This window comes from Rhodospirillaceae bacterium (genome assembly GCA_016712715.1).
Taxonomy (GTDB): Bacteria; Pseudomonadota; Alphaproteobacteria; order Dongiales; family Dongiaceae; genus Dongia.
The window spans coordinates 1,982,758-2,197,433 of sequence record JADJQM010000001.1 but is presented as its reverse complement, the minus strand read 5'-3'; the positions used below and the strand labels follow the sequence as shown (position 1 = coordinate 2,197,433).

General features: G+C 62.9%; 214 protein-coding genes, 1 tRNA gene and 11 pseudogenes (1 of these 226 running past the window's edge). 143 read left to right on the top strand and 83 right to left on the bottom strand.

From position 1 onward, the window contains the following. The 7 genes and pseudogenes from IPK59_10735 to IPK59_10705 form a co-directional block, all read left to right on the top strand. On the top strand, positions 1-1,027 hold a 1,027-nt coding region (locus IPK59_10735; GenBank protein ID MBK8159207.1), incomplete at its 5' end, for an FMN-binding glutamate synthase family protein. 77 nt (positions 1,028-1,104) lie between these two features. Continuing rightward, positions 1,105-2,413, top strand: a pseudogene (glnT, locus tag IPK59_10730) (type III glutamate--ammonia ligase). 300 nt (positions 2,414-2,713) lie between these two features. After that, positions 2,714-2,990, top strand: a pseudogene (locus IPK59_10725) (hypothetical protein). A gap of 61 nt (positions 2,991-3,051) precedes the next feature. Continuing rightward, positions 3,052-3,531: a hypothetical protein gene (locus IPK59_10720; GenBank protein MBK8159206.1), complete on the top strand. Its 480-nt coding sequence runs from the start codon at positions 3,052-3,054 to the stop codon at positions 3,529-3,531. 24 nt (positions 3,532-3,555) lie between these two features. Further along, positions 3,556-3,741 carry a hypothetical protein gene (locus tag IPK59_10715; protein ID MBK8159205.1) on the top strand — a complete coding sequence of 62 codons (186 nt, stop codon included), beginning with the start codon at positions 3,556-3,558 and terminating at the stop codon, positions 3,739-3,741. A 12-nt stretch (positions 3,742-3,753) separates the two neighbouring features. Next, positions 3,754-5,156: pseudogene (locus IPK59_10710) on the top strand (amino acid permease). Positions 5,157-5,933: 777 nt separating this feature from the next. Then, complete coding sequence (locus IPK59_10705; GenBank protein MBK8159204.1) at positions 5,934-6,230, top strand: hypothetical protein; 297 nt, start codon at positions 5,934-5,936, stop codon at positions 6,228-6,230. Between the two features lie 13 nt (positions 6,231-6,243). Here the strand turns inward: IPK59_10705 and IPK59_10700 are convergent, their stop codons facing one another. Next, complete coding sequence (locus IPK59_10700) at positions 6,244-6,876, bottom strand: FkbM family methyltransferase (GenBank protein ID MBK8159203.1); 633 nt, start codon at positions 6,874-6,876, stop codon at positions 6,244-6,246. A 9-nt stretch (positions 6,877-6,885) separates the two neighbouring features. Continuing rightward, positions 6,886-9,015, bottom strand: a complete 2,130-nt coding sequence (locus tag IPK59_10695) for an aminotransferase class III-fold pyridoxal phosphate-dependent enzyme (GenBank protein MBK8159202.1) — start codon at positions 9,013-9,015, stop codon at positions 6,886-6,888. Between the two features lie 22 nt (positions 9,016-9,037). On the opposite strand from IPK59_10695, the gene IPK59_10690 reads away from it, so the two are divergent. After that, a complete protein-coding gene (locus tag IPK59_10690; GenBank protein MBK8159201.1) occupies positions 9,038-9,898 on the top strand; it encodes an LOG family protein in 861 nt (286 codons plus the stop codon). Positions 9,899-9,933: 35 nt separating this feature from the next. Here the strand turns inward: IPK59_10690 and infA are convergent, their stop codons facing one another. From infA to rimO, 9 genes are all read right to left on the bottom strand, one after another. Continuing rightward, complete coding sequence (infA, locus tag IPK59_10685; protein MBK8159200.1) at positions 9,934-10,209, bottom strand: translation initiation factor IF-1; 276 nt, start codon at positions 10,207-10,209, stop codon at positions 9,934-9,936. Positions 10,210-10,423: 214 nt separating this feature from the next. Then, entirely contained in the window at positions 10,424-11,197 is a 774-nt protein-coding gene (locus IPK59_10680; protein ID MBK8159199.1) for an ABC transporter ATP-binding protein, read from the bottom strand. Further along, positions 11,194-12,057 (bottom strand): ABC transporter ATP-binding protein, encoded by an 864-nt coding sequence (locus IPK59_10675; protein MBK8159198.1) that lies wholly within the window; start codon positions 12,055-12,057, stop codon positions 11,194-11,196. Before IPK59_10675 ends, IPK59_10680 begins: the two co-directional genes overlap by 4 nt. 16 nt (positions 12,058-12,073) lie before the next feature. Then, positions 12,074-12,976, bottom strand: coding sequence for an ABC transporter permease (locus IPK59_10670; protein MBK8159197.1), 903 nt, complete (start codon positions 12,974-12,976; stop codon positions 12,074-12,076). Positions 12,977-12,989: 13 nt separating this feature from the next. After that, positions 12,990-14,012, bottom strand: coding sequence for an ABC transporter permease (locus tag IPK59_10665; protein ID MBK8159196.1), 1,023 nt, complete (start codon positions 14,010-14,012; stop codon positions 12,990-12,992). Positions 14,013-14,180: 168 nt separating this feature from the next. After that, a complete protein-coding gene (locus tag IPK59_10660) occupies positions 14,181-15,740 on the bottom strand; it encodes an ABC transporter substrate-binding protein (GenBank protein ID MBK8159195.1) in 1,560 nt (519 codons plus the stop codon). 222 nt (positions 15,741-15,962) lie between these two features. Then, on the bottom strand, positions 15,963-16,604 hold the full coding sequence (locus IPK59_10655) for an alanyl-tRNA editing protein (protein ID MBK8159194.1): 642 nt from the start codon (positions 16,602-16,604) through the stop codon (positions 15,963-15,965). Positions 16,605-16,680: 76 nt separating this feature from the next. Continuing rightward, a complete protein-coding gene (locus tag IPK59_10650; protein ID MBK8159193.1) occupies positions 16,681-17,688 on the bottom strand; it encodes an arginase family protein in 1,008 nt (335 codons plus the stop codon). Between the two features lie 80 nt (positions 17,689-17,768). After that, a complete protein-coding gene (gene rimO, locus IPK59_10645; GenBank protein MBK8159192.1) occupies positions 17,769-19,097 on the bottom strand; it encodes a 30S ribosomal protein S12 methylthiotransferase RimO in 1,329 nt (442 codons plus the stop codon). 835 nt (positions 19,098-19,932) lie between these two features. Here rimO and hisD point away from each other — a divergent pair. The 5 genes from hisD to IPK59_10620 all read left to right on the top strand — a co-directional run bounded on the left by hisD (position 19,933) and on the right by IPK59_10620 (position 27,156). Beyond that, on the top strand, positions 19,933-21,270 hold the full coding sequence (hisD, locus tag IPK59_10640; protein ID MBK8159191.1) for a histidinol dehydrogenase: 1,338 nt from the start codon (positions 19,933-19,935) through the stop codon (positions 21,268-21,270). Between the two features lie 5 nt (positions 21,271-21,275). After that, entirely contained in the window at positions 21,276-22,916 is a 1,641-nt protein-coding gene (locus IPK59_10635; GenBank protein MBK8159190.1) for an alpha-D-glucose phosphate-specific phosphoglucomutase, read from the top strand. Further along, entirely contained in the window at positions 22,913-24,559 is a 1,647-nt protein-coding gene (pgi, locus tag IPK59_10630) for a glucose-6-phosphate isomerase (protein ID MBK8159189.1), read from the top strand. Before IPK59_10635 ends, pgi begins: the two co-directional genes overlap by 4 nt. Before the next feature lie 64 nt (positions 24,560-24,623). Further along, positions 24,624-24,917 (top strand): hypothetical protein, encoded by a 294-nt coding sequence (locus IPK59_10625; GenBank protein ID MBK8159188.1) that lies wholly within the window; start codon positions 24,624-24,626, stop codon positions 24,915-24,917. Positions 24,918-24,951: 34 nt separating this feature from the next. After that, complete coding sequence (locus tag IPK59_10620) at positions 24,952-27,156, top strand: N,N-dimethylformamidase (GenBank protein MBK8159187.1); 2,205 nt, start codon at positions 24,952-24,954, stop codon at positions 27,154-27,156. A gap of 55 nt (positions 27,157-27,211) precedes the next feature. On the opposite strand, the gene IPK59_10615 is transcribed toward IPK59_10620, so the two are convergent. After that, a complete protein-coding gene (locus IPK59_10615; GenBank protein ID MBK8159186.1) occupies positions 27,212-28,777 on the bottom strand; it encodes an alkaline phosphatase family protein in 1,566 nt (521 codons plus the stop codon). A 247-nt stretch (positions 28,778-29,024) separates the two neighbouring features. Here IPK59_10615 and IPK59_10610 point away from each other — a divergent pair, with 247 nt between their 5' ends. The 5 genes and pseudogenes from IPK59_10610 (at position 29,025) to IPK59_10590 (ending at position 34,558) form a co-directional block, all read left to right on the top strand. Further along, a complete protein-coding gene (locus IPK59_10610; protein MBK8159185.1) occupies positions 29,025-30,137 on the top strand; it encodes an ABC transporter substrate-binding protein in 1,113 nt (370 codons plus the stop codon). A 294-nt stretch (positions 30,138-30,431) separates the two neighbouring features. Beyond that, entirely contained in the window at positions 30,432-31,544 is a 1,113-nt protein-coding gene (locus tag IPK59_10605; protein ID MBK8159184.1) for an ABC transporter substrate-binding protein, read from the top strand. Positions 31,545-31,720: 176 nt separating this feature from the next. Beyond that, positions 31,721-32,624 (top strand): annotated as a pseudogene (locus IPK59_10600) (ABC transporter permease subunit). Between the two features lie 22 nt (positions 32,625-32,646). Beyond that, a complete protein-coding gene (locus IPK59_10595; protein ID MBK8159183.1) occupies positions 32,647-33,432 on the top strand; it encodes an ABC transporter permease in 786 nt (261 codons plus the stop codon). A gap of 28 nt (positions 33,433-33,460) precedes the next feature. Continuing rightward, the gene (locus tag IPK59_10590; protein ID MBK8159182.1) at positions 33,461-34,558 is read left to right on the top strand and encodes an ABC transporter ATP-binding protein; all 1,098 of its coding nucleotides are present in this window, start codon (positions 33,461-33,463) and stop codon (positions 34,556-34,558) included. Positions 34,559-34,562: 4 nt separating this feature from the next. On the opposite strand, the gene IPK59_10585 is transcribed toward IPK59_10590, so the two are convergent. The 6 genes and pseudogenes from IPK59_10585 to IPK59_10560 form a co-directional block, all read right to left on the bottom strand. After that, the gene (locus tag IPK59_10585) at positions 34,563-36,368 is read right to left on the bottom strand and encodes an acyl-CoA dehydrogenase (protein MBK8159181.1); all 1,806 of its coding nucleotides are present in this window, start codon (positions 36,366-36,368) and stop codon (positions 34,563-34,565) included. A gap of 47 nt (positions 36,369-36,415) precedes the next feature. Further along, complete coding sequence (locus tag IPK59_10580) at positions 36,416-37,843, bottom strand: FAD-binding oxidoreductase (protein MBK8159180.1); 1,428 nt, start codon at positions 37,841-37,843, stop codon at positions 36,416-36,418. A gap of 128 nt (positions 37,844-37,971) precedes the next feature. Then, positions 37,972-38,706 (bottom strand): annotated as a pseudogene (locus IPK59_10575) (peptidase). A gap of 156 nt (positions 38,707-38,862) precedes the next feature. Beyond that, positions 38,863-39,753: a transglutaminase family protein gene (locus IPK59_10570; GenBank protein MBK8159179.1), complete on the bottom strand. Its 891-nt coding sequence runs from the start codon at positions 39,751-39,753 to the stop codon at positions 38,863-38,865. A 15-nt stretch (positions 39,754-39,768) separates the two neighbouring features. Then, positions 39,769-40,710, bottom strand: coding sequence for an alpha-E domain-containing protein (locus tag IPK59_10565; GenBank protein ID MBK8159178.1), 942 nt, complete (start codon positions 40,708-40,710; stop codon positions 39,769-39,771). A 1-nt stretch (position 40,711) separates the two neighbouring features. Further along, positions 40,712-42,109: a circularly permuted type 2 ATP-grasp protein gene (locus tag IPK59_10560; GenBank protein ID MBK8159177.1), complete on the bottom strand. Its 1,398-nt coding sequence runs from the start codon at positions 42,107-42,109 to the stop codon at positions 40,712-40,714. A gap of 274 nt (positions 42,110-42,383) precedes the next feature. Between IPK59_10560 and IPK59_10555 the strand changes: the two genes are divergently transcribed. From IPK59_10555 to IPK59_10530, 6 genes are all read left to right on the top strand, one after another. Then, positions 42,384-42,596 carry a hypothetical protein gene (locus IPK59_10555; GenBank protein ID MBK8159176.1) on the top strand — a complete coding sequence of 71 codons (213 nt, stop codon included), beginning with the start codon at positions 42,384-42,386 and terminating at the stop codon, positions 42,594-42,596. Between the two features lie 15 nt (positions 42,597-42,611). Further along, on the top strand, positions 42,612-43,406 hold the full coding sequence (locus IPK59_10550) for an ABC transporter ATP-binding protein (protein ID MBK8159175.1): 795 nt from the start codon (positions 42,612-42,614) through the stop codon (positions 43,404-43,406). Beyond that, on the top strand, positions 43,406-44,278 hold the full coding sequence (locus IPK59_10545) for a metal ABC transporter permease (protein MBK8159174.1): 873 nt from the start codon (positions 43,406-43,408) through the stop codon (positions 44,276-44,278). Before IPK59_10550 ends, IPK59_10545 begins: the two co-directional genes overlap by 1 nt. 127 nt (positions 44,279-44,405) lie before the next feature. Further along, positions 44,406-45,146: a type 1 glutamine amidotransferase gene (locus tag IPK59_10540; protein ID MBK8159173.1), complete on the top strand. Its 741-nt coding sequence runs from the start codon at positions 44,406-44,408 to the stop codon at positions 45,144-45,146. Positions 45,147-45,216: 70 nt separating this feature from the next. Then, positions 45,217-46,359, top strand: a complete 1,143-nt coding sequence (locus tag IPK59_10535) for a Rieske 2Fe-2S domain-containing protein (GenBank protein MBK8159172.1) — start codon at positions 45,217-45,219, stop codon at positions 46,357-46,359. A gap of 84 nt (positions 46,360-46,443) precedes the next feature. Next, on the top strand, positions 46,444-47,343 hold the full coding sequence (locus IPK59_10530) for a DMT family transporter (GenBank protein MBK8159171.1): 900 nt from the start codon (positions 46,444-46,446) through the stop codon (positions 47,341-47,343). On the opposite strand, the gene IPK59_10525 is transcribed toward IPK59_10530, so the two are convergent. The 5 genes from IPK59_10525 to IPK59_10505 all read right to left on the bottom strand — a co-directional run bounded on the left by IPK59_10525 (position 47,281) and on the right by IPK59_10505 (position 53,331). Further along, complete coding sequence (locus IPK59_10525) at positions 47,281-48,663, bottom strand: RsmB/NOP family class I SAM-dependent RNA methyltransferase (GenBank protein MBK8159170.1); 1,383 nt, start codon at positions 48,661-48,663, stop codon at positions 47,281-47,283. The genes IPK59_10530 and IPK59_10525 overlap by 63 nt on opposite strands. 206 nt (positions 48,664-48,869) lie before the next feature. After that, a complete protein-coding gene (gene guaB, locus IPK59_10520) occupies positions 48,870-50,348 on the bottom strand; it encodes an IMP dehydrogenase (GenBank protein ID MBK8159169.1) in 1,479 nt (492 codons plus the stop codon). A 167-nt stretch (positions 50,349-50,515) separates the two neighbouring features. Beyond that, positions 50,516-51,433, bottom strand: coding sequence for a nucleoside hydrolase (locus IPK59_10515; GenBank protein ID MBK8159168.1), 918 nt, complete (start codon positions 51,431-51,433; stop codon positions 50,516-50,518). Positions 51,434-51,483: 50 nt separating this feature from the next. Beyond that, positions 51,484-52,221 (bottom strand): RlmE family RNA methyltransferase, encoded by a 738-nt coding sequence (locus IPK59_10510; protein ID MBK8159167.1) that lies wholly within the window; start codon positions 52,219-52,221, stop codon positions 51,484-51,486. Between the two features lie 33 nt (positions 52,222-52,254). Beyond that, the gene (locus IPK59_10505; GenBank protein MBK8159166.1) at positions 52,255-53,331 is read right to left on the bottom strand and encodes a Ppx/GppA family phosphatase; all 1,077 of its coding nucleotides are present in this window, start codon (positions 53,329-53,331) and stop codon (positions 52,255-52,257) included. Between the two features lie 346 nt (positions 53,332-53,677). On the opposite strand from IPK59_10505, the gene IPK59_10500 reads away from it, so the two are divergent. Continuing rightward, a tRNA-Gln gene (locus tag IPK59_10500) sits at positions 53,678-53,751 on the top strand. A gap of 29 nt (positions 53,752-53,780) precedes the next feature. On the opposite strand, the gene IPK59_10495 is transcribed toward IPK59_10500, so the two are convergent. Further along, positions 53,781-54,857 carry a tyrosine-type recombinase/integrase gene (locus tag IPK59_10495; protein MBK8159165.1) on the bottom strand — a complete coding sequence of 359 codons (1,077 nt, stop codon included), beginning with the start codon at positions 54,855-54,857 and terminating at the stop codon, positions 53,781-53,783. After that, entirely contained in the window at positions 54,829-55,002 is a 174-nt protein-coding gene (locus IPK59_10490; GenBank protein ID MBK8159164.1) for a hypothetical protein, read from the bottom strand. The genes IPK59_10495 and IPK59_10490 overlap by 29 nt, the downstream gene beginning before the upstream one ends. Before the next feature lie 83 nt (positions 55,003-55,085). Here IPK59_10490 and IPK59_10485 point away from each other — a divergent pair, with 83 nt between their 5' ends. After that, the gene (locus tag IPK59_10485) at positions 55,086-55,886 is read left to right on the top strand and encodes a hypothetical protein (protein ID MBK8159163.1); all 801 of its coding nucleotides are present in this window, start codon (positions 55,086-55,088) and stop codon (positions 55,884-55,886) included. Positions 55,887-55,941: 55 nt separating this feature from the next. Here IPK59_10485 and ssb read toward each other — a convergent pair whose 3' ends face one another. The 9 genes from ssb to IPK59_10440 form a co-directional block, all read right to left on the bottom strand. After that, on the bottom strand, positions 55,942-56,388 hold the full coding sequence (ssb, locus tag IPK59_10480; GenBank protein MBK8159162.1) for a single-stranded DNA-binding protein: 447 nt from the start codon (positions 56,386-56,388) through the stop codon (positions 55,942-55,944). A gap of 2 nt (positions 56,389-56,390) precedes the next feature. Further along, positions 56,391-57,014: a hypothetical protein gene (locus tag IPK59_10475; GenBank protein ID MBK8159161.1), complete on the bottom strand. Its 624-nt coding sequence runs from the start codon at positions 57,012-57,014 to the stop codon at positions 56,391-56,393. A 138-nt stretch (positions 57,015-57,152) separates the two neighbouring features. After that, positions 57,153-58,295: a DNA polymerase III subunit beta gene (gene dnaN, locus IPK59_10470; protein ID MBK8159160.1), complete on the bottom strand. Its 1,143-nt coding sequence runs from the start codon at positions 58,293-58,295 to the stop codon at positions 57,153-57,155. Continuing rightward, a complete protein-coding gene (locus IPK59_10465; GenBank protein ID MBK8159159.1) occupies positions 58,292-58,780 on the bottom strand; it encodes a hypothetical protein in 489 nt (162 codons plus the stop codon). Before IPK59_10465 ends, dnaN begins: the two co-directional genes overlap by 4 nt. 1 nt (position 58,781) lies before the next feature. Continuing rightward, complete coding sequence (locus IPK59_10460; protein MBK8159158.1) at positions 58,782-59,027, bottom strand: hypothetical protein; 246 nt, start codon at positions 59,025-59,027, stop codon at positions 58,782-58,784. Continuing rightward, positions 59,024-60,358 (bottom strand): hypothetical protein, encoded by a 1,335-nt coding sequence (locus tag IPK59_10455; GenBank protein ID MBK8159157.1) that lies wholly within the window; start codon positions 60,356-60,358, stop codon positions 59,024-59,026. Before IPK59_10455 ends, IPK59_10460 begins: the two co-directional genes overlap by 4 nt. Then, positions 60,327-60,830 carry a ParB N-terminal domain-containing protein gene (locus IPK59_10450; GenBank protein MBK8159156.1) on the bottom strand — a complete coding sequence of 168 codons (504 nt, stop codon included), beginning with the start codon at positions 60,828-60,830 and terminating at the stop codon, positions 60,327-60,329. The genes IPK59_10455 and IPK59_10450 overlap by 32 nt, the downstream gene beginning before the upstream one ends. A 26-nt stretch (positions 60,831-60,856) precedes the next feature. After that, positions 60,857-61,063, bottom strand: a complete 207-nt coding sequence (locus IPK59_10445; protein ID MBK8159155.1) for a hypothetical protein — start codon at positions 61,061-61,063, stop codon at positions 60,857-60,859. Between the two features lie 3 nt (positions 61,064-61,066). Then, positions 61,067-61,456: a hypothetical protein gene (locus IPK59_10440; protein ID MBK8159154.1), complete on the bottom strand. Its 390-nt coding sequence runs from the start codon at positions 61,454-61,456 to the stop codon at positions 61,067-61,069. A 249-nt stretch (positions 61,457-61,705) separates the two neighbouring features. Here IPK59_10440 and IPK59_10435 point away from each other — a divergent pair, with 249 nt between their 5' ends. Next, positions 61,706-62,512 carry a hypothetical protein gene (locus IPK59_10435; protein ID MBK8159153.1) on the top strand — a complete coding sequence of 269 codons (807 nt, stop codon included), beginning with the start codon at positions 61,706-61,708 and terminating at the stop codon, positions 62,510-62,512. Here IPK59_10435 and IPK59_10430 read toward each other — a convergent pair. Next, positions 62,509-63,201, bottom strand: a complete 693-nt coding sequence (locus IPK59_10430; protein MBK8159152.1) for a hypothetical protein — start codon at positions 63,199-63,201, stop codon at positions 62,509-62,511. The genes IPK59_10435 and IPK59_10430 overlap by 4 nt on opposite strands. A 141-nt stretch (positions 63,202-63,342) precedes the next feature. On the opposite strand from IPK59_10430, the gene IPK59_10425 reads away from it, so the two are divergent. The 50 genes and pseudogenes from IPK59_10425 to IPK59_10180 all read left to right on the top strand — a co-directional run bounded on the left by IPK59_10425 (position 63,343) and on the right by IPK59_10180 (position 97,705). Then, positions 63,343-63,648 carry a helix-turn-helix transcriptional regulator gene (locus tag IPK59_10425; GenBank protein MBK8159151.1) on the top strand — a complete coding sequence of 102 codons (306 nt, stop codon included), beginning with the start codon at positions 63,343-63,345 and terminating at the stop codon, positions 63,646-63,648. Continuing rightward, positions 63,645-64,139, top strand: a complete 495-nt coding sequence (locus tag IPK59_10420; GenBank protein ID MBK8159150.1) for a hypothetical protein — start codon at positions 63,645-63,647, stop codon at positions 64,137-64,139. The genes IPK59_10425 and IPK59_10420 overlap by 4 nt, the downstream gene beginning before the upstream one ends. Beyond that, positions 64,132-64,383 (top strand): DUF2312 domain-containing protein, encoded by a 252-nt coding sequence (locus tag IPK59_10415; protein ID MBK8159149.1) that lies wholly within the window; start codon positions 64,132-64,134, stop codon positions 64,381-64,383. The genes IPK59_10420 and IPK59_10415 overlap by 8 nt, the downstream gene beginning before the upstream one ends. Before the next feature lie 228 nt (positions 64,384-64,611). After that, on the top strand, positions 64,612-64,938 hold the full coding sequence (locus IPK59_10410) for a hypothetical protein (protein MBK8159148.1): 327 nt from the start codon (positions 64,612-64,614) through the stop codon (positions 64,936-64,938). Next, positions 64,935-66,140, top strand: a complete 1,206-nt coding sequence (locus tag IPK59_10405) for a hypothetical protein (protein ID MBK8159147.1) — start codon at positions 64,935-64,937, stop codon at positions 66,138-66,140. Before IPK59_10410 ends, IPK59_10405 begins: the two co-directional genes overlap by 4 nt. Further along, a complete protein-coding gene (locus IPK59_10400; protein MBK8159146.1) occupies positions 66,137-66,778 on the top strand; it encodes an SAM-dependent DNA methyltransferase in 642 nt (213 codons plus the stop codon). The genes IPK59_10405 and IPK59_10400 overlap by 4 nt, the downstream gene beginning before the upstream one ends. Then, positions 66,775-67,023 (top strand): hypothetical protein, encoded by a 249-nt coding sequence (locus IPK59_10395; protein MBK8159145.1) that lies wholly within the window; start codon positions 66,775-66,777, stop codon positions 67,021-67,023. The genes IPK59_10400 and IPK59_10395 overlap by 4 nt, the downstream gene beginning before the upstream one ends. A gap of 34 nt (positions 67,024-67,057) precedes the next feature. Continuing rightward, complete coding sequence (locus IPK59_10390) at positions 67,058-68,353, top strand: hypothetical protein (protein ID MBK8159144.1); 1,296 nt, start codon at positions 67,058-67,060, stop codon at positions 68,351-68,353. A 284-nt stretch (positions 68,354-68,637) separates the two neighbouring features. Further along, entirely contained in the window at positions 68,638-69,156 is a 519-nt protein-coding gene (locus tag IPK59_10385; protein MBK8159143.1) for a hypothetical protein, read from the top strand. Positions 69,157-69,413: 257 nt separating this feature from the next. Next, positions 69,414-70,046 (top strand): hypothetical protein, encoded by a 633-nt coding sequence (locus IPK59_10380; GenBank protein MBK8159142.1) that lies wholly within the window; start codon positions 69,414-69,416, stop codon positions 70,044-70,046. Then, a pseudogene (locus IPK59_10375) lies at positions 70,039-72,005 on the top strand (phage terminase large subunit family protein). Before IPK59_10380 ends, IPK59_10375 begins: the two are co-directional and overlap by 8 nt. After that, positions 71,962-72,192 (top strand): hypothetical protein, encoded by a 231-nt coding sequence (locus IPK59_10370; protein MBK8159141.1) that lies wholly within the window; start codon positions 71,962-71,964, stop codon positions 72,190-72,192. The pseudogene IPK59_10375 and the gene IPK59_10370 overlap by 44 nt, the downstream one beginning before the upstream one ends. After that, entirely contained in the window at positions 72,189-73,556 is a 1,368-nt protein-coding gene (locus tag IPK59_10365) for a phage portal protein (protein ID MBK8159140.1), read from the top strand. The genes IPK59_10370 and IPK59_10365 overlap by 4 nt, the downstream gene beginning before the upstream one ends. Continuing rightward, complete coding sequence (locus tag IPK59_10360) at positions 73,499-74,305, top strand: S49 family peptidase (GenBank protein ID MBK8159139.1); 807 nt, start codon at positions 73,499-73,501, stop codon at positions 74,303-74,305. The genes IPK59_10365 and IPK59_10360 overlap by 58 nt, the downstream gene beginning before the upstream one ends. 55 nt (positions 74,306-74,360) lie before the next feature. Continuing rightward, entirely contained in the window at positions 74,361-74,960 is a 600-nt protein-coding gene (locus IPK59_10355; GenBank protein MBK8159138.1) for a hypothetical protein, read from the top strand. Between the two features lie 145 nt (positions 74,961-75,105). After that, complete coding sequence (locus IPK59_10350; protein MBK8159137.1) at positions 75,106-75,411, top strand: head decoration protein; 306 nt, start codon at positions 75,106-75,108, stop codon at positions 75,409-75,411. Positions 75,412-75,483: 72 nt separating this feature from the next. After that, positions 75,484-76,071 (top strand): major capsid protein, encoded by a 588-nt coding sequence (locus tag IPK59_10345; GenBank protein ID MBK8159136.1) that lies wholly within the window; start codon positions 75,484-75,486, stop codon positions 76,069-76,071. Between the two features lie 82 nt (positions 76,072-76,153). Beyond that, complete coding sequence (locus IPK59_10340; GenBank protein ID MBK8159135.1) at positions 76,154-76,501, top strand: major capsid protein; 348 nt, start codon at positions 76,154-76,156, stop codon at positions 76,499-76,501. 74 nt (positions 76,502-76,575) lie between these two features. Then, entirely contained in the window at positions 76,576-76,749 is a 174-nt protein-coding gene (locus IPK59_10335; protein MBK8159134.1) for a hypothetical protein, read from the top strand. Between the two features lie 61 nt (positions 76,750-76,810). Next, positions 76,811-77,398 carry a phage tail protein gene (locus IPK59_10330; GenBank protein ID MBK8159133.1) on the top strand — a complete coding sequence of 196 codons (588 nt, stop codon included), beginning with the start codon at positions 76,811-76,813 and terminating at the stop codon, positions 77,396-77,398. A gap of 4 nt (positions 77,399-77,402) precedes the next feature. Further along, positions 77,403-77,735, top strand: a complete 333-nt coding sequence (locus IPK59_10325; GenBank protein MBK8159132.1) for a hypothetical protein — start codon at positions 77,403-77,405, stop codon at positions 77,733-77,735. A gap of 48 nt (positions 77,736-77,783) precedes the next feature. After that, a complete protein-coding gene (locus IPK59_10320) occupies positions 77,784-78,305 on the top strand; it encodes a hypothetical protein (GenBank protein MBK8159131.1) in 522 nt (173 codons plus the stop codon). A gap of 10 nt (positions 78,306-78,315) precedes the next feature. Further along, positions 78,316-78,480, top strand: a complete 165-nt coding sequence (locus IPK59_10315; protein ID MBK8159130.1) for a DUF2635 domain-containing protein — start codon at positions 78,316-78,318, stop codon at positions 78,478-78,480. Between the two features lie 30 nt (positions 78,481-78,510). After that, the gene (locus IPK59_10310) at positions 78,511-80,010 is read left to right on the top strand and encodes a phage tail sheath subtilisin-like domain-containing protein (GenBank protein MBK8159129.1); all 1,500 of its coding nucleotides are present in this window, start codon (positions 78,511-78,513) and stop codon (positions 80,008-80,010) included. 35 nt (positions 80,011-80,045) lie between these two features. Then, positions 80,046-80,414: a phage tail tube protein gene (locus tag IPK59_10305; GenBank protein ID MBK8159128.1), complete on the top strand. Its 369-nt coding sequence runs from the start codon at positions 80,046-80,048 to the stop codon at positions 80,412-80,414. Further along, positions 80,411-80,719 carry a phage tail assembly protein gene (locus IPK59_10300; protein MBK8159127.1) on the top strand — a complete coding sequence of 103 codons (309 nt, stop codon included), beginning with the start codon at positions 80,411-80,413 and terminating at the stop codon, positions 80,717-80,719. Before IPK59_10305 ends, IPK59_10300 begins: the two co-directional genes overlap by 4 nt. After that, positions 80,710-80,847: pseudogene (locus IPK59_10295) on the top strand (GpE family phage tail protein). Before IPK59_10300 ends, IPK59_10295 begins: the two are co-directional and overlap by 10 nt. After that, positions 80,840-82,519, top strand: coding sequence for a phage tail tape measure protein (locus IPK59_10290; protein MBK8159126.1), 1,680 nt, complete (start codon positions 80,840-80,842; stop codon positions 82,517-82,519). Before IPK59_10295 ends, IPK59_10290 begins: the two are co-directional and overlap by 8 nt. Before the next feature lie 16 nt (positions 82,520-82,535). Then, positions 82,536-83,735, top strand: coding sequence for a DNA circularization N-terminal domain-containing protein (locus tag IPK59_10285; GenBank protein ID MBK8159125.1), 1,200 nt, complete (start codon positions 82,536-82,538; stop codon positions 83,733-83,735). A gap of 20 nt (positions 83,736-83,755) precedes the next feature. After that, positions 83,756-84,895: a hypothetical protein gene (locus IPK59_10280; GenBank protein ID MBK8159124.1), complete on the top strand. Its 1,140-nt coding sequence runs from the start codon at positions 83,756-83,758 to the stop codon at positions 84,893-84,895. 2 nt (positions 84,896-84,897) lie between these two features. Further along, positions 84,898-85,467 carry a phage baseplate assembly protein gene (locus IPK59_10275; GenBank protein ID MBK8159123.1) on the top strand — a complete coding sequence of 190 codons (570 nt, stop codon included), beginning with the start codon at positions 84,898-84,900 and terminating at the stop codon, positions 85,465-85,467. Then, positions 85,460-85,735 carry a PAAR domain-containing protein gene (locus IPK59_10270; protein ID MBK8159122.1) on the top strand — a complete coding sequence of 92 codons (276 nt, stop codon included), beginning with the start codon at positions 85,460-85,462 and terminating at the stop codon, positions 85,733-85,735. The genes IPK59_10275 and IPK59_10270 overlap by 8 nt, the downstream gene beginning before the upstream one ends. A 6-nt stretch (positions 85,736-85,741) precedes the next feature. Further along, the gene (locus tag IPK59_10265) at positions 85,742-86,221 is read left to right on the top strand and encodes a phage GP46 family protein (protein ID MBK8159121.1); all 480 of its coding nucleotides are present in this window, start codon (positions 85,742-85,744) and stop codon (positions 86,219-86,221) included. A 10-nt stretch (positions 86,222-86,231) separates the two neighbouring features. Then, a complete protein-coding gene (locus IPK59_10260; GenBank protein MBK8159120.1) occupies positions 86,232-87,368 on the top strand; it encodes a baseplate J/gp47 family protein in 1,137 nt (378 codons plus the stop codon). After that, positions 87,338-87,952, top strand: coding sequence for a DUF2313 domain-containing protein (locus IPK59_10255; protein ID MBK8159119.1), 615 nt, complete (start codon positions 87,338-87,340; stop codon positions 87,950-87,952). The genes IPK59_10260 and IPK59_10255 overlap by 31 nt, the downstream gene beginning before the upstream one ends. Before the next feature lie 2 nt (positions 87,953-87,954). Next, on the top strand, positions 87,955-88,878 hold the full coding sequence (locus tag IPK59_10250) for a hypothetical protein (GenBank protein ID MBK8159118.1): 924 nt from the start codon (positions 87,955-87,957) through the stop codon (positions 88,876-88,878). A gap of 14 nt (positions 88,879-88,892) precedes the next feature. After that, the gene (locus IPK59_10245) at positions 88,893-89,297 is read left to right on the top strand and encodes a hypothetical protein (GenBank protein MBK8159117.1); all 405 of its coding nucleotides are present in this window, start codon (positions 88,893-88,895) and stop codon (positions 89,295-89,297) included. A 27-nt stretch (positions 89,298-89,324) separates the two neighbouring features. Beyond that, entirely contained in the window at positions 89,325-89,708 is a 384-nt protein-coding gene (locus IPK59_10240) for a hypothetical protein (protein ID MBK8159116.1), read from the top strand. Then, on the top strand, positions 89,705-91,117 hold the full coding sequence (locus IPK59_10235; protein MBK8159115.1) for a hypothetical protein: 1,413 nt from the start codon (positions 89,705-89,707) through the stop codon (positions 91,115-91,117). The genes IPK59_10240 and IPK59_10235 overlap by 4 nt, the downstream gene beginning before the upstream one ends. 5 nt (positions 91,118-91,122) lie before the next feature. After that, the gene (locus tag IPK59_10230) at positions 91,123-91,815 is read left to right on the top strand and encodes a hypothetical protein (protein ID MBK8159114.1); all 693 of its coding nucleotides are present in this window, start codon (positions 91,123-91,125) and stop codon (positions 91,813-91,815) included. Beyond that, the gene (locus IPK59_10225; GenBank protein MBK8159113.1) at positions 91,742-92,815 is read left to right on the top strand and encodes a hypothetical protein; all 1,074 of its coding nucleotides are present in this window, start codon (positions 91,742-91,744) and stop codon (positions 92,813-92,815) included. The genes IPK59_10230 and IPK59_10225 overlap by 74 nt, the downstream gene beginning before the upstream one ends. After that, the gene (locus IPK59_10220) at positions 92,812-93,276 is read left to right on the top strand and encodes a hypothetical protein (protein ID MBK8159112.1); all 465 of its coding nucleotides are present in this window, start codon (positions 92,812-92,814) and stop codon (positions 93,274-93,276) included. Before IPK59_10225 ends, IPK59_10220 begins: the two co-directional genes overlap by 4 nt. Before the next feature lie 64 nt (positions 93,277-93,340). Beyond that, the gene (locus IPK59_10215; protein MBK8159111.1) at positions 93,341-93,679 is read left to right on the top strand and encodes a phage holin family protein; all 339 of its coding nucleotides are present in this window, start codon (positions 93,341-93,343) and stop codon (positions 93,677-93,679) included. A 51-nt stretch (positions 93,680-93,730) separates the two neighbouring features. Next, positions 93,731-94,459: a lysozyme gene (locus tag IPK59_10210; protein ID MBK8159110.1), complete on the top strand. Its 729-nt coding sequence runs from the start codon at positions 93,731-93,733 to the stop codon at positions 94,457-94,459. A gap of 98 nt (positions 94,460-94,557) precedes the next feature. Beyond that, positions 94,558-94,818 carry a hypothetical protein gene (locus IPK59_10205; GenBank protein MBK8159109.1) on the top strand — a complete coding sequence of 87 codons (261 nt, stop codon included), beginning with the start codon at positions 94,558-94,560 and terminating at the stop codon, positions 94,816-94,818. Then, entirely contained in the window at positions 94,818-95,300 is a 483-nt protein-coding gene (locus tag IPK59_10200; GenBank protein MBK8159108.1) for a hypothetical protein, read from the top strand. Before IPK59_10205 ends, IPK59_10200 begins: the two co-directional genes overlap by 1 nt. Then, a complete protein-coding gene (locus IPK59_10195) occupies positions 95,284-95,547 on the top strand; it encodes a hypothetical protein (protein ID MBK8159107.1) in 264 nt (87 codons plus the stop codon). Before IPK59_10200 ends, IPK59_10195 begins: the two co-directional genes overlap by 17 nt. A 324-nt stretch (positions 95,548-95,871) precedes the next feature. After that, positions 95,872-96,714, top strand: a complete 843-nt coding sequence (locus IPK59_10190; GenBank protein MBK8159106.1) for a DNA adenine methylase — start codon at positions 95,872-95,874, stop codon at positions 96,712-96,714. 30 nt (positions 96,715-96,744) lie between these two features. Next, positions 96,745-96,939 carry a hypothetical protein gene (locus IPK59_10185; protein MBK8159105.1) on the top strand — a complete coding sequence of 65 codons (195 nt, stop codon included), beginning with the start codon at positions 96,745-96,747 and terminating at the stop codon, positions 96,937-96,939. A 106-nt stretch (positions 96,940-97,045) separates the two neighbouring features. Then, entirely contained in the window at positions 97,046-97,705 is a 660-nt protein-coding gene (locus IPK59_10180) for a hypothetical protein (protein ID MBK8159104.1), read from the top strand. Between the two features lie 9 nt (positions 97,706-97,714). On the opposite strand, the gene IPK59_10175 is transcribed toward IPK59_10180, so the two are convergent. The 6 genes from IPK59_10175 to IPK59_10150 form a co-directional block, all read right to left on the bottom strand. Then, positions 97,715-98,011 carry a hypothetical protein gene (locus IPK59_10175; protein MBK8159103.1) on the bottom strand — a complete coding sequence of 99 codons (297 nt, stop codon included), beginning with the start codon at positions 98,009-98,011 and terminating at the stop codon, positions 97,715-97,717. A gap of 140 nt (positions 98,012-98,151) precedes the next feature. Further along, on the bottom strand, positions 98,152-98,532 hold the full coding sequence (locus IPK59_10170) for a type II toxin-antitoxin system HicB family antitoxin (protein MBK8159102.1): 381 nt from the start codon (positions 98,530-98,532) through the stop codon (positions 98,152-98,154). Between the two features lie 30 nt (positions 98,533-98,562). Beyond that, positions 98,563-98,757: a type II toxin-antitoxin system HicA family toxin gene (locus tag IPK59_10165; GenBank protein MBK8159101.1), complete on the bottom strand. Its 195-nt coding sequence runs from the start codon at positions 98,755-98,757 to the stop codon at positions 98,563-98,565. A 524-nt stretch (positions 98,758-99,281) separates the two neighbouring features. Continuing rightward, a complete protein-coding gene (locus tag IPK59_10160) occupies positions 99,282-100,964 on the bottom strand; it encodes a recombinase family protein (protein MBK8159100.1) in 1,683 nt (560 codons plus the stop codon). Next, entirely contained in the window at positions 100,957-101,406 is a 450-nt protein-coding gene (locus IPK59_10155; protein ID MBK8159099.1) for a DUF2924 domain-containing protein, read from the bottom strand. The genes IPK59_10160 and IPK59_10155 overlap by 8 nt, the downstream gene beginning before the upstream one ends. A gap of 11 nt (positions 101,407-101,417) precedes the next feature. Beyond that, positions 101,418-101,708, bottom strand: a complete 291-nt coding sequence (locus tag IPK59_10150; GenBank protein MBK8159098.1) for a DUF3489 domain-containing protein — start codon at positions 101,706-101,708, stop codon at positions 101,418-101,420. Between the two features lie 431 nt (positions 101,709-102,139). On the opposite strand from IPK59_10150, the gene IPK59_10145 reads away from it, so the two are divergent. The 4 genes from IPK59_10145 (at position 102,140) to IPK59_10130 (ending at position 106,083) form a co-directional block, all read left to right on the top strand. Next, positions 102,140-103,468, top strand: coding sequence for a tripartite tricarboxylate transporter permease (locus tag IPK59_10145; GenBank protein MBK8159097.1), 1,329 nt, complete (start codon positions 102,140-102,142; stop codon positions 103,466-103,468). A gap of 51 nt (positions 103,469-103,519) precedes the next feature. Beyond that, entirely contained in the window at positions 103,520-103,903 is a 384-nt protein-coding gene (locus tag IPK59_10140) for a VOC family protein (protein MBK8159096.1), read from the top strand. 130 nt (positions 103,904-104,033) lie between these two features. Next, positions 104,034-104,798, top strand: coding sequence for a sulfite exporter TauE/SafE family protein (locus IPK59_10135; GenBank protein MBK8159095.1), 765 nt, complete (start codon positions 104,034-104,036; stop codon positions 104,796-104,798). A 28-nt stretch (positions 104,799-104,826) separates the two neighbouring features. Continuing rightward, entirely contained in the window at positions 104,827-106,083 is a 1,257-nt protein-coding gene (locus IPK59_10130) for an Hsp70 family protein (GenBank protein ID MBK8159094.1), read from the top strand. An 18-nt stretch (positions 106,084-106,101) separates the two neighbouring features. On the opposite strand, the gene IPK59_10125 is transcribed toward IPK59_10130, so the two are convergent. Then, positions 106,102-107,178: an ornithine cyclodeaminase family protein gene (locus IPK59_10125; protein ID MBK8159093.1), complete on the bottom strand. Its 1,077-nt coding sequence runs from the start codon at positions 107,176-107,178 to the stop codon at positions 106,102-106,104. Positions 107,179-107,324: 146 nt separating this feature from the next. Here IPK59_10125 and IPK59_10120 point away from each other — a divergent pair, with 146 nt between their 5' ends. Genes IPK59_10120 through IPK59_10105 form a run of 4 tightly spaced genes read left to right on the top strand, consistent with a single transcriptional unit; the run spans position 107,325 to position 112,275 of the window. Continuing rightward, the gene (locus IPK59_10120; GenBank protein ID MBK8159092.1) at positions 107,325-108,695 is read left to right on the top strand and encodes an MmgE/PrpD family protein; all 1,371 of its coding nucleotides are present in this window, start codon (positions 107,325-107,327) and stop codon (positions 108,693-108,695) included. 51 nt (positions 108,696-108,746) lie between these two features. Next, positions 108,747-110,150, top strand: a complete 1,404-nt coding sequence (locus IPK59_10115; protein ID MBK8159091.1) for an MmgE/PrpD family protein — start codon at positions 108,747-108,749, stop codon at positions 110,148-110,150. Continuing rightward, positions 110,147-111,523 (top strand): MmgE/PrpD family protein, encoded by a 1,377-nt coding sequence (locus tag IPK59_10110; GenBank protein ID MBK8159090.1) that lies wholly within the window; start codon positions 110,147-110,149, stop codon positions 111,521-111,523. Before IPK59_10115 ends, IPK59_10110 begins: the two co-directional genes overlap by 4 nt. 2 nt (positions 111,524-111,525) lie before the next feature. Next, positions 111,526-112,275 (top strand): SDR family oxidoreductase, encoded by a 750-nt coding sequence (locus IPK59_10105; protein MBK8159089.1) that lies wholly within the window; start codon positions 111,526-111,528, stop codon positions 112,273-112,275. A 25-nt stretch (positions 112,276-112,300) separates the two neighbouring features. Here IPK59_10105 and IPK59_10100 read toward each other — a convergent pair whose 3' ends face one another. The 6 genes and pseudogenes from IPK59_10100 to iolC form a co-directional block, all read right to left on the bottom strand. Continuing rightward, complete coding sequence (locus IPK59_10100) at positions 112,301-113,674, bottom strand: MmgE/PrpD family protein (protein ID MBK8159088.1); 1,374 nt, start codon at positions 113,672-113,674, stop codon at positions 112,301-112,303. Positions 113,675-113,807: 133 nt separating this feature from the next. After that, positions 113,808-114,574: pseudogene (gene tam / locus IPK59_10095) on the bottom strand (trans-aconitate 2-methyltransferase). A 136-nt stretch (positions 114,575-114,710) separates the two neighbouring features. Further along, positions 114,711-115,565: a 5-deoxy-glucuronate isomerase gene (gene iolB, locus IPK59_10090; protein MBK8159087.1), complete on the bottom strand. Its 855-nt coding sequence runs from the start codon at positions 115,563-115,565 to the stop codon at positions 114,711-114,713. A gap of 10 nt (positions 115,566-115,575) precedes the next feature. Next, entirely contained in the window at positions 115,576-116,481 is a 906-nt protein-coding gene (iolE, locus tag IPK59_10085) for a myo-inosose-2 dehydratase (protein MBK8159086.1), read from the bottom strand. Between the two features lie 60 nt (positions 116,482-116,541). Beyond that, positions 116,542-118,375: pseudogene (gene iolD / locus IPK59_10080) on the bottom strand (3D-(3,5/4)-trihydroxycyclohexane-1,2-dione acylhydrolase (decyclizing)). After that, the gene (iolC, locus tag IPK59_10075; protein MBK8159085.1) at positions 118,372-120,330 is read right to left on the bottom strand and encodes a 5-dehydro-2-deoxygluconokinase; all 1,959 of its coding nucleotides are present in this window, start codon (positions 120,328-120,330) and stop codon (positions 118,372-118,374) included. The pseudogene iolD and the gene iolC overlap by 4 nt, the downstream one beginning before the upstream one ends. Positions 120,331-120,633: 303 nt before the next feature. Here iolC and IPK59_10070 point away from each other — a divergent pair, with 303 nt between their 5' ends. Continuing rightward, a complete protein-coding gene (locus IPK59_10070; GenBank protein MBK8159084.1) occupies positions 120,634-121,728 on the top strand; it encodes a Gfo/Idh/MocA family oxidoreductase in 1,095 nt (364 codons plus the stop codon). Here IPK59_10070 and IPK59_10065 read toward each other — a convergent pair. After that, positions 121,725-122,774: a MurR/RpiR family transcriptional regulator gene (locus IPK59_10065; GenBank protein ID MBK8159083.1), complete on the bottom strand. Its 1,050-nt coding sequence runs from the start codon at positions 122,772-122,774 to the stop codon at positions 121,725-121,727. The two genes, IPK59_10070 and IPK59_10065, sit on opposite strands and share 4 nt — an antisense overlap. 305 nt (positions 122,775-123,079) lie before the next feature. Here IPK59_10065 and IPK59_10060 point away from each other — a divergent pair, with 305 nt between their 5' ends. The 6 genes from IPK59_10060 to IPK59_10035 all read left to right on the top strand — a co-directional run bounded on the left by IPK59_10060 (position 123,080) and on the right by IPK59_10035 (position 129,004). Continuing rightward, positions 123,080-123,967 carry a phytanoyl-CoA dioxygenase family protein gene (locus IPK59_10060; protein ID MBK8159082.1) on the top strand — a complete coding sequence of 296 codons (888 nt, stop codon included), beginning with the start codon at positions 123,080-123,082 and terminating at the stop codon, positions 123,965-123,967. A 136-nt stretch (positions 123,968-124,103) separates the two neighbouring features. Then, complete coding sequence (locus IPK59_10055) at positions 124,104-125,042, top strand: sugar ABC transporter substrate-binding protein (GenBank protein MBK8159081.1); 939 nt, start codon at positions 124,104-124,106, stop codon at positions 125,040-125,042. A 19-nt stretch (positions 125,043-125,061) separates the two neighbouring features. Next, the gene (locus tag IPK59_10050) at positions 125,062-126,228 is read left to right on the top strand and encodes an ABC transporter permease (GenBank protein MBK8159080.1); all 1,167 of its coding nucleotides are present in this window, start codon (positions 125,062-125,064) and stop codon (positions 126,226-126,228) included. Further along, positions 126,225-127,028: a sugar ABC transporter ATP-binding protein gene (locus IPK59_10045; protein ID MBK8159079.1), complete on the top strand. Its 804-nt coding sequence runs from the start codon at positions 126,225-126,227 to the stop codon at positions 127,026-127,028. The genes IPK59_10050 and IPK59_10045 overlap by 4 nt, the downstream gene beginning before the upstream one ends. Before the next feature lies 1 nt (position 127,029). Then, positions 127,030-128,163 (top strand): Gfo/Idh/MocA family oxidoreductase, encoded by a 1,134-nt coding sequence (locus tag IPK59_10040; GenBank protein MBK8159078.1) that lies wholly within the window; start codon positions 127,030-127,032, stop codon positions 128,161-128,163. A gap of 25 nt (positions 128,164-128,188) precedes the next feature. Further along, the gene (locus tag IPK59_10035) at positions 128,189-129,004 is read left to right on the top strand and encodes a 3-methyl-2-oxobutanoate hydroxymethyltransferase (protein MBK8159077.1); all 816 of its coding nucleotides are present in this window, start codon (positions 128,189-128,191) and stop codon (positions 129,002-129,004) included. Positions 129,005-129,290: 286 nt separating this feature from the next. Here IPK59_10035 and IPK59_10030 read toward each other — a convergent pair whose 3' ends face one another. After that, complete coding sequence (locus IPK59_10030; protein MBK8159076.1) at positions 129,291-130,904, bottom strand: GMC family oxidoreductase N-terminal domain-containing protein; 1,614 nt, start codon at positions 130,902-130,904, stop codon at positions 129,291-129,293. Positions 130,905-130,915: 11 nt separating this feature from the next. Next, positions 130,916-132,028, bottom strand: coding sequence for a mandelate racemase/muconate lactonizing enzyme family protein (locus tag IPK59_10025; protein MBK8159075.1), 1,113 nt, complete (start codon positions 132,026-132,028; stop codon positions 130,916-130,918). Between the two features lie 135 nt (positions 132,029-132,163). On the opposite strand from IPK59_10025, the gene IPK59_10020 reads away from it, so the two are divergent. The 5 genes from IPK59_10020 to IPK59_10000 all read left to right on the top strand — a co-directional run bounded on the left by IPK59_10020 (position 132,164) and on the right by IPK59_10000 (position 141,112). Further along, positions 132,164-133,636, top strand: a complete 1,473-nt coding sequence (locus IPK59_10020) for a PLP-dependent aminotransferase family protein (protein ID MBK8159074.1) — start codon at positions 132,164-132,166, stop codon at positions 133,634-133,636. A 107-nt stretch (positions 133,637-133,743) separates the two neighbouring features. Further along, positions 133,744-137,259 (top strand): S8 family serine peptidase, encoded by a 3,516-nt coding sequence (locus IPK59_10015; protein ID MBK8159073.1) that lies wholly within the window; start codon positions 133,744-133,746, stop codon positions 137,257-137,259. A gap of 13 nt (positions 137,260-137,272) precedes the next feature. Further along, positions 137,273-138,757 carry a hypothetical protein gene (locus IPK59_10010; protein ID MBK8159072.1) on the top strand — a complete coding sequence of 495 codons (1,485 nt, stop codon included), beginning with the start codon at positions 137,273-137,275 and terminating at the stop codon, positions 138,755-138,757. Between the two features lie 48 nt (positions 138,758-138,805). After that, a complete protein-coding gene (locus IPK59_10005; GenBank protein ID MBK8159071.1) occupies positions 138,806-140,248 on the top strand; it encodes a hypothetical protein in 1,443 nt (480 codons plus the stop codon). Positions 140,249-140,365: 117 nt separating this feature from the next. Next, a complete protein-coding gene (locus IPK59_10000; GenBank protein ID MBK8159070.1) occupies positions 140,366-141,112 on the top strand; it encodes a hypothetical protein in 747 nt (248 codons plus the stop codon). On the opposite strand, the pseudogene IPK59_09995 reads toward IPK59_10000, so the two are convergent. Then, positions 141,103-141,432 (bottom strand): annotated as a pseudogene (locus IPK59_09995) (C4-dicarboxylate ABC transporter). The gene IPK59_10000 and the pseudogene IPK59_09995 sit on opposite strands and share 10 nt — an antisense overlap. Before the next feature lie 226 nt (positions 141,433-141,658). On the opposite strand from IPK59_09995, the gene IPK59_09990 reads away from it, so the two are divergent. Beyond that, positions 141,659-142,645, top strand: coding sequence for an SDR family oxidoreductase (locus IPK59_09990; protein MBK8159069.1), 987 nt, complete (start codon positions 141,659-141,661; stop codon positions 142,643-142,645). A 32-nt stretch (positions 142,646-142,677) separates the two neighbouring features. Then, the gene (locus IPK59_09985; protein MBK8159068.1) at positions 142,678-143,430 is read left to right on the top strand and encodes an SDR family oxidoreductase; all 753 of its coding nucleotides are present in this window, start codon (positions 142,678-142,680) and stop codon (positions 143,428-143,430) included. Between the two features lie 6 nt (positions 143,431-143,436). On the opposite strand, the gene IPK59_09980 is transcribed toward IPK59_09985, so the two are convergent. After that, a complete protein-coding gene (locus IPK59_09980; protein ID MBK8159067.1) occupies positions 143,437-144,204 on the bottom strand; it encodes a TIM barrel protein in 768 nt (255 codons plus the stop codon). A gap of 9 nt (positions 144,205-144,213) precedes the next feature. Then, positions 144,214-144,885 carry a hypothetical protein gene (locus IPK59_09975; protein ID MBK8159066.1) on the bottom strand — a complete coding sequence of 224 codons (672 nt, stop codon included), beginning with the start codon at positions 144,883-144,885 and terminating at the stop codon, positions 144,214-144,216. A 166-nt stretch (positions 144,886-145,051) separates the two neighbouring features. On the opposite strand from IPK59_09975, the gene IPK59_09970 reads away from it, so the two are divergent. The 9 genes from IPK59_09970 (at position 145,052) to IPK59_09930 (ending at position 153,874) form a co-directional block, all read left to right on the top strand. Next, a complete protein-coding gene (locus IPK59_09970) occupies positions 145,052-145,690 on the top strand; it encodes an AAA family ATPase (protein MBK8159065.1) in 639 nt (212 codons plus the stop codon). Next, a complete protein-coding gene (locus IPK59_09965; protein ID MBK8159064.1) occupies positions 145,660-147,027 on the top strand; it encodes a hypothetical protein in 1,368 nt (455 codons plus the stop codon). Before IPK59_09970 ends, IPK59_09965 begins: the two co-directional genes overlap by 31 nt. Next, on the top strand, positions 146,970-147,782 hold the full coding sequence (locus tag IPK59_09960) for a hypothetical protein (protein ID MBK8159063.1): 813 nt from the start codon (positions 146,970-146,972) through the stop codon (positions 147,780-147,782). Before IPK59_09965 ends, IPK59_09960 begins: the two co-directional genes overlap by 58 nt. Positions 147,783-147,922: 140 nt before the next feature. Then, the gene (locus tag IPK59_09955) at positions 147,923-149,047 is read left to right on the top strand and encodes a class II histone deacetylase (GenBank protein ID MBK8159062.1); all 1,125 of its coding nucleotides are present in this window, start codon (positions 147,923-147,925) and stop codon (positions 149,045-149,047) included. Between the two features lie 80 nt (positions 149,048-149,127). Beyond that, entirely contained in the window at positions 149,128-150,453 is a 1,326-nt protein-coding gene (locus IPK59_09950) for an ABC transporter substrate-binding protein (protein MBK8159061.1), read from the top strand. A gap of 33 nt (positions 150,454-150,486) precedes the next feature. Next, positions 150,487-151,281, top strand: a complete 795-nt coding sequence (locus tag IPK59_09945; protein ID MBK8159060.1) for an ABC transporter ATP-binding protein — start codon at positions 150,487-150,489, stop codon at positions 151,279-151,281. Between the two features lie 2 nt (positions 151,282-151,283). Continuing rightward, complete coding sequence (locus tag IPK59_09940; GenBank protein ID MBK8159059.1) at positions 151,284-151,997, top strand: ATP-binding cassette domain-containing protein; 714 nt, start codon at positions 151,284-151,286, stop codon at positions 151,995-151,997. A 6-nt stretch (positions 151,998-152,003) separates the two neighbouring features. After that, the gene (locus IPK59_09935) at positions 152,004-152,882 is read left to right on the top strand and encodes a branched-chain amino acid ABC transporter permease (protein MBK8159058.1); all 879 of its coding nucleotides are present in this window, start codon (positions 152,004-152,006) and stop codon (positions 152,880-152,882) included. Next, entirely contained in the window at positions 152,879-153,874 is a 996-nt protein-coding gene (locus IPK59_09930; GenBank protein ID MBK8159057.1) for a branched-chain amino acid ABC transporter permease, read from the top strand. The genes IPK59_09935 and IPK59_09930 overlap by 4 nt, the downstream gene beginning before the upstream one ends. On the opposite strand, the gene IPK59_09925 is transcribed toward IPK59_09930, so the two are convergent. The 8 genes from IPK59_09925 to IPK59_09890 form a co-directional block, all read right to left on the bottom strand. Further along, positions 153,871-154,506 (bottom strand): microcompartment protein, encoded by a 636-nt coding sequence (locus tag IPK59_09925; protein MBK8159056.1) that lies wholly within the window; start codon positions 154,504-154,506, stop codon positions 153,871-153,873. The two genes, IPK59_09930 and IPK59_09925, sit on opposite strands and share 4 nt — an antisense overlap. Before the next feature lie 152 nt (positions 154,507-154,658). Further along, positions 154,659-154,940 carry a BMC domain-containing protein gene (locus tag IPK59_09920; GenBank protein ID MBK8159055.1) on the bottom strand — a complete coding sequence of 94 codons (282 nt, stop codon included), beginning with the start codon at positions 154,938-154,940 and terminating at the stop codon, positions 154,659-154,661. 30 nt (positions 154,941-154,970) lie between these two features. Continuing rightward, positions 154,971-155,228 carry a EutN/CcmL family microcompartment protein gene (locus IPK59_09915; protein ID MBK8159054.1) on the bottom strand — a complete coding sequence of 86 codons (258 nt, stop codon included), beginning with the start codon at positions 155,226-155,228 and terminating at the stop codon, positions 154,971-154,973. Next, the gene (locus tag IPK59_09910; protein MBK8159053.1) at positions 155,225-155,653 is read right to left on the bottom strand and encodes a hypothetical protein; all 429 of its coding nucleotides are present in this window, start codon (positions 155,651-155,653) and stop codon (positions 155,225-155,227) included. The genes IPK59_09915 and IPK59_09910 overlap by 4 nt, the downstream gene beginning before the upstream one ends. Then, positions 155,650-156,258: a BMC domain-containing protein gene (locus IPK59_09905; GenBank protein ID MBK8159052.1), complete on the bottom strand. Its 609-nt coding sequence runs from the start codon at positions 156,256-156,258 to the stop codon at positions 155,650-155,652. Before IPK59_09905 ends, IPK59_09910 begins: the two co-directional genes overlap by 4 nt. A 17-nt stretch (positions 156,259-156,275) precedes the next feature. After that, a complete protein-coding gene (locus IPK59_09900) occupies positions 156,276-157,808 on the bottom strand; it encodes an aldehyde dehydrogenase family protein (GenBank protein ID MBK8159051.1) in 1,533 nt (510 codons plus the stop codon). 77 nt (positions 157,809-157,885) lie between these two features. Next, entirely contained in the window at positions 157,886-159,175 is a 1,290-nt protein-coding gene (locus IPK59_09895) for an aspartate aminotransferase family protein (protein MBK8159050.1), read from the bottom strand. Between the two features lie 26 nt (positions 159,176-159,201). After that, entirely contained in the window at positions 159,202-160,191 is a 990-nt protein-coding gene (locus IPK59_09890; protein ID MBK8159049.1) for a phosphotransferase, read from the bottom strand. Between the two features lie 282 nt (positions 160,192-160,473). On the opposite strand from IPK59_09890, the gene IPK59_09885 reads away from it, so the two are divergent. After that, positions 160,474-161,541: an AraC family transcriptional regulator gene (locus tag IPK59_09885; GenBank protein MBK8159048.1), complete on the top strand. Its 1,068-nt coding sequence runs from the start codon at positions 160,474-160,476 to the stop codon at positions 161,539-161,541. A gap of 162 nt (positions 161,542-161,703) precedes the next feature. Here the strand turns inward: IPK59_09885 and fabG are convergent, their stop codons facing one another. From fabG to IPK59_09840, 9 genes and pseudogenes are all read right to left on the bottom strand, one after another. Beyond that, positions 161,704-162,483: a 3-oxoacyl-ACP reductase FabG gene (gene fabG, locus IPK59_09880; protein ID MBK8159047.1), complete on the bottom strand. Its 780-nt coding sequence runs from the start codon at positions 162,481-162,483 to the stop codon at positions 161,704-161,706. A gap of 25 nt (positions 162,484-162,508) precedes the next feature. Continuing rightward, positions 162,509-163,330, bottom strand: a complete 822-nt coding sequence (locus IPK59_09875; GenBank protein MBK8159046.1) for an ABC transporter permease — start codon at positions 163,328-163,330, stop codon at positions 162,509-162,511. 3 nt (positions 163,331-163,333) lie between these two features. Further along, positions 163,334-164,188, bottom strand: coding sequence for an ABC transporter permease (locus tag IPK59_09870; GenBank protein MBK8159045.1), 855 nt, complete (start codon positions 164,186-164,188; stop codon positions 163,334-163,336). A 16-nt stretch (positions 164,189-164,204) separates the two neighbouring features. After that, a complete protein-coding gene (locus IPK59_09865) occupies positions 164,205-165,272 on the bottom strand; it encodes an ABC transporter ATP-binding protein (protein ID MBK8159044.1) in 1,068 nt (355 codons plus the stop codon). Positions 165,273-165,375: 103 nt separating this feature from the next. Beyond that, a pseudogene (locus IPK59_09860) lies at positions 165,376-166,538 on the bottom strand (extracellular solute-binding protein). Between the two features lie 230 nt (positions 166,539-166,768). Then, entirely contained in the window at positions 166,769-167,497 is a 729-nt protein-coding gene (locus IPK59_09855) for a type 1 glutamine amidotransferase (protein MBK8159043.1), read from the bottom strand. Next, on the bottom strand, positions 167,494-168,189 hold the full coding sequence (locus IPK59_09850; GenBank protein ID MBK8159042.1) for a cysteine hydrolase family protein: 696 nt from the start codon (positions 168,187-168,189) through the stop codon (positions 167,494-167,496). The genes IPK59_09855 and IPK59_09850 overlap by 4 nt, the downstream gene beginning before the upstream one ends. A gap of 125 nt (positions 168,190-168,314) precedes the next feature. Beyond that, positions 168,315-168,740, bottom strand: coding sequence for a diol dehydratase small subunit (locus IPK59_09845; protein ID MBK8159041.1), 426 nt, complete (start codon positions 168,738-168,740; stop codon positions 168,315-168,317). Continuing rightward, positions 168,740-171,031 carry a propanediol/glycerol family dehydratase large subunit gene (locus IPK59_09840; protein ID MBK8159040.1) on the bottom strand — a complete coding sequence of 764 codons (2,292 nt, stop codon included), beginning with the start codon at positions 171,029-171,031 and terminating at the stop codon, positions 168,740-168,742. The genes IPK59_09845 and IPK59_09840 overlap by 1 nt, the downstream gene beginning before the upstream one ends. A 176-nt stretch (positions 171,032-171,207) precedes the next feature. On the opposite strand from IPK59_09840, the gene IPK59_09835 reads away from it, so the two are divergent. From IPK59_09835 to IPK59_09815, 5 genes are all read left to right on the top strand, one after another. After that, entirely contained in the window at positions 171,208-172,266 is a 1,059-nt protein-coding gene (locus IPK59_09835) for an AraC family transcriptional regulator (GenBank protein ID MBK8159039.1), read from the top strand. A 185-nt stretch (positions 172,267-172,451) separates the two neighbouring features. Continuing rightward, the gene (locus IPK59_09830) at positions 172,452-173,207 is read left to right on the top strand and encodes a transporter substrate-binding domain-containing protein (protein ID MBK8159038.1); all 756 of its coding nucleotides are present in this window, start codon (positions 172,452-172,454) and stop codon (positions 173,205-173,207) included. A gap of 24 nt (positions 173,208-173,231) precedes the next feature. Continuing rightward, positions 173,232-173,900, top strand: a complete 669-nt coding sequence (locus IPK59_09825; protein MBK8159037.1) for an amino acid ABC transporter permease — start codon at positions 173,232-173,234, stop codon at positions 173,898-173,900. Continuing rightward, positions 173,897-174,553: an amino acid ABC transporter permease gene (locus IPK59_09820; GenBank protein ID MBK8159036.1), complete on the top strand. Its 657-nt coding sequence runs from the start codon at positions 173,897-173,899 to the stop codon at positions 174,551-174,553. The genes IPK59_09825 and IPK59_09820 overlap by 4 nt, the downstream gene beginning before the upstream one ends. A 40-nt stretch (positions 174,554-174,593) precedes the next feature. Continuing rightward, positions 174,594-175,322, top strand: coding sequence for an amino acid ABC transporter ATP-binding protein (locus IPK59_09815; protein MBK8159035.1), 729 nt, complete (start codon positions 174,594-174,596; stop codon positions 175,320-175,322). Positions 175,323-175,441: 119 nt separating this feature from the next. Here IPK59_09815 and IPK59_09810 read toward each other — a convergent pair whose 3' ends face one another. Further along, entirely contained in the window at positions 175,442-176,386 is a 945-nt protein-coding gene (locus tag IPK59_09810) for a LysR family transcriptional regulator (GenBank protein ID MBK8159034.1), read from the bottom strand. 114 nt (positions 176,387-176,500) lie between these two features. On the opposite strand from IPK59_09810, the gene IPK59_09805 reads away from it, so the two are divergent. Beyond that, entirely contained in the window at positions 176,501-178,129 is a 1,629-nt protein-coding gene (locus tag IPK59_09805; protein ID MBK8159033.1) for a 5-guanidino-2-oxopentanoate decarboxylase, read from the top strand. Between the two features lie 110 nt (positions 178,130-178,239). On the opposite strand, the gene IPK59_09800 is transcribed toward IPK59_09805, so the two are convergent. Beyond that, a complete protein-coding gene (locus IPK59_09800) occupies positions 178,240-179,421 on the bottom strand; it encodes a cytochrome P450 (protein ID MBK8159032.1) in 1,182 nt (393 codons plus the stop codon). A 66-nt stretch (positions 179,422-179,487) separates the two neighbouring features. Further along, positions 179,488-180,939, bottom strand: a complete 1,452-nt coding sequence (locus IPK59_09795) for an APC family permease (protein MBK8159031.1) — start codon at positions 180,937-180,939, stop codon at positions 179,488-179,490. A gap of 358 nt (positions 180,940-181,297) precedes the next feature. On the opposite strand from IPK59_09795, the gene IPK59_09790 reads away from it, so the two are divergent. The 10 genes from IPK59_09790 (at position 181,298) to benE (ending at position 191,607) form a co-directional block, all read left to right on the top strand. Then, positions 181,298-181,864: a winged helix-turn-helix transcriptional regulator gene (locus IPK59_09790; protein ID MBK8159030.1), complete on the top strand. Its 567-nt coding sequence runs from the start codon at positions 181,298-181,300 to the stop codon at positions 181,862-181,864. Positions 181,865-181,957: 93 nt separating this feature from the next. Further along, positions 181,958-183,415, top strand: a complete 1,458-nt coding sequence (locus tag IPK59_09785; protein MBK8159029.1) for an aldehyde dehydrogenase — start codon at positions 181,958-181,960, stop codon at positions 183,413-183,415. Next, positions 183,415-184,311, top strand: a complete 897-nt coding sequence (locus tag IPK59_09780) for a catechol 1,2-dioxygenase (GenBank protein MBK8159028.1) — start codon at positions 183,415-183,417, stop codon at positions 184,309-184,311. Before IPK59_09785 ends, IPK59_09780 begins: the two co-directional genes overlap by 1 nt. Positions 184,312-184,334: 23 nt before the next feature. Continuing rightward, positions 184,335-185,189: a fumarylacetoacetate hydrolase family protein gene (locus tag IPK59_09775; protein ID MBK8159027.1), complete on the top strand. Its 855-nt coding sequence runs from the start codon at positions 184,335-184,337 to the stop codon at positions 185,187-185,189. A 12-nt stretch (positions 185,190-185,201) separates the two neighbouring features. Continuing rightward, positions 185,202-186,002, top strand: coding sequence for an acetoacetate decarboxylase family protein (locus tag IPK59_09770; protein ID MBK8159026.1), 801 nt, complete (start codon positions 185,202-185,204; stop codon positions 186,000-186,002). A gap of 54 nt (positions 186,003-186,056) precedes the next feature. Next, on the top strand, positions 186,057-187,319 hold the full coding sequence (locus tag IPK59_09765) for a cytochrome P450 (GenBank protein MBK8159025.1): 1,263 nt from the start codon (positions 186,057-186,059) through the stop codon (positions 187,317-187,319). A gap of 22 nt (positions 187,320-187,341) precedes the next feature. Continuing rightward, entirely contained in the window at positions 187,342-188,631 is a 1,290-nt protein-coding gene (locus tag IPK59_09760; protein ID MBK8159024.1) for a glutamine synthetase, read from the top strand. 28 nt (positions 188,632-188,659) lie between these two features. Then, positions 188,660-188,977, top strand: a complete 318-nt coding sequence (locus IPK59_09755; GenBank protein ID MBK8159023.1) for a 2Fe-2S iron-sulfur cluster binding domain-containing protein — start codon at positions 188,660-188,662, stop codon at positions 188,975-188,977. A gap of 12 nt (positions 188,978-188,989) precedes the next feature. Continuing rightward, positions 188,990-190,207 (top strand): FAD-dependent oxidoreductase, encoded by a 1,218-nt coding sequence (locus IPK59_09750; protein MBK8159022.1) that lies wholly within the window; start codon positions 188,990-188,992, stop codon positions 190,205-190,207. A 188-nt stretch (positions 190,208-190,395) separates the two neighbouring features. Then, a complete protein-coding gene (benE, locus tag IPK59_09745) occupies positions 190,396-191,607 on the top strand; it encodes a benzoate/H(+) symporter BenE family transporter (protein ID MBK8159021.1) in 1,212 nt (403 codons plus the stop codon). Between the two features lie 54 nt (positions 191,608-191,661). Here benE and IPK59_09740 read toward each other — a convergent pair whose 3' ends face one another. Together IPK59_09740 and IPK59_09735 are read right to left on the bottom strand one after the other, a co-directional pair. Beyond that, on the bottom strand, positions 191,662-192,300 hold the full coding sequence (locus IPK59_09740) for a VOC family protein (protein MBK8159020.1): 639 nt from the start codon (positions 192,298-192,300) through the stop codon (positions 191,662-191,664). A gap of 122 nt (positions 192,301-192,422) precedes the next feature. After that, positions 192,423-192,668 (bottom strand): ParB N-terminal domain-containing protein, encoded by a 246-nt coding sequence (locus tag IPK59_09735; GenBank protein ID MBK8159019.1) that lies wholly within the window; start codon positions 192,666-192,668, stop codon positions 192,423-192,425. Between the two features lie 351 nt (positions 192,669-193,019). Between IPK59_09735 and IPK59_09730 the strand changes: the two genes are divergently transcribed. The 7 genes from IPK59_09730 to IPK59_09700 all read left to right on the top strand — a co-directional run bounded on the left by IPK59_09730 (position 193,020) and on the right by IPK59_09700 (position 199,336). Next, the gene (locus tag IPK59_09730) at positions 193,020-193,496 is read left to right on the top strand and encodes an EF-hand domain-containing protein (protein ID MBK8159018.1); all 477 of its coding nucleotides are present in this window, start codon (positions 193,020-193,022) and stop codon (positions 193,494-193,496) included. Then, positions 193,457-193,813, top strand: a complete 357-nt coding sequence (locus IPK59_09725; GenBank protein MBK8159017.1) for a hypothetical protein — start codon at positions 193,457-193,459, stop codon at positions 193,811-193,813. The genes IPK59_09730 and IPK59_09725 overlap by 40 nt, the downstream gene beginning before the upstream one ends. A 222-nt stretch (positions 193,814-194,035) precedes the next feature. Then, positions 194,036-194,794, top strand: a complete 759-nt coding sequence (locus IPK59_09720; GenBank protein MBK8159016.1) for a response regulator transcription factor — start codon at positions 194,036-194,038, stop codon at positions 194,792-194,794. Between the two features lie 13 nt (positions 194,795-194,807). Further along, positions 194,808-196,181, top strand: a complete 1,374-nt coding sequence (locus tag IPK59_09715; GenBank protein MBK8159015.1) for a HAMP domain-containing protein — start codon at positions 194,808-194,810, stop codon at positions 196,179-196,181. A gap of 70 nt (positions 196,182-196,251) precedes the next feature. Then, positions 196,252-197,052, top strand: a complete 801-nt coding sequence (locus IPK59_09710) for a DUF2182 domain-containing protein (GenBank protein ID MBK8159014.1) — start codon at positions 196,252-196,254, stop codon at positions 197,050-197,052. 18 nt (positions 197,053-197,070) lie between these two features. Continuing rightward, positions 197,071-197,679 (top strand): DUF1326 domain-containing protein, encoded by a 609-nt coding sequence (locus IPK59_09705; GenBank protein ID MBK8159013.1) that lies wholly within the window; start codon positions 197,071-197,073, stop codon positions 197,677-197,679. Positions 197,680-197,695: 16 nt separating this feature from the next. Next, complete coding sequence (locus IPK59_09700; protein MBK8159012.1) at positions 197,696-199,336, top strand: acyl-CoA synthetase; 1,641 nt, start codon at positions 197,696-197,698, stop codon at positions 199,334-199,336. 161 nt (positions 199,337-199,497) lie between these two features. Here the strand turns inward: IPK59_09700 and IPK59_09695 are convergent, their stop codons facing one another. Then, positions 199,498-200,265, bottom strand: coding sequence for a class II aldolase/adducin family protein (locus IPK59_09695; GenBank protein ID MBK8159011.1), 768 nt, complete (start codon positions 200,263-200,265; stop codon positions 199,498-199,500). A gap of 200 nt (positions 200,266-200,465) precedes the next feature. Between IPK59_09695 and IPK59_09690 the strand changes: the two genes are divergently transcribed. Then, entirely contained in the window at positions 200,466-201,725 is a 1,260-nt protein-coding gene (locus IPK59_09690) for an aminopeptidase P family protein (protein ID MBK8159010.1), read from the top strand. 16 nt (positions 201,726-201,741) lie between these two features. On the opposite strand, the gene IPK59_09685 is transcribed toward IPK59_09690, so the two are convergent. From IPK59_09685 to IPK59_09665, 5 genes are all read right to left on the bottom strand, one after another. After that, positions 201,742-202,173: a GNAT family N-acetyltransferase gene (locus IPK59_09685; protein ID MBK8159009.1), complete on the bottom strand. Its 432-nt coding sequence runs from the start codon at positions 202,171-202,173 to the stop codon at positions 201,742-201,744. 114 nt (positions 202,174-202,287) lie between these two features. Further along, positions 202,288-202,779 (bottom strand): type II toxin-antitoxin system HicB family antitoxin, encoded by a 492-nt coding sequence (locus tag IPK59_09680; protein ID MBK8159008.1) that lies wholly within the window; start codon positions 202,777-202,779, stop codon positions 202,288-202,290. Positions 202,780-202,830: 51 nt separating this feature from the next. Next, positions 202,831-203,028: a type II toxin-antitoxin system HicA family toxin gene (locus tag IPK59_09675; GenBank protein ID MBK8159007.1), complete on the bottom strand. Its 198-nt coding sequence runs from the start codon at positions 203,026-203,028 to the stop codon at positions 202,831-202,833. A gap of 656 nt (positions 203,029-203,684) precedes the next feature. Continuing rightward, positions 203,685-205,025 carry an HlyC/CorC family transporter gene (locus IPK59_09670; protein ID MBK8159006.1) on the bottom strand — a complete coding sequence of 447 codons (1,341 nt, stop codon included), beginning with the start codon at positions 205,023-205,025 and terminating at the stop codon, positions 203,685-203,687. 6 nt (positions 205,026-205,031) lie between these two features. Beyond that, a complete protein-coding gene (locus IPK59_09665; protein ID MBK8159005.1) occupies positions 205,032-205,727 on the bottom strand; it encodes a Crp/Fnr family transcriptional regulator in 696 nt (231 codons plus the stop codon). A gap of 203 nt (positions 205,728-205,930) precedes the next feature. On the opposite strand from IPK59_09665, the gene IPK59_09660 reads away from it, so the two are divergent. Beyond that, complete coding sequence (locus IPK59_09660) at positions 205,931-206,095, top strand: hypothetical protein (protein ID MBK8159004.1); 165 nt, start codon at positions 205,931-205,933, stop codon at positions 206,093-206,095. Here the strand turns inward: IPK59_09660 and IPK59_09655 are convergent. Next, positions 206,092-206,991: a CoA ester lyase gene (locus tag IPK59_09655; protein MBK8159003.1), complete on the bottom strand. Its 900-nt coding sequence runs from the start codon at positions 206,989-206,991 to the stop codon at positions 206,092-206,094. The two genes, IPK59_09660 and IPK59_09655, sit on opposite strands and share 4 nt — an antisense overlap. Before the next feature lie 27 nt (positions 206,992-207,018). Here IPK59_09655 and IPK59_09650 point away from each other — a divergent pair, with 27 nt between their 5' ends. From IPK59_09650 to IPK59_09610, 9 genes are all read left to right on the top strand, one after another. Beyond that, positions 207,019-207,261, top strand: a complete 243-nt coding sequence (locus IPK59_09650; GenBank protein MBK8159002.1) for a hypothetical protein — start codon at positions 207,019-207,021, stop codon at positions 207,259-207,261. A 66-nt stretch (positions 207,262-207,327) separates the two neighbouring features. Continuing rightward, on the top strand, positions 207,328-207,546 hold the full coding sequence (locus tag IPK59_09645; protein ID MBK8159001.1) for a hypothetical protein: 219 nt from the start codon (positions 207,328-207,330) through the stop codon (positions 207,544-207,546). 38 nt (positions 207,547-207,584) lie between these two features. Then, positions 207,585-207,827 carry a hypothetical protein gene (locus IPK59_09640; GenBank protein MBK8159000.1) on the top strand — a complete coding sequence of 81 codons (243 nt, stop codon included), beginning with the start codon at positions 207,585-207,587 and terminating at the stop codon, positions 207,825-207,827. Between the two features lie 192 nt (positions 207,828-208,019). Then, entirely contained in the window at positions 208,020-209,678 is a 1,659-nt protein-coding gene (locus IPK59_09635; GenBank protein ID MBK8158999.1) for a tetratricopeptide repeat protein, read from the top strand. A 169-nt stretch (positions 209,679-209,847) separates the two neighbouring features. Next, positions 209,848-210,759 carry a DMT family transporter gene (locus IPK59_09630; GenBank protein MBK8158998.1) on the top strand — a complete coding sequence of 304 codons (912 nt, stop codon included), beginning with the start codon at positions 209,848-209,850 and terminating at the stop codon, positions 210,757-210,759. Between the two features lie 13 nt (positions 210,760-210,772). Then, positions 210,773-211,954, top strand: coding sequence for a pyridoxal phosphate-dependent aminotransferase (locus IPK59_09625; GenBank protein MBK8158997.1), 1,182 nt, complete (start codon positions 210,773-210,775; stop codon positions 211,952-211,954). A 372-nt stretch (positions 211,955-212,326) separates the two neighbouring features. After that, a complete protein-coding gene (locus IPK59_09620; protein ID MBK8158996.1) occupies positions 212,327-213,127 on the top strand; it encodes a transporter substrate-binding domain-containing protein in 801 nt (266 codons plus the stop codon). Between the two features lie 189 nt (positions 213,128-213,316). Further along, positions 213,317-214,045, top strand: coding sequence for an ABC transporter permease subunit (locus tag IPK59_09615; protein ID MBK8158995.1), 729 nt, complete (start codon positions 213,317-213,319; stop codon positions 214,043-214,045). A 37-nt stretch (positions 214,046-214,082) separates the two neighbouring features. Then, on the top strand, positions 214,083-214,676 hold the 5' portion of the coding sequence (locus IPK59_09610; protein MBK8158994.1) for an ABC transporter permease subunit. Its footprint extends 111 nt past the window's final position; the window shows 594 of its 705 coding nt (coding positions 1-594); its start codon is at positions 214,083-214,085; its stop codon lies beyond the right edge, outside the window.

Here is a 214,676-nt window from a genome sequence, read left to right as displayed (position 1 = left end):
CGGCAATGCCAAGGAAGCCCTGGGTCGCGGTGCCTCGGCCATGGGCACCAGCACGACGACCGGCGACGGCGGCATGACGCCGGAAGAGCGCGGTCATTCCAACATTCTGGTCTATCAGCTCCTCCCCTCGCGCTATGGCATGAACCCGGACGATCTCCGCAAGGCTGACGCCATTGAAGTCGTGGTGGGCCAGGGCGCCAAGCCCGGCGGCGGCGGCATGCTGCTGGGGCAGAAGATCACCGAGCGCGTGGCCAAGATGCGGAACCTGCCCATCGGCATCGACCAGCGTTCGGCCTGCCGGCATCCCGACTGGACCGGCCCCGACGATCTTGCCATCAAGATCACCGAGCTGCGCGAGATCACCAATTGGGAAAAGCCGATCTATGTGAAGGTCGGTGCCACGCGGCCCTATTACGACACGGCGCTGGCCGTGAAATCCGGTGCCGATGTCGTCGTGCTCGACGGCATGCAAGGCGGCACGGCGGCGACACAGGAAGTCTTCATCGAACATGTCGGCCTGCCCATCCTCGCCGCCATCCGACCGGCGGTGCAGGCATTGCAGGATCTCGACATGCACCGGAAGGTGCAGCTCATTGTTTCTGGTCGCATCCGCAACGGCGCCGACGTGGCGAAGTGCCTGGCCCTTGGTGCCGACGCCGTCGCCATCGGCACGGCGGCGCTGATTGCGCTCGGTGACAATTCGCCGGCGCTGGAAAGCGAATATAAAAAGCTTGGTACCACCGCCGGCGCCTATGACGATTGGCATGAAGGCCGTGACCCGGCCGGTATCACCACGCAGGATCCGGTCCTCGCCTCGCGCCTCGACCCGGTCAAGGCGGGTCATCGCCTGGCCAATTATCTGGCGGTCCTGACCATGGAAACGCAGATCATCGCGCGCGCCTGCGGCAAGAGCCATGTCCACAATCTCGAACCCGACGATCTCGTCGCCCTCACCGTGGAATCCGCGGCGATGGCGGGCGTACCGCTGGCCGGCACCAACTGGATCCCGGGACAGGGGAAGTACTGAGAACGCGCTGGCACATGCGCGGCTGAACAAGAAAACGACACAGGAACTCTGAGGCTTTCAACAAAGGGGAACTAAGCATGGCAACCGACCTCGCCAAGGTCGCGAAAGACCGCAAAATCAAGTATTTCTTGATTTCCTACACCGATCTCTTCGGCGCGCTGCGCGCCAAACTGGTGCCGGCCCAGGCCATCGCGGAAATGCAGAAGAACGGCGCCGGGTTTGCCGGCTTTGCGACCTGGCTCGACATGACGCCGGCGCATCCCGACCTCTTCGCCAAGCCCGATCCCGACAGCCTCATTCAACTTCCCTGGAAGCCGGAGGTGGCCTGGCTTGCCTCCGACCTCTGGATGGACGGCAAGCCGGTAGCGGATTCTCCGCGCAATCTGCTGAAGCGCAAGATCGCCGAAGCGGGCAAGAAGGGTCTCCGCGCCAAGGCCGGTGTCAGGATGCGAGTTCTTCCTGATCACGCCGGACGGCAAGCAGATCGCAGACACGGCCGATACCGCCGACAAGCCCTGCTATGACCAGCTCGCTTTGATGCGCCGCTATGATGTCATCACCGAAATCTGCGACGCGATGCTGACCCTGGGCTGGAAGCCCTATCAGAACGACCATGAAGACGCCAACGGCCAGTTCGAGATGAACTGGGAATATGACGATGTGCTGAAGACAGCCGACCGCCATGTCTTCTTCAAATACATGGCGAAGTCGATCGCCGAGAAGCACGGCCTGCGGGCCACATTCATGCCCAAGCCCTTCAGCAATCTCACCGGCAACGGCGCCCACGCCCATATCTCGTTCTGGGACATGAGCGGCAAGAAGAACCTGTTCAGCGATCCCAAGGGCGAACTGGGCCTCTCCAAGCTCGCCTACCAGGTCCTGGGCGGCATCCAGCACAATGCCGATGCGTTGTGCTCGTTCTTCAACCCGACGGTCAATTCCTATAAGCGCATCAACGCGCCGCGCACCGTGTCGGGTGCGACCTGGGCCCCCAACACCATCACCTGGACCGGCAACAACCGGACTCACATGATTCGCGTGCCGGATGAAGGCCGCTTCGAGCTGCGCCTCGCCGATGGTTCGACCAATCCTTATCTGCTCCAGGCGGGCATCGTGGCCTCCGGCCTCGACGGCATCGACAACAAGCGCGATCCCGGCAAGCGCCTCGACATCAACATGTATACCGAAGGGCATACGGTAAAGGGTGGCCGCAAGCTGCCGCTCAATCTGCTCGACGCGCTGCGTCTCACGGATGCCAGCAAAGTGGTGCGCGAGCAGTTCGGCGATTCCTTCGTCAACGCCTATATCCGCATGAAGACGGAAGAATGGAACAGCTTCACCAAGCACCTCACCGAATGGGAGCGGCATAACACGCTCGATTGCTGAGCCCGTTCTAAGCCGCCCGAAGAGATTCGGGCGGCTTTCTTCTGGGTGTGGATGTTTCCGGTTAGGAAACTTCATTTAAGGCTAGTAAAGTCATAAGCAGCATGTTAAATTTTGATAAATATCGCAGATGACTGGTAGCAGCGTGTTTCGCGTGCTGCCCGTTCTCTGACGAAAGCTCCCTGAAGAGGAGCGCCACGATACCCCGGAACGGGGACGTGATTTGGGAGTGACGCCTCGAACGAGGCGAAGATGGATGAAGCGATCGTTCGAAATCCGATCGCCGTCTCAGGGGAGAGTGATATGGCGAACGACCTTCAGTCGCGCGTAGATTCCATGTTCAATAAAGATCGGCTATGGGCCTGGGCGTTTCGTGATCGCCCTGTGGGCGCTCCTGTTCGTCTACTTCGCGGTCAGCGGCTATATCGAAGACGGCAGCGCCAAGCTGCTGTTGGCGGTAGCCGGTATCCTGGTCGGTGTTTTCAACACTGCCTCGATCGCGGCCATGATCTCGCATTATGGCCATGACAAGAAGTTCATCTACGAACTGGACATCAAGCATTTGGACGCCAACCGGTAATCGCCCAAACAAACAACAACATTCAGGCGATTTTGGCCGGTCACTTCAGGGGAGGATGACAATGGCGAGATATCAACCACCAAAGCAAAGCGGCGCTGGCCAGGCGTTCGACGCCATCATTCTGATGGTGCTCGTTTTCTTTGCGCTCTGGTTTCCCGTCAACTTTCTGCATGCCGGTGCCGAGAAGGGCGATTGGCTGCCGGGTGTGGTGACGACGGAAACAGCGACCGATGGCACAATCGTCGTCAGCAATGACAAAGGTCTCGTGAAACGCACGGCGACGGACGGAACCATCACCTATGAGAACCTGACCTGGGAAGCGCTGGATCAGAATCCGGTCATGCAAGGGCAGTGGGCGAAGCTCGGCATCGATCTGGAAACCGCCGCCAACAGCATCACGCTGCGATACGATTATTCCTTCAACTGGCTCGGTGTTCTCGGCACGCTGGCAGCGGTCGCTGCCTATTTCGGTTTCCTGGTAACGCAATCCGACAAGGAATTCCGGCAGGTCATCGCCGAGAAATTCGGCGAGCGGCGATAGGGGGGATGATCCATGCTTGATTTCATGCAGTTTCGCGACGGCTGGGACTTCCTTCAAGCCGCAGCGTGGTTGGTTTCATTGGCGCTCTTGGCCTGGATGCTGTGGGACGCGATTCGCGTCAGTCAGCAATACAGCGAAGATATCCTGACCAGTTCACAAGAAGGCGTCGACGAGCTTGCGGGCCCGAACGACGTCGTCCACAAGGCCTGAGGGGGCGCCGCCATGACGGATATAACAGCAAACGGCGCCAAGAGCTCGATCAACCTTGCCAAGGTGCTGGGGCCGACCCACGTCTGGGCACTGGGTGTCGGGATCGTGCTTGTCGGCGAATTCATGGGCTGGAATTTCTCGGTCGAGAAGGGTGGTGCCTTGGGCTCCATCATCGCCTGCTGGATCATCGGCCTGCTCTATACCTGCGTCGCCATGATCGATTCCGAGGTGACCTCCACGGTTGCCGCGGCAGGCGGGCAATACACCCAGGCCAAGCACACGACCGGACCGTTGATGGCGTTCAATGTCGGTCTCTATCTGGTGCTGGCCTATACCATGCTGGAAGCTGCCGACATCTTCGTGTTCGGCGATCTGGTCCGCATCGGCGCCGAGGCGCTAGGGGCGGTGCCGGGCAGCGTTTCCGCACAGCCCTTCGTGCTCCTGGCCGTGTCGGTCCTGGCCTTCCTCAACTATCGCGGCGTGCTGATGACGCTCAGCGTCAACTTCCTGATCACGGCGGTGGCGTTCTTTTCGATCATCGTTCTGGTCTTTGCCTATCAGTTCGGCGTCTTCACCAGCGAACCGCTGCAGCATGAAGGCCTCGGCATGGGCAGCCTGCCCTATGGGTGGATGGGTGTCCTTGCCGCATTGCAGTTCGCCATCTGGTATTATCTGGGCATCGAAGGCACCTGCCAGGCGGCGGAAGAAGTCCGCTCCTGCGGCCGTTCGTTGCCGCTGGGCACGATGACCGGCATGATCACCTTGCTGATCGCGGCGGCACTGACCTGGTATATCTGTGCGGGCACCCTGCCATGGGAGTATCTCGGCACCGCCCTGGCGCCACTCTATGACGCCTCGCTGATGTCGGGCAGCAACTTCCTGGTTGTCCTGCTGTGGGTTGGTACGGTGTTCTCGGCCCTTGCCTCGGCCAATGGCTGCATCAACGACGCTTCGCGTGCCTGGTTCTCCATGGGCCGTGATCGCTATCTGCCGGAATTCTTTGCGGCGGTGCATCCGAAATACCGCACACCCTACCGTGCCATCCTGTTCCTGATCCCGATCGCCGCGGCGTTCGGTTTCTCGGGCTGCTGGCGCCGACGATCACCTTCTCGATCCTTTCCGGCCTGCTCGGCTACACCTTCATGCCGATCAACATGTTCCGCTTCCGCGGGAAATGGCCGCTGGACACGATCAAGCGGGGTTACGTTCACCCGTTCCACCCGATCCCCTCGATCGTGCTGCTGGTCCTCTGTGCCGCTACCTATGTCGCCGTCTATCTCGGCTTCGGCACGCAGTTGCTGGCGATGATGGTCTTCTACGCGGTGGCATCCATCTGGTTCGTTGTGTGTCGGTACAAATATGTCCGTCGCGGCGATCAGTTCACGATGGCCTGGCCGCGGCCGAAGGGCTATTAACGGAGCGAGCGTTCCACCCATTACCTCTCACGCGGCCGGCGGCTCATACCGCCGGCCGTTCTTTTGAGTTTGGACAGCCTGCTGATGCCCGTCCCATCCAGTATCGCCGCTTTCCTTCTGCTGATCCTGCTGGCGCTGGCTGTTCTGATCTGGCTCTATCGCCGTAGCAGTGCGCAACGCCGCCGTGACCGGGCGAGTCTCTATACGCCGGCCTATGAACTCTTCCAATCCTATCGGGTCGAGCAGAGGGATGCGGATTTCCCGATCCTCAGCGGTCATTATCGTGACCGGGCCTTCCATATTGACGCCGTCATCGACACGCTGACATTTCGCCGTCTGCCGGTGTTGTGGCTACGGGTCTCGTTGCTTGAACCGCTGCCCGGTGTTGCCACGACGGATATCCTTGTGCGGGCGCAGAACAACGAATTCTACGCACCAGGCAACGACCTGCCCTATCAGTTGCCGGTGCCCGCCCATTGGCCGGACGGGACACACGCCAAGACGGATGATCCGACGCGGGCACCATCGCGTGAGCTGCTCGAGCGGCATATGGATTTCTTTGCCCTGCCCCAGGCCAAGGAACTGCTGGTAACGCCGAAGGGAGTGCGACTCGTGCGCATGATCGACCAGGGCGAACGGGCCGAGTATCTGGTGCTGCGCATCGTCGATTTTCGCAGCAATCTGGTGTCGGCGGATGACTTGCGCGATATGATGGATCGCTGCATTGCCCTGATTGACGAGCTCAAAGGGGCGGCGATTCCAAAGGCGGGAGAGGGAATGTCTGACAAACCGTTGAAGGCGCCGTTCCACCCGTTCCTGGTGCTCGCCATTGCCGTATTGCTGCCGGGCATGGGTCAGATCGCCAATAGCCAGGCCACGCGCGGGCTGCTCTTCGCCTTCACCACCGTGGCGCTGGGCTATGTAACCGCCAAATATGCCGCGCCCGACGCTTCGATCATCGGTCGCTATGCCGGCGGCTTTTTCATTTACGCCGTCGCCATCATGGACGCCTATCGCTGGGCCAAGGTGCGCTGGGAAATCTTCAACCACGCCCATCCGAAATCGCCAGCCTAACTCAGGGAGTGGCTTAGCTCAGGCGGTAGATCGACGTGTAGTGGAGATGCGAGACGAGGCGATAGCCGAGCGGGCGCAGATAGCGGAAGATCTTGCTTTCCACCACGCGTTCCAGATCAAGATCGAGATCCTCGACCGCCAGCAGCTTCGGATGAAAGCGTGCCCAATCGTTGGAGCGCAGCACGTCAAGATCGACGCCTTCGCAATCGATATTCATGAAATCGACTGTGCGGCCGGCCGGAACATATTCGGTCAGCACGTCGGCCAAGGTCTTCTGTTCGACATCGATATCGCCGAGATGGCGCTTGCGGGGGTTGGTGAGCGTCTTCTTGTAGAGGTCCGGATCGACCGTGTTCATCGAGCGGTCGCTGAAGAGGTGGAGCCTGACCTTGCCGGGCTTGCTGCCGATGGCGAGTTGCAGGGCCGTATCCTCGGGCCGGGTCGCCTGGAAGGCGGTAATGGAATCGGGATCCGGGTCGATGGCGATCCCGCGCCAGCCGCGCTGGTAGAGCGCGTAGGTGTTGGAATAGTCGATCGGTGCATGAGCGCCGACATCGACATAGAAGCCGGTTGGCAGCTTGGCCAGGAATTTGAGAATCAGCCGGTCCTCGCCAAACGAGGAGTAGCTGTCGATCGGAAAGGTCATTTTGGCACCTTACAGGTGAAGATCGCTTAAGGTCCGGTCCAGCAATGAGAGGAAATGCGCACAGTCAGCTTCGCTGATGACCAGCGGCGGCTTGATCTTGAGCACATTGTTATGCGGCCCTTCCGAAGATAGCAACACGCCGGCACCCTTCATGGCCTCGATGACGGCCTTGAGGCCGGCGGCATCGGGCTGCAGCGTGTCCCGGTCCTTGACGAATTCCGCGCCGATGAAGAGGCCGAGGCCGCGCACATCGCCGATCACCCGGTGCCGGGTCGCCAGCAGCCGCAACCCGTCCATCAGCTGCACCCCGCGCGCCCGCGCATTGTGCAGCAGGCGTTCGTCGCGGATGACATCCAGCACGGCAAGGCCGATGGCGGCAGAGACCGGATTGCCACCGAAGGTGTTGAAGTATTCCATGCCGTTGGCGAAAGACGCGGCGATCTCAGGCGTGGTCGCCACCGCGGCCAGCGGATGCCCGGCGCCGATCGGCTTGCCCATGGTGACGATATCGGGGACGACACCCTGGGTTTCGAACGCCCACCAATGGGTGCCGACGCGCCCGAAGCCGACCTGCACCTCGTCCGCAATGCAGAGGCCGCCTTCGCGCCTGACATGGCGGTAGGCGTTGCCGAGGTAGTCGTGCGGGAAGGGAATCTGCCCCCCGCAGCCCTGGATCCCCTCCGCGATGAAGGCCATTGGCTTCCGACCCAGCGCTACCATGTCCAGGACCAGGGTGGCGACACTGTCGGCATAGGCGGGTCCCACATCCTTGTCGCCCTTGCGCAGCCGGCCGCGATAGGGATCGGGCATCTCCGCGACCCAGGTATGCGCGGGCCGACCTGCGCCACCCTTTCCATCGAACTTGTAGGGGCTGATGTCGATGAGGCTGGACAGATGGCCGTGATAGCCGTGATCGACCACCACCACATCGCGCGCCTTCGTGTGGGCATGGGCGAGACGCAGGGCAAGATCATTGGCCTCGCTGCCGGAATTGACCAGATAGATCACCGACAGTTCCGGCGGCAGGATTTCCGCGAGACGCCGGATATAGGTGGTGAGGTTGTCATGGAGATAGCGACTGTTGGTGTTGAGCAGCGCCATCTGCCGATCCGCCGCGTCGACGATGCGTGGATGGCAGTGGCCGACATGAGCGACGTTATTGACCATGTCGAGATAGGCACGCCCGGCCTCATCGTAGAGATGGCAGCCGGCGCCGCGCACGATCTTGAGGGGCGTGTCATAGGCGAGGCTGAAGGAGGGGGCGAGATGCCGCTGCCGTTCTCTCGCCAATTGCGCCTTGCTGCGTGAGATCGGGGCCGCGCAGTTCGCGCCGATGCCGAGGATGATGTTGGGGTCGGGGCAGATCTCGCGCCACAATTCCCATTGGCTGGCCCAGGAGATGCCGATGATGTCGAGCACAGCCCAACCCATGAGGTGCGTCATAAGCTGGAAGTGGAGATGTGGCGGCCAATCGCCGTTCTCCGCCGGCGTTGCGAGCACGCCCAGCCGGTCTCCCTTGGCGATGCGCTGTCCTTGCTTCAGCGCGGCGATGCTGCCAGGCGCCAGATGACCATAAAGTGTCCAGAACGGTACCCCGGTGTCCGTCTCATGGCGTAGCACCAAGATACCGCCGAAGCCGTGGCGGCCTGGGTCAACGCCGAGAGTCTCGACCGTGGCCAGATAGGGCGCGAAGATCTCCGTGCCGGCCGGCTCGAAGATGTCTATGGCGTGATGGATCTTGCGCGGGTTTTCTTCGCGCGGCTCTTCAGGGTGGTCATAGATCCCGCGATCCTCGCCATAGCGGCCGATGCCGGTGCGCGGTGCGATCTCGCGCTGCCGCTGCAACCACCAATTGGTCAGGTTTTCGCCACCGTTGCGGCTGGGATGTGTGAGTCTGGCCGGTGTCTCCGCCGCGTCCATGATGGCGACATGCGCTTGGTCGAGTGGTGCTCGCAGGACCGGACCAAAGCGATGATTGTTGAAATCCAGCCAACGCCGCAGATGCGGGACATGCTCATGAGCCGGCAGTCCGGCCGTGACGCGTGCCAGCATTTGTGCGATCAGCTGTTCCGGTCGGGCGGCGTCCATGGCAAATTCTTCCTGAACGGGAATGGATCGCTTCCTTCTACCATTCCCCATGACCACGACGAAAGTACTGCCGATGACCAGCACCCCAAAGCACGACAACGCCCAGCAACGGACCGCGCCATCCTATCGTCTGCCGGTCGAGGATACCGACTTCCTCGCCAACCGCGAGGAGTTGCGCGGCCTGCGTTTTGCGCTCGAATATTCCAAGGCGGATCTGGTGCTGCAGGATTGGGGTGTGCGGTCGACCGTGATCGTGTTCGGCTCAGCGCGCATTCCCTCACCGGAACTGGCGGCGGCGCGGATCGCCGCGGCGCCGGACGCCGCCGCCAAGGCCAGGGCCGAGAAGCTTGGGGCCTGGATGCGCTACTATGAAGAGGCGCGCGCTTTTGCCCGCTTGGTCTCCGAGGAAGGTGGCGCCCTCAAGCCCGTTGAAGGTCAACGCGACAATGTCATCGCGACGGGTGGCGGCCCTGGAATCATGGAAGCAGCCAATCGTGGTGCCCATGATGCCGGTGCGCCATCGATCGGCTTCAACATCACGCTGCCGGGCGAACAGGAGCCCAATGCCTTTTCGACGCCGGACCTCACCTTCCGGTTTCACTATTTTGCGATGCGCAAGATGCACCTCGCCATGCGGGCGCGGGCCTTGGCCGTGTTCCCCGGCGGCTTCGGCACGATGGACGAGCTGTTCGAGATCCTGACCCTGCAGCAGACGCGCAAGGTCACGGTGACGCCGGTGGTGCTGGTGGGGAAAGATTACTGGAACAGCGTCATCAATTTCGACGCCATGATCGACAGCGGCCTCATTGAAGCCGCTGACATGGGTATCTTCGATATCGTCGATACGGGAGCCGAAGCCTGGGCGGCCCTCAAGGGACGCGGTCTGAAGCCGGCCAGCGCCCGATCTGGGAAAATGGGCCGCCAGCCTGGCTGAAGGGGCTTAGTGGCGCCGTTTGAACGGCGCGGGACTTAGTGGCGCCGCTTGAACGGCGCGGGGCGCGGTGCCGAGCCGGTGTTCGGACGTTCGTCCTTGAAGCGGAAGGTGATGCGGCCCTTGGTCAGGTCGTAGGGCGTCATCTCGACGTTGACGCGGTCGCCCGCCAGCACGCGGATGCGATGCTTGCGCATCTTGCCCGAGGTATAGGCCAGGGTCTGGTGCCCGTTATCGAGCTGCACCACGTAGCGCAGATCCGGCAACATCTCCGTGACGGTCCCGTCAAAGGTGATGACGTCTTCTTTCGACATGGTTCTCTTTCAAATCGATATCTGTGAGGCAATCCGCACGACATCCAGGCGCACCACACATGGCTCAGCCGCCGGAATCATGCTGGGATGATTGCAGATGGCGCCATGAAATAAAGCAGGTCATGTGACCATTCAAGCTCAATCCGGCCGTGACCAGATCAGCGATTCCGATGATTTCAACTAACTATATGATAATTATGGATTATCTCGGAAATCACAGATCCGCGAAGGTGTCGACCAAGGCCCGGTCATAGCCTTTGCTCGCCAGCAGCAGCTGGCGCGAATAGGCGTGGTTGAGAGCGCCGGTGCCAAGATGGGCGCTTTCCGCCACCTCGACCAGCCGGCCCTGCCGCATCACGGCGAACCGGTTGCACATATGGGCGACCACGCCGAGATCGTGGCTGACCAGCAGATAGGTGACCCCCAACTGGGTGCGGATGTCATCGAGCAGGTTGAGGATTTCGGCCTGGATCGAGACATCGAGGGCCGAGGTCGGTTCATCAAGCAGGATGATGCGGGGGCTGAGGATGAGGGCGCGGGCGATGGCGATTCGCTGGCGCTGGCCGCCCGACAACTGATGCGGATAGCGGAAGCGAAAACTGGGGCCAAGTTGGACCTGTTCAAGCACGTCACGGACCCGCGCCTCGCGATTGTCGAGGCCGTGGACGATCAGGGGCTCCGAGAGGATCCGGTCGATCGTGTGCTTGGGGTGAAGCGACCCGAATGGGTCCTGGAACACCATCTGGACCTTGGCATAGAAGTCGCGGCTGCGCTTGCGGCCAAGCTTCGCGCCATCAACCACCATATCGCCCGTCCAGGTGTCGACCAGGCCTGCCACAGCGCGGAGCACGGTCGATTTGCCGGAACCGGACTCACCGACCAGACCGAAACTCTCGCCGGCCTCGACGCGCAGGCTGAATTGATCGACGGCGAGGACCCGGTCCTCTCCTTCGCCAAAGACAACGGACAGTTTGTCGATATCGATCATGACCGACCTCCCGCAGGCTGCCGGACCTGCGGCGCATCCGCCCAGGCCGGGTCGCGGCTGAGGATGGCGAGGCGCTTCTTCGGATTGTCAACTTCGGGCGCGCAGGCGAGCAGGCCCCTTGTATAGGGGTGTGTCGCCGAATAGAGGTCGCGGGCGGGTAGTTCCTCGACCACGCGGCCGCCATACATGATCAACACCCGGTCTGCGAAGGTGCGCACCAGGTTGAGATCATGGCTGATGAAAATGAGCCCCATGTTTCGCGTCTTCACGAGATCGTCGAGGATCGCCAGCACCTGGAGGCGCACAGTGACATCGAGCGCCGAGGTGGGCTCGTCGGCAATCAGCAATTCGGGCTCCGCCATCAGCATCATGGCGATCATGGCGCGCTGTCCCATGCCGCCTGAAAGCTCGTGCGGCCAGGCACGGAACACGCGCTGTGGGTCGCGGATCTTGACCGCTTCCAGCATCTCCAGCCCACGCTGCCGCGGGCTGGTGGCGCCCAGATGGCGCTGGCCGGCCTCGATCAGCTGATCCCCGATGGTCATCACGGGGTTGAGCGAATATTTGGGATCCTGCATCACCATGGCGATGCGCCGGCCACGAATCTCGCGCCAGGCTTTGGGGCTGAGGCCCACCAGATTGCCGCCGTGGAAGGTCATGCGGTCCGCGGTGATGCGCCCCTGGGTCAGCCCCAGGATGGCGCGGCCGGTCTGGGTCTTGCCGGAACCGGATTCGCCGACGATGGCGAGCTTCTCGCGGCCCATGGTGAAGCTGACATCCTTCACCGCATGGAATTCGCCCTTCGGCGTGTCGAAGCGGACATTGAGGTTCTGGACGTCGAGGATCGGTGTTTCGCTCATGTCACTTGCCCCCATATCACTTGCCACGAGGGTCGAGAACATCGCGCAAACCATCGCCGATGAGGTTGAAGCCCAGGCTGACGATGCAGATGGCAATGCCGGGATAAGTGCATACCCACCATTGTTCCAGGATCTGCGAGCGGCCTTCCGAGACCATCGAGCCCCATTCCGGCTGAGGCGGGGCGACGCCCAATCCCAGGAAACCGAGACCCGCCGCGATGAGGATGATGCCGGCCATGTCGAGTGAGACACGCACGATCAGCGAGGGAATGCACATCGGCATGATATGACCGAACAGAATGCGCAAGGAACCGGCGCCGGTCATCCGGGCGGCAGCCACGTAGTCGCTGTTGCGGACGGTCAGCGTCTCGGCACGGGCGATGCGCGCATAAGGTGGCCAGGATGTGATGGCGATGGCGAGGACGGCGTTTTCCAGCCCGGCGCCCAAGGCTGCCGCAAAAGCCAGTGCGAGAATCAGTTTCGGGTAGGCCAGGAACGCGTCGGTCAGGCGCATCAACGCGGTTTCGACCCAGCCGCCGACATACCCGGCCGTTGCACCGATGAGGAGTCCGATCGGTGCTGCCGTCACCGCCACCAGGCCGATGATATAGAGCGTGGTGCGGGCCCCGTAGACGATGCGGCTGAAGATATCGCGGCCCTGGTCATCGGTACCGAGCAGGAACCTGCTGCTGGGTGGCAGCAGGCGGTCCGGCAAATCGCCCCATAGCGGGTTATGCGGCGCAATCCAGGGCGCAAAGATGGCCATCACGACGAGCACGATAAGGATGAGGAGCCCCAGCATCGCCAGCGGATTCCGGGCGAAGGTGAGCCAGCCCAGATAGAACCGGCCCATGCGTGCCTGGAAACGGGAATCCGGCACGTCGCTCAGCAGCCAGGCGCGGAAGGAAGCGGAGATCATCGTCCTGTCTCCCTCACTGCGCGCGCGGATCGAGCAGCCGGTAGGCCACGTCGGTCAGCATGTTGATCACAATGAAGACGGCGCCCACGACGATGGTGCCGCCCATGACGGCCGGCATGTCCTGGCCGAAGATCGAATCGGTGATGTAGAGGCCGAGGCCGCGCCAGGCAAAGACGGTCTCGGTGAGGACCGAGCCCTCGAGCAGATTGCCATAGGAGAGGGCGATGACCGTGATCAGCGGCACCAGCACATTGCCCATGGCATGCTTCCAGATGATGCGTGTCTCCGAGACGCCTTTGACCCGTGCGGTCAGGATGTATTCCTGGCTGAGCTGACCCAGCATGAGCGAGCGGGTCATGCGGCTGATATAGGCAAGGCTGAAATAGCCCAGGAGGCTCGCCGGCAGGATGAGATGGCCGAGCGCGTTCTTGAAGAGATCCATGTCGCCCGAAATGAGGGTGTCGACGGTCATGAGGCCGGTCACCGGCGTCACCATATCCTCGTAGCCGAAATCGAGGCGCCCGGGACCGGGCAGCCAGTCGAGCTTGGCATAGAAGACGAGGAGGCCCATCAGGCCCAGCCAGAAGATCGGCACGGAATAGCCGACCAGGCCGACGAAGCGCACCACATGGTCGATCAACGTATCCTTGCGCACGGCGGCGAGGACACCCAGCGGAATGCCGAAAATGATGCCGATTATCGTGCCGAGTGTTGCGAGTTCCAGCGTCGCCGGGAAGACGTTCATCAGTTCCTGGGCGATCGGCTGGCTGGTGCGGATCGACTGGCCGAGATCGCCTTGGATGACATTGGTGAAATAGATCCAGAACTGGACCAGAATCGGCTCGTTGAGGCCCAACTGTTCACGCACGCGTTCGACATATTCATCGGTCGCATGGTCGCCGACGATGGCCAGTACCGGGTCGGCCGGCAGCATGCGGCTGATGACGAAGGTGACCAGGAGCAGGCCGAACAACGTCACGGCAACGGAGCCAAGAGAGTTCAGCAAGCCGCGCAGACGGCGTGATTTGATCAACATGGGATACTTCGATTGGCGCGCTGCGAGGGGACACAGCGCAGGATCGGGCAGGCTGTTCCTTTGAAGGAAAAGCCGCGGAAGTGAAAACGGCGTGTATCGTTCTTTCGCATCTCGACTTGCCGTCTCCGCCCTTCCCGTCGCGGGAAGGGCGGAACGAGCAAACGCGCCTTATTCCTTCGTCACATTGGCATAGAGATTGAGATCGAAGGTCGGGCCGATGACGAAGCCCTTCACATTGTTGAGAATGGCCGCCGTCTCGATCTGCTGGAACATGATGATGTAGGGGCTGGTTTCCAGCGCCTGCTTCTGCAGCTCCATGTACATCGCGGCACGCTTGGTGTTGTCCTTCTCGTCGCGGGCGGCGAGGACGGCCTTTTCATTCTCCGGCAGCTGCCAGACATTGCGCTTGGCGAGCGGTGCCATCAGATAGCCTTCGGCATTGGAGTGCGGATCCTGATAATCCGAGCCCCACTGGCCGATATAGATATCGTGCTGGCTGGCGCGATACTTGGTCAACGTGGTCTTGTTGTCGGCCAGCTTGATGATGATGTTGATGCCGGCCTTCGCCATGGTATTCTGGATCGAGGCGGAGAGCAGACGCGTCTCGGTCTTGTTCGTCGTGTCCATGGTGATGTTGAAGCCGTCCGGCACGCCGGCCTTCGCCAGCAGTTCCTTGGCCTTCTCGACGTTCAACGAGAACGGCGTTTCATTGTCGGCGCCGAGCTGGCCTTCCGGCAGGAAGGTCTGGTGTTTGATCCCGATGCTCTTGAACGAGGTGTTGGCGAGGCCGTCATAGTCAACCAGATACTTCATCGCCTGGCGGACTTCCGGCTTGGCGAGGTTCGGGTTCGTGGTGTTGAGGCCCATATACCAGAGGGTTGCCTTCGGCGTCGCCGCGACAGTGATGTTCTTGTCGCTGGCGATGGCGGTCAGCTGATCGTTGGTCAGGTTGCGCGCCATGTCGACGTCACCCTTTTGCAGCAAGAGCTGCTGGGTGGCGCTTTCGGTCACGTTCTTCGCCAGTACGCGCTTGATCTTCGGCGCGCCGCCCCAATAGGCATCGTTGGCTTCCATGACCAGCGATTCATTGGGCTTCCAGCCCTTCAGGACGAATGGACCCGAGCCGGCATAATTGGTGCGCAGCCAGTCATAACCGAGATCGCCATTGACCTCATGCGACATCACTTCCTTCTTGTCGACCACGGCCGAGGTGAAGGACAGGCAGTTGAGAAAGAAGCTCGGCGCATAGGGCGCATCGAGTTCGACCTCGAGGGTGGATGCGTCCTTCACGCGGACCATGTCCTTGACGGTCTCTTTCTTGAGGCCGAACTGGTTCATGATGAAGGCCGGGCTCTTGTCCAGCAGCACATAGCGCTCGATCGAGAATTCGGCGTCCTCAGCGGTCATTTCATTGCCCGAGGCAAACTTGATGCCGGGACGAATCTTGAAGGTGATCACCTTGCCGTCGTCGGAGGCCGACCAGCTCTCGGCGGCCTGCAACTTGATGGCACCGGGGTTGTCGAGGTCCTGCACGACCAGGCGGTCATAAGTGTTCGCCATATATTCCGAGCTGGAGAACTCGTAGATCTCGGCCGGATCCAACGAAATGATATCGTCGAAGACCCACGCCATGACCAGTGTGTCCTTGGGGGTCTTGGCCTCGGCGGTAAAGCCGCTGGCCATGACCAGTGCAAGACCGGCGACGCCGGCCTTAAGAAGCATGTTCATCTAGAGCCTCCTGGTTGGTGATTTGACGTATTCTTGCATCCCCGGACGCCTTGCCCCGCGTCCTTTTCGCCCGCTAGGCTATACCGCGATCACAAATCTGCAATGAAATTCTTGACCTGTTGGGCAACAGGAGGCGCGAACTTTTCTTGCGGCGGATGCGATTGCCGGAATCCTGGGCATCGCTGCTCAGGGAATCATCGGGGTTTGATCGCGAGGTCGGGTCTAGCGGCCGAGATGGATCTCGATCCGCTCCTTACCCTTGCCGATATTGCGGCGTTTCAGGGTCAAAGCCCCGACTTCCCCCGTTCGTTTGAGGTGGGTCCCGCCACATGGTACCGGATCGAAGCCTGCTATCTGCCAGAAGCGACGGCCGGCTGCTTCGTCACTGAAGGCGCTGGCAATGGGGAGGTCGGCTGTTACGATGGCCTCGGCACGGGCCAGAAGTGCCGGCAGATCCGGGGTCACGGGCACAGCGCGCGCAAAATCGATGCGCGCCTTGTCGGCGGCGATATGGGCGCCGATCTTTTCGATCGGCCCCAGGTCGCGGTAGACTATTTCCAGCACGATCTCGGCGGCGAAATGGAGCCGCATCAGGCGGTAGCGGCGCTCCCAGTCGATGGCGACGGCAACTTTGTCCCCTGGCCGCAGGCCATGATCGGTGGGCAGGGTATAGACGATGTCAGCGTCGGCGTTGCGTGCTTCCTTGACCGGAAGTCTCCCTATCGTGCCCTGATCGCTCTCCTGTCCCCCGGAGAAGGCATAGAAGATCGTCGCCGCCAGGGTCACATCGACACCCGCGACGGTAGCGACGTGGGTGTCGAGTCTCGTCAGATAAGGATCTTCCCAGAAGACCTTGCGGAGCATAGTGGTCTCGTCCGTTACTGCAGGCGGCATCATCGAGATCGACCTAAGCCGGCTCAAGGGCCGGCCGGAAATAAAATTACCCCTTCTTCGCCTGCTCCATCCGATCGGCGATGAGCGCCACCATCTCGAACATGATGGCCATCGCGTTCATGGCCGTGATGTTGTTGGGATTATCCTTGGTCGGGATCATGCAGACGATGTCGCCGCCGATGATGTTCATGCCGCGCAGGCCATGGAAGATCTTGACAATCTGCGAGGCGCGGAGCCCCTCATGCAGCGGGTCGAGATTGGAGACCGCCGGCGCATCGGCCGGATCCAGCACGTCGAGATCGAAGGTGATGTAGAGCGGCATGTCGCCCACGCGCTCGCGGATGATCTCGATGGTGCGCTCGATGCCGATCTCGAAGAACTCGTCAGCCGGAATAAGGCGGTAGCCGAGCTTGCTGAAATTGAGATCCGCGCGCGGGCGGATCGGGTTACCGCGCATGCCCAGCTGCACGCTATGGGCCGGGTCGACATGCTGTTCAACCACGGTATAGGCAGCCCAATGCGCCGCCGACCGCTCGGCACCCAGCCAATGCGGGATATGTTCGTAATCGTCGCGATGGGCGTCAAAATGGAGAAGGGCGCATTTGCGGCCCTGCGTGAGGTTGGCGTCCTTCCCGGCCAGTGCTTTCAATATCGGCCCGGTGATCGCGTGATCGCCGCCGATGGAGACCGGCCGCGTACCGGCGCGGTCGAGGCGCTTGTAGAAACCCTCGATATCCTTGACGCAGATATCGTTGACCATGGCATGGGGCAGCGGCACATCGCCCAGATCGTTGATGCGTGCGGATTCCCACGGCACGATGCCGTATTTCTGATGGCCGCGGCGATACCAGCCGGACACGTTGCGCACGGCGCGTGGTCCCAGATGCTGGTCACGCTCGGTCGAGCCGTTGCCGGAAGAATGCGGGACGCCGACCAGGGCGATGTCGCAATTGGCCGGGTTCTCATCGAACTTGCATTTGAAGAAGGTCTGGATGCCCCACCAGTACCAGGGCTCCATCTCGGCCTTCTTGCGTTGGAATTCCGCCTCGTCCATCTCGTCCCCCGCCCGTGATCTCGTGAATCTGGATCAACCTAGCGGGGGCCGACGGGACTGACAATCAGATCAGGCGAAAACTAGCCGATCAACGATCCCCAGAGATCGTAATCCTCGGCGCGGTCGATCTTCACCTTCACCATGTCGCCGGCCTTCAGGCGTTTCTTGCCGAGATTGGAAACGAAGACCTGGCCGTCGATTTCCGGCGCATCGGCCGAGGAGCGGCCGATCGCCTGCACCTTGTCAGCCTCGTCGATCAGGACATCCATGGTCCTGCCGACCTTGCGCTGCATGCGCTTTTCACTGATCAGGCGCTGGGTTTCCATGAAGCGGTCCCAGCGATCGTGCTTCTCATCTTCATCAACCTGCTCGAGGCCGAGATCGTTGGACTTGGCGCCGTCGACCGGTTCGTATTTGAAGCAGCCGACGCGATCGAGCTCGGCTTCCTCCAGCCAATCCAGCATGAATTCGAAATCTTCCTCGGTCTCGCCGGGGAAGCCGACGATGAAGGTCGAGCGGATGGTGAGGTCGGGGCAGATCTCGCGCCAGGCCTTGATCCGATCCAGCACCTTTTCCTGATTGCCGGGGCGCTTCATGGCCTTGAGGATCTTCGGGCTGGCATGCTGGAAGGGGATGTCGAGATAGGGCAGGATCAAGCCATCCGCCATCAGCGGAATGACATCGTCGACATGCGGATAAGGATAGACGTAATGCAGCCGCGTCCACGCGCCGAGCTGGCCCAATTCGCGGGCGAGGTCGAGGAACTTCGCCTTGACCATGCGGCCCTGATACTTGCTCTCGGCATATCTAATATCCACACCGTAAGCGCTTGTATCCTGACTGATCACCAGCAATTCCTTGACGCCGGACTTCACCAGATTCTCGGCCTCGATCAGCACTTCGCGCACCGGGCGCGAGGCAAGGTCGCCGCGCAAGCTTGGGATGATGCAGAAGGTGCAGCGATTGTTGCAGCCTTCGGAGATCTTCAGATAGGCATAGTGGCGCGGCGTGAGCTTGAGCCCGGCCGGCGGCACCAGGTCATAGAACGGATCGTGTTTGGGCGGGATCACGTCATGGACCGCGCTCACGACGCTTTCATATTGCTGAGGGCCGGTTATGGACAGGACCTTGGGGTGCTGCTGGCGGATAAGGTCCGGTGTGGCGCCCAGGCAACCGGTGACGATCACCTTGCCATTTTCATGAAGCGCTTCGCCAATGGCGTCCAAGCTCTCGGTGCGGGCGGAATCCAGAAAACCGCAGGTATTGACGATCACCACATCGGCGCCGGCATAGGAATCCGAGATGTCATAACCTTCAGCCCGCAACTGGGTGAGGATGCGTTCGGAATCGACCAGTGCCTTGGGGCAGCCCAGGCTGACGATGCCGACACGCGGCTGGCTCTTGCTCATTTACTGCAGTCCTGAACTGGTCCGGGATGTCGCGCGCCCGGTTCGGGGCAAGCCACGGGTTGGGCGCGCGGGCATGTGCCCATCCATATCGGGCTTCACCTAGCGGTATTTCCCCGGTCAGGCAAGGTGTCTCCTAAGTAATTGTCATAGAATACAATTTCGCGGGTCACAGCCTTGTCACGCAGGTCACCGGCTTGTCGGGGGCAAGCGTCTCTGGTCGTGGTTACCTTGGGTCAGAGGAATTTGGCGGCTTTTTGGGGTCGCAGCCCGTTTGTGCGCCCAGAAGAAAGGAACGCGACAATGGTTGAAACACTTGTCGGCACGGCCTTGGTGATGTGGGTCATTTGCGTTGCCATGGCACCCGCTTGGCTTGGTGCCGGGACCTCGTCTGACCGTTCCCGTTTGACCTTGCGTTCCCGCCTGACTTTCCGATCGAGGGCCCTGCTGCGCTCCCGATTGGCTTTCGCAAAGCCACGTCTTTCAATGGTGGTGTAGCGCGCCCGTCTATCTGCTTCCCGAGAATGACCCTCGTTTGATCAATCTTTTCGTTACTGACGTTGCAAACTGGTCGGCCGATCTTGGCGACCCCAGCCGGACCTACCCCCCGAAAGGGAACCCCCGCTGATTTCGGCCCCAGCGCCCAACCGCTTCCTCTTTGCGGTTGGGCGCTTTTTTTTGCCGCGATGCCGGACGCTGAAATGCGCGCTTTGTGGCGAATTTTGCTCTCTCCGGCTTTTGCTGCACTGCATTGCTTTCAGAGTGGAAAGCCAATACATCCCTTGGCTAAGCTGCTGTCTCAACCTGAGCGATGCTCGATGATCCGGAATTTCCCGACATGACAGACCGTGCCGTGCGCCTCCATGAATTGGCCAAAATGGACCAAGCTGCCATCGCCCGGCTGAAGGTGCGTTCCGAGGAGGATCTGCAAGGCTTCATCGATGCCGTGAAGCCCATCATCGGCGCGGTCGCGGCGGAAGGAGACTTGGCCCTTATTGGCTGTGCCCAGCGTTTCGATGGCGCGCCGCAGACTTTTGCCCAGATTATGACTCCTCCTGAGGATTTCGACTGGGCCGAGAAGCACGTCTCGGCCGAGGTGATGGATGCCCTGAAATTCGCCGCCGACAATATCCGCCGTTATCACGAGGCGCAGCGGCCGGAAGAAATGTGGCTGAAGGAAATGCGACCGGGCGTCTTTGCCGGCGAACGCTGGACGCCGATCGATTCCGTGGCCTGTTACGTGCCGCGCGGCAAGGGCTCGTTCCCCTCCGTGGCTTTGATGACGGCCATTCCCGCCGTGGTGGCCGGCGTGCCGCGTGTGGTCATGCTGACGCCGCCGGGTGCCGATGGCCGCGCCGATGCCGCGACCCTCGTCGCCGCCAAGCTGGCCGGCGTCACGGAAGTCTACCGGGTCGGCGGGGCGCAGGCTGTGGCCGCCGCCGCCTTTGGTACGGCCAGTGTGCCGCGCTGCCTCAAGATCGTCGGACCCGGCAGCCCCTATCTCCTCGCCGCCAAGAAACTGCTCGCCGACCGGATCGATCCCGGCATGCTGGCCGGCCCCTCGGAAGCTTTGATTCTGGCCGATGAGACGGCGGATGGGCGCCTTGCGGCACTCGATCTTCTGGTCGAGGTCGAACACGGGCCGGATTCCTCGGGCTTCCTGGTGACGCCATCGCGTGACGTGGCGGAGGCGGCGCTCAAGGCGATCCCGGGCTTCTTCGGCAAGATGAGCGAGACACGGATCGATTACACGATGACCGTGTTGTCATCTGAACGCGGCGGCATCGTGCTTACGCCCGATATGCAAAGCGCCTATGACTTCGTCAACGACTATGCCCCGGAACATCTGATGATCCACGCCAAGGAGCCCTATGCCCATCTCGGCGCCATCCGCAATGCCGGCGAGATCCTGCTGGGCGAATACAGCTCCAATACGCTGGCCAATTTCGTCATCGGTCCAAACAATGTGTTGCCGACCAGCGGCTGGGCCAAGACCATGTCACCGCTCTCGGTGTTCGATTACATGAAGCGCGCCACCGTGGCGCATGTGACGCCGGCCGGCTATCCAGGCTTGGCCAAGGCCGCCGAAACTCTGGCCCGTTACGAAGGCTTCGATGCCCATGCCAATGCGGTGTCGGCCACGCGCGATGAGATCATGGCAACACGAAAGGGATGAATTTGATGGCGGCATCGGTCCAGCGTATCAACTGCCCGCCTTTTGCCGATCAGCGGCCCGGCACCTCGGGCCTGCGCAAGAAAGTCAAGCGTTTCGCCGAACCCCATTACCTGGCGATGTTCGTGCAGGCAATCTTCGGCGCGGTCGGCGATCTCAAGGGTGCCACGATCGCGCTGGGCGGTGATGGCCGCTATTACAACCGTGAGGCCAGCGCCATCATCCTGCGCATGGCGGCTGCACATGGCATCGCCAAGGTGCTGGTGGGCAAGGGTGGTATCCTCTCCACGCCGGCCGCCAGCAATCTCATCCGCCAGCGCGGGCTCAAGGGCGGCATCATTCTGTCCGCCAGCCACAATCCGGGCGGTCCGGATGGCGATTTCGGCATCAAATACAATGCCACCAATGGCGGTCCTGCCCCGGAATCCTTGACCGAGGCGATGTTCAAGCTGTCGCAAACCCTGACCGGCTACGACATTCTCGATGAAAGCGTCGGCAAGATCGATCTCGATCGCCTGGGTATGCAGGCGCTGGGTGGCATGACAGTAGAAGTCGTCGATCCAGTGGCAGATTACGCATCGCTGATGGAAAGTCTGTTCGATTTCGACCGCATGCGCAAATGGCTCAAGGGCAAACGCATGCTGTTCGATGCGATGCATGCGGTGACCGGCCCCTATGCCGAGGAGATCCTGGTAAAGCGGCTGGGCGCGTCGCCCCAATCCTTGCTGAACTTTGTGCCGAAGACCGATTTCGGCAACCATCATCCCGATCCCAATCCGGCCCATGCCGAGGAACTGATGGCGCGAATGTGGGAAGCCGATGCGCCGGCGCTGGGTGCTGCGTCCGATGGTGATGGCGATCGCAACATGATCGTGGGTGCCAAGCTGGCGATCAGCCCGAGTGACAGCCTTGCCGTTCTTGCCGCCAATGCCAACCTCATTCCCGGCTATGCCAAAGGTATCAAGGGCGTTGCCCGTTCCATGCCGACCAGCCGCGCTGCCGATGTGGTGGCGGCGGAACTCGGCATTGAGAGCTTTGAAACACCGACCGGCTGGAAGTTCTTCGGCAATCTTCTCGATGACGGCCGGGTCACCCTGTGCGGCGAGGAGAGCTACGGTACCGGCTCCGATCATGTGCGCGAAAAGGATGGGCTCTGGGCCGTCCTGTTCTGGCTCGATCTGCTGGCCGCCACGGGGAAATCCGTGCCGGCCATGATGGATGGGCACTGGCGTCGTTTCGGCCGACACTATTATTCGCGCCACGATTACGAAGCGGTCGACACGGACCGGGCCAATGAGATCGTCAATTCCTTGCGTCAACGTCTGCCGGATTTGCAGGGTCGCGCGGATAAGGGCCGGCGCATCGAGCTGGCCGACGATTTCCGATATCAGGATCCGATCGACGGGTCGATCAGCGAACGTCAGGGAATCCGCCTGGTCTTCTCCGATGGTGGGCGGCTGGTGCTGCGCCTCTCGGGCACGGGCACCGAGGGTGCCACCTTGCGCCTCTATCTCGAACGCTTTGAACCGAAGACAGGTGTCCTCGATCTGGAGCCGCAAGCGGCGCTCGCCGATTACATCAACCTTGCCGAAGATCTCATCGGCATCAAACGTGTGTCTGGGCGTGCCCAGCCGGATGTGGTGACATGACGAATCCGATCCTATTGCCGGCCTGGAAGGCACTCGAGGCACATCGGGCCAAGCTTGGCGATACCACGCTGACCGAGCTTTTTGCCGGTGATGCGGCGCGCTTCAGGAATTTTTCGGCGCGGTTCGGCGACATCGTGCTCGACTATTCGAAGAACGGCATCACCGACGTGACCATGGGCCTGCTACTGGGCCTGGCTGACGAGGCGAAACTCGCCCAGGCGCGGGCGCATCTCTTTAGTGGCGACCGGGTCAACAATACCGAAGGTCGGCCCGCCTTGCACATGGCCTTGCGGGCGCCGGCCGCCCATGGAGGCCATGGCCTGACCTTCCTGATCGACGGCACGAGTGTGGCGCCCCTGGTGGAAGCGGAACTGGAGGCGATGTTCGATTTCGCCGATCAGGTTCGTCATGGCGCCTTCACTGGCGCCACCGGCAAGCGGATCGAGCATATCGTCAATATCGGTATCGGTGGGTCGGATCTGGGGCCAGCACTGGTGGTGGATGCGCTCCGGCCGGATATTGCCGGCCGCTTTGCCATGGATTTCGTTTCCAACGTTGATGGTGCGCATCTCGATGCGGTGCTCACCAAGGCGAATCCGGAAACGACGCTTTTCATCATCGCCTCAAAGACGTTCACGACCGCCGAAACCATGGCCAATGCAAGCTCGGCACGGAAGTGGCTTGCGGAGAAACTGGGCGAAGCCGCGGTTGACCGGCATTTCGTCGCAGTCTCGACCAACATTGCCGCCGTGCAGAATTTCGGAATAGACCCCGCGCGCATGTTTCGCTTCTGGGACTGGGTGGGCGGTCGCTATTCGCTGTGGTCGGCCATCGGCCTTTCCATCGTGCTGGCGGTGGGGCCGCACAAATTCCGCGAACTCCTCGCCGGTGCAGCGGCGATGGATCGCCATTTCCAGGAAGCGCCGCTGGCGGAGAACCTGCCCGTGATTCTCGGTCTGCTGCAGGTCTGGCATCGCAATTTCTGTCATATGGCGGCGCAGGCAATCCTGCCCTATGCACAGGATCTGTGGTGCCTGCCGGCCTATCTCCAGCAATTGGAGATGGAGAGCAACGGCAAATCCGTGACGCGGGACGGTGCGCCGGTGACCTGGCACACGTCGCCGGTCATCTGGGGCCAGGCCGGCACAAACGGCCAGCACGCTTTCCACCAGATGCTGCATCAGGGGTCGGAACCGGTGCCTTGCGATTTTATCCTGGTGGCGCGGGACCGCTCGGCCTTTCCGGACCAGCATCATATGCTCTTCGCCAATGGCCTGGCCCAATCCGCAGCACTCGCCTTTGGCAAATCGGCAGAGGCCGTCGCGTCCGAGATGACGGCCGCCGGCCGCGACGCGGCATCGATTGCGGCACTCGTGCCGCATCGCACATTCGGCGGCAATCGCCCATCGACGACCATCCTGCTGCCTGTCCTCGATCCATACCATCTGGGCGCCTTGATCGCGCTTTACGAACACAAGGTGTTTGTCGCTGCCACCATTTGGGGCATCAACCCCTTCGACCAATGGGGTGTCGAACTGGGCAAGGAGATGGCCAATGCTCTGCTTGCGGGGAAGGGTGGCCCAGCCGATTCCTCGACAGCCGGCCTGATGGCCCTATATGATAGTTATACGCACCGAAAATAGGGCGTGAAGCACCGCGTGGGGCGGTGTCCGGCGGGGGTAGTCATGATCAAAATCGATCCACAGAGTGCGGAGAGCACAGCGCTCGCCTCTCAATTCAAAGGCGGCGCCGTTCGGCCCGTACAGTGCCGACCTGCAGAAGCTGCTGCAGTTGCTGCGCTGGGGCTTCGTGCGCGGTCGCACCATTATCATCTGTACCAAGCCCTACCAGGAGTGGCGCCTTGGCCGCATGGGACCGAAGCGCGGCTTGCCGGTCGAGGTCAGCGAGACCGAAATCTTCACCGATTACGGTGCTGCCGCCTGGGCTTGCTTCCGCGCCCGCTGGCAGGAAGTCGTCGGCCAACCCTGCCCGGTAAAATGAGCCATCACATCATCCAGACGAGACAGCCAACATCATGAGCGAACGTATCCTCGGCTATTCCGACCGCTTGAGCGCCGTTCCCGGCGACGCGGTCAATTTCAAGATCAGCGCGCCTTTGCCGGGCAAATTCAAGGCCCGCCTGGTGCGCCTGATCTGCGGCGACGATTCCCCGGAGGGTCCGGGCTTCAAGTCCAAGAACATCAACAGCGAGATTGACGGTACCTATCCAGCGCGTCACCAGCCGATTCTGGCCGGCTCCTATGTCTGGGTGACCGCGCGCCAGCCCTTCGACCTGCCCAATTTCACTGTCCAGGCGATGGTCTGGCCGACCTTGCCGGGCAATGGCAAGCCACAGGCAATCCTCGGCAATTTTGACGCTGCGAGTGGCTCCGGCTATGCGCTCTATATCGACGAACAGGGTTGCCTTGCCTTTCGCGCCGGCAAAAATGCACCTGTTTCGACCGGTGTCAAAATGCTCGCGCGGCATTGGTACGAGGTCTATGCCATCTATGATTCCGGCACGGGACGCATTGTCGTCGGCCAGAACATGATGCTGGCCTATCACGGCATGCAGCAATCGATCAGCGAGACTCAGATGCTGGCGGAGCCGATGGGCGAGGGTGGCCGCTTCCTGATTGCTGCCTGGAACGACGACAAGTTCGCCACGGCACATTTCAACGGCAAGATCGACAGCCCGCGCGTATCAAGCCGGGCATTGAAACCGGCGGAGATCGAACGCTTGCGCGATCTGCCGCTGGATGTCGAACTCGCGCAGTATGTCGTCGCTGCCTGGGATTTTTCGCGCGGCATGTCGACGGTCAAGGTCACCGACGTCTCCGGCAACCGCTATCACGGCCGCAGCATCAATCTGCCGACCCGCGCCATGACGGGCTGGAACTGGGATTCTTCGGATTTCAATTGGCAGTCCAAGCCGGAGCATTACGGCGCCATCCATTTCCACGATGACGATCTCTATGATTGTGGCTGGCGCACGGACTTCACACTGACGGTGCCGGCGGATCTTGGTTCCGGCGTTTACTGCGTCCATGTCTGGCAGAAGACTCCGGTCGGCAAGATCGAGGATTACATCCCTTTCTTTGTGCGACCCGCGCGAGGAACATCGACGGCGCCGCTTGCCTTGCTCATCCCGACCGCCAGCTACCTTGCCTACGCCAACCAGCAGATGATCTCCAGCTGGTGGTTCGATGAACTCTCGAGCTGTAAATTCGCCACCATGAGTTCGGTTGACCAGTATCTGGAGGAGCATGAGGGCTTCGGACTCTCGGTTTATGATGAGCATAGCGACGGCAGCGGCGTCTGCTATTCATCGCATCTCCGACCCATCCTCAACATGCGGCCAAAGACCGACCTGTGGCAGTTCAATGCTGATACGCATCTCACCGACTGGCTGGAGAAAAAGAAGATACCCTATGACGTCATCACCGATGACGATCTTCATGCAGAGGGTGTCGAGTGCCTGCGTCCCTACCGCTGCGTGATGACGGGGACACATCCTGAGTATTATTCGAAGGCGATGCTCGATGCCCTGCAGGCCTATACCAATGGCGGCGGCCGCCTGATGTATATGGGCGCCAACGGCTTCTACTGGCGCATCGCCTATCATGCGGGCCTGCCTGGCGTCATCGAACATCGCCGCGCCGAAGACGGCATGCGCGCCTGGTTCTCGGAATCAGGGGAGTATTTCATGAGTTTCACGGGTGAAATGTCCGGTCTCTGGGCCCGCAATGGCCGACCACCCAACATGCTGGTCGGCAATGCTTTTGCGGCGCAGGGCTTCGTCAATGCCGTGCCCTATCATCGCACTCCGGAAAGCCAGGATCCGCGCGTCAGTTTCATGTTTGACGGCATCGGCATCGATGAAGTGATCGGCGATTTCGGCACCGTGGGTGGTGGCGCCGCGGGCTGGGAAATCGATCGCGCCGATACGCGCCTCGGTACGCCGCCCCATGCGCTGATTGTAGCGGCGGCAACCGACTTTCCGGACAGCTATCATTGGGTGAATGAGGAAATGAACCACACCCATTCCGCTGTCAACGGCGACACCAACCCGCGTGTGCGGTGCGACATGATGTTCTTCGAAACGCCCAATGGCGGCGCAGTCTTCTCGACCGGCTCAATCTCCTATGGCGGGGCGCTGGCCCATGACGGCTACCAGAACAATGTCAGTCGACTCACGGAGAATGTTGTGAAGCGCTTCGTTGATCCGACGCCGTTCTAGGACGAACACCCACCCGAACTTTCCCCCGCGGGAGGAAGTTCGGGTGGGGCTGCTCTCACCCTCGTTGCTTCTTTCCCCAATCCTCGACCCCGTTCGGGCCGTTATGGAGATCGGTCAGCACATGCTCCTGATGCCTGAGGCGCCAGGACAGCATCTTCTGTGCCATTTCAAGCATCACGCCGGCATGGCCCGGATCCTTGGAAAGATCGTTCATCTCATCGGGATCATTCTCGATATCGAACAGGAGTGGTGGCAGCGCGGCGAAATGCACGTACTTCCAGCGACGTCCGCGGATGATCGCCACCTGGCAGTCATGTGTCTCCAGCCCAAAGGCGCGTTCGGCGCCGATCCCGCCATAGGGACCCGAGCGGAAATCGAGTTCCATATGTGCCTCCTCGCGCCAGCGTGACGGCGCTTCGCCGGTCAGGAAGCCCGTGAGCGACCGGCCGTCGCATTGCGCCGGAATCTCGGCGCCGAGCCAGTCGAGAATCGTGGGCATCACGTCGACCGATTCCGTGAAGGCGTCGACGATGGTGCCGCGGGTGGAATCGGCGAGGTCGCGCGGATCGCGAATGATGAGGGGGATCGAGAAACTCTGGTCGAAATAGGTCTCCTTGCCCCAGGTATAGTGATCGCCGCCCATCTCGCCGTGGTCGCAGGTGAAGATGATAAGCGTATGATCATACTCGCCGGTCTTCTTCAGATGCGCGATGATGCGACCGACCGCATCGTCGACCTCGTTCATCATGCCATAGTAGCAGGCACGCATCTGCCGCACTTCCAGATCTGGCATCGTCACCAGGTTGTTCGGGTTGTGCTCCTCATACGAGTTCGGCTTGGCAAATTTCTCGAGCATGATCTTGAGGTGCGGATGCTGCCTGGCTTCTTCCTCCGGCGTCGCCTTGCGGCGCGGGAAGGGCACGTCCTTGGGATCGTACATTGCGTTGTAAGGCTCCGGCGTGATCACCGGGGGATGCGGGCGCAGGAAGACGCAATGCAGGAACCAATCGTCATGTTGCCGGTCGCCCAGCCAGTCGATGATCCTGTTGGCCATGAAACTTGTGTCGCTGTCTTCGGCCGAGAACAGGGTCGGGATGAAGCGGTGGCCGCGATCCTTGGGTTTCTCGAAACCGGGTTTGGGCTGATAGACGTCGTGACGGCCTTCGAACTGATAGCCCTTGGCCTTCAGATCGCTCATCCAGGCAGCCATGAATTCCGGGAACATCAATGTCGGCTTGTAGCCTGGCAATGGACCCTCATAGGTCCTGAGTGCCGGGTCGTTCGGATGCCGGCCGCGCGGATCGGCGCTGGTATCGGTATAGCCCAGCAGGGTCGGATCCAGGCCGATCTTGCGTGCCTCCAAGGCAACATTGGTGTGCCGCGCATCAAGCGGTGTCCCGTTCCGGCCGGAGCGGTGATTCATCAGGTAAAGGCCGGTATTGAGGCTGGCGCGCGCCGGGCCGCAGGGTGCTGTGACTGTGTAGTGGCGCTTGAACAGCACCGGATCGGCGATGAGTGCGTCGAGATGCGGCGTCTTGACGGTCGGATGGCCGAGGGCGGACAGGCATTCGCCCCGCCACTGATCGGCCGAAATGAACAGAACCTTGCGTGGCGCGGACATGCTGGTGAGTTCCCGAAGTTGCCTTGGCCCAGGGTTGCCAAGGTGGGTGTGGAATCGGCCGGCATCCTAGACCGAGCCGCGGTATTCCGCCAAGCACCTCCCCGCCTTGGCCGATATCGCGCGACTGACATGGCGGCTTCATGAAAGCGTCATTGCCCACATGATCTAAGCCACCCCGCAGTTTGCGGACTGCGACATGCCCAGGCGCTCCATGCGCCGGGCCTCATAAGATTGCGGGAGATAAGAGATGATATCCGTTACGCGCGCTGTCGCCCTGTCATTGGCGACCCTGCTGTCGACCACAGCCATCACGACCAGCTTTGCCTCGGCTGGGTCGATGGACGAGCTGGTCGCCGCCGCCAAGGCCGAGGGCGAGCTCACCACCATCGCGCTGCCTCATGACTGGTGCGGCTATGGCGCGCTCATCGAGAATTTCAAAGCCAAATACGGCCTCAAGATCACCGAACTCAACCCGGATGGCGGGTCCGGCGACGAGATCGAGGCGATCAAGTCGAACAAGGACAACAAGGGTCCGCAGGCGCCGGATGTGATCGATGTGGGTCTGGGCTTCGGCCCGTCCTCGAAGGCCGAAGGTCTCATTCAGCCCTACAAGGTTGCGACCTGGGATTCGATCCCGGACAGCGCCAAGGATGCCGAGGGCTACTGGTATGGCGACTATTACGGTGTCATGTCGTTCGAGGTGAATACCGACATCGTGAAGAACGTGCCCAAGGATTGGGCCGACCTCCAGAAGCCGGAATATGCCAATCTGGTAGCGCTCTCCGGCGATCCGCGCACCGGCAACGAGGGCATCATGGCGATCTATGCCGCCGGTCTGTCGACCGGTGCGGCACCGGGCAAGGCGGCAGGCGAAGCCGGTTTGAACTTCTTCGCCGACCTCAACAAGTCCGGCAATTTCGTGCCGGTGGGCGGCAAGGCCAACAGCCTCGCGCAAGGAACGACGCCGATCATCATGCGCTGGGACTATCTGGCGTTGGCTGATCGCGATGTGCTGAAAGGCAACCCGCCGGTCGAAGTTGTGGTGCCGGAAAGCACGGTGCTTGCCGGTGTCTATGTGCAGGCGATCAGCGCCTACGCGCCGCATCCCAATGCCGCGAAGCTGTGGATGGAATACCTCTATTCCGATGAAGGTCAGCTCGGTTGGCTGAAGGGCTATTGCCATCCGATCCGCTTCAACGACCTCGTGAAGAACGGCAAGGTGCCGCAGGAGATGCTCGACAAGCTGCCGCCGGCGGCTGCGTATGAAAAAGCGGTCTTCCCGACGCTCGACGAGCAGCACGGCGCCAAGGAACTGATCACCCGGCAATGGGATACGGTGGTCGGCGCGGAAGTGAAGTAATCGCTGGACCTCGATCGGCCGCCGGCTTTGACCGGGAATGGACTGACGCCGGCGGCCAGTTCCAGATTCGTTGCGAAACTATTGCATCGCAATATTGCCAGGATGGTTCACAAAACCGTCATCGTTCGCGTGCTTTAAGCGCGTTTCGCGGGTTTAGACTTTCGTTTCACTTTCGGGTTGCCTTGACAAAGCTGGATGGCCTTATCAAAGTGAATATCTGTCAAGTGAAGTTTGTATGACATTAGAATAATAAGCCCGCTTGCAGACCACTCTTATGGACCTTGGGAGGTACCTATGAAATCCGTTACGCGTTCCGTCGCCCTGTCACTCGCGACATTGATGTCGACGACCGCGCTCATGACCAGTTTCGCTGCCGCCGATTCGATGGACGATCTGATCGCGGCTGCCAAGGCCGAGGGCGAACTCACCACGATCGCGCTGCCCCATGATTGGTGCGGCTATGGCGATCTCATCGAAGGTTTCAAGGCCAAGTACGGCCTGAAGGTCAACGAGCTCAATCCGGATGCCGGCTCTGGCGACGAGATCGAAGCGATCAAGGCGAACAAGGACAATAAAGGTCCGCAGGCGCCGGATGTCATCGACGTCGGCCTCGCTTTTGGTCCCTCATCGAAGGCCGAAGGCCTTATCCAGCCCTACAAGGTCGCGACCTGGGATTCGATCCCCGACAGCGCCAAGGATGCCGAGGGCTATTGGTACGGCGACTATTACGGCGTGCTGTCCTTCGAAGTGAACACCGACATCGTGAAGAACGTGCCCAAGGATTGGGCCGATCTGCAGAAGCCGGAATATGCCAACTCCGTGGCACTTGCCGGCGATCCGCGTTCCTCGAACGCCGCCATCATCGGCGTGCATGGCGCTGGCATGTCGACCGGTGCCAAGCCGGGTGCCGAAGCTGGCGAAGCCGGCCTGAAGTTCTTCTCGGACCTCAACAAGGCGGGTAACTTCGTGCCGGTCATCGGTAAGGCCGCGAGCCTCGCGCAGGGCTCGACTCCGATCATCATCCGCTGGGATTACCTGGCGCTCGCTGATCGCGACACCTTGAAGGGGAATCCGCCGGTCGAGGTCGTCGTGCCGACCAGTGCTGTGGTTGCCGGTGTCTATGTGCAGGCGATCAGTGCCTACGCGCCGCATCCGAACGCTGCCAAGCTGTGGATGGAATACCTCTATTCCGACGAAGGTCAGCTCGGCTGGCTGAAGGGCTATTGCCATCCGATCCGCTTCAACGACCTCGTGAAGAACGGCAAGGTGCCGCAGGAGATGCTCGACAAGCTGCCGCCGGCAGCTGCGTATGAGAAGGCCTATTTCCCGACGCTCGAAGAGCAGGGTGCTGCCAAGGAAACGATCACCAAGCAGTGGGATACGGTGGTCGGCGCCAACGTGCAGTAACGCCTAGATGATGTGGCCGCGCCGGTGCTTCGGGCATTCACGCCCCTTGCACTGGCGCGGCCTCTCATTTGGGGACAGAGGCGGAAAGTAGTCAGCTTGGAATTGATCTCGCGGGGCGCTGCTGGCGCCCCCAGGCTTATCCATTGGCGGCATATCCATCGGTCGTATCGGGGAAGATGACACAGTCACAGGAATCCATGGCGCCGCCCGCAGCGGCGTCGCGCCTTCAATTGGTGCAGACGGCCTGGGCGTGGGTCGGTGTCGCGCCGTTTCTCATCTTTGCCCTCATGTTCCTGATCCTGCCGACGCTCTACCTCGTCGTTGGCGGCTTCCAGGATCCGGAAGGCAATTTCACGCTGCAGAACATCTTCGACCTGTTCACCCCGTCGATCATGAGTGCGTATTGGATCAGCATCAAGGTCAGCGGCGCTTCGGCCCTGGTCGGTGCCGTGATCGGCTTCGGCCTTGCCTATGCCGTTGTCCTGGGTGGCTTGCCGGCCTGGATCCGACCTACCCTGATGACATTCTCAGGTGTTGCCTCGAATTTTGCCGGCCTGCCGCTCGCCTTCGCCTTCCTCGCGACACTCGGGCGCACTGGCCTCGTCACGGTGCTGCTGGTGAAGTTCTTTGATGTGAACATCTATGCGACCGGCTTCAACCTGCTGAGCTTCTGGGGCCTGACGCTCACCTACCCTCTATTTCCAGATCCCGCTCATGGTGCTGATCATGGCGCCCGCGCTCGACGGCCTCAAACGCGAATGGCGCGAGGCTTCGGAAATCCTCGGTGCGAGCAGGCTGCAATACTGGCTGCATGTCGCTTTCCCGATCCTTTGGCCGAGCGTGCTGGGCTGCACGCTGCTGCTATTCGCCAATGCCTTCGGTGCCATCGCCACGGCCTATGCGCTGACCGGTTCTTCGCTCAACATCATCACCATCCTGCTCTATGCGCAGATCCGCGGTGATGTGCTGCACAACCCCAATCTGGGCTATGCCCTGGCACTTGGCATGATCTTCATTACCGGGCTCACCAACGGGGCCTATATCTGGCTGCGCGGTCGCAGTGAAAGGTGGCTGCGATGACGCAGCGAGAAAGGTGGCTGCAATGAAACAATCCCGTCTCGGGTCCTGGATCGCACTCCTCATCGGCACGCTCTATTTCGTCGTGCCGCTGGTGGGAACGTTCGAGTTCTCCCTGCGTATGCGGCGCGGCGAATACAGCTTCGACGCCTATCGCTCCGTCTTCTCCGATTCGGCGTTCCAGGAATCCTTCCTCTTCTCGACGCTCATGGCCTTGGCGACGATTGTGATTGGCGTCTTCCTGGTGGTGCCGACGGCCTATTGGGTCCAGTTGCGGCTGCGCAAGTTGCGACCGCTCATTGAATTCGTGACGCTGCTGCCCCTGGTCATTCCAGCCATCGTTATCGTGTTCGGCTATCTGCGGCTCTATAACAGCTCCTCCTTCCTGCCGATGACCGCCGAAATCTGGTCCACGAACCTGCTGTTGGCCTTTTCCTATGTCACGCTGGCACTTCCCTACATGTACCGGGCAGTGGATACCGGGCTGCGAGCCATCGACGTCCGCACCTTGACCGAGGCCGCGGAAAATCTCGGCGCCGGTTGGGCCACCATCCTGTTCAGGGTGATCCTGCCCAATGTGCGGACGGCGATCCTGTCGGGTGCGTTTCTCACCTTCGCGATCGTGATTGGTGAATTCACCATGGCGAGCCTGCTAAACCGGCCGGCTTTCGGCCCCTATCTGCAGCTCGTCGGTGCCAATCGCGCCTATGAACCTTCGGCTCTGGCCGTGATGGCTTTCGTGCTCACCTGGGCATGCATGGGACTCATCAATGTCTTCGGCCGCGCAAAACAGATCAAGCACGCGCCGTGACCGGCGCTTGTATCAAGAGGGTATGAGTATGGCGTTTCTCGAGATCAACCAGGTCCGCAAGGCATTCAATCAGAATGTCGTGGTGCAGAATGTCGACCTCGCCATCGCGCGTGGCGAATTCGTCTCATTCCTCGGGCCATCGGGCTGCGGCAAGACGACGACCCTGCGCATGGTGGCTGGCTTTGAACTGCCGACCGCCGGCACGATCCGCATCGACGGCAAGGACATCACGCATCTCAGGCCCAACCAGCGCAATGTCGGCATGGTGTTCCAATCCTATGCGCTGTTCCCCAACATGACAGTGGCGGAGAATGTCGCCTTCGGACTCAAGGTCGCCAAGCGTCCGGCCGCCGAGATCGGGCCGCGCGTCGAGGAGATGCTGAACATCATCAAGCTGCCCCATCTCAGTGGTCGCTACCCCTATCAGCTTTCCGGTGGCCAACAGCAGCGCGTGGCGCTGGCCCGAGCTCTTGCCATCAAGCCGCAGGTCCTGCTGCTCGATGAGCCGCTCTCGGCCCTCGACGCCAAGATCCGCGTCTCGCTGCGGGAGGAGATCCGCAGTCTGCAGCGCAAGCTTGGCATCACTACCATCTATGTGACCCATGACCAGGAAGAAGCGCTTTCCATGTCGGACCGGATCGTGGTCATGAATGAGGGCCGTGTCGACCAGGTTGGAACCCCCTTCGAGATCTACAACCAGCCCAAGACGCGCTTTGTGGCATCCTTCGTGGGAACGCTGAGCGTGCTGAGCGGTACGGTCGTTGATGCGGCAAGCGGTGTCCTTGATGTTGGCGGACAAAAGATCGTCGCCGGCCGCGGCTTCCCCAACGCCAAGGCGGGCGACGCCTGTGCCGTCTCTTTGCGACCGGAGGCAGCTCGCCTTGAAGGCTTCGGCGGGCAGGGTGCTACCACCAACATGGCCGACCATGCCGAGCGCAACCGCCTGCAAGGAATAATCGAGGAGGTGGCGTTCCTGGGTTCCGTGATCCGCATCAAGGTACGCCGCGGTGACAATATCCTGTCGCTCGACACGTTCAACAATCCAGGCGTGACGCCACCGGAGCACAGCGCTGAAGCCACAGTCACCTTCTCGCCAGCGGATCTGCTGGTGTTGGAAGGCGTTTAAGGCGCTACAAACTCTCCGGATCAATCGCCAGCAAGCTCTTGGCGCCGCCGTTGATCTGCGAGAGATGGCCATTGCTTTCGGCGAGGATATTGTCCGCATAAAATCGCGCCATGGCGATTTTGGCCTTCAGGAAATTTTCATCGCTGTCGCCGGCGGCCAATCGCTTGCTGGCAGCGAGCGCCGATTTCGCCAGCAACCAGCCGGCAATGACCGTCCCGCAGAGATTGAGATAGGGTTGCGCCACGGCGAGCGCCAGGTTGGGATCGGTCTTGCCGGCGATCAGGATATAATCGGTACCTGATCCCAGGCGCTGCAGAGCCGGCATCAACCGGTCATGGAGCGCTGGCAGATCCTCGCCCTGGATGCCGAACTCCTTGAGATTGGCAGACATGATGGCGATGAGGTCGTGCATGGCGCGCCCCTCATCGCGCTGGATCTTGCGGCCGACCAGATCGATGGCCTGGATGCCATTGGTGCCTTCATAGATCGGGAAGATGCGGGCATCGCGATAGAACTGCGCTGCCCCTGTTTGCTCGATGAATCCGGCACCTCCATGTACCTGGACGCCGAGCGAGCTCACGCGCACGCCCTGATCGGTGCTCCAGGCCTTGACGATCGGGATCATCAGGTCGACCAGTGCCTGCTGGCGCGTCCGCTCTGCGGCATCCGGGTGTTTCTTGGCGCGGTCAAGGGCGCCGGCGGTGAAATAGGCGAGTGCCCGGGCACCCTGGGTCAGCGCCCGCATCGTGGCGAGGTTCCGGCGCACGTCGGCATGGTGAAGGATTGGGAGATTTGCACCGGGAGGTGCGCCCACCACGGGCGATTGCACGCGCATGCGCGCATAGGCGGCGGCATGCTGGGTTGCCCGCTCCGCGATGCCAAGACCCTGGACGCCGACGGTCAGGCGCGCATTGTTCATCATGGTGAACATGTGCGGCAGGCCCTGCAGCGGCTCGCCGACCAACTCGGCCACTGCACCGGTCTTTTCGCCATAGGCCATGACGCAGGTGGGCGATCCATGGAGGCCCAGTTTGTGCTCGATCGAGACGCAGGTGACGTCGTTGCGCGCCCCCAGGGATCCGTCGTCATTCACCAGGAATTTCGGTGCCACGAACAGCGACAGGCCTTTATGCCCGGCCGGGCCGCCCGGATGGCGTGCCAGCACCATGTGGATGATGTTCGGCACGAAATCATGTTCGCCATGGGTGATGAAGATCTTCTGACCTTTCAGCAGGTAGCCGCCCCCTCCTGATTTTCCGGGGCCGTCATCCTCCGCCCGGGTGCGGATGGCGCCGAGGTCGGTCCCGGCTTGCGGCTCGGTCAGATTCATGGTGCCGGTCCATTCGCCGCTCACCAGCTTGGGCAGGTATTTCGCCTTCTGCGCCTCGGTGCCGTGATGATAGAGCGCTTCCACCGCGGCTTGCGTCAGCATCGGACAGGCGGCAAACGCCACGCTACCGCTGTTCCAGATCTCCTGCAGCGCCGTGGTGACCACCCAGGGCATGCCTTGGCCGCCGTATTCGGGATCGAAGGCCACGGCATTCCAGCCGTCCGCCACGAAGCGCTGATAGGCGTCGCGATAGCCTTCGGCGGTCGTTACCTGGCCGTCCTTGAGGGTGCAACCCTTGTCGCCGTTCTTGTTGATGGGGGCGAGCACCTCGCCCGAGAATGTGCCGGCCGCTTCGAAGATGGCGGCGATGGTCTCCGCCCCTGCCTCTTCATAGCCCGGCAATGTCGCGATCTCGGGGAGGCCGGCGACCTCCTCCAAGGCAAACAGGATCTCTTTCAACGGTGCTTCATAGGCACTCATGACGTCCCCCGACTGGCTATCCAAGGGCAAGTATAGTGCAAAATTGGTTAAAGAACTTTGCCTGGATTGAACCGCCCGTCCGGGTCAATCGTGGCCTTGACCTGGCGCATGAGTTGAAGCGCGACGGGTGACTTAAGGCGCTGCAGCTCGTCCCGGCGAAGCTGCCCGATGCCATGTTCGGCGCTGATTGAGCCGCGATAGACAGTTATCAGGTCATGGATCAGGCGGTTGAAGGCCAGGGTCTGGCCAAGGAAGGCAGCAGGATCGTCGCCGATGGGCTGTAGCAGGTTGAAATGCAGGTTGCCGTCTCCGAGATGGCCAAAGCAGAGCAGGCGCACATCCGGAAAGGTCGCTTTCAATGCGACCGACGCTTCAGCGACGAAGGCCGGCACGCTGGCCACAGGGACAGAGATGTCGTGCTTGATGCTGGCCCCCTCGCGCGGCTGGGCGTTGACGATGCCTTCGCGCAACCGCCACAACTCGGCCCGCTGCGCCTCGCTTTCCGCCAGCAGGCCATCGGTGATCTGCCCTGCCTCCAGAGCTTCGCCCAGGGCGCGTTCAAGGGCGAGGGCCACGTCGAAATCAGTGGCCGGCGTCGCTGCTTCGATCAGCAGGGACCAATCGGCCGCCTGTTCCAGCGGATTGCGCGCCTGGAAATGCTGCCGGGCGAGGTCGAGGCCGAAGCGCGGCAGCAATTCGAAGCTGATCAACTGGTCCGCGGTCGCGGCGCGGCAACGGGCAAGGAGGGCGGGTGCCATCTCAAGTGCCGGCAAAGCAACCAGCGCCGTTGCGCGACTCCTGAAAGCCGGAAACAGTTTCATTGAAGCGGCGGTGATCAATCCCAGTGTGCCCTCGGCGCCTATGAAAAGCTGCTTGAGGTCGTAGCCAGTATTGTCTTTGTGGAGCGTGGTGAGGCCGTCCAATACCGACCCGTCCGGTAACACCACTTCCAGCCCCAAGGTAAGGGCGCGGGCATTGCCGAATTTCAGCACGTTCAACCCGCCGGCATTGGTCGAAAGATTGCCGCCGATCTGGCAGGAACCTTCCGCGGTGAGGCTGAGGGGAAACAATCGGTCGGCTGCTGCGGCGGCAGCCTGAATGTCGGCCAGGATGCAGCCGGCTTCGACGATGATTGTGTCGTTGGCGGTGTCGAGCGCACGGATCCGGTTCATGCGGCGCAGATTGACCACGACGGCATCGCCGCTGTCGTCTGGTGTTGCCGCACCCGAGAGGCCGGTATTGCCACCCTGTGGCACGACCGGGATGCCATGCTGGGCCGTGAGCCTGATGAGCGCCGCGCAGGCGGTAGTGCTGTCTGGCAAAGCAAGGCCGCAAGCCTTGCCGCGATAGAGGCTGCGCCAGTCGCCGAGTACGGGCTGCAGATCCACGGGATCGGTGAGAAAGCCCTTGGGTCCCAGGAGATGCACCGCTGCCTGCTGGAAGGCCACGATCGCTTCTGCGCTGGGCCGGGCCATGGGATACGCTATTTCCGCCGCGGCTTTGGGCCGACGCGCTTGGCGGCGGTCTTCACCACATCGTCATTGCGTTTCCTGGCTGGCTTCAGCCGGCTCTTGGGGCTGGTATAGGCGGCACCGGCAACGCCCTTGTAGGGTGGCTGGGCGATCGCCTGATGGCTGGCGCGTAGCGCCTCCGACCAGCGCTTGCTCAGCTCTTCGAAATAGGTGTCGCCGGCATGGATGCGGTGCACCAGTTCGGGCTGATACGCGTTGATGCGCAGTACCATGATGTCGAGGGGCAGGCCGACGGCGAGGTTCGAGCGCATGGTCGAATCCATCGACAGCAGACCAAGCTTCAATCCCTCGTAAAGATCGGTCTCGAAGGTCACGGCGCGGTCCAGGATCGGCTTGCCGTACTTGGTTTCGCCGATCTGCAAATAGGGTGTGTCCCCGGTTGCCTCGATGAAATTGCCGGCGGAATAGATCATGAAGAGTCGCATGCGGCGGCCCTTGATCTGCCCCCCCAGCAGCAGGGCGACGTCGAAGGCTGCCTGATGCATCTCGAGGCTCGGGCCATCTGTGCGATAGACTTCGCGTACCGCCTCGCCGATCAATTGCGCCGCCTTGAACATCGAGGGGACGTTGTTGAGCGTGCGTTTCTGCCCGGTGTCGGGGTCGGGTATGCCTTCCGTCACCAGACTGATGACGGATTGGGTAATGGAGAGGTTGCCGGAACTGGCAATGGCCATCGCCCGCTCGCCCGGCTCGCCGAACAGATGCAGCTTGCGGAAGCATGAAATGTGGTCGATGCCGGCATTGGTGCGCGTATCGGAAATCATCACCAATCCGTCGCGCAGCTTCAACCCAACGCAATAAGTCATGGGAATCGTCTTCTGTTCTATCGCGGCCACCCTGATGCCCGCCCAATCCTAAGGCCCGCCAAACCCAGGGCCGGCAAAACCTAAAGGGAAGGTGATCGGGTTGGTTCCGTTATAGACCGGTGACTGATTCCTGCCAATGCAGGGATAGCGGTTTCTCTAGGCCTGGAACTGCTGACTGGCCTGGGCAATGGCGGCGGCCGGCTGACTCCAGCGGGTCTGGTGGGCGGGTTCGCTCTGATAGGTGTTGGCGACGGTGACCTCGACCTCCATTTTCTCCGCCCGGCCGCCCAATCGGGCGCCGCGGATGGGGGAGGCGCCCAGATAATCGAGGCCTGCGCCGACCCGGATGTGCGATTCGGTCGGGCAAATGCCATTAGCGGGGTCGAAGCCGATCCAGCCGAGGCCGGTGACATAGGCCTCGGTCCAGGCGTGGCCCGCCTCCTGATGAATATTGTCGTCGGAACGCATCAGATAGCCGCCCACATAGCGGGCGGGAATGCCCAGCACCCGGGCGCAGGCAATGAAGATGTGGCTGAGATCCTGGCAGACGCCCTGCTTCATCTTGAAGGCGTCGATGGCTCGCGTCGCGGTATCGGTCTGCTTGGTGTCGAAGACGATCTCGGTGTGGATGGCGGCCAGCAGGGCATGCAGGATCTTCAACTCGCTGCCGCCGGCCTTGCCGGCCACGGATTTCGCGAAGTCGGTGATCGCTGCGTCGGCGATGGTGAGCGGCGTGTCACGCAGATAGAGCTCAGGCGGAAATTTTTCCAGGGCGCCGCGCACGATGCCGTTGGTATCCTGCATCTCGACCTCACCTTCGACGGTGATGCAGAGGCCCGAGATTGGCCCCTCCAGCGACAGCATGTGAAGCACATTGCCGAAGGCATCCTCACCCGGCCGCAACGTTCCATCCTGGTCGAGGTCGATCTGCCAGCGTCGCACATACTGTCCTTCATGGTTACGCGGCATCAGGCGCAAGGCCTGGATCATGGAGTGCACCGGATGATCGTAGATGTAGCGAGTACGATGGCGCACATGGATCAGCATCGGCGGCGATTCCCTTCAGCTCAGATATTGTGCGGCCACGGCGGCGCCGAGCCTGTTGTTGTTGGCCGTGAAGTTAGTGATGAATTCGTGCAGTCCACCCTGGAATATCTGGTCGATGCGGCTGTTCTCCAGCTGCACATGGATCGAGCGCGCCAGGCGCTGCGATTCGCCATGTCGACCGTAGGCGCTGCTTAATCGCTCGAGATTGGCGACGATGGCCCCGTAGCAGGACGCCAATGAACGCGGCATCTGCTCGTTGAGGATGAGGAGATCAGCGATCAGCCAGGGCTGTAATCCCTGCCGGTAAACCCAGTGATAGGAGGTGAGCGCCGAGACGGCGCGCAGGATCGCCGCCCATTGCGAATAATCGATGCCGCCACCCACCGCCGCGTGTTCGGGCAACAGCACATGATATTTCACATCGAGGATGCGCGCCGTATTGTCGGCCCGTTCGATAAAGATACCCAGGCGCGAGAACCAATAGGCATCGTTGCGCAGCATCGTGCGATAGCCGGAGCCATCGAAGCGCAGCGAGATTTCCTTTACCCAGTCGAGGAATTCCATCAGGCTGTCGGGGTCGGTGGCGCGCGCCGCCATGGCGGGCAATTCCAGCCAGGCGCTGTTGATCGCCTGCCACATCTCTGTGGTGATGGCGGTGCGGACGGCGCGGGCATTGGTCCGCGCGGTTTCCAGGCAGCGCCGGATCGATGAGGGATTTTGCTCGGAGATGGCCAGGAAATCGATCACCGTCGCGGCATCGGGCGTTTCGTGAACCTGGTGGAACGCATCGATGCAGCCGGCGGTCGCCAGCGCGCTTTCCCATTCATTGCCGCCGCTGCCATAGGCTTTGGGCAAGGCTGAAAGCCTGCTCGCGGCCTCCAGCACACGGGCAAGATAGTCAGCGCGCTCCACATAGCGCGACAGCCAGAACAATGAATCGGCGGTACGGCTCAGCATGTCAGGCCTCCACCACCCAGGTATCCTTCGTGCCGCCGCCCTGGCTCGAATTCACCACCAGAGAGCCAGCACGCAGGGCCACGCGCGTCAGGCCGCCCGGCACGATGCGGATGCCATCGGCGCCGGTGAGGACAAAGGGCCTGAGATCGACATGGCGTGGCGCGATGCCATTCTCGACGAAAGAGGGACAGGTGGAGAGCGACAGGGTCGGCTGCGCCACGTAATTGGCGGGATCCGCCTTCAAGCGGTCGCGGAACTGGGCGATGTCGGCACCGGTGGCATGCGGTCCCACCAGCATGCCGTAGCCGCCGGACCCGTGCACTTCCTTCACCACCAGATCCTGCAGATTGTCGAGCACATAGCGGAGATGTTCCGGATCCCGGCAGCGCCAAGTAGGCACGTTCTTCAGCAGCGGCTCTTCGCCGAGATAGAAGCGGATCATGTCGGGGACATAGGAATAGACGACCTTGTCATCGACGGCGCCGGTGCCGATCGCATTGGCGAGCGTCACATTGCCGGCGGCGTAGGCGGCAAACAGGCCGGGGATCCCCAGCATTGAATCTGGTTCGAACACCAGTGGATCGATGAAGGCGTCGTCGACGCGACGATAGATGATGTCGACGCGCTTGGGTCCCTCGGTCGTGCGCATGAAGACGATACCGTCACGCACGAAGAGATCGCTGCCTTCGACCAGTTCGATGCCCATCTTGTCCGCCAGGAAAGAATGCTCGTAATAGGCCGAGTTGAACTGACCGGGTGTCAATAGCACCGCGGTCGGGTCGTTGGTCGCATTGCGAGGTGCTGCCGAGCGCAAGGTTGCCAGCAATTCGTTGGGATAGTTCTCGACCGGGGCCACGCGGTGCGCGGCATAGAGTTCCGGCATCAGGCGTATTGAGATCTCGCGTCCACCCAGCATGTAGGAAACGCCCGACGGCGTGCGGGCATTGTCTTCCAGCACATAGAAATCATCGCCATCGATCCGCACGATGTCGATGCCGGCGATGTGGATGTAAATGCCGTGCGGCACGGCAAGGCCAGCCATTTCCGGGCGAAAGGCCGGGTTGCGCCAGACGAGATCTTCCGGGACGATGCCGGCCTTCAGAATCTCGCGCGGACCGTAAATGTCGGCGAGGTACAGGTTGAGCGTCCGAATGCGCTGCTCCAGCCCGGCCTTGAGCCTTGCCCATTCCCCGCCCGAGAGGACGCGCGGAATGATGTCATAGGGAATGATGCGCTCTTCGCCCTGGGCATCGCCGTAAACTGCGAAGGTGATGCCGCCGCGCCGATAGAACAACTCCGCCTCGGCCCGGCGCCGCTCAAGCTGCGCCGAGGTGACGCTCTCCAGCCAATTGGCCACTTCCAGATAAGGCGCCCGGATCGAGCCATCTTCCAGCCGCATCTCATCGAAGGACATGTGAGCTCCCTGCAGCATTCTTATCGGCAGCGTTGCGTATGGACCGGAACGGCCGTTTGGTGGTCAGAACAGCAAGCCTCATGCCAGGGAGGTTAAGGGATCGTGCCCCTGGAATAACTGGCAAATTTTTGGCACTTCTGCATCAGTTCGACACGATAGCCCAAATTTTAGGCAGCCGAGCCGTTTCTAATGGCGGCGGCATGTTAACCAAGTGGAGGCCCAAAGGTTTCCGACGGTCTCTGTTCATGAAATGTTTCACGTGAAACATCTACAGTTACGTATTTGGAATAACGGCTCGCCGCCCTCAATCGCGGTGGTTGTGCCGATTTGTTATGTTATAACGATGAGATCCCGCCGCCCGTTTCCGGAGAACCGCCCGATGGCTTTTGGCATGAGCATGACACAGCGTCTGGTGCTGGCGACGATTCTGGCCGGTGGCCTGCTGTTGTTGCTGCGCTGGGCGCTTGTCTGATCCGGGATCAGGTCCATGGCCGTTGCCCATCTCCACACCGATCATCACCACGCCAGCGGCCATCATGCCGGGCCGATCGCTGTCAATCCGGCGATTGCACTTGAGAATGTCACCATCGCCTATCAGCGCCATCCCGCTGTCCATCATCTGACCGGCGCCTTCGCCCGGGGCAGCCTCACGGCCCTGGTCGGCCCGAACGGTGCCGGCAAGAGCACGTTGCTGAAGGCCATCGTCGGCCTGCTGCCGCTGAATGGCGGGGCGATCGAGGTCGCCGACCGCGCTGGCCTCGCCTTCCTGCCGCAGGTAACCGAGGTCGATCGCAGCTTTCCCATGACCGTGCGCGAGGTGGTCGATCTTGGCCATTGGCGGCGCATCGGGGCCTTTCGGCGCCTCACGCCGGCGATGCGCGCGGCCTCGGCGGCGGCACTCACCGAGGTCGGCCTCGCCGGATTGGACGACCGGCCGATTGCCAGCCTGTCGGTGGGCCAGTTCCAGCGTGTGCTGTTTGCGCGCCTGATTGCCGCTGATGCCTCGTTGATCCTGCTCGACGAACCTTTCAACGCCATCGACCAGCGCACGATCCAGGATCTGATGGCACTCATCCTGCGCTGGCATGCTGCCGGCCGCACGGTGGTGGCAGCGCTCCATGACCTCGATTTCGTGCGGGCGCATTTCCCGGACTGCCTGCTGCTGGCGCGCGAGCCGATCGCCTGGGGACCGACGCGCGATGTATTGACGCCGGCCCACCTCGCCAGCGCCCGCGGCCAAGCCGATGCCTGGTCGGGTTCAGCCGATATCTGCGCCGCCTGATCATGTTCTATGAAGTTCTGATAAGCCCGTTTGTCGACTTCGCCTTCATGCGCCGGGCATTGGTGGCGGTGATTGCCGTGGCCCTCATTTCCGGCCCACTCGGCGTCTTCCTGCAATTGCGCCGCATGAGCCTGATGGGTGATGCCCTGGCCCACGCCATTCTGCCTGGCGTTGCTATCGGCTTCTTCCTGTTCGGCCTCGATCTCTGGGCCATGAGCGTGGGCGGCCTCATCGCCTGCCTGACCGTGGCGCTGCTGAGCGGCCTGGTGGCGCGCATGACGCCGATCAAGGAGGACACCAGCCTTGCTGCCCTCTATCTGGTGTCGCTGGCTTTGGGCGTGCTCATTGTCTCCATGCGCGGCAGTACGCGCGATCTCCTTCACATCCTGTTCGGTTCGCTGCTCTCGATCGGCAGTGACGGCCTTATCCTTGTGGTGGCGACGGCGATCCTGTCTTTGGCGGCCTTTGCCGTGATCTATCGGAATCTGGTGGTGGAATGCTTCGATCCCACCTATCTCCGCGCGGTCGGTGGCCGGGGTGCCCTGGCGCATATGGTCTTCCTCATCCTCATCGTGCTCAATCTCGTGGCGGCGATTCAGGCACTGGGCACCCTGATGGCGGTAGGCCTCATGATCCTGCCCGCGGCCGCGGCGCGGTTCTGGACTCGCTCGGTTGCCAGCATGATTGCGCTCGGCAGCACCCTTGCCTTGGTCTCAGGCCTGCTGGGTCTCATGGGGTCCTATCATCTCGATCTGCCGCCGGGACCCGCCATCGTGCTGGTCGCGGGACTGGTCTATGTAGGCTCGGTGATCGCCGGGCGTTTTGGCGGCTTGCTGGGCAGGCTCTTTCCGGGTGCGCATCTGCAGCATTGATCTGCCCAGGAAATAGGTTGCTGGAATGGACGTGCCGTTATGCGCCCCACGCATTGCCCAGCCCTTGTCATGCGTTCTGCAAATGCCCATCATCTGGCAGTTCTTCGGCCTTATGAAGGGATGACAGATGCGGCTGCTGGTGATTGAGAACGACCCAACCTCGCATATCTCGTTGCTGGGTGAGCATCTGACGGCTGCCGGCGCCGATCTTGTCACAACGAAGCCCCATCATGGCGTGGACCTGCCGGCGACCCCTGACGGTTTCGACGGCGCGGTAGTGCTGGGCGGTCCGCAGCATGCCCATAACGATGCCGACTATCCCGCCTTCACACCCATCTGCGATCTGCTCGGCGCCATTCACGACCAGGGCAAGCCGCTCCTGGGTCTGTGCCTGGGCGGGCAATTGCTGGCGCGCACCTTTGGCGCCCGCGTCCGCGTGAACGACGACTTCGAATATGGCTTCCTGCCGATCGACATCACGGGTGAGGGGGCTGCCGATCCGCTGCTGGCTGGTCTTCATCCGCGCCAGCACATCATGCAATGGCATGAAGACACCTTTGCGCTGCCGCCGAATGCCACGCGCCTGATGACCGGTACCACCACCGCCAACCAGGCCTTCCGCTATGGCGACACGGCCTATGGCTTCCAATGCCATTTCGAAATCACCCCGGCCCACGCCACCATGTGGATCGAGGATTTCAACCACGTCATCCTGAAGAAACTGGGCGAGGTCGAAGGCAACAAGGCCGTCAACCGCGCGCGTGCCGAGTTCAAGCAGCATATTGCCGCCGCCAATGACTTCTGCCGGGTGGTGGCGAACCGCTGGGCGGATCTGGTGAAGGCGCGCCGACAGGCACGAGCGGCGTAACGCAGGCCCTTCCCTCGGGTGGGCGCGCAGGCTACGCTCTCCTTTCCAGCGTCATGCAGGGAGGGTGGCCATGCTGAAAGTCGGCAAAGCGAAACCGGAACATGCGCTCGACCAGGACCCGGCGCGGTCCTATACCCTGCCGGCGCGATTCTATACCGACCCCGATATCTTTGCGGCCGAGCGCGAGGCGATCTTCTATCGCGGCTGGCACATGGCGTGTCATGCCAATGATCTCGCTGAGGTCGGGTCTTATGTCACGGCAGCGATCTTCGACCAGAAGGTGTTCATCTGCCGCGGCAAGGACAATGTGCTGCGGGGCTTTTACAACGTCTGCGCCCACCGCGCCCATGAGCTCCTCGCCGGCAGCGGCAAGGCCAAGGTCATCACCTGCCCCTATCATGCCTGGTCCTATCACCTGACCGGTGAATTACGCTCGGCGCGCGGATCGGAGGATCTGCCCGGTTTCGATCATGGTGAGTTCTGCCTGACGCCGGTGCGGGTCGAGACCTATGGCCATATCGTGTTCTTCAATCTGGATGACGAGGCCAAGGCTGCCGCCGACACGTTCGAGGGCCTCGATGCCGAGTTGGATGCGCAGATCCCTGGCTTTGCGACGATGCAGCGCCGCCAGACCTTCAGCAGCACGATCGAGGCGAATTGGAAGGTCGCGGTCGACAACTTCGTGGAATGCTACCACTGCGCCCCGGCACATCCGGCCTTTGCCGATCTGGTCGATCTCAACACCTATCATTCCACCTGCCATGCCCAATATTCATCACATATCGGCAGTGGCGTTCGGCCGGACAACAAGGCCTATACCTTCGACCCGAAAGCGCCTGTGCAGAAGAGCGCCTTCTGGTGGCTGTGGCCGATGTCGACGGTCAACCTGACACCGGGCGATACGGCCGTGTCGCTGTTCTGGTTCAATCCGATCAGCCCGACGCGGACCGAGCTTCTCGCCATCTCCTACACGCCGGACGGCAAGTCGACGCCGCAGCTCGACGCCGCCAGCGAGTATGCCGGCACGATCCTGAGCGACGAGGACAACCGTCTGTGTGAATCGGTGCAGCGCGGCATGGCCTCGCGCGGCTACAAACAGGGCCGCTTTGTGGTCGATGCCAAGCGCAGCGCCATCAGCGAACATGCGGTGCATCATTTCCACCAGCTCGTGGCGGACGCCCTCAACTGGCGGAAAACGGGCGCCAAGGGCTGATCCGCGCAAGGAGCGGATAGTCTTTTCCGGTCGGCGCGGCCATAAGGACGCATGTCGATCACGCCCGCAAACACTGCCCCACGCATGGCCCTGCAGGACTGGACCCTGCTCATCGGTCTCTCGCTCCTCTGGGGTGGGTCGTTCTTCTTTGCCAAGATTGCGGTGGCCGAGGTGCCACCGTTGACCGTGGCGCTGATCCGCGTGGCGCTGGCGGCTACGGCGCTGCATCTGGTGCGGATCGCGCTCCGTGTCCCGGCGCCGCGCGACATGGCCTTCTGGCGCGATGCGGCGATCATGGGATTGCTCAACAACGCCATTCCCTTCAGCCTCATTTTCTGGGGGCAGCAGGCGATCGGCGCCGGTCTTGCCTCGATCCTCAATGCGACGACGCCGCTCTTCACCGTGCTGGTGGCGCATGTGTTCACGGCGGATGAGCGCGCGGGACCGGCGAAAATTCTGGGTGTGCTGGCCGGCATGGCCGGTGTCGCCGTGATGATCGGCAGCGACGTGGCGGCTGGTTTCGGCGGCCATCTCTGGGCCGAGCTCGCCATCCTGGCGGCGGCCCTGTCCTATGGCTTTGCCGGCGTGTTCGGGCGGCGCTTTCGCGACCGGCCACCCTTGGTGGTGGCGAGCGGGCAGTTGACGGCGAGTAGCTGCCTGTTGCTGCTGCCGGTGTTGCTGCTCGATCAGCCTTGGACGCTGGCGTTGCCGAGCCTTCGCACGATGGGCGCCATCATCGCGCTGGCATTGCTGTCCACAGCGCTTGCTTACGTGATTTTCTTCCGCATCCTGCGCCGCGCCGGATCCACCAACCTGTCACTGGTGACCCTGCTCATCCCGGTGAGCGCGCTGCTGCTCGGCGTGCTGTTCCTCGGCGAGGTGATCGAACCCCATCACCTCATCGGTATGGGGTTGATCGGCTCAGGCCTCGTTATTCTCGACGGGCGTCTCTGGCGTGTCGGCCGCGCTGCCCTCGGGTTTTGAAGCCGGCTTCATGCGCTCCATGACCGCGACGAAGAATCCATCGGTGCCATTGCGCAGCGGCGTCAGCGACAGGGTCGGGCCGGTCGCAGGACAATCGGTGCCGATGACATCTTTCCAGACATCCGCGATCGGGATCTGCACGAAATCGGGATGCTTGGTGAGGAAGTCGGTGACCTGGGCATCGTTTTCTTCGGCGAGCAGCGAGCAGGTCGCATAGACAAGGCGACCACCCGGCTTCACGAGGCGCTGTGCCGAATCCAGGATGCTGGCCTGCAGTTTGACAAGCCGCGCGAGGTCTTCCGGGACCAGCCGCCATTTGGCGTCCGGATTGCGCCGCCAGGTGCCGGTGCCGGAGCAGGGAGCGTCAACCAGCACGCGGTCGAAGCTGCCGGCATGGCGCTTGACCCAGGGATCGCGCTCGCTCTCCAACCCCTTGCGCTCCACATTGAAGGCGCCGGCGCGCTTCAGACGATCCCCGGCGCGCTCGACGCGGCCCTTCAGCGTATCGCAGGCAAATATCTTGCCCTTGTTCTTCATGGCAGCCGCGATGGCGAGCGTCTTGCCGCCGGCACCTGCGCAGAAATCGACCACGCGCTGGCCGGGCCGCGCATCGACCAGCAATGCCGCCAGCTGCGAGCCTTCGTCCTGCACCTCAATGAGCCCGTCCTGGAAGCATTTCAGGGACCCGAGCGGATGACGGCCTTCGACGCGAAGGCCCAGCGGCGAAAGGGCCGTGGGCGTCGCCGGGATATCGGCTTCGGCCAGGGCGGCGATGGCTTCTTCGCGGGTAGCCTTCAGGGTGTTGGTCCGTAGATCGGTCGCGGCTTCATCGACCTGGGCCGCCATCTCCTGTTCAAAAGCCGGGCCGAACCGCTCGATGAGACTGGGCTCGATCCATTCCGGATATTCGAAGCGCACCCATTTCGGCTGCATGCCGTGCTTGAAATCGGCATCTTCGAGAAAGCCCGCAAAATTGCGTTCGGTGCGGTTGAAGGGCTTGGGGCGGTACTCGCCGCCATCAAAGCTGCCGGCGATCTTGTCGGCGGTCCAGCCGTCGATCAGCGCCAGTTTGGCGATGATGCGGGCGCGTTCCAGTTCCGGCAGGGGCTGCTCGGAATCAAAACGGCCGATCCACCAATCGAGCTTCGCCTTCTGGCGCAGCACCGCATAGGCGTGATCCAGCACCGTGCGCCGGTCGGAGCCGCCGATATAGCGCCGGTTGCGGAAGAAGGCCGCCGCGGTGCGGTCGGCAGGTGCGCTGCCGCCATGGATGGCGGCCAGCAATTCGATGGCCGCTTGGATGCGGGCGCCGGGAGTCATGATACGTGTTCCATAGTTAAAGTCGTTTTCAGCGGCCGCCTGATCGGTCCCTCGCCCCACGCCAGCTGACGAATGTCGGCCTTCGCCGACAGCGGGGAGAGGGCTGGGGTGAGGGGTGCTACACCGAGTCTAGCAGATCTACCCCTCACCCTGCCCTCTCCCCGCAAGCGGGGCGAGGGTTCGTCAGAGTGAGCGGTCAGAGAGGCCTACATATTCTGGCGATAGTTCGGGGCTTCGCGGGTGATCTGCACATCATGCACATGGCTCTCCTGGAGCCCGGCATTGGTGATCCGTACGAAGCGGCATTTGGTCTGCATGTCGGCGATGGTGCCGTTGCCGGTATAGCCCATCGCGGCCTTCAACCCACCGACCAGCTGGTGGATGACGGTGCCAGCGGGGCCTTTATAGGCGACGCGGCCTTCGATGCCCTCGGGCACCAGCTTCAGATTGTCCGAGACCTCTTCCTGGAAGTAGCGGTCGGCGGAGCCGCGCGCCATGGCGCCCAGCGAGCCCATGCCGCGATAGGATTTGTAGGAACGGCCGTTGAGGAGGAACACTTCACCAGGCGCCTCATCGGTACCGGCCAGGAGCGAGCCCACCATGCAGCAATCGGCTCCGGCGGCGATGGCTTTGGCGACGTCGCCCGAATACTTGATGCCGCCATCGGCGATCACGGGAATGCCGGATTTATGCGCACGCTCGGCGGCGTCGGTAATGGCGGTGAGCTGGGGCACGCCGACGCCGGCGACGATGCGGGTGGTGCAGATCGAACCCGGCCCGATGCCGATCTTGATCGCGTCGGCCCCAGCGTCGATCAGTGCCTGGGCACCCTCGGCGGTGGCGACATTGCCGGCGATGACCTGGGCCATGTTGGACAGGCGCTTCACCGCGGTGACGGCGGAGAGCACGCCGGCGGAATGGCCATGGGCGGTATCGACCACGACGACATCGACACCCGCATCAAGCAGGGCTTCGGCACGGCGCAGGCCATCTTCGCCGACGCCGGTCGCAGCCGCCACGCGCAGGCGGCCGTTCTCATCCTTGCTGGCATGGGGATAGGCCTGGGCCTTCTCCATGTCCTTCACGGTGATGAGGCCGATGCAGCGATAGAACTCATCGACCACCAGCAGCTTCTCGATGCGGTACTGGTGCAGCAATTTTCGCGCTTCGTCACGGTTGACGCCAGGCTTCACCGTGATCAGGCGTTCCTTGGTCATCAGATTGGCGACCGGCTCGTCCATCTTGGAAGCAAAGCGCACATCGCGGTTGGTCAGGATGCCGACCAGCTTGCCGCCGAGTTTGCCGCCTTCGCCGCGTTCGACCACCGGGATGCCCGAGATCGAATGGGTGGCCATCAGATTGAGCGCGTCGGCCAACGTCTGGTCGGGATGGATGGTGAGCGGGTTTACCACCATGCCGGATTCGAAGCGCTTCACGCGGCGCACTTCCTCGGCCTGACGGCTGATATCGAGATTCTTGTGGATGACGCCCATGGCGCCGTTCTGCGCCATGCAGATCGCCATCTTGGCTTCCGTCACCGTGTCCATGGCGGAAGAAAGCAGGGGAATGTGAAGGTTGATGCGGCTGGTGAGCCGTGTGCCGGTGTTCGCCTGCGCCGGCAACACAAGTGAGTGCGCGGGTTCGAGGAGAACGTCGTCGAAGGTAAAAGCGTCGCGGATCTGCATTGCACCAACCATGTTTGGCCGCGGGCGGCCCGTTCCGGATATGAAAAACCGCCCCTTTGTGGAGGCGGTCTTGGTTGGCGCCTCATCATACAGATTGGGGCCGATCTCACAAGCCTTCAGGGTCTGCGTCAGACGCTTACCCGGAATGCGCCAAGGAGTGCCGGCATCTAGGCGGGCTGTCGGAGACGTGCTGCCAGGAAATCGAAAATGGCATCCGGATCAGGGGCTTGCAAAAGCCGATGCGGTGTCGCGTCCGACGCTGCTTGCCAGTTAAGGGCGCCAAGCCGCGGCGAATCGCCCGTCTCCACCTGGAACCGGGCATGGCTAGCCCGGAACAGATCCGGACACAGCAGATACACGATGACCAGCGGGTCGAACAGCGCATCGGCTTTCGATTCGTGTACATAGGCGCGCAGCAGGTTGGCGACATGACCGGCGACCTTGCTGCCGGCAGCCTCGATCCGGGCGATGCGCGCGGGTGTCGCACTGACCGGCCGGGCCGTCTCGATGGTCACCAAGGTGATCGGAACACCGCTGGCGCAGACGATGTCGGCCGCCTCCGGATCGAGCCAGAAATTGTACTCGGCATGGGGTGTCGCGTTGCCGCCCTCGGGCCGGGTGGCGCCGCCCATGATGATCATCTCCTTGATGCCCCGTTTGGCGGCCGGATGTTCCTGCAGCAATCGGGCGATGTTGGTGAGCGGACCCAGGGGGGCGAGGGTGATGCTGTGGGGCGCTGCCTTTGCGAGGACACCGGCCATCCAGCCCACTGCATCATCGCCGTCAACGCCGCGGGAGGATGCTGCAAGGCCAATGCCGCCCAGGCCATACACGCCATGCACACCCCAGCCCTTGCGGGCATAGCTGCGCGCCAGCGGCTGAGAGGCGCCAACATGCACGGGCACATCGTTGCGCCCGAAGACATCGAGGATGCGGATTGCATTCTCGGCGCAAGCCCCGACCGGACCATTGCCCAGCACGGCCGTGAGCCCGATGATTTTGATCTCCGGCGAAGCGAGCGCCAGCCAGATCGCGATGGCATCGTCGACGCCGGGATCCGTGTCGATGAGGAGGGGAATGGTCATGGAGGGGGGCTTTGGTCTTTGGTGAAAACAGCTTAGCTCAAGGCACGGTGTTACTTGCGAAATCCCTGCGCCACAACGTAGATTTCGGCGGAATCCTTGCGGCTGGCATCCGGCTTCACATGGCGCACGCTGGCGAAATGCTTCTTCAGCGGCACCAGCAGCTCGTTAGTCGCCCCACCCTGCAGCACCTTGGCAATGAATGTACCGCCCGGCGCCAGCACCTCGCAGGCAAAGGCCAGGGCAGTCTCTGCCAGATCGATGATTTTGAGGTGGTCGGTCTGCGCATGGCCGGTCGAAGAGGCTGCCATGTCGGAGAGCACGACATCGGCCTCGCCGGAAAGCAGTTCCTTCAACTTGTCCGGTGCCGAGGCATCCATGAAATCGAGCTGGATGATGGTGGCACCCGGAATGGGCTCGACGAACTGCAGATCGATGCCGATCACCTTGCCGCGGCCGTCAGCAGAATGAACGCGGTCGACAGCGACCTGGGTCCAGCCGCCGGGTGCGGCACCCAGATCGACAATGCGGCCGCCGATCTTGAAGAAATGGTACTTCTCGTCGAGTTGCAGGATCTTGAAGGCGGCGCGCGAGCGATAGCCGCGCTTCTTCGCCTCTGCGACGTAAGGGTCGTTCAATTGCCGGTCGAGCCACAGGGTCGACGACAAGGTGCGCTTATGGGCCGTCTTCACGCGGGTCTTGAGGCCGCGGCCGGTGATCGAGCCTTCATCGCGTGTGCCGGATCGCTGGCCGCCACCGCGCTGGCCCCCGGCCCCCTTGTTGTTACGCATCAGAAATGCCACGCATGTCGAAACTCCAATTCATCAAAAATCGCCGGCCGCGATGAGATCCGCGGTCGGATGCGGCACCGGGTCGTCGCGCGTGCGCGACAGAGCCGGCTTGTTCGGTTCAATCATCTCGGCATCATCGCCATAGACGTTGTCAGGCGCCGTGCCGGTCATCAGGCTCATCAGGATGCCTTCGCGCACGCCACGATCGGCGACACGCAAGGTGCCGACCGGCCAGATCCTGCAGATGGCCGACAGGATAGCGCAGCCTGAAAGCACCAAATCCGCACGTTCCACGCCAATGCAGGGCAAGGTTGCACGGCCGCGGCAATCGCGGCGCGCCAGGTCGCTGCTGATCCGCTCGACATCTCCAAAGCGCAGGAACGACCCGTCAACAAGACTGCGCTCATAGCGCGCAAGGCCCAATTGGATTCCAGCCAGCGTCGTCACGGTGCCGGACGTGCCCAGCATCTGTACACCGCCTTCGCTGATCAACCTTCCGGCGCCGATGGCGCGGCGGAAGGGATCGAGCTCGGCTGCGACCTTGTCGACCATGCGGCGGTAAAAGGCCATCGGATTGTCGCCCTCGGCCGCCTCGGCGCCGAATTCTTCGGTCAGGCTCACCACGCCGAAGGGCATCGAATGCCAGGCCACCATATGCGGCGGCCGGCCGGGCTTTAGGCGCAGCCAGCCAAGTTCCGTGGAGCCGCCACCGATATCGAACACGATCGCCTGCGCCACATTGCGATCAAGGAGCGGTGTGCAGCCCTTGAAGGCCAAATCCGCTTCCTCGCCGGAGGTGATGATGTCGAGCGCGATGCCGGCTTCTTCACGGACGCGGTCGACGAAGCCGCTGCAATTCTCCGCCCGCCGGCATGCCTCGGTCGCGACAGCGCGCGCAAGGCTCACGCCACGGCGCTCCATTTTGGCAGCGCAGATCTTTAGCGCCTCGACGGTGCGGTCCATCGCTTCCGGCGACAACCGACCGCTCTGCGAGACGCCTTCGCCCAGGCGGACGATGCGCGAAAACGCGTCGATCACCTGATAGCCGCCGGCACCCTGCCGGGCAATCAGCAGCCGGCAGTTATTGGTGCCCAAATCCAGGGCGGCCATGATCTGGCCGGGTTTAGCCGCACGCGTACGCCATAGCGCAGGTGCCGGCGACCCGGATAATGCACCGTTCACGCGCAATGCTCCTCTGCCCCGATAGGTCAACCCATTGAAAAGGCGCAACAAAGAAAGGTCGCAGCCGATGGGAAGGCCGTTGCCGGGTATCTTCGTCACATATCCTACATGGATCGCGTCCCAAGATAAAGTTTACCCCCGGCGCCAATGCCCAGCAGGTGGCGACTGGCGTCTGGCTTGGACGCGGATACAACGCTTGAACTTGCCGGCGGCGGGCATTATGTTCCGCCCGCTTTCACGGCCCGCGCCCGACACTCTCGGAGCGGCGGCCCGTTGGGGGATCGTCTAACGGTAGGACAGCGGACTCTGACTCCGCCAGTCTAGGTTCGAATCCTAGTCCCCCAGCCACTTGATTTCATTGGATAATTCAGAACTTTTCACTTAGACCCGGTTGGGCCGTTTTGCAGCCCGTTTTGCAAATTTGTTCCGGCCTTGTGCCCCTCCAGCTTCGCCATCGCGCTTTCCGCGAGCGCCGGATCTCGGTTGAGATAGTGCTCGTCGAGGATGGCGCGCACCGATTTCAAGCTGAGGCCTGTGATGGTGGCGATCTCGATTTCGGTGGCCCCGGCGATCCCCAGGCGGGTGACGGCCGTGCCGCGCAGATCATGGAAGGTAAGGCCCTCGATGCCGGCCTTCGTGCATGCCTTGCGCCAGCTCGATCGGAAGCCGTCTTCGGTCCACGGGCGCTTGTCCGTGCTGGTGAGCACAATCGGCCCGACCTTCGCTGCCTTGGCCGCGTCGAGGGCTACCTTCAAGGGCGCACCCACGGGGATGACGACCTTCCTGCCGCGCTTGCTCTGCCGCAGCCGGATATGCGTGCCGTCATAGGCGGACCACGGCAGGCGCAGGAGATCGCCCTGCCGCTGGCCGGTCCAGAGTGCCAGCAAAAACGGCAAATGGAGATGCGCCGGGGCGATCTTCAGGAACGCCTCTTCATCATCTGTCGACCAGACGAATTCCGCGCGGCTCCCGCTGTAGAGCCGGCCGCCCTTCTCGCAGGGATTGGCGTCGATCTTCTCGCGGTTGAGTGCCCAGGAGAGGATGCGGGCCAGCACCGTCCAGGCATAATCGGCTTGCCGGTGCGATGACTTCGCGAGCTTGTCGCGCCAGCCGAGGAACATGCCGCGCGTGCCCTTCTCAGCCAGAGCCGCCAGCGGCAGATCCCCATATTCCTTTTCAATGAGTTTGATCTTGCCGATGTAGTCGTCGCGGGTGCGCGCGGCCAGCTTCAGGAAATCCTGGCTCTGCTGATACTCGTCGATGATGACCTGCATCGTGCCAGCGGCTGGCGCCACACGCTGGGCGAAGGCGGTATTGTAAGCTGCCATGAATTGAGGCGAACCGGGTTCGCCTTGGAGCTTCGGCCCGCCGCGCCAGGCGTACCAATAGGTCCGCACTGACCCGTCCGCTAGCCGAGCTGTTGCCTTAGCTATTCCCTTGAGCCTTACTCGCACGACGTGCCTGCCATTCTTCCAGCGCACTTTTCGGCGCCGGCTCTGCCTTCCCGATGATGACGATAATCTTGCCGGTCATGGTGTCAATCTCGATGCTCGACACGTCGGCGCCCGTGGCCTTCACGGCCTCGATCGCGCGCTTCACATCGGTTTTCCGGACGCGGCTGGCGGTTTTCACGACAATCGGCCACTATATGCAGGACAACCCTGGCGGGCAGTGGAGGCAGCATGCGATTCGGTGAGCGGAATAAAGAACGTGGCGCACCTGGACAAGTAGGGCCAGCAGCTGCGGAGCCCGCGCGCAGCTGGCGGCGCTGGTTCCAAGACAACATCATCGCTATTCTCGTGACAGTGGTGGCTGTGGCGAGCAATTCTTACATCATTACCGTCGAACGACGAGCTGACTGGCGACTGAGAGATCTCTACGAAGGTACGCAAATCGATTCTGCCGCACTGCTTTTGGATCGCGAACTTCGAAAATTTGAAGCAGCGATTGTCGAACTTCGCCTCGATCGCAAATTGGCAGAAGGCGGCGCTACGATTGTGGCCCCAACAGACTACGAACAGAAAATGCTGCAGCGGGTGGATACGACTGCGGAGCGACTGGGTGCCGTTGTCGACGACATGATTACCAAAATCTCGCCAAACCCCAGCAGGTTGCGTGGCAAGATGCTCGAAGCCACGGATGTCGCGTCGATGGTGGTTGCGAACTGGCGAGCGGCGAAGTTCGCCATCGATATGAGTGAAAAGCGAAAAGGGAAGCCATCTGGCCCATTCGAAATGTTCAATGTAGACGATGAACTCATCTACCTTGATGTTCAGATAGAGCGTGCATTCTGTGCAATAGCCACAGTAAACGCTGGTTATCAGAGCGTCTTTCTCGAGATAAGTGATGAAACTCTCGACTCTTGGCCACCACGATACACAGCCGCCCAATGCGTTGATCTCGAAGCCAAATGGCTGACCACCTACAACGAACTCAAGAAGAGGCGAATATTCGGGTCTGATTCTGACTTTAGGCGGAACTGAGTTTAGATAATGCGTCACGCGGGATCTTTCTCTTTGGTGGGCGGCCCACCCAACACTAGAACGGGATGTCGTCGTCGAGCTCGCCGCGACCGCTTGCGCCGCTACCGCTGCCGCCATAGTCGCTTTCGGAGCCAGGGCCGGGGTCGCGCTCGACCCGATCGAGCATGGTGAGCTCGCCACGGAAGCGCTGCAGCACGACCTCGGTCACATAGCGCTCGTTGCCGGACTGATCGGTCCATTTGCGGGTCTGGAGCTGGCCCTCGATGTAGGCTTTCGATCCCTTCTTCAGCCACTTCTCAGCCACCTCGACGAGGCGCTCATTGAAGATGACGATGCGGTGCCATTCGGTCTTTTCCTTGCGGTCCCCGGTATTCTTGTCCTTCCAGCTTTCCGATGTAGCGAGGGAAAGGGTCGCGACCTTTGTGCCGTCCTGCGTCGAGCGGATCTCGGGGTCGCGGCCGAGATTGCCGACGAGGATGACCTTGTTAACGCTGCCGGCCATATCTATGCCTCCTTTTGTTGAGCCAGCCGTAAGGCATGGCGGGCGCTGGCATCCGAGATCGTTTCCCCTGACTGCAAGGGGATGACCGAACGCTGCAGCGATTTGATGGTGTCGTAGACGGCTTGGTTCTCGTGGTAAATCCCTGCGATATCAGCTTCGTCCATCGAGAGAAGCGGATTGACGATATCGAGCAGAGCCTCGTGGGCCGCTTGCAACACGAGATAGGCGCCCGCGAGAGGCGAGGTGGTTTCGCCTGACGCAGGGGCGCTCGTCGGAACGGCGACGGTTGGGCCTTCCTCTGTCTCGATTTCAACGGCGGCGCGGGCCATCAAGCCGTAGATGCTCGCCGCCGGGGAATCCGCGTCGATGCCTTCGCGGCCGAGGCTCGCGGCGATCTCGGCAATGGAGTCACCGAACTGCAGAGCACGGCTGAAGACGACGAGTGCGTCGTCAATCTGTGCCTTTACCTGATTGCGAATTTTTGGGCTGTTGGCGAAGATCTCGCGAACCTCGCCTCTATCGTTGAAGCCAACGGTTAATTCAAAGACGTGAATCAGGTTGTCGTCTTTCCAGGTCAATGTCCTGGTGCGCGACTGTCGCCGGGCAGGCAACGGCTGACGCGTCATCAGCGGTACTCCATAAGGATGTTGATGGTAACGATCGCAGCGAGAATCAGGCAGGAAGCAACCAGCCAGCCCAGGCCGGTCAGGGGAATGCGTCGGTTGATGGCGCGGCGAATAGGGGAAATGGGCATCGATCCCTCCTCAGATCCGAAGGGGCATGACCACGCGCGTCAGGCCGGGGTCAGCGGGATAGGTCATCAGGTACGGTGATACTGAATCCGAATAGGAGAGCGTCGCGACGTCGCCATCGGCGGTCTCCAGGGCGGAGATGAAGTAGGCGCCGTTGACGCCAAGCTGCACGGGTTGAGCTGGTCCCTGTATCTCGATTTCGTCCTTCGCGATCTCGGCGGCGCTGGGGCCGGTCGAGACGGTGAGGCTCCCGGCTTCCAGGCTCATGCGGATCGAGCGATCCTTGCGCTTCTCGTCGCGCCCGGTGAAGCCGACGATACGGGAAACGAGGCCGCGCGCTTCGGCCATCGGCAGATCCACCTTCTGCTCATAGCGAGACGGGATGACGCGGCGATAATCGGGAAAGCTGCCGTCGATCAGCTTTGTCGTGAAGGTGAGATCGGCCCAGGCGAAAGTAATGAGGCTGGCCGAGGCAGTGACTTCGATCGCGCCATCGGCTGGCAACAGGCGCTGGAGGTGCGCGACAGCCGTTCGGGGGAGGATGATGCCGGGGGCGATCTTCGACCAGCTATCGACCGTATCAGCATCGGTCTCCTGGATAAGGTGCGTCAGGCGATGCCCGTCCGTGGCGACGAAATGCAGCCGGGCCTTTTCCTTGTCGATATCGGCATGCATGTAGATGCCGTTGAGGTAATATCGGGTTTCCTCGGTCGAAATACAGGCAAAGCAGGCGTTGAAGGCGCGGATAATATCGTTGGCCGCGATGACAAAGAGACATTCGTTCTTTGCCGCCTTGAGGGCTGGAAAGTCCTCCACCGGCAGCGTCTCCAGGCGGTGGCGCGCCCGCCCAACCTTGACGTTGGCGACGTTTTCAGCAGCGGCGAAGGAGATCTGGCTACCCTCGGGGCTCACGGCCGCGATGCGGGCGAGGTCGGCGGCGCTGACGCAAGCGGCACCACTATCTTCCCCCGCTACGTCGACCGCGAGCGTCATGAAGATGTCCATATCGGTTGCCGAAATGGTCAATCGGCCGTTCTCGCTGGCGAGCTTGACGCACGACAGAATGGGGATCGTGGTCGAGGCTTTCACGACCTTCGCCAGGGCGGACATGGCGCCATGCAGGGCGGCGCGTTCAATGGTGAATTTCAGGCTCATTCGTTGTCTTCCTCTTCTTCATCGGCATCGCCGTCATAATCGCTGTCATAGAGATCGAGATCGCCGAGCTCGTCGGCGAAGTGCGCCCAATCCGTCACGCTGAGCCGCAAGCCGGCGACGTGGTCGCGGATGCGCAGGGCGAAGAGGTCGAAATACTCTTCGATCGCGCGTTCGGTGGCGCATTGGTCCTGGAGGCTGGCGATACCGCGCTCCAGATAGGGCTGGAATTCGGTGGCGATCGGAAACTCGGCAATCAGCGCGGCGAGCGGCCGCTCCAGATGGGGAGGGATGGCGGGCAGGCCCCAGCCAAGATGCGCATGGCCGCGCGCCTCACGGCGAACGCGAGCTGCGAAGACACCGTGCGGCAGATCCACATTGGCGTGGACGTCGGTATAGGCAGGTGCCTTGCCTCCTCGGGTTTGTTCCTCGAGCCGCTCTGCCGCTTTCTCCGGGTTGTTGCGGCCCCATATGTCGATGCTGCTCATATCAGCCTTTCTCCCCTCGGCGCTGCCGGAGACCCAGGCGAAGGTCTGAGGCCTTGGCACGAAGGCGACATGCCTCTTCAGCCAAGGGCTCGGCCGCTTCGCTATCGCCGGCAGCTCGGAGGCGCGCGATGTTGATGGTGAGGGCAGCGATGCGCGCGTCCAGCTTGCGCGCATCCTGCTCTTCGAAGGCAACCAGCTCGCCACGCGGTACGCGGCTGGGCCGGCGGACGGCGCGGCGGCAGGTCATGCCGCCTCCTCGGTTTCGTCGGCGTCATCGCTCTCGCCGTCTTCGTCGCCGGCAGAGTCCTCGTCCTCGTTGTCCTCGTCGTCTTCCGCGCTCTCGCGTTCCGGCTGCGGCTTGAACCAGTCGGGATGGTCGAGCCCGGCCGCGTCGACAATGGCAATCTCGGCCTCGGTGGCATGGTTGTAGGGCAGGATCAGAGCCCCTTCCGAATCCTGGTCGTACTCGCTGCGGAATGCCATTTCGGTAAATTCCGCCAACAGCTCGTTGGCGCTCAATGCAGAGATCCGGGACCATGCGCCATTCTCGAGATCCCGATCGCTGTAGATGCGCGCCAAGGCGAACCGCGCCTTCAGCAGCGGGTCCGTCGCGAGGAAGGCCTCCAGCTTCTCATTGAGCTCATCGGCCTCCTTTTCCCTTTTCGCGTTCTCGGCCTGCTGCTGCTCGCGCTCCAGGCGCCAGCGTTCCTTGCGCTCCTCCGGCGTCTCGTTGTCTTCCTCGGCGTTCTCCGCCTCCACCGCCTGGGCGTTCTCGATATAGGCGGCGAGCCGCTCCTGTGGCGATGAACCGGGCTCAAAGAGTTCCGCGCTCGGAACCAGCCCTTCCTGCACCTCGACGTTGCCGCGCCAATCCATCGCGATGACGACGATGCCTTCCTTCTTTTTCTTGGTGCGGGTCTCCTCGTAGTCGTCGGAGGCATACCAGCCACCGTCCTGAATCTCCACAAAGGCCCAGCCCTCGGCTTCCTTGTCGGCTTTGAGATCCTGCAGCTCCTCCTTCTGGAGCTTCATGAATGCCTTGGAATCGAGCAGCCACAGATTGCCTTCGTCGTCTTCACGCGTGGGCCCGTCATACTTCTTGAGGTCGAAGATGGCGCCGGTCGAAAGGACGGCGTTCCGTGTCAGGCGCTTGCGGATGTCCTCGGCTGTGTTGAGGTCGTAAGGATTGGTTTTGATGTCCTTCAGCAGCCCCTTCTGCTCCTTCTCGTCGGCCGCTGTCAGCGCGCGGGCCTGATCGATCTTGAGCTCGCCCTTCGCGAGAGCGTCCTTGACTGCTGGCGAGAGTTTCATCGCGAGCGCCAATCGCTGCTGGACGAAACGCTGTGACTTGTGGATGCGATCGGCGATCTGCTGCGTCGACCATTCAAATTGCTCGTGCAGGATGCGGAAGGCATCGGCCTCTTCGGGCGGGGCGAGATCATACGCTGCAGGTTCTCCAGCAGGGCCAGGGCGCGCCCTCGTTCTCGCCGGCCATGATGACGCGGCAGGAAACTGCACGATCGTCGGGCAGGCGCTTTCTGCGAGATCAGCTGGCGACGGCGCGGTACCGGCGCTCACCAGCGATCAAGCTCGTAAATCGGCGCGCCCTTGCGGTCGATGTTGGGGTAGGCGCTGGGGTGGCGACACGCACCACAAGATTCTGCATCACGCCGTTTTCGGCGATGCTTTCCGCCAGCTCATCAATGCCGGCCTCGTCGAAGGTCTTACGCGGGTTGATGGGCGACTGGACGATCGCACCGTGAGGGATGAGGCGGACGGCGGGATCGCCGTTCGCGGCGGCGGCGCTGGCGCTGCCGATCTCGCTCTCGTCCAGGCCGATCAGCTCGGCGATCGAGCGCTCCAGGATCGGCGCCAAGATGCGGGCATTGTCGACCGAGACGGTCTGCACGGTGCCGGCGGCGATCTGCTGCACCGTCGTCTTCGGGAGGTTGTGGGCCTCGGCAAAGGCCCGCTGGCTGAGGCCGGTTTTCTCGAGATGGGCGGTCAGAAGATCGGCGAGCGCGAGCTTCTTCTTCGTCTTCTTCGACATGAGAGTCTCCGTGATGTGGGGTGAGGTCAGTGCAGGAAGGTTGCGCCGTCGAGGCTGGTGACGCGCTGGAAGCCATCCACCCCTTCCACCACCGCCCGGTCAGCAAGGTTGCGGATCACGGTGTAGATCCGGCCGTTCAGGATGACGCGGGGCAGAGCGGGGGCCTCTGCGGTGGGCGCGTCTTTCGACTGCCGGCGCGAAGCGATGGGGAAGGGGAGGATGGCGGCAGTCATGGGTCAGGCCCCCATGTTGCGACCGTGGGTGCCGCGATCATGAGCGACAGGGCGAACGGCGTTCGCCTTCTGCTGCAGGAGGGCCGGCACATCGAGCGCGGCGGCGACGTCCTCGTCGCCAAGGTGCTGGCGCTCGTCATCGTTAGCGATGAGATCGGGGGCAAGAACCGCCGCATGCTCGATCGCCGCGGTGCCCATCATGTCGAGCTCGGCGCGGGTGAAGCCGATCGTTATGAGGTCGCGGTCGTAACAAACACCGAAGACGCGGCGGATGCCGACCATCGCCTGCGCCATCTGCTGGGCGCGGGGCAGCTTGTTGTCGAGGGTGGCGATGTCGGCGGGGGTGGGGCGGTGCGTGATGCGACCTGCGCCACCGGCGTAAATGCGGGCCATGATCGAACCTTTCTAAAAGGGCGGCGGTTTCACGAGGGGACGCAGAAACCGCCGCCAGGCTTAGGGGGTGTCCCGAAGCGAACGCCGTTCGCCTGTGACGCGCCGAGTATTCGCTAAAATTCGCGAACGCGTCAAGTCGTATTCGCGAAAAAAAGCGATAGCGGGTCCGCTGCGTTCCGCGCCACAGTTGCTTACACTATGAAAAACTTGGAATTTTGCGTGTAATGCGCTGCGAATCGGGGGGGGTAAATGGAAGGTCTGGCCGTCGTTCTGGCACTGTTGATGCTCTTGGCTCTGGTGGCGTTGCTGGTGGGCCTCTTACGGCCGCGCTGGGCAGTGGCTCCGAAGAGCCCCGATGGCGAGGAAGTGGCACAAACTGTCGCCCCATCCGACAGTCAGGCGGCCCCGGCGCCGGCGCCGGCGGATTTCAACCTGGCTCGTTATAGAGAGCTGTGCCTGGAGCAAGTACCCGACGACATCTATAACCAGCGCTGCGCCGGCAAGTCGTTCGCTGGCGAGGTTTATGTGGTCAAGGTGAACGGCGCCCGCGCACTCGATGTCAGAGATTCGCTCACGGCAACGGATCTCGTGCTGTCAATTGAACTCGTCGAAGACGCGACCTGGGATGCGGCGCTTCCCAGCTATATCGACAAGAAGGCGCGGATCTCCGGCAAGGTGGGCGAGGCGGGCTTCATGCGGCGCCATGTGCTGGAAGAGGTTTCGATCGCGCAATGGTTGGATCTGTCGCCGAAAGAGGCGGCGCAGAAGGTAGCGAACGACGAAGCCCGCGCCGCATTGGCAGAGAAGGAGAAGAAAGAATCCTTCCTGTTGAGCGACGTCTATCCCGCTTGCGTCCAGGCCCTAGAGAAGGTGGCGAAGTATCCGACCAAGCTCGATTGCCCCTGGTTCCCTGGCATCGAGTATGTGGAGCGTGAGAAGGGTTGGGTCATCAGCAGCTCGTGCGAGATGATGAACAGCCTGGGGAATATGGTGCCGTCCAAGTTCGTCTGCACTTACGGCGACGGGGCGGTAACGAGCATCAATCTCGCTGACTAAAACCGTCGGATGACTCCCTTTACGCGGCCCACGATTGTATCTTCCTCGACCTGCCATTCTTCGGGCGGATAAACGGTGTTGCTTGACCGCACGTTGATCCGCATTGGCTTGGATTGCGGCACGGTACTGACGTGCTTCACCATGATGCCGTGACCATCGAAGATGGCAAAGATGCCGGCGGGCGAGGGAATGCGATCGGCAATATGGACAACGACGCGATCTCCTGATTCGAGGACGGGCAGCATGCTGTCGCCCTCGACTTCATGGATGATGAGATCCGACGCGCCTCGGCCAAAGAAGCCCAGGGGCGTCGACCACATTTCCTTGGGGTGTTCTACTTGGTCCGGCAGTTGGCCTGGCCCCATGCCCGCTTTCATCTCGATCTCGGGAATGTCGAGACGACGAGCGGAACTCAACTTCGGTAGCACTTTTTCACCCCGGGTCTTGTCGGTTGGAATCGTCTCCTCGCCCAATAGCACGCCAACCGTCACATTTTCCACGTCCGCGAGCTTCTGAAGCACGCGGGTTCCTGGCTCTGACTCTGCCTTCAGAAATGAGCGAATCCCGCTCTCGCTGACGCCGGCTCGTTCCGCCCAGCCATTCACGGACAGTTTTCGAGTCTGCATGAAGCGTCGAAAGGCAAGTCGACGCCGCTCGGCGTTGACCTGTTCGCTCTTACTGTTGGGCATCGTCCCTACTCGCTCATTCGCCGGTTTTAGTCCCGGAGATCGCGGAAAAATCGGCTCTAGGCGCGGATTGTCCCCGTGGTCGCGGATTTCCGCGACAACATAATTTCGCGAGGGACTTGACTGGTTCGCGAAATTTAGCGAATGATGGCCGCCATGCATATTGACCTCTCCATATCGCGCATTCGCGCGTATCGCCGCCAACAGGGTTGGAGCGTTCTGCGGCTCGCCAATACGGCGGGCCTTCGGGAAAGCACGATTCGCCAGCTCGAAGATCCGAACTGGTCTCCGACGGCGTCGACCCTTCGCAAGCTCGAAGCCATCGTGCCGGCGGATTTTCAACCGCCGGTGCCGGTTAACGAGAACGGCACAACCAAATCTGCTCCCGAGCCTGTCGAGGCGACAGGGGGAAGTGAATCTCCAGAATCCCAACATCGGATGGCCCAATGACCGCCGGTCGCAAGAATCCCAACCGCACCCTGCTGAAGCCGCGCCCGGCTGGCACACTCAAGGCCGCGATGGCCGCACTCGTCGAGGCCAGTGGCGGCACGGTGCGCGCCGCTGATCTGCTCGGCCTCGGTCAGGCCCAGGTGCAGCGCTGCTCGGATGCGGCCGAGCCGCGATACGAGCTGAAGCTCAGCCACGTGCGCACCCTGGAGCGCGATTGCGGCCAGCCGATCGTCACCGCCTATCTCGCGACCGAGGCGCGGTGCGCCCTGGTGCCGCTTTCAGCGCTGACGGATGCGCCGCTCGGCGCCGACATGGCGCGGTTCGGTGAGCGGGCGTCGAAACTCTTTGCGGCTTATGTGGCGGCGAGCGCCGATCAGCGTCTGACCGCGCAAGAGGCTGGCGAGCTGAAGGCGGAAGTGCAGGCGGTGATGTCGGCACTCGCCGCCATGCTGCCGGATCTCGACGAGATCATGGGAGCATCCAATGGCTGACGCTGTCGGCAACAACAGCGCCGAGCACCTCAAATCCTTCATCGAACGCATCGAGCGGCTCGAAGAGGAGAAGGCGAACATCGGCCAGGACGTCAAGGAAGTCTATGCCGAGGCAAAGGGTACCGGCTTCGATACCAAGATCATCCGCAAGCTGATCGCCCTCAGAAAAATGGAGCCGAACGATCGGCAGGAACAAGACGAGCTGCTCGATATCTACATGCGGGCAGTTGGGATGATTTCATGAAACTGGCTGGCTGGGGTCCATCACGCCAAATGGAGACAGGCAAAACCCAGTGTCGGCCTGCGGATGGACAGGCGCTCCGACCCTGAATGACGGCAGCGATAGCTACGCGTGAACGCCCTATGCGGGAAACCGTCAGAAAGACCCAAGGCGAATCTCCATAGCTGAGGGGTAGGCGTGACAGCCGGGAGAGACCGGCACCGAACTGAGTGCTTACCAAGAGGGGACATCGTGACAGCACCAGCATTGCCGCCATCTTCGATCCCGACTTCCGATTCCCGCCTCATCTTCGTCCGCCATCCACTACCCGGCGACTTCATCGAGCTAGTCTCGGTGTATGAAGGCGAACAGCGTTCGCTTGTCCTTGCGGAAAAACGCGCGCTTGGATTGATCCAGCAGCTCGGGCCATTTGCGGAAAGTACGCGCCGGTTCCCGATCTATGATCATGACGGTACGCCGATGGGCGATATCGGCGGGGACCATGCCCTGGCGATCATTTCGAATCTCGCGCGGGCGGTGCATGCCAATCGCCGCTTTGAGCGGACCCGCCGCCCATGAATGCCAAGACGGGGGGCGCTAACGCCAAGGTCCACGATCGGCAGGAACTCGATCGGCGTGTGGTCGAAGTCAAGCGCCGCCTGGATATCGGCCACGTCATCGGCGCCAGCGTCCGATTGCTCGGCACGGCTACCCACAAGACGGGCCTTTGTCCCTTCCACAATGAAAAGAGTGGGTCGTTCCATGTCTATATCGATGGCGACGATTCCCATTATCACTGTTTCGGTTGCGGCGCGCATGGCGATGTCATCGGCTTTGTCCAGCAGCAGCGCAACCTCTCGTTCATTGATGCTCTGAAGGAACTGGAGAGCCGCGTTGGCACCGATTTCAAGCCGCGCGAAGCGGCAGCTCCTCGGCCGGTAAAGAATGAAAAGCGGGAAGAGGCTGAAAAGAAACGGGCCGAAACCCTGCGCGAGACGCTGACGCGGATCTGGCGCGGCCTGGAAAAGGCCGATGGCTCGCCGGCCGAGGCCTACTTGCGCGGGCGCGGGCTCGATGTCTCGGTCATCGGCGGGGTGCCGCCCTCGATCCGGTTTCATCCACAATTGACGCATGTTCAACCGCTGCCTGACGGTCGCGAGGACAAGAGTGTGTGGCCCGCGATGGTTCAGGCTGTGCAAGCGCCCTCGGGCGAGATCATTGCGTTGCACCGGACTTGGCTGATGGCCGATCCCGAAAAGGGTTTCGTCAAGGCGAAACGGCCGGAATACGGCAAAGACTTTAAGGCAAAGAAGATCCTCGGCCCCTACATGACCGGCGCAATCCGCTTTGCCATGCCCGGCCGCGATGATTATGCCGAGGATACGTTGCTGGTAGGCGAGGGCTCCGAAACCACGCTGGCCTTCATGATCGATTGTGTCCGCGAGGGCCGGCGCATCGCGGCCTGGGCGGCTGGCGCACTCGGCAACATCTGCGGTTCTGGTGATCCGACGAAGCGGGCGCGCCGGCATCCGCACTTTCCCGACAAGTATATCCAAACGGAGTATCCGAACATGGAGCGCCCCGGCGTCATTCTGCCGGCGTCAGTCAAACAACCCATCGTCCTCGGCGATGGTGACAGCGACCCGCTGATGACGCGGGCGTTGCTCAATCGCGCGGTGCGGCGATGGCAGGCCGAGGGGAGGCTGCCGCGCATTGTCATGGCACCGCCGGGGCTCGATTTCGGTGACATCGCCGAAATGGAAAGCGCGGGCGGGGAATGACGAGCACGTCAACCTTTGGCCTGGGTGCGATGATGCTGGGCGGTAAGGCCGAGCCAGCGGGCCGGACGGGCAGCGAACGGCAGGCGCATGATTTCTATCCGACGCCGGAAGAGGCGACGCTCGCCTTGCTCGATGCCGAATGGCCGCATTTGCTGGCCGTCGCGAGGCACGGCGGCATCTGGGAGCCGGCTTGTGGCGACGGCCGATTGGCGCGTGTGCTGGAACGCAAGGGCTTCAAGGTTATCGGTACCGATCTCATCTATCGGGGCTACGGTGATCGGCGGCGACGTGACTTCCTCGCCGAGCGCGAACCGCTTGCGCGGGCGATCATCACGAATCCGCCCTTTCAGAGCGACATCGTGGTTGATTTCATCCAGCAGGCGCTGACGCTTTGCCCTGGCTATGTCGCCATGCTTCTCAAGGCCACCTTCTTCCACGCGGCCGAGCGCCAGGATCTGTTTCGGCGATATCCTCCCGCCATGATCTACCCGCTGGCGTGGCGGCTGGATTTCCTGGGGCTCGGTGCGCCGGCCCTTGAATGTGCGTGGTACGTCTGGCGGCGGCGCGGGCCGAGGCTCGCGGATCGCCTGCCCACCTATCGACCGCTGATGCGCCCTGGCAAGAGGAAAACGGCATGAGCGCGATTACCGACATTCTCGATGCCGCGCCGGTTGCCGCCGATCGGCTCGACCTCGATCTTGCCGCATTGCCGCGCAGCGATTACGGCAACGCCATGCGGATGCTAAAGCGGTTCGGCCAGGATCTGCTCTATGTCGACGAGGTCGGTTGGTACGTTTGGGATAGCCGCCGCTGGTCAGCCGAGGCTGGGCAGTATCGCGCTATGAAATGGGCACACCCAGACGGCCGAGAAAATCAAGGATGAGGCGATCGCGCTGCAGCGCGAGTACGAGAGCATCATGGTGATGCAAAAGAAAGACCGGCCGCGCGGCTTCGATCGCAAGGCGTATCAGGACCGGATCGACAAGCATTTCTCCTTTGCCACCAGCAGCGGCAATACGGGCAAGGCCGAGGCCATGCTGAAGGCCGCGATCCCCTATAAGCGTGTCCCGCCTCACGAGCTCGATGGCGATCTCTGGCTGCTCAATGTCCGCAATGGCACCCTGGAGCTGAAGGCCGATACCGGGGAAAGCGCGCCCCAGGTGGTCCTGCGCAAGCATCGCCGCGAAGATTTGATGACATTGCTGGCTGATGTCGATTACGACCCCGCTGCCGGTGCGCCGCTCTTCAGCAAGTTCATCGAGCGGGTGCTGCCGAATGAGCCGGTGCGGACCTTCGCTCAAACCTATCTCGGGCTCTGCCTCACGGGCGACGTCTCAGAACAAAAGCTGGTTATCTTCTCGGGCGTGGGTGCCAACGGCAAGTCGACGCTCCTCGATCAGATCCGGCATATGCTGGGTGACTATTCGCAGATCACGCCGATCCAGACTTTCATGTACGACGATCGGCGGTCGGGCTCGCAGGCCTCACCGGACATCGCCATGCTGCCGGGCAAGCGCCTGGTGCTCTCGTCGGAGCCCGAGGTTGGGCAGCGCCTGTCGGAATCGGTGGTCAAGCAGATCACCGGCAACGAGGAAATGACGGCACGGCACTTGAACAAGGGCTTCTTCGACTTCATGCCCCGGTTCAAGCTGGTGCTCTCCGTCAACATCAAGCCGCAAATCCAGGGCCAGGATCATGGCATCTGGCGCCGCATCAACATCGTGCCCTTCGACGTCGTCATTCCGGAATCCGAGCGCGACCTCGGCCTGTCGCAGAAGCTGCGGTCGGAGTTTCCCGGCATTCTTAACTGGCTGCTCGCGGGCCTCGGCTATTGGCTCATGAACGGGCGGCTCATCGCGCCTGACGAGGTTCGGGCCGCGACGGATGACTATCGCTCCTCGGCCCAGCCGATCAGCCAGTTCGCGGCCGACGCCATCAATCGCAAGCCCGGCGAGCATGTCGGCGCGACCCGGCTCTATGACCTTTACAAGGAATGGTGTCATGCGAACGCGGAAGACCCGGTCTCGCAGACCAAGTTCGGCCGGCTGCTCGACAACATGGGCTTTAAGAAGGTGAAGGTCGGCAACGTCTTCTATGCCGACATGGAGCTGAAAGTGCGGACGTTCAAGCGGGACAGTTCGGAGGGTGAGGAAGGGGAGGGAGGCGGTGACGGCGGCGATCCGAGGCCGGAACCGCCGCTCAATAGCGGCTGATGGACGGTTGAACTGTCCAGACGGGCCAACCGTCCACGGAAAACGTAACGCTCTTTCAGGACGTTGCGGAGGGTTGGAGAGTTTGGACGGTTTTTCGCCCCCTCCGCATATGCGCGCCCGCCCACACACACGACCTTTAATCTCTAAAACTATCCAACTATCCAAACTATCCATACAGAGAAGAAAGCAGGGGAAGAGAAATGCAAAAGCGAGCGAAGCTGACAGCGCCCAATCTGCCCCAGACCCGCGCCCGCGATGTGCGCGCGGCGAAAGATGTGCAGGCCATGTGGAATGGCGAGCCGCACGAGCGCCCGTCGAATGACCAGCCTGCCGTTGTACTGAAGCGCCCGGCGCGTGATGGTGTGGGCGAACGCCGTGCGCGCGATACCTCGGACCCGATCTCGCAATGGATTGCCGTGATCGAGCAGCAGCTCCGCGAGGCGGCTGATGTTGTGCGCCGCATGGGAAACTCTGGCTATAAGCTGGGCAGCAGTGTTGCTTGGCCCGCCTTCTTGCGTGAGGCGATTGATAGCACCGAGGATGGCGTCGAGCTGCCGCGTGTCGTTCCCGACAATGATGCCGCCGATCGCGCAATTGCTTTCCTCGTTCTGCTTTCGCGCCTGCCCGAATATGATCGTCGCCTCATCGCCGCGCGCATTGTTGCGCGCCAATCCTTCCGAGATTGTGCTGCCTACTTCCATCGTTCGGAGACACAGACACGGCGCGACTACCGCATGGCCCTTATCGCCTTCGCTTACATCGTCAAAAATTCTATGGCGCAGATGGCGCAAAATAGGGTATGAGAATCGTCATCATCGAAGTACCTGCGCCCGCCCGAGTCTCACTCGCGGCGGGCGCTTCCGTTTCGGCCCCGACCTGTGGACGTTGCGACTGGACCCGTTCGACCCTTGGGGGTACCCCCCCGGGGTCAGCGGGTCCTTCCTTTTGACCGCACTCACGCGGGCAACGCAGCCGCGGGTTCGCACCAGCTTTAGTCTGATTTGAGAGCCTAAAGTTTAGGGCTTTAGAGAGGGCCGAATGGCCTTTAGCGAGTTTAGTCATGCAGATCGCGCAAGGCTCGGCCGAGGCGAACGGCGTTCGCGAGCTCGTAACGAAAAGTGAGCTGGCCCGCCGCATCGGCGTGTCGGCTGGTCGCGTCTCGCAGTATCTGACCGAGGGAAAGATCTACGGCGACGCCATCGTTGGCGAAGGCCGCGCAGCGATGATCGATTATGGTCTCGCACGGTCGCAGTTGGGCCTGGCGCTCGATCCCGTCCAGATGACGGCGCAAATGCGCTCGCTGCCTGAAGAGGACGCGCCGACGTCTCCAACCGCACCGGTGACGTCGGATGAACAGCGCCGGCATCAATCGATCAAGGTGCAGCAGGCGGAACTGACCCTGCAGCGTCAAATCCGCGAGGATAAGGAATCGCGGGGCATCTACATGCGGACCGATGTGGCCCGCCGCGAATTCGCCAAGTCGATCGGTAATCTGATCGATGGCATGGATCAATTGATCGGTGTGCTGACTGAGAAGGTCGCGACCGAGCTGAAGCTTGAAAAGCAACAGGTCGCCGTTGTTCTCCGGCGTGAGTGGCGGGAATGGCGCGAGCGCCAAGCCGCCCAGGCGCATGAGAACGTAGCGGCAAGCGAGGAATTCCTCGCAGATGAGGATGAGACTGGCGATGGCTGACGGCGGCGCCTTCCTTGCGAACCCGGCTCGGGTGGCGGGCGAGGCGATTGCCAATGTCATTGCTCCACCCCCACCAGTGGATTTCCATAAGTGGGCGATCGACAATGTGAAGTTCGGCTCCGAAAGCCCGATCCCTGGGCCGTATAAGACCGAGCTGTTTCCTTTCTTCAAGCGCATCCTGGAGGTGCTGGGGCCGGACCATCCGGCACAGGAAGTCGTCGTCAAGAAATCGGCGCAGCTCGGCGGTACCGTGCTCGCGCAGATCTTCCTGGGTGGCTCGCTCGATCTCGATCCGTGCATCTTCATGTACGTGCATCCGACCGAGCCAAACGCGGAGAAATGGGCGAAGACCAAGTGGCGGCCAATGATCCGCCAATCGCCGCGCCTCACCGCGCTTCTGCCGGAGGGTAAGAGCCGGGACGCTAAAAGTTCGACGCTCTATCAGGAGCGCGCTGATGGGCGCGGCGCCGTGCAGATCACGGGCGCCAGCTCGCCAAGCTCGCTCTCGATGTTTAGCGCCAGGCGACAGGTCCAGGACGACTTGTCGAAGTGGGAGCACAACAGCGCAGGAGGATCCCGAGGTCCAGGCTGACAGCCGCACCTCGGCCTTCTATGACGGCAAGACCCTGAAGATCGGTACGCCGCTCGTGGAGCCTGGCTGTCGGACTAGCAAGCTCTATGAGCTGTCGACGAAAGAGCAGTGGCACGTTCCCTGTCCGCATTGCGATCACCGGCACCCGCTGGAATGGTCGAACATGCAGGCTTACATCGAGGCGCATCCGGAGGATGACCCGTGCTTTACCTGCCCGTCCTGCGGCGGGCTGATTGAAGAGTACCATCGGCGCGACATCGTTTTCCTGGGGGAGTGGATTGCCGAGAACCCCGGCGCGACCCGCATCGGCTTTTACATCTGGTCGGCATACTCGCCGATCGGTCGAGGTTGGCGGAGCATCCGCGATCGCTGGCTTGAATCCAAAGGCGAGCCGGCGCGCGAGCAAGCCTTTCTCAATGACGTCGTTGGCCTAGCCTTCAAGGGGCAGGGCGAGGCGCCGCCTTGGGAAGAGATCGCCGCTCGCGCAAAGGAAAGCGAACGCCGCCGGGGACTCATCCCGATCGGCGGTTTGCTGCTCACGATGGGGCTCGATTGCCAGCAGGATCGTGTCGAGTGGAACCTGATGGCCTACGGCCAGCACTTCCGGCGATGGGGCATCGATTACGGCAGGGTCGAGGGGCATATTAGCGACGAGGCAACACAAGCCAAATTGAACGAGCTCCTCGCTCAGACTTGGCCGGATGTCTTTGGCAATCGTCGGTCGCTCAATCTTGCGGCGATCGATGGCGGTGCCTGGACGAACGATGTCGGGGCCTGGGTGAAAAAGCACCCGATCTCGAAAGTGATCATGGTGCGCGGTGTCGCCTCGGATCTGGCGCCGCCGATTACCAAGGTCCGGCGCGACACGACGAAGACAGGCAAGCCGATCAAGTATGCCAACCGCTTCTTCAATGTCGGCGTCAGCCTCATGAAGATGTCGCTCTATCAGAATCTCAAGAAGGCCGATCCGCTCTCGCGCGGATATTGCGGCTATCCGGAGGGTTTTGACGACGACTACTACCAGCAGCTCTGCGCCGAGCGACGGGTGGCGAAAAAGACGAAGACTGGCTTCGAGCAATTCGTCTGGACGAAAGACCCGTCGCAACGGAACGAGGTGCTCGACACCACGCTCTATGCCGAGGCCGCTGCGGTGCGGCTCGGTTGGCGCGAAATGACTGACGAGGCCTGGGCGCGTCTGGCTGCAAAGCTGGAGGTCGTTCCGGAATCGCAGCAGCTCGACATCGAGCAGTTGATGGCGCCTGGCGTGTCGTCGACCGAAACCAAAGACGTCGCGACGGCGGCGACGAAAGCAAGGAGGCTGGCATGAACGGTTGCGCTTTGTCGCCCGAGCAGCAGCGCCTGGCTGATCTCGTCGCCGCCCGCGATGCATTGGCAATGGGCAAGAGCGTGGCGTCTGTCACGCACAACGGAAAAACGGTCAGCTATCACGCCGGTGACATCGGCCGGCTTGACCAGTTGATCGCGGAAGCGCGCACCGCTCTCGGGCTTTCCCGTCGGCGTTCCTTCGTTCCTAGCTTCGGTGGCCGTCGATGAAAACGCAGCTCGTCCAGGTTGATGGGGTGACGCCGTTGCGGCGCATCGAGGCCAGCACCTCCTATGGTGCGGCCTCGCGCAGCAGCCAGGAGCTGGCGGGTTGGAACCCGATGGCGGTCTCCGCCGACGCGGCTTTCCTGCCGGAGCGTGACATCATCGTCGCGCGTGTCCGGGATCTGGTTCGCAATGACGGCTGGGCTGCCGGCAGCGTTCGGCGCGAGCTGGACAATGTCGTCGGCGCCGAGCTGCGGTTGTCGGCAAAACCGGACTGGCGCGCTCTCGGCCTGACGGCCGAGTGGGCGTCTGAATTCGCAGGTCAGGTCGAGGCGCTGTGGCGGCTCTACACCGATGACCCGCGATTCATGTGCGACGCCACGCGGCATGACACGATGGGCGGGCTGTTCGGTCAGGCTTATCGCCACTATGTCGTCGACGGCGAGGCGCTCGCTGTTCTGCTCTGGCTTCCCAATCGCGGCGGCCGGTATGCGACGGCGGTGCAGATCATTGATCCGGATCGTTTGTCGAATCCGAGTGATCGGATGGACAGCGATCGCATGCGCAGCGGCGTCGAGATCGACCAGTACGGCGCGTCTGTGGCGTACCACATTCGCAAGCAGCATCCGTTCGATCTGCCGATGGCAGGCATCGGCACTTACGAGTGGGAGCGTGTTCCACGTGAAACCGAGCACGGTCGCCCGATCGTTATTCATTTCTACGACAAGGATTCGGCAGGCCTCACGCGCGGCGTTGCTCGTCTGACTCCTGTCGTCGAGCGCCTGATGATGCTCGGCAAGTACGACAAGGTCGAGCTGCAGGCGTCGGCTTTGAACGCGATGTTCTCGGCCTTCATCGAGAGCCCGTTCGATCATGAAGCGCTGGGTGCCATGCTCGATGATGGCGCGATGGACAAGTATCAGGACATGCGTTCTGCCTTCCATGAGGATCGGCGCATTCGCCTGGGCGGTGTTCGCGTCAACACGCTGTTTCCTGGTGAATCGTTGAAGCTCCAGACGGCGCAGCGTGCCGCCTCGGTCTTTGCGGATTTCGAGGCGGCGGTGCTGCGGAACATCGCGGCGGGCACCGGCCTTTCCTATGAGCAGCTCTCGCAGGACTGGTCGAAGACGAACTACAGCTCGGCGCGTGCCGCTCTGCTGGAAACTTGGAAAACCTTTGTCTCGCGGCGTGCCGCGTTCGGCCGTCGCTTCGCGCGCCAGATCTACATGGCCTGGCTCGAAGAGGCGATCGACAAGGGCGCATCGGGAGCGATCACCTTCCGGCTCTGCTGGCGCCAGGCTTCGAGCAAGGGATGCTGCTCGCGATCGGGCGGGCATATGTGCAGCAGCAGGATACCAAGCCGCGCATGAACTATGTCGGCGACGGCCATGTGCGGCAGCCACTGTACGAAGTCACCGGCCGCGTCGCGGTTATCGAAATTCGCGGCACGCTGCTGACCAGTTATCCGTGGGTCGGAGAACCGTGGGCAACGGGGTACGACGTTCTGCGCTTGCAGTTCGCTCATGCCTTCGCAGACCCAGATGTCGACGCCATCGTGATGGATGTCGAGAGCGGCGGCGGGCAGGCCTCCGGTTGTTTTGAGCTTTGTGAGTGGATCGTTGCGGAAAAGAAAAAGGCTGAGAAGCCGGTTGTCGCGATCTGCAATGACTACGCTTACAGCGCTGCCTGCGCTCTGACGAGCTGCGCCGATACCATCTTCTTGCCGAAGCTGGGCGGTTACGGATCGATCGGCGTGATCCTGGTGCACTTCGATTACTCGAAGATGCTGGAGGAGTGGGGTGTCAAGCCGACGATCATGGCGGCCGGCAAGCACAAGGCCGATGGCAATTTTCTCGAGCCGCTGCCCGACAGCGTGCGCGACGAGTGGCAGGCGCAGATCGAAGATCTCCGCCTGATCTTCTGCGAAACGGTGGCCGCCAATCGGACGGCCGCCGGTATCAACATGACGGTCGATGACTGTCTTGCGACCGAGGCCCGAGCCTATGCCGGCCGTCTCGGTACGGCCGAGGTTTTGAAGCTCGGCCTGGTGGACGCGATCCTCGCGCCTGACGCGGCTTTGGCGGCGGTGCTGGATGCGGTGAGTAAAGCCGCCGCGTGACGCGGGCCGGCATTGGCAATGTGGGCCGACCGGCCCGCTGAAACAGGAGAAGACAATGGGTCTCAAACTGCTGAGTTTCGCTCATCTCGGTATCGGCACGAAGGCGCCGAAGGCCAAAGCGGACAAGGACAAGAAGAAAGGCGCTCAGGCTCAGGCCGGCGCCGAAGCTTCCTCGGAAGAGGATGACGGCGAAGGTGACGGTGAGGACGATTCCGAGGAGGAGGCCGAAGAGGGCTCCGAAGAGGAGAACGCCGAAACCGACGAGAACGAAGAAGAAGCCGAGGGCGAGGAAGACAAGGAAGAGCAGGCGAAGGCCGTCAATGCCGCTCGTGCTGGCGAGCGCGCCCGTTGCGCCGCCATCTTCGCTGCCCCGGAAGCGGCCGGGAAAGTCCAGGTCGCGGCCGAGCTCGCCTTCAACACCGATCTCTCGGCGAAGGAGGCGATCGCCGTCATGAAGGCGATGCCTGCCGGCAGCAATGCTGGCCGTCTCGCGAAGGCGATGGAATCCGTCACCAACCCTTCGCTCGGGGCCGACGGCGGCGCTGGCTCCACCTCCGGCGGCGGCGCTGGTGCCGGTGCCGGTGCCGAGGAAAAGGCGGCGAACCGTATCGTCGCGGCGGCGAAATCCGCGCGCGGCGTTCGCAAGCGCGTCTAGTCGCTCATCAATCGAGTGCCAGCAAAGGGGCGGCGTTGTGCCGCCCCTTTTCTTTCACCTCTAATTCGGAGAAATAGCCATGAAGCCCAGCTTCATTACCGAAACTTTCACCCCGATCTGCTGATCGCGGGTTCCAACATCGGGGATCATCACCCGCGACATCACCTTGATCAGCGGCCAGAATCTGGGTCGCGGCGCGCTGCTCGGTAAGATCACGGCGAGCGGTAAGTATACCTTGTCGCTCTCGGCGTCGGGCGACGGCTCGCAGGTGCCGTGTGCTCTCTTGGTTCACGACACCAATGCCACTGCCGGCGATCAGAAGACCGCTATCTATGAGTCCGGCGAATTCAATGCCGCCGCGATCGCGATCGGCGCCGGTCATACCATCGCCTCCGTCCGTGACGGTCTGCGCGATCTCGGCATTCACCTCAAGGCGATCGTGCCGGCGTAAGCCGGCGCTCGCTAGAACCCATCAATCCACGCGGCGCACGCCGCTTCTTCTTCCCTCTGAAAGGAGTCCGCAATGGACATCTACAGCACTGGCGTGCTGACCCGCGTCGTCAGCAACCTCATCCTGCCGCAGAGCTTTTTCCTCGATCGATACTTCGGTGAGGAAATGCGCTCGGATACGGCCGAGATCAGCTTCGATATCGACACCCGCAAGCGTCGGCTGGCGCCCTTCGTGTCGCCGCTCGTCCAGGGCAAGGTTGTGGCCGGTCCCGGCTTCCAGACCAGCACCTTCAAGCCGGCGTATGTGAAGGACAAGCGCATGCTTGATCCGATGAAGCCGGTGAAGCGTGCCCTCGGCGAGGCGATCGGTGGCACCATGAGCGCGGCGCAGCGCGAGGAAGCGAACCTCGCCATCAATATGGAAGACCAGATCCAGATGCTGGTCCGCCGTCAGGAGCACATGGCGATTGATGCCCTTCTCGACGGCATCACCGTCGTTTCCGGCGAGGGCTACGCGCCCGTGTCGGTCAATTTCGGCCGTCATGCGGATCTCAGCGTGGCGCTTCTGACCACGGCGCGCTGGGGTGAATCCGGCGTATCGCCGGCCGACGATGTCGAAAGTGGGCCGAGCTCGTTGGCAAGCACAGCGGCGCCACCCTGACCGAGATCATTTTCGACACGAAGGCCTGGGCGCTGTTCAAGGCTGATCCGAAGGTGAAGGAGGGCTCTCGACCTTCAGCGCGGTGGCCAGAGCACCATCGAGCTCGGCGCTGAGCCGGGGCGTCGGCGCGACGTACAAGGGCAAATACGGCAGCCTGGCCCTCTACGTCTATGTCGACTGGTATGTCGATGACAACGACGTGCTGCAGCCGATGCTGCCGGATTACTCGGTCATCATGGGTAGCCCGCATGTCGACGGCGTCCGTCACTACGGCGCGATCATGGACCCGGCCCTGGGCTATCAGGCGCTCCCCTATGCGCCGAAGTCCTGGATCGACAACGATCCGCCGGTGCGCTGGCTTATGTTGCAGTCGGCGCCGCTGCCGGTGCCGTACCGCGTCAACGCCTCGTTCCGCGCCACCGTGCGCTAATCGACCTATCCCAGGCGAACGGCGTTCGCCTGGGAATGTCCACAACCAAGGAGCCTCTACCAATGAAAGTTCGAATGAAGATCAGCGCGGTGCTGAAGAAGGATGCCGCTCCGGTACCGCCGGGCAAGATCGTCGACATGAAGGAAGAGGATGCGCGCTCGCTGATCGCCAGTGGCGCTGCCGAACCGGTCAAGCGCGGCGAAGTCGAGGCGGAAGCCGAGACCGACGACAAGGACAAGCAGCAATAAACCCCCGCGTGAGTGAACAGGGAGGGCGGCAATCTGGCCGCCCTCCCATTGGAGCGCTGCCATGTCAATCGGGATCAAGGTCCAGATAGATTTCTCGGCATTTTCCGAGGCGCTCGATGCTCTCGGCGACAAGCACTTTCGAGCTGCCGGCATGATTGCCGTCAACGATACCTTGCGCCAGGCGAACAAGGCCGCGGTCAGCGCAATTGCAAAAGCCGGGAGCATCAAGGTTGCTGACGTCCGGAAACGGCTTCGAGCGATCAAGGCCACTCGCGAGAATCTCACCGGCATATTGCGTGCGTCAAAGTATGCCCTCCCACTGGTCGCCTTCAGCGCGCGACAGGTGAAGGCTGGTGTGACTGCTCGCGAATGGGGGCAGCGGAGAACTTACAAGGGCGCGTTTATCGCCACCATGAAGACAGGGCATCGCGGTGTCTTCAAGCGTGTGGGGGATGATCGGCTTCCAATTCGGCAGCTTTGGGGGCCGGGGGTTGGCCACGTTATGAGGGCGCCGGACGTTCGTGCAGATCTCGAGGCTTTGATCCGCGAGCGCCTGCCGATCAACCTGAAGCGACAGATCGAACGGCGCCTAAGAGTAATCAGCGGCAAGGCAAAACTGTCAGCAGCGTCGCAGCGGAAATTGAGGTGACGCCATGCCGGTCGATTTCGACAAGCTGCTGCTGCAGCCCTGCCACGATCATCTTGGCGACACTGTGATCTATCGGCCAAAAGCCGGCGGCGTTTTCAAGGTAACGGGCATCTACACCAGCCAGTTCCTGGCCGTCGAAGTCGCGGATCAGACGATTGTCCAGGGGCAGGATCAGACGATCGCCCTTCGCGCGTCGAAACTGCCACAGCGTCCGCGTGCCGGCGACGTTCTCACGGTGCGCGACCCGGTGAGCGGGCGAGACCGTGACTTTGAGATTACCGAGGTCATGCCGGAATCGAGCGGCGAGATCATGGTTCGCGTCGTAAGCCGGGAGTGAGGCATGGGATACCGATCCGATCTTCGCGCTCGGACGATCGCGGCAATCGTGGCGCGCAATGTCGCGCCGGCAGCCTCGGTTTACGACAGCCGAAAAATTCCGCTGGAGCGCGATGAGCTGCGCGCGATCAGCGTCTTCACGCTTGGCGAGGATGGTTCGGGCAGCAACCCGTTCATGACCTCACCGGAATTCCAGCTCTCCGTTCGGCTCACGATCGAGGCAGAGATCGAGGGGAAGGACGATGCGACCCTAATGCTGCAGATCGACAATCTCTGCGACGAGATCTGCGCGGCCCTATTTACCACTCCCGCCTGGGTGTCCGAGGTGCAGGGGATCGATAACTTCTCGATCGATTTCAACCCTGACGCCAAAAGCGACAAGCGAACGGCGGGCGCCACGATCGGTATGGACGTTGCTCTCACGAAGCGGTGGGAGCCGGTCATCCCCGATCAGCTTGAGAAGATCCACGTCAAGGTCGACGTCATCGACCCTGCTGCGGACCCGAACCTCCAATATCCGGGGCCGGATGGCCGCATTGAGGTCGAGGCCGAGTTTGAAATCGACACATAAGGAGTTCCCGATGTTTGTGAAACCGGCCGATGGCCTGAAAATTCTCGATCCCCTCCGCCGCGATTATCTGCCGGCGGAGGGCCGCACCGTGACGCTCGACACCTATTGGCGCCGCCGCCTCGCCGACGGCGACGTGGTGGAAGCCACGCCGGACAAGCCCGGCAAGAAAGCCTGATTCAACCCTTCCTCTCGATGGAGCTAATCCATGCCGATTTCCTTTGACCATATCCCGGCAAATATCCGCGTGCCTTTCTTCTGGGCGGAAGTGGATAACAGCCAGGCGAGCTACTTCCAAAATCAGCAGCGCGCGCTGCTGATCGGCCAGAAGATCGGGGCTGCGCCGGCCGTGCTCAACCAGCCGGTGCTGGTGACGAGCGAGGATCAAGCCATTGCCCTCTTCGGTCAGGGTTCGCACCTTGCCCGCATGATGCGGCTCTACCGCCAGAACGACACCTTCGGTGAGGTCTGGTGCCTGCCGGTTGGCGACGGCGGTTCGGCGGTGGCGGCGACGGGCACCCTGACGGTGACTGGCACGGCCTCGGCCGGTGGCGTCATCTTCCTCTATATCGCTGGTCAGCTCATCACGGTGGGCGTCGCCAGTGGCGACACGGCGGCGATCGTCGGCACGGCGATCAGGGATGCCATCAATGCCGTTGCCTCTCTGCCCGTGACGGCGACGAATGTTTCAGGCGCGGTGACGGTGACGGCTAAGCATCCGGGCCTGGCCGGCAACGATATCGACCTCCGCCTCAATTGGCGCGGCCCGGCTGGCGGCGAGACGCTGCCCGCCGGCATCGCCGTTGCGGTGGTTGCGATGGCGTCCGGTTCGGTGGCACCGGCCCTGGCGACTGGCCTCGACGCTCTCGGCGACGAGCTCTTCGACTTCGTGGCGCTGGCGTTCTCGGCGGCGACGTCGCTGGACGCAATCCGAAACGAATGGAGCGACGAGGATATCGGGCGCTGGTCCTGGGCGCGGCAGATCTACGGCCACGTCTTCGCTGCCAAGCGGGGCACCGTGGGCGCGCTCCAGACGTTCGGCGCCGGCCGTAACGACCCGCATGTGACGGTGGCCGGCTACCACAATTCGCCGACGCCGCCTTGGGAGTGGGCGGCGGCCTGGGCCGGTCAGTCGGCGAAGTCGCTGCGCATCGATCCGGCTCGCCCGCTGCATACGCTGGCGCTCATTGGCATCATTGCGCCGCCGATGGAGAGCCGCTTCGTCACCACGGAGAAGCAGACTTTGCTTTTCTCCGGAGTCGCGACCTGGACGGTGAGCACGGACGGTATCGTTCGCATTGAGCGGTCGATCACGACCTATCAGAAGAACGAGCATGGTCAGCCCGACCCGTCATACCTGGACATCCAGACGCTGTTCACGCTGGCCTATGTCTTGCGGTTTATGCGGCAGGCGATCACGCAGAAGTTCGGCCGGCACAAACTTGCCAATGACGGAACGAACTTCGGTCAAGGTCAGGCCATCGTTACGCCGCGCATCATCCGCGCCGAGCTGGTCGCTCAGTATTCGGCGCTGATGTCGCAGGGCCTCGTCGAGAACATCGAGGCCTTCAAGGAACATCTGATTGTCGAGCGCAATCCGAACGATCCCAATCGGGTGGACGTGCTCTACACGCCGGATCTGGTCAACCAGTTGCGGATCTTCGCAGTCAACGCTCAGTTCCGCCTGCAGTATCCGCAGGCGGCCTGAAGCCCGGCAACGCTCACATATAAGGAGAGATCAATATGAGCAGCAATCGCGTTGCCGGCGTCGCCTTTATCAAGGTCGACGGCGAGCAATATGCCCTGCGCGGCAACCTGACCGTCAACATCGATGCGTTCACGCGCACCGGTGTTGCCGGTCAGGACGGCGTGCATGGCTATACCGAGGCGCCGCAGGTGCCGTTCATTTCCGGCGACATCTCGGATTCCGCCGGCCTGCCGCTGCAGGACATCGCCAAGATTACGGACTCGACCGTGGTGGCAGAGCTTGCCAACGGCAAGTCATACATCCTGCGGAACGCCTGGGCGGCGGAATCGCGGGAGCTGAATGCCGCTGAGGGCACGATCAGCGTGCGCTTCGAAGGCATGCAGGGCGAGGAGATCAAGCCGTGAGCGAGGAAGTCGAAAGCAAACCGGTAACGCTGAAGAAGCCGATCCGGGTAGGCTCGACGGAAATTCGCGAGCTGGACGTCCGCGAGCCGTCGATGGGCGATATCGAGGAGGCGGCGAAGCTGAGCGGAAATCAGGTGACGGTTAGCATCCGCCTCCTGGAAAAGCTCGTCTTCGCGCCGGAATTCCCCGATACGCCGATTACGGCCGCGATGCTGCGGAAGCTGCCGCTTGCTGACGGGATGGCGCTCAGCAAGAAGGTGGCCGATTTTTTTCCCGACGACCCGGCGACTGGCGAGACCGCCTAGCGGATCTCGCCTTCGTCTTCCATTGGCAGCCGAGCGAGCTCATGGCGTTGACGTCAACCGAGCTTGAACATTGGCACAAGCAGGCGCATCGCCTGCTGCGCGAAACGAAGGGCACGAGGCATGTCTGACGAGAACGACATTCCGGTAAATGCCATTGTGCAGGTTGTCGACCGGGTGACGGCGCCGATCCAGAAGATTCAGGATCGGATCAAGAAAATCACCAAGCCGGTCGAGGATGTGAACAAGGCGATGGGCCGGCTTGGTAAGGTCGGCGATCTGACCCGCCTCACTGGCGGATTTCAGGGAGTCATCCGCTCGGTCGGCAATCTGCGCAGCCATGTCGTCGGGTTGCTCGGCCCGCTGGCGGCGATCGGCGCGGGTGCCAGCATCGCCGGTCTGGCGAACATCGTGAAGTCCTATGCCGACTATGGCGGGCAGATCGATGACATGTCGCAGCGTATCGGCGTGAACGTCCAGGCCATCCAAGAATGGATGTACGCGGCGAAGCTCGCGGGCGTCGAGGAAGGTGAGCTGGAGCAAAGCATCAAGAAGTTCAACAAGACGATTGCGGACGCGTCGTCTGCTCAGAGCAAGAGTGGTGCGGCGCTGTTCCGAAAACTCGGAATCAGCGTGAAGGATGCGAATGGTCGGTTAAAGACGGCCGAGCAATTGCTGCCGGAAGTGGCCGATGGGATTGCTCGAATTCAAGACCCGGCGGTTCGAACGGCGGCATTGATGGAGTTCTTTGGCCGCAGCGGCGCGAACCTTGGGCCGCTCTTCAAGGACGGCGCGGCGGGTATCGCGGCGGCGTCGAAGGAAGCGAAAGAGCTCGGCAAGGTTTTGACTGACGAGCAGATTGCCGCTGCCGCTGAATTTGGCGACGAGCTCGATCGATTGAGCACGGCGGCAACGGGGCTGGGGCATGGGATCGCGGCGGCGTTAATGCCGACGCTTCTACCGCTCATTCAGAAGCTGACTGCGTGGATCAAAGCGAACCGCGAAGTCATCGCTTCCAAGATCAGCGCCTTCATCGATCGGTTTGCCGGCGCCCTGGCGAAGGTCAACTGGACGGCTTTTGGACAGGGTATCGAGAAGGTTCTCGGCTTCATTGGCCGCTTTGTTGATCTGATCGGTGGGTGGGAGAATGCCATTATCGGCGTTATTGCCGTGATGAATGGCGGCCTCATTGCCGCCCTGGCGGGTGTCGTCTCGTCGTTTGCCAAGCTTGGCGTGGTACTGCTTACGAACCCGTTGGGCCTCATCATCACGGCCGCTGCCGCCGCTGGCGTTGCTGCCTACATGCTCATCACGCATTGGGATGAGGTTGTCGCCTTCTTCAAGGAAGTCGGCGCCTGGATCTATGGCTATGTCGAGGAGCCTTTCACGAGGGTCTTCAACAACGTGAAGGATCTCGTCGGGAGCGTTGCCGATTGGATCATGGAAAAGATCGGATGGCTCACCGACGGCATCGGCAAGGTTGTCGATCTGGCGAGCCAGGCCGGCAGCATTGCTTCGGGTCTCGGCAACAAGATCACGGGCTTTGGCAGTGACATTGCCAATGGCCTCGGCAATCTGATGCCGGATTTCAGCGGCGGCAACATGGCCCTGGCGGGGGCTGCGGCGGGTGGCGGTGCGGCTTATTCGCCGCGTCTGCCCTTGGCGCAGATGGCTCCGACCGGGCAGGTCGACGTTCGCGTCGACTTCCGCAATGTGCCGGCGGGCACTGAGGTCAAGGCAAAGAGCGGCGGGGCGGCGGTTGGCGAAATGGAAGTCGGCCGATCGCGGCGCAACACGCTTTGAACTGAGGGGATAGGCGATGGCCTGGCGTGATGAACTTCGGCCGGCAAGCTTCCGGGGAAATGCATTCTTCGTGGGGCAGGCCGGCGGTGCATCTGGCCGGCGCCTCGCCGTCCATGAATATCCGCAGCGGGACGAGCCCTTTGCGGAGGATATGGGCCGCTCCACGCGGCGCTTTACCCTGACCGGCTACGTGCTGGGGCCGGATTACATGGCCGCGCGGGATGCCCTTATTCGGGCCTGCGAGGTCGCAGGGCCTGGGCCATTGGTGCATCCCTATCGCGGCGAGATCCAGGTCTCTTGCGAGTCCGTGCGCTGGACCGAATCTCAGGAAGAGGGCGGCATCTGCCGCTTTGAGCTGGGCTTCGTCGAAGGCGCCGAGAACCGCTACCCCGCCGCGCCGGTCAATACGCGCGGAGCCGTCATCGATGCCGCCTCTCTCTCCTCGGAGGCGTCGATGGCCGGCTTCGCGCGGCTCTATCGCTGGCAGGGCTTGCAGGATTTCATCGTCGACACCTCTGCCGGTGGCTTGCGTGACTTCGCCGCTTCGGTGGCGGGGTTGCAGCAGGGTGCCGGCGCGGTGTCTGACGGCGGGCTGGTGACGTCGCTCGATGATGTCGCGCGCACGATCTTCGGCCAGGCTGACAGCATCGCTCGGTCGGACGGGATTCCCGGCCAGATCGGCAATGCGCTCTCGCTGCTGCGGCGCGTTCATGCCGACGCGGCGACGGCGATGCGCGGGCTGGCGACATTGCGGGATTTCGTCGTGTCGTCGCCGGAACCGATCTACCTGACCAGCAATCGGGAGATCGAGGCGCAGAACGCCACGGGACTGACGAACCTCGTTCGCGAGATCGCTGTAACCGAGCAGGCCAGGGCCAGTGCTAACCGGACCTTTGCTTCCTATCAGGAGGCGATCGGGGTGCGGGACAGCTTGGTTGCCGATCTGGAGACGGTGCTGGTAGCGGCCGGCAATCGCGGTGACGACGATGCCTATCGCGCTGTCACCGGCTTGCAGACGGCGGTGACGCGGGATCTGACCGAGCGCGGGGCCAGCCTCGCGCATATCGTCCATCCGGTTGTACCGAGCGCGTTGCCATCGCTGGTGGCGGCGCACCGGTTTCACGTCGATGTCGATCGTGAGGCCGAGGTTATCGCGCGGAACCCAGGCCCGCATCCGGCCTGGATGCGAGAGAGGCTCGAGGTTCTCTCCCGCTAGATCGAAAGCGGTGAGAGAACATGCTGACATTGATGGTTGCCGGCCGCCTTTTCGAAGGCTGGACGGCTGTAAGCGTCAGCCGGTCGGTTGATAGCGCGGCGTCGAGCTTCGATATCGAGCTGACCGAAAAGTGGTCGGAGGGCAGCAGCGAGCCTTTCGCCGGGCAGATCCGGCCGGGCGCGCCCTGTCGCGTTCTGCTCGATCGCGAGCTGGTGATTACGGGCTACGTCGACACCTATAGCCCGAGCTATGACGCCACGACGCACTCGGTTCGGGTGGCCGGGCGAAGCCGCACGGGCGATGCGGTCGACTGTTCGGCGGTCGTGCCGGGTGGCCAGTTCAGCGGTTATGACGTTGCTCAGATCGCCAAGCGTTTGTGCGGTGAGGTTGGCGTCGGCGTCGTTGTTGAATCCGGTCCTGGCGCTCCGTTCCCGGACGTCCAGGTGCAGCAGGGGGAGAGTATCTTTGAGCTCATCGAAAGGCTGTGCCGCCTGCGGGCGCTTCTGGTCTGCGACAATGAAGCTGGAAATCTCGTCCTTACCCGCGCTGGCATCCGAAGCTCTGGCGGCACGCTACGGCAAGGCGAAAATATCCTTACCGCCTCCGCCGATCTCTCAGTCGGCGAGCGGTACAGCGATTACATCGTCAAGGGGCAGCAAGCTTCAAGCGACGATGTCAATGGGCTTGAAGCGACTGAAACGGTAGCGAGCATTCGCGACCCTGGCGTCGATCGGTATCGGCCCAAGCTCATCGTGGCTGAGGGCCAGGCGGACGTGGCAACCGCGCGGGACCGGGCCAATTGGGAAAAGTTGACGCGCGGGGCGAACGGCGTTCGCGCCACCGTCCAGGTCCAGGGCTGGCGGGACATCGTTTCAGGCCGGCTCTGGCGTGCCAACGAGATGGTCGTTGTGGATTCGCCCTGGCTTGGGTTGACGCGGGATCTGCTGATTGCCGGTGTGAACTACCGGCTGGACGAGAAAGGCACGGTCGCGGAGTTGACCTTGGCACCGCCAGAGGCCTTCACGCCGGAGCCGGCTTCGCCAGATAGCGCAAGCGGTGGCGGCGGCGGATTGTGGTCGATTCTCGACGGTGAGGGTGCGCTCTCGCCGCCGATCGGCCGCGTCGAAGGCAACGATATTGATCTCACCGCACGAGGCTGAAAATGGTGAAGGATGCCTTGCGCGATCTCATTCGCCGCACGCGGATGAGCATCGGCCGCGCGGTCCTGGCGGCGATCAATGACGCAACCGGCCTGCAAGAAACGCAGATCCGGCTGATGCAGGACGAGGTCAAGGGCGGCGTCGCTCACTTGCAGAGCTATGGTCTGACCGTCCACCCGTTGCCGGGTGCGGAAGGTCTGGTGCTCTTCGTCGGCGGCAACCGTGATCATGGCGTTGCAATCAAGTTCGACGATCGGCGCTATCGCATCCGCAACCTGGCCCCTGGCGAGGTCGCGGTTTACACGCATGAGAACCTGCAGTCGGGCGGGCATCGCATTGTCCTCCGCAAGAATCAGGATCTCGAAGTGGCGATCGGCCGCGACATCAACGAGGAAGTCGGCCGTGACCATAACCAAACGATCGGCCGGGACGGCGCAATCGAAGCGGGCCGCTATTACGTGATCGAGGCAGGGGAGCGGATCGAGCTCGTCTGCGGGTCTTCGATTATCCGGCTGCTGCCTGAGAAGGTGCAGATCATCGGCGATAAGGTAGAGGTGATTACCGATGGCTGAGCATGGCGTTGCAGTGGACGCGCTGGATTATGCCGGCGGGGTGCAGCTCATCCAGGCCTGCGAGAACTTCACCTATAACGGCCATCCGGTTGTGGCTCTCGGGGATCTCGTCCAGGGCCACGGCGATCCACCGCACTCGCCGCTGCCGCCGATGGTGCAGGGGACGAGCTGGTTCACGATCAACGGCATTCCAATCTGCCGCCAGGGACACATTGCGATCTGCGGCCACCCGACCACAGGGCGGCCGGACTTCGTCGTGATCGAGTGAGGGTGCATGGTCGATTTCTCGCATACTTGGTCCGCAGCGGCGCTGTCGGGCGATTGGCTGCTGGAGCCGCCGGGTCCGTCGGCCGAGGCGGATCTGCGCACGGCGGTCATTATCTCGCTCATGACCGATCGTCTGGCGCTGGTCGATGATCGCCTCCCGGATGAGGCGACGACACGGCGCGGTTGGTGGGCCGATACGGGGGGGCCGGGCCTGGAAGTTGGCAACATCGGCTCGCGGCTCTGGTTGCTCTGCCGGGAAAAGCGCACTGAGAACGTGCGGCGCCGGGCGATCGAGTATTCGCGGGAAGCCCTGCGATGGCTGGTCGAGGACGGCATCGCCAAGTCGATCGAGGTTGAGGCCGAATGGAACGGCATCGATCGCCTCGACCTCCTCATCACGCTCTACCGCAACGACGGCGAGCCGATCCGGCAGCGCCTCGATTGGGTTTGGGATCAATTGAACGGGCTTGCAAGCCCGCCCGCCTGAAGGATCAGCGATGTTTCAGCGACCGACCTTGACCGAGCTGCGGCAGCGCAGCGCGGCGGATTTCAGTGCGCGCCTGCCGGGGGCGGATTCGCGCCTCCGCCACAGCAATATCCGCGTTTCGTCGGAAGTGATGGCCGGCCTCACGCATCTCGCTTACGGCCGCCTCGATTGGGTGGTTCAGCAGACGATTCCCGACACGGCAAATGCGCAGTTCCTGGAGCGCTGGTGCACGATCTTCGGCCTTGCCCGGAAGGGCGCGGTGCGAGCGACGGGCACGATCCGCTTTACGGGTCAGGACGGCGCCGAGATTGCGCTCGGCTCCGAAGTGCAGTCGGGCGCGGTGAACGGCGTTCGCGTCCTTTACCGCACGACCGACGACGCCATCATTGCTGGGGGCGAGGCGATCGTGCCAGCCGAGGCTGTGTCGCCGGGTGCTGCCGGCAACCTCGACGACGGCGTGACGGTGACGCTGATCGCGGCGCTGCCGGCGATCGTAGCCCAGGCGACGCTGCAAACGGCAATGACGGGCGGCGCCGATGAGGAGCCGGACGAGGAATTGCGTGCTCGGTTGCTCTTCGAGCTGCAGAAGCCGCCGCATGGCGGCAACGCCAACGACTATATCCGCTGGGCCTTGGAGGTTCCGGGGGTGACTCGGGCCTGGGTTTCGCCGCTGGAATTCGGCGCTGGCACCGTGGTCGTGCGGTTCATGATGGACCGCGTCCGGGCTGACGATGATGGCTTCCCGCAAGGGCTTGGGTGGCCGACTTACACCGACGATCTGGCGGAGGTGGCCGATCATATCGCGCCGCTGCGGCCGGTGACGGCCAATGTCTTCGTGGTCGCACCTGTGCCGCACCCGATCAATGTGACGGTCAAGGGACTCACGCCGGACACGCCGGAAACCCGGCTCGCTGTCGAGCTGGAACTTCGGGATCTGCTGCTGCGCTCGGCAGCACCGGGCCTCACCATTCCGCGCTCTTGGCTTTGGGCGGCGATCGCCTCTGCCTCGGGGAATACCGGCACGAGGTTCTCGTGCCGGCGGCGGATGTCACTGTCTCGATCGGCGATCTCGCGACGCTGGGCACGCTCACCTTTACCGCTTGAGGACGAGAGAACATGGCGCGCATCGATCCTCTTTGCGGCCTGACGGTCGACGACTTCGCGGCGCTCGCGCTCGATCTCCTGCCGCAGGGTTACGCCTGGCCGCGAGATCCGGAGACGGTTCTCTATCGCTTCTGGCAAGCGGTGGGCGAAGAGCAGCGGCGGCTTCACGATCGCGGCTGTCAGTTGCTGGAGATCGAGAGCTTCCCATGCTCCGCGGTCGAGCTGCTGCCCGATTGGGAGCGTGTCTTTGGCCTGCCGGATGAATGTACGCCGGCTGGGCTTACGGTTGCGGAGCGCCAGATTGCGCTCTGCCTGAAGATCGCGGCGCGCGGTCAACAGACACCGGCCTTCTTTGTCTACCTTGCGAGCCTCGTTGGCTTCGAAGTGGAGATCATCGAGCGCTTCCCGGCGCGTTGCGGTGTGGCCGTCGTGGGGTGCGATACCGTTGCCGACTGTCCCTATTGGTGGACGGTGAAGGTGCTTAACCAGACCGTCTCATATGCCCGCGCTGGCTGTTCGTCTGCCGGCACGGGCCTCTGCGTTCCGCCAAACATCAACCTTCTGCGCTGCGTCATTCGCCGTGCAGCACCCGCCCACACAATCGTCACCTTTGAATTTGAGGACTGACCATGCATCGCATCGATGTCGCGACCGCTGTTGCCGTGAAGCCGACTTATCCGGCTGGCGGTACGCCTGGCTATTTCGCCAATTGCAATCCGGGCGAAGGATTCCCCGGCACCATCATGGACGCGCACTGGCTGAACCGCGTGCAGGAGGAGATCAGTAACGTCATCCTCGCGGCGGGCCTGACGCTTGACGCCGCCGACGACACCCAGCTCTTGCAGGCTCTGTCAGAGCTCATTCCTGACCCGGAGGAAGCGGCGAGCGGCCGGCTGCTGAACGTCGTCAACATTACGGCGTCCGGCACCTATACCAAGAACGTCGCCGCTCACAACGTCCTCGTCTATGTGCTGGGCGGTGGCGGCGGTGCGGGTGGCGGTGCCGGCGGCGCGAGCGCCAGCGGCGTTGGCGGCCCTGGCGCTGGTGGCGGTGCGGCGGTCAAGCGTCTGCTGAATTCGGCACTCGCCACCAATACGACGGTGACGATCGGCGCTGGCGGTAACGGTGGCGCCGATGGCACGGCCAACGGCAGCAACGGCGGCACAACCTCGTTCGGTGCCCATGTCTCCGCGACCGGCGGCAAGGGTGGCCCGTACCGCAGCGGTTCCCAGGGTATGACCATGCCGTCGAATTACGACTGCTCCGGCGGTGATGGCACGGGTGGCGACATCAATTGGAAGGGTGACTCGCCAGTCATTCCGCCCGGCTTCTGGGGTCCGACCATCATCAGCGGCACCGGTGCCCGAGGCGCTGGTCCGATCGGCGGGCCGGGCGCGCGGCCGGGGGTCAATCCATCGCTGCCTAGCAACGGCTTCGACGCCGATGCCAATACAGGCGGCGGCGGCTCGCCCGGAATCACGGTTTATCAAAGCGGCAACTGTGCCGGCGGCAATGGCGGCTCCGGCCGTGTTGTCGTCTTCGAATTCGCCTGATCTGGAGAGACAGCATGAGCAAGTTTGTTCGCCTCGAAAATGGCGCCGTCGCTGAGATCTTCAACGCAGAGCCGGTCCTGCATCCGACCTTGATGGCGGCCGTGCGCGGCGACGCGCCGGACAATGTCGAGATCGGCTGGACCTGGGATGGGCAGGAATATGCGCCGCCTCAATCCGACACGCCGGAGGTGGTTTTTCCGCCGATCAGCGCGCGTCAGATTCGTCTCGTCCTTCTCAATCAAGGCCTGTTGGACACGGTGGAAACGACCGTTGCCGGCCTCGGCGGTGCCGCCAAGGTCGAGTGGGAGTATGCGAGCGAGTATCGCTTCGACCATCCCCTCATCGCGCAACTGGCGACGGCGCTCAGTCTGACCCAGCAGCAGATTGAGAACATGTGGCTGGCTGCGGTCGAGCTCTGAGACATCACTTTCTCGCAAGGATCTCCGATGGACGCGGGCACACACACCTTTACCTGCCAGCAGGGCGACACCTTCGAGCGGGTTCTGGAGCTTCATCAGAACTCATTCGAGGGTGCGACGCTCCCTCTTGATGGCTTTACCGCCCGGATGCAGATCCGTGACGGCATTGCTGGCGAGGTGGCGCTGGAGCTTTCGACCGAGGCCGAGAGCATCGAGATCGAGGCGGAAGAGGGGCGAATCCGTCTGATCCTGGAGCCGGCAGCGACAGCGACCCTCTCGGTCGATTGCGACCCTGGCATCTTTCCGCCGGTCAAAAACTACGTCTACGACCTCGAAATCACGAACCCTGACGGCGTCGTGACGACGATTCTGCGCGGCTATTTCTCCGTTATCGGTGGAGTGACACGTTGACCGACCCGACTCTCATCACGGTGCAGGCGGCGATCGAGACGATCGTTGTCGTCATCAAGCAGGCGGCTCCCATCGCTGTCGCGGTGATGAGCGGCGGCGCGCAAATCGACGGCATCGATGACGTGCCAGGCCTGACGGATGCTCTCGCCGGCAAGGCTGCGGCGGTGCATGGTCATGCAATTGCCAACGTGACGGGCCTGCAGGGCGCGCTCGATGGCAAGGCGGCCTCGGCTCACAGCCATGCGGTCGCCGATGTCACCGACCTGCAGGTGGAGCTGGACGGCATCGGTACGGCGCTCGCCGGCAAGTCTGCGCTCGGTCATGGCCATGCCATTGCCGATGTGACGGGCCTGCAGGGCGCGCTCGATGGCAAGGCGGCTTCGGCTCACGGCCATGCAATCGCCGACGTCGTCGGTTTGCCGGGTGTGCTGGATGACATCGAGGCAACCTTCGGCGCCGTGGGTACGGCGATCGCTGGAAAGTCTCCGCTCGGTCATGGTCATGCCATTGCCGACGTGACGGGCTTGCAGGGCGTGCTCGATGGCAAGGCAGCGGCGGCCCACGATCACGCGATCGAGGATGTCACCGGCCTGCAGGCGGAGCTGGACGGTATCGATACGGCGCTCGCCGGCAAGTCGGCGGTCGGTCATGGCCATGCCATTGCCGATGTGACGGGCCTGCAGGGCGCGCTCGATGGCAAGGCAGCGGCGGTCCACGATCACGCGATCGAGGATGTCACCGGCCTGCAGGCGGAGCTGGACGGTATCGATACGGCGCTCGCCGGCAAGTCGGCGGTCGGTCATGGTCATGCCATTGCCAACGTGACGGGCTTGCAGGCCGCGCTCGATGGCAAGTCGGCTATCGGGCACGGTCATGTGATCGCCGATGTCACCGGCCTGCAGACGGCACTCGACGGCAAGCAGCCGCTCGATGCCACGCTGACCGCCTTCGCGGCTCTCACGATGAGCGCCAACAAGATCGTCTATGCGACGGGGCCGGATGCCTTCGCCCTGGCCGATCTGACGGCGTTTGCCCGATCGCTGCTGGATGATGCCGACGCGGCCACGGTGCGTGGCACCTTGGGCCTCGGTACGGCCGCGACGCAGGCGAGCGGTGCCTTCGCGGCGGCATCGCACAGCCACGTGATCGCTGATGTCACCGGCCTGCAGACGGCGATCGACGGCAAGCAGCCGCTCGACGCCACGCTGACCGCCCTGGCTGGCGTGACGACGAGCGCCAACAAGATCATCTACTCGACGGCGGCCGACACTTTCACGACGGCGGACCTGTCCGCTTACGGCCGATCGCTGATCGATGATGCCGACGCGGCGACGGCGCGGACAACCTGGGCCTCGGCACCGCCGCGACCCAGGCGAGCTCGGCCTTCCAGGCGGCGGATGCCACGCTGACGGCCTTGGCTGGCGTGACGACGAGCGCCAACAAGATCATCTACTCGACGGCGGCCGACACTTTCACGACGGCGGACCTGTCCGCTTACGGCCGATCGCTGATCGATGATGCCGACGCGGCGACGGCACGGACAACCCTGGGCCTCGGCACGGCCGCGACCCAGGCGAGCGGAGCTTTCGCAGCGGCGTCACATAGCCATGTGATCGCCGATGTGACGGGCTTGCAGGCAGCGATCGATGGCAAGGCGGCGGTTTCGCATGCTCATGTCATCGGCGACGTCACCGGCCTGCAGGATGATCTCGATGCCATCGCGGATGCCTTGGCAGGGACGGCTGCGGCGGTGCATGGTCATGCCATTGCCGACGTGACGGGCTTGCAGACGGCGCTCGATGGCAAGTCGGCAGTTGGGCACGGTCATGTCATTGCCGATGTGACCGGCTTGCAGACGGCGATCGACGGCAAGCAGCCGCTCGATGCCACGCTGACCGCCTTCGCGGCTCTCACGATGAGCGCCAACAAGATCGTCTATGCGACAGGGCCGGATGCCTTCGCCCTGGCCGATCTGACGGCGTTCGCCCGATCGCTGCTGGATGATGCCGACGCGGCCACGGTGCGCGGGAACCTTGGGCCTCGGTACGGCCGCGACCCAGGCGAGCGGTGCTTTTGCGGCGGCGTCGCACAGCCACGTGATCGCTGATGTCACCGGCCTGCAGACGGCGATCGACGGCAAGCAGCCGCTCGACGCCACGCTGACCGCCCTGGCTGGCGTGACGACGAGCGCCAACAAGATCATCTACTCGACGGCGGCCGACACTTTCACGACGGCGGACCTGTCCGCTTACGGCCGATCGCTGATCGATGATGCCGACGCGGCGACGGCGCGGACAACCCTGGGCCTCGGCACCGCCGCGACCCAGGCGAGCTCGGCCTTCCAGGCGGCGGATGCCACGCTGACGGCCTTGGCTGGCGTGACGACGAGCGCCAATAAGCTCATCTACTCGACGGCGGCCGACACTTTCACGACGGCGGATCTCTCCGCTTACGGCCGATCGCTGATCGATGATGCCGACGCGGCGACGGCACGGACAACCCTGGGCCTCGGCACCGCCGCGACCCAGGCGAGCTCGGCCTTCCAGGCGGCGGATGCCACGCTGACGGCCTTGGCTGGCGTGACGACGAGCGCCAACAAGCTGATCTACGCGACGGCGGCCGACACCTTCACGACGGCGGATCTCTCCGCCTACGGCCGATCGCTGATCGATGATGCCGACGCGGCGACGGCACGGACAACCCTGGGCCTCGGCACGGCCGCGACCCAGGCGAGCGGAGCTTTCGCAGCGGCGTCACATAGCCATGTGATCGCCGATGTGACGGGCCTGCAGGCAGCGATCGATGGCAAGGCGGCGGTTTCGCACAGCCACGCGATCGCCGATGTCACCGGGTTGCAAACGGCACTCGACGATCTTGCGGCCGATGTGGGCGGTCGGCTGATCGGTGTCCAGGTCTTCACGGCCTCCGGCACCTACAACAAGAACGCCTCGGCAGCCTATTCACTGTCGAGGTTCTTGGCGCTGGGGCGGTGCCGGCAGCGCGGTCCGGTGCGACCAGCGCGCTCAACACCGGTGGCTCCGGTGCCGGTGGCGGTTATGCCTGGAAGAAGATCCTGGCGGCCGCTCTCGGGTCGACGGAGACGGTGACGATCGGCACCGGTGGCAATGGCGGTGCAGCTGCGGCCGGATCGAACGACGGCAGCACGGGTGGCACGTCGAGTTTCGGCGCCCATGTTTCAGCGACGGGTGGGAAGGGTGGCAACGGCCAGAATGGCTTTGCTGCCAAAACCAATCTTCGTGACAACAGCGGCGGCGATGGCGTCGGTGGCGACATCAATGTCAAGGGTGAAGCTGGCTACAACGTCGCCAGCTATTACGGCGCGAACTTCACGCACGGCACGCGCGGTGGTAAAGCGGCTGGCCCCATCGGTGGGCCGGGCGCGCATCCCATCGTTCGGACATCGGGCACGGTGACGGCCGGTAACGCCGCTCCGGCGAATTCTGGCGGCGGCGGTGGCGGCGGTCTCACCGTCTACAACGACGGCAGCAGCTATGCGGCCGGCGGCAATGGTGGCTCCGGCCTGATCGTCGTCATGGAATACGCTTGATCACAGCCCCGCCGGCATCTCCGGCGGGGCTTTTCTTTCATCATCTGACATGGGGGATGGCGCCTTGTTCGAGTATCTGCCGCCAGAGATCAAACAGGCCATCTACTCGATGGCGAGCGTCACAGGCCTCGCCTGGCTCGGCCGCATGCTGTGGCATGTGCGCCAGGTCCAGAAGGCGCAGCGGCGCTTCTGGTCCTGGCATCTGTTGTGGGAGCTGCTGATCGCACTCTCCTTCGGCCTCGCGGCCGATGGCGTCGCGGAGTTTTTCGGCTTCACCGGCAAGACGGCAACCGGCGCCATCATCATCATTTCGTATCTCGGCCCGGCCTGGATCGAGATCATCGTCCTGCGGGTCGTCGATGCGGCGTCCGGCACTGTCAGCAAGGCGGCGGACAAGAAGTAATCCGCCCAAGAGGCGAACGGCGTTCGCCATCATCATCGCGAGGAGAGCAAGATGAACACCTTTCCGATCAACGCGGAGGGCGTTGACCTGATTCAGGATTTCGAGGGTTGCGAGCTGGAGGCCTATCGCTGCCCGGCCGGCGTATGGACGATCGGCTACGGGCATACCGAAGGCGTCAAGAGGGGCATGCGGATTACTAAGGCCGAGGCGGATAATCTCCTCGCCCAGGATCTCGAAGGCTTTGTCGCCGGTGTCCGCCGGCTCTGCAGCGTAAAGACGAACCCGAATCAATTGGCGGCGATGACGTCCTTCGCTTTCAATGTCGGCCTTGGCGCCTTCCAGAAGAGCACCGTCCTGAAGCAACACAATGCCGGCAACGCCGAGGCGGCGGCGAAGGCCTTTGCCATGTGGAACAAGGCAACGGTGAATGGCAAGAAAGTCACCCTCCCCGGCCTCGTCAGTCGCCGGGCGCGTGAAGCCGCTCTTTATCTCAAGGCCGCGCGTAGCCGCGACAAGACGCCGATGCCGCAGGCGGTCGCGGCCGAGCCGCCCGTGCTGCTCACAAAGGACATGGGGATCAAGACAGCCGCGACGGTTCTCGGCAGCGCCGGCTCGCTCGCCCAGGTGAATGAGTATGCCCAGCAGGCAAGCGATGTCGGCTGGACGATCCAGTCGCTGATGGAGCTTGGCCCCTGGGTGCTGTGCGCCATGATGGCGCTCGGCATCGGCGGCTATTTCCTTCTCCGCGCCTACTGGAAGCGCAAGAACGGCCTCGAATAGCGGCGCGGTTTCGGCCGTTCTCATCAATTTTTCATCTCGCCGCGGTGCCTGTGCATCGCGGCTTTTCTTTTGCCCTCTCACCATTGGAGTGAACCGCCATGAAGTCGTGGCTCAATGACATCTTCTCGATCGACAATCTGCTGCACTCGCTGGTAGCGGTGGCGTTTGTCGTCATCCTCTCGCTGATCTTCGGCCTGCCCTTGCTGTGGGCGATGCTGGCGGCCGTTGGCCTCTATCTGCGCGAAGTCTCACAGGTCGATTGGGATTTCACGCTCAAGGGCTCGCGCCACAAGCATCTCGAATGGATCGTCGGGTCCGTCGCCGGTCTGCTGGCGGCGGTTCTGATGATGGCCCTGTGATGGGCCGCCTTATTAACCTCGCCCTCGGCCTCGCCGGGGGCGCTTCGCCGTGGCTGCTGATCGGCCTCTTCGTGGCCGGCCTCAGCCTGGGTGGCACGCTGGCCTTCATCTGGCAGCTGCGTGAAATCGACGGCCTCACCGTCGCCAATGCGGCGCTCCAGGAGAGCATCGATGGCGAGGGCGGCTATCTCGCCCGCCTCACCGCCTTTTCGAAGGAGGTCGAGGATCTGCGTCGGGTTAATGCCGGCCAGAAAACCACCATCGCCTCGTTGACGACGGCCTGGCGCAGCACCCAGGTCGACGCCGAGGAGGCGCGGATCGAGGCGGAAAACCGGGCCGCTCAATACCGATCGGCCGAATCCAAACTGAGGGAGATTGCCAATGCGCCTAACGCTGATCCTGCCGGCGTTGCTGGCCACGTTGTTGACTGCCTGCGCCGTCTCAGAGCCGCCCGAGCTGGCGGCGGTGCCGGCGCCTGCTGAGACGATCGTCGTCTTCGCGCCGATCGACAGCGCTCTGACCGAGTGCAAGTCGGGTCCGGATCTGAATGTGGCGGCCGAGAGCATCGAGGCGGCGAGGGCTGGCGGCGGCTCTTTGCTGGATCAGGCGCTCAAGGTCATCGGTATTCAAGGGACGATGATCTACCAGTACGACGAGGCCCTCGCCGATTGTAAGGGGAAGGGGGCGAAGATCCGGGCGCTTCAGAACAAGCAATTGCCGGCGCCGTAGTTATGGGCCGGCGAACCCGCTGCTCTCGCGTCGCTTGTGCCGCCGCTCTATTGACGGCTCAAGTGGTGCTCACCGCCTGCCAGTCGCCGGATCAATCCGGCCTGGCGGGCGGTTTCGGTTTTTGGTCGAGCGATCGGCCCTTGGAATTCGAGGTGACAATCATCCGAATCCCCTTCTGACCCGCTGTAACGGGCGGGTGGCCCGAGGTGCGTCAACACCTCAAGCCGCGTGTTTTAGCCACGCATGACCGCAATACGGCCGCATCGCGGCCATCCCCGCCACCCCTGCAGGGGCGGGGCCTTAGTATCCGAAAGCAGAACAAGAATGGAGTCATATAATCACCGGCCGGTGACGGCCGTGGAACCGATCGCGCCGTGGCTGGGCGGGAAACGTCACCTCGCCTTGCATCTTGCCAGCATCATCGCCGGTATACCGCACCGCACCTATGTCGAGCCGTTCATGGGCATGGGCGGGGTCTTCCTCCGGCGAAGCCATGCCGCCCCGGCCGAGGTCATCAACGACATCAACCGCGACCTCGTCACCTTATATAGGGTGGCGCAGCGGCACCCGGCCGCCCTGGGGGATTCCTTCGGCCGCTGGACGCTCTCCAGCCGGGAGATGTTCGACCAGCTCAAACGGACGCCGCCGGACGTGCTGACCGACATCGAGCGGGCGGCACGCTTCCTTTATCTCCAGCGCCTGGCCTTCGGCGGCCGGACGCGCAACCCCAGCTTCGGCGTCGATCTGGGATCTGGCAGCCGGCTCCGCCTGCAGCAGATCCAGCGCCAGCTCGACGCGCTGCACCGCCGGCTCGATGGCGTCATTATCGAGTGCCTGCCCTGGCCCGAGGTGCTCGATCGCTACGACCGGCCGGAGACGCTCTTCTACCTCGATCCGCCCTATTGGGGCGGGGAGGGGGATTACGGCGCCGGCATCTTCTCGCGGGCGGACTTCACGGCCCTGGCGCGGCGTCTCGCCGGCATCGAGGGCCGCTTCGTCCTCAGCATCAACGACACGCCGGAGACGCGCCAGATCTTCGCCGGCTTCCATATCGAGGAACGCACCCACACCTTCACCGCCGGCTCCAAATCGGGCGCCGGCATTGAGGCTCACGAGCTCATCGTCCGCGATCGAGCAGAGGGCTCGGCCGGGCCGCTTTTCGGCTGACGGCCATTTCAACCAGCAAAGGAGAAAGCGATGCACGACAAGAACGGCACACCGCTGAAGAAGGGCGATCGCGTCCTGATTCCGGCGGTCATCACCGAGATCCACCCGACCGAGGAATATTGCAATGTCTCGCTGGAGACCGTTCACGGCCGCCGGCCGGACGGTCAGAAGGAGCGATTCAGCGCGATTAACACGGCCGTCGCGATCCTTCACGAAAGCGCCTGACGCGCTGATCTATTGAGCATATGGAAAGGCCCGCTCCGGTATCCCCGGAGCGGGCCTTTTTTTTGTTGTCTCGACGGCCGGTGACGTCATCCGCTACCATCGGCATATGAGAGCATTTCTTTTTTCCTTCTTTGGCGGTTTCTTCGGGAAGCTGGTGGCTGGCGTCCTTTTGTCCGTCCTGGTCGCGGTCGGCCTGATGGACGCGATAGTTGGCTACATCCTTGGGCCGTCTTTCCCGGCCGTCGCTCAGGTAGGGTTGCGGATCTTCGCCCTCCTGCTGGGTGCGGCCCTTGTCGTTCTCTGGATCTGGACGGCAAGGCACCGGCCTCCAAAAACGCCGTTCGTGCCTGTCCGCGACGTGATTGACTACATCGCATCCAAATCGCGCTGGTGGGCCACGAAGGGAGCTTCCCGCGCGACCTGGATGATCTCTCTGCCGGCGGTTATGGAATTCAATGAACGTGCCGCGCAGGGGCTGGTATCCGCAAAGGGGCGACTACTCAACAGTGCCCAGTATCGAGATATTGATGCGGTCGAGTGGCGCTCGATTCAGCTTGATGCGATAACCGTTCTCGACCCTTCCTGCCCCGTTACCAAAACGGAGGATCGGGTGTTATTTGCTGGTCGTGTGGATCAGTATGAAGACGTCGTCGTGATGACGGATTGCATCGAGGCCATCTGGCCGAGGGCAACATTCCCCCAACGGGTTCGCGCCTTTTTCATCCGCAAGTATTACGAATGGGTGGTGCCAACCATCAAATGGTAGGCCAAGGCCTTAATTTTTTTGACCGGCAGTCGCCTGGGGCCATACCCAGGCGCCCTGCGGCGTCATGAATCCGCGCTCCTGGCAGTATGTCACGATGTCGATATCGCTCCAGCCGGACGGGACGAAAAGCGACCGATTCATCCCACCTCCATCCTTCATTTCCGCGCGGAAATACTCGAAACGTGCCGGCGGATTCGGGCGTGACGGATCATCTTCTTCCGGTGTCCGGAGCCACGGATGCCACAGCGCCGGCCATTTTGGCTGCGGCACGTGGCTGTATGACTTGGTGCCGTCGAAAACCGGCACATAGGTGCCGTCCGCTGGTCCGCCCAGGCAAAGCACAGATTCGGCCCGGTTCCGATTCATCTCTTATGCCGTCCGCTTCACCGGCCGCTTATTGCGCACCGGTACCGGATCGCTCGCCATCAGCATTTCGCCGCCGGCCGTCAGCGCGCCGCTGCGGGTGAGGCCCTTGCTTCGGCATAGCTGTCGATGCTGCGGAGGAAATTGCTGTCCAGGCTCACCATGACTTTCTCGGGATGACCGAGGGGCGGGCGCACGGGCGTCAGCGCGCTAATGACTCGAGTCCAGTCCACCTCGTTCTCCTCGGCCCAGGCGCGATCGGCGCGCACGGCCTCCAGCTCGCGCGGGGCCGGCACGTTGGCGCCGCTTTCGCGCATGGCGGCGATATGACCGGAGAGGGCCTCGGTGGCGGCCGCGAGGGCTTCAGCCTGGCTCTCGCCCTGGGTGGCGCAGCCGGGGAAATCGGGGAAGAGGACCGAATAGCCGCCTTCGTCCTCGGGGATCAGGATTGCCAGATAGTGCATCTTCTCTCATTCCCTCTTTCTGGCGGGGGCCTATTTCAGCCCCGCCGCCTTTAGGATGGCATTCTGAGTGCCACGTTTCAGCGTCTTTTTCGGGTGCGGCACTGTAACGGTACCGACCTTGGTAGGGTGCTGGAAATGATGATGGTCCCCGGTGGTCCGAACGTGCTGCCAGCCATCGGCGGTCAGCAGCTTGATCAGTTCCCGGCTGGAGTAAATCTTGGTCATTTCCGCTCCCCTCTTGTATATACTTATTTATATACTTGTGGGGCGGTTTCAGGGGCGGCTGGCACTTTTTTCGCGAACGGCGTGCGCCTCGCGGTTTGCATATGTTCCGTAACCTATTGATATGTAATGGGCGGTTTAGTACCGCGTTTGTAAAATATGATAATGAAAACAAAGGGGCGCGAGGGACTCTGACTCCGCCAGTCTAGGTTCGAATCCTAGTCCCCCAGCCACACTCTCTGCGAGTGTATATCTCAAGAGATACAATCAGGAATTGTGACGTGCTTCCGGGGGTTAGCCGGGAGGTCAATGCCCCGCATAACAGAGATCTCGAGAAAGGCAGGCTTTCAGCGCTTCGTGGCTTTCTCGTCTCTGAATGCCAAAGATCCGGTTACGGCTGGTGGGCTGGATGGCGGCAAATCATGAGCAAAGGCGTGCTCTCGTCACGCGACATAAGACCCGCTTGGCGAGAATGTTCGGAGTGAGGGCGCGGGCTCAAGTCGACGCGATGAAGAAACGCGCGCCGGCTAGATGATCAGTAGCGCTCGCTGTTCATCCCAAGATATTGGCAGCGGGCAAGCCCGCTTCAACGCTTCAGGCGTCAACCGCATCGGCTGGGTACCGGTGACGATCATCTTTGCGATGTCCGGCGCCAGGAACGCGAGTGAGATCTTCTTGCTGATATAGGGCGCGCTGACATCAGAAATTCGTGCGAGGTCGGCGATGCTGGCAACGCGTCGGTTGGCGAGATCATCGAACCACTGACGCGCCTGAACAAGCTCTCGCACCAGGCGGCTGTCGACCTTGGCATCTTTTGCATCGTCATGGCCGATCACGAGCCGGACTTCCTTACCACATCGGACGAATTGACCGAACACCTTGATCTCGATCAGTTGCTTAAACTGTTCGGCGTCACTCGCTTTGCCGAGCAAGAGTGATGCGAGGCGAGCTGGTTCGACTTTGATCGCGATAGTCTTCTTCGCCACCACGATGCGATCGATGATGATGGGAATAAGGCCTGTACTCTGGGCCAGTTCCTCCTCGATGATATTGGCGAGGTTGCTGGCTAATGAGGTGAGGCGCTGGAACCTCGTGACGTCGACATGGCCTTTAAATGTTTGGTCCAGCCAATGCTGATCCCGTAGATGGCGGGCGAGGGACTGAACGACGACCTTCTCCAGATCCGATGCTGGAATCCGGAACCCGTCTTGAGCTTGGGTTGGCCCCCGCATCTTGGTCGCCGAGACATAATAGCGGTATTTCCGACCCTTCTTATTGGTGTGGCTCACCTGGAGCGGGATGCCGTCTTCATCAAAGACCAGGCCTTTGAGCAAAGAGGTTGAGGGCCGCTTAGTGCGGGCAGCCTCCCCAGGTCCCTGGGCATTGAGGGCCGCCTGTACTTCCTGGAACAGATCCTCCGGCACGATCCTAGGGTGTTCACCGGGATAGAGCTCCCCTTTGAACAAGACAATGCCCCGGTAGACCTGACCTGTCAGGATGTAACCCAGGGCACCCCGGCCGATGACACAGCCGCCAAATGGTCGACCGTCTGTCCCGATATGGACCTTTGACCGGATGCCGGCCTGTTTGAGGTCGGTTTGCAGATGATTAAGGGATCTGAGTTCCAGATATCGGCGGTAGATATGCCGGACGGTCTCGGCCTCAGCTTCGTTGACGACCAGCTTCCGGTCTTTGACGTCGTAGCCGATGGGTGGTCTTCCACCCATCCACATGCCCCGGCGCTTGGAAGCGGCGATCTTGTCCCGGATGCGCTCCCCGGCCACTTCCCGTTCGAACTGGGCAAAGGAGAGCAGGACATTAAGTGTGAGCCGGCCCATCGAGGTGGAGGTATTGAACTGCTGCGTCACGGCCACGAAGGAGACCCCATGCTTGTCCAGGGTCTCCGTCAGTTTGGCGAAGTCGGCCAGGGACCGGGTCAGGCGGTCGATCTTGTAGACGACGATGATATCGATGGCGCCATTGGCGATATCGGTCAGCAGGGCCTGGAGGGCAGGGCGCTCCAAAGACCCACCGGAGAAGCCGCCATCGTCATAGCGCGTCTCGAGGGGGTTCCAGCCTTCATGCTTTTGGCTGGTGATATAGGCGGCACAGGCATCCCGCTGGGCGTCCAGTGAATTGAAGGCCTGGTCCAGACCTTCATCGGACGACTTCCGGGTGTAGATGGCGCAGCGGCGCGGGCGATCAGCCATGGTCCGGCGCCCGTGCATCACTGGGCTTCCGGAGACCGAAGAAGCGAGGGCCGGATTGGTGGGTGCCGGTGATGAGCTTGGCGATAAGGGTCAGGCTCTTATACGTCTTGCCCCGGTAGGCCAACTGACCGTTCTCCAGGGTCAGGACTTCATGGACGGTTCCTTGCCACTGGCGGATGAACTTGGTGCCGGACTTAGGAACCGGGGTGACGCTGGTCCGACCCTTCTTTGATTCGCTCTTGAAAGCAGCGAGGCCAAGTTGTGTTCGGCGGCCGAGGCCGCCGAACACCTGTTCTTGAAGTTTATAGCCGATCGCCAAGCGGAGCAGCTCGCGGCTCATGAGGCCTGGTGCTTGGCCAGGGTAGAACTCACGCCATCGTTGGCGGAGGGTTGCAATCTCCAGATCCTCAAGTGCCAGGAGTTGCTGGTCGAGCGAACTCATGGTGATCGGCCTCAGGCCGGCACCCGGTAATGTCGAGTACCGTCGACAACCTCGCCGGTCAGTTTGAGGCCGTAGCGTTTCTTGACCGTGCCGGAGAGGAACCCGCGGACGCTGTGGGGCTGCCAGGTGGTGGCGATGGAGAGTTCGCTGATCGTGGCGCCTTGCGGCCGGCGCAATAGCTGCAGGACCTGGGCTGACTTTTTGTCGGGGTGAGCCTTGGTGGGTTGTTTGCCAGCCTTCTGAGCAGGCTTCGGCCTTGCGGCGGATTTGTTAGTGGAGGTTTTCTTGGTGGCTTTAGCCATGGTGGTGATCTCCTGGTCATGAGGGGCCCAAAATTGAGCCTCCCCATCACCCAAAGCCCGCGGTGCGGGCTGGACTACGGGTCGTCAAGAGCGCCGTTCGTCGTGGACAGCAATGCTTCCTTTGCAAGGGAAGTCCAGGCCAGATTGAAAGGCACTGGAGCTCACTGATCCGTCTGCACGTTATACAGCGCTCAGGGATGCGGCTCACAGGATCGAAAAAGTATTAGTGAGTTAGCAAGGGCCGTTATTGGAGTTTGCCCTTCGGCGTGAACGGGGGTGCGGGGAAAGAGCGCTTGCTGGGATCTTGTCGTAATTTGCAGAGCGAGTGAGGGTGGGAGGCTCTTGTCGTGTCCTGATGGCGAAACCCTAACTCTCTCCGCCTGATCTCGCTTTTCTAGCCGATGATATACCAGATCGCCGAGAAAATTTGATTGGCTTGCAACAGTGAGAAGACTCGCCAATTATCCTGTTTAAGTTGTATCATCCTCATCAACACGCCGGGTACGAACTCCGCGGCGGCGACGGTACTCGACGGATATGCCATGAAGAAGCAGGGCAGGGCTGGTGAAGCGCTGGGAATTTCGCTCGCCTGCGGCGTCGTAGGTGGGCTGTTCGGCTGGGTGCTTCTGGTGCTCCTCACCGAGCCGCTGGCCCGTGTAGCTTTGATGTTCACGCCACCCGCCTATTTTGCGCTCGGCATCCTGGGTATCAGCGTCATTGCTACGCTCACGGAAGGCTCGATGGTCAAGGGCTTCATGGCGGCCGTCATCGGCCTCATGATTGCCACGATCGGCACCGACCCGTTCTCCGGTGTCAACCGCTTCACTTTCGGACGACCCGAACTGCTCGATGGCGTTCCCTATCTCCTGATAATGATCGGCGTCTATGCCCTCAGTGAACTCTACATGCAGGCCAGCGAGGACGACTGGGAAAAACCGGATACCCGTATCCGCATCAAGCTGCCCAACTGGGCGATGTGGAAGCGCCTTTGGCCGGCAACAACCCTCGGATCTGGTATTGGCGCGTTTGAAGGCGTAATGCCGGGCGCCGGCGGCACGATCGCCGCCTTCATGTCCTATAACGAGGCGCGTCGCTGGTCTAAGCATCCGGAGGAATTCGGCAAGGGTTCGCCGGAAGGCGTCGCGGCACCGGAAACGGCCAATAACGTGGTCGCCCTTACTGCGCTGATCCCGACCCTGAGTTTCGGCATTCCCGGGTCGAACTCGACAGCCATCCTGCTTGGCGGCGTGATGATGCACGGGCTGGTTCCGGGGCCGATGCTGTTCCAGCAGCATCCGGACTTCATTTATGGCCTCTATGGCGGCCTGCTGATCGCCAATGTCACGCTGCTGCTCCTCGGCATCCTAATCATGACGCCGTGTCTGTGGCTGGTCGGGCAACCAAAACCTGTCCTGACGGCCGGCATCTACGCGCTCATCTTCACCGGCGTTTATTCGGTCAACAACGATGCCTTCGATATCGCGATCGCGCTCGGGGCCGGCATACTCGGCTACGGCTTGAAGCACTTCCGCTTCCCGTTCCTGCCACTGGTGTTAGGCACCATCCTCGGTTATCTGATCGAATCGTCGTTCCGTCGGTCGTTGCTGGTGTCGAATGGCGACTATGCGATCTTTGTCCGCGATCCCATTTCCGCCGGCATGCTGGGCGTTGCCGTGCTGTTCATTGTTATCTCGCTGGCGCGCAACTGGTACATGATCCGTCGCGAGCGGGAGAAAGAGGACCGGGCCTTCCAGCCTTGACGGTCTGATAGCCAACGTTCCTTCGATAGTTTCTTACGACTGGAGGTCATCATGTCACGCGTCGTCCACATCGCCATCAAGGTCCTCGATCTGGAAGCGGCGACGAAATTCTATACCGAGGTCTTCGGTTTCAAGGAAACCAAGACTGGGCGAAGCCGCGGCCACATCTCGCGCCATTTGACCGACGGGCACATTGATATCGCCCTGATGGTCTATGATGACGAAAATCCCGATGAAGCCCAACTAGCGGGACCCGGTCCGCGGATCCACCATTGGGGTATTTCGGTCGACGACCAGGATGCCGCTGCCGAGAAGATCAGAGCCTATGGCGGTGAGGTGTTCCCGCATCTCGGCAAGGGCGCCTTGAAGTTCCGTGCGCCCGACGGGACGCTGGCCGAGGTCGTGTTGGAAGACCGTTACGCGACGAAGGCCTGAATGGCATGCGGGTGGCCGGAGATCGAAGGCACCCGCAATTGCCATCGCCGCTGCGTGAGGTATTACTGGATGAGTTCTGACGCCAATAGCAGAAAGGCGGTGTGGAGTTCATTCTTTCAGGAACGGCAGGATGAATTTTGCGCTTCAACATGTCACCGAACTGGACCTGCTGATTGCTGCCTTGGCGGCATTTGTGGCTGGCACCTGCAGCGGCATGACCGGTTTCGGCGGCGGGCTGCTCCTGCCGCCGATCCTGGCGCCCATTCTTGGGGTGCAGAACGTGGTACCGGTGCTGAGCATTGCCATGCTGATTACCAATCTGCACCGATTCTGGCTCTATCGTCGCTATCTCGATCGGACGCTGACGCTGGCGGTCCTCGCCACAATGATACCTGCGGTGATCATCGGCATGACGATCTATCTCAGCCTGCAGCACGATACGATTGCGCTGGTGCTGGGTACATTTCTCATCGCCTCTATCCCGCTCGGTCGGTTCCTGGCGCGACGCCGGATGCAGCTGGGGCGATTGGGGCTCTCGGTCGCCGGCGGTTGCGTCGGTGTCGTCTCCGGCACGACACCAGGCGCTGGCATGCTGATGATCCCGGTGCTGCTGGGGGCGGGACTGGCCGGTCCGGCTTTCCTGGCCACGGACGCATCGATCTCGATCTCGGTCAATTTCACCAAGGCCATTGTGTTTGGCGGCCTCGGCAATCTCACGCTGGGCCTCCTCGCGACCGCTGTGCTGATTGGCCTGTGCACAGTTCCCGGCAATTACCTCGCGCGCTGGATCCTGCAGCGGACATCGCTGCGGCTGCATGCGCGGATCATGGAGGTGATCGTCTTCTTTGGCGGTCTCTCCCTGTTGTGGCGTCCTGTATGGGATGCCATTCGATAAGGCCCACTTCCATTCAGTCTGGATTCTGATGCAACGACATTATTGCGGCCTCGATTTTGGCACATCAAATTCGACCGTTGGCCTCGCCATCGGCAACGGCTTTGAGCTTTGTCCGCTGGAAGGGGACAGCGTCACGCTGCCCAGCGCGATCTTCTTCGACTATGAAGACCATAAGGTGCGCTTCGGCCGTGACGGCATCACCGCCTATATCGAGGCGACCGAGGGCCGCCTGATGCGCGCACTCAAGAGCGTGCTGGGTTCGTCACTGATCGACGACACGACATTGATCCAGCGCAAGCGCGTCGCGATGCGGGATGTCATCGGCATGTTCATGCGGCACCTCAAGCAGCTGGCGGAACGCAAGCTGGGCGGTACCGTCGAGCATGTTGTGCTGGGGCGTCCCGTGCGCTTCGTCGATGATGATGATGCCGCTGACCAGCGGGCCGAAGCCGAGCTGATCGGCATCGCTCGGGCGCAGGGCTTTGTCCATGTTGAAATGCAGTTCGAGCCGGTGGCGGCGGCACTCGCCTATGAGCAATCCCTGCAGCGCGAAGAACTGGCCCTGATCGTCGATCTTGGCGGCGGCACCTCGGATTTCGCGGTGGCGCGCCTGTCGCCCGATGGCGCGCGGCGTCATGATCGGTCGCAGGACATCCTGGGGCGGAGCGGTGTCCATATCGGCGGCACCGATTTTGACCGGCGCCTCAGCATCAACCATGTCATGCCGTTCCTCGGCTATGATGCCCTCATCGGACCGAAGAAGCTGCCGATGCCAAGCCATCTGTTCCATGATCTGGCGACCTGGCACCGCATCCCCACTTTGTACACGCCGCAGAACATCAACTACCTGCGCTCTATCCTCTCGCAGGTCGATCAACCGGCGCTGGTCGAACGGTTGATCAGGGTTTTCATCGAACGTCAGGGCCATCGGATTGCCGCCGAGGTCGAGGCAGCTAAGATCGCCTTGTCGGAAAGCCCGGAGGTGAGCTTGCACATTCCGCTCACGCCGCCGGTCGACACGGTGCTTCATCAGGGTGATCTCGACCATGCGGTCTATGATGATGCGGTCCGGATCGTGCGCGCGATCGACCTGTGCTTCGCCGCGGCCGGCGTGAAGGGGGCAGATATCCAGTCGGTATTTCTGACGGGCGGGTCGACTGCCGTACCCGAAATCCGGCGACAGATCCTGGCGCATCTCCCGAATGCGCTTCCAGTGACGGGGGATCTCTTCGGCAGTGTCGGTCTGGGGCTGGCCATGGATGCCGCCCGGAAGTTCGGAGGCTAGCGGTTCATGAGGGCGGGATCAGGGGTGCACATCCTCCGTGAACCATTCCGTGGGCAGATGATGGCCGCGGCCCTTCTCGACCGCCTTGCGATGGAGGAGCGCGCCGAGGGCCGCGAATTGCAGGCCGATGCCATGATAATTGAGGAAACAGGTAATATCATCGGCGGATCTGCGCCCTGGGACATCGCCGCCCACCAATTCTGCCAGCGAGGGCGCCGCGACAAGTCGGCTTGTCCGCGGATCCTGTCCCAACTCCTTGCGCTTCTCCTCGAACACCGCGCCCTGGGCGATCTCGACATGCTGGCCGGTGAGATTGTCCCGGTCATGCACCACGACGAGATCGGCGCGGGCGATCGCCGCCGGCGCAATCTCGCGGTCGCGGATGCTGCCGATATGCATACCCGGCGCCAGCCAGTCCTCGTGAAGCACATGGCTGCTGCTGTTGGTTGCGCAAAGCACGATATCGGCGCCGAGGACAGCTGCTTCCGGCGTTGCGGTGGCGCGGCTGGGAATGTCGAGCTGGCTTTCCATCCTGGCAGCAAACGCCGCGCATCGTTCGGCATTTGGGCTGAAGCAGCGGATTTCGCGCAGCGGACGAACGGCGGCGGCCGCCAGCACCTGTGCCTCGGCCTGCCAGCCGGTGCCGAGAATGGCGAGTTCGGTGGCATCGAGCCGCGCCAGGCGCTGGACTGCGATGCCACTCGTGGCGCCGACGCGCATGCGCTGCACGACACCATCCGGGAAGATCGCCAGCGGTTCGCCGGTTGCCATGCTGAACAGCAGCACGAGGCCGACCCAGCGATTGCCGGGGGCGGCGGGAATTTTGACGCGGCGGCGCTGCGCGCCATCCGATTCCCAGCTGAAGATATCGGAATTGATGCGGATGGCGCCGACATTGAGGTCTGGTTGGATGGCTCCCATCATCTTCAGGACATAGGCGCGGTCGGGGCCGACGCCCGGTCCGACCATGTCGGAGCGGCGGCCATTGATGGCGCTGCCGGCATGCGCGGCGGCGTAGGTCTGGTCGAGAATCGAAACACAATCCCGCATATCGAGCAGAACCTGTGCGTCCTCATTGCTGATGAGAAGGGTCAAGCTATCGGTTCCCCATGCCGGATGATTGAAGAATGCCCGGCGACTATATCCGACGATCAACTCGGGCAACATCATCTCGTCGCTGCAACTGACGAATTCAGAAAGCCGGTGATATCTTGAGCACGACCGTCCATCACGTCGAGCCGATGGCTGACGGCGCCAGCCTGACCGAAGTCCTGGTCGATCGCATGCTGGATCTGTCGTTTGCGCATCTGCCGCAGAAGGCAAAGGACGTGGCCGTCAACGATCTCCTCGATATGGCCGGGAATTGCCTGTCGGCGCGCCAGACGGATTATATGCAGGCCTTGCTGCGCAGCTGCGACGACGTGGGCGATTGCACGGCGATCGGCCATGCGCGGCCGCTGCGGGCGGCGGATGCGGCGCTCATCAACGGCACCGGCACGCATGGCGAGGATTTCGACGATACCTTGGAGGGGGCGCCCATTCGCGTCGGCGCCATGGTGATTCCCGCGGCGCTTGCGGCGGCGGAACGCTACGGAAGATCCGGTGCCGAAACCCTGCGCGGCATCATCTTCGGTCTGGAGATGATCTGCCGCATGAATCATGTGGCGCCAGGCGCCATCCACAAGGCCTGCTTTCACCCGGTCGGTGTCATCGGTGCCATCGGCGCCACAGTGGGCGCCGGCATCACGCTCGGCCTCGACCGCGCGCAGATGGTCAACGCGCTTGGCATCGCCGGCAGCCTTTCATCGGGTCTTCTCGAATATCTCACCGATGGGTCCTGGACCAAGAGACTGCATCCGGGCTGGGCGGCGCAATCCGGCTTGCGCGCGGCGGTGATGGCGCGCGCCGGCTTTAACGGCCCGCGTACCGTGCTTGAGGGTCCGCACGGCTTCTTCCGCGCCTTCGCGCCCAGCATGCAACCGCGTTTCTCCTATTTGACCGAGGGGCTGGGCAGAGAATGGTTGATGGAAGACATCGCCTTCAAGCCTTATGCCTGCGGCACCATGATCCACCCTTTCATCGACTGCATGATCTGCCTGGCGCAGCAGGGTGTCAACGCGGATGACATCATCGATATCGCGTGCGAAACCGGCGAAGGCTTGGTCGACCGTCTTTGGGAACCGCTGGCCTCAAAGCATCAACCACCAACCGGCTATGCGGCGAAGTTCAGTATGCCGTTCTGCATGGCGGTGGGCTTCTTCGATCAGGCCGCGGGTTTGGAGCAGTTCACCGATGCAAAGGCGAAGAATCCTCGAATCTTGAGCCTGGCACGGCGTATCAGCTATGTGATCGACCCCGACAACGAGTATCCGGTCAACTATTCAGGCCATATCCGCGTGACGATGCGCGATGGCCAGATTATCGAACTGCGTCAGCCGCATATGCGGGGTGGCAGACGCGAGCCGCTCAGTCGCGACGAACTGGTCCGGAAATTCCATCGCAATGCGCTTTATGGCGGCTGGCAGGAAAGCCATGCCGACCGGCTGCTCGACTTCTGCCTGACGATCGCTGACCGGGAGTCTCTGGCGGCATTCAAGGACCATCGTATCTGACGGACCCATCCTCTTTCTTAGAACGCCGTGAACCAAGGAATACATAGAATCATGACTTTTATCCCCACCACAGTGACCCGGGCCGCCTGCGCTTTCATCGAGGCCAGCACCTTCGACCGACTGCCGGCGGAAGCCGTGCGGATCGCGCGCCGTTGCATTCTGGACGGCTTGGCGCTGTATGTTGCCGGGAGCGACGAGGAATCCGTTCAGGTCCTGATCGAGGATGCGCGCGATGTGGGCGGTCGTCCCGATGCGCTGTTGCTGGGCGGCGGCAAGGTGAAGGTCCCGGCTGCGCTGGCTGGGCGCGTGCTGGGAACAGCAGGTCACGCCCATGATTGGGATGATACCCAGGTGTCACGCGATCCCGCCCATGTCTATGGCCTGTTGACGCATCCCACCATCCCGCCTTTGACTGCGGCCATGGTCATGAGCCAGAAACTGGGTGGAATCTCGGGCCGCGACTTCGTCAGTGCTTTTATCACCGGCGTGGAAGTGGAATCGAAGATTTCGGAATGGATGCTGCCAGACCATTACAAGCGTGGCCTGCATTCCAGCGGCACGGTCGGCACCTTCGGCGCCGTAACGGTGGCAGCCAAGTTGCTGGGGCTCAAGGGTGAGAAGCTCGCCCACGCCATCGGCATAGCGGCCAGCCTTGCCGCCGGTATCCGCTGCAATTTCGGCACGATGACCAAACCCCTGCATGTCGGCCGCGCTTCCGAGAACGGCATCACCGCAGCCTTGCTGGCAGCGCGCGGCTTTACCGCCGATCCGGAGGCGCTCGATGGACGCTGGGGATTCATGATGGTGCAGGGTGGCGGTGCCACTGAAGCAAAGCTCGCCCAGGGCTTTGGTAATACCTGGTCGATCGTCGATCCCGGCGTCAGTATCAAGCCGTATCCCAGCGGAATTGTGACGCATCAGTCGATGGACGCGATGCTGAAACTGGTGACGACCCACAATGTCGACCCGACCAAGGTCGAGCGGATCGATTTTTATGCCGGCTCGAACATTCTCAACCCGATCCGCTATCCGATCGCAAAGAACCACCTGCAGGCAAAGTTCAGCATGGCCGGGCTGCTGGCCATGATCGTGCTGCGCCGCCAGGCCGGCCGCCAGGAATTCACCAATGCCTTTATCCAGGACGCGGCCACCCAGGACATGCAGCAGCGCATCAAGACGCATCTCGATCCTGAGATCGAGGCCAAGGGTTCGGATATTATCCGCTCGCGTATCGAGATGACCCTCAGGGATGGCACCAGGCTGGTTGAACTGGCCAACGAGCGCTATCGCGGCGGGCCGGACAATCCGATGACGGACAAGGATCTGGAGGCGAAGGTTGCGGCCTGCACCGCTGGTCTGCTCGACACCACGCGGCGCGAGGCGTTGATCGCGGGCGCGTGGGGCGTTGAAAAACTCGATGACGCGGCGAAGCTTGCAGGATTGATCCAGCCATGACCAAGTCCATGATATCCGTTTCCGGACATCTCGCCGATTGGGTCGCACAGCTGACTCCGGATCATCTCGATGCCGCCATGGAGCGCGCCGCCCTCGAGACGATCATCGACGTGCTGGGCCTGTGCGTCGCTGCCCGGGGAGCCGACTACACCCAGGCCACCATGGTAGCCAGCGATGATCCGGGTGATTGCACGGTGATCGCCCATGCGGTGCGCCGCTCGCCCTATGCCGCGGCGCTGATCAATGGCACGGCGGCGCATGGCGAGGATTTCGACAATACCTTCGAAGGATGCCCGGTCCATTCCGGCGCGGTCGTTGTGCCGGCCGTGCTGGCGCTGGCCGAGAAGTACAAGCTAGACGGCGCGCGCACCTTGCTCGCCGTTGCCGCCGGCATCGAAGTCATGTGCCGTCTCGGCCTGATTGCTGATAAATCGGTCCATCAGGCAGGCTTCCACCCGACTGCGGTCCTCGGCACCTTTGCTTCGACGGTAGCGGCGGCCATCGTCACCGGCCTGAAGGCGCCGGCGATCATCAATAGCCTCGGTGTGGCTGGTAGCCTGGCCTCGGGAATCATCGAATATCTCGCGGATGGCTCTTCGACCAAGCGGCTGCATGCTGGCTGGGCTGCGCAATCCGGCTTGCGCGCGGCAGCCCTGGGTGGCGCAGGCTTCACCGGACCTGTCACGGTGTTCGAAGGCACGCATGGCTTCTTCTCCGCCTTCGCACCATCGATCAAGCCCGATTTTTCCCTGCTGCTCGACGGCCTCGGCAAGAACTGGGTCGGCAGCAAGCTCGCCTTCAAACCCTATGCCTGTGGCACCATGGTGCAACCTTATATCGATTGCGCCCTGGCGTTGCGCAAGCGCGGCATTGAGGCGGATGCGATCGCCAGGGTGACTTGCGCTGTTGGCGAAGGTACCGTCCATCGACTGTGGGAGCCGCTGCCGCTGAAGCAGAATCCCCCGACCGCCTATGCGGCGAAGTTCAGCACGCCCTATTGCATGGCCGTGGCCTTCCTGGAAGGCGATGCTGGCCTGGCGCAGTTTACCGAAGAGAAGATCAAGGATGCCGAGGTGCTGAAGCTGTCCGCGAAGATCGACTTCGAAATCGATCCCAAGAACGAGTATCCGAAGAACTACACCGGCCATCTGCGGGCGACCCTGCACAATGGCGAGGTGATCGAACTCAATCAGCCGCATCTGCGCGGTGGCAGCCGTGACCCCCTGTCGCGCGCCGAGTTGGAGAACAAGTTCACCAGGAATGCGTTGTTCGGTGGCTGGTCGGCCATCCGGGCGCAGGCACTGCTGGATTTCGCGGCTTCCCTGCCGCAGCAACGCAACCTGGCTGAACTAGCAAAGGTCGGAGGTGGCTGACCATGGCTGAACTGGATGGAAAAGTCGCATTGGTGACGGGGGCGGCGCGGAATATCGGGCGCGCCATCAGCGTCGCCTTGGCTGAAGCCGGGGCGAGCGTCATCGTCAACACACGTGCCTCCCTGGATTTTGCCCAGGAGACCGTCGACCAGATCAAGGCGGCGGGCGGCAAGGCACTGTTGGCGCAGGCGGATGTGACGGATCCGGTCGCGGTCGCGAAAATGTTGAGGGACGGCGTTGCTGCCTTCGGCGGCATCGACATCCTGGTGAACAATGCGGCGGTAAGAAAAGAGGGCGTCCTGGAAAGTGTCACTCTCGCCGAATGGCGCGAGGTACTGTCGATCATGCTCGATGGCGCCTTCCTGTGCAGCCAGGCCTGTGTGCCGTCGATGCGGTCACGCGGTGGCGGCACTATCGTCAATATCGGCGGGCTGACCGGCCATACCGGCGCCAAACAACGTATCCATGTGGTGACGGGCAAGGCCGCGATCGCTGGGTTCACCAAGGCCCTGGCCCAGGATCTTGCCGTCGACAACATCACGGCGAATTGCGTGGTGCCGGGCCTCATTGAAACCGAGCGCGGTCAGCACAGCGCGGTCAACCCGCAGCATCATGGTGAGCGCGTACGCTTGCTGGGCCGCTCCGGCACACCCGCTGAAGTGGCCGCCATGGTGCGCTTTCTGTGCGGTCCGCGGGCCCGCTACATCACCGGCCAATCGCTGCATGTGAGTGGCGGCGCCGTGATGCCCTGAGCGACGAGGGCGATGCTGGTTCGTTTCAGCGTAGCCCGGATGTCCAGAGAGAGCTCACATCGGGATTGTTGCTGATCGCCATGAGACTGTCGAACAAGCGCTCCGGCTCGGCAATACGGTCTTTCGTCAGCACCAGGAATTTGGCACGCAGTTGATCAGAGCTGAGTGGCTGGTCTGGGCAACCCAGAAAGCTGGTGGCGGCATCTTCCAATTGCCGGCCGTCCCGGAGCGTGATCTTCAGTTCGGTCGGCCCCCGCCTCCCGCTGATGTCGCGCAAAGGTTCCAGTACGATCAGCTCAGCCAGGCGTTTGATGTTGTCGTCGGAAATTACATCTGACCGGAAGCTCGCTGGATCCGCCGGATCCCGGTATGCCGCGACCGCCACCACATAGGGAACGCTGTACTGGACCTGCATGATGTCGCCCGGCTGCCGCGCTGTGTGGTGCGACAACACCTTGTCTGACACATGCAGGTTCAGGGCTGCGATATCATGTCCGGTGAAGCCATGTCGCGCCATCAACGAGCGCAGCATGTGCACAGGGATATGGGCGGTGATGTGGCAGGCGAAGCTCTTGATGGCGAGGCTGCTGGTCTGCCAGCTTGACCCAAGACCCGCCGTCAGCAAGGCTGCGTCATGGTCGTTACAATAGGCTTCCAGCACGCCGAACGCACCGTCGAGCACCGTGTCCGGACCTTCATAGCCGCCGGCCGCGAGCTGGGCGGCGAGGATGCCGGATTCCGCGGCGCGGCCCATATGCAACCGCTTCACCATGCCGCCGCTGCCAGCCTTGCTGAAGGCGAGGAGGCCGGCGCCGAGTGACCCGGCGATCCCCATCGCCTGGGTGAGGTGGCCGGAATCCAGACCCATGAGGACGCCGATTGCAATGGCCGCGCCGAACGGGCCGACAATGCCGGGTGCGTGAAAGCCGCGCTTTTCCGGCGAATGCAGCGTTGCCGTGCCGACGCGGTGCATCACCTCGAAACCTGCGACGATGGATCTGAGCAGATCGCGCCCTGACGCGTGGCAGGCTTGCGCCACGGCCAAAGCGGGAAGGGCCACGGTGGCGCCCGGATGAACGCCGACACTTGGCTGAACCAGGCTGTCCAATTCGAAGGCATGCGATTGGGCGCCCCAGGCCAAAGCGGCCTCGCGGATCGCCGTCAGGCTTGTCGATGTTGCGAGGGGCAAGAAGCCCGCCTTCTCATCAAGCCCGGTCTGCGCCAGGAGGATCTTCGACCACGGCAGCGACTGACCGAACATGGCGCAGGCGATGGCGTCGACGAGGCATTGCTGGGCTCGTTCCAGTACCTGGACCGGAATATCCTCGTCGCGCAGGCCAGCGGCAAAATCTGCCAGGATAGGCGCAGCCGGGTTTGTCTTCGAATTGGCGTGATCCATGTGTCGTGGGTTCCCCAAAAAGGATTCGCGGCGGCACGGGGGCCTGATGTGAAAGCCCCGGCCAATCACGTGGAATCAGAATTCACCTGTCGCAGCTACAAATGTAGCAAGCATCGGAGGGCAACCCAAGCGGTCACCGCGTTGCGACGAAGAAAAGCCGCGGGAAGGGCAGGAGCACGGTGCCGTCAGGCATGGCCGGATAGGCCAGGGCAATGGCAGCTTGATAGCGCTCCAGGAAGGCCGCGCGCTCATCGTCGTTCAGAGGTTGGATGAAGGGTCGCAGGCCGGTACCCTTGAACCATTCAACGACGGCGCCGGCACCGCCGGCGAGCGGATGATGATAGGTTGTCCGCCAGACATCCACCTTCGCCCCGGCAGCACGCAAGGCGCGGAAATACCAATCGGCATTCTGACGGATGTTCGCCCGTGGCGCCGCGACCAGCTTGCCGGACCAGGGGCCATCCGCCGCGGTCTCGCGCATCAGGCGATGGGCCGGTTCGTCGAGATTGTCGGGAATCTGCACGGCCATACTGCCGCCATCGGCAGCTTGCCGAGCAATGCCGGCAGGAGGGCGGCATGGTCCGGGACCCATTGCAGGGCGGCATTGGCGAGGATCACGTCAAAGGGTCCGCGGTTGCGCCATTGCGCGATGTCGCCGATTTCGAATTGGAGGTTGGGCAAGCGCTTCCGCGCCGCGTCGATCATGTCGGCGGAACTGTCCATGCCGATGACAGTTGCGTCCGGAAAGCGCTGTTGCAGAAGCTCGGTCGAATTCCCCGGGCCGCAGCCGATATCCGCCGCCATCGCCACCTTGGTGGTTGGTATCTGTGCCAGCAGATCCCGGATCGGGCGGTTGCGTTCGTCTTCGAATTTGCTGTACTGCGCGGCGGACCAACTCATTGGCATTTCCTCTGATAGTCAGGAAGAAATGTATATAGCACGAACGATCAATGCGCTCCGGGTGTATTCGGGCGATGTTGATGATCTCTCCGGGTTTGAAGTTTCGTGGCGCATCACAGCATCGCGCCAGGCAAAGTCACTTGGGTCGCTGCAGCATCCATTCATGCTGTGGATCGTTCTTGAAGCACCAACGGCGCTCCGGACCTGCCATCACATTAAGGTAGTAGAGGTCGTAACCATGTGGCGCGCCGACGGGGTGGTACCCCCTTGGAACCAGCACCAGATCGCGATTCTCGACCGCCATGGTCTGATCGATGCTGCGGTCGTCGGTATAGACACGCTGAAAGGCAAACCCCTGAGGCGGGTTGAGGCGATGATAATATGTCTCCTCCAGCTGCGTCTCCTGGGGCGGCGTCGCCGTGTCATGCTTATGCGGCGGATAGGAGGACCAATTGCCACCCGGAGTCACCACTTCGACCACCAGAAGACTGTCCGCCACGGCCGATTCCGGCAGGATATTATAGACATGGCGGATATTGCTGCCCCTGCCGCGCTCTTCATAGCCGACGTCCTCCGGCCGGATGAGCCGCACGCCGGATTGGCCGCCGGTCACATCCTGGGCTTGGCCGGGCGCCGAACAGACGGCCAGTTCAAGCTCGCCGATCGCCGTTACCGAAGACGCAACGCCGGCGGGCACGTAGACCGCATAGGGTGCCTTGCCTTCGAAAGGCGTGGATCGTTCGCCGATATGCGCGAACCTTTCACCACCAGCCGCTATGTCAGCATGGCCGCCGACCAGCACCAGGCATCGCTCGCGCCCATCGCCTGGAATGGCGACCTGCTGGCCATCGTGCAACCGATAAAGATCGAAGCCGACATGGCGCCAATGAGCTATCTCCGGTGTAATATGATGGACCCGGCCGCTGGCGTCCGGCGCCTTGGCCTTGACGAGCAGATCGCGGGCGAAACCAGGAGTGCCGATCGATGCCATGGTCGACCTCTCAACTGTCACTGACGCGCAGCTTGGCAGCTTGGGCGAGCTTGCGCAAATGGGCGTTGCCCAGCTCGGCATAGATCTTGGGATTGGCAATGCGCGGATCCTGTTCCGCCTCCTGCACCAGCCAACCTTTGTAATTGGCCTTGGCCAGAATGGCGAAGATCTTGGCATAGTCGACAATGCCGTCGCCGGGTGCCGTGAACAGCCCGCAGAGAACCGCCTCCGAGAAGCTGGTGTCGCGCCGACGGCAGGCCTCAAGGGCATAGCGGCGGATGTCCTTGCAATGCACGTGGACGATGCGGGCGGCATGCTTGCGGGCGACCGCGACGGGGTCTCCGCCCGCGACGGTCATATGCCCGGTGTCGAGCAGCAGGCCGACAGCCGGACCGGTATTTTCCATCAGGCGGTTGACATCCTCGGCGCTTTCGATCGGCGTTCCCATATGATGATGCACCGCCATCTGCACGCCTTGACCCAGCATGTAGTCGGCAACCTCGGTCATCCGTCGGCCCAGGGTCTTCCATTGCGCGGCATTGGCAACTTTCGGCCGCTGCGAGAATCCGGCTGCGACATTGAGCACGATGTCGCCGGTCGTCTCGGCAAAGACCATCACCTTGGCCCCGCAACCTTTCATCAGGGCGAGATGATCGGCCATAGCGGCGATCTCCGCCTTGGTATCGCGCTCCAGCAGGCGCGCAGAATACCAACCGGAAACGAGCTTGAGGTCGTGGCGGTCAAGCAACGCCTTCAATTTCTTGGGTTGGCGCGGATATTTCCTGCCCAGTTCCACGCCGCTGAACCCCGTCGCGCGCGCTTCCCGCAACAGCACGTCGAGCGGGATAAGGTCGCCCAGCCAGGCCATGCAATCATTGGTCCAGCCGATGGGGTTGATGCCGAGAGTGACGCTCATGTGGTTTCTTCCGTTGATCTGTTTGAACAAAATCAGGGGTGGTCGCGACGAGACAGGGGCCTTGTCGTAGGCGGAACGGGCAGCGGAAACCTGTGGCCGCGTCGATACTTCGGCGATCGGGACGTCCCACCAGGTACCGCCCTCGCTGGTGGAATTGAGGGGGTCGGTGTCGATCACGATGACGCTGGTGCGGTCCTGCGCCTTGGCCCGGGCAAGAGCTGCCTCCAATTCGGCGATGGTCGCGACTTTCTCGGCAATGGCACCCATGGCGCGCGCATGGGCGGCAAAGTCGATCGGCACATCGGTCACCTGGCGAACGTCTTCGAAAAGATTGTTGAACGGCGCGCCGCCACAGGCCTGCTGCAAGCGGTTGATGCAGCCATAGCCACGATTGTCGAGCACGATGATGTCGAGCTTGGCGCCGAGCATGACCGAACTCACGATCTCGGAGTTCATCATCAGGTAGCTGCCGTCGCCGACCATGACGATCACACGTCTATCCGGCAGGGCCAGTTTGACGCCAAGGCCGCCGGCGATCTCGTATCCCATGCAGGAATAGCCATATTCCAGGTGATAGCCGACCGGTTCATGGGCGCGCCACAGCTTGTGGAGTTCTCCCGGCAGGCCCCCGGCAGCGTTGACCAGCACATCCTTCGGTCCGGCCGACCGATTGACGGCGCCAAGCACCTGGGCATCGCTGGGCAAGGTGTTGTCGCCGGCTTGGCTGCCGACAGGTGGCGCTGTGCGGCGATCCACGGCGCCCGTCCAGGCCTTGGCGAGCTCACCAGCACGTACCGACCAATTCGCCGGTGCCCGCCAGCCGCCGAGGCTACTTGCCAGTGCTTCCAGCCCCGCGCGTGCATCCGCCACCAGGGGGCAGCGCATTCTGTTTCACAGCGTCGAAGGGGGCCGTGTTGAGTTGGATCAGCTGCGCCCGCGGCCCGAACAGGGCATGCGAACCGGTGGTGAAATCCTGCAGGCGCGTGCCGATGGCAAGAAGGCAATCGGCTTCGCGGGCGAGGGTATTGGCTGCTTCGGAGCCGGTCACGCCGACACCGCCCATCTGCGCCGGATGATCCCAGGGCAGGACGCCCTTGCCCGCCTGGGTTTCCGCGACCGGCAGGTCATGAGCCTCAGCGAATTGCCGCAAGGCCGCTCCTGCTTCGCTGTATTTGACTCCGCCGCCGGCAATGATCAAGGGTGCCTTGGCCGCCCGCAGGACCGCGATCGCGCGGGCCAACTCACCGGCATCCGCGGCCGGCCGACGCCAATGATGGAGGCGCCGGGCAAAGAAGGCGGCGGGAAAATCGAAAGCTTCGGTCTGCACGTCCTGCGGCAGGCACAAGACCACCGGGCCGCAATCGACCGGGTCAGTGAGGACGCGCATCGCCTGCGGCAGGCTGGCAAGCAACTGCTCCGGCCGCGTGATCCTGTCCCAATAGCGCGACACCGGCTTGAAGCAATCATTGGCGCTGATGGTGGGGTCGCTGAAGCTTTCGATCTGCTGCAGGACCGGGTCCGGGCGCCGGTTCGCGAACACATCGCCAGGCAGGAGAAGGAGCGGCAGGCGGTTGACATGGGCAACGGCCGCCGCGGTCACCATGTTGGTGGCGCCAGGCCCCACCGAGGTCGTGCAGGCCAGAATGCGGCGGCGGTTGTGGGCCTTGGCGAAAGCGATTGCCGCATGCGCCATACTCTGCTCGTTCTGGGCGCGATAGGTGGGGAATTCGTCGGCGACCGCACCCAACGCCTCACCCAGCCCGGCCACATTGCCATGGCCGAAGATGGCGAACATGCCCGCCAAGATCGGCATTTCCGTGCCGTCGATCTCGACCATCTGGGCGCGCAGGTAGCGCAGCAGCGCCTGAGCCATCGTCAAATTGAGCGTGGTCATGATGTTTCGTTTCCTGCTAGCGGCGTGGCAGCGGCGCTGTTTCTGCGGGCGCTGCGCCAGACATCAATCAAACGGCGATACCGAACGGCAACTTCATCGACGAATCCGCCATCGCTGAGGTCGCCCCGCAACCACAATTCCGCTGGCTGCGAGAAGACCGAGCGGCCGATCGCAAATCCGCGGCAGATCGGTTGCAGCGCCGCAATCTCCAGGGTGCGGACCAGATTGGGTTCCGGCGCATCCAGCCCCAACAGCAGCACCCCACGGCAATCCGGATCGCAACGGCGCACGACATCGCTGATGGCGGCCCAACCGGCTGAATCGTCGGGCGCCGCCAGCTTCCACCAATCCGGCCGCAATCCGCGGTCATAGTAGCGCTGGATCATGGCGGCGACCATGGCGCCGTCACCCGGTCGTGCCTTGTCCGGGATGATCTCCAGCAGCAATTCATGGCCGCTCTGACGGCAGGCCTCGAACAGCGCCAGCAGGCGATCTTCCTGCGGCCCCCAGATCGCGGTCGAATCGTCCGGCTTCTGGTAGACGAGGCATTTGACCGTGTGTTCCAGCGGCCATTCCCGCAGGATGCTGCCGATGTCCCGGCCACCCTCGAACATCAGCGGGATCTGCTCCGGCAGTTCCACCGGCCGGGCAATCCAATGCCCCCGACCTGTGGCATAGGCAAGGACATCGCTGCCAAATCGGCCATCCAGGATGATGCCAAAGGCGGGATCGGCGCCGAATGCCTTTGCCGCACCGTCATAGATCAGGCGCTTGAGGACCGGGATGCGGGTATGTGGTGCGCCCACCTGATCGGCCAGGCGTTCCAGTTGGACCCGGTGGTCGAAGGCCAGGGCGCATATCTCGGGCAATGCCCGTCGGCGGGTGGTTGTCCAATGCAGGTCGTTGAGGACCGGATCGTGACGCAGCGCCGGCGTAGAACTGGGATGATCTAGGAAATGACGCAACTCGCGCCAGGTCGGACTGGCTGGCGCGCAGCCGTGCCGCGAGACGACCAGGGCGCCACAGGCATTGGCCATCCGCAAGGCGGTCGGAAGCGCCTCTCCCCCGAGCAGGCCACGCAGCAGCCCGCTCATGAAACCGTCGCCGGCACCAAGGACGTTATAAACCTCGACCGGAAAGCCACGATCGACCATGCCCGATTCCAGATCTTCGGGAATGGCATCGGGATAGGCCACGCAACCGAGCGGCCCCCGTTTCATGACGATCAAGGCGCCGGTCAGGGCCCGGATCCGTCGCAAGGCCGCCCGGGTATCGGTCGAACCGCCGGCAATATGGATTTCTTCTTCGGTTCCCACCACGATGTCGCAGGCTGGCAGGATGGATTGCAGATGCGCGCTGGTAGCGGCATCGTCGACGAAGCGCACCTCGCCACTGCCATGCCCGCCAATCCCCCACAGGACGGGGCGATAGTCGATATCGAGAATCGCAAGGGCGCCGTTCGCTCGGGCCAGCTCCAGGGCGCGCCGGCTGGCCGCTGCGAGATTGGGCCGCGAGAAATGCGTGCCAGTCACGAGGACAGCACGGGATTCAGCGATGAAGGCGGGATCGATGTCGGCGCTGTCGAGGGCCATGTCCGCGCAATTCTCCCGGTAGAAAATCAAAGGAAACTGAGTCTTGTCGCGGATTCCCAGTATGACCAGCGCGGTCAGCCGCGACGGATCCGTCGCCACGCCGCGCGTATCGACCCCTTCGACCGTCAATTGCTCAAGGATGAAGCGTCCCATATGCTCATTGCCGACCCGGCTGATGAGAGCCGAGCGCAGGCCGAGCCGCGCCGCGCCAACGGCGATATTGGTAGGGCAGCCGCCCACATATTTGGCGAAGGACGCCATGTCTTCCAGGCGGCCACCGATCTGCTGGCCGTAGAGATCAACAGAGGATCTGCCGATTGTAATGACGTCCAGCTGACGTTGCTCTGCAGACAGGAACTTCATGCAGCACGCGTCGCATCCGGCTTGGTCAGGGGAGCGGCGCGAAAACCTGCCGTTGACTGCCCCGCTTTGCCGCCCCGCGGCCGCGCGGCGCAAGCTTGCGGGACAAGCGTTGCCGCGGCTCGTGATGCATGATGCTGTCGGCTCATCGTTCCAGTGCTCTCCCGGGCAGCGCGTCGCGTTTATCAAGGCGAGGCATGATTCGCGATTGTAAGTTCTGTTCTATTGAGCATAATGGAATGAATTTTCTAAATTTCAAGAATAATCGTGAATCGTGTTTTTTCGACAATCGGAGGGTGATGGCTTATGGCGCGCTTGCGGATCGGTGTTTTTGGTGCCGGCATGGTCGCTCAGGTCGAGCATGTACCGAACCTGTTGCATCTGCGGGAGCAGTTCGACCTTGTGGCTGTGGCCGATCCATCGGCCAAGGCACGCGCCTTCATGGCCGACCGCTTCAACCTCGCGACCGACCCGTCGCTCGATGATCTGCTCGGCCGCAAACTTGATGCGCTGCTGATTGCGGCGCCGGATTTCTGTCATGTCGGCGGGGTGGAGAAGGCACTGGCGGCAGGTCTTCATGTTCTGGTCGAAAAGCCGCTTTGCTACGACCCGGCGGATGCGGATCGCTTGAGCGCGCTTCAGGCCGAAACCGGCAGGATCGTGCAGGTGGCCTATATGAAGCGCTTCGATGCCAGTTATGTGGCCGCGTTGGAGCTGGTCGCCGGACTGGGTGAACGATTGCGCTATATCTCGGTCGAGAAGACCGAACCTGCCGACATCTACCAGATGGGCCATCATCGCTACCAGGCCAGCGACGACGTGGCGCCGGATCTGATCGCAGCCGGGCGCGCCGAAACCCAGCGCCAGGTGACGGCGGCACTGGGCCGATCGATATCAGGCGCGCCCTATCGCGCCTATACCGGCGCCTTCTGCTCGAGCCTCGTCCACGACGTCAATCTGGTCCATGGCCTGCTCGATCATATGGGACTTGCCAAGGTCGAGGTCGCGGCGGCGCAGGTCTTTGCCGGGGCCGAAGGGGCCAGCGCCACGCTGCACGTCAATGGCGCCCAGGCCCTGTGGCAGATGACGCATCTCGCCGTCCCACAGCTTGCTGACTATCGCGAAAGAGTGGCGCTTCACTTTGACGACCGCATCGTCGAGCTGGTTTTCCCGGCCCCCTATCTCAACCATCAGCCCACCCGCCTCTTGCTGAGGCACTCGAAGGGGCACCGCTACGAACAATCGGAGATCCGCGACGGCTATGAGGAACCTTATCTGGCGGAACTGGTGGGCTTTTGGGCAGCCATCATGAATGGTTCGCCAGTGCGCACCGGCATTGCCGATGCGCGCCGTGACATGGTGCTGATTGCCGAGATGGGGCGCCTGGTGGCGAATTCCTAGCGGCGGCGCTGTTTGGCGACCTTGCGGGCGGTTTCGCCGCCACGACCGACCGCGGCCTCAAGCCGGTGCCCGAGCGCCAGGACAAGGGCCACGGCAAGGCAAGTCGTGGCGGTCAGGGAACGAATACCCTTGATCTGCGCTTCCTCGACTTCAAAGCGGATATCGGCCAGCGAGACCAGCGGGCTCAGCCCCTTATCGGTAATGGCAATGATGCGCGCGCCCTGCGCCTTGGCTTGCGCCACCACCGACAATGTCTCCGGTGCATAGGGCGAGAAGCTGACGGCAATGAGCGCGTCCTCGGCCGAGAGCAGGCGCGCCTGCTCGCCGCTCATGCCGCCGATACTGTCGAGAAGGACGGCGCGCTGACCGAGATGACTCAGGGCATAGGAGAGATAGGCAGCGACCGGAAAGGACCGCCTCTGCGCGGTCACTCCGATGATGCGGGCCGTTGCCAGCAGATCCGCGACGCGGTCGAGGTCGACTGACGGAATGTCCCGCCGCAGGCGTTCGAGCGAGGCGGAATCCGCGTCAATGAGTTGTTCGAGCACGCCCTTGGGCGATTGATGGTGCGTGTCGTCGGTTTCCGCCGCGCGGATACGTTCACCATAGCTCACCACGCGGTCGATCAGGCGCGAGCGGAACACCTGCTGCATGTCGCTGAAACCGTCGAAGCCGAACAATTTTGCAAAGCGGATCAGGCTCGATGGCTGCACCTTGGCGCGACCGGCGATATTGGCGACGGTTTCCAGCGCCACGAAATCGGGCATTTCCATCGTGAATTCAGCGATCTGGCGCAGCCGCTTGGGCAATTGATCATGCCGTTCGGCGATTTGCTGCTTCAGCGACTCGTAAGTCCGTTCCACCCTATCACTCCCAGGCTGTGCGGCGTGGTTGATGCCGCGCCCGTCATCCCAAATCAAGGCCGAAACGCGCCGGGAAAATGGCACAAGGACGAGGCAATCATAATGGAAGAAAAGTTCCGGACCGTCCAGTCTACAGAATTTGTCTTCGCTCGACGGCAACAGAGCCGCCCTGGATTTCGGCATGTGCCCCAGCTATGTGCCATGAGCATCTGTCGGAAGAATCGCAGGAAAGCGCCTATTCTCGGCACATCTTGCAGCACCCGCAGCCGTGCAGTCCCACCTGGCGACATCTATCCGCGCCGCGGCTCATGCAGTCACACCAGGAACGAGGGTTGTTTCATTTCCCGTTGCCAGACGGGATATTTGTTCTATAATCAAAAAAAAATAGAATACGGGACCCGCGGGCGACAGAGTTTGTCAACGCGGCCACCAGGTCGGATACAGGGAGCAGCAACAGGTGTCGCACTCGATCTGCATCGGTAATCGTGATGGCTGACAGTCCGGTCAGGCATAACGCTCGACCGGCCGCGCTGCGTGGACCCGGGATCGGGTCGGCCAGGGCTGGTGCGCGCTATCGCCGCGATGGTTTCGTCGTGCTGCCGCAGGTGTTCTCCGCCAGCCAGATCCGCAAGCTGCGAGCCGAGACCGCGTCGATATGCCGGGGCGAAAGAGGCGCTGTCCGAGGTGCATCCAAGGATCTGCAGCGGGAGCCGGACGATTCCGTCATCCGTCGCTTCCTTTGCATTCATCACCCGCACAAGCTTTCGCGCCTGATGCGCAAGGCTGTGATGCATCCGGATATCGTCGATCTGCTGGGCGCGGCCATCGGGCCGACTGTCAAATGCATGCAATCCATGCTGTTCGTCAAAGGACCTGGCAAGCCCGGTCAGCCATGGCATCAGGACGAATTTTTCATTCCCACCCGCTGCCGCTCGCGGGGCGGTGTCTGGGTCGCGCTCGATGACGCGACCGTTGCGAAGGGTTGCCTGTGGGTCATTCCGAAATCCCACACTTCCGGGGTGATCTATCCGACGCGTCCGCTCGCGGATGCCAGGTTCGATGGCAGCCCCGTCGCATATGGCTTCCCGGGTGGTGACAAGATGGCGCGACCGGTACCTGTCGCTGCCGGTGGCGTCGTCTTGTTTAACGGCTATCTGCTGCATCAGTCGCTACCCAATACGACAGCGGACAATTTTCGCCGCGCCCTGGTGTTTCATGTCATGAGCGGGGAATCGCTGCTGCCGTGGAATGACGAAGGGCGGATGCCCCCTTGCGACGACATGCGCGACATTTTCATGGTGCGGGGCAAGGACCCCTATGCCTGGAAAGGCACCACCGAAGTCCTGGAACCCTATCTGCGCGAGACGAGCTACTGATGTCGCCACGGTGGCAGATGATGATCAACCGAAATCGCGAATTGCCGGTCATTCGCGATCTCGGTCCGTGCTTGAACCAAGAAACCGGATGTGCGGGAACCCGTCCTTCGACGGCAACTTTAGATGGGAGAATGACATGAGCTTCATGAGCAAGATTGCCATCGGCGTCACAGCCCTGATGCTGTCGCTGCCGGCAGTTGCGAATGCCGACGAGACCCGGGTCGTCTTCGTGACCCATGGCCAGGCGGCGGATCAATATTGGTCGGTCGTCAAGAAGGGTATGGACGACGCCGCCAAGACGATGGGTGTCAAGGCAGAATACCTTGCCCCGGAAACCTTCGACATGCCGGCCATGCAGAAGCTGCTGGATGCGGCGATTGCCTCCAAGCCGGATGGACTGGTCGTGTCCATTCCCGATGAAAATGCGCTCTCGGCTTCCGTCGAGACTGCGGTCAAATCGGGTATTCCGGTGATTGTCATCGATTCGGGTGGATCGGCGCTTTCCAAGAAACTCGGCGCGCTGCTGTTCATGGGCCAGTCGGAATATGACGCCGGCGTCGCCGCCGGCGCACGTGCCAAGGCGCTTGGCGTCCAGCATGGCGTCTGTGTCAACCACGAGGTCGGCAATGTCAGTCTCGATGACCGTTGCCGTGGCTTCAAGGACGGCCTGGGGATCGACGTGCCGGTGCTGCAGGGTGTGATGGATCCGACCGAGATGAAGGGGCGCATTGCAGCCCATCTGACCAGTCATCCCGACACCGACTTCGTGCTGACGGTCGGGTCGGCCGGTGCCGATCCTGCCCTGGCCGCGATCGAAGAGGCCGGTCTCAGCGGCAAGCTGAAAACCGGCACGTTCGATCTGTCACCCACCATCCTGCAGGCGGTCGCCGACGGCAAGATGGAATGGGGCATTGATGCCCAGCAGTATCTGATGGGCTACTTCCCGGTCATGGCCTTCGATCTGATGAAGCGGTACAAGTTGGTGCCGATTGCTGATTTCCCGACGGGTCCGGGCTTCGTCGGCAAGGCTGAAGCATCAACCGTCATCGATCTCGCCAAGCAGGGCGTTCGCTGACATCTACGCCGTAATCTCCATGGGAGCTGGCGGCTTGCCAGCTCCCATCGGGACGGCACCAGATCATCCACTCAACCAGCATGAGGGAACAATTTCCGTGGTAGACGAACGCCTCCGCGAGATCAGTCCATTCAGCCAGGCATTGCGTCGACCGGAACTCGGTGCCGCTGCTGGGACGGTCCTCGTCGTCCTGTTCTTCCTGATCTTCGCCGGTGACAGCGGCCTGTTCAGCCCGCGCGGCGTGGTGAACTTCCTCGAAGTCTCCGCCCAATTGGGAATTCTGGCTGTCGCCGTCGCCCTGCTGATGATTGGCGGCGAGTTCGACCTGTCGCTCGGATCGATGGTCGCCTTTGCCGGCGTCATCATCGCCATCCTCTCGACGCAATATGGCTGGCCGATCTGGCTATGCATATTGACCGCCTTCGGCGCCGCGATCGTTGTCGGCTTCTTCAACGGCTGGCTGGTGGTGCGGACGGCCTTGCCGTCCTTCATCGTGACCCTGGCAACGCTCTTTGTCCTGCGCGGCGTCGCCTTGGGCATGACGCGGCTGATCACGGGCCGGACCCAGATCCCGGGCATCAAGGAACTTGCGGCTGGTGATTGGCTGGCACCGATCTTCGGTGGGCAATTCGGTGGCGATTTCCTGCTCTGGCTGGCTGGGATCGGGCTCATTCCGCTGCGGCCGGACGGACTGCCGGAAGTACAGGGCATCCCGGTCTCAATCCTGTGGTGGCTCGCCCTATCGGCCCTGGCCACCTGGGTCCTGCTGCGCACCAGGTTCGGCAACTGGATCTTTGCTGTCGGCGGCGATGCCAACGCAGCGCGGAACGTGGGTGTGCCGGTGGCGCGGGTCAAGATCCGGCTGTTCATCATGACCGCCTGTGCTGCAACCCTGTTCGCAGCGATCCAGGTCCTCACCGTGGGGTCGGCGGACACTTCGCGCGGATTGCAAAAGGAATTCGAGGCGATCATCGCCGTGGTCATTGGCGGCACATTGCTCACGGGCGGCTACGGCTCGGCGGTGGGCGCGATGTTTGGTGCTCTCATCTTCGGTCTGGTGCAAATGGGCATTTTCTATACCGGAATCGACACCGATTGGTTCAAGGCCTTCATGGGCGTGATGCTGCTGGTGGCAGTTCTGTTCAACAACTACATCCGCCACAAGGCGTCGGAGGCACGTCGATGACGTCTCCTCTGATCGAATTGCAGAATGTCAGCAAGTTCTACGGAACGGTCATCGCGTTGAAAGACGTCTCGATCGCTGTCAATGCCGGCGAGGTACTCTGCCTGCTTGGCGACAATGGCGCCGGCAAATCGACCCTGATCAAGACGCTCTCCGGCGTGCACCGGCCGACTGAAGGACGGATCCTGATCGAGGGAGAAGAGGTAGTTCTCCATTCGCCGCGGGAGGCTCTCGATCGCGGCATCGCGACCGTCTACCAGGATCTTGCCACCGTCCCGCTGATGAGTGTCGCGCGCAACTTTTTCATGGGGCGCGAACCGACCCGGGGGCACGGCCTGTTCAATCGCCTCGACTGGGATTTCATGAACCGGACGGCGCGTGCGGAAATGTCCAAGATGGGCATCGACATTCGCGACCCCAGCCAGCCCGTGGGGACTCTCTCCGGCGGCGAACGCCAATCCCTGGCGATTTCCCGCGCGGTGTTCTTCGGTGCCAAGGTGCTGATCCTCGACGAGCCGACCTCAGCCCTGGGCGTGCATCAGGCGTCCGTCGTCCTGCGGCTGATCGCCCGCGCCCGCGCCCGTGGCCTGGGCGTGATTTTCATCACCCATAACGTCCATCATGCCTATCCCGTGGCTGACGTCTTGACATTGCTGAACCGCGGTCGTTGCGTCGGAACATTCCGTCAATCGGAGATATCGCGCGAGCGAGTCCTTGAAATGATGGCCGGGGGCAAGGAACTGGTCGATCTGGAAACCGAATTGCGTACGATCCGGGACGAAGCCGGGCAGGGAGCGTCCTGAGATGTCAAAGAAACTCCGTATCGGCCTGATCGGCAGCGGCTTCATCGCTCGCTGCCATGTCTATGGCTATCGCACGATGTTGTCGGTCTTTCCCGAGGCGGCAGCGTTTCCGGATTTCGAAATCGTGGCGGAGCTGACGCCGGAACTCGCCAAGGCGGCGGCGGATCGTTTTGGCTTCCGCCGTCACACCGCGGACTGGCGGACATTGGTCAGCGATCCCGCTGTCGATATTGTCGATATCTGCGTCCCCAGCAACCTGCACCGCGAGATCGCACTGGCAGCAATTGGGGCCGGCAAGCATATCTATTGTGAAAAGCCGGTGGCGCTGAACGGCGACGAGGCAGCGGAAATCGCTGCGGCGGCCGGCAAGGCGGGGGTCAAGTCCCTGGTCGGCTACAGCTATTTGCGCAATCCGCTGGTGGGGCTCGCCAAAAAGTTGATCGCTGAAGGCGCCATTGGCGAGATCGTCCATTTCCGGGGCGCTCACAACGAAGATTACATGGCCGATCCATCGCATCCCTTTATCTGGCGCTGCGACCCGGCGATTGCCGGCAAGGCCGGTGCCCTCGGCGATCTCGGCAGTCATATCATCAGCATCGCGCGCTTGCTGGTGGGGGAGATAGCAGCGGTCTCCGGGCAGGCGACCACGGTCATCAAGAAGCGGCCCATCGCTCCCGGTTCAAAGGAGACACGTCAGGTTGGCAATGATGATCAGACGCAATTCCTGATCGAATTCGCCAACGGTGCAACCGGTCACATCGAGACCAGCCGGATCGCCACCGGCAGTCATATGGACATCACCTACGAGATTGTCGGCACTCACGGTGCGATCCAGTTCGACGGCGAAAGGATGAACGAAATCCGGATCTATTCGGATCGGGATCCGGAAGACCGCCGTGGCTTCCGCACGGTCTATGCCGGCCCGGCACATCCACCATACGGAAATTTTGTGCCTGGTGCCGCCCATGGCCTGGGATTCAACGATCACAAGGTCATCGAGGCCTATGAAGTGATGCAGCTGGTGGGCGGCGACCGGCCGGCCTATCCGGATCTGGCCGAGGCGGCGCGGATCGGCCGGGTGCTGGACGCGGTGCTTCAGTCATCCGCGGAGAGGCGTTGGGTGAAGCTGGTTTGAAGAATGTCCGCGGCGGGAGGAGTTGATGGCCGATCGCAGACCGACCGTTGCCGATCTACTGGCGATCAAGGGCGTGCGGCAGCTCAGCATGCTACAGGTGAACACGCTTGAAGAGGCCGCAGCGGCGCAGCTTGCCGGCGTGGATCTGTTGTCCGTCGAGCCGAGCCTGCTCACCCCCGCCTTTCGCGACGCGGTGCCAACCTGTTTCACCATTCCAGGCCTCGATGCGGGAAAGTACATCAGTGAAGAAGAATATCTCCGCGGTGCCTTCACGGCTCTGGCCGCCGGCGCTGACGCGGTCTATTGCGCGGCCAGTCTGCCGATCATTCGGCGCCTGCGCGACGAGGGCATACCGGTCTGTGGCCATGTTGGCCTGATCCCGTCCCGGGCGACCTGGACGGGCGGGTTCAAGGCCGTGGGCAAGACGGTGGCAACGGCCCTGCTGGTGTGGCGCCAGACCAAGGCCCTGGAGCAGGCGGGGGCATTCGCGTCGGAAATCGAAGTCGTCCCGGACGAGCTGGCGCGCGTCATTTCCCGAAACACTTCGATGTTCATGATCTCGATGGGTGCCGGAAACGGATGCGACGCGCAGTATCTGTTCGCCGAGGATGTGCTGGGCAGCAATCGCGGGCATTACCCGCGCCATGCCAAATCCTACCGGAACTTTGCGGCCGAGTATGACCGGTTGCAACAGGAGCGTGTCGCTGCTTTCAAGGAATACGTGGCCGATATCCGGTCCGGGGCCTATCCGGCGCAGAAACACATGGTCAAGATCGCGCCCGAAGAGCTTGAGATGTTCCTGGCGGAAGTGGGGCCAGAGCTGCCCGGCATCTCGTCCTGAATGCCGCTCCTTCGGCACCGGGCCTGAGAGACAGGCCCGTCAGGTCGACATAACCCGGACGTGTTCGCCAAATGGAATCCCCGATATCGCTCCAGGGTCGGTCTGGGGAGGAGAGATGCTCTCCGCGACGGCATTCATGATTTGGCCGAGGTCACGATGACGGAAATCCCCGAAACCCGCCTGGACAGATCCGTGGCGACCGAAATGCTGCTCCAGAAAGGGAAGCATCCCGGTGCCGCCCCCCTGCATTGATCGTGGCGCAGATCCCCGGGGATGATAACCTCAGTCAGGTGGCATTCAGGAGGATGTCCGCCGCCTTCTCCGCCAGCATGATGGTGGGCGCATTGGTATTGCCCGAGGTCACGCTGGGGAAGACCGAGGCATCCACGACGCGCAGGCCGGCAATTCCATGGACGCGCAATTCGGAATCGACCACGGCGCTGGCCGGGTCCGGGCCCATCATGCAGGTGCTGACCGGATGGAACACCGATCCCGCCCGCGAGCGGATATCGTCGATGATCGCAGCCTCGCTCTGGCACGCCGCACCCGGCGCCGTTTCACGTTCGATCACAGCCGAGAGCGCCGGTGTCGCTGCAAGCCTGCGGATATAACGCCACCCCTCGACCATGTCCGTCATGTCGCGCGGGTCGCTGAGGTAATTGGGCTGGATCACGGGCGGCGCGAACGGATCTGCGCTAGCGATGGCGAGGCTGCCGCGACTCTCCGGCCGGCAGGCCGAGTAGCCGAGCAGGAATCCGGGAAACGGATCGGGGTTCATCAAGGGTCGGGTGCGCGGTAGCGCCTTGGTGTAACTCACCGGCGAGAAATAGAGCTGGATGTTGGGCCGCTTGAATTTCGTGCGCGTGCGCACGAATCCGCCACCCTGGTTGAGGCTGAGTGCCAGCGGACCGCGCCGGGTGGCCAGATAGCGCAGCCCGGCGCGCAGTTTGCCGAAGAGGGGGTAGAGCTCGTTGTTCAAGGTCGGGCGGCGCGCCCGGAACAGGAAGTCGACGCAGAGATGGTCCTGCAGATTCTGCCCGACCGCCGGGCTGTCATGCACGACCGGAATGCCGTGGCGCTGCAGCAGGCTGCCAGGGCCGATGCCGGAAAGTTGCAGCAATTGCGGCGAGTTGATGGCGCCGGCGCTGAGGATCACCTCGCCGCGGCAAATGGCGGTCACCTCCTCACGGCTGCGGCGATAGGCGATGCCGACGGCGCGCTGGTTGTCCATCAGGATGCGCGTCGCCTGCGCCTGGGTGACGACCGTGAGGTTCGGCCGACCCAGGACCGGCCGCAGATAAGCCGTGGCACTCGATTCACGCCGGCCGTTCCGGGTCGTGATGTGATAGAGCCCGGCGCATTCGGCCTCTGCGCCGTTGATGTCATCGACCGTCGGGACACCCAGCGCGTTGCAGGCGGCCAGGTAATCGTCGCAGATCGGATGCCGGTCGCGCCAGATATCGACCACATTGAGCGGGCCGTCGCTGCCATGGAGATCGCGCGCCCCCAACAGGTTCGTTTCCATCTTGCGGAAATAGGGCAGCACGTCCTGCCAGCCCCAGCCGGGATTGCCGGCCGCCGCCCAATCGTCGAAATCGGTGCGCTGACCGCGCACATAGACCATGGCATTGATCGAGCTCGACCCGCCCAGAACCTTGCCGCGCGGCCAATAGCTGCGACGCCCGCCGAGGCCCGCATCCGGCTCGGTCTCATACATCCAGTTGACGGCGGGATCATAGAAGGAGCGGCCATAGCCGATCGGCGTCGTGATCCAGAAGCGCCGGTCGTCACCGCCCGCTTCCAGCAGCAGCACCTTGTGGCGGCTGTCTGCGCTCAATCGGTTGGCCAGTACACAGCCGGCCGACCCGGCACCGACGATGATGTAGTCGAAGCCGCTCATATGGCTTGGCGTCAGCCGATCTCGCTGATCTGGTAATGCGCACGGTCTAGCCAGCTTGGCTCGATCTCGATGCCCCAGCCCGGCGTATCAGGGACCGTCACCATGCCGTCCTTGACGACATAGGGATCATTGCGGAACAGGCCGTATTGCCACGGATAGTAATCGGCGCCCTCGATCGAGAACTCCAGATATTTGCCGGGATGCTCAATGGCTCTGAGCATATGCATGGTGAACAGGGTCACCAGCGACCAGTTGGCGGCGTGCGGCGTGCAGGGCAGGCCGGCCTTGGCGCCCATCTCGGCCACGCGCATGGCGCGTACCATGCCGCCGATATAGCAGACATCCGGCTGGATGATGTCGACCGCCTTCATTTCGATCATGTGGCGCCAGGTCGGGATCAGGCAATCCTGCTCGCCCGCGGCGACGTCGAGATCGAGCGCCTCGCGTACCTCGCGGATCTGCTCCAGTTCCCAATAGATGCAGGGCTCCTCGAAATGGACGACACCATTGTCCTGCAGCATGTGGCCGACTTCGATCGCACGCTTGGGTGAAAAGCCGCTATTGCCGTCGACCAGGAGTTCCGCCTTGTCGCCCAGCGCCTTGCGGATGGTGGGGACGATCTCCTCGGTGCGGCCCGGCCATTCGTCGATGTCATGGCCGAACTCGGCCCCGACCCGGAATTTGAAGGCATCAAACCCATGCTTGTCGCGTAAACCCAGGAAGCGCTTGGCCTCGTCGGCAGGCGTGATGTCGCGCTTCATCGACGAGGCATAGGCACGGAGCCGTCCGGGCTTGCCGCCCAGCAGCTCGCAGACACTCTTGCCCTCGATTTTGCCGCGGAGATCCCACAAGGCGGTATCGAGGCCGCAGATCGCCCGGCACAGATAGGAGCCCGGGAATTTCAGCTCCTTCTCCGGGATGAGGTCGACCAGGCGCGCGATGTCGGCACCGCTCTCGATCGCATGGCCAAGCGCCCAGGGCGCCACCTGCCGGTGCACGATCAGGCTGGTGATATCGGCGTTATAGGTCGAAACCTGGCCCCAGCCTTGCGACCCGTCGCTGGCCGTCACCCGTACAAAACCGACATACTGGTTGGAAAACGTCTCGATCGATTTGATTTTCATGTCATGCAATCCGGGCAAAGGGCCATCTTCACGCCCCCGCAATAAACGATCATATTGGTCGGAAAGAAAGGTCCAATATGGACAATCGATCCGACCATTTTGGGATGGGGTCGGGTCTTTCGAGCAGAAGGTCACATGGTCAAGAAATCCGGCGGCGCCCTGCTGCTCTCGGTCAAGCTCGACCCCCAGTCGCCCAAGCCGCTCAGCACCCAGCTATGCCTGGCCCTGCGCGATCTCATCCTCGGCGGTGGCCTCCGCGCCGGCGACCGGCTGCCGGCCACAAGGATGATCGCCCTCGACCTCAAGGTCTCGCGGACCACCGTCATCGAGGCCTTGGCCCGCCTGCAGGCCGAGGGCCTCATTGAATCGCGGACCGGCGCCGGCGCCTATGTCAGCCGCGTGATGGAGCAACGGCAGGTCGCGGTCCCGTCCCTGGCGCCGCCGCGCCCACCGCGCCTCTCCCGCAGTATGACCCAGGGCGCCCCCATCATCCTCGACCGGCTGACCCATGAGGCGCGCGCCTTCACCACGGCGATGCCGGCCTTTGACGCCTTCCCGATGGGCCTGTGGTCGCGCCATGTGGCCAAGCATTGGCGCGCGCGCCGCGACATCATCATGGGCTATGGAGATACCCAGGGCTATATGCCGCTCCGCCGTGCGATCGCAGCACATCTCCGCGCCAACCGCGCCATCGATTGCGAACCCGAGGAAGTCTTCATCACCAATGGCGCCCAGCATGCCTTCCAGCTGATCGCCAGCATCCTGCTCGATCCCGGCGACCGCATCTGGTTCGAAAACCCGGGAGCCATTGGCGCCCGCAACTGCTTTGCCGCCGCCGGTGCCGAGCTTATTCCCGTGCCGGTCGATGGCGAAGGGCTGATGGTCGAGGCTGGCCTCGCCCGCGCCCGCGACTTCCGCCTCGCCTTCGTGACGCCCTCACACCAGCAGCCACTGGGCTCGACCATGAGCCTGCGGCGGCGCCTCGCCTTGCTCAGTGCTGCGGAAGTCGCCGATGCCTGGGTGGTGGAGGACGATTACGATGGCGAGTTCTGCTATGCCGGCCTGCCGCCGCCGACGCTCAAGAGCACCGATACCGCCGACCGCGTTATCTATGTCGGCACCTTCAGCAAAACCCTGTTTCCGGCCCTGCGCCTTGGCTACGTGCTGGTGCCCAAGGGCCTGGTCACGGTTTTCGACAAGCTGATCCGGTCCTTTGTGACGGGTGTGCCCTCGAATCCACAGGCGGTGGTCGCCGATTTCATGGATGAAGGCCATTTTGCCGCCCATATCCGCCGCATGCGCAAGCTCTATGCCGAACGCCACGATGCGTTGCTGGAGGCCGCGCGTGCCAAACTGGACGGGCTGCTGACCGTCGTGGCGACCAATACCGGCCTCCACACGGTCGGCCATCTCCCACCTGGATACTCGGAGAAGGACATCGTTGGCGGCGCGCTTGCCCGTCAGGTGACGGTCGTTCCGTTCCAGCGCTACAGCATCGAACCCATTGGCCAGACAGGCCTGGTCCTGGGATTCAGCGGGGTCGGCACCGGCGATATCCGCAAGGGCGTCGACATCCTGGCGGAAACGATCGCCGGCGCGGCACCCTGATCTGACGTGGTGCGCGGTGGGGCGCAATCCGGGTTCCACTTTTGCGGTTATTGTGATATATCCCTCAACCTATCAGTTAAGAATGTCAAAGAGTTTGGGGGGTTGCTATGGCCGACCAACCTGTTCGACTCTTGGTGAAAGCCGATCCCGGCGCGTCCGGGAAAGTGATAAAGCTGGCGGCGTCCGACGCGCCGCTCCTTACGATGACACCGCTCTTCAAGAGCATCGACCAGCCCGACAAGGCGCTGGGCGCGGTGGCCAAGCCCATCTGGTATGTCGCCTGCGGCGCCGGCGGCGGTAATCCTTGGGACCTCTGCCACGACCTGATGCGCGGCGGGCTCGGCATCGCCGGCGCCTCGAAGGTGACCTTCGCCGAACCGGATGCGGAGCAGCAATGGCTATGGTCGCAGCCGGGGCGCGAGATGCTGGGCCTTGCCGGCGAATGCGGAAAGCCGGAGCCCCAGGATGGCGATGTCTATGCCACGGCCACACCGAGTACCTGGTTTCGCGACAATACTCATGGGCAGCTCGACGCGGCCCAGCAGGCGATCGGCGCGCCACCTGCCGGCAAGCCTATCCGCATAGCCCATGTCGATACCGGCTACGACCCGAATCACAAAACCAAGCCGACGCATTTGCGCACCGACCTGCAGCGCAACTTTGTCGATGACGGAAAACCCAATGATGCGACCGACCGATCGCGCGACAATGTCCTCACCAATTTCGGCCACGGCACCGCGACCCTCGCTCTGCTGGCCGGCGGCCCGTTCGATGACAGCCAGCAACATCTGGGCGCCGCCTCGGCGTTCGAGGTGGTGCCGATCCGGGTCGCGGATTCGGTCATTCTTTTTCGCAACAGCGCCATCGCCCAGGCTTTCGACTATGTACACAGCCTCTGGGGCGATCCGGGCAAGCGCGTTCATGTCATCACCATGAGCATGGGTGGGGTCGCCTCGGCGGCCTGGACCGATGCCGTCAACGCGCTCTATGAACGTGGCATCTTCGTCGTGACCGCGGCCGGCAACAATTTCGGCAATCTGCCCACACGCTTCACCGTCTATCCGGCCCGTTTCAACCGGGTTGTGGCGGCCTGCGGCGTGATGGCGGATGGCAGGCCCTGGGCCGATCTACCGATCCGCAAGATGGCCGGCTGCTATGGCCCGCGCGACAAGGAGGCAACGGCGCTTGCCGCCTATACGCCCAATGTCCCCTGGGCCAAGATCGGCTGCCCGAAGCTGCTCGACTGGGACGGCAACGGCACCTCGTCGGCGACGCCGCAGATCGCCGCCGCTGCCGCCCTCTGGATGCAGAAGAACTGGCAGGCGCTGGAGGGCTATTCCAAACCCTGGATGCGCGTGGAAGCTACCCGCCGCGCCTTGTTCGAGAGTGCCGGCACCGTTGCCGACAAGGACCGCATGCGCCGCTTCGGTCGTGGTCTCCTGCGCGCCAAGGATGCGCTGGCGGTGGCGGCGGCCAGCGAAGCGTCGCTCAAGATGCAGCCGCAGGATTCGGCGAGTTTCGCGCTCATTCGTGTCCTCACCGGATTGGGCATGGAACCGGCGCTGGCGGTGCGCGACCGGATGCTGGAACTGGAGGCGCTGCAGATCAGCCAGCGCAGCGCCGAGGTGGCGAAACTGCTTGAGAAACTCGACGACGGGGACGAGGTGCCGCGCGCGCAGATCCTCGAAGCCATTGCCAGCCAATCGGGAATTTCGCGGGCGCTGAAGGAACGGATCAGTCAACAGAGTCACGAACATACCATCGTCCCGCCATTGCCGGGTGCGCCACCCATCCAGCCGCCGGCCGCACCGCCGGTGTCCGCGAGCCAACCGAAAATGCACCAGCCGGCCGTGCGGCCGTTGCGCGTCTTCGCATTCGACCCGTCAGCCAGCACGCGGCTCGACACGTTTCGGCTCAACGAAGCCACCTTGCAGATTAAATGGGAACCGAACCTGCAGCCTGGCCCCGTCGGCGACTATCTCGAAGTGGTCGATGTTGATCCGCCAAGCAGTGCCGCCTATCGACCGGTCGACCTCGATCAGCCGACCCTCCTGGTGGAGAACGGATTGACCCCCAGCATCGGCAATCCGGCTTTTCATCAGCAGATGGTCTATGCCGTGGCGATGAAGACCATCGGGCATTTTGAACGCGCGCTTGGCCGGGTGGCGCTGTGGGCGGAACGTTTCCAAGGAGGGCGGCATCCCGCCTCGCGCTTCGTGCGGCGCCTGCGCATCTACCCCCATGCCCTGCGCGAGGCGAACGCCTTCTACAGCCCGGAAAAGCGCGCGCTGTTGTTCGGCTATTTCAACGCCCAGGCCGAGGATGTCGGCGACAATCTGCCGGGCGGCATGGTGTTCACCTGCCTCTCCCACGACATCGTCGCCCATGAAACCTCCCATGCGCTCCTCGATGGACTGCACCCGCGCTACAAGGAAGCGACCAATCTCGACATGCTGGCCTTCCATGAGGCGTTCTCTGACATCGTCGCCTTGTTCCAGCACTTCACGCTGCCCGACGCGCTGCGCGACCAGATCGCACGCTCCGGGGGCAGGTTGACGATGGCCGGCGGGCTCGGCGAACTGGCGCGGGAGTTCGGTCAGGCGATCGGCAATCGCAAGGCCTTGCGCGACGCCGTGGGTGAGGAAGCCAAGCGGACCGATTACGAATCCGCGGTGAAACCCCATGATCGCGGCGCTGTGCTGGTGGCCGCGGTGTTCGAGGCTTTCATCAAGATCTACACCAATCATACGGAAAGATTGTTCCGCCTGGCGAGTGGTGGCACCGGGGTGATGCCGGCCGGCAATCTCCCGCACGATCTGGTCGAGGAACTTGCAGAAGCGGCGGCGCGTATCGCTGAGCGCGTGCTCAACATCTGCATCCGCGCTCTGGATTATTGTCCACCGGTCGACCTACGGTTCGGCGAGTATCTTCGGGCGCTCGTCACGGCCGATCGCGACCTGTTGCCGGATGACGGCCATCTCTACCGGGTAGCCTTTGTGCAGGCTTTCCGTGCGCGCGGCATCTACCCACCGGGTGTGACCAATTTGTCAATCGACGCCCTGGCCTGGGACAAGCCGGACTTTGACTATGGCAGCCTGCAAAGCGTGGTCAGGGCGTTTTCAGGTGAGTGGTCGCTGAAAAGCGATCGCTACGAGGCCTATGTCAAATCCAACGCCCTCGCCAGGGATATCCATATGTGGGTCGTCAGGCCGGAGAACAAGGAACTGATCGCGCATCTGGGGCTGATACAGAATGACAAACCTGTCGTCATGACCGTGGGTGATGTCGTCGGCAAGCTCTCGCCCGTGGAGGTGCATTCCGTTCGCCCGCTGCAGCGGGTCGGGCCGGACGGGAACATTCTCAACTACGCCGTTATCGAAATCACCCAATCCTTTCGTTGCAAGAAGACCGAGCAGCGCTATCGCGGCGGCTGTACCATCATCTTTGATCGCGACAAAGGCGACGTACGCTATGTCATCCGCAAGCGCGTGGCGCACAGTGCCCGCATAGCAGCCCAGCAGAAATTCTACGAGGTAGCTACGCGGCAGGGCTTGCAAGGCACCTACTTCACGGAAAATTCCTTCGGCGCGGAGCCGTTCGCGATGATGCATCGCCACGGCTGACAGGAGGTCCATGATGGCGCGCAAAGTGGTCAAGGCCAAGAAGGCCCAGAGCAAGATTGCAATAAAAGCGACCAAGAAGAAAGCCGCCGGCAAGAAGGCAGCTGTAAAGAAGAGTATCGCAAAGAAGACAGCTGCGAAGAAGTCCTCCTCGAAGAAATCGACTGCGCGGGTCCGTGTGCGCATGTATCGGATCGGTGTCGGCGATTGCTTCCTGCTCACCTTTCCGCGAAAGGGCGCCGCCGATTTCAAGATGCTGATCGATTGTGGCGTGCACCAATCCCAGAGTGGCGGCGGTGACCGGATCCGCGAGGTCGTGGCCGATATCGAGACCGTGACCGGCGGGCACCTCGACGTGATTGTCGGGACCCATGAGCATTGGGACCACATTTCCGGCTTCAAGCAGGCGGAAGACATCTTTCAGCGAATCACGGTCGGCGAAATCTGGTTCGCCTGGACCGAGGATGACAAGGACCCGCTGGCAAGGCAGCTTGCCGGCAAGAAGGAGAAAGCTCTCAAGATCCTGGACGGTGCCAGGCAGCGCATGCGCCTGATGGGCCTCGGCGGGGACGACGACCCGTTCACCAGCATCATGGGCTTCTTTGGCGACGGAGCCGGCAAGAAGCTTGCCGAGGCTGGCAAGGTGCTGAAGGGCCGGACCGAGAATATTGTCTATCATCGGCCGGGCGACAAGCCGATCGAATTGCCGAACCTGGCGGCGCGCGTCTTCGTGCTTGGCCCGCCTTGCGACATCGAGATGATCGGCAAGAGTGATCCTACGAAGAAGGAGTCCGAGGTCTTTGAACTGGCGGATGCGGAGCTCGCCGCAGATCCTTTTGAGGCGGCCATCGCGGGGCAATACCAGGCGGTGTTCAGCGGCGGTTACGTCGTGCCGCTCGCGGCCAGCAAGGGCATTTCCTTCTTCGACCGTCACTACTGGTCGGCTGCAGGAATCGACCCCCTTCAGGATCGCGAGGATACGACCCAGGATTGGCGCCGGATCGACAGCGACTGGCTGGGGGCCGCCACTTCGCTTGCCCTGAAGCTCGATCACGACACCAACAACACCAGCCTGGTGCTGGCGATCGAACTGGGGCCGAAGGACAAGGACGGCGATGTACTCCTTTTCGCCGCCGATGCCCAGGTCGGCAACTGGCTCTCCTGGCAGGAGGTCGAGTGGGAGGATTATGGCGGCCGCAAAATCACCGGCCCGGACCTGCTGCGGCGCACGCGGCTCTACAAGGTCGGTCATCACGCCAGCCATAACGCGACGCTCCGCGAATTGGGTCTTGAGATGATGAATGAACTTGAGGTGGCATTGGTGCCGACCGATTCGGCGATGGCGAAGAAAGTGAAATGGGGCACGTTGCCCTGGCCACCATTGCTCAAGGCGCTCGATAAGAAGACTGGGGAGCGCCACCGCGTCGTGCGCTCTGACGAAGACGGCGCCAAGGCCCCGGGCTTGGTCGAGACGCCGCTCTATTACGAAATATCCCTATAGGCCGACGCGCGCCGGCACAAATCCGACACCGGACAGGGGAGAGAAAGCATGGCTGACCTGGACTCGTTTCTTGGCAAGAATATCGATCAGATCTGCGGCAATGGATTTGTGGCGCCGGACATCAACCATTGCGCTCATTTCGTCGCCCACGCCCTCAATCTCGATCTCGGCCATACCTGCCGCAAGCAGACGGGCGGTCGCAAGCCCGGCGCGGCCTTGCGCGTCCAGGAGCTGTTTGCCGAATGTCCCGAGGTGGGCGTCTGGCAAGTGCCGGCTGGTGACAAGCCGGTCCTCGCCTTCGTCACCGCCAAGGCCAATGTCAATCTCGCGCAGAAGCAGATGGCCAATGTGCCCAAGAAACATGTCGGTATCTTCTCAGGCGGGCGCATCTTTCATTACAGCAACGGCAAGGACAAGGTCGTCGCCGATACGCCGGAGGATTTCCACAGCAAGTTCAAGACCACCTATCGCGATCCCAATCTCGGCATGTGGTTCGGCACACTGCCGGGCTCCGGCCTGGGGTTGGTCGGTCTCGGTATCAGTGCCGGCGTCAGCGGCGACAACAATCTGTCGGCGGCACCCACCGGCAGCACGCTGGCTGCTGCAAACGGCACCATCGCCATCGACGTGCGTCGCGATCCCGCCAATGCCAAGCGCTGGTTGGGCAGGGCCGATGGCGGACCAGAATTCCTGGTCGGCAAGGAAGTGCCCTATGAAGGGCGGCGCGGCCTGGTGCGGCTCGACAATGCTGACCCGCGCTATGCGGCGAAGGATTACGAGGGGCGCTTCGGCCCCTGGGCCTGGCTGGTCGAGGTCACCGGCCATTGCGAAAGCGCCAACCGCTTTGCTGGTCTCAACACCTACGACACCGCCGGCTTCACCTTCGGCTTCTTCCAGATGGCGGCCCATGTCGGCCGCGACAATCTGCTGGCGGTGATGCGTGCCATGCTGGAACTGCCGAACTGCGCCCGTTATTTCCCCGAACTGCAGCTGCGCAACGGCCGCCTGCACAAGGTAGACGCCACCGGAACCACCGATCTCGAAGCGACCGATGCCCAGGGCCGGTTTGCCAATCTCATCGCCTATCTCAATCCGGGCGGCGAGATGGAGATGCAGGAAGCGACCCAGGCCGCGCGCTTCATCCACTGGGCCTTGAATGACCAGGCCTTCCACGATGTCCAGGCCGAGACCGCCTTTAGCAAGCTCCATGCAAAGATCACCGGCGAGGCAGACCGGAAGTTGAACCTCGATGGGCAGAGCGACATCATCTGCTGCATCGTCTTCGACATCCTGCATCAGGGGCGCGGCAAATACTCGGCCATGAAGGCGGCCCTCGCCGGTCGCAATCCGCGCAAGGCGCTGCTCGCCATCAATGCCGGCTTCACCGAGCGGGCCGCCGATCTGGATGTCAAGATCAAGCGCCTCGAACAGCAGGGTAAGCTTGGCCGCCGCATCTATCGGCGCGCCACCCAGGAACTCGTCGAGGTCTAAATCGACTCATCAAGCGGGAGAGGGAGGGGAGGTATGATGTCGAGAGTATCGCAAAGGTTCGTCGTCCTGGGGATAGGTACGATTGGGTATCTAGGCCTTGCCGCCGCGGCCCAGGCCGTGGAGCCATCCAAGTTATGGCTGGCCCTCGACAAGACGGATATCTACGAGAACTCGCTGAAGGCCCTGGTGGTGCTGTTTGTTGTCGCGGTGCTGATCGAATCCGCTCTCTCCACCCTGTTCAACTGGCGCCTGTTCCTGCAGGTCTTCAACGGTCGCGGTATGAAGACGCTGATCGCGATCATCGTCGCCTGGGTCGTCGTTGACATGCTCAAACTGGACATCGTGCAGCAATTGCTGATGGCCTACTACAAGGTGGTGCCGCCGTCCGAGTGGCTCACCAAACTACTGACGGCGCTGATCATCGCCGGCGGCAGCAACGGCGTTTACAACATACTCGTGACCCTCGGCTATCGCGACGCCAAGCGCGCCGAGGCCGCTGTGCCGACGCCGCCCAGAGGCAAGGCCTGGCTATCGGTCCGGGCCAAGGTGCCGGATGCCGCGACGATCGATGTGAAGGTCCAGAAAGTGGGCCCGGCCGATCCGGCGCAGACCTCGGCCATCGCCGGCGCCATCGCCAAGGGCGGCTTCTGGCGGTCGCTGTTCTACGTCTTCTTCCGCGATCGGTCGCGCTTTCCCCAGAGCGGCGGTTACGTGGTGGCGCCCGACCACCTTTACCGGATCGAGATCGAGGCGGTCGACAAGGAAGGCAAGCCGATCCCGCACCGATTCAGCAAGGAGTGCGTCTTTGCCGAGGGCGCCATCGTCGATCTCTATTGGGAACCGGGCGCCGTTGCTCAGTCATAGAGGATCTGCGGCAGCCACTGCCCGATGCCCGGGAACATATGGAGCAGAAACAAGGCCAGCACCTGGATCAGCATGAAGGGGATCAAGCCGGCAAAGATCTGGTTAAGCGCCACCATCAGGCCGAAGAACAGCGGGTCGATATCGAAATGACCCAGCAGCGCAAAGGCCGCCGAGAAGATCGACGAGACGACGAACAGCCAGCACACCATGGTCGTGGTCTTGGCGGTTAGGAACGCCGATTTCGTCATCATGCGCCGCGTCAGTTGAAGGTACATCATGGCCAGCAGCACACCGCCCAGCGCCCCGATGGCGGCCCGCTGCTCACCGCATCGAGGTGGCCGAAGGCCTTGACCACCATCTCCCGGTCGGACCATACATGGTGTCCGGAGCGGAAGACTGCGCTGCTATCCGCTCGTGCAAAACGGCCCAGCGGCAGCACCGAGATTGCCGAACCGGGCGCGGGCCGCTATGTCAGGTGGCACCTGATGCTGTTCCGCACCTTCGCAACACAGCCCCGGGATTAGAAAATAAAGAGGTCGATTGTTCATGCATATTCTCATCATCGGCGCCGCCGGCATGGTGGGGCGCAAGCTCACGGAAAGGCTGGTGGCCCTGGGCGGCCTTGCTGACAAGCCGGTCGAGAAGCTCACCTTGCTCGATATCGTGCCGCCGATCGCGCCCAACGGCTATGCCGGCGCCGTCACGGTGACAACTGCCGATCTCTCGCTGCCCGGCGAAGCGGCCAAGTTGATCTCGGCCCGGCCGGATGTCATCTTCCATCTCGCGGCCATCGTGTCGGGCGAGGCGGAGGCGGATTTCGACAAGGGCTACCGCATCAATCTCGACGGCACGCGCCATCTCTTCGACGCCATCCGCCTGGAGGGGATGAAGGCGCCCTACAAACCGCGACTTGTCTTCACCTCCTCGATTGCCGTGTTCGGCGCACCCTTCCCGGCCAAGATCGACGACACGTTCCTCAGCACACCGCTCACCAGCTACGGGACCCAGAAGGCGATGGGCGAATTGCTGCTGTCGGACTATGCGCGGCGCGGCTTCTTCGACGGCATCGGCATTCGCCTCACCACCATCTGCGTGCGGCCGGGCAAGCCCAACAAGGCAGCCTCCGGCTTCTTCTCCAACATCCTCCGCGAACCGCTTGCCGGGCAGGAAGCCGTGCTGCCGGTCTCCGAGGATGTACGCCACTGGCATGCAAGTCCGCGCGCCGCGGTGGGGTTCCTGCTCCATGCCGCGACCATCGACACCGCCCGCCTGGGCCCGCGTCGCAATCTAAACATGCCGGGCCTCTCGGCCACTGTCGGCGAACAGATCGAGGCCCTGCGCCGGGTCGCGGGCGCCAAGGCGGTGGCACTTATCCGGCGCGAGCGCGATCCCGTGATCGAGAAGATCGTCGCCGGCTGGCCCAGCGACTTCATCCCGGAACGGGCTCTTTCCCTGGGCTTCCGCGCCGAGAGTTCCTTTGACGAGATCATTCGCGTACATATCGAGGATGAACTCGGCGGCAAGCTCGCCTGAACGGGCGGACGGAATTGGATAAGAGGGTAATCATGACCATCAGGATCGCGATCGTGACCGGGGCCGGCACCGGTGTCGGCAAGGCCATATCGAAGGCGCTCATTGTGCAGGGCTTCAAGGTGGCCCTGGTCGGGCGCCGCAAGGAGCTGATCGAGAAGGCGGCGCAGGAGGTCGATCAAGGCGGCCAGTCGAGCCTCGCCATCTCTACCGATATCGGCGATCCCGCGGCCGTGGCGGCCATGTTCGCCGAGGTGAAGGCCAAATGGGGCCGGCTCGACCTGCTGGTCAACAATGCCGGTGTCGGCGCTCCCGCCATTCCGATGGAGGAACTGACAGCGGAGCAGTGGAATTCGGTCGTCTCCTCGAACCTCACCGGCGCCTTCTACTGCACGCAGCAGGCCTTCCGCCTGATGAAGGCGCAATCGCCGCGTGGTGGCCGCATCATCAACAACGGCTCGATCTCGGCCACGACGCCACGGCCCCATTCGGCACCCTATACCGCGACCAAGCATGCGATCACCGGCCTCACCAAGGCGACCGCCCTGGATGGCCGACCCTTCGACATCGCTTGCGGCCAGATCGATATCGGCAATGCCGCCACCGAGATGACGGCCAAGATGGCGACAGGCGTGTTGCAGGCCGACGGTTCCACGGCGGTCGAACCCACCATTGATGCCAGGCACATTGCCGACGCGGTTGCCTATATGGCGAGCCTGCCGCTCAATGCCAATGTGCTCACCATGACGGTGATGGCGACGCAGATGCCCTTTGTCGGCCGCGGCTAGAACCCGCTAGAGCCGATCGCGCCAGGCAAGGCCCGCCACGGTGCCATTGGCCGGCCGGTATTCGCAGCCGACAAAGCCGCGATAGCCAAGCTCGTCAAGCGCGCGCAGGATCCGGAAATCATCGAGCTCGCCACTGCCGGGCTCGTGCCGCGCCGGCACCGCGGCGATTTGCACATGGCCGATCAGCGGCATCAAGGTCTTGAGGCCCATGAGCACATCGCCATGAATGACCTGGCGATGGTAGATGTCGAACTGCAGCCGCAGATTGGGCAGGCCGAGATCAGCGATCAGATCCGCCGCGAAATTGAAATCGTTCAGGAAGTAGCCCGGCATGTCCCGGCTGTTGAGGGGCTCGATCAGGATATCGAGACCGGCTTCGCCCGCCTTGTCGGCGGCAAGGCGCAGGGATTCAGCGTAGGTCGCACGGGCCATCTGGTCGCTGCGGGGGGCGAGGCCGCTCATCACATGAAGGCGTTTGACGCCCGTCGCTGCGGCATAAGCCAGCGCCAGTTCGACCGAGGCGCGAAACTCGGCGCGCCGGTCGGGCAGGGCGGCCATACCGCGATCGCCCGCTGTCCAATCGCCCGGCGGCAGATTGAAAAGCGCCGGCGTCAACGATTGTGCGCGCAACGCGGCACCGATGGTATCGGCCGGATGATCGTAAGGGAACAGGCATTCGACCGCGTTGAAACCAGCGTCACGCGCGGCCGCAAAGCGCTTCAGGAACGCTATTTCGTTGAACATCATGGTCAGATTGGCAGCGAGTTGGACCATCCGAGCCTCTCAGGCATCCGCCTTGTCGAAGCCCGCTTCGATCGTTACCCAATCCTTCGCGCGGTCGACAAAGGCCGGTGCCAGCACATTCTCGGTCCAGGCATAGAGGCACAGCAGCGGTGTTTCGCCGACCAGGGTCGCATGCACCGCGTTGGGCTCGTTCCAGATCGGTTGATGCGCATCAACCGACGACCACGGCGTGTCGGCGCCGAAGCGCCATCGGCTCGGGCCTGTCAGCGGCACATAGAGTTCCGATGCCGCGTGATGATGATCGCGATAGAGCGTGTGCGGCTGGATGAGCAGGAATCCGAGGTCGAAATCCAGCGACCAAGCGGGGTCGAGCATGGCTCCCAGGCAGACAAAAGCGTGGCGTTTCGGGAATGAGGGGCCGATATCCGCCGCCGGATAGGAATCATAGATCTGCCACTCGGCCGGGCATGCCATGAGCGCGTCCATCAGCGCATCGCCGCCTTGCTGCCGCGCCAGTGCCACTGCTTCTGCCAGATAGCGGGCAGGGCGCGCGCCAGTCGCGGTTGCACCAGTCGCGGTTGCACCGGTCGCTACCGCCTTTGCCGACAGGCGCGCAACACCCTGCCGGCATTTCGCAATACCGGCATGTGCCGCGTCGAAACGCGCTAGGTAGCGATCGATCGCGGTCAGCAAGGTTGAACAGGGGTGCAAGGCGGCCTCCATCATCTTGGCTGCGGACAGTGCCGCATTTTGGCCCGTTGGCCAATCCCCCCGACCTGAATGATCTTCCATCACGGCGGAATTCGCCGCTAGTATGGCCCGTTGGCTTCGTCGCTCAGACTGAATTGACGCCGGAAGAACCGTTGCCCGAAATGCCATGCTGATCGAAACCAAGCTCCGCCCCCCGGTCCTGAAGTCCGGGCTGGTGCCGCGCCAGCGGTTGACCCGCCTGCTGGACGGTGCCCTGTCGGCGCGCCTCGCGGTGCTTTCGGCACCGCCCGGTTTCGGCAAGAGCACACTGCTCGGCCAATGGATCGCGGCGCTCAAGGAGCGGGACGCTGCCATCGGCTGGCTCGCCCTCGACCAGGATGATGACGAGATCGGCCGCTTCCTCACCTATCTGGTGGCCGCCATCCAGCGGGCGGATGCCAAGATTGCCCAGCAGGTCCCGGCCCTGTTGCAATCAAGCCCTGTCCTGCCGGTTGATTCAGTCCTCACATCGATCGTCAATGATCTCGCGCAGCGCAGCCAGCCTCTGTTCCTGGTGCTGGATGATTGCCAGTTCCTGACCTCGCCTGAAATCTGCCGCTTTCTCGATGCGCTGCTCACCTATGCGCCGGCCTGCCTGCATCTGGTGGTGGCGACCCGCGGGCCGCTGCCCTTTGGCCTCGCCCATATGCGGGTGCGCGGCCAGCTCATCAATCTTGACGACATGCAGCTGCGCTTTCGCTTGAGGAAACCGAGAGCCTGTTCGATGCGGCGCAATTGCAGGACCTCCCATTGGCCGATGTGGTGACCCTGCAGCATCGCACCGAAGGCTGGGTTGCCGGCCTGCAATTGGCGTCGCTGTCCCTGGAGCGGCGCGACGGTCGCGCGGCCTTCATCCAGAATTTTTCCGGCAGCCACCGCGACGTCGCCGAATTTCTGACCCAGGATGTGCTGGCGCGTCAGAATCCTGCGATGCGGGAATTCCTGCTGCAGACCTCGATCCTCGGCCGTATCTCGGCGCCCCTCGCAGATGCGGTTATGGCGCGCAGCGACAGTGCCGCCATGCTGCAGAAGATCGAGGCCGCCAACCTCTTTCTCATTCCCCTCGATCGGGAACGCCAATGGTTCCGCTATCACCATCTGTTCGGCGAATTCCTGCAATCGCGCCTGGCGGAGATGGGCGAACGTCACATCGCCGCTCTCCATGGCCGCGCGGCCGTTTGGCTCTCGACGCATAACCTCACTTCCGAAGCCGTCTCGCATGCCCTGGCGGCTGGCGATGCCGACCGGGCCGCGAGCCTGGTCGAGGATTGCGCCATGCCGCTCATCATGGCGAGCCATCTCAACACGGTCCGCGCCTGGCTGGGCCGGTTGCCCGCCGATCTCATCGCGCGCCGCCCGCATCTGCAATTGGCCGAGGTGTGGATCCAGTTTCACATGAGCCGCCCGCAGGAAGCGGCGCGTACGTTGAAATCCGCGAAACTCTCGATTGCCGATGCCGTCCGCGCCGGGAAACTAGGGGCCGACGCGCAGACAGCGCTCCAGGCCGAACTGCGCACGCTGACGGTGGGTGTCATTTCCGCCGCTGATCGCTCGCGCACGGCAGCGCGGCTTGCCGCAGGCTGGCTCGAAGAATTGCCGGAGAACAAGCCCTTTTTCAAGGGGACGCTCGGCAACATCAAGGCCTTCAGCCATCTGTCGCTGGGCGAGCTTGACCAGGCGCGCATGTGCAGCCTGCGCGCCCGCGACAGCCATGGCACAGCGCAATCGGTCTTCGGCATCGTCTATTCCGACCTCATCCTGGGGCTCATCGAGAAGGCGGCGGGCAATCTCTCCGGTGCCAGCCAGTTCTTCTCCCGCGCCGTGTCGCTGGCCCGCGACCGGCTCGGCGCCGGCTCCTATGCCGAAGCCATGGTGGCGATCTTCGAGGTCGAGCTGCTCTATGAATGGAACGATCTCGCCAGTGCAGAGCGGCTGCTCCACACCCACCGCCAGATCATCGAGGAATGCGGCTTGGTCGTCCATGAAATGGCCTGCAAGCTCCATATCGCACGCATCGCCGCCGCGCGGGTCGCCATGACGAAGCGATGGCGGTGCTGGAACGCGCCGAGCGTCTCGGCATCGAGAAGCGCTATCACCGCCTGACCGCCGGCGCCCTCAATGAACGGGTCCGGTTGCTCTTGCAGCGGGGCGACGTGCAGGCGGCCCGCTATGCATTGCTGGCACGGGGCATCGGCGGGGGGCAAAGGGGCCGCGTCAATCTTGCGCCGCTGGCACCCACCACGGAACCCGAATATGTTGGCCAGGCGCGCATCGAAATCGCATCCGGCAAACCGGAAACCGCGTTGCGCTTGCTCGACCGCGTAGCCGAAAACGTCCGCCGCGACGGCCGGCTGCGACGCCTCGCCCAGGTGCGGGCGCTCTCCGCCATCGCCGCCCATCAGGCCAATGATGGATTGTCTGCCTTGGCGGCTGCTGTCGATGCGGTCTCCATCTGCGCGCCCCAGCGCGCCTTGCGCACGCTCATCGACGAAGGATCGGCGCTGCGCGATGTGATCGACTTTGCGCGCCGCCGCATGCCGAGCTGGTCCGGCGATACGCCGACGGGGCAATTTGTCGACCGGCTGATGGCGGAGTTTGCGAAGCCCGAACGCAACCCGGCGCCGCGCGGCGCGGAGCGCAAGGGCGATCCCGGCTTCAGCCCGCGCGAGGTCGATGTCGCGCGCCTCCTCAGCATCGGCCAGAGCAATCGCGACATGGCCCGCGCCCTCGGCATGGCACCCGATACCGTGAAATGGCATCTCAAGAACATTTTCGGCAAGCTCGGCGTCGCCAACCGTACCCAGGCCGTGCTGCGCCTCCAGGAAATCGGCCTCGCCACCAGCCAATCGAACGCCTGATCTACCCGAAAGGGTGGGTGGGCCTACCCACTCCTTACCCATCGGGGGCGGGACAAGCCGCCAAACCTGCGTCACTGTCACAAAAAACAAGCCCGGTCGTTCAATCGACCGGCGATGACGGGTGACGCTTGGGGGCGGCAATGACGGCAAAGTCTGCGACCGGCAATGCGACCGGTTTCGTCTTTCACGAACTCTATATGTGGCACAATACGTGGAACTGGGCGCAGATCTTTCCGCCCAGCCTCACCGTGCAGCCCGGCGAACATGCGGAGAATGCCGAAAGCAAACGCCGCTTCCGCAACCTCCTCGAGGTGAGCGGCCTGCTCGATCATCTGGTGCCGATCAAGCCGCGCCCCGCCACCGAGGATGAGATCGCCCGCTTCCACACCCGCCCCTATATCGAGCGCATCAAGAAGCTGAGCGCCGAGAATGGCGGCGATGCCAGCATCATGACGCCCTTCGGCAAGGGCAGTTTCGAAATCGCCCAATTGTCGGCCGGCGGCACCATCGCCGCCTTCGACGCCGTCATCGAGGGAAGGCTCAAGAACGCCTATGCCCTGGTGCGCCCGCCCGGACATCATGCCATCGCCGATCTTGGCATGGGCTTCTGCCTGTTCGGCAATGTCGCCATCGCCGTCATGCATGCCCAGGCCGTGCACGGCGTCGGCCGCATCGCCACCGTCGATTGGGACGTCCATCACGGCAACGGCACCCAGGCCGCGTTCTACGGCAGCAAGGATGTGCTGACCATCTCGCTGCACCAGGACAATCTCTATCCGCCCCAATCCGGCGGCCTCGCTGAAATCGGCGAAGGTGCCGGCAAGGGCTACAACCTCAACATTCCGCTGCCGCCGGGCTGCGGCAACGGCGCCTATCTCGCGGCCTTCGAGCATGTCGTGCTGCCGGCCCTGCGCCGCTACAAGCCGGAGCTGATCGTGGTGCCTTCCGGCTTCGATGCCTCCGGCGTCGATCCGCTGGGCCGCATGATGGTGAGCGCCGAGGGCTACCGGCAGATGACGCGCATGCTGATGCTGGCCGCCGATGAACTATGCAACGGCCGCCTGGTCATGTCCCATGAGGGCGGCTATTCGCAGATGTATGTGCCTTATTGTGGTCTCGCCGTGATGGAGGAGATGACGGGCATCAAGACCCATATCGACGATCCCTGGGCCGAGCCGATGTCGACCTGGGGCCAGCAGGAGTTGCAGCCGCATCAATGGACAGCCATCGAGGCAGCCGCGAAACTACTCGACGCGATTAAGTAGAAACAGGTCCGCGCCGGGCCAGCCGCCGCGGCAGCGACCGATCAACCGATCAAGGCGGCTGCTTGAGGGAGAGTTCAAAAATGTCTGAGAAGATCTCGAAACCCAATATCATTCCCAGCCGCCGCAACTTCCTGAAAGGGGCCGCGGCCATGGGCACCGGTGCCGCCGTGCTGGCCGGCATCAATGACGGCGCCCGCGCCGATGGCGATCCCATTCCGGTGGGTCAGGCGGCGCCGCTCACCGATTTTGCCGCCGCCGACGGTGTCGAGTTCCAGAACGGGCTGACCTTGGCCTGCGAGGAGATCAATGCGCTGGGCGGCATCCTCGGCCGGCCGCTGGAGCCCTATTTCGAAGACACCAAGCAGATGGGCGACCCGACCAACGTCCAGGCCGTGCAGCGCCTGATCGATCGCCATTCGGTCCATGCCGTCATCAACGGCTACAACATCGGCTCGGGCGCCGCCGTGCAGGACGTGATCGCCGATGCCGGCATCATCTATGTCCATTACGACACCACGATCGGCCACAACAACCTCATCAAATCCAACCCTGACCGCTATTTCGGCTCGTTCCAGGGTGACCCGGCCGAATATTGGTATGGTCCGGGCTTCCTGAAATTCGTCAAGGACCTTGAGGATACCGGCCAGTACAAGCGCCCCAACAACAAGATGGCCGTGGTGCTGTCGGCCGGCGTCTATGCCGCCAACATCGCCAATGCGATCAGGGAAAAGGGCGCTGAATATGGCTGGGAGATCAGCCTGTTCGAGACCGTCAACGTGCCGATCTCCGAATGGGGCCCGACGCTTGCCAAGATCCGCCAGGATCCGCCGGCGGTCATCGCGATCACCCACTTCCTGCCGGCCGATCTTGCCCAGTTCATGGTGCAGTTCGTGCCCAACCCGACGCCCAGCCTCGTCTACATGCAATACGGCCCCTCGATCCCGGCCTTCCGCGACATTGCCAAGGAAGCCTCGGTCGGCGTCGTCTATGCGACCGTGGTGGGTGCCCTGCAGGACGAAATCGGCGGCGCGTTCGAGAAGCGCTACAAGGCGAAGTTCGGCGAGAATGCCGGCCACAATTCCGGCGCACAGCCCTATGACGGCGCTTACGTCTGGGCGACGGCCGCGGCTCTGGCCGGCGGCAGCGCCGAACCCGGCAACGAGGAACAGAACCGCAAGGTGGCCGCGCGCATGCGCAGCATGATCCATCGCGGTGTCACCGGCACGACGCGCTTCATGCCGGACGAGCAATCGGCCTACACCTATCCGACCCAGGTGAATGATTCCTCCCTTGGCATGCCGCACCAGTTCCTGCAGATTCAGGACCACACCAAGAGCGGTGGCCTGATTGCGCCGGCGCCCTACAACACGGCCAGTTTCGTGTTGCCGAGCTGGATCAAATCCTGATCCGGGGCGGCCTTAGAGAAGGATAGTTTCGGTATGGGGACGGCTGTCGGTGAGCCCTTGCTCGTCTGTCGGAATGTGAGCAAGCATTTTGGGGCGCTGACGGCCGTCAACAATCTCAGCTTCGAGCTGATGCCGGGCGAGGTGCTCGGCATCGGCGGTCCCAACGGCGCCGGCAAGACAACCTTGTTCGAGGCCATCTCCGGCCTCAACCCGGCCAGTGCCGGCGAGATCCTGTTCCAGGGCCGCAACATCACCCATCTGCGGCCCGAAGCCCTGTGCCATGCCGGCATCGCCCGCACCTTCCAATTGAATGCTGGCTTCGACAGCCTGACCGTGCGCGGCAATGTCGAGGTGGCGGCCTATTTCGGGCGCCGCAACCGCCTCATCCCCGGCATCCGCATCGGCCGCGACGTGGCGGAACTGGTCGATGAAGCGCTGGCAGCGGTTGGCCTCACCGGCAAGGACGACCAGATCGTCGGACGCCTGCCTGTGCTCGACCGTAAGCTCCTCATGCTCGCCGGTGCCCTGGCCAGCCAGCCCACGCTTTTGCTGATGGACGAACCGGTGGGTGGCCTCAACCCCAAGGAAATCGACCATGTGATGGGTGTCGTGCGCGCCATCGCCGCGCGTGGCATCACCATCATCCTTATCGAACATGTGATGCGCTTCCTGGTCCAGCTCTCCAGCCGCGTCCTCATCATGCATCACGGCGAAAAAATCTATGAGGGCAGGCCCGAAGGCCTCATCCAGGACCGCAACGTGGTCGACGTCTATCTCGGCGAAGGTGCCTCGCGCAGGCTCGGCGCCCTTCTCGAGGAGCGCGCCTGACCATGGGCAATCTCCTCACCCTGCAGAACGTCACCGCCGGCTATGGCAGCCAGACCGTGCTGCGCGACATTTCGCTCAATCTCGTCGAGGGTGGCCTCACCGCCATCATCGGCCCCAATGGCCACGGCAAGACGACCCTGCTGCGGGCCATCTCCGGCCTGCTGCCCTTGCGCGCGGGGCAAATCTCGCTCGGCGGATTGGTCCTCACAGGAATGCGGCCAGACGAGATCGTGGCGGCCGGCATCATCCATGTGCCGCAGGGCGACATGCTGTTTCCGGAAATGACCGTGCTCGAAAATCTCCTGATGGGTGCCTATCTGCCCGAGGCGGCCGCGGAAAGCGCGCGACGCCTCGATGAAGTCTTCGCCCTGCTGCCGAAGTTGAAGGAACGCCGCGGCCAGGTTGCCAGCACCCTTTCCGGCGGCGAGCGGCGCATGGTCGGCATCGGCCGCGGCCTCATGGGCGGCGGCCGGCTGCTGATGCTGGACGAACCCTCGCTGGGCCTGGCCCCCATCGTCATCGACCAGATCTATGACGTGATCGGCGAGCTGGCTTCGGCCGGCAGGTCGATCCTGGTGGTGGAGGAGAATGCCGCCCGCGTTGCCGACAAGGCAGCCCTCATCACGCTCCTCGATAACGGCCAGCTGGTCTGGACCGGGCAGGGGGCCGAACTGATGGCGCGCCCCGAAAGCGTCGAAACCTATCTCGGAGCCTGACGCAGCGTGGATGTCATTGTCCAGATCATCGCCTCGGGCCTCACCATGGGCGCGATGTATGCCATCTCGACCATCGGCCTGGCGCTGGTCTATGGCTCGCTCAACATGCTCAACATGTCTCATGGCGCGCTTTTGGCGCTGGGCGGTTACATCTGCTATTTCGCCATGAGCCATCTCGGCCTCCATCCGGTGCTGGGACTTGTCGCGGCGATGCTGGTCTGCGGTGCCGTGGGGCTTGGCATCTATTACGTCGCGGCCCAGCCGATGCTGCGCTCCGCCAATTTTGAAACGCAGATCTTCATTGCCACCATTGGCATCGGCGCCATCATCGAGAACGTGATCCTGCGCCTGTTCGGGCCGCAACCGACGCCCCAGCCGCTCAACCTCTCCGGCGCCATCGTCATCGGCACGGTCCATATTCCAAATCAGAATCTGCTCATTCTCGGCGTTGCCCTGGGCTTGATGGCGGCCCTTGCCTATCTCCTGCAGCGGACCCGCCTCGGCCGGGCCATCCGCGCCACCGCGCAAAGCCGCGAGGCGGCGCAGTTGATGGGTGTCCGGGTCGGTGTGGTCTATGCCCAGGTACTGGCCTTGTCCGGCGGCCTCGCCGCCATCTCCGGCGTGATGGTGAGCTCGCTCTCTAGCCTGCTGCCCAATATGGGCGGCGACCCGATGCTGAAAGCCTTCATCATCTGCGTGGTGGCGGGTCTCGGCAATGTCTATGGCGCGGTCGCCGCCGCCATCGTGCTGGGTCTCCTCGAAGCCTTCGCTCAATACATGCTCGGTGTCCGCTACAGCTTCGCCATCCTGCTGCTGCTGGTGATCGCGGTCCTCATTTGGCGCCCCTATGGCCTGTTCGGCCGCAGGCAAGTGGTGCGCCTCTGATGAACATGCGTCGCGATCTGCTCATCGGCCTCGTGCTGGCCCTGCTGGTGGCCTTGCTGCCGACCGTCATCGGCATGCGCTATGTCATCACCCAGGCGACCCTGTTCTTCATCTGGGCGATCGTCGTCCTGCAATGGAATCTGGTGCTGGGCATAGGCGGCATCTTCTCATTGGCGCAGATGGCGCTCTTTGCCGTGGGCGCCTACACCACGGCCATGCTCGGCTATTATTTCGCACTGCCGATGGTGATCGCCATGCCTCTGGCGGCGCTCTTCACCGTGCTGGTCAGCACGATCGTCGGTCTCGCCTGCCTGCGTCTCAAGGGCCCCTATGTGGCGCTCCTTACCCTTGCCGTGGCGCAGGTGCTCTATCTCCTCATCGTCAACGACACCGAATGCTTCACCAATCCGGCCTCGGGCTGCATGCCCCTGTTCGGCGGTGTGCGCGGCTTCACCCGCTTCGGCGATCTCGGCTTTCGCGACCTCTTCGGGTCGAAATGGTATGTGGCCGATTATTATGTCGGCCTCATCCTGCTGTGCCTCGCCGCGGCCTTCTCGATCGCCATCATCCGCGGACCGATGGGCCTTGCTTTCCAGGCGCTGCGCGACAATCCCGGCTGCGCGATGGCACGCGGTGTCAGCCGCTTCAAATACCAGCTCTGGATCTTCGCGCTCTCAGCCTTCTTCACCGGCCTGGCCGGCGCCTTCTACGCGGTGCATTTCGCGGCCGTGGGTCCCACCGCCTTCTCGATCACGACGCTGCTGTTCCTGCTCTCGATGATCGTGGTGGGCGGCATGGGCACGGTCTGGGGACCGGTGCTGGGCGCCCTCATCCTGATGCTGGCCGACGAAGCCATGCGCGAATTCGGCGACTGGCGCGATATCGGCCTCGGCGTGATCCTGGCTGGTTTCGTGATCCTGCTGCCCAAGGGGGTGCTGGGCAGCCTCCAGTCATTGGCCGCCAGCTGGCGCGGCGGCGCACCGCAAGGCTAGCCCTTCGCCGCCCGGCCGATGATGCCGCCCAGCACCTCGTCGATGCGGTCGCGGGCGCGTTCGCATTCCTTGCGTGTGCCGGACAGGAAAAGCCGCCCGCTGGCACCGATCATCTGCACATCGACGAGCGTAATGCCGGGTGCCGCCTTCTCCGCCTCGTTGGCGGCGACCGAGGCGAACAAAGCCGGCTCCAGCTCATAGACCAGCAGCGACTTCCCCGGCAGCAGCATGGACGCTTCCCGGGTGCGGTTGAGGATGATGGCATGCTGGTCGGCCACATTCTCGATGATGTCGGCATAAAGGGTGCGTGGCTTCAACTGGTCGTCAGCCTTGCGCCCGATACCTTTCAGGATGGCGTCGCCCGTTTCCATCAGGTGATCGAGATCGGCGGCATGAAGTTCGAGAATGCCGTATTGCCGTTCGGTGTAAAGAAGACCCGGCTCCATGTCCGGCGCCGATTTCAGCGCAAGATCGCAGATCCGGTGGATGGCCAGGGCCGGTGCCACCTCGATGATCAGCGAATGCTCGCCCTGCATCGGCGGATACCCCCGCGCCCGCGTCGGCGTCGACATATAAGCCGCGAACTGGCGGGCCAGATCCTTCACCAACAGATAGACGCGCAGTTCGGTCATGAACACTTCCTGCAAGGCGCAAGACAAGGCGCCCAATGATTCTTCGTCATGCCCGGGCTTGGCCCGGGCATCCACGAGTTAAAGGCCAACCCGAAGACACTCGTGGATCCCCGTGCCAGGCACGGGGATGACGGCATGATTTGGCCTGAACCTTATTTCCCCGTCGCGGTCGAGAAATGCTTGCCGAGGTCGGGATGCGGGCGCGGGATGACATGGACCGAGACCAGCGTGCCGACGCTGCTCGCAGCCTCGGCACCGGCTTCGGTCGCGGCCTTCACGGCACCGACATCGCCATTGATGATGACGGCGACCAGCCCGTCACCCACTTCCTCGCGGCCGACGACGGTGACGTTGGCGGCCTTGACCATGGCATCTGCCGCGGCCAGCGCTGCGACGAAACCCCTAGTCTCGATCATTCCGATGGCGTTCGACATGGTTCTCTCCTTGCTTTCGATACGTGGTTGTTACTTGGATTTCGGTTTCGACGTCTCGTCCAGCGAGCCGATGATGAGCGCGTCGATGGGAATCTTGCCGCCGCCCAGCCATGAGGCCGCGGTCGAGCCGGTGACGATGAGGACATCCTCGCCCTCGCCGCAGCCCAACACGTCAAAGGCGATCATGCGTCCGCCGCCCAGGCTCTCGACCTCGAGGAAGGCGCCTGAGGGAATATGTTCGATTTTCTTGGTGGCCCAATACCGGCCCACGACCCGACCGCGAATCATTGCCCGATCCTTTCGACGCTGATGTTGCGCGCCTTGGCCTTGTCGCGGGCCAAGGGGGTGATGCTGACGCCGGTCCCGAGCAGCAGGCGCGAAACGCCCTTGCCCAGCTTGGCGATGACGGCTTCGGTGACGACGCCCTTATCAATGCGGTGGCTCTGCGTGGCCGACGATGTGGCGGGTGCCGACATTGCCGACGCCTGACCGGCGAGATGAAATGGATGCCGCCCGGCCTGGATCGCGGCGCGGATCTGCGGATCTTCGGCGAGACGCAGCACGTCGCGGGCAAAGGCGACAAGATCGGCATCGCTGCCGATGCGGATCGAGGCCGCCGGCGCGGTGGTGGCACTCTTGCCCGCTTTCAGCGCCGTCACTTCCTCGGCGATGACGTCACGGATCAGGCTGCGGATGAGGTTCTTGTCGATCATGCGCCAGCTCCCTCCAGAGCCGCGAGGGCGGCTTCGGCACCCATGCGCACATTGGATTCCTCGCCCGAGAGATAGACGCGGCCCGTCGCCCCGAACATGCGGTAGTCGATCACCTTGATATCGGCGGTCTTCTCCGCCTCGTTCGTGGCGAGGATGGCATAGGAGGCCGGCTGCATTTCAAGGACGAACAAGGATTCTCCAGCCAGGATCATGGATCCCGATTTGTTGCGGTTGATGAGGAAGGCATGGCCGTTATCGATGCGCGTCACGATCTTGGAGGCAAGGATCTGCGGCTTCAGCGCCTGTTCCGTGCGCGCGCCCAGCACGTCCAGCACCGCTTCGGCCGCCGCCTTCACCGCCGAGGTCGAGCGCGAATGAAACTCGAGATAGCCGAACTGCCGTTCCACCACCAGCATGCCGCCGCCGACATCGGCATGCTTGAGGGCGACGTCGGTCAGGGCCTCGATATCTAGGCCGGGCGCCACTTCGATGATCTGGGCCGCCATCAGCGTGCGGGGCAGGCGGCCGCGCATGCCGCTTGCCATATAGCAGAGCGTCTGCGGCTGCAGCTGGTCGATGAAGATGAAGGAGCGCAGTTCGGCCATGGGTCAGTTCTGCTTTCTCATGACCGCATCGCGCCGCGGAGTTCTTCCAACACCATGCGGCGGATCTCTTCGCGCAGCAGCGCCACCTCATCGAGCGTGCCACCCGAACCCTGCGGCTGCGGCAAGGGGCTCTGCGCCGCCTCGGCGCCTTCCTGCAGGCGCCCCAATGAGATGGGTGCCTCGAGGCCCAGCGCCAAGGCCGGTCCGCCGGCATTGGCATCGAGCCCGCTGAAATCGCCGAACACTTCCTTGGGATCGTCGTTATAGGCGATGCGCGTCCAGTTGATGAGGTGCTGCGGGCCGACATTCTCCCCCACCGCGGATGAGCCGAAGAATCCGGTGCCGATGGTGAAGGCGGGTGCGAGATGCGTGCCGTATCCGGCCGCGCCCAGGCTGCAGGGCGCATTGACGACGACGCGGAGCGCCTTCACCGCCGCACCGAATTTCAGGATCGTCGCCGGGTGCTTGCTGTGGATCGCCGCCGAATGGCCAGCCCCCGAAAGCCTTATGAGCGCGCGCGCTTGGGTGATGCCGGCCTGGGCGTGGGGCACGCGCAGGAAGCCCAGCACCGGGCACAGTTTTTCCTTGGAGAGCGGCTCGTCGATGCCGATCCGGTCGATCTCGGCGAGGATGATCTGAGTTTGTGCGGGCAGGCGCAAGCCGATGCGCGCGCCGATCTCGACCGCCGATTTCCCCAACACCTCGACATTGAAGCTACCCAGGCCGAACAGCAGCTCGCGTAGCGCTGCCACTTCCTCCGGCTTGGCGATATAGGCGCCCGCAGATTTCAGCGCCTGTTGCAGTCGGTCGGCGATGCTCTCCACCGCCAGCACGACGCTCTCATTGGTGCAGAGGATCGAATTGTCGAACGCCTTCGAGGTCACGATGCGCTTGGCCGCTTCGTTGACATCGGCGCTCTCATCGACCAGCACCGGCGCGTTGCCGGGGCCGACGCCGATCGCCGGATTTCCCGAACTGTAGGCCGAGCGCACCATCGGCGTGCCGCCGGTGGCAAGGATGACACCGACCCGCGGCGAACTCATGAAATATTCGATGAGCGGCAGCTTCGGCTCCTCGATCACCTGGATGATGCCGGTGGGGGCGCCTGCTGCTTCCGCCGCCGCCGCCATCAGCTTTGCCGCCTTGACCGAGCAGCCCTTCGCCATCGGGTGCGGCGACAGGATGATGGCGTTCCGCGTGAAGAGCGCCATCAGCACCTTGTAGAAGACGCTACAGACTGGGTTGGTGGAGGGGGTGAGGGCAAAGACGATGCCGGCCGGGCGCGGCAGCTCCACCATCTTGAGCTCTGCCTTGATGCGCGCCGAACAGTAATCCTCCTGCGCATAGAGCTCGAACAGGCCGCGCGAGGTGAGCTCGTTCTTGATCTTCTTGTGAGCGGCGACACCGAAGCCGGTTTCAGCAACGGCTGCGTCAGCGAGGGCGCCGGCCTGGGCGAACGCCGCGTCGGCTGCCGCGCGTGCGATGGCATGGACCCGAGCGCGGTCGAAGCGCGCAAACGCCGCCGCCGCCCATTCGGCACTCTGCAGCATCAGATCGGCGGTGCCGGTTGCGCGTTTTTCGCCGGCAAGGAGTTCTTGAACGATGGCGGTCATGATCGGTTCCTATCTCACGCGGCGCGGTGCGACTGGCGCCCCTTGCCCATGCAGTCCGCATAGGCAAGGCCGACGGCGCGCTCGACGCGTTCCAGCACTTCGGCACAGAGATCGGCACTCATCAGCACGCCGGGCTTGAACTGCAGGACGCGGGGATCGAGCGTCGAGAAGATGGCCCAGACGCCGTTCTCGTAGAGATGCCTCATCACCGGCTTGGCGACTTCGGGGAAATCGAATTCCAGCCCCATGACGACGCCGCATTGCCGCAGGCCCACGAAGAAATCCGGATAAAGCGCCATGATCTCTTGGAGCCCGTTGCGGAAGGTTTCCGAGATGTAATTGACCATCGGCTTCACCATCGGCCGCTCGAGAATCTCCAATGTCTTCATGGCGACGAGGCAGCCAAGCTCGGCGCCGCCCATGGTCGACATATGGGCAAAGCCGTCCTGCTTCAGCCAGCCGGCATAGGGTTCGCGCACGACGACACAGGCGATGGGATACATGCCGCCGGAAATACCCTTGCCGGTCACCAGGATATCCGGCGTGATGCCATAGCGCTGATAGCCCCACATCTCGCCGCAGCGCATGAGCCCGGTCTGCACCTCGTCGGCGATATAGAGCGCACCATAGCGCTCGCACAACTTCTTCACTTCCTGCAGGTAACCCGGCAAGGGCATCGGGAAGCCGTAGGTGGCGGGGATCGTCTCCATGATCAACGCCGCGATATCCTTGGCGCGCAGCGCATCTTCCATCGCGTTCAGATCATTGAACGGCACATGGATGAATTCTTCCGGATTGTCGGAGAGGAAGATCTTCTTGAAGCGGTCGGCGCCGGTCGCGACCGCGAGGCCGGTATGGCCGTGATAGGCGTTCTTGATCGAGAGAATCTTGCGCTTCTGCGTGGCGTTGCGCGCGGTCTTGAGCGCGATGTCGATGGCTTCGGCACCACCCGAGGCATAGATCGTGTAATGCATGTCGCCGCCGCAGATCCGCGCCAGCATTTCGGCGAGCGCCGTCCGACCCTGCGAGGGGAAGTGATGATTGCCCATGTCGAAGCGGGTGGTGCCGCGATTCAGCACCTCTACCAGTTCCGGATGGCGATGGCCGATATTATAGGTGCCGCCATTGAGGTGCAGGTCGATGAGGCGGCGGCCTGACATGTCGTAGAGGAAATAGCCCTCGCGCCGGTCGATCACCAGATCGACGCCCATATCCTGCCAGGCCTGGGTCTTGGCGGGATTCCAGAACTGCTTCGATTTCGCGAGCATCTCGCGCTTTTCGGGACTCTGTTCTCGCTCGGCCATGGCTCGTTTCCTCAACCCTGAAGGGGTCAGCTGTATTGGCGTAAGTAGCGCTCGGCGAGCTCGCAGGTGCCGGTGCTGTAGCCCGGCCCTTCGGTGCGCGCGAGATCGGTTTCGGCATGGCTCCCCATCCAGGCGAACAGCGTCATGCGCCGCAGCAGGATGAAGGTCCAGATTTCATGTTCGTCTTCCGGCGGCAAGGTGCGGATACGGCGATAGCCTTCCTTCCAGGCTTCCATCAACTCCGGCACATCGGCGCGGTCCTCGAAGAAGCTGACCGCGGTGGCGGCGTCATAAAGGAACCAGCCAAGGCCGCAATCGTCGAAGTCGATGACACGCACATCGCCGTTGTGAACGAGGAGATTGGCCAGCCGGAAATCGGCATGGATGAGGCCATAGCGGGTGTTGGCCTGGCCGAAACGTGCGAGCCGCTTCTCCATGAGATCGACCGCGCGTTGCAGCAGCCTTGCCCGGTCCGGCGTGCAATCCGGCCCGTCCTGCCAGCGTCCCCAATTGGCGGTCCGGCCCACGGAATGCTCAAAATCCCAGGAGAGGCGCTCGAAATAGGGTGGCCGCGCCCAGCCTTCGCTGTGATTGTGGCAGCGCGCCGTGACTTCGCCCAGCTGGCGGAACGGCGCCATGAGATTGTCCTGCGGCGGCTCGATCCCGTCGATGAACTCGAACAGCACGCAATTGCGCGGGCTGGAGAGGGACGGATGCGACACGGTCTGGATGTCGCTGCCGTCCTGCGCGGGGATCGCCTGTGGCGTCTTCACCCCGGCTTCCGCCTGCAGGGCGCGCATCCAGGCCAGCTCGCTGCGAATGCCATTGAGACTGTGATAGCCCTCGCGGTGCACGCGCAGGATCACGGGGCGCGCAGCACCCTTTGGCGTCACGCGGTAGGTCCAGTTTTCGGAATGGTTGATAAGCTTCAGCTCGGCGCCGCCTAAGCCCCAACGCGGCAGGCTGGCTACCGCCAGTTCATCGATCACGCGCAACAATTGTTCAGTCGTGAGCATGCCGCTCATGAATATCCTCAGCTCCCAGATGTCGATCAGGCTCTTTGCCCGCCAAGTGTTTAGAAACCCAATTCTTAAAAACCCTGGCGGAGTCGCCGCTTGTTTGCGACCGGCATGTTTCCATCTGTTTGGCAGGTTAGGCCGCGGACGTCATGCCGCGCTTGACCCGTGGGGGGGTGATCTTGACAGCTGAACCGCTTTGCACCCTTGAAGGCCGGACGCGGCCCATGCCATCATTGGCTCTTGTCCACGGCTTGACATGGCTTGGCCGGAGAAATCCCGATGGCAACCGCTCTGCTGGATCCGAAGACCGACAGCCGCGAGACCGGCGCGCCCATCGTGCTGGCGGCGGCGGCGACCGGCCTTGTCGATTTCATCGAGCGCCAGCATGGCGACGTCGATTCGATCTTCGGCAATTCCGGCATCGCCCCGGACATGGCGGGGGCACCGACCCTGAAATTGAAGCTTGCCTCCTATTGCCGCCTGTTCGAGCAGGCCGCCAAGCAGATCGAAGGTGAGAAGTTCAGCCCCGGCAATTTCGGCCTGCATTTCGGCCAGCAATTCCAGCCCCGCGACCTCGGCATGTGGGGCTATGCCGCCATTTCCTCACCGACCCTGGGGGCGGCCCTCGACAATCTGGTGCGCCTCTTCCATTTCCACCAGGAATCTTCCGGCATGCAGCTCGCGCGCGGGGCCGACGGGTTGATGCGCCTTGAATACCAGATCTATTCCTCGGAAATCGTCGAACGCCGCCAAGACGCCGAACTGTCGCTCTGCATGTTCGCCAATGTGATCCGCGATTGCTGCGGCCCGAAATGGGCGCCGGTCGAGGTGCATTTTGAACATCCCCGCCCGGAATTCTGGAAGGATCACGAGACTGCCTTCGACGCCCCGGTCTATTTCAGCCAGCCCACCAACGCGCTGCTGTTCCGCCCGGAACTCCTCGACCGGCAGATGCCGGGGCGCGACCTGCAGCTCCTCACCATGATGCAGACCTGCCTTGAATCATTGGGCTCGCACCGTCAGGGCAGCGACGGCATGGTCGACCGGGTCAAGACCGCGATCCGCGTCAATCTGCCGGGCGGCTATCCCAGTCTGGAACAGATCGCGCAGATGCTGCGCGTGCCGGGCGCCATGATCCAGCGGGAACTTGCCGAACAGGGCCTCACCTACAAGGACGCGGTCGAGACCACGCGCCAGAGTCTGGCCCAGATGTATCTCGATCAGCGCCAATTGCCGCTGACCGAGATTGCCCTGCTGCTTGGCTATTCCGAACTCTCCGCCTTCACCCGCGCCTTCACCCGCTGGACCGGCGTCAGCCCCCGCGCCTATCGCAAACAGGGGCACTGAACCCCCTCACCCCAACCCCTCTCCCGCAAGGGGAGAGGGGCTACGTCACGCAGTGGCGGTGAGATCTTCTTGTCTACGTACGGTTTTGCCGGCACAGCCTCATTCCCTCTTCCCTTGCGGGAGAGGGTAAGGGTGAGGGGGAACGATCAGTACAATTCCAACTCACATCTGCGCCATCGCGTCCTGTGATTCCGGCAGGATCTGACCGCCATCGACGATGATCGTCTGCCCGGTGATATAGCCCGCCTCGCGCGAGGCAAGGAACAAAGCGGCATGGCCGATATCGTCGACCGTGCCGAGCTTGCCCAGCGGCACCGCCGCCGCCATGCCCTTCATATAGGCCTCGCCCAATTCGATGAGCCCCTCGGTCATGACATTGCCGGGAAGCACGGCGTTGACCGTGATGCCGTATTTCGCAAGTTCCATGCAGGCCGTGCGCATGAAGCCCAATTGGCCCGCCTTGGTGGCGCCGTAATGGGTCCAACCCGGAAAGCCGGTGACCGGCCCGGTGATCGAGGATGTGATGACGATGCGGCCTTCGCCGGATTTCTTGAGGTAAGGCACGCAGGCCTTCACCGACAGGAAGGTGCCCTTGAGGTTGGTCGCCATCACATCGTCCCAGGTCTCCGGCGACATTTCCTCGATCTTCACCTGCGGGAACATGCCGGCATTGGCACAGAGCACGTCGACGCCGCCATAGCGATCGACGGCGGCCTTCGCCATCTTCTCCATCTCGGGCAATTTGGTGACGTCGGCCGAAAAGCCCGAGGCGGTATGCCCCATATCGGTCAATTCCTTGGCCGCGGCTTCCGCGGCTTTGAGATCGCGCCCGACCACCAGCACCTTGGCGCCGTGCTGCGCGAAGACGCGGGCGATGCCCTTGCCGATGCCCTTGCTGGCGCCAGTGACGATGACGGATTTCCCCTTGATCGATGCGGCCAACATGGCGCGTCTCCTCTATCTTTGCTCAGGTTTCCGATTGATCGCTGACGGCGCGGCGGCGGCGCAGCATCAGGATGATGGCATAGCCGACGAGCAGCAGGCCCGCAGCCCCCACGGTCGAGACGGTGCCCAGCACCGGGACGCCCGGCGTATAGCCCGCGACCATCTTGGCATAGAGATATTCGGGGATCGTCGTATCGGCGCCGGTCGTATAGAGCGACAACGGGAAATTGCCCCAGGACAGCAGGAACGCAAAGAGGGCGCCGGAGAAGATGCCGGGGAACAGTACCGGCAACGTCACTTCGCGGAATACCTGCCATTTGGTGGCACCGAGATCGAAGGCCGCTTCTTCCAATGCCGGATCGAAGGAATAGACCTGGATCGAGATGACCAGGGTGCAGACCGGGACGATCCAGACCAGATGCGCAAACACCGCCGTCTGCCAAGACATGGTGAGGCCCAGCGCATTGAACCACAGCAGTAGGGAAAGACCCAGCACCGATTGCGGAAAGAAGATCGGCAGCAGCACGATCTTCTGATAGAGGCTGCGCCCCTTCCAGTCATACCGTGCAAAAGCGAGCGCGCCGAAGAGCGCGATGGTGACCGCAATGACGGTGACGCAGAAGGCGATCAGCAAGGAGGTCTGGAACAGCTGGTGGATTTCCAGCGAGGCGAAGGTCTTCTCCCACCAGGCGAAGCCCCATTTTGTGATCGGGAAGATGAAATAGCGGCTCGACGTCATCGAGGCCAGCAGCAGGCAGAGGCCCGGCAGGTACATGAACACGACCACGGCCGCGGTCCAGGCCCAGATGAGTGAGGTACGCCAGCGGGGGGCGAGGCTGCTCATGGCCTATCTCCGTCCCAGGATGGCATCGAGATCGAAGCGGCGTAGCACGAGGAGCACCATGGTGCCCACCACCAGCATGAGGAGTACCGAAAGGGCGGCCCCCAGTGGCCAGTTCTGCGCATAGGTGAAGGCGATCTCGATGTCGTGGCTGATCGGGATGATCTGCTGCCCACCCAGCACCTTCGCCTCGGCGATAGCACCCACCGCCAGCACGAAGGAGAGCAGGAAGCCGATCATGATGCCGGGCATGGAAAGCGGCAGTTCCACCTCCTTGAACACCTGCCAGCGCGTGGCGCCGAGGTCGAAGGCCGCGTCGCGGGTCTGGTCGGGCACCATGGAGACGCCGAGCGTCATCGGGAACAGCATGAAGGGGAGATACACATAGACCATGCCGAACACGATGATGCCGTTGGTGAACAGCCAGCTTTCGGGCTCGATGCCAAACCAGGATTTGAGCGTGCCCAGCAGCACGCCGTTCTTGATGAAAAACAGGACCCAGCCGTAAAGCCGCACATTTTCCGAGACGAACAAGGGAATGGTGAACAGCAACGTCACCAGGGTCGCATATTTGCCGAACACGCGGGCGAGGCCATAGGCGATCGGATAGCAGATCATGGCAAGGATCAGCACCGTCACGGCGGCAAGACCCAGTGACCAGAGGAAGGAGAGATAACTGGTCGAGTTGAAGATCTCGATGTAGTTGCCAAGGCTCCAGCTCTGCCACAGCGAGAAGCTCCGCGCGGGGATGAAGCTGAAGCCGATGACGGCCAGCAGTGGGGCCGCGAATCCCACCAGCAGGAACAGCAGGATGGGAATGGCGTGCCTAGTGCCGGGACCGATGCTCTTGGCGAGGTTCATGCGCTGCCCCCGCCGCTCAATCCGTCACCAGGATGCTGTCCTTGGCATCCCAGCCGATCAGCACACTGTCGTCGCGCTGGCCGGTGAAGGCCTGCTGGCGCAACTTCTCGACGATGAAGACATGGTCATGGACGCGGACCTGGTACTGGATGCGCGAGCCCAGCACATATTCATTATAAAGCCGGCCTTCGATGCAGTTCTCGGCGCCGGCGCGGCTCTCGACGAAGCGCAGCGATTCCGGTCGCACCACCAGATGCCCGGCGCCAAAGCCCGCCGGCACCGCGGGGCTGGCAATATCGATGCCGAACTCCGCCGCATGGACGGTCGAAGGTCCCTTGGCGGTCACCGCCATGACATTGACGTCGCCGATGAATTCGGAGACGAACTTCGTCTCCGGCGCGGAATAGATCTGCTGCGGCGAACCCACCTGCACCAGTTGCCCGGCGCGCATGACGCCGATCCGGTCGCTCATCACCATCGCCTCTTCGAGGGAATGGGTGATGTAGATGAAGGTCTTGCCTGTCTCGCGGTGGATGTCCTTCAGCTCTTTCTCAAGCGTCTTCCTGAGCTTGTAGTCGATGGCGGAGAGCGGCTCGTCGAAGAACAGGATATCCGGGTCATAAGCCAGCGCCCGGGCAAGTGCTACGCGCTGCCGCTCGCCGCCCGAACATTTGGTGACGCTCTTGCCGTAATAATCCTGCGGCAGGCGCAACTGCGCCATCAGCTGCAGCGCCCGCGCCTTGCGGACGTCGGGCGCGATATTCTTGATCTTGAGCGAGAATTCGATGTTCTGCCCGACCGTGCGGTGCGGAAACAGCGCCAGCGACTGGAACACCATGCAGGTCGGCCGCTTGTTGGCCGGCAGGTCGTTGATGCGGGCACCCCGCAGCAGGATATCGCCGCTGCTGGCACTCTCCATGCCGGTCAGCATGCGCAGCAGGGTGGTCTTGCCGCTGCCCGACGGGCCGACGATGGTGAAGAACTCGCCTTCGGTGATATCGAGGTTGATTTCTTTGACGGCCGTGAAGGAACCGAACGTCTTGGTGAGCTTTCGCAATTGCAATATGGGCGATCGGCCGTTCATGGTCCTCGAAAATCCGGATCGTGATGAAAGGGGTGTGGAGAAACAGGATCGCCCGGCAAAAGATCAGCCGGGCGATCCCCGTTCGTCAAGACGTCTTCGGCAATCAGCCGCCGGACGCGTCGCGCTTTGCTGCGGTCATGATGTCGAGCAGCTTGTCGTAATCCGGCACGATGTCGTATTCGACCGAGCGCGCCATCTCTTCCTCAAGGCTGTCATACTGGATGGCGTCCAGTTCTTCCTTGGTGAACAGGCTGAAGCAATCCGGGTTGCCCATCTGCGCCACGGGGTTGAATGTGCCTTCGGCGAAGGCCACGGTGTGGGCGACCTTCGGGTCCTGGACATACTCCAGGAACTGCACGGCCAGCGGCGAGACATCCGGGTTGTTGACCACCGAGGTGATCTCGATCCAGGAAATGCCGCCCTTGCCACCGGCGAGCGGGCCCTTCTTGGGTGTCACGGCGCGGATGTTGAGGGCGCCGTCGGCACGCGCCGGCGAGGCCGAATAGGTGCCGCCCGTCATGTGGAAGTCGATTTCGCCCGAGACCAGCGCCTGGTTCATGGTGGCGATATCGCCCACCATCTTGGCGCCCTTGAACACCTTCTTCGCGGTCTCGCCGAATTTGGCGATTTCCTCAGGCGTATGCTCCTTGAACGGATCGAAGCCGGCGATGCAGCAGATGTTGAACACGTTCCAATCGTCGGATTCGAGTACGCCGTATTTCTTGTCATTGGCAGGATCGTTCCACAGATCCCAGCCCTGGTCCTCGGCAGTAGCCCGGCTCACCTTGTCGGTGTTGACGACGAAGGAGTAGGGGCCGTAGCGCTGCGCCATGCCAAGAAGTTGTTCCCCGCTATCGTCCATCGCCCATTTGTAGGGCGGCTTGAAGTCCGGGCCCATCTTCGTGAAATAGGGCTCCATCTTGGCGCGGTCGAGCGGCATGATGAGCTTTCCGGGAACATGACCTTGCGCGCCCAGTGATTGTTGACGTTGATGAGATCCCACACATTGGTCTCGCCGGCGCGCAGCCGGTTGATCATGGTGGGGTCGTTGGTGAGCGATTCCGCCTTCACCGTGGCGCCGCTCGAGGTGCGGAACGGGTCCAGCACCTGGGCCGAGTTATAGCCTTCCCAGCACAGGATATTGAGTTCCTTCGACCGGTCGGCGAAGGCCGGGCGCAGGCCGGCAACGCCGCCGGCGGCAAAGGCCGCCGCCATCAGGGCCGAATTCTGCATGAAGTTACGACGTGACTGCTTGAAGCTGTTCATCTGTCCCTCTCCGTAGGCCCGGACATTTTCTGCCGGTGCTGCTTCCCTGTTGACCAAGCTGGTGCATCTCACCCGCGAATGCCGGACGGATGCGGTTTCGTGCTCTTCTTCGCTTGCTTGACGCAAGTCGCCTTGATGTCGGTCACACTATGGACGATAGGGCTCACCTACCACCCGGTCTTGACATTTAGCCCGTTAATCTTGACAGCGGTTAAGATGACACCAGCCACTCAGGTTAACGCCAGCCAATTTCGCGTGAGCGTCCGGCAGACCTGGACGTAGTCGCCGAAATGAGTTTCGAACTGCTGGTCGAGATCGGTCAGCAATCTTGGCTCATCACGGCAGAAATCCTGGCCGAACATCCGGATCCAATCCCGCACGATATCGATCGTGACCTCGATATGAAACTGCACGCCATAGGTCTTGGCCCCGACCCGGAACGCCTGGACCGGACAGGCGCCGCCCGTCACCAGGGCGACGGCACCTGGCGTCTCGCGGGTTGCCTCGTAATGGTTCTCGAAGGTCGTGATCGGTTCGGCGATATCCTTGAACAAGGGGTCAAGCTTCCCCTCCGGCGTCAGCTCCAATTGCCGGAAGCCCGATTCCAGCCGGCTCATGCGGTAGATCTCGCCACCGAAGGCATGGGCGATGATCTGCGCACCCAGGCACACACCCAGCACCGGCCGGTCCAGGGCCGTGAAGGCGCGGATGAGGGCCATCGTCTCGGTCAGGAACGGATAGAGATGTTCGTCCCGGGCACTCATCGGCCCGCCCATGACGATAAGCCCGGCATAACCGCCCGGCCCCTCCGGCAGGCCCGGATAATCCATCGGCGCCTGGCTGGCAAAGCGCCCGACCGGAAAGACCGCGTCATAGCGAACACCCTGCTCGATGAGCGCCTGGCCGAGGAGGCCTGGTGGTGCCACCAATTCCGGGACGATGATCAGGACGCGCTTCATGCCAGCTTCATCATATCGGTGAACTCCGCCGCGTTCATGACATGGCAATAGATCATGTTGATGATGGCCAGTTCCTGCTCATGCAAGGCGTGGGAGCCCGCGGCACAGCAATCCTCGATCACCACCACCTGGAAGCTCTCATCGGCAAGGCTCCGCACGGTCGACGAGACGCATTGATCGGTGAAGATGCCAAGGCAGATCACGTTCTTGATGCCGAGATTATGGAGGATCAGGCGGAGATTGCTGCCGGTCAGCGCACTATCGGTGGTTTTGGTGACGGTAATCTCGTCACCCTGGGGGGCCAATTGCGGCACGATCTGCGAGGCATGCTCATCCTTGGGAAGCAGCAGATTGTTCCAGCCCGGCATCTTCTGGCTCAAGGACCGATCCCGCCCATCCTGCGTCTGGCAGGCGATACGCGCGAACAGGCATTCGATGCCGTGTTTGCGCGCAAGCCGCAGCAGCTCCGCCGCGCGCGGGATGACGATCTCGTTCATGCGCGTGTGGAACGGCGTCCAGGCATCGTAATGCGCCTTGCCCGCCTCATCGAGGGTCGCCCGGTCCGGCCGTTCCAGATAGGTATTCTGCACATCGATCACCAGCAGCGCGGTTTCCGACGGCTTGAAGTCGAAATCCCCCGGCTCCGGCGCGCCGGCGTAATAGAAAGATCGGTTGCGTGTCTTCCAGGTCATGTCACTCTCAAAAAAATCCCCTCACCCCGGCCCTCTCCCCGCAAGCGGGGCGAGGGAGTTTCGAGCGAGCTCGTCTCTAAGTCCCTCGCCCCTTAGGGGAGAGGGGTTGGGGTGAGGGGGCTTCCCTAAAACCTATACGTAAACAACCCCCTGCGCTCATAAACCTCCGCCGCTTCCTCGACAAATGCCGCCATCTGTGCAGCGCCATAGGTCTCGCGCAGGGTCTTGGCGGCGGCCAGCAGATCGTCCTTGGTCTTGGCGCGCCCCGGCCGCAGCAGTTCATAGACTTTGAGCACGAAATCCTGCGGCACGTCGACGATCTCGGCCGCGCGTTCGAAATTGCGCGCAAGCGTCGGCCGTCCCGCCAGTTCCGAGATGCTGGCCTGATCCTTCAGCGCCTGCGACGTGATGCGCAGATCCTCCAGCGTCACCTTGCCGGCCTCGACGGAATTCAGGGTGAGTTCCTCAAGTGGCGTGCCGCGCGCGGTCCTGACCAGATCGGGGCGGTTCTCCGCCAGCGGATAATCGGCAATGCCGTTGATGCGGGTCATTAATGCGCCTCCAGGAACGCGATCTCGATATCCTCAGGCTTCGCCCCATCGGCAGTGAGCGAGGTCTCAATGGCATAGATGAGCGCCACCTGCGCGTGATAGCGCGCGCCCATCGCCTTGCCCTCGGTCGGCACCACCACCGGCTCCGGCATCTCGCCTTTGGCATAGGTGGCGGCGTTCGCGCCGAAGCTGCGATAATGTGCCAGCGACGTGATCGGCGCGTTGGAAAAAAGCTCCAGATTATGGTGCGGCAGCCGGTCGGCCTGGTGGATGACCGCTGTCCCCTTGGCCTGGATTCCGATGCCGATGCCGGATCCGGCCAGGCGCGCGGCACTCAATCCCAGGAACGAGGTATCCGCCGTATGCCGCATGCGCACGATGCGGGCGATCCCACCCTTGGCCGCGATTCCCTCGCTCAACGCGCGCAGCACCGCCGACAGGGCATGGCCGGCAAGGGTGCGGAAGAGTTTGACGCCAAAGGCCGGGCTCACGCCGATGACGATCTCGTTCTTCGGTCCCGTGGCCGCGGCAACGCCCAATGTCTTGTAAGTGATGAGCTTGGCCTCGGGGCCCGCGAAGGTAGCCTCCGTGCGGAGTACCTCCTCGCGCGTCAGCACATCGCGGATGGCGGAGAGTTCCTGTCGCCGCGCCTCGCTCACCCGGTAGCCGGTGCCGGGGCCACTGTAATCGTTGGGATTGTTGACGGCGCTCACCACATGGCCGTTGCGCACCACCGCCGCCGTCTGCAGATAGTCGCCCGACACGCGCAGCCGCACGACATTGAGCAGGTTCTGCGCCTCAACGCGGAAGCCGCGCTTGGCCAGCGCCTTGATCACATCCAGCACATTGATGCCGCGTTCCTTGATCTTCTCGCTGATGAAGGAAACATCTCGCGGCAGATAGCTCTCCGTGTCGTTGGAACCTGACGCCACGGCGACACTGCGCTTCATGGCCTCTGTCGGCGCCCCCAGATCCAGTTCGGCAAAGACCGCGGCCAGCGCGTCGATGGCGCGCTTGCGCACATCGAGTGCCGTCGCTTCGCCGACCGAGGTCAGCCCGCCATCGGCCTCATAATCCCGCTGCAGCACCAGGAAATCCTCCATCTCCTCGCCATTGAAGGAGGAGGGGTTGAAGGAGTTGTCGTATTTCAGGATCGAACCCATGCCCGAACAGATGAAGTCCGACCCGGCGATGAGATAGGGCAGGATCTTGGCGCCGACGCGGATCTCGGATTCCGAATGCCGCGCATCGTTGCCGGTCGCGCATTCAAGATCGAGCCACACCGCGATGAGATTTTCGGCCAGCAATTCACGCACACCGCCCGGCATGGTGGACGCAAGCGGCGCCCCGTCGATGCCGCCATTCTGCGTGCCCTGCACACCCATCGCCCGCTGCAGACAGAGGCACCGCGCCTCAAGATAAAGCAGCGATTTCGATTCATGGAACCCCATGAGGAGTTCCGAGGCAGCGCCCGACGTGCAGCGCATCTTGATGCCGCGCGAGGCATAGGCCGCGGCCAGGAACGCCTTCGACCAGGGGGTGTCGTCACCATCGGTAAACGCCCGCTCGGTGCCATAGACCGAGACCGTCTCGGCATAGGAGGTGAAGCCCGCCATGCCGATCTGCAATTCCTCGGCCTCTTCGCTCGAACATTGGAAGAGGGTGCCCCAGCGCCCGACCGCGGCCCCCACCGCGCAAGCCAGCGCATTGGACCAGGCATTGCGCGCGACGCGCATGGTGGTTTCGACCTCGTCGAAGCCAAAGGCCACCGCCGTCGCGGCATCGGCCGCCAGTTGCAATGGGTCGTCCTTGGCGTTGGTCACATGGCCCTGATTGCCGGGCATCTTCCTGGTGCGCATCTTGGAAAAGGCAAAGGCCAGCTCGATGGCCGAGAGCTGCGCTACCACCTCGGCAAGCTTTGCCGGCGTCAAGCCATGGGCTAGGCGCGCCAGTTCCTCGCGCGGGACCGCGATATCGACCAGCCGCCGCGCGATCTCGGCCGAGGGGATCGCCATTGCCGTGGGTGCGAGGTCCAGATCCAGGTGATGATGGGCGATGAAATGATCGATCATGTCGAAATCGGCGAGCGGGATACCATCCATGCTGGCGATCCGGCCGGCTTCCATCACCAGGCCGGGTTTCGGGTCCTTGGCGCCGTGGAAGGCAGCAAAGCCGTTCTCCGGATCCTCGACCGCGAACCGGTCGAGGCGCAGGGGCCGCTCGTCCCAATCGGCGAAACGGCGCCACCGGTTGGCTCCCGGATTGCTACCTGCCTGCGTGGGGTCGGTCATCAGCTACTCCCGATGCAATCTTCTGCGCAGTCTTCAGGGAATTTAGCGGCAGGTTAGAGTTAGGCGACACCGGGCGCTGGGCCCAAACCGGCCCGATCTTGACAGGTTCGCCATGTTGCCTTGCAGCATCGGCGGCAGCATGCCGTCATTCCTGACCCATACAAGGACGGTCTTCGATGATCCATCCGGGACGACAGGCATTGGCGGAAACCGGCGGCACCCAGAGTGGGCCGGTGGTGCTGTCCGCCGCTGCGTCCGGTCTGGTCGATTTCATCGAAGCCCAGGGCGGCGATGTCGATTCCATCTTCGGCAATTGCGGCATCGCGCCGGAAATGACCGCGGCACCCACCCTGCAGCTCCGCCTCGCCGCCTATTGCGGCCTGTTCGAGGAAGCGGCGAAGCAGACCGGGCGCGACAATTTCGGCCTCTGGTTCGGCCAGCAGTTTTCCCCCCGCGACCTCGGCATGTGGGGCTATGCCTCGCTCTCCTCGCCCACCCTGGGCAGTGCGCTGGAGAACCTGGTGGGCCTGTTCCGCTACCAGCAGAGTTCCTCCGCCATGGGGCTGCGGCGCGATGCCGACGGGCGCATGCGCCTCGAATACCAGATCCTGTCGCCCGCCATCATCGCCCGCCGCCAGGATGCCGAATTGTCGCTGGGCCAGTTCACCAACATCATCCGCGAGGCCTGCGGGCGTCGCTGGTCCCCGCTCGAAATTCAGTTCGAACATCCGCGCCCCGATGATTGGCGCCAGCATGAGCTGGCCTTCGGCGCGCCGGTCTTTTTCGGCTGCAAGACCAACGCCATCATCTTCGATGCCGATCTCCTGGCGCGACCGATGCCGGGCCGCGACCTCAAGCTCCTCACCATGATGCAGACCTGCCTGCAATCCCTGGGCTCCCATGACCGCTCGGAATCGCTCATCGACCGGGTGCGCGGCGCCGTCCGGCTGCGCCTCACCGATGGCGCCCCGACGCTGGAGCAGATCGCCCATATGCTGCGCCTGTCGCCCACCGCCATCCAGCGGGCGCTCGCCGATGCCGGCCTCGGCTACCGCGAGGCCGTGGATGCGACGCGCTATGATCTTGCCCGCCATTACCTGCAGCAAAGCCAGTTGCCGCTCAGCGAAATCGCCCTTCTGCTGGGCTATTCCGAGCTTTCCGCCTTTACCCGCGCCTTCACGCGCTGGGCCGGCATCAGCCCCCGCGCCTATCGCAGCGGCTTGCTGCGCCACTGAAGAATCCCCGCTTTCATACCAATCGGTCAGCTCTGTTACATCGGCTCCGGCTGAACTGAGTTTTGGCCGATTGCTATTGTAACCGCCTTCGCAGGTGCGAAACTGCCCGGGATGAAACTCATCCAACAGAGGGGGCGACAATGAAAAAGACACTATCCCGCCGTTCTATCCTGGCCAGCACGGCCATGCTGGCGCTGGGCCTGCTCACCTTCGGCGCCCATCCGGCATCCGCTGATGCGCTTGAAGACATCGCCAAGGCCGGCTCGATCAAGGTCGGCATCTTCGAAGATTTCCCGCCCTTCGCGTCGCTTGGCTCCGACATGACCATCCAGGGTTATGACGTGGAGATGGCCGAAATCATCGCGAAGCACCTCGGCGTGAAGGCCGATCTCGTCGGCATCACCGGCCAGAACCGCATTCCCTCGCTCAGCGAAGGCAAGGTCGACCTGCTGCTCAGCATCGGCTTCAGCGACGAACGCGCTCTGGTGGTCGATTTCACCGACCCCTACGCGCCCTATTACATCGCCGTCATGGGTCCGGAAGATGTCGCGGTCGCCAATGCCGCCGATCTCGCCGGCAAGACCATCGCCGTCAACCGCGGCACGCTCGAAGACACCGAGGTGACCAAGGTCGCCCCCGCCGGTGCTGATATCCAGCGCTACAGCGATTATAACGGCGTCATCTCGGCCTTCCTCTCCGGCCAGGCGCAGTTGATGGTGGTCGGCAACGATGTCGGCGCCACCATCCTCGCCAAGAACCCGGCGATCAAGCCGGTCGAGAAGTTCCAGCTCCTCACCTCGCCCTCGAACATGGCGGTGAAGAAGGGCGAAGCGGGCCTGCAGAAGAAGCTCAACGACCTGCTGGCCTCGATGCGCGCCGATGGCAGCCTCAACGATCTCGCGGTGAAGTGGCTGAAAGCCCCCTTGCCGAAGGATTTCTAACCCTCCAAGGCTGCTGACACAGCCATGGGCGATGATCTCGACCTGAGCACGATCGCGGAATATGCCGGCATGCTCCTGCAAGGCGCAGGAGTCACGCTGGCATTGACCGCGGTCGCCGCGACCTTCGGCCTCCTCATCAGCATCGGTGGGGCGGCGACGGCTCGCTGGGGCATGCGCTGGGCGCGCACCCTGGTGACCGCCTATGTCGAGCTGATCCGCAACACCCCCTTCCTCGTCCAGCTCTTCTTCATCTTCTTTGGCCTGCCGAGCCTCGGCCTGAAGATGACGGCGATGACGGCCGCCATCATCGCCATGACCATCAACCTCACGGCCTATACGATCGAGATCATGCGCGCGGGCATCGAATCCGTGCCGCCAGGCCAGCGCGAAGCGGGCCTCGCTTTGGGCCTCCATCCGATCTGGGTCTTCATCAGCGTCATCCTGCCCCAGGCCATCGCCAATGTGTATCCGGCCCTGGTCAGCCAGATCGTCATCACCATGCTGGAATCCGCCGTCGTCTCGCAGATCGCCGTCATGGACCTCACCCATGTCGCCGACCTCATCCAGTCGCGTAACTACCGCACTTTCGAAGCCTACTCCGCGGTCGCCGTGATCTATCTCGTCATGGCGATCTGCCTGCGCCGCCTCGCCGCCAAGGCCGGCAGCCGCCTTTTTGCCGGACGCGCGCGATGATCGAATTCTCGCTCGTCGATATCCTCTCCTTTCTGCTTCTCGCCACGCGCTGGACGCTGGCCCTCTCGGCCATCGCGTTTCTGGGCGGCGGCATCGGCGCGCTTCTCCTGCTGCTGCTGCGCTATGCCAGGCCCGCAATCGGCGGCCGGGTCATGCATCTTTATGTCGAGCTGTTCCAGGGTACGCCGCTCCTCCTGCAGCTCTTCCTCATCTTCTTCGGTCTGCCGAAACTGGGTGTTGACGTCTCGCCGCTGCTGGCAGCGACCATCGCGCTCACCCTCTATGCCACCGCCTTCCTTGCCGAAATCTGGCGCGGCTGCGTCGATGCGATCCCACGCGGCCAATGGGACGCCAGCGCCAGTCTGGGCATGACATTTGTTCAGCAGATGCGTGACGTGATCCTGCCCCAGGCCCTCAAGATCGCCATCCCGCCCACGGTCGGATTCCTGGTGCAGCTGGTGAAAAGCACGGCCCTGGCCTCGATCGTAGGCTTCCATGAATTGACCAAGGCGGGGCAGGTCATCAACAACGCGACCTTCCAGCCTTTCGTCACCTACAGCATCGTGGCGCTGATATATTTCGCCATCTGCTACCCGCTCACACACTGGTCGCGGCGCCTGGAACGGCGCCTGACTCCCACCGGCCATCGCTGAGGACTTGCCCATGGACCCGCAGATCAACAAATCGGCACCGATGATCGAGCTGCGCAAGGTCAGCAAGTGGTACGACTCGTTCCAAGCCCTCAAAGATGTCTCGCTGACCGTGAACAAGGGCGAGCGCGTGGTGATCTGCGGCCCGTCAGGCTCCGGCAAATCGACCGCGATCCGCTGCATCAACCGGCTGGAACAGCATCAATCGGGTGAGATCCTGGTCGAAGGTGTCGAACTCACCCAGGACTTCAAGAATATCGAACTCATCCGGCGTGAAGTCGGCATGGTGTTCCAGCAGTTCAACCTGTTCCCGCATTTGACCATCCTGCAGAACCTGACCCTGGCGCCGCGCCGCGTGCGCAAGATGCCCCGCGCCGAGGCCGAGGAGTTGGCCATGCGTTATCTCACCCGCGTCCGCATCGCCGAACAGGCGCACAAATACCCGGCGCAATTGTCGGGCGGCCAGCAGCAGCGCGTCGCCATCGCCCGCGCCCTCTGCATGGAGCCGCAGGTGATGCTGTTCGACGAGCCGACTTCGGCCCTCGATCCTGAGATGATCAAGGAAGTGCTCGACGTCATGGTGGAGCTCGCCGAAGAACACATGACCATGATCTGCGTCACCCATGAAATGGGCTTCGCCCGCACGGTCGCCGACCGCGTCGTCTTCATGGATCATGGCCAGGTGGTCGAAGTGGCGCCGCCCGCGGAGTTCTTCGCCAACCCCAAGAACGAGCGCACCAAGCTGTTCCTCGGGCAGCTGCTGAAGCATTGAGCCGATAAAAAGCCCCTCACCCCGACCCTCTCCCCGCTATCGCGGGGCGAGGGAGTTGCGACCCAGCTTGCTTAAAAGCCCCTCGCCCCTTTGGGGAGAGGGGTTGGGGTGAGGGGCTCTCAAACCCGCGCCAGCTTCTTCGGTTTCACAGCCTCCGGCACCGCCCGGTGCACCGCATGGACCTCCTCCAGGAAGGCGCCCAGCAGCGGCTTCTTCTGCTCGGTCTTGCGCATGGTGAGGTAGATCGGGTTCTGATAGCCGAGCCGCTTCTCGAGCAGCGGCCGCATCAGATCCTGTGCCACCCATTGCTGGGCGAAATGCGATGGTAGGAAGCCGATATAGCGGCCGGACAGGATGAACACCGCGACACTCTCCATGAGGTCGGCGGTGGCGGTCGAGGTGAGGCTCACGCCATTGGGAAACTGGTTGGGCGCCGTGTAGGCGCGCCGGGCGAATTGCTGGTCCTTGAGATCGTCGAGCGTCACCGCTGCGCTGCGCGCAAACAAGGGATGACCCAGGCCGCAATAAAGCACCTGCCGTTCCTCGAACAGATCCTCATAACAGAGATAGGGCGAATGCCGCCCGCAGGCGCCGAAGCCCAGATCATGCCGCCCCTCCAGCACCGCCTGCTCGATCTCGGTCGGAGAGGTCACCTGGACCGAGATCTGCACCTCCGGCGCCTGCTGGTTGAAGCGGCTGATCGCCTGATGCAGCCGGCAGGCAGGATTGGTGATGAGATTGTCGACGATGCCGATGGAGAGGGTCCCCACCAGGCTGTTGCGCGCCGCCCCCGCCGCTGCGCGGAATTCATCCACCGCGCCGAACAGGCGCTGGCTCGCCTGGTAGATGAGCTTGCCCTTTTCGGTGAGACTGAACCCGGCGCGGCCCCGCTCGCACAGCCGCACACCCAGGCGCTGCTCCAGCGCCGTCATATGTGTGCTGATGGTCGACTGGCTGACATTCAACTCGATCTGTGCCGCCGAAAAACCGCCGGCCTCGACCACCTTGGCAAAGACGCGCAGCAGCTTGAGATCGCCTTCGCTGAGATTGGCCAACATTGGCATGCCTTCATATCGTGCGGTGTCGAAGTGAACGTAGGTTATTCTGTATTGTAACAATCTCCCGGGCAAGGCTCTATCCTCCTCATAATCCCCTGATTTCTCTGGAGAAAATCGATCATGGCGACCTGTGGTGAATGGCTGGTGCAGCTTCTCGAGGCCTATGGCGTCGAGCTGGTCTTCGGCATCCCGGGCGTGCACACGGTCGAGCTTTACCGGGGATTGCCGCAGACCCGCATCCGCCATGTCACACCCCGCCACGAACAGGGTGCTGGCTTCATGGCCGATGGCTATGCGCGGGTGAGCGGGAAGCCCGGCGTTTGCTTCATCGTCACCGGCCCCGGCATGACCAATATCCTGACCAGTATGGGCCAGGCCTATGCAGATTCCATCCCCATGCTGGTGATCTCCGCCGTCAACCGCACGGAGCAGCTCGGCATGGGCGATGGCCGCCTCCATGAATTGCCCTCGCAGCGCAATGTCGTGGCAGGTGTGTCGGCTTTCAGCCACACGCTGCTGTCACCTGATCAATTGCCGCAGATCCTGGCACGTGCCTTTGCGCTCTTTGCCAGTGCGCGGCCCCGCCCGGTCCATATCGAGATTCCCATCGACGTCATCACCGCCCGGGTCGATCCGGTCATCGTCGCCCGGCGCGCCTTGCCCAAGCGCCCGGCACCATTGGCCGCCGACATCGCCCTGGCGGCAAGCTGGCTGAAAGCGGCAAAGACGCCGCTCCTCATCCTCGGCGGTGGCGCCGCCGACGCAGCGGTTGGTATCCGCGCACTGGCCGAACATCTCGACGCGCCGGTCATCAACACGGTGAATGCCAAGGGCATCCTGCCACCATCGCATCCCTTGCGCATCGGCGAGAACATGGCCTTCCCACCGGTCCATGACGCGATCGCAGCATCCGACCTGGTGCTGGCCATCGGCACCGAATTCGGCGAGACGGAAATGTATCCCGAGCCCAAGCCCCTGCAGTTCGGCGGCAAGCTCATCCGCATCGACATCGATCCCGAACAATTGGTCCGTGCGGTCGCAACCGATCTGCCCATCTTGAGCGATTCCGCCTTCGCCGTGACGGCGCTCAACCAGGCGCTCGGTGTTGCGCAGGAGACCGTCGCCAAAACGGATTCACCCGGCGCCAGGCGCGCCGCCGCCGTGCGCGCTGCGAACCGTCCGCATTGGTGGCCGGCGGTCAGCCTGCATCAGCGCATCGCCAAGGTGGTTCTGGAGGCATTGCCGGATGCCATCATCGCCGGCGATTCGACCGAGCCGGTCTATGCTCTCAACCAATGTTATGAATCGCCAAGGCCCCGTTCCTATTTCAACTCCAGCACCGGTTATGGGACCCTCGGCTACGGATTGCCGGCCGGCATCGGCGCCAAGCTCGCCGCCCCCGACCGGCCCGTGGTGGTGCTGATCGGCGATGGCGGCCTGCAATTCACCATCGCGGAACTCGCGTCCGCAGTCGAAGCAGCGATGCCGCTCATCGTGCTGCTGTGGAACAATGACGGCTATGGCGAGATCAAGACCTATATGGTCGACCGCCAGATCCAGCCCATCGGCGTCGACATCTACACGCCGGATTTCCTCACCATCGCCATCGGCTTCGGCTGCGGCGCGCTGCGGCCAAGCAGCGTCGCGGAACTCACCTCGGCCCTCCGCCGTGCCGCCACCGCCAGGATCCCGACCGTGATCGAAATTCGTGCCGACGCACCCTATATCGCGGCGTTCGCGCAAGGGTAAGCGCCCCTCACCCCAACCCTCTCCCCGCTATCGCGGGGCGAGGGAGTTTCCAACGAGCTCGCTCGAGAGCCCCTCGCCCCATTTATGGGGAGAGGGGTTGGGGTGAGGGGTTAGCGCAGCGTGACGCTGAGCGATGTCGGCGCCCGGAATTCCCAGCCGCGGAACTGGGGCAGCTTGTCCGGCACGAACGCGATCTCTTTCGTGCGCTCAAGCAGCACGCGCAAGGCGACGATCACCTGGTCGCGGGCGAACCAGCGGCCGGAGCAGAAATGCGGACAGAAGCCGAAGGCCGCATGCGGCCCTTCATTGCGGTGGATGTTGAAACGGTCCGGCTCGGTGAAGCGCGCCTCGTCGCGGCTGGCGGAGGAAACCAGCGCACCCACCGCCGCCCCGGCCGGAATCGTGACCCCGCCCAGCTCGACCGCGCGCGTGGTCTCCCGCGTCTGCGTGCCGATGGGCGCCACCCAGCGCAAGCCTTCATCGACCGCCTTGGGCAGCAGTTCCGAGATATTCTGCCGGACGTCAGCGAGCTGGTCGGGATTGGTCAGCAACCCCACCAGCACCGATCCCGCCCCATGCCCCGGTTCCTGCATGCCGCCCAGCAGGGTCACCTTGACCGTGGGGAGCAGCATCTCGCGCGAACGTGTCGTCCCCGCCGGCATCCCGTCATGGAGCATGTGTGAGAGCGCCGACTGATCCGGCGCCCGCTCCAGACGGTCGAAGATGAGATCTGCCGCTTCGGTAATCTCGGCGCTCACCGCATCGCCGATCTTCTGCCGTTCCGGGTCATTCTCGAAATTGATCGCACCCTGCGCCAGGCCGTAGAACCAGCGCCGCAGGGTTGGCATGTCGACCCCCTCGAAGCCGAACGAACGGGCGAGGCTCAAGGTCGAGATGGGTTCGAAATAGTCGGCCATCAGATCGCCGCCGCCCTTCGCCAGCAGCGCATCCAGATACTCATCGGCGATCGGCCGCACCAACGGCTCGATATAGCTGGCCACCGCCTTGGGTTTGTATTTGGGGTCGATGCCGGCCCGTAATTCCTTATGCACCGGCCCGTCGGTCGTGAGGATGGTTGGCTTGCCGAAGGTGCGCTCGACCGGCGAGGATTTGACTTGTGCCGTGAAGATATCCGGCGACTTCGCCACATGTTCGACATCGGCCCAACGCGTCACCAGCCAGATATTGACGGCCGGCACGAAAGCGACCGGCGCCTCGCGCCGCATGCGCGCATAAAGCGGGTAAGGGTCGTCCTCGAGATCCTGGACGGTGATCCGGTCGGTAAACTTCATGCAATCCCCCGCACACAGAAAAAGGGCGGAACGGTATGACCCGTTCCGCCCGTGAGAGGTCGTTCGTCAGTGCTTCTGATGCGCGCCCAGATCGGCAAAGCGCGTGCCGCCTGCCTGCTTCAACTGGTTGGCGACGATGGCGCCAATGATCGCCGCCACCGGCACCAGGATCGGCAAGCCGATCGCGAGACCTTCGGCGAATGGCGTGCTCGCGCTGATCAGCAGCCCGAAATTCACCACCACGGCAATGCCGATGGCCGCCAGCGTCAGGCCCGCAGCAATGGGCGCAATGATCGTTCGGAACGGTGATCCTTCAAGACCTGGCGACCGCTTAAAGAACGCGATCACGGCAAAGGACACGACGGCCATCAGCGCAATCACGCACAGCGTCGCCAAGTTGGTTAACCACACGAACAGCGCCAGCACCGGATCCTGGTTGGTGACGACGAAGATCGCCAGCACCACGATGCCGAGGATGGTCTGGAGGACCGACCCCGTATGCGGGCTCTGATGTTCGTCATGGGTCCGGCCGAGATGGGCCGGCAGCAGGCCCTCGCGGCCCATCACATAGAAATAGCGCGCGGCTGCATTGTGGAAGGCGAGGAGTGCCGCGAACACGGAGGAGACCAGCAGCAGGCTCATCAGCGTGGTGACGGCGCTGCCGACATACTGGTCCGAAAGGACGAAGATGAAGGTGGTGGGATCGGCAAGGCCGCCCAGCGTTTCCATCAGCTTGTCGGGACCGGTGCCCAGCACCATGCACCAGGTGGTGAAGGCATAGAAGATGCCGATGACGAGGACCGAGAGATAGGTGGCACGCGGCACCGTGCGGTGCGGATCGCGCGCTTCCTCGCTATAGATCGTGGTCGCCTCAAAACCCATGAAGCCGGCGAAGCACAGCAGCATGCCGATGATGGGCGAGCCGGACATGAAGGCTTCCGGCGTGAAGCTCGCCGTGCTGATTCCGGCAGCGCCACCCTTGCCGACGATGGCAAGATCCATGATGAGGACGACGATATATTCCGCCGCCACCAGGACCGCCAGCACCTTGGCCGAGAGGTCGATCTGGCGATAGCCGAAAATGGCGACCAGCACCAGGGCGATGCCCGACCAGACCCACCATGGCAGGTCGAGGCCGAAACCGGCGAAGGTCGCCGCCGCCACCGCGCCGAACAGGCCGTAAAGCCCGATCTGCATGGCGTTATAGGCCAGCACCGCGACATAGGCCGCGGCACCGCCGGCGACACCGCCGAGGCCCCGCGCCGTAAAGGCATAGAACGACCCGGCATTGGAGATATGCCGCGCCATGGTCGTGTAGCCGACCGAGAAGACGAGCAGGATCGCCGTCACCACCAGCACCGCCAGCGGCACACCGACGCCGTTGCCGAGCAGCATGGCGATCGGAAAACCGCCCGCCACGGCGGTGAGCGGTGCCGCCGCCGAGACGACGAAGAACGTGACCGCGGCAACGCCCAAGGCATTGCGCCGCAATCTGTCCGTGGAATTCAAATCCGTCAATTTCCCCTCCCTGAAAACGCCGGCGGCCGAACGATCTCGGCCGCCAAAACCCCCGTGTGCTGCGCGCGGGAATCACCCGCGGCCAAGTCTCATCGTTTCGGCAAGGCGCAGGCCTTGCCGTCGATTTTTATTTTTCATTCGATGTCGAACGATAACGCGAATCAAAATCCTCGGCAAGAGACAGTTGCGACTTGAGCGCGCGCGGCGATTGGTCCCTTATGTGGTCGGCGGCGCGATGCTATAAAGCGCGCGCCTCGAATCCCTTCGGAGTTTCGCTTTGGACAAAGACCGCCGCGCCCCCGCCCGCCTTGCTGCACCCGCGAAGAGCGAGGGGGCCAGATCTCGCGGCAAGGAGTCGGTGTCCACTTCGTCACCGGCAAAGAAGCCAGTTCCATCAAAGTCCTCCACCGGGAAACGCTCGACCAAGCCGCTCGCGGAGGTGCTGGGCGAGAAGCGGGTGGCGGGCCTCCGCATCAATCTCGATTCGATGGCGCTGGTCTCCAACATCCACCGCGCCTCCGGTTTCATTCGCGATCATTTCGAACGTGCCGTGCTGAAAGAGGCCGATCTGCATTGGTCAGCCTTCGTGACGCTGTGGTGCCTGTGGATCTATGGCGAGCTGGAAACGCGCCGCTTGGCCGCCGAAGCCGGGGTCGCCAAAAGCACCCTCTCCAGCATTCTCAACATGCTGGAAGGGCGCAAGCTGGTGCGCCGGCGCGCCAACGAACTCGAGCGCCGCCTCGTCATCGTCAACCTCACCGCGACCGGCGCCGAGCTCATCAGCAGCATCTTTCCGAAGTTCAACGCCGAGGAGACCCGCATCGTCGAACGCCTCAGCGCCAAGCAAATGCAGGCCGCGACCGATGCGATTCGCCTCATCCTCGCCACCATCAACGATCTCGACGGGCCGCTCGAGGGCAGCTGATCCTCCCCCTGCGACCCACTGCCACTGCGACGCTTGACTCGCTTGACGCTTTGAATAATTATTCGACGTCGAACGATTTTGCGGAGCGGCAGGATGCGGGCTTTGGTCGAAGGTGTCGAGGTTGACGGCAGGCATTGGATCGGCGGCAAGCGCGTCGACAGTGCCCGGAAATTCTCTGCCATCTCGCCGATCGACGAACAGCCGATCGCCGAGATCGCGTCGGGCGATGCGCCTGAAATCGATCAGGCGGTGACGGCCGCCGCCACCGCGTTCCACTCCTGGAAGAAGATCAGCCGGCAGGAACGCGCCGGTTACCTGCATCGCATCGCCGACATCATTGAGTCCCGTGTCGAGCAGCTCTCTGTGGTCGAAACCCGCGACAACGGCTCGCTGCTCCGCTCCCACCGGCGCGGCGTCATGCCCCGCGTCGCCATGAATTTCCGCTTCTTTGCCGATTGGCTGCTGCAACTGGATCACGCCGATTTCGACGTGCGCGGCCATCGCAACCATGTGAGCTATGACCCGAGCGGTGTCGCTGCCATCATCACGCCGTGGAACGCGCCGTTGATGCTGGGCACCTGGCGCATCGCCCCGGCGCTCGCCGCCGGCTGCACCGTCGTCTACAAGCCGCCGGAATGGGCGCCGCTCACGGCCTCTCTGCTCGCCGACATCACCGCCGAAGCTGGATTGCCGGACGGCGTCTTCAATGTCGTCCAGGGTCTCGGCCGCGAAGCGGGTGCTGCCCTCTCGCGCCATCCGAAGATCCGGCGACTGAGCTTCACCGGCTCGGTGCCGACCGCCAAAACCATCGCTGCGGCCGCCGCCCCCAATCTGGTGCCCTTGTCGTTCGAGCTTGGCGGCAAATCGCCCTTCATCGTCTTTGCCGATTGTGATCTCGACCTCGCCGTCAACACCGCGATCGGCCAGTATGACAATGCCGGCCAGGTCTGCCTCGCCGGCACGCGCATCCTGGTCGAAGAGAGCATCCGCGACCGCTTCCTCGAAGCATTCCTCGCCAAGGCCAAGGCGATCCGTCAAGGTGATCCGCGCGATGAGGCAAGCGATATCGGCCCGCAGATCAGCCGCCAGCATTTCGAACGCGTGAAGGGCTTTGTCGAACGCGCCATCGGTGCCGGCTTGAAGCCCGCACTCGGCGGCGGTCCCAACGACACGCTAGGCGGCCTCTATTTCAAGCCGACCCTGTTCGTCGATCCGCCCGCGACGTCCGAGATCCTGCGCGAGGAAGTCTTCGGCCCGGTCCTCTGCCTGCAATCCTTCACGAGCGAAGCGCAGGCCATCGACATGGCCAACGACACCGAATACGGCCTCGCCGCCGTGGTGATGACCGGCGATCAGCCCCGCGCCGAGCGCGTGACGGCGGCGGTCAATGCGGGCCTCGTTTGGAACAACTGCTTCTTCGTGCGCGATTTGCGCCAGGCCTTCGGCGGCAACGGCAAGTCCGGCATCGGCCGCGAAGGCGGCACCTGGTCGTTCGATTTCTATTGCGACGTCAAGAACGCTGTCTTTGCGCCAACTGGTTGGAGAAAATGATGGGTGAGGTTGTTGGTTGCGGGCTCATTGCCCATGTTCCCACCGTCATGTTGCCGGAGACGATCCGCCACGAGCTCAATAACGGCAAGGACTTCACCGTGGTCGAGGGCTTCCGGCGTTTGCGCAACGAAGTGCTGCCCAAGCTCGATTACGACATCGTCGTGGTGCTCGATTCGCACTGGTTCACCACCGTCGAATTCGTCATCACCAGCGAGGCGCGCCGCAGCGGCAAATACACCTCCGACGAATTGCCGCGCGGGATGAGCCAGATCCCCTACGACCTGCCCGGCGATCCTGCCTTTGCCGAACTGGTGGCGAGCAAGGCGCGGAAGCACGGCACCTGGATCACCCCCAATAACGATCCCTATCTCCCCATCCAATATGCGACTGTCAACGTCGCCCATTATCTGCAGAAAGGCCCCGAGGCCTGGATCTCGATGAGCTGCGCCCAGACCGGCGAGACCGAGGATTTCCTGCGTGTCGGCCGTGCGTTGGGCGAAGCCATCGCCGAGTCCGACAAGAAGGTTTTGCTGCTCGCCTCCGGCGCCATGAGCCACAAATTCTGGCCGTTGCAGAAACTGCGCGCCCATGAGGCGGCGGGGGTCGAGCATATCTTCAGTCCGGAGCATTCCGCCGCTGATTTGAAACGCATCGAGTGGTTCAAGGCCGGCGATCACGCGAGCGTGCTGCGCAGCATGCCAGAATTCCTGAAGTTCAAGCCGGAAGCCAATTTCGGCCACTACCTGATGATGGCCGCGGCCCTCGGCGAGGAGAAACTGTCGGCACCGGGCAGGCTCTACAGCGACTATGAGAATTCCATCGGCACCGGCCAGGTGCATATCTGGTTCGACCGGCCGCAAGGCGGCTGGACGTCACACAAGAAAGCGGCCGAATAAGGCCCAAGTTCTGGGAGAGCAAAATGACCGAATATCGACGCATCCTGCTGGGCGGCGCTGTCGTTGAGACCGAACGCAAGGGCGAGGAACTGGTGGCGCGCGACGGCCGCCGGGTCGCCATTAAGGACGCCATTCATCTGCCCCCCGTGCAGCCGGGCAAGATCATCGCGGTCCACCTCAACCATGTGAGCCGGGTCCACGAATTCCAGATCAAGCTCTCGGCCACACCGACCTATTTCCAGAAGCCGACCTCAGCCCTCAACTCCCACAATGGCGAGATCGTGCGTCCTCGGGGGTGCAAATGGCTGAACTACGAAGGCGAGGTCGCGATCGTCATCGGCAAGCGCGCGCGTAATATCTCGCAGGCAGAAGCCGGCGACTATATCGCCGGCTACACCATCGCCAGTGATTTCGGCCTCCACGATTTCCGCGACACCGATGCGGGCTCCATGCTGCGCGTCAAAGGCAGCGACACGCTCTGTCCCTTAGGGCCGGGCTTCGTCACCGGCTGGGATTTCCACAACAAGTTCCTGCGCACCTATGTCAACGGCAAGGTCGTGCAGGACGGCAACACGTCCGAGATGACCTGGGACATGAACTATCTGGTGGCCGACATCGCCCGCAACATCACGCTGGAACCGGGCGATGTGCTGCTCTCGGGCACACCCGCCAATTCGCGCCCCGTCCAGCCCGGCGACGTGGTCGAAGTCGAGGTCGAAGGGCTCGGTCGCTTGTCGAATCGCGTGGTCGAAGGACCGGAACCGATCCGCACGGATGTGGGTGCGCAGCCCACGGAATCGGAAGAGGTGCTCTCCACGGCCCTGGGGGGCGATTGGGAATTCCGCGGTATCCGCGCCCCGAAGAAACCCGGCGCCTGAGGAGATCGGCACATGACCAGCTTGCAAGGTTTCTTCTATCCGCGCAGCGTCACCGGCCAGGCAGCGCTCCTGCCGCCGCCGCCCTGGCATTATGCGGGCGATCTCCTCACCGTCGAATACCGCACGGACCCCAAGCGCATCGCCGAGATCCTGCCGGCCCCCTTGACGCTGGCTGCCGAAGATCCCGGCGCCGTCGCGCTCATCTGGGCCGATTGGCAATCCTGCGGCGGCTCGAAGGCCGAAATGCTCGACCCCGTGCGCGCGCAATACAAGGAAGCCTTCGCCGTCGTGCGCTGCGCCTTCGAAGGGCGCACCTATTCGCGCTGCATCTATATCTGGGTCGACAAGGACTTCGCGATGCTGCGCGGCATCCACCAGGGCTATCCGAAAAAGTTCGGCTCCATCCACATGACCAGACCCCATCCCTTTGCGCCCGCCCCCCAGGTGGCAGCGGGCGGCGTCTTCGGCGCCACCTTGGCAGCCAATGACCGGCGCCTCGCCGAGGCTGTCATCACGCTGAAGGGGCCTGCTGAGAAGAACGGTTTCGTCAACGGCCATCCGATGGCGCATCACCGCTGGCTGCCGGCGATCGACGGCAAGGGCGACGCCCATGCCGAGCTCATCGAATCAACCGGCGCCAAATTCGAGGGCGGCCAGCCCTTCGCGGCTTCAGTCGATCACTTCGCGCTGTTCGACTCGCCCACCGAGGAACTGGCCCATTTGAAACCGCTGGAGATCATCGGCGGCTATTACCGGCAGATCGGGGTCGTCTGGAACGGCGGCAAGTCGCTGGTCCCGAAGATCAGCGCCTGAAAACGAAGCTGACCACAAGCCTCACGCAGCTCACCGCAACGCAAGGGTTTCGCCATGACGAGTTTTGCCCCCCTCGATGACGGCCATGCCGATCTCTCGGCTCATGATTCCTTCCTGGCCGGCGCGCCGCACAACACCTTCGCCAGGCTGCGCCGCGAGGAGCCGCTCTCCTGGAGCGAGATGAAGGGCGGCAAGGGCTTCTGGTCGCTGACCCGCCATGCCGACATCCTCGAGTTCAACAAGAATTACGATCTGCTGAGTTCCGCGCGCGGCATCCGCATGGAAGACCAGACCTATGAGGAATACCTCGCCCGCCGCACCTTCCAGGAAACCGATCCCCCGGAACATTCAAGGACCCGCGTGCTGGTGGCCAAGGCCTTCTCGAAGCCGGTCGTGGCCCAGTTCGACCAGCAGATCCGCCACATCTGCGATTCCATCCTCGACGATGTCCTGGCGCGCGGCAGTTTCGACGCGGTGAAGGATGTCTCGCGGCAATTGCCGATGCGCATGCTGGGCCAGATCCTCGGCACGCCGGACGAGGATCTCGACTGGCTGGTGGAGAAGGGCGACCAGCTCATCGCCAACACCGATCCCGAATTCACCAGCCTGGTGCTCGACAAGGCCGATACCGAGGCCTATCGCCTGATGCCGTTCCGCTCCCCGGCCGGCGCCGATCTTTATGAATATGCCAAGAAGCTGATGCGCGAAAAGCAGGCCAAGGGCGACACCAGCGGTGTGCTGCACCTCATCCTGCAGCCCGATGCCCATGGCAATGTCATCACCGAAGCGGAGTTCCGCAATTTCTTCTGCCTGCTGGTGGCGGCCGGCAACGACACCACCCGCTATTCGCTCGCGGCCTCGCTCTTTGCCCTCTGCAATCGCCCGCAGCTCATGGACCAGCTCCGCGCCGGCGAAAACAATATCTGGGAAACGGCCCCCGACGAGTTCATCCGCTGGGCCTCGCCCACCATGCATTTCCGGCGCACCGCGACCCGCGATTTTGAGCTCCACGGCAAGAATGTGCGGGAAGGCGACAAGGTGATCTTCTGGTTCGTCTCGGCCAACCGCGACGAAACCGTGTTCGAGGACCCGTTCGAGCTTGACCTGTTGCGCACCCCCAACCGCCATGTATCCTTCGGGCAAGGGGGACCCCATGTGTGCCTGGGCATGTGGCTGGCGCGGCTCGAAGTCCGGATCCTGCTGCAGGAACTGGTGAAGCGCGTGAAGTCCATCGAACAGACCGGCGCCCACGAATTCCTGCGTTCCAATTTCATCGGCGGCATCAAACGACTGCCGGTGCGCATTCAAACGAACTGAATTTCTGTCTGGGAGAACAACAATGGCGACGGCAGAGAGGCTGCGGCTTCTGTTTTGTGACCACCTCAACCTGGCCCGCGGCAAATATCTGCCGGCGGCGAAAATGGGCGACGGCTCGTCGCGCTTCTGCCTCGGCATCTATGCGGTGAGCTATGCCAAGGACCTCATGCCGGCGCCCGGCTCCAAGATGCTGGAGGGTCTCCCCGACTACGACGCCGTCTACAAGGCCGCCGACATCCGCGCCGGCTGGCAGCCGAACACCAAGGTTGTGGTCGCCGACCAGTATGACAATGACGGCACACCGCTGCCGCTCTGCGGTCGCGGGGCGTTGAAGCGCGCCATCGCCGAATGGCAGGCGCTGGGTTATTCGCCCAAGGTGGGGCTGGAGCTCGAAGCCTATGCCTTCTGCCGCGACGAACACGGCAAATGGGTGCCCTATGACACGCCGGGCGCCTTCGTCTACAGCACCGGCCCCTTCACCGATCCGCGTGGCTTTACCGACGCGATCTGGGAAAAGGCCACCGCCGCCGGCTTCCGCATCGATTGCTTCACCTCGGAATATGATGCGCCGCAATTCGAATTCACGCTGACCTATGACGATGCGCTGAAAGCCGTCGACGACATCTTCCTGTTCCGGCTGCTGGCCCGCGAAGTGGCACTCGAACACGGCATCCTGCTCACCTTTATGCCGAAACCTGTCCTGGGTCTGAGCGGCAGCGGCCTCCACGTCAATTTCAGCTTCAACGACAAGGACGGCCGCAATGCCATCGGCGATGCGACGGTTCCGGAACAAATGCCGCCGCTGACGCGCGGTTGCATCGCCGGCCTCATGCAGCATCATGCCGGCATGGCAGGTCTCCTCGCACCCACCGTCAATTCCTATGACCGCTTGAAACCGGCGAGCCTGTCCGGCTTCTGGCGCAATTGGGGCGTCGATCATCGCGGCGTCACCACCCGGCTCTCGGCCGAGGGTGGGGCGAAGTCGCGCATCGAGCACCGCATGGGCGATGGTGCGGCCAATCCCTATACGATGGTCGCCACCATCCTGCAGGCAGCCAGGCTCGGCTTCGTCAATAACTATAAGCTGGCCCCGGCCGAAACCGCCGATTGCCTGGAAAACCAGGACGCCCGCGAAGGTGTCGCGGAAACCCTGGGCGGTGCCCTGGACGCCCTGGTCGCCGACAAACCCCTGGTAGAGGCCGTGGGGCAGGGACTGGTCGACAACCACGTCTTCATCAAGCAGCATGAGGTCGAGCGCGTGGGCGCCCTCGAAGGTGACGCCAAACGCGACTATTACATCAACTATATCTAGGCAGCTTGCGGGCGAGAGGGAAAAGACGATGCCGAAGATCACCTGGGTCCTCGATGGCGGGCGTGAGATCAGCGCCAATGTCGCCGTGGGGCACAATCTCATGGAAGCCGCCGTCGCCAACAATGTGCCCGACGTGATCGGCGAATGCGGCGGCTGCCTTTCCTGCGCCACCTGCCATGTCTATGTCGATCCCGCCTGGGCGGCGAAGACCGGCAAGCCCGGCGAAATGGAAGACGACATGCTGGAGATCACCACCGCCGAGCGGCGCGAGATGAGCCGGTTGTCCTGCCAGATCATCGCGACCGAGGAACTTGACGGCCTGATCCTGCACGTCCCGCATATCTGACGGGCAGGGACCATGGCGGCACCGATCATCCTCCTGGGCGCCGGCCAGGCCAGCGCCTCCTGCGCCGCCAAGCTGCGCGCCTTGGGCTATGACGGCAAGCTCACGATCGTCGGCGAGGAACCGGCCGCCCCCTATCAGCGCCCGCCGCTCTCCAAGAAATATGTCTCCGGCGAATTGGCGGTCGAGCGTTTGTTCATCCGTCCCTTGAGCTGGTATGGCGAACAGCAGATCGACCTCCGCCTCGAGAGCCACGCCGTGGCGCTGGATCCCGCCGCTCATCTCTTGACGCTCGCCGATGGCAGCAAGCTTCCCTATTCGAAACTGCTGCTGGCGACCGGCTCGACGCCGCGCTCGCTGCCCTCTGAGATCGGCGGCAGGCTCGGCAATGTCTTCACCATCCGCAACCTCGCCGACGCCGATGCCATCGCCCCTGCCTTGAAGCCCGGTGCAAAGCTGCTGGTGATCGGCGGCGGTTATATCGGCCTCGAAGCGGCGGCGGTCGCGGCACAGAAGGGCCTCACTGTCACAGTCATTGAGATGGCGGAGCGGATCCTGCAGCGCGTGGCGGCGGCCCCCACCTCGGATTTCTTCCGCGCCCTCCATCAGTCGCATGGCGTCACCATCCGTGAATCGACCGGCCTTGCTGAACTCCTGGGTGCCGACAATCGCCTGACCGGCGCCCGGCTCAAGGACGGCACCATCATCCCGGCCGATCTTGCCATCGTCGGCATCGGCATCATCCCCAATGACGCGCTGGCACGGGATGCGGGTCTTGCCGTCGAGGGCGGCATCCTGGTCGACGGCCAATGCCGCACCAGCGATCCAGACATCTTCGCTGCCGGGGATTGCGCAGTCTTTGCCTGGCGCGGTGCGCGTACGCGGCTTGAATCGGTGCAGAACGCGATCGACCAGGGCGAACATGCCGCGGCCTGCCTGCTCGGCGCAGCACCCGACTATGATCCCAAGCCCTGGTTCTGGTCCGACCAATATGACGTGAAGCTGCAGATCGCCGGCCTCAACCGGGGTTATGACAGCACGGTGCTCCGCCCCGGCAAGCGACCCTTGAGCCAGTCGATCTGGTATTTCCAGGGCGACAAGCTCATCGCCATCGACGCCATGAACGACGCCCTGGCCTACGCCTTGGGCAAGAAGGCCCTCGAGGCCGGCAGATCCCCGGACCGCGCGGCCTTGGCCGATCCGGCCAGCGACCTCAAGACAGTTCTCGCCTGAAGCGCCCCTCACCCCGACCCTCTCCCCGCAAGCGGGGCGAGGGAGTTTCCAGCGAGCTGGCTTTAAAGCCCCTCGCCCCTCTGGGGAGAGGGGTTGGGGTGAGGGGTTTTTGACAAAATCCACCGCCTCTTTACGAGGCCCGTCGATTTTCGCATTGTCGGCAACCCTGACGACGTTTGGCGACTCGCATGAATTCTTCATCCCAACAAGAGAGCGACGGCGGCACCCTGGCGGCCTTCTCGCACCAGGCCATGGCCGCCGGGCTGCTTGCGGCCTTCGTCGGCTTTGCCAGTTCCTTTGCCGTCATCATCCAGGGCCTGACCGCCATGGGGGCGAGCCAGGCGCAGGCGGCCTCGGGCCTCATGGCGCTTTCCATCAGCATGGGTCTCTGCGCGATCTATCTCAGCCTCAGGACCCGGCAGCCGATCAGCATCGCCTGGTCGACGCCGGGTGCCGCCCTCCTCGCCGCGACTGCCTTGCCGGAGGGTGGCTTTCCCGTCGCCATCGGCGCCTTCCTCATCAGCGGCGCGCTCATTGTCATCGCGGGACTCTGGAAGCCGTTGGGCCGCGCGGTGGCGGCGATCCCCGCACCGCTCGCCAATGCGATGCTGGCGGGCGTTTTGCTCGGCCTCTGCCTCGCCCCGGTCAAGGCCATCGCCGAGGCACCCGCCTATGGCCTCGCGATCATCGTCACCTGGGCGCTGGTGGCGCGTTTCCGGCGGCTCTATGCCGTGCCGGCCGCGGTGCTGGTGACGGTCATCATCATCGCCGTCACCGTCGATGTCTCGCATCTCGACGCCACGGCGCTGTGGCCGCAGCCGGTCCTGGTCATGCCGGAATTCACCCTCTCCGGTCTCATCGGCATCGCGCTGCCGCTCTTCATCGTCACCATGGCATCGCAGAACATCCCCGGCATCGCCGTGCTCAATGTCAACGGCTACCGCCCGCATCCGGGGCCGCTCTTCAGCATCACCGGCATCTTCACGCTGCTGGCAGCACCCTTCGGCGGCCATGCGGTGAACCTGGCCGCCATCACCGCGGCCCTCTGCGCCGGGGTCGATGCCCATCCTGATCCCGCACGGCGCTATTGGGCGGCCGCCACCTCGGGCATCTTCTATGTGCTGTTCGGGCTGGGGGCGGGGGCTGCCACCGCCTTCATCAGTGCCGCCCCACCCATCCTCATCCAAGCGGTGGCGGGCCTTGCTTTGTTCGGCGCCTTCGGCGGCGCGCTGCTCGGCGCCGTGACCGATCCTAAGGACCGCGAGGCCGCCATCATCACCTTTGTGGTGACGGCCTCCGGCATCGGCTTCTTCGGCATCAGCGGCGCGTTCTGGGGCTTGCTTGCCGGCGGCGCCATCTATGCCCTGACGCATTGGCGGGGCCAGTCCGGCCGGGGATAGCGTCGCCCCCCCTTGGGGAAGTGCCGGGAAGGCATCACCAACCGCGTAACCGGCTCAGGTCAGCTCTTTCAAGCCGGTCCGTGTCTCGATTTGTGCGCGGTAGGACAGGCGCAGGCCCCGGACGAGCGCAGGCGGACGATCGATCGCGAGTGCCAGGTACAGCGCCTCGATGGCCGCAGGATCCGGATGCCGAAGTGTGAGCGAAAGCAGGCGCGCGCCCAGATCCGGGATCGAGGTCATTGATGTGGGATCACCTCGATGGTCGATGAGCGAGGGTGCTGCGCCGTCGAGCGGGAGCGAGCCGTCCGCGGGGATCGCAAAGTCGAAAGTCGGGTTGTCGGCCGGAAGGGGAACCTTGTCGCCGAAGATCGCGCGATGTCTTGAAACAAGGGGACCGATGGCAACCGTGCTGGCAACCCACCCGCGCAGGCGCCGGCCTTCGTGCCAATCCGCCCTGATCTGCGCCTGGTTGTCGAGACCGAACCAGCGCGGCCGACCGGGCTCAGTCCCGTCCGGGTCGCGTGCGACGATCTCAAGATAGACGTTGTTCCCCAACTGAAGGCGGTGATTGTGGGTGCCCATGTAATCGTGGCGTGTCCCGAAGGGCACCTCGATGTCGAGGCATTCCTGGACATGGGACACTCCTTCGCGGAGCGTCGGAGCAATGACGGTGAGGTGGTCAAGCTTCAGCAAAGGCGGAAAGCCCCTATGTCGTTTAGCGAATCCATGTGCGCCAGTCTGTCATGACTAACTCTGCCATGACTAACTCTGCCATGACTAACTCCGTCATGCCTAACATTGACACCTTGGCGAGCCTAGTGCTTCCGCGCCTGCACCAGCTCGGCCATGATGGTGGCTTCGCCCAGCGCCTTGCACGCTTCCATGCGATGGAGGCCAGCCACCAGCACATAGCGTTCCTTGTCGGGCCGGACCATGATCGGCACCAGGAGGCCCTTTTCGGCAATGTCCAACGCCAGATCCTCGACCTTGGCGGCATCGACCGGCACGCGCAGGGCGGCGGGCACATAGATATCGGCGATCTTGATCTTGGTGGGCTTCATGCCGCGATGGCTCCTGGTCGTTGTTGGGCCCGCTCCGGCGCGCGCCAATATTGCTGAATATATCTCTGCTCGATGCCGGAAACAAAACGCCACAAGACGTGAGCTTGTCTCGTATGCCGGTCAACGGCGATGCTTCGCAGCATATCGTCATCGGCCAGCGAATACAGCATCTTGCTTGTTATTGTGTCGGCATATGTCCAGTGATCTCAATGTATTGCCGGAGTTTATCAAACAATGTCTGGCATGTTTCCTGCGAATTTTCGGGTGGATACTGCCGGATCATGACACACAGCGGACGCGCTGCGTGCTGAGCCGACGGGAATCCGCAACCCGAATGGAGGAGTATCTCCGATGATCTCAAGTAACTATGGCACGGCGGGGCCAGGCACGGCCGCGCTCAGCCAGATGCGACAACAACTCTATGCCAAGCTGGATGCCAACGAAGACGGCGGCATCGACGAAACCGAGTTCGTCGCGGGAGCAACGGCCGGCAGCAGTTCTGCCGGCAGTTCGACCGAAACACTCGCCAAGGAGATGTTCAGCAGCTTCGACGGTGACAGTGACGGCAAGCTCACGCAGGACGAACTGCAGAGCGGCTTCCAGAAGCTGAGCGATCAGATGCGTGCGGCACTGATCGAACAGCAGGAAGCCTCGCGGCCGCAACCGCGGTCGGCGGAACAGCTCTTTGCCAAGCTGGACAGCAACAGCGATGGCGGCGTCGATGAAGCCGAGTTCATTGCCGGCGCGCCGCAGAATGGCAAGGGCCCAGCGAGACCGAGCTCAAGGAACTGTTCGCATCCTTCGACACGGATGCGGATGGATCCTTGACCGCGGACGAACTGCAGGCCGGTTTCGAGAGCAACCGTCCTTCTGGTCCCCCGGGTGGTCCCCAGGGCGGTCCGGGTGGTGCCGGTGGCCCCCCGTCGGGTCCGCCGCCATCCGCCTCGGCCTCAAGTGAAGAGGAGGAGGATGAGGAGGATACATTGATCGAGATGTTGCAGAAGCGCATCACCGAGCAATCCACCTCGGCCAGCTCGAGTTCAGCCAGCATCAATCTGAAGGATCTTCAGAGCGTGCTGGCGAACTTCCTGAAGCTGCAGGAAGGGTCATTCCAGGCCAGCCAGTCTCTCTCGGCTACGGCCTGACGCTTGCCCGAAGACCGGTCGGCAGATAGTGCCGCCAGTCGGCCCCGCCGCCGTGCCTGGCGGCGGGGCCATCTTGCCACGCCTCGGTCCCGCCGCCGTGCCTGGCGGCGGGGCCATTTTGACGCGCGCTACAGCATTCACTTGCGATCATGCCCGCACCGCGCCATGAACTAACGTCATCCACCATCACCCGCAACAAAGGGCTCCCGAGATATGCTCGCCATGCCGGCAAAGACCGAACCGACACAAGCGCAACTGCCGCATCTGCTGATCGTCGATGACGATCAGGATCATCGCCTGCTGCTGGGCCGCCTGTTCGGCGAGAACGGATTCCGCGTCTCCTTGGCGCCCGACGGCGCCACCATGCTGAGGCTGCTCAACGCGGCGCCGCCTGATCTGGTGATCCTCGATCTGATGCTGCCGGATGAGGACGGGCTCTCCCTGTGCCGCCGCGTGCGCGCCGAGTCCGACTTGCCGATCATCATGCTGAGCGCGCTCGGGCGCGGGCCGCACAAGCTCGCCGGCTTCGACATGGGCGCCGATGATTGTGTAGCGAAACCCTTCGATTCGGCGGAACTGGTGGCGCGCACCCGGGCCGTCCTGCGCCGCGCCCATCAGCGCAATGAGGGCGTTTCCGTCCTGCCTGGACGCAAGGGGACAAAGCGCGTCTATCGCTTCGACGGCTGGCGGGTCGATGCCGCCAAGCGCGAGGTGTTTTCCCCGGCCGATGTGCTGATCACGCTTACCTCGGGCGAGACCGATCTTCTGCTGGCGCTCATCGAACATGCCCAGACTACCCTCACGCGCGAGCATCTGGTGGAACTCACCCGCAACCGCGGTGGCGAGGCCAATGACCGCAGCGTCGACATCCTCATCAGCCGCATCCGCCGCAAGATCGAACAGAACCCGCGAGCACCCCGCATCATCAAGACCGTGCGCAGCGGCGGCTATCTGTTTGCACCCAGCGTCACGCTGGACTAGGGGCCCCAGGGTGATGTCCCGGCACGCGCGTCTTCTGTGGCCAGACCGCATCGCCACCCGCATCGCGCTCATCATGGTGGCGGCGATGCTGCTGACCCAGGGCCTGGGCTATCTGCTGTTCCTCGGCGACCGCAACGGCTGGTGGCCGCAATCCGGTCTCGATTCCGTCATCCAGCGCCTGCGGGGACCGATCGAGCTTGCCGCGCAAACACCGCCGGACCGGCGCCGCGATGTGCTGCACGCGATCAGCGCCTTCCAGCTCGACATCAGGGACCATTTTGATCCAAAGGCATCCATTGTGCAGATGCCGCCTTTGGGGCGTCTCCGCGATCATGTGCTGCGCGCCATGCCGCATCTGGTGACCGAGGTGCTGCTGGAAGCGGAACGCACCGAGCCAGACCCGGGCCCCATGCCCTTTGGCTTTCCGACGCCACCCGACCAGCCCGCCATTCTGTGGCTGCGCCTCCAGGATGGGTCTTGGCTCACAGTGACCATGCCCTTTGCCGAATTGCTGCCGCCGCCACCCTTCTTTCCCTGGCTGCCCTGGGTCGCCACCTTCCTCGCCATCATCGCCATTTCCCTGTTGGCGGCGCGCGGCATCTCGCGCTCGCTGCGGCGCCTGGCCGGTGGTGCCGAACAGCTCGGGCTCAACATGAACGCGGCACCCCTGGCCGTGGCGGGACCGCGCGAAGTGCGCGCGGTGACGCGCGCCTTCAACCGGATGCAGGATCGTCTCAGACGGTTTGTTGCCGACCGCACGCAGATGCTGGCCGCCATCTCCCACGATCTCCGTACGCCGCTCTCGCGCCTGCGCCTGCGCGCCGAGGCGCTGCCCATGGGCAGCGAGCGCGACAGGATCCTCGCCGACCTTGGCCTGATGGACCGCATGATCGCCGCCACCCTCACTTTCGCGCGCGACGATGTTGCGGGAGAGAAGCGTGTGATGGTTGATCTCGCCTCCCTGGTGCATTCCGTCTGCGACGAGATCGTCGATGCCGGCGGCGAGGCCAGCTATGAGGGACCGGCCTATCTCGTCCTCGAGGCGGCACCGCTCTCGCTCCAGCGTGCCGTCACCAATGTGGTCGAGAACGCCGTCAAATACGGCGCCTGTGCCAGGGTCAGCGTGAACGAGACGCCGGACAGTATCGAAATCAGGGTGCGCGATGCCGGCCCCGGCATTCCGCTGGCGGAACAGGAGCGCGTCTTCGACCCCTTCTACCGGCTCGACCCGGCGCGGTCACCTTCCGCCCATACTGCCGGCAGCATGGGCCTCGGCCTTGCCATCGCCCGCCATGTGCTGCGCGCCCATGGCGGGGACGTGACACTTGGCAATGGCGACACGGGCGGCCTTGTGGTGCGCCTCAGCTTGCCGCGCCTGACGCGCTAGGGCCAGGCTCTGCTGCATTGCGGCGCGTGAAATCGTTCCACGCGCCCCGATTTCGTGCTTTTCTGGCGCCATGAGTGTCGATCAACCGCAGCGCCTCTCCAGGCTTCAATCCATCTCGCTTGCCCGACAATGGCCGGTCGTCGGCTGGCTGGCCTTCTATCTCCTACTCGCCGCCTCCTGGGCCGGCCTCGTCTGGACCAGCGCAGCTCCCGGCAGCTCTGATGATGTCATCGCCGACTTCCTCTCGCGCTGCCTCGCACCCGGAAACGCCACCGGATATGACACGCTCGCATTGATGTGGGCGCTGATGTCGCTGGGCATGATGCTGCCGACCTCCCTCCCCACCCTGCAACGCTTCGCCATCCTGGTGCAGCCGGGCAGGGCTGGCTCGCCGAGCGCGCTGTTCCTGGCCTTCCTGCTCGCCTATGCCGCGATCTGGCTGGGTTTTTCCCTGGCGGCGGCCGCCCTCCAATTCATGCTGGCCCGCCTCATGCCGCCCCAGGCCGAACCGATATTCGCCACTCTCCTGCTCACGGGCGCGGGCTTCTATCAGTTCAGCCGCCTCAAACATGCCTGCCTCACGCGCTGCCGCCACCCGATGACCTTCTTCATGGTCAACTGGCGCCACGGCCTGCGCGGGGCGGCTGCGATGGGCCTGCGCCATGGCCGCGACTGTCTCGGCTGCTGCTGGGCGCTGATGCTGCTGGCCCTCATCGGCGGCAGCATGAACCTCGCCTGGATGGCGCTCGGCATGCTTTTGATGGTGCTCGAAAAACTCGCTGGCACCGGGCGCTATGTCACCATACCCTTGGGGTTGATCCTGATCGCGGCGGCGGGCTTCACCCTGGGTACGTCATTGTTCGCGATCTGAAGGGGAGAAAAAAAGATCATGGAAAAATGGGCGCTCAAGGGCGAACTCATCCTCAATTGCAGTTGCACGATCTTCTGTCCCTGCGTCGTCTCGCTCGGCAAGCATCCGCCGACCGAGGGGCAATGCCAGGGCTGGGGCGGCATCCGCATCGATGAGGGCCATAGCGGCGACACCGATCTTTCCGGCCTCAACGTCGCCCTGCTGCTCGATATCCCCGGCAACATGGCGCGCGGCAATTGGACCGCCGCCGCCTATATCGACGAGCGCGCCTCGGATGCCGCTTTCGAAAAGCTCACCAACATCTTCAGCGGCAAGGCGCGCGGCACCACGGGATTGTTCTCGATCCTGGTCAGCACGTTTCTGGGCGCCGAGCGCGCCCCCGTGAGCTTCGAGCGCGAGGGCGAGAAGCGCCGCCTCGTTGTGCCCAAGCGGATCATCGGCGAGGTGGAGCCGATCGGCGGCAAGGATCCCGGCTTCCATGTCGTCATCACCAACACCGAATACTGGATGGGTCCGGATATCACGGTGGCCAAGGCCAATCAGGGCCGCGTCCGCGCCTTCGGCCGCGTCTGGGATTTCGATGGCCGCAGCGCCGAGATCTGCGCCATCGACTGGCGTGGGCCCTGATCCAACCGGGCGCGGGATGCGTGTCATGACGGACGACATCGATCTACCCAGGAACGCGGCGAATTTTGTGCCTTTGTCGCCGCTCTCCTTCCTCAGCCGGGCAGCGGCGGTGTTCCCCGGCCGCGTCGCCGTGATCTATGGCCAGCGGCGCTATAGCTGGCTCGCCTTGCGCAACCGGGCCGGCGCCCTTGCCTCGGCGCTGCAGCGGCTGGGTGTGGGGAAGGGCGATGTCGTGGCCCTGATGGCTGCCAATACGCCGGAAATTTTCGAATCACATTTCGGCGTGCCGCTCTCAGGGAGCATCCTCAACACCATCAACACCCGCCTCGATCCTGATACCGTCGCCTATATCCTGGACCATGGCGGCGCCAAGGTGCTGATCACCGACACCGAATTCGCCGGCACGATGCGCGAGGCTTTGGCGCGCATGAGCGGCCCCAAGCCGATCGTCATCGACATCGTCGATCCGGCCGCGAAATCGGGCCAGGCGCCGGAAGACCGCCTGGGTACCCTCACCTATGACGCGCTCCTTGAGAGCGGCGATATCGATCTTCCCTGGCAATTGCCCGCCGATGAATGGCAATCGCTTTCGCTCAACTACACGTCGGGCACCAGTGGGCGGCCGAAGGGCGTTCTCTATCACCATCGCGGTGCCTATCTCATGAGTCTCGGCACTGTGGTCGGCTGGGGCCTGCAGCCTCATCCTCGCTATCTCTACACCGTGCCGATGTTCCATTGTAACGGCTGGGGCCATGCCTGGACCCTCGCGCTGGTCGCCGGTACCGCGGTGCTCTGCCGTTACGTGAGCGCCAAGGCGGTCTTCGACGCGGTGGCCGATCACGGCATCACCCATCTGGGCGGTGCGCCGGTGGTCCTCGGCATGCTGGTGAATGCGCCGGAGAGCGAGCGCCGCGCGATCAAGCATCCGGTCAAGGTCATGACCGCCGGCGCCCCGCCGCCCAGCGCGGTCCTGGCTAAAATGGCGGAGCTTGGCTTCGAGGTGATGCAGGTCTACGGCCTCACCGAGACCTTCGGCCATGTCGTGCATTGCGCCTGGCAGGCGGAATGGGACGAGCTCCCCTTCGCCGAGCAGGCCGAGATCAAGGCGCGGCAGGGCGTCTGCATGCCCGTCACCGAGGAGATTCGGTTGCAGGATCCCGAGACGGGCGCGACGCCGCCCGCCGACGGCACATCGATGGGCGAGATTCTCATCCGCGGCAACACGGTGATGAAGGGCTATCACAAGGATGCGCCCGCCACGGAAAAGGCCTTCGCCAACGGCTATTTCCATTCCGGCGATCTGGCCGTGCAGCATCCCAACGGCTATGTCGAGATCAAGGACCGCCTCAAGGACGTCATCATCTCCGGCGGCGAGAACGTCTCCTCGATCGAGATCGAGAGCCGCCTCTTCAAGCACCCCGCTGTGGCCCTGGCCGCCGTCGTTGCGAAACCGGATCCCAAATGGGGCGAGGTGCCCTGCGCCTTCATTGAGCTGAAAGCGGGCGCCAGCGCGACCGAAGCCGAGCTGATCAGCTTCTGCCGCGAAGCCCTCGCCGGCTTCAAGGCCCCCAAGCGCGTCGTGTTCGGCGAACTGCCGAAGACCTCAACCGGCAAGATCCAGAAATTCATCCTGCGCGAGCAGGCGAAGGGGCTGTAAGTCCCCTCACCCCGACCCTCTCCCCACTTCGTGGGGCGAGGGAGTATTGAGCGAGTTCGCTATAAAGCCCCTCGCCCCACAGCCGACGAATGTCGGCATTCGCCGACAGCGGAGAGGGGTTGGGGTGAGGGGACTTTCTGCGTCTTCGCCCGCCTGATTACCTACTCCGCGTAATCCGGCTGCTTCTGATCGAGGATCGCGCGGATCTCGTTGAGATGCATGTTCTCCTGGTCGCTCGGATACTCTTCCCACTGCCGCGCCGTCTTCTCGGCCACCTCATGGCTGGCGATGTTGAGCTCGCGTCCGGTCGAATAGGCCGTGATCAAGGTCTCCGCCGCGCGCTCGAAGTAATAAAGGAGGTCGAAGGCCTCGGCGACCGTCGCGGCCGCGACCAGCACGCCGTGATTACCCATCACCATCACCTTCTTGTCACCGAGGCAGGTCGACAGCCGCTCCGCCTCGTCGCCCAGCCCCATCCCGTCAAAGCCCATGTCATAGGCGATGCGGTTGTAGAAACGCATCGTGTTCTGGTCGATGGGCTTCATGCTGGGATCCTTGAGGCAGGCCAGCGTGAGGGCATATTTCGAATGCACATGCAGCACACAGCGCGCATGCGGTGCGTTCCGGTGAATGGCGCCGTGGATCGCCCAGGCCGTGGGGTCCGGCGCGTTGGGCTGGTCCATCGTGCTGGGATCGTTGGCATCGAGCAGGATGAGGTCGCTGGCCTTGATGCGCGAGAAATGCTTGCCGCAGGGATTGACCAGGAACTGGCTGCCATCGTCCGAGACCGCCAGGCTGAAATGGTTGGCGACCCCCTCATGCATGTTGAGTTCCGCCGTCCAGCGGAAGGCCGCGGCCAGTTGGCAGCGCTCCTCGTAATGCGAGTTGTCGAGCCGGGCTTTCGCAGGAATACGCGCAACCGAGGTCATCATCTGCTCCTGAAGGGCTGGAATGCTGACCTGAGTATGCGCAAGGCCACTTCCTCGGTCAAATGCCGCCTATGCATGGCTGCGATCCTGGCATGCCAATTATGTATCGCCGGAGGCCCGGCGCGGGGGCTAGATTTAGCTCATGGATCGTTACGTGGCGAAACAGTCTCATCGGGGAAGACATGTCGGCGGATCTGGTCATGGCGCCCACGGCGCCGGTTTTCAAGGACGCGCGCAAGGCAACCTATCTCAATCCGGCAGGATCTGACCGACCGCTCAAAAGTCCACTGCCGAAATCGACCCTGGTCAGTGCGCGCGGCTACCGCAAGCAGCGGCTGGTGGAACAGGTGGTCGCCAAGGATTGCGCCGCCATCCTGCTTTATGACCCGATCAACATCCGCTATGCGACCGACCTTTCCAACATGCAGCTCTGGGCGACCCACAACCCGTTCCACTATGCGCTGCTGTTCGCCGACGGCCATGCCATCGAATTCGCCTATCGCGGCGCCGAGCATCTCGCCGACGGCTTCGAGACGGTGAACGAGGTTCGCCCCGGCAATGCCTGGTTCTACATGTACACCGCCGACCGGTTGCAGGAACGCGTCGATGCCTGGGCCGACGAGCTGGTCTCGATCCTGAAGGAGCGCAATGGCGGCAACATGCGCCTCGCGATCGACAAGCTCGACCCGCCCGGCGTCGATGCGCTCCGCAAGCGCGGCGTCACCGTCGTCGAAGGCCAGGCATTGACCGAGATCGCCCGCTCGATCAAGAGTGCCGAGGAACTCGATCTCATGCGCTGGACCGTGCGTGTCTGCGAAGCCGGCATGGCGCGGCTCTACGATCACTCGCTGCCCGGCAAGACCGAACAGGAAATCTGGGCGGAGCTCCATTACGAAAACATCCGCTCCGGCGGCGAATGGCTGGAAACGCGCCTCCTCACTGTGGGCGAACGCACCAATCCCTGGTTCCAGGAATGCTCCGACCATGTGGCAAAGCTTGGCGACATGCTGGGCTTCGACACCGACATGATCGGCCCCTATGGCTATTGCGCCGATCTCTCGCGCTCCTGGACCGTGGGCCATACGAAAATGACGCCGCACCAGCGCGACCTTTATCTGACGGCCCGCGAGCAGATCGAGCATAACCTCGCCCTTCTCAAAAGCGGCTTGAGCTTCGACGAGTTCAACGCGAAGAGCTGGCGCATCCCCGAAAAATATGTGAGCTGCCGCTATTCCGTGGCGCTCCACGGCGTGGGATTGGCCGACGAGTATCCCTCGATCCCTTTGCATCCCGATTGGAAAGCCGCCTATCGGGGCATTTTCGAGAAGAACATGACCGTCTGCGTCGAAAGCCTCATCGGCGAAGAAGGCACAGGCGAATGCGTGAAACTGGAAACCCAGGTGGTGATCACCGAGACGGGCGCTGTGCGGCTGGATAGTTTTCCGTGGGAAGAGGTGTGAGGGCGCGGCTCGCTATCTAGACGCTCGTCACCAGCAATTGCGCGCTGGCCGGGCACAATGCGCTGAACTGCTGCGATGTGGTGATGGCGGCCGGCGCCGCCGCGCGCGCCGCCACGCTGAAGCCGAGATGGCGGAAGAAATCCGCGGCACTCAAGGTGAGCAGCCAAACCTTCGACGCACCGCCGGCTTTCGCCTCGGCGAGCAGAAGAGCCACCAGCGCGCGCCCCGATCCGCTGCCACGCGATCTGCTGTCGATCACGACCGAGCGCAGCAGCACGTCAGCGCCATCTCCTTCCAGCCCGCCATAGCCGATCGTCACGCCATCGCCCGTAACAGCCCGCCAGAAACGTCGCCCCGGTTGGGTGAGGTCATCGGCCGGCAACCCGCTCGCGCGCAGCAGATCGGCGAAGGGGGCGAGATCGGTAACGGGTTGAAGCGACAGCATCATGAACCTGCGGGTGCGTGGGAGGAGGTGAGGCAGTAAACTAAAACTCTGAGTGTGATGCAAAGGCCGTTGGTTCCTGCCATCTCCAGCACGATCCCGAACCTCGTTCGACGATCCTTAGTTCTTTCGTCCCTTTGAGGCACGACGCGTGGTCGGCTGCACGCCACCACCACGCTCCAGAAGATACCTCGCCCCCTCGGCGAGGAAGGCGGATCGGTTTGACGTCACGGCATCGATCCGCTCCAGGAGATCGCTCGCCATCGAGATATTGACGCGCACCGACTTGTTCGGTGTCGGCGCGTCGATCATGGCGATGGCCGCCAGTTTGATCGACGGATCGGCCAGGATCGTCTCCGGCCTGCTGCTCTGGGGCAGCGGCAATCCTTCTTCCTGCATGACCTCCAGATGCAGCGCCAATGCCTCGCTGGCATTCCGCATCGCTGCCTCGATCGTGTCCCCGGCAGCGTAACAACCGGGAATATCTGGAAACGTCACGCCATAGGCGCCGAGCATCTCACCAGTCTTGTTTCCTGCCTTGTTCCGGGCCCTGGTGATGTCGCCCTCGACCACCGGATTGATATCGATCACCGCCGGGTAGCACGCGTTCATCCTTCGTCTCCTGCATTCCAGCGGCGGCGCATCCAGAGATCTGCCGCCCGATCAGAACCTGATGCCGGTCTTTCGTTCGATATCCCGCACGATGCCGGGCGACAGGGATTTCACCGGATGGGGCAGGGTGATCAGCATCGGGTTCGCCGGGTTCTTGAAGGTGAAATGATCGCCGCGGCTGCGCGCCAGGACCCAGCCGCGCATTTCGATTTCCCTGATCGCGTCCCGGCTGCTGACCTGTTTGCCCATCACTGGCTCATTTGCGGTATGTATCATTTGTGTATTCAATACACAATGTCCGTGCCGAAACCCGGCATCCGAAGTTGCGGTGCTCTCCACAGTGTTCCTATTTTGTTCTTGACAGTCAATATAGGAATCTGGTACCAATGAACTTCACCACCCAACAGCCGATGCGCGGCGGGACGCTGCCGGGCATCTGCAATCATTCGGTTGTCTCCGGCGCAGGATCGGTGGCTTTCTCGATGGCTTCGGCCGGTTGAGAGGGTCCTCGGCGCAGGCCGGTTGCTATCCTGGCTTCAGATGAGGCCGGGGCGAAAAGGGCAGGGCCGGCGCTTGAAGTCCGGCCCCATGGATCCGCCGGGATAGCGGGTCTCCCCGGAATCGCTGGGATAACGATTCCCGCCGGATCCTGCGCGATAGCGGATCCCGACGAACCCAGCGCGATAGCGGGTTCCCACGGACCGCACGGAGAACGGTTCCCCCCGGACCCTCGGGAGAATGGGCCCCCTGGATCGGCAGGCATCCCGATCACAACGCGGCGGCGGCAAAGCCCGATGGCCTTGCAGCCGTGACGCTGCCCGAATGATTGCAGATGCGCGGGTTCCTCTCAGCGTCAACCGGTCAGGAAAACCTGCCCGGCAGTGTCGGCATGCCTGCGCGCAGCCTTACGACGCCTTGTCGACCGCCGGCTTCTTCTCCTCGCCGACCCGATCCACCAGCACCTTGTCGATGCGGCGGCCGTCGAGATCGACCACCTCCAGGCGGAAGCCGTTATAGGTGACGCTCTCGCCCACCCGGGGCACGCGGCCAAGGCGGTGCAGCACCAGGCCGGCGAGCGTGCTGTAATCCGAATGCACGAATCCGCTGGCGCCGATCTTGCGCTCGACATCGATGAGCCGCGTGCGGCCGTCGATCAGCCACGACCCCGCACCGCGCGCGGCGATGGCGTCATCGGCATCCTCTTCCTCCGACATCTCGCCGGCGATCACCGTGAAGATATCGGCCTGGGTCACGATGCCTTCGACGCTGCCATACTCATCGAGCACGATGGCGACCCTGGTCGGCGCGTGGCGGAAAAGCTCGAGGAGCCGCAGGATCGTGGTCGTCTCATGGAGGGTGAGCGGAATCTTGACGCAGAGCTGCGGGTCCATCTTCTGGCCCGTCGCCAACTGCTGCAGCAGATCCTTGGCATCCACCACGCCCAGCACCTCGTCGACATTGCCCTGGCACAGCAGCAGCCGCGAATGGCCGCTGGCGATGACATGCTGCAGCGACACCTCGGCCGGGTCGTTGACGTCGATCCAATCGATATCGGGGCGCGGCGTCATGATGCTGCGGATCGAGTAATCGGCCAGGTGCAGCACCCGGTCGATCATATAGCGCTCTTCCTCGTCGAAGACGCCGCTCTCGGCGCCTTCCGCGACCATGGTCTTCACTTCTTCCTCGGTCACCTGCGTATCGCGGTCGCCGCTGAGCCCGATGAGGGTGAGGATCGCGTTGGTCGAAAGCCGCAGGATCAGCACCAAAGGCGCGCCGATCTTGGCGATGAGCGCCATCGGCAGGCTGACGCGGATGGCAATCGCCTCGGCATGGTTCATGGCGACGCGCTTTGGCACGAGCTCGCCGATGATGAGCGACAGATAGGTGATGCAGGCGACCACCAGTGTCACCGCGACGGGATAGGCATAATCGGCGATGAGCGGCCAGTCGCCAAGCACCCGCGCCAGCGGCGCCGACAAGGTGGCACCTGAATAGGCGCCGGCCACGACACCCACCAGCGTGATGCCGATCTGCACCGTGGAGAGGAACATGGTCGGATCTTCGGCCAGTTCCAGCGCCTTCTTCGCCCCGCGATGACCGGCATCGGCGATGGGCTTCAACCTTGCGCGCCGCGCCGAGACGATGGCCAGTTCCGACATGGCGAAAAAGCCGTTGAGCAGCACCAGCAACAGGACGATCAGTATTTCAAACCACAGGGACGTGTCTTCGACGGGAATCTCGGTCATCGGAACTTAGGCGCTCTCTTCCTTGATCTTGCCGCGCGCGGACAGCGCGGCGGCATCGCGCACCAGGATGCGGCTGCCTTTGGTGGCGATGAGTCCGTCCTGGGTGAATTGCTTCAGTTGCTTGTTGACCGCCTCGCGCGTGACACCCAGCAATTGCGCCAGCTCGCTCTGATTGAGCTTGGCGGTGATGAGGATGCCGTCCGGCCCCTCTTCACCATGCCCCGCCGCCAGCGCTTCCAGGGTCTTCGCGAGACGCGCGCCGAGATCGAGGAAGGCTGCGTCGCGGATGCGGTCGGTATTGTGGCGCAGCCGCTCACACAGCAATTCGATGATGTGGAGGGCGAGCTTGGGCTCCTGCTTCATCAATTCCAGGAACGCCGCCCGCGGCACGCTCAGCATCTCGGTATCGGCGAGCGCACTGGCACTTGCCGTCCGCGGCAATCCGTCGAGAAGTGCGATCTCGCCGAAGAAGTCGCCCGTCTCCATCAGGTTGAGGGTGAGCTCGCGCCCGTCCGGCCCATGCACCCAGATGCGGATGAGGCCCCGGGCCACGCCATAGAGCGCATCCGCCGGCTCGTCTTCCCAGAACAGGGTCTCGCCGACGCCGAGCTTCTTGGGCAGGCACAGGCGCGCCACGCGCTCCAGCAAGGCGGGTTCGAGGCCGCGGAACAGGAAGCTCTTTGCCAGCAATTGCGCGCGCATCGGCAGAGCTGCAAGCCCGGTGGCGGCCGCGGCGCTGGGGGCGGGCGGGGTGGGTTTGTCGGCGGTGGGGATGCTGACCTCCTTGTGAAGCGGTTCACAACCTAGCGGAAACGACACCCCAGGTTAAGGGCAGAGCCAAGCGATGTGTGTGCTTCGCCAATACCGGCAAAGAGCGCCCACCGCATTTTGAACGGAGCTGTGTGATGTCGACTTTTCGTAATTATGTGAAGACGTTAACGATTCTCGCCCTGATTGGCGGCGGCCTCAGCGCCTGCACGGCCACCCGCGCCTATGACCTCGGCGCCTATGGCCAGGTGAACAAGTTGAGCCAGGTCGGCTGCGTCGACCGGATCGGCGGCAAGGACTAAGCCGCCGCCGAGGGCGAGCTGGCGGTGCTGTCGGCCTGTGCCTGGATGGCCGCGTGGAGCTGGAGCAGGCGCTCGGCATCCTCGACATGGAGCTTCTCGATGAGCTTGCCGCCCAGCACACAGATACCCTTGCCCTGGGCCCGTGCCTCGGCCCAGGCCGCGACGATCGCCCTGGCCTGCTCGATTTCCCCCGGATTGGGGGCAAAGGCGGCATTGGCCGCGGCGATCTGCTTGGGATGGATCAGGGTCTTGCCGTCGAAGCCCAGATCGCGGCCCTGCTCGCAGGCCGCCTGATAGCCTTCCTCGTCATTCATATCGAGATGCACGCCGTCGAGGGCATCCAGCCCATAGGCGCGCGCGGCGATGACGATGATGGAGAGCGCCGAAATGACGCCGATCCGGCCAGGCGCCGGCCGGGCGCGGAGGTCGCGGCTGAGATCCGAGGTGCCGGCGACGATGCAGGCGAGGCGCGGACTGGCATTGGCGATCGAATCCATGCTCATGATGCAGCGCGGCGTCTCCGCCATGATCCAGATCGGCAGCGTCGCGGGGGCACCGGCCTGGGCCAGGGCAGCCACCGCCGCCAGGACGTCATCGGCCGACTGGATCTTGGGGAACAGGATCGCATCGGCGCCGAGCTTGGCCACCGCCGCCACATCGTCATGGCCCCAGGGCGTATCCAGCCCATTGACCCGGACCACCACCTCCCGCTTGCCGAAGCCGCCGGCCTGGAGCGCCTCGACCAGTTGGGCGCGGGCTGATTCCTTGGCTTCCGGGGCCACCGCATCCTCAAGATCCAGGATCACGGCATCGACCGGCAGGGTGCGCGCCTTTTCAAGCGCGCGCGCATTGCTGGCTGGAAGATAAAGGACGGAGCGGCGCGGTCTGATGGTCATGGCTGGTCTTGCATTCCTTTGTCGCCTTTGGGCGATATCAGCCCCGGGGCGACCATTTATAGGTCGCTGGCGGCGCAAATCACACCGCTGATGTTGCGGATGCTAACAATCTTCGAAATTTTCGATCAAGTGGTAAAAGCGCAGGGCGGGACAGACCTTAGTCCATGGTCCGGCCGGGAAAACCCCTGGGCAGATATTAACGATCTGGTGACTCTGTTAAGAATTTGGGCGTTCCAGGGCATTCGGCGCGAAAAAGAAACCAAATTTTAACAGGGCTGGGTTAGGATGCGGCCAAGCGAAATAACGGGCTGCAGGTCAGCAGCCAGGGAGGTAGCTATGGAAATCACCTCGAACAGCACGATCAGCACCGCCATCGAAGGCCTGAAATCGGCTTCGGCGAAGATCGAGCAGACCGCCCAGAACGTCGCCGAAGGTTCCGTCGATCCGGCGGATATCGTGTCGTTGAGCCTCGCTGCCAACAGCTTCAAGGCCAATGCCGCCGTGATCCGCACCGAAAACGAAACCACCCAGGCGCTGCTCGACATCACCGCCTGATCATCCACCCACGACACTGACCCTTTTCAGGATTTGACATGGACGTCGCTGCCGCCGGTTTTGCCGCCTCCCAGATCGCCAGTGCCCAACGCGGGCAGCAGGCCGCCTTGTCCGGCATCCGCGGCCAGCAGAAGCAGGACCAGAACGTCGCCAACCTCCTGACCGAGGCCGTCGGCGCCGCCAAGGAAATCTCCAGCGCGCCGGCATCCGCGCCTTCGCTGGACAGCAGCCGGGGCGGCCTTCCCGCCGGCCGCGGGTCGCTGGTCAACATCCTCGCCTGAGCCCTCGACAGCCGATCGGGCCGTTTCCCCGCGCCGGCCGTTCCGCCAGGACAGCCCTTAACTAGCATTATCGCCGATTTGCGCGATAAACTGTGCTGACGATCGGCACCTATCCGCGTGTGTGCCGAGTCGCGGTTCGGGCCTGCCGCCCGGGTGGCGATGCGGGTTTCGGAACGAGCATCTGGGGGCGATGTGACGGAAGACAAGTCAGAAGCGGCGATACCAGAGCATCTGCAATCCATCGAGCCGGCCATGGTCGCTATCGGCGAAGGCCGTCTGGAAGATGCCAGCCGCATCTGCGCCGAGATCGTGGCCGCCGATCCAAATGACGCGGACGCGGTCCATCTCCTCGGCGTCATCGGCTTTCAGGGGGGTGCAGCACCCGACCAGGCCCTCGATCTCATCGACCGCGCCATTGTGCTGGATCCCGACCGCGCCCAGTTTCAGAACAGCCGCGGCGCCTTGCTCTATTCCCTGGGACGCAACCAGGAGGCCGAGGCCAATTTCCGGTACGCCACCATCCTCAAGCCCGATGACGGCATGGCCTGGAATAATCTCGGCAATGCCTTGCTCCGCCTGGACCGCGTCGAGGAGGCCGAGAATGCCTTCCGCCGGGCCCTGGTAACGCCGCCGATCCTGGTCGCCGCCATCAACAATCTGGGCATCGCCGTCAAGCGCCGGGGCCAGTTCGACAAGGCGATGGTCTGTTTCCGCGAAGCGGTCCTCCATGACCCGACCTTTGTCGATGCGCATTTCAACCTCGGCGAGATCCTCTATCAGCTCGATCAGATGCCGGAAGCGGAGGCCTGTTTCCGCGAAGCCCTGCGGCTCGACGCGAAATGCGCCCCGGCCTATGCCTCGCTGGCACAGGCGCTCCATGACCAGCAGCGGCCCGACGATGCCATGGGGGTCATTCAGCAGGGCCTCGCCGAATTGCCGGAGGACGAGGACCTCGCCTTTGCGCTTCGCCTGCAATTGTCGAGCATGGTGCCTGCCTGGCACATCCCGATGATCAACGATGACGAGCGCAACATCGCCTACAGCCAGGCGCTCGAACGCGCTGTCCGCCCCGGCGACACGGTGTTCGAAATCGGCACCGGCTCGGGCATCGTCGCCATGATGGCCGCCCGCGCCGGCGCTGGACACGTCGTCACCTGCGAGGTGCTGCCGGTCATGGCGGATGCGGCGCGCGCGATCGTGGCGCAGAACGGCCTTGCCGACCGCATCACCGTCATCAACAAGAAATCGACCCAGTTGCGCCTTGGCGAGGATCTGCCGGAACGGGCCGACCTCTTCGTCTCCGAACTGATCAATGTCGGCATGCTGGCGCCCAACATGCTTTCCATCATGCGCCACGCCCGCGAAAATCTGGTGAAGCCCGACGGCCGCATCATTCCTGAAGCTTCCACCATCTATGGTGCGCTGCTGCAATGCGACCACCTGGCGCGCATCAATCCGGTGGGCATGATCGCCGGCTTCGACATGTCGGCCATGGATCAGTTCCGCTCGCCGGGCTATGCGCAGATCGACCTTGCGGCCGATCCGCACCGTAAGCTGTCTGACCGCTTCGTGGCGCTCACCTTCGACTTCCGCACCGACATGAAGGAAATGGACAGCCACCGCCTGATTGTGACTGCGACCGAGGCCGGCCTGTGCCACGGCATCGCCTTCTGGTTCGACCTCCACATGTTCGAGGACGTCGTCTACCGTTCCGACAGCCGGACGCGGACCAATCACTGGAAGCAGGCGATGCACTTCTTCGCCGAGCCCGTCGCCGTGCAGCCGGGCGACCAGTTGACCCTCGTGGCCGGCTACGACAACACGCGGATCTTCTTCAATCTCGTGAACTGACAGCTCACCGTTTCACTGTCGTCATCCCCGGGCATGGTGAAATAGACAAGGGCGCCTGCCGCCTTTGTATCGAGACATTGCAGGCCGCATGACCGTCATGCGGCCAAGGGCAATTGTGCGGCGCTGTGCCGGGGCCTAGCTTCCTTCCTTTCCGGGGAAGGGACGCATCATGCCCGTCTGGGCGCTTTATCTGCTCGTGGTCGCCATCTGGGGTTCCTCCTGGTACGGAATCGAACAGCAGCTCGGCGTGGTGGCGCCGCAGGTGTCGCTGGCCTATCGCTTCCTGTTGTCGGCCGTCATCCTCATCGCCTTCTGCATCCTGACGCGCCGCTCCCTGCGCTTTCCCGCGCGCGCGGTCGGCATCATGGCGGTGCAGGGTTTCTGCCTGTTCTGCGCCAACTACATCCTCTTTTATTTCGCCGGCATGCATCTGGTGAGCGGGCTGCTGGCGGTCTGCTTCTCGACCATGTCGGTCATGAACATCCTCAACCTCGCCTTGTTCTTCCGCCAGCGCATCGACCGGCGCGCGCTCCTGGCGGCCATGATCGGCCTCGTTGGCCTGTGCCTGGTGTTCTATCCGGAGTTCGAGCAAAGCGGCCTTGGGACCGATCCGGCCTGGGGTCTCTGCCTCTCCTTGCTGGCAACCTATCTCGCCTCGCTGGGCAACATGGTCTCGGTCCGGCTGAAGACGCTGGCCGTGCCGGTGGTCGAATCCAACACCATCGGCATGAGCTTCGGCGCGCTCTTCTGCATTGCCTTCGCCCTCCTGGCCGGCGCCAGCTTCACCTATGATCCGCGGCCGGCCTATACCGTGTCGCTTATCGGCCTTGCCCTTTTTGCGACCGTCATCGGCTTCGGCTGCTACCTCACTTTGGTGCAGCGGATCGGGGCGGCGCGGGCGGCCTATACCAGCGTCGTCTTCCCGGTGGTGGCGCTGACGCTCTCCACGCTGCTCGAAGGCTATGCCTGGTCACCCCTAGCCGGGCTGGGCTTTGCTTTGGTACTGTCCGGCAACCTTCTGGTGCTGATGCGTCCGCGCGACGCGGTGCCTGCCGGCTTCTCCTCCCCGCGACCATCCTGAGAGTTCCCCGACCATGAGCGTCCGTTCATTTGAGATCCGCCCCGCCATTGAAAATCTCCAGGATTCGCAGATCGTCGATGTCTGGAAAATGGGCTTCACCGTCCCCGACGTGGTGGGCCTGTGGGTGGGCGAGGGCGATCTGCCGACCACCAAATTCATCTGCGACGCGGCGGCCGAGGCGCTCAGGGAAGGCAAGACCTTCTATACCTACAAGCGCGGCATCCCCGAACTGCGCCAGGCGCTCATCGACTATCACCGCCGCCTCTACAATGTTGAGCTGACCGAGGACCGCATCGCCGTCACCTCCAGCGGCATGAACGCGATGATGCTGATCGTGCAGTCGCTGATCGGTGCCGGCGACAATATGGTCTGTGTGACCCCGGTCTGGCCCAACATCTTCCGCGCGGTCGAGATCATGGGCGGCGAGCCGCGCCAGGTCGCCATGACAGGCGAGGGCGACGGTTGGCATCTCGATCTCGACAAGCTGTTCGCGGCCTGCGACGGGCGCACCCGCGCCGTCTATGTGGCGACGCCCGGTAATCCCACCGGCTGGGTGATGCCCGAGGAACAGCGCCGGGCACTCCTCGATTTCTGCCGCAAGCGCCGCATCGCGCTCATCGCCGACGAGGTCTACAACCGCCTCATCTACAACAAGCCGGTGGCGCCCTCCTTCCTCGAACTGGCCACGCCGGACGATCCGGTCTTCGTCGTCAACAGCTTCTCCAAGACCTGGGCCATGACCGGCTGGCGGATGGGCTGGATGGTGATGCCGCGATCGGCGCTGACACAGATCGAGCGGCTGATCGAGTTCAACACCTCGGGCGGCCAGCCCTTCCTGCAGGCGGCCTGTGTCAAGGCGATCGCGGAGGGCGAGGATTGGGTCAAATGGATGGTCGACCGCTGTCGACAGGGCCGCGACCTAGTGCTGGAACGGCTCTCCGGCATGAACCGGGTCCGCGTCATCCCGGCCGACGCCTCCTTCTATCTCATGCTGCAGGTCGAGGAACTCGGCAAGGAGCCGGGCGCCGCCCTCGATTTCTGCAAGCGCCTGGTGGTCGAGGGCAAGGTGGGCCTTGCCCCCGGAACCGCCTTCGGTGCCGGCGGCGAAGGCTATCTGCGTCTCTGCTATGCCCAGTCCAATGACCGCCTGTCCGTGGCGATGGACCGTTTCGAGGCCTTCCTGAGGAAGGCCTAAACGCGCTTCAGAGAGTTCCCCTCACCGCAACCCCTCTACCCGGTGGGGCGAGGGGCTAATTGCCGAGACTCGCTAGAAACTCCCTCGCCCCGCCCCGTCGGCAAATGCCGACATTCGTCGGCAGGGCGGGGAGAGGGTCGGGGTGAGGGGTGTCTTCCGGCGATTCGAGGGTTAACGCCGGCCAATCACAGGCCTCTCTCACGCGGAATTGTCTATTTGACGCCTGTATCGCGGCTACCCAAGCCAGAATTCCTTATGCTAGTCTTTGGCCGTAGCCGATCCACCCCCGTATAACGGTCGACGCAAGAACGACCCGCGGGGAAGGCAGGGATGCCGGTAATCGGAGTCATCAACTTTGACCAGGGAACTATCATGAAAAAGAGCTTGTTTGGGAGCCTCGTCGCCGGTGCAGTCTTGGCGGTCATGGCCGTCAGCGCCCAGGCGCAGGACAAGGTTTACAAGGTCGGCATGGACCAGACCGACTACCCGCCCTTCGCCACCAAGGACACCAGCGGCAAGTGGACCGGCTGGGAAGTCGACCTCGCCATGGCCGTGTGCGAATCCCAGGGCATGAAGTGCGAACTGACGCCCACCGCCTGGGACGGCATCATCCCGGCGCTGCAGGAAGGCAAGATCGATTTCATCTTCGCCTCGATGACGATCAACGAAGATCGCAAGCAGCAGGTCGATTTCACGCATTTCTACTATGACTCGACCACCATCATCATCGGTCCGAAGGCGGATGCGACCAAGATCGATTTCGACAATCCGGAATCGATGAAGGGCAAAGTGATGGGCGCGCAGAACGCCACCATTCACTCGAAGTTCCTGCAGGCCCGCTTCGGCTCCGCCGCGGAAATCAAGACCTATGACGGTCTCGATACCGCATTGGCCGATCTCGGTGCCGGCCGCCTCGATTACGTGCAGGAAGGCCGCTCGACCATGGCCCCGTTCCTGGCTTCGGAAGCCGGCCAGGCTTACGAGGAAAAGGCCGTCGTCCCGGCCGATCCGATCATGGGTGAGGGTGTCGGTGCCGCCGTCCGCAAGGGCGATACGGAAACCCTCGACAAGCTCAACGCCGGCATCAAGGCCGTCGTCACCAGCGGCAAGTATGACGAGATCACCAAGAAGTATCCGGAACTCACCGGCATGCTGGTTGTGCCGACCTTCTGATCTGCGGAAGTCTGCGTGACAAAACCGCCCGGCTGCAGAGCCGGGCGGTTTTTTCTTTACCCACCCCGATCGGCAGCCGCCATTGCAGTGTTGCCGCTCCCGGTGGTGGAGGGTACGATCCACCCATGAATGAGCCGGGTAAACCCGGCCGGCAGGGGTAGTTCTAGGGGCTTTTCGAGGGGACTGGCATTGGCTGAACCGCAATCCTTATGGATGAGCCTCGCCTGGGGCGATGCTGGCTATGGCGACGAGTTCGTGTATGGCGCGTGCATCACCTTGTCGATCTCGGTCTGCGGCTATGCGATCGCCCTGGTGATCGGCATGATGGGCGCCTGGGCCAAGCTCTGTAACGTCAAGGCACTGAACCGCGCCGGCGAGGTTTACACGACCATCGTGCGGTCGATTCCCGAACTCCTGCTCATCATCCTGATCTATTACACGGGCACCTCGGCGCTCACCAAGCTTCTGGTTGCGCTGCATCTCGCCGACGAGGGGCTCGAGATCAACCCTTTCGCAGCCGTCATCTCGGCGCTGGGCCTCATCTACGGCGCCTATCTGACGGACGTCCTGCGTGGCGGTATCCAGGCGGTGCCGAAGGGACAGATCGAGGCGGCGAAGGCCTATGGCATGCACGCACCCATGCGCTTCGTGCGCATCATTTTTCCGCAGATGATCCGCTTTGCCATTCCGGGATTGGGCAATCAATGGCTCAACATCACCAAGGACAGCGCCCTGGTGAGCGTCGTCGCGGCAGTCGGTGAGGTTCTTTCGGTGGGAAAGGGCGCGGCGACCTCAACAAAGCACTTCATGTTCTATTTCGGCGTGACGGGGCTCGTGTTCATGGCGTTGTCGGCCGGCTCTCTCTTCTTCTTCAGCTACTTGGAAAAGCGCGCCAATCGCGGCGTCCGGCGCGTATAGGGCGGGGGAGAGAACCATGAAGTTCGATGTCATCTACATGATCACCGTGGTGATGCCCCAGCTTATCTGGGTCGTCCCGCTGACGCTATTCTTGACCATCACATCCAGTGTCATCGGCAATCTGCTCGCCGTACCAGTCGCATTGGCCCGCTTGTCGCCCAACCCGATTCTGTGGATGCCGGCGCGGCTCTTTATTTTTACGATGCGGGGCACGCCGCTGCTCATCCAGCTCTATTTCATCTATTACGGCCTCGGCCAGTATATTCCAGGCTGGATGATGCGGGAGTTCACCTTCCTGCGTGATGGCATCTGGTATGCCATCTTCGCCTTCAGCATCAACACGGCGGGCTATACCGGCGAGATCCTGCGCGGTGCGATCCGGGCCGTGCCCTTCGGCGAAATCGAGGCGGCGCGCGCCTTCGGCATGAACCGGTTCCAGGTCTTCTGGCGTATCACGCTGCCGCGGGCCATTCGCATCTGTCTGCCGGCCATGAGTACAGAAACGATCCTGCTGCTGAAAGCCACGTCGCTTGCCTCGCTGGTCACCGTCTATGAAGTCATGGGCATGGCGACCACGATCCGCGTCGAGACCTACCGTGTCTTTGATACGCTCATCGGTGCGGCCATCGTG

What these genes read in the sequence shown, in the direction of transcription:
- IPK59_09655 (MBK8159003.1), bottom strand. Translation starts at nt 206,991, where the DNA reads ATGACCATCAGACCGCGCCGCTCCGTCCTTTATCTTCCAGCCAGCAAT.
- IPK59_10315 (MBK8159130.1), top strand. Translation starts at nt 78,316, where the DNA reads ATGTTTGTGAAACCGGCCGATGGCCTGAAAATTCTCGATCCCCTCCGC.
- IPK59_10390 (MBK8159144.1), top strand. Translation starts at nt 67,058, where the DNA reads ATGGTGATGCAAAAGAAAGACCGGCCGCGCGGCTTCGATCGCAAGGCG.
- IPK59_09910 (MBK8159053.1), bottom strand. Translation starts at nt 155,653, where the DNA reads ATGATCGACAAGAACCTCATCCGCAGCCTGATCCGTGACGTCATCGCC.
- IPK59_10050 (MBK8159080.1), top strand. Translation starts at nt 125,062, where the DNA reads ATGGGAGCTGGCGGCTTGCCAGCTCCCATCGGGACGGCACCAGATCAT.
- IPK59_10590 (MBK8159182.1), top strand. Translation starts at nt 33,461, where the DNA reads ATGGCGTTTCTCGAGATCAACCAGGTCCGCAAGGCATTCAATCAGAAT.
- IPK59_10665 (MBK8159196.1), bottom strand. Translation starts at nt 14,012, where the DNA reads ATGTTGATCAAATCACGCCGTCTGCGCGGCTTGCTGAACTCTCTTGGC.
- IPK59_09990 (MBK8159069.1), top strand. Translation starts at nt 141,659, where the DNA reads ATGCATATTCTCATCATCGGCGCCGCCGGCATGGTGGGGCGCAAGCTC.
- IPK59_09885 (MBK8159048.1), top strand. Translation starts at nt 160,474, where the DNA reads ATGGCAACCGCTCTGCTGGATCCGAAGACCGACAGCCGCGAGACCGGC.
- IPK59_10380 (MBK8159142.1), top strand. Translation starts at nt 69,414, where the DNA reads ATGCAGATCGCGCAAGGCTCGGCCGAGGCGAACGGCGTTCGCGAGCTC.
- IPK59_09895 (MBK8159050.1), bottom strand. Translation starts at nt 159,175, where the DNA reads ATGGCCGAGCGAGAACAGAGTCCCGAAAAGCGCGAGATGCTCGCGAAA.
- IPK59_10435 (MBK8159153.1), top strand. Translation starts at nt 61,706, where the DNA reads ATGGAAGGTCTGGCCGTCGTTCTGGCACTGTTGATGCTCTTGGCTCTG.
- IPK59_10115 (MBK8159091.1), top strand. Translation starts at nt 108,747, where the DNA reads ATGACTTTTATCCCCACCACAGTGACCCGGGCCGCCTGCGCTTTCATC.
- IPK59_10290 (MBK8159126.1), top strand. Translation starts at nt 80,840, where the DNA reads ATGTCTGACGAGAACGACATTCCGGTAAATGCCATTGTGCAGGTTGTC.
- IPK59_09695 (MBK8159011.1), bottom strand. Translation starts at nt 200,265, where the DNA reads ATGACCTCGGTTGCGCGTATTCCTGCGAAAGCCCGGCTCGACAACTCG.
- IPK59_10680 (MBK8159199.1), bottom strand. Translation starts at nt 11,197, where the DNA reads ATGATCGATATCGACAAACTGTCCGTTGTCTTTGGCGAAGGAGAGGAC.
- IPK59_09875 (MBK8159046.1), bottom strand. Translation starts at nt 163,330, where the DNA reads ATGAGCAGCCTCGCCCCCCGCTGGCGTACCTCACTCATCTGGGCCTGG.
- IPK59_09840 (MBK8159040.1), bottom strand. Translation starts at nt 171,031, where the DNA reads ATGACCGACCCCACGCAGGCAGGTAGCAATCCGGGAGCCAACCGGTGG.
- IPK59_09785 (MBK8159029.1), top strand. Translation starts at nt 181,958, where the DNA reads ATGCGGGCTTTGGTCGAAGGTGTCGAGGTTGACGGCAGGCATTGGATC.
- IPK59_10635 (MBK8159190.1), top strand. Translation starts at nt 21,276, where the DNA reads ATGGCGGCATCGGTCCAGCGTATCAACTGCCCGCCTTTTGCCGATCAG.
- IPK59_10335 (MBK8159134.1), top strand. Translation starts at nt 76,576, where the DNA reads ATGAAGATCAGCGCGGTGCTGAAGAAGGATGCCGCTCCGGTACCGCCG.
- IPK59_10250 (MBK8159118.1), top strand. Translation starts at nt 87,955, where the DNA reads ATGCATCGCATCGATGTCGCGACCGCTGTTGCCGTGAAGCCGACTTAT.
- IPK59_10650 (MBK8159193.1), bottom strand. Translation starts at nt 17,688, where the DNA reads ATGGACGAGGCGGAATTCCAACGCAAGAAGGCCGAGATGGAGCCCTGG.
- IPK59_09665 (MBK8159005.1), bottom strand. Translation starts at nt 205,727, where the DNA reads ATGCGCGCGCAATTGCTGGCAAAGAGCTTCCTGTTCCGCGGCCTCGAA.
- IPK59_10025 (MBK8159075.1), bottom strand. Translation starts at nt 132,028, where the DNA reads ATGAAAATCAAATCGATCGAGACGTTTTCCAACCAGTATGTCGGTTTT.
- IPK59_10540 (MBK8159173.1), top strand. Translation starts at nt 44,406, where the DNA reads ATGCGGCTGCTGGTGATTGAGAACGACCCAACCTCGCATATCTCGTTG.
- IPK59_09705 (MBK8159013.1), top strand. Translation starts at nt 197,071, where the DNA reads ATGGAAAAATGGGCGCTCAAGGGCGAACTCATCCTCAATTGCAGTTGC.
- IPK59_10655 (MBK8159194.1), bottom strand. Translation starts at nt 16,604, where the DNA reads ATGCTCCGCAAGGTCTTCTGGGAAGATCCTTATCTGACGAGACTCGAC.
- IPK59_10275 (MBK8159123.1), top strand. Translation starts at nt 84,898, where the DNA reads ATGGTGAAGGATGCCTTGCGCGATCTCATTCGCCGCACGCGGATGAGC.
- IPK59_10285 (MBK8159125.1), top strand. Translation starts at nt 82,536, where the DNA reads ATGGCCTGGCGTGATGAACTTCGGCCGGCAAGCTTCCGGGGAAATGCA.
- IPK59_10040 (MBK8159078.1), top strand. Translation starts at nt 127,030, where the DNA reads ATGTCAAAGAAACTCCGTATCGGCCTGATCGGCAGCGGCTTCATCGCT.
- IPK59_10260 (MBK8159120.1), top strand. Translation starts at nt 86,232, where the DNA reads ATGTTTCAGCGACCGACCTTGACCGAGCTGCGGCAGCGCAGCGCGGCG.
- IPK59_09770 (MBK8159026.1), top strand. Translation starts at nt 185,202, where the DNA reads ATGACCAGCTTGCAAGGTTTCTTCTATCCGCGCAGCGTCACCGGCCAG.
- IPK59_10205 (MBK8159109.1), top strand. Translation starts at nt 94,558, where the DNA reads ATGAAGTCGTGGCTCAATGACATCTTCTCGATCGACAATCTGCTGCAC.
- IPK59_09630 (MBK8158998.1), top strand. Translation starts at nt 209,848, where the DNA reads ATGCCCGTCTGGGCGCTTTATCTGCTCGTGGTCGCCATCTGGGGTTCC.
- IPK59_10240 (MBK8159116.1), top strand. Translation starts at nt 89,325, where the DNA reads ATGGACGCGGGCACACACACCTTTACCTGCCAGCAGGGCGACACCTTC.
- IPK59_10430 (MBK8159152.1), bottom strand. Translation starts at nt 63,201, where the DNA reads ATGCCCAACAGTAAGAGCGAACAGGTCAACGCCGAGCGGCGTCGACTT.
- IPK59_09660 (MBK8159004.1), top strand. Translation starts at nt 205,931, where the DNA reads ATGTCGACTTTTCGTAATTATGTGAAGACGTTAACGATTCTCGCCCTG.
- IPK59_09960 (MBK8159063.1), top strand. Translation starts at nt 146,970, where the DNA reads ATGGCGGTGCTGGAACGCGCCGAGCGTCTCGGCATCGAGAAGCGCTAT.
- IPK59_10105 (MBK8159089.1), top strand. Translation starts at nt 111,526, where the DNA reads ATGGCTGAACTGGATGGAAAAGTCGCATTGGTGACGGGGGCGGCGCGG.
- IPK59_10510 (MBK8159167.1), bottom strand. Translation starts at nt 52,221, where the DNA reads ATGCGTAACAACAAGGGGGCCGGGGGCCAGCGCGGTGGCGGCCAGCGA.
- IPK59_10605 (MBK8159184.1), top strand. Translation starts at nt 30,432, where the DNA reads ATGAAATCCGTTACGCGTTCCGTCGCCCTGTCACTCGCGACATTGATG.
- IPK59_10345 (MBK8159136.1), top strand. Translation starts at nt 75,484, where the DNA reads ATGGACATCTACAGCACTGGCGTGCTGACCCGCGTCGTCAGCAACCTC.
- rimO (MBK8159192.1), bottom strand. Translation starts at nt 19,097, where the DNA reads ATGAGCAAGAGCCAGCCGCGTGTCGGCATCGTCAGCCTGGGCTGCCCC.
- IPK59_09680 (MBK8159008.1), bottom strand. Translation starts at nt 202,779, where the DNA reads ATGAACGCGTGCTACCCGGCGGTGATCGATATCAATCCGGTGGTCGAG.
- IPK59_10065 (MBK8159083.1), bottom strand. Translation starts at nt 122,774, where the DNA reads ATGCCGAAATCCAGGGCGGCTCTGTTGCCGTCGAGCGAAGACAAATTC.
- IPK59_09730 (MBK8159018.1), top strand. Translation starts at nt 193,020, where the DNA reads ATGATCTCAAGTAACTATGGCACGGCGGGGCCAGGCACGGCCGCGCTC.
- IPK59_10030 (MBK8159076.1), bottom strand. Translation starts at nt 130,904, where the DNA reads ATGAGCGGCTTCGACTACATCATCGTCGGTGCCGGGTCGGCCGGCTGT.
- IPK59_10690 (MBK8159201.1), top strand. Translation starts at nt 9,038, where the DNA reads ATGACCAGCACCCCAAAGCACGACAACGCCCAGCAACGGACCGCGCCA.
- IPK59_10400 (MBK8159146.1), top strand. Translation starts at nt 66,137, where the DNA reads ATGACGAGCACGTCAACCTTTGGCCTGGGTGCGATGATGCTGGGCGGT.
- IPK59_10440 (MBK8159154.1), bottom strand. Translation starts at nt 61,456, where the DNA reads ATGGCCCGCATTTACGCCGGTGGCGCAGGTCGCATCACGCACCGCCCC.
- IPK59_10525 (MBK8159170.1), bottom strand. Translation starts at nt 48,663, where the DNA reads ATGACTCCCGGCGCCCGCATCCAAGCGGCCATCGAATTGCTGGCCGCC.
- IPK59_10515 (MBK8159168.1), bottom strand. Translation starts at nt 51,433, where the DNA reads ATGACCATTCCCCTCCTCATCGACACGGATCCCGGCGTCGACGATGCC.
- IPK59_10255 (MBK8159119.1), top strand. Translation starts at nt 87,338, where the DNA reads ATGGCGCGCATCGATCCTCTTTGCGGCCTGACGGTCGACGACTTCGCG.
- IPK59_10475 (MBK8159161.1), bottom strand. Translation starts at nt 57,014, where the DNA reads ATGACGCGTCAGCCGTTGCCTGCCCGGCGACAGTCGCGCACCAGGACA.
- IPK59_09625 (MBK8158997.1), top strand. Translation starts at nt 210,773, where the DNA reads ATGAGCGTCCGTTCATTTGAGATCCGCCCCGCCATTGAAAATCTCCAG.
- IPK59_10450 (MBK8159156.1), bottom strand. Translation starts at nt 60,830, where the DNA reads ATGTCGAAGAAGACGAAGAAGAAGCTCGCGCTCGCCGATCTTCTGACC.
- IPK59_10100 (MBK8159088.1), bottom strand. Translation starts at nt 113,674, where the DNA reads ATGGATCACGCCAATTCGAAGACAAACCCGGCTGCGCCTATCCTGGCA.
- IPK59_10370 (MBK8159141.1), top strand. Translation starts at nt 71,962, where the DNA reads ATGAACGGTTGCGCTTTGTCGCCCGAGCAGCAGCGCCTGGCTGATCTC.
- IPK59_10035 (MBK8159077.1), top strand. Translation starts at nt 128,189, where the DNA reads ATGGCCGATCGCAGACCGACCGTTGCCGATCTACTGGCGATCAAGGGC.
- IPK59_10530 (MBK8159171.1), top strand. Translation starts at nt 46,444, where the DNA reads ATGGCCCTGCAGGACTGGACCCTGCTCATCGGTCTCTCGCTCCTCTGG.
- IPK59_10505 (MBK8159166.1), bottom strand. Translation starts at nt 53,331, where the DNA reads ATGGCCGCCCTGGATTTGGGCACCAATAACTGCCGGCTGCTGATTGCC.
- IPK59_09800 (MBK8159032.1), bottom strand. Translation starts at nt 179,421, where the DNA reads ATGAAGTTTACCGACCGGATCACCGTCCAGGATCTCGAGGACGACCCT.
- IPK59_10715 (MBK8159205.1), top strand. Translation starts at nt 3,556, where the DNA reads ATGCAGTTTCGCGACGGCTGGGACTTCCTTCAAGCCGCAGCGTGGTTG.
- IPK59_10270 (MBK8159122.1), top strand. Translation starts at nt 85,460, where the DNA reads ATGGCTGAGCATGGCGTTGCAGTGGACGCGCTGGATTATGCCGGCGGG.
- IPK59_09755 (MBK8159023.1), top strand. Translation starts at nt 188,660, where the DNA reads ATGCCGAAGATCACCTGGGTCCTCGATGGCGGGCGTGAGATCAGCGCC.
- IPK59_10620 (MBK8159187.1), top strand. Translation starts at nt 24,952, where the DNA reads ATGAGCGAACGTATCCTCGGCTATTCCGACCGCTTGAGCGCCGTTCCC.
- benE (MBK8159021.1), top strand. Translation starts at nt 190,396, where the DNA reads ATGAATTCTTCATCCCAACAAGAGAGCGACGGCGGCACCCTGGCGGCC.
- hisD (MBK8159191.1), top strand. Translation starts at nt 19,933, where the DNA reads ATGACAGACCGTGCCGTGCGCCTCCATGAATTGGCCAAAATGGACCAA.
- guaB (MBK8159169.1), bottom strand. Translation starts at nt 50,348, where the DNA reads ATGCAGATCCGCGACGCTTTTACCTTCGACGACGTTCTCCTCGAACCC.
- IPK59_09700 (MBK8159012.1), top strand. Translation starts at nt 197,696, where the DNA reads ATGCGTGTCATGACGGACGACATCGATCTACCCAGGAACGCGGCGAAT.
- IPK59_09670 (MBK8159006.1), bottom strand. Translation starts at nt 205,025, where the DNA reads ATGACCGAGATTCCCGTCGAAGACACGTCCCTGTGGTTTGAAATACTG.
- IPK59_10615 (MBK8159186.1), bottom strand. Translation starts at nt 28,777, where the DNA reads ATGTCCGCGCCACGCAAGGTTCTGTTCATTTCGGCCGATCAGTGGCGG.
- IPK59_10705 (MBK8159204.1), top strand. Translation starts at nt 5,934, where the DNA reads ATGTCTGACAAACCGTTGAAGGCGCCGTTCCACCCGTTCCTGGTGCTC.
- IPK59_09810 (MBK8159034.1), bottom strand. Translation starts at nt 176,386, where the DNA reads ATGCCAATGTTGGCCAATCTCAGCGAAGGCGATCTCAAGCTGCTGCGC.
- IPK59_09805 (MBK8159033.1), top strand. Translation starts at nt 176,501, where the DNA reads ATGGCGACCTGTGGTGAATGGCTGGTGCAGCTTCTCGAGGCCTATGGC.
- iolC (MBK8159085.1), bottom strand. Translation starts at nt 120,330, where the DNA reads ATGAAGTTCCTGTCTGCAGAGCAACGTCAGCTGGACGTCATTACAATC.
- IPK59_10005 (MBK8159071.1), top strand. Translation starts at nt 138,806, where the DNA reads ATGGCTGACCTGGACTCGTTTCTTGGCAAGAATATCGATCAGATCTGC.
- IPK59_10610 (MBK8159185.1), top strand. Translation starts at nt 29,025, where the DNA reads ATGATATCCGTTACGCGCGCTGTCGCCCTGTCATTGGCGACCCTGCTG.
- IPK59_10670 (MBK8159197.1), bottom strand. Translation starts at nt 12,976, where the DNA reads ATGATCTCCGCTTCCTTCCGCGCCTGGCTGCTGAGCGACGTGCCGGAT.
- IPK59_09845 (MBK8159041.1), bottom strand. Translation starts at nt 168,740, where the DNA reads ATGACCCGCATCAACGGCATTGCCGATTATCCGCTGGCGGAGAACCGC.
- IPK59_10070 (MBK8159084.1), top strand. Translation starts at nt 120,634, where the DNA reads ATGGCGCGCTTGCGGATCGGTGTTTTTGGTGCCGGCATGGTCGCTCAG.
- IPK59_10565 (MBK8159178.1), bottom strand. Translation starts at nt 40,710, where the DNA reads ATGCTGAGCCGTACCGCCGATTCATTGTTCTGGCTGTCGCGCTATGTG.
- IPK59_10020 (MBK8159074.1), top strand. Translation starts at nt 132,164, where the DNA reads ATGGTCAAGAAATCCGGCGGCGCCCTGCTGCTCTCGGTCAAGCTCGAC.
- IPK59_10570 (MBK8159179.1), bottom strand. Translation starts at nt 39,753, where the DNA reads ATGCTGATCCATGTGCGCCATCGTACTCGCTACATCTACGATCATCCG.
- IPK59_10045 (MBK8159079.1), top strand. Translation starts at nt 126,225, where the DNA reads ATGACGTCTCCTCTGATCGAATTGCAGAATGTCAGCAAGTTCTACGGA.
- IPK59_10280 (MBK8159124.1), top strand. Translation starts at nt 83,756, where the DNA reads ATGCTGACATTGATGGTTGCCGGCCGCCTTTTCGAAGGCTGGACGGCT.
- IPK59_10675 (MBK8159198.1), bottom strand. Translation starts at nt 12,057, where the DNA reads ATGAGCGAAACACCGATCCTCGACGTCCAGAACCTCAATGTCCGCTTC.
- IPK59_09715 (MBK8159015.1), top strand. Translation starts at nt 194,808, where the DNA reads ATGTCCCGGCACGCGCGTCTTCTGTGGCCAGACCGCATCGCCACCCGC.
- IPK59_10550 (MBK8159175.1), top strand. Translation starts at nt 42,612, where the DNA reads ATGGCCGTTGCCCATCTCCACACCGATCATCACCACGCCAGCGGCCAT.
- IPK59_09720 (MBK8159016.1), top strand. Translation starts at nt 194,036, where the DNA reads ATGCCGGCAAAGACCGAACCGACACAAGCGCAACTGCCGCATCTGCTG.
- IPK59_09775 (MBK8159027.1), top strand. Translation starts at nt 184,335, where the DNA reads ATGACCGAATATCGACGCATCCTGCTGGGCGGCGCTGTCGTTGAGACC.
- IPK59_10130 (MBK8159094.1), top strand. Translation starts at nt 104,827, where the DNA reads ATGCAACGACATTATTGCGGCCTCGATTTTGGCACATCAAATTCGACC.
- IPK59_09850 (MBK8159042.1), bottom strand. Translation starts at nt 168,189, where the DNA reads ATGACCTGGAAGACACGCAACCGATCTTTCTATTACGCCGGCGCGCCG.
- IPK59_10170 (MBK8159102.1), bottom strand. Translation starts at nt 98,532, where the DNA reads ATGCACTATCTGGCAATCCTGATCCCCGAGGACGAAGGCGGCTATTCG.
- IPK59_10660 (MBK8159195.1), bottom strand. Translation starts at nt 15,740, where the DNA reads ATGAACATGCTTCTTAAGGCCGGCGTCGCCGGTCTTGCACTGGTCATG.
- dnaN (MBK8159160.1), bottom strand. Translation starts at nt 58,295, where the DNA reads ATGAGCCTGAAATTCACCATTGAACGCGCCGCCCTGCATGGCGCCATG.
- IPK59_09685 (MBK8159009.1), bottom strand. Translation starts at nt 202,173, where the DNA reads ATGATGCTGTCGCTTCAACCCGTTACCGATCTCGCCCCCTTCGCCGAT.
- IPK59_09760 (MBK8159024.1), top strand. Translation starts at nt 187,342, where the DNA reads ATGGCGACGGCAGAGAGGCTGCGGCTTCTGTTTTGTGACCACCTCAAC.
- IPK59_09955 (MBK8159062.1), top strand. Translation starts at nt 147,923, where the DNA reads ATGACGGCAAAGTCTGCGACCGGCAATGCGACCGGTTTCGTCTTTCAC.
- IPK59_10010 (MBK8159072.1), top strand. Translation starts at nt 137,273, where the DNA reads ATGGCGCGCAAAGTGGTCAAGGCCAAGAAGGCCCAGAGCAAGATTGCA.
- IPK59_10700 (MBK8159203.1), bottom strand. Translation starts at nt 6,876, where the DNA reads ATGACCTTTCCGATCGACAGCTACTCCTCGTTTGGCGAGGACCGGCTG.
- infA (MBK8159200.1), bottom strand. Translation starts at nt 10,209, where the DNA reads ATGTCGAAAGAAGACGTCATCACCTTTGACGGGACCGTCACGGAGATG.
- pgi (MBK8159189.1), top strand. Translation starts at nt 22,913, where the DNA reads ATGACGAATCCGATCCTATTGCCGGCCTGGAAGGCACTCGAGGCACAT.
- IPK59_10535 (MBK8159172.1), top strand. Translation starts at nt 45,217, where the DNA reads ATGCTGAAAGTCGGCAAAGCGAAACCGGAACATGCGCTCGACCAGGAC.
- IPK59_09815 (MBK8159035.1), top strand. Translation starts at nt 174,594, where the DNA reads ATGATCGAGCTGCGCAAGGTCAGCAAGTGGTACGACTCGTTCCAAGCC.
- IPK59_09920 (MBK8159055.1), bottom strand. Translation starts at nt 154,940, where the DNA reads ATGTCGAACGCCATCGGAATGATCGAGACTAGGGGTTTCGTCGCAGCG.
- IPK59_09620 (MBK8158996.1), top strand. Translation starts at nt 212,327, where the DNA reads ATGAAAAAGAGCTTGTTTGGGAGCCTCGTCGCCGGTGCAGTCTTGGCG.
- IPK59_10155 (MBK8159099.1), bottom strand. Translation starts at nt 101,406, where the DNA reads ATGAGTTCGCTCGACCAGCAACTCCTGGCACTTGAGGATCTGGAGATT.
- IPK59_10595 (MBK8159183.1), top strand. Translation starts at nt 32,647, where the DNA reads ATGAAACAATCCCGTCTCGGGTCCTGGATCGCACTCCTCATCGGCACG.
- IPK59_10160 (MBK8159100.1), bottom strand. Translation starts at nt 100,964, where the DNA reads ATGGCTGATCGCCCGCGCCGCTGCGCCATCTACACCCGGAAGTCGTCC.
- iolE (MBK8159086.1), bottom strand. Translation starts at nt 116,481, where the DNA reads ATGAGCGTCACTCTCGGCATCAACCCCATCGGCTGGACCAATGATTGC.
- IPK59_09980 (MBK8159067.1), bottom strand. Translation starts at nt 144,204, where the DNA reads ATGGTCCAACTCGCTGCCAATCTGACCATGATGTTCAACGAAATAGCG.
- IPK59_10140 (MBK8159096.1), top strand. Translation starts at nt 103,520, where the DNA reads ATGTCACGCGTCGTCCACATCGCCATCAAGGTCCTCGATCTGGAAGCG.
- IPK59_10355 (MBK8159138.1), top strand. Translation starts at nt 74,361, where the DNA reads ATGGGTCTCAAACTGCTGAGTTTCGCTCATCTCGGTATCGGCACGAAG.
- IPK59_10150 (MBK8159098.1), bottom strand. Translation starts at nt 101,708, where the DNA reads ATGGCTAAAGCCACCAAGAAAACCTCCACTAACAAATCCGCCGCAAGG.
- IPK59_10420 (MBK8159150.1), top strand. Translation starts at nt 63,645, where the DNA reads ATGACCGCCGGTCGCAAGAATCCCAACCGCACCCTGCTGAAGCCGCGC.
- IPK59_09825 (MBK8159037.1), top strand. Translation starts at nt 173,232, where the DNA reads ATGGGCGATGATCTCGACCTGAGCACGATCGCGGAATATGCCGGCATG.
- IPK59_09950 (MBK8159061.1), top strand. Translation starts at nt 149,128, where the DNA reads ATGTCTGAGAAGATCTCGAAACCCAATATCATTCCCAGCCGCCGCAAC.
- IPK59_10365 (MBK8159140.1), top strand. Translation starts at nt 72,189, where the DNA reads ATGAAAACGCAGCTCGTCCAGGTTGATGGGGTGACGCCGTTGCGGCGC.
- IPK59_10310 (MBK8159129.1), top strand. Translation starts at nt 78,511, where the DNA reads ATGCCGATTTCCTTTGACCATATCCCGGCAAATATCCGCGTGCCTTTC.
- IPK59_09865 (MBK8159044.1), bottom strand. Translation starts at nt 165,272, where the DNA reads ATGAACGGCCGATCGCCCATATTGCAATTGCGAAAGCTCACCAAGACG.
- IPK59_10165 (MBK8159101.1), bottom strand. Translation starts at nt 98,757, where the DNA reads ATGACCAAGATTTACTCCAGCCGGGAACTGATCAAGCTGCTGACCGCC.
- IPK59_10385 (MBK8159143.1), top strand. Translation starts at nt 68,638, where the DNA reads ATGTGGAATGGCGAGCCGCACGAGCGCCCGTCGAATGACCAGCCTGCC.
- IPK59_09645 (MBK8159001.1), top strand. Translation starts at nt 207,328, where the DNA reads ATGGAAATCACCTCGAACAGCACGATCAGCACCGCCATCGAAGGCCTG.
- IPK59_09925 (MBK8159056.1), bottom strand. Translation starts at nt 154,506, where the DNA reads ATGACCGAACTGCGCGTCTATCTGTTGGTGAAGGATCTGGCCCGCCAG.
- IPK59_10055 (MBK8159081.1), top strand. Translation starts at nt 124,104, where the DNA reads ATGAGCTTCATGAGCAAGATTGCCATCGGCGTCACAGCCCTGATGCTG.
- IPK59_10330 (MBK8159133.1), top strand. Translation starts at nt 76,811, where the DNA reads ATGTCAATCGGGATCAAGGTCCAGATAGATTTCTCGGCATTTTCCGAG.
- IPK59_09820 (MBK8159036.1), top strand. Translation starts at nt 173,897, where the DNA reads ATGATCGAATTCTCGCTCGTCGATATCCTCTCCTTTCTGCTTCTCGCC.
- IPK59_09900 (MBK8159051.1), bottom strand. Translation starts at nt 157,808, where the DNA reads ATGCTGCAGAGTGCCGAATGGGCGGCGGCGGCGTTTGCGCGCTTCGAC.
- IPK59_10695 (MBK8159202.1), bottom strand. Translation starts at nt 9,015, where the DNA reads ATGGGGAATGGTAGAAGGAAGCGATCCATTCCCGTTCAGGAAGAATTT.
- IPK59_09870 (MBK8159045.1), bottom strand. Translation starts at nt 164,188, where the DNA reads ATGAACCTCGCCAAGAGCATCGGTCCCGGCACTAGGCACGCCATTCCC.
- IPK59_10120 (MBK8159092.1), top strand. Translation starts at nt 107,325, where the DNA reads ATGGCTGACGGCGCCAGCCTGACCGAAGTCCTGGTCGATCGCATGCTG.
- IPK59_10190 (MBK8159106.1), top strand. Translation starts at nt 95,872, where the DNA reads ATGGAGTCATATAATCACCGGCCGGTGACGGCCGTGGAACCGATCGCG.
- IPK59_10720 (MBK8159206.1), top strand. Translation starts at nt 3,052, where the DNA reads ATGGCGAGATATCAACCACCAAAGCAAAGCGGCGCTGGCCAGGCGTTC.
- IPK59_10245 (MBK8159117.1), top strand. Translation starts at nt 88,893, where the DNA reads ATGAGCAAGTTTGTTCGCCTCGAAAATGGCGCCGTCGCTGAGATCTTC.
- IPK59_09675 (MBK8159007.1), bottom strand. Translation starts at nt 203,028, where the DNA reads ATGGGCAAACAGGTCAGCAGCCGGGACGCGATCAGGGAAATCGAAATG.
- IPK59_09940 (MBK8159059.1), top strand. Translation starts at nt 151,284, where the DNA reads ATGGGCAATCTCCTCACCCTGCAGAACGTCACCGCCGGCTATGGCAGC.
- IPK59_10405 (MBK8159147.1), top strand. Translation starts at nt 64,935, where the DNA reads ATGAATGCCAAGACGGGGGGCGCTAACGCCAAGGTCCACGATCGGCAG.
- IPK59_09970 (MBK8159065.1), top strand. Translation starts at nt 145,052, where the DNA reads ATGCTGATCGAAACCAAGCTCCGCCCCCCGGTCCTGAAGTCCGGGCTG.
- IPK59_10425 (MBK8159151.1), top strand. Translation starts at nt 63,343, where the DNA reads ATGATGGCCGCCATGCATATTGACCTCTCCATATCGCGCATTCGCGCG.
- IPK59_10460 (MBK8159158.1), bottom strand. Translation starts at nt 59,027, where the DNA reads ATGACCTGCCGCCGCGCCGTCCGCCGGCCCAGCCGCGTACCGCGTGGC.
- IPK59_10135 (MBK8159095.1), top strand. Translation starts at nt 104,034, where the DNA reads ATGAATTTTGCGCTTCAACATGTCACCGAACTGGACCTGCTGATTGCT.
- IPK59_09735 (MBK8159019.1), bottom strand. Translation starts at nt 192,668, where the DNA reads ATGAAGCCCACCAAGATCAAGATCGCCGATATCTATGTGCCCGCCGCC.
- IPK59_10015 (MBK8159073.1), top strand. Translation starts at nt 133,744, where the DNA reads ATGGCCGACCAACCTGTTCGACTCTTGGTGAAAGCCGATCCCGGCGCG.
- IPK59_10210 (MBK8159110.1), top strand. Translation starts at nt 93,731, where the DNA reads ATGAACACCTTTCCGATCAACGCGGAGGGCGTTGACCTGATTCAGGAT.
- IPK59_10110 (MBK8159090.1), top strand. Translation starts at nt 110,147, where the DNA reads ATGACCAAGTCCATGATATCCGTTTCCGGACATCTCGCCGATTGGGTC.
- IPK59_10325 (MBK8159132.1), top strand. Translation starts at nt 77,403, where the DNA reads ATGCCGGTCGATTTCGACAAGCTGCTGCTGCAGCCCTGCCACGATCAT.
- IPK59_10180 (MBK8159104.1), top strand. Translation starts at nt 97,046, where the DNA reads ATGAGAGCATTTCTTTTTTCCTTCTTTGGCGGTTTCTTCGGGAAGCTG.
- IPK59_09640 (MBK8159000.1), top strand. Translation starts at nt 207,585, where the DNA reads ATGGACGTCGCTGCCGCCGGTTTTGCCGCCTCCCAGATCGCCAGTGCC.
- IPK59_09945 (MBK8159060.1), top strand. Translation starts at nt 150,487, where the DNA reads ATGGGGACGGCTGTCGGTGAGCCCTTGCTCGTCTGTCGGAATGTGAGC.
- IPK59_10580 (MBK8159180.1), bottom strand. Translation starts at nt 37,843, where the DNA reads ATGGCCCGGCCCAGCGCAGAAGCGATCGTGGCCTTCCAGCAGGCAGCG.
- IPK59_09905 (MBK8159052.1), bottom strand. Translation starts at nt 156,258, where the DNA reads ATGGCCGAACTGCGCTCCTTCATCTTCATCGACCAGCTGCAGCCGCAG.
- IPK59_10360 (MBK8159139.1), top strand. Translation starts at nt 73,499, where the DNA reads ATGCTGCTCGCGATCGGGCGGGCATATGTGCAGCAGCAGGATACCAAG.
- IPK59_10445 (MBK8159155.1), bottom strand. Translation starts at nt 61,063, where the DNA reads ATGACTGCCGCCATCCTCCCCTTCCCCATCGCTTCGCGCCGGCAGTCG.
- IPK59_09915 (MBK8159054.1), bottom strand. Translation starts at nt 155,228, where the DNA reads ATGATTCGCGGTCGGGTCGTGGGCCGGTATTGGGCCACCAAGAAAATC.
- IPK59_10560 (MBK8159177.1), bottom strand. Translation starts at nt 42,109, where the DNA reads ATGCGGCTGGAAGATGGCTCGATCCGGGCGCCTTATCTGGAAGTGGCC.
- IPK59_09985 (MBK8159068.1), top strand. Translation starts at nt 142,678, where the DNA reads ATGACCATCAGGATCGCGATCGTGACCGGGGCCGGCACCGGTGTCGGC.
- IPK59_09780 (MBK8159028.1), top strand. Translation starts at nt 183,415, where the DNA reads ATGGGTGAGGTTGTTGGTTGCGGGCTCATTGCCCATGTTCCCACCGTC.
- IPK59_10415 (MBK8159149.1), top strand. Translation starts at nt 64,132, where the DNA reads ATGGCTGACGCTGTCGGCAACAACAGCGCCGAGCACCTCAAATCCTTC.
- IPK59_10060 (MBK8159082.1), top strand. Translation starts at nt 123,080, where the DNA reads ATGGCTGACAGTCCGGTCAGGCATAACGCTCGACCGGCCGCGCTGCGT.
- ssb (MBK8159162.1), bottom strand. Translation starts at nt 56,388, where the DNA reads ATGGCCGGCAGCGTTAACAAGGTCATCCTCGTCGGCAATCTCGGCCGC.
- IPK59_10185 (MBK8159105.1), top strand. Translation starts at nt 96,745, where the DNA reads ATGCACGACAAGAACGGCACACCGCTGAAGAAGGGCGATCGCGTCCTG.
- IPK59_10305 (MBK8159128.1), top strand. Translation starts at nt 80,046, where the DNA reads ATGAGCAGCAATCGCGTTGCCGGCGTCGCCTTTATCAAGGTCGACGGC.
- IPK59_10265 (MBK8159121.1), top strand. Translation starts at nt 85,742, where the DNA reads ATGGTCGATTTCTCGCATACTTGGTCCGCAGCGGCGCTGTCGGGCGAT.
- IPK59_09855 (MBK8159043.1), bottom strand. Translation starts at nt 167,497, where the DNA reads ATGAAGCGCGTCCTGATCATCGTCCCGGAATTGGTGGCACCACCAGGC.
- IPK59_10200 (MBK8159108.1), top strand. Translation starts at nt 94,818, where the DNA reads ATGGGCCGCCTTATTAACCTCGCCCTCGGCCTCGCCGGGGGCGCTTCG.
- IPK59_09890 (MBK8159049.1), bottom strand. Translation starts at nt 160,191, where the DNA reads ATGCTCACGACTGAACAATTGTTGCGCGTGATCGATGAACTGGCGGTA.
- IPK59_09765 (MBK8159025.1), top strand. Translation starts at nt 186,057, where the DNA reads ATGACGAGTTTTGCCCCCCTCGATGACGGCCATGCCGATCTCTCGGCT.
- IPK59_10585 (MBK8159181.1), bottom strand. Translation starts at nt 36,368, where the DNA reads ATGAGTGCCTATGAAGCACCGTTGAAAGAGATCCTGTTTGCCTTGGAG.
- IPK59_09690 (MBK8159010.1), top strand. Translation starts at nt 200,466, where the DNA reads ATGGCGCCCACGGCGCCGGTTTTCAAGGACGCGCGCAAGGCAACCTAT.
- IPK59_10465 (MBK8159159.1), bottom strand. Translation starts at nt 58,780, where the DNA reads ATGAGCAGCATCGACATATGGGGCCGCAACAACCCGGAGAAAGCGGCA.
- IPK59_09750 (MBK8159022.1), top strand. Translation starts at nt 188,990, where the DNA reads ATGGCGGCACCGATCATCCTCCTGGGCGCCGGCCAGGCCAGCGCCTCC.
- IPK59_09835 (MBK8159039.1), top strand. Translation starts at nt 171,208, where the DNA reads ATGATCCATCCGGGACGACAGGCATTGGCGGAAACCGGCGGCACCCAG.
- iolB (MBK8159087.1), bottom strand. Translation starts at nt 115,565, where the DNA reads ATGGCATCGATCGGCACTCCTGGTTTCGCCCGCGATCTGCTCGTCAAG.
- IPK59_09710 (MBK8159014.1), top strand. Translation starts at nt 196,252, where the DNA reads ATGAGTGTCGATCAACCGCAGCGCCTCTCCAGGCTTCAATCCATCTCG.
- IPK59_09830 (MBK8159038.1), top strand. Translation starts at nt 172,452, where the DNA reads ATGCTGGCGCTGGGCCTGCTCACCTTCGGCGCCCATCCGGCATCCGCT.
- IPK59_10485 (MBK8159163.1), top strand. Translation starts at nt 55,086, where the DNA reads ATGCGATTCGGTGAGCGGAATAAAGAACGTGGCGCACCTGGACAAGTA.
- IPK59_10395 (MBK8159145.1), top strand. Translation starts at nt 66,775, where the DNA reads ATGAGCGCGATTACCGACATTCTCGATGCCGCGCCGGTTGCCGCCGAT.